The following is a 226061-nucleotide window of genomic DNA, read 5'->3' as shown; positions in this document are numbered from 1 at the left end:
GAACTGGGTCGTGAGCATCATGCCGGTCTCGGCGTACCAGTCACCCAGACCGTAGCGGGCCGCGGAGACATGGAACGCACCCCGCTCGTGCTTGTCGAACCCGACCGCCAGCCCCAGGGAGGCCTCGCCCGCGCGCAGCGCGTTGGCGACCGCAAGGACGGTGGAGGCACCGGTCGCGCAGCCGTTGTGCACATTGACGAAGGGCACGCCGGTCAGGCCCAGGCGGCCCACCAGCGTGTCGGGCTTGCCGGACACGTCGGAGCCGCCGGCCGCGTAGCCGATGTCCGCCCAGGCCACACCGGCGTCGGCCAGCGCCTCGCGTATCGCACGCTCGGCCATGTCCATGCCGGTGACGGTCTCGTCGCGGCCGAAGGGATGCATACCGCACCCGATCACGTACACCTCGTCGGTCCGCCTCATCGCTCCCCGTCCAGGTCAGGACGGAACGCGAAGGTCACGACCTCGGTTCCGTCCTCGTCCCGGTACGCGGGCACCGTGGTGAGCCGGACCGGCAGACCGATCCGTATCTCCGCGCGGGGAACCGCCAGCAGCGCCTCGACCAGCACCTCACCGAGGTCCACGTAGCCCACGTGGTACGGCCGGTGGCCGCCGGACGGCGGGCGGTACGGCGGCTTCGGCGCAAAGGCCTGGAGCGTCCACGACCACACGTGCCCGCTCACCGCCAGCACATGCGGGGACATGGCGCCGTCCGAACACTTGGGGCACGAGTCCTGCCGGGGGAAGACCACGGTGCCGCATCCGGAGCAGCGGGCGCCCGCGAGACGCGGTGGGTCCCCGTCGTCGAACAACACCTCGTCGATGACTCTGGTGGTCATGCCGTTCCGCCTTCCATGTCACCAGCCCAGCAGCCCGGCCAGCCGCTCCCGATGGTGTGCGGCGCCGCCCAGCAGGACGGCGTCGGACTGGGCGCGCCGGAAGTACAGGTGTGCGTCGTGCTCCCAGGTGAAGCCCATGCCGCCGTGCAGCTGCACGCACTCGGCGGCGACGGACACGAACGCCTCGCCGCACCACGCCTGTGCCACCGCCGCCGCCTCGGCCAGCGCCTCGGGCGAGCCGGCCCCCCGCACCGCGCGCACCACGGCCGACCGAGCGGCCTCGACCTGGAGCAGCATGTCGGCACAGGCGTGCTTGACCGCCTGGAAGCCGCCGATCGCCCGGCCGAACTGGGTACGGTCGCGCACGTGGGCCACCGTCATGTCCAACGCGGCCTGCGCTCCGCCCAGTTGCTCGGCGGCCAGAGCCACCAGGGCCACGTCCAGGGCGCGGGAGACGACGTCCGCCCCCTCGCCGCCGGCGGTCAGAGCCCGGGCCCGGGCACCGGAGAAGGCGACCACCGCCTGGCCCCGGCTGAGGTCCAGGGTCGGCACCCGGCGCACCGTGACCCCCGGCTCGCGCGGGTCGGCGAGGAAGAGGTCCACGCCGTCGGCGCCGGCCGCGGCCACCACCAGCGTTTCGGCGTCGGCGCCGTCGAGGACGAACGGCGCGGTGCCGTCGAGCAGCGGCACGCTGCCCTGCCAGGAGACGGCCACCGGCACGGCGTCGGACCGCCACGCTCCGTCGGGGGCCGCCACCGCCAGGGCGTGCACCGTGCCCTCGGCCAGTTCGGCCAGTGCCCTGTCGGCGGTGCCGCAGCCGGCCAGCACCTGCCCGGCCAGCACGGTGGAGGAGAGCAGCGGTACCGGCGCCAGCGTCCTGCCCAACTCCTCGCAGACCACGGCGATCTCGGCGAGCCCGCCGATGCCGCCGGCCGGCTCGGGCAGTCCGAGGGCCGCGAGGCCGACCTGCCGGCCGAGCGTGTCCCACAACCCGGCGTCGATGCCGGGGGCCTCCTCGGGCATCCGGCGTACCGCGGCGGTGCCGCCGGCGTCAGCGCACACCGACCGAACGGTCTCGCGCAGGTCGTCCAGTTCGGTGTCCGACAGGGCCGTGCCGTCTGTCACGGTGCTCGTCATCGTGCGCTCCCGCTCTCGCCGCGCCGCTCCCGCAGGGCGCTGTGCGCTGCCGCCATCCGGGCCACCGGCACGCGGTGCGCGGAACACGAGACGTAGTCGAGGCCCAGGTCGTCGCAGAACGCGATCGACTCCGCGTCACCGCCGTGCTCACCGCACACGCCCAGCTTGATGCCGGGTCGTACGCTCCGCGCCCGCTGTGCCGCCAGGGCGATGAGGGCACCCACGCCGTGCGGGTCGAGCCGGGCGAACGGGCTGGCGGCCAGGAACCCGCGCTCCTGGTAGGTGGCGAGCACCTGGCGCTCGACGTCGTCCCGGGAGAATCCGTAGGTGAGCTGCGTGAGGTCGTTGGTGCCGAAGGAGAAGAACTCGGCGTGCTCGGCGAGTTCACCGGCCAGCAGCGCGGCCCGCGGGGTCTCGATCATCGTGCCGAGCCGGTACGGGACATCCGCTCCGGTGCGGGCGGCGACCGCATCGGCGGCACCGCGCACGTACGCGGCCGCGGCGGCCAGCTCCTCCGGCAGGCTGACGAGCGGGATCATCACCTCCAGCTCCGGGCGGACTCCGGTGGCGGCGACATCGGCCCAGGCGGTGAAGAGCGCTTCGGCCTGCGCCGGGTAGAGCCGCTCGTGCAGCAGCGCCAGCCGCACTCCGCGCAGCCCGAGCATCGGGTTCGCCTCGCGCAGCGCGGCGGCCCGTTGCTCCTCGGCCGTGTCCAGGGCCTGTCCGGGGGCGGGCAGGAACTCGTGCAGCGGGGCGTCCAGCAGGCGCACGGTCACCGGGCGGTTGCCGACCGCCGCCAGCAGAGCCCTGAAGTCCTCGTGCTGGGCGTGCTCCAGCGCCGACAGCGCCTCCTCGCGGGCCGTCGGGTCGGCGGCCAGGATCACCCGGCGGATCAGCGGCAGCCGCTCGCCGAGGAACTGGTGTTCCGTACGGCACAGCCCGACGCCCTCCGCGCCCAGGGCGATGGCGGTGCTCACCTCCGCGGCCGTGTCGGCGTTGACCCGCACACCCAGCCGACGCATGCCGTCCGCCCACTCCAGCAGGGTGGACAGCTCGGGCGGTGGTCCGGCGACACTGACGCTCAGCGCCCCCGCGTAGACGGCGCCGGTGCGGCCGTCCAGAGAGACGGGGTCGCCCTCCCGCAGCACCCGGTCCCCGATCCGCACCGTCCCGGCGGCCCGGTCCACGCGCAGACCCTCGGCGCCGCACACCGCGGGCTTGCCGGCGCCCCGCGCCACCACGGCGGCGTGTGAGGCGATGCCGCCGCTGCCGGTCAGCACGGCGACGGAGGCCAGCATCCCGGGGACGTCCGCCGGGTTCGTCTCGGCAGCCACGAGCACGACCTGAGTACCGTCCGCGGCCAGTTCGAGGGCACGCTCACTGGACAGCACGACCGCTCCGGTCGCCGCCCCCGGAGATGCGGGCAGCCCCCTCACCAGGAGCTCCTCCCCACCGGTCAGCCGGAGCTGGGGGTGCAGCAGTTCCTGCACCTGCACGGGGGTGATGCGCCGTACGGCCTCCTCATGGCCGAGTGCCCCGTCCCGGGCCAGGTCCGCGGCCAGACACACCGACGCCCGAAGCGGTGGGCGCAGCTGCGCCGCAGCGGCGAGCAGGGAGATCTCGTCGTCGCGTACCTCGAAGTCGACGGACACCGGTGCCTGCAGATGGCGCTCCAGGGTGAGCAGGGAGTGCTCCAGCAGCGCGGTTCCCCCCGCGAGTCGCTCGAGCGGTTCACTGGTGTGGGGCGGCGGGGCGCTGCGGCGCACCCCGCGGAAGAAGGAGCCCTGGGGAGCGAGGCGCCCGGTCTCGGGGTGGCGGCTGACCGCCGTGCCGTAGCCCGAGTGGTCCGCCGGGCCGATGCGCAGCGCCTGCACGTGCAGGGCGACGGCGAGATCGGCGGGGAGCCGCTGGGCCCGGCGGGACCTTCTCGCACGCGGCGAGTCCCATCGGCCGAGGAGGGCGCGGGCGGCCAGCGCGAGCTGCTGCGCCGGGTCGTCGGGGAAGGGCCCGGAGCCGCGCTGCGCCACCAGCGCCAGCAGTGCTTCGACCCGTGCCCGCGGCTCGGGCGTGTCGAGGAGGGCGTCGTCGAGCACCGCACCGGGGACGTCGAGGGCGTACTCGGCGATCATCCGCACGGTGGCGGCCCACACCTCGTACAGCGCCTCTGTGCGTCCGATGACGGCGCACAGGTCGCCCGCATTGCCGGGAGTCACGCCGAGACAGGCCAGGTCGGGCGGCAGTCCGGCGATCTCGGTCGGCGCGCTCGCCGACAGGCGCAGCAACAGCGGCCGGGTCGCGTCGCCGATCCGCCGTCCCGAGAGCTGTTCGACCAGATCGACGGCGGATCCGGCGGTGTCGGGTTCGCACAGCGAGGCGGAGGCGCCGGTGGGCACGGTGAGGCCCGGCACGACCGGCAGCCCGAGGGCCACCAGCCGGTCCATCGCCGCACCGTGCGCGCCCAGTTCAGCCGCGTCGAGGCCCCGGATCCGTCCCTGCCCGTAGGGCACCAGGCTCCGGCCAGGGGTCTGGGACGGTGTGCGGGGAGCCTCGGACTGTGCGAGCGGGCCCGCTTCGCGGTCGGTGACGCTCAACCCCGGCTCCTTGTGACCAGCTCTTCTTCGCGGGCCTCGTCCTGGGCCCGGCTGATGCCCAGCACCAGCAGCAGTTCCTGGTGCAACCGCATCCACACGGTGTGGTACGAGTCGCACAGCGGCGACGCCAGCCACTCCAGTGCGCCGTCGTCGAAGCGGTCCAGGGCTTCCTCCAGGGCCGTGAGGTACCGTCCGCTGCCCGCGAGCACCCGTTCCAGCCTCCGCAGCACAGGCTGGATGGCCTCGTGCACGTCCTCCAGCGACTCGCGCACCTCGGCGTCGTAACCGCTGTCGGAGTGGTCGTTGGCGGTGCCGTCGGGGCGGCACTGCCAGGCCGTGCACACGTCGCGGATCTTCCGGTTGACCGGCAGGAAGGCCTCGTACGCCGCGGTGATCCGCTCCTCCTGCTCGGATCCCGAGGCAACCCGCAGGATCCGCGAGGCGGCGGTCTTGGCCCGCTCGGTCGGCAGCACCACCGGACCCTTCACCATCGCCAGCCCCGCGTCGACCAGAGGGCGGTGCTCGGACTCGGGCCGGCCGCGCCACATGCCACGCAGAACGAGGTCGACGACGGCTTCGGTGAGGCTCTCGTCGGGAGCGTCCGGAAGGTCCACGGCAGCAGATTGCATCGCCACACCTTTTCCCCGGTTCAGTGGTGACCGGTTCCTCGGTTCTGTGTTGCCCGGAGGTTACGCTCCGGGCGGGGCGTTAGTGAAGAGGGATTCAAGAAACGCTTTCGGGTTCCCTGGCCCCGGCCCCACTGTCGCCCGCCTTCGGGCGGCCGCGGGCGCCGAGGAACGACGCCATGCGGTCCTGTGCCTCCCCGCCGTCCGCCAGCAAGGCGATCAACCGCGCCTCTTCGGCGAGGTGACGGCGCAGCTCTTCCCCGGTGCCGGCGCGCAGCAGGCCCTTCGCGGCGTGCAGCGCACCGCCGGCGCCGGCGGCCAGACCGGCGGCGGTCCGGTGCGCCGCGTCGTCCAGTTCCTCCTCGTCCACGGACCGGGAGACCAGGCCCAACCGTTCGGCGTCGTCGCCGGTCAGGACCCGGTTGGTGAGGATCAGGTCCGCCGCCAGGCGGGGACCCGCCAGGCGCGGCAGGAACCACGAGGCCCCGCAGTCCGGCGTGAGCCCGATCGCCGTGTACGCCAGCCGGAAGCGCGCGGACCGCGCCGCCAGGACGATGTCACCCACCAGGGCGAGACCGATCCCGCCGCCCGCGGCCGCGCCGCGCACGGCGGTGACCACGGGCACCGGCAGGTCGTGCAGGGTCTGTATCGCGGCGTGTGCGGCGGTTGCCACGGCGTGCACATAGGCACCGGTCTCCGTGCCGCGACCGGCGAAGGCCCGCAGGTCACCGCCCACGCAGAAGCTGCCGCCCGCCGCCCGCAGCAGGACCGCGCCGCCCGGGTCCGCCGCCACCTCGGCGGTCGTGTCCCGCAGTGCCCGCGCGGTCGTGAGGTCCAGGGCGTTGCCCCGCCCGGGATCGTCCAGCCTCACCTCGACGACACCGTCGGGGTGGCGCACGATCCGGACCGGATCGGCGTTCGCGGGGAGGCTCATGGCTTTCTCCTGTCGTCTTCCCGTCACCGGGTGCCTCTCGGCAAGATACTGAAGAAGCTATACAGTTTCTAGGACGCGACGGGCGCCGATGCCCGTATGCCTGTCGGCGGGAGGTCCCGTGCCCATCCAGTTCGATGTCGATCCGCCCGTTGCCCAACTCGCGGCGTCCACCGCCGAGTTCGTACGCGAAGTGGTGATCCCGGCCGAGCGCGAGTGCGGCGGGTCCGTGCACGACGCTCCCGAGGCCCTGCGGGAAGCCCTGCAGAAGGGTGCGCGTGACGCGGGTGTCTTCGCTCCTCATGTGCCGAGGCAGTGGGGCGGGCACGGGCTCGACCTGCGCGGGCAGGCGGTGGTGTTCGAAGCCGCGGGCTACTCGTTGCTCGGACCACTGGCGCTGAACTGCGCGGCCCCGGACGAGGGCAACATGCATCTGCTGGAGAAGGTGGCCACCGAAGAGCAGAAGCAGAAGTATCTGCGTCCGCTCGCCGCGGGTGAGGCACGGTCCTGCTTCGCCATGACCGAACCGGCTCCCGGGGCGGGTGCCGATCCACGCTCCCTGCGGACCACCGCGACCCGGGTTCCCGGTGGCTGGCGCATCGACGGCCACAAGTGGTTCATCACCGGAGCCGACGGCGCCGGCTTCGCCATCGTCATGGCCCGTACCTCCGGCAGTCCCGGCGACCCGGGCGGTGCCACCATGTTCCTGGTCGACGCCGGCACTCCCGGCATGCGCATCGTCCGGACCATCGAGACCTTGGACGAGTCGCTCTTCGCGGGGCACAGCGAGATCGTCTTCGAGGAGTGCGTGGTGGGGGAGGAGCAGGTGCTCGGCGCGGTGGACCGCGGTTTCGACGGCGCCCAGGTCCGGCTCGGTCCCGCCCGGCTGACCCACTGCATGCGCTGGCTGGGAGCCGCTCGCCGTGCCCAGGACGTCGCATTGGAGAGGGCGGGCAGCCGGACCGCGTTCGGCTCGGTGCTGGGAGACCTCGGCATGGTCCAGCAGATGCTGGCCGACTCCGAGATCGACATTGAGGCGAGCCGCGCGCTGATCCTCCGTACCGCCTGGGAGTTGGACACCGGCTCCACCGCCGCCTCGCAACTCACCTCCGTGTCCAAGACCTTCGTGGCGGAGGCGGTGAACCGGGTGGTCGACCGGGCGGTGCAGATCTGCGGAGCGCTCGGCATCTCGTCAGCCGACGCCCCGCTGGCCCGTCTGCTCAGGGAGGTGCGGCCGTTCCGGATCTACGACGGCCCTTCCGAGACGCACCGTTTCGCCATTGCACGCCGCGCCGTGCGGCCCTACCGACAGCCGCGAACCGGGGCGGCCGACGGCTCATGACGGCGTCGCCGTGGGAGGCGTTCGGTGCCCGTCTCGCCCGAGATCCGTGGGGTCAGGCCATGTCCCGCCGCGCAGCCCGGACGTGCACCGCGCGGTTCTGTGCACCGGACGGGCGGTCGACTGCTCGCGACTACGTCGTCGACTGGAATCCGGAGATTGGGGAAGGGGGACAAATGATCCGAACGGGTCGTTCGGGTCGCCGTGCCAGGGCGTCGTCGACGACCCGGACGGTGGCGACCTGGGGTGTGGAGCGGCGGATGGCGTGGAAGGCGTCCCGGCCGCGGCCCACGTGGGGAAGCAGAAGATGCAGGCCGACTCCTCGGACGACTGCATCGGCGTACCGGCCGGTGGTGATCCCGCCGTCGGAGCGGCCACCCGGCTTGTCGAGGATCAGGCCCTGGTGTTCCCAGGTGGTGAGGCCGTCCGAGCGCAGGACTCCCTGGCCGCGCCACTCGTCGACGATCGTCCGACGGCGGCCGCCAAGTTCGAAGACGTTCGGGCCCTCGTGCGGGCGGTGGCTGACCGCGAGACCGATGGGCTGCCACTGGTAGAGGTCAGGGCTGTCGGCGGCCGTGGTGAGCGAGCCGTGCGACGGCCCTCTCGCGGTCTGTGCGGCGAGGGTGTGCCGAGTGGTGTGCCCTGCTGCTCAGCCGGACCTCGCCGTGGGGGTGGATGTGCATCCTGTACGGAAAAAAGTCGGGCACGTTCAGCTGTGTGCGCCGGGAATGACCGACTCTCACCTGGGACAGACGGAACACCACCAGCCCAGTGGGACCGGACACCGGTTCCCAAGATCGAGGCACGTCGGAACGGAACGGTGACTACGCTGGCTGCGGCGGTTCACAGGCTTGGGGGGCGTCGGATGGATCCCGCAGTCATCGGCACACGCCTTGCTTCGAGCGTGGTTGCTCCGCTGGTGAAGAAGCTGCTCGTGAAGGAGGAACCGGGCGCCGGGCTGGTCGACAGGCCCGTGCGGCTGTCGGCCCTCGTCTCCTTCCGTGGCGAGAAGCGGTCCTTGACGGAGAAGGACGTGCGTGTGCTCGCCGCCCGCCTGGTCCGGGAGGCAGTGGAGTCGCCGGGAGAGGCGCCCTTCCCTCCGGATGAGGAGGCGGCTGTCACAGATGCGCTGACGGCCAAGTTGCTTGTGCTGGGCGAGCTCGACATGGATGACGTGCAGGCGGTACGGCTCGGCTACCGGGAGCTGGCGCGCAAGCTTCACCACGGGGCTCCCACCCGGGACCTGTCCGTCGACGCCTCACTGTTCCTGGACTCCCTCACCGAGTGGGCCTGCGTCCACATCATCAACTTCTTCACGCAGCGCTCGACCTTTGTGGCCCGCACGCTTGTGGAGCAGAGCCGTGATCAGTCTGAGGTCATCGCGAAACTGGACGAGCTGATCACCCGGAATCCACGGCCGGACGCCCGTGACGCGGCCTTCGAGCGACGCTTGCTCTCCTACCTCACCAAGAAACACGGCCGGTTGCAGATCTACGGCATCGACCTGATCAACTCACCAGGCAAGTGGCCGCTGGACGTTGCGTACCTGCGTCTGGAGGCCACGTCGCCCGTGGAGGCGTACGAGGACTTCCTGCGTCGCCGCCCGCGGTTCCAGCAGGGTCATCAGCCCGCTGACGAGGCCCTCGCCGACCACGACCGCGTCCTTCTGCGCGGCGAGGCCGGATCAGGGAAAACCACGCTCATCCAGTGGCTGGCCGTCTCCGCCGCACGCCAGGACCGCGACGACCGGATGGCGTATCTTGCCGGCCTGATCCCCTTCGTTCTCCCACTGCGCACCCTGACCCGCCACGGTGGTCGCCTCCCCGCCCCCAAGGATTTCCTTGCCGCTGTGGGCGCGCCCCTGGCCGGTGAGGAGCCGCCCGGCTGGCAGTCCCGGGTCCTCGCGGCCGGACGCGGACTCCTTCTCATCGACGGCATCGACGAAGTCCCGGAGAGCGAGCGAGCACATGCACACGGCTGGCTCGGCGATCTGGCCGAGGCGTACCCGGGCAATCGCTGGCTGGTGACTTCCCGCCCGTCCGCCGTGGCCGAGGAGTGGCTGGCGGACGAGGAGTTCGTCGAACTGAGGCTGGCGCCGATGCGCCCTGCGGATGTCCAGTCGTTCGTCGGACGTTGGCATATGGCCGCGCGCACGGGAGCGTCCGAGGAAGACGAGGCTCTCGCCTCGTACGAGACTCAACTCCTGCACGCCATCCGGACCAAACCCGATCTGGGGCGACTCGCCACCAACCCGCTGATGTGCGGCCTGATCTGCGCCCTGCACCGGGACCGCCATGGCTTCCTGCCGATCGGCCGCAAGGAGCTGTACCAGGCCGCGCTCAGCATGCTCCTCACTCGCCGTGACCGCGAGCGCGGGGTGGCGGGGGCCGAGCTTCGGGAGGAACCGCAGCTCCAGATCCTCCAGCGGCTCGCGTACTGGTTGATCAAGGACGGCCGAACGGAGATGACCCGCGACCGTGCTCTCACCGAGATCGGCAAGGCACTGCCCGCCCTGCCCGAGATGGCTGCTCTGGGCGAGCCCGAGAACGTTCTTACCCGCCTGCTCAATCGCAGCGGCCTGCTGCGCGCCCCGACCCCTGAGACCATCGACTTCTGCCACCGCACTTTCCAGGATTTCCTGGGAGCGCGGGCCCTCCTGGACGAGGGCACGTTCGGGATGGTCCGCAAGCATGCTGCCGACGACCAGTGGGAGGACGTCATCCGCATGGCGGTGGCGCAGGGGCGTCCTCGCGATCGGGCGGACATCCTGCGGGAGCTGTTGCACGACGGGTCGGCCCGGGCCGTAGTGCTCGCCGCATCCTGCGTCGAACAGGCTACGGAACTGGACCCGGCTGTACGGGCCGAACTCGAACGCGGCATGTCCGCGCTGGTTCCGCCGCGTACACCCGAAGCGGTGAGTGAACTCACCTCGGTGGGACCGCTCGCCCTCGACTTCCTACCGGGGCCGGAGGAACTGGCCGGCACGTGGCCCGCATCGGACAGCGACGAGTATGCCCAGCTGTGCGTCAGAACGGCGTCCCTTATCGGAACCGACGAGGCGATTGCATACCTGGCTGGCTTCAGAAACCACCCATCCCAGAGGGTGCGAAGTCAACTAGCCCTGTTCTGGCACCGGTTCGCAATAGAGGCCTACGGCAGGGAGGTCATCGCCGACCTCCCGTACGACGACCTCTACCTGATAGCTCACTCCGTGGCGGAACTCCGTGCCCTACGGGAACTGGGCGGCCGCCCGTGGATCAGGCTGGTGGGCGATTTCAAGGCCATAAGCCTCCTCGTCTACCTGGATCCGGGCCAGCTCGCCCGCCTCGACCTGCGCGGCACCGTCGACGACATGTCGGTGCTGGGCAGATTCCCGCTCTTGGAAGTCTTCTCGATCTCCGAGTGCCCTGAGTACACCTCGCTGGCGAGTCTGCAGGAACTCCCCATGCTGCATCGGTTGGGGCTGTCGGCACGGCACGCCTCCTACGCCGCCAGATCGGGTCTGCGTCTTCCCCGGATCCGCCATCTCGACCTCCACGGCGCGGAAGCCGAAGCCGTGCTGGAGCCGCTCCCGCAGGCTTTCCCCTCGGTGGAAGCCCTGAGTCTGTCCGTCGGCCCGGGGCCGGGCCACCGCATGGCTCGTGCCAGCCTCCGCGCCCTTTTCCCTCACGCGTCGATAAGAGTGGCCGATTAGGTCACCACCGGGATCGTTGGCACCGGACCAGCCTTGACGCCGGTGCAGGCTGGGCTCAGCGCGCACATGTCGAAGGGCGCCTCGTGCCGCTGCCGGGTGTGACCGCAGCACAAGCCGGTGGTCACATTCGGGCGCACGGCCAGGAAGGCTGCGGCGTGTCGCCATACCATAGGAACGTGCAGGTGAGAGGCGTATGTGGCCGGACGCCATAGTTTTGGGCGGAGAGGCGCGCGTGCCCACCATGGAGGCGTCACCGAGGCCCGGCGACTGCTGCGTCGTGTGCTCCGCCGGTGAAACAGTGGACGTCGGCAGCCTGACGGCGGGCCAAGGGCCGAGTGCGCCGTACCGGCGGGCGAACCGGTGAGGGGAAAGGCCGTCCGTTTATGCTGCGCCTGGCATCTCGTCGGCGCCTCGTCAAACCGCATCCGCCGGACGCGCGTCCTGAAAGAACAGCTGTTTTCCGCGAAAGGAATGCGAGAGATGGGCAAGAGCGACAACATCGTGGTGATCCGGGACGCGCAGGTGGTGGCGGCGGCACTGCGCGAGGCGCTCGCCGGCGCCTCGGCCGAGACTCGCGCGGGCCTGGAACATGCGGTCACCATCGCCGAATCCGCCGCTGCGGTCCCCGAGAGCCGGCTGCGTGGCGACTGGGTCCGCGCCCGGCTGGCCGATGTCGGCTTCTCGGGAGACCTCACCTCCGCCGCGGCGGTGAAGGCGCTGCGGCAGGCCGAGCCCGGGCTGAGCCTGTTGGCGGCGGTGCAGTTGCGGAACGACGCGGTGGACCATCCCGCGTGACGCAGCGCGGCCCCCACGGACGTCTCCGGTCCCTCCCCGCCGACGTGTTGCCGTCGCGGGGCGCCGGTGACGGCCCGCGGCAGGAGCGTGCTCGGCTGGGCCGCGCCCTGCCGTGAATGCTGGTTCTGCCGGCCTGACGAGCCGTGGCTGCGCATCGCGGTCGAGGGCGTCGTCAGTCCGCCCGGCGGGCAGTTCCATGGAACCGCAATGGCCACCGAGCTCCGGGGGGTGCAGTCCACAAGGTCCGGAAGCGCTGCTGGGATTGGTCCTGTCCGTTGAGTGAAAGCGCAGTCCTTCACCTCCGGTTGGCGACCATGCGCAGCGTGGGTTCGTTGCGCAGCCTTGTGAAGGCGGTGAGCAGAGCGGCAGCTTGAACGAGGGCGCAGGCCACTATGACGTTGCCGAGGTGCGGTGGCGGGGTGAGCGCCACGAGGATGCCCGCCGCGGGAAAGGGCAGCAGCAGGAGGAGCATCGTCAGTGAGAGCGTGGCACCGAGTGCTGTGGTGGGGATGATCAGCGAGCGGACCGTGCGCAACACGACCGTGAGGCCACCGTCTCCCGCCATGAAGATCGATATCAGGACGGTGTAGGCAGCGAAGGACGGAGCCTGGGTAATGGCGAGACACGCGGCGGAGGCGAGCGTCGCGGACACCACGCCCACTCCCCAGAGGTCGAGGCGGCTCAGCGCGAGTCGGCAGCACGTGATGGCCAGAAGGGTCGCCACGGCGGCGGCGGACCACATGACGCCGACATCGGCGGAAGAGCGCCCGAGAGTCTTCACCACGATCACAGGGCTGGCGGACTGGAGCAGTCCGAGGGCGAGGTTCGAGCAGGCCAGCCCGGCCACCAGCCAGCCCAGAGCGGGCAGCTTCCGCAGCGTACGCAGGCCCAGGCGCAGCGCGCTGTCACTTCCCGTGGCATCGGCACGCGCGGCGCGGAGCGGAGTCGGCGGAGTCTGCAGACCGAGGACGGCGGCGATCAAGGACACTGCGCTCAGGCACCCGAGCATCCATCCCGGTCCGGCCAGGAGAAGGAAGCCGGCCAGCAGCGGACCGATGACCGTGGCGGTCTGGTCGATGCCGACGAGGACTGCCTGGACCCCATGAGGCCGCGCCTGGTCCCGCCGGGTGACGATCGCTCCGACCGCCTCGTTGGCAACGAAACCGAACTGGGAGAGCGTGCCGGTGACGGCAGCCAGGGCCAACACGACCGCGGTCTCGGCGGTGCCCCGTGGAAGCATGAGAAGGGCGACTGCCGAGGCTGCCACCACCGTGGCCCGGGCGAGAGAGGCGATGAAGCAGACGATCGCCGCACCCCGGCGGTCCACCGCGTTGCCGGCGGGGACGAACGCCGCGAGCCGCGGAGTCCACTCCAACGCGAACGCCAGGCCTGTCAAGGACGAAGAACCGGTAATCGTCAGAACCAGGAGCGGCATGGCGTACGTCGCCATGGAAAACGCTATCGCGTCACTCGCGCGCGGAGCATAGATTCGCCGGAAGAGACTGCCGGACGGAACGGCGGCATGCCGACCGACAGGCCGGTCCTCGTGCACGGTGATGGCCACGAAAGAGGGAGGCTTTCGATAGATGTATCGGGGGGGGGGGGGGAGGGCGAGGAGAGATCCCGGTCACCTGCGTGGAAATGCGTGTGCGGAAATAGACCAGGCTGCGGCAGGTTCTCGTGACGGTTGTTCAAGCCAGTCCGCAGTAGCCCGAGTTGCATCCGCGCCCATCATGGGACGCGCGAAGGGCACCTGGCCTCCGCTCTGAGAAGAGAAGGGGAACTGGCGTGCAGGCAGCTGCAGTTGACGGCTGAACTATACCGCTCCCAGGGCGATGTGGCGTATACGGCGCGGGAGTCCCCGGTGGAAAGCGTTATGCCCTTCTCCGCCCTGAAAGGTCCCGCCTTCAAGATATGGGGCGCGGAGATCTGCAGACATCGGAAATCCGCCAGGGCGAAACACCGTGACCGGTCGGATCGGCCCTCTCGGCTGACGGAACCGGAGCCATGCGTGATCCGCCGCTGCCCGGTGCCGCCGGCCCGGCCGACGTCGCGGACGAGGTCCATCTGTCTCGAAGCAGGTTCCCGAGGTGCAGGCCATGACCGACCGGCGTCTGCGGAACCGGGCATCCAGTCGGCCGGACACGTCACCCGGCTCGGCCACCGCCCGCACCGCGCGGACGGCGGTCTCGGCCTCGACGGCACAGACGGGTGGCGCCCGGCCTTCACCACGCTCGCCGGGGCAGACGCGGTTTCCCGTGGCCGGGTTCCGGTGACGGAGGCTGAACCGCTGAGGGCGGGACCGGCTTGGTCCAGTCAGGATCGGCCCACCGTTCCGGCTGCTGTGGATCCGGCAGGTCCGGGCGGTACCCGGGGTCCCGTTCGCGGCGCAGTCGCACGCTGCTGTGCAGTACGGCGTCTTCGGGCAGGGGGCGGGTGCGCCGGCCGACGAGCATCCACAACGGGCCGTTGTGGTGCACGGGAGCAGCGGCGAACTCCTCGGTGACCGCGCACGTCGTGTCGTACGCCTTGTCTCGGAACACCAGGTTCCCCGTGACCCCGTCGACGATCCACTTCAGCGGGATCGTGGAGAGCAGAGGCGCGCCCTCGGCGTGCTCGAAGGTACCGCCGACATCGCAGTGCACTCCGGCGAACCACACCTCCTCGGCGGTGTCCGGACGCTCCGGGCGGCGTGTCACCAGGAACTCGCGGTAGGGGCGGCGGGTCTCGTCGAGTGACACGGCGTGCCGGATGCGGGCCGCGTTCGGCAACTGGTGGGTGTACGGCCATTGCAGGGTGCCCAGGCGCAGGAGCCCGGCCGCCTTCACGGTGTCCCACACGCCGAGGTACGCCACGGGCAGGGCGTGGTGTGAGACCTGCCGTCGGTTGTTCTGCTTGACCTCCTCCCACAGCGGTTCGCCGTCGGTGCGTCGGCAGAACGTGTGCGAGAACCTGGCAACCTCCTGTTCGCTCCTGTCGATGTCCTGGTTGAAGGCGTACTTCGCCACTGCGTACGGCACGAGGTTCTCCGAGCCGGGACGCATGAGGCCGGGCTTGTTGAGCATGCCGACGAGCGCGCGGGCGGTGTAGGCGCCGCGGCTGAAGCCGAAGACGTACACCAGGTCGCCTGGATGCCACTGGCGCATGAGGTATGTGTAGGCCTCGGCGAGGTTGGTCCGCAGTCCGCTGCCGAAGGCGAGCCCCCAGAGGCGGGAGAGGCGACGGCCGACCGGGCCGCGGGCGGAGGGCGACGACATGGTCCCCACGCCGGGGTCGTAGTAGACGAGTTGCCGGGTCGGATCGTCCGCGTCCAGCATCTCCGTCAGCCGGACCACATTGGTGGGGTTGTTCGCGCCCACCTGACAGCCCGTGCCGTCGAGGCAGACGACGATCGCGCGGGGCATGTCAGTGCTCGGCTCTAGCCCTGGACACGGTTGCCGCGCCGTGTCGCGCCGGCCGCGAGCGGACCGGCGGCGGTGTGCCGGCCAGGAGGTATCTGCCGGGCGAAGGCCTGCATGGCCACGTCGCTGTCGGCCGGCAGTACCGCCATCAGGCTGTGTTCCTGGGCCTCCGCGATCGATGGCGCGGCCTCACTGCCCTCGGGGACGAAGGTCAGCCGGACCGACCCGTCGCCCGAGCCGCGACGGTCCACCGGAGCGACGGCTCCATGGGTGCCGTCGGGCAGTGTCACCCACAGCTGGAAGTCGTCGTACCGGACGAAGTCCGCGCCTTTCACCGGCCAGGGGTAGTGGTGCTCGCCGGGCACCGTGGGGAGGATGCCCTGGTGGTTTCCGTGGCTGAGAGGCACGCACGAGTTGAACAGCGAGTCGGTCCACGCCTCGACCCCGTCGGCGTCCTTGACCGGCGTGCGCAGCAGGTCCTCGGCCTGTTCGTAGCCCAGTTGTGCCAGGGCGGGCAGCGTGAGGGGGAAGGCGGCGATCAGTTCGGCGGCCTCCTGGCGGAGCCGGTCGACCTTCGCGGGGTCCGCGCAGAACTGCATGCTCCACTCGATGCCGACCCGGGCACGGAACATCAGCCAGCGGTCGGCTCCCTTGACCCAGAGGCTGCCGCCGTGGTGCATCTCCCAGCGCTCCGAGCTCTTCGGCCCCGGCCCCGGATCGACGGGTCGGGGACCGTAGGGAAGGTCGGCGTCGTTCATCTGGTGGAGGATCTTGTGCGCCGTGTTCTTTGCGGCACGGAAGTGCGCTGATTCGAACCGCTTCGGGTGTTCGACGAGGCGGATGTGCCACGGATGGTTCTCCGATTCGACGCCACCGGGCTGGAGTTCGGGTTGTGCCATGGCTGGCCTCCTCGGCCCGGCCCCACGGATTGCTCCCCGGCTCGCGAGGCGAACCCCCCTTGTCCCGTCTGCCGAGCCACGTGCGCGGCAGCCACTTGAGACCGCTTCGGGCGCCCTGGCAACGGCAACTCTGCCAGCCTACTGCGGCTTGCGCCCGGCGTCGAAGCGATCAACAGCCCGGGCAGCCTTGTTGACCAGCGCCGACGACAGCGGAGCGGGGCATGGGCAGAACTCGGGAATTTCGGCCTAACGCCGAGTTGAGGGAGATCGGTCCCGCGTATCGGTCCCGCGTAGCGATCGAGTCGAGCATGCGGAAGCAGGCCTCCCGGGGCACGTGGCTGTCGCCGAGGAGATGAAGTCCCAGCTGCCCCAAGGCAGTTGGGATGCCAGGTGGTCGCTGCGGCCGTCGGGGCGGCGTATCGCGTCCTCGCAGTCGACGGCTTCCCGCATTGCCCGGTGCGGGGGGAGTCCTCCGCGGAACGCAGTGCCCGTGTGGTCCGGCGCGCCGAGCGAGGTGACGAGACCGCGCTGAGCGCACTGGCCCGGCTCGCGGAGTGCGTCGGGGCCGGCCGCGCCGGAAACGCGGCGCTGTTCGACCCCGACGTGATAGTCCGCGGCGGGTGCTGCATCGCGGTGGCCCGCTGGATCATGGATCCCGTCCGTACCGCGCTCGCGGCCGGGCTCCTCGCGTCCCCGAGCCGGGAACGGGCGAGCCGGCTCTCTTCGGCCTGGGATGCGCCGCCGCGGCCCGGGACGGCGCCACGCACATCATCGGCTGCATGATCAGCGGCCCCCACGTTCTGCTCGTCCCGGAGGGGCTGACGCTGACACGTCGCACCCACCGGCTCACGTTGCGCTACACCGGTGTCGGCCCGCGTACACCGCCTCAGGAGCTCCGCGTCTTGCCCGTGCCGCAGGTCGGGGGCACGCTGGTGGCATGAGCGTTCATGAGCCCACGCTCATCATGTCGGTGCAGCGCGCCTTCCGTCTGCTGGAGGCGGTGAGCGCACACGAGAACGGTGCGCCCGCGAAGCAGCTTGCACGCGAGACGGGCCTGCCCCTGGCCACCGCGTACCACCTGCTGCGGACGATGGTCCATGACGGCTACCTGCGGAAGCTGGCCGACGGCGGCTTCGTCCTCGGTGACAAGGTGGGGAGCCTGCATACCACGGGCCACAGCCAGGCACTGCTCAGCCGGGTCCGGCCGACGCTCGCCGCGCTGCGGGACGAGCTGGGCACCGCCACCTACCTCACGTTCTACGAGGGCGGCGAGATCAGTGTCGCCGAGATCGTCGACGGCCCCCGCACGCCCCGGGTCGACCTCTGGGTGGGGTTCGAGGACGCCGGGCACGCCACCGCGCTGGGCAAGTCCGTCCTGCGCGAACTGGACGATGACGCCCGCCGTGACTACCTCTCCCGGCACGACCTCGCCGACCTGACCCCCCGGACCATCACCACCCTCCCGGAGCTGCTTCGCAACCTTGACGCCTCGCCCATGGCGCCGGCCGTCACGGACCTCGAGGAGTACGCACTGGGCACGGTGTGCGTCGCCGTGCCCATCTACCGCGGTGACGTCCTCGGCTCGCTCGGCGTCTCCCTCCCGGCGGAGCGGCTCTCCCGTCTCCCCGAGGTCAGGGCCCGGCTGATCCCGATCGCGGACCGCGTGACCCGGGGCCTCTCGCTCACTATCTGAAATCCCTCGCCTTGTGGCCCGCCGACCGTACCCCTTTTCCTGGATGAAACGGATAAGTCGGGCTTAAGACCCGCCTGGGTGAGGATTACGGACGGATACATGAGGCAGGCGCGAGACCATGGTGGCAACCACTGGCCGTTGCGGCCGCTCAGGAGACCAGTGGCCGGCCCTGGAGCACCGGCCCCCAGGCGGGCCGCCTCACAGCTGGCCGCCGGAATGCCCGTGGTGCCGGTTCTGATCGTCTCCGGCATCGCGCTCTTCGACCTCCTCGGCGGGTCAGGGATGTTCTGGCTGCCGCTGCTGGCGGCCGGCCCGGCGCTGGCCGCCAGCACCAACGGCCCCCGAGGCGTCCTGTGCGTGGGGTTCCTCGCCGCGGTGCTCGGCGCGACGCTGGGTGTCAGGGAGGCGGGTCCGGGGCACGAGCTGGCGGCCGTGCTCTCGGCACTGCTGGCCGTCACCCTCGCGAGCGCCCTGGCCAGCGCACTGCGCGGGCGCCGGGAACGGGTGCTCGCCGCCGTCCGCTCGGTCGCGGAGGCCGCCCAGCACGCCGTTCTCAAGCCCATCCCGGAGACCGTCGGCCCGTTCCGGGTGGCGGTCCGCTACAGCGCGGCGGCGGCGGAGGCCCGCATCGGCGGTGATCTCTACGCCCTGGTGCCCACCCCGCACGGGGTCAGGCTGATCGTCGGCGACGTACGCGGCAAGGGGCTGCCGGCCGTGGAGATCGCGGCACTCGTCCTGGGCGTCTTCCGCGAGGCCGCCTACGACGAGCCCGATCTCCTCGCCGTCGTCGGCAGGATCGAGCGGAGCCTGGCGCGCAACCTCGGCCCCGACGACTTCGTCACCGCGATCGTCGTGGGACACCCGCGTGCCGGACAGCTCGAGGTGGTCAACTGCGGACACGCGCCTCCGCTGCTGATACCCGCGTCAGGGGGCGTGACCGCGGTCGAGGCCACCCGCCCGGCTCCGCCGCTCGGTCTGCAGGTCCTCGTCGACGAGCCCCCCTGCCTGGAGATCCTGCCCTTCGCCGAGGGCGACCAGCTGCTGCTCTACACGGACGGGGTCATCGAGGCCCGCGACCGGGCCCGTGAGTTCTACCCGCTGGCCGAAAGGCTGGCCCATCACGTGTCCGGCGAGCCGGAGCACACCCTCTCCGCGGTCCACGACGAACTGCTGGCACATGTGGGCGGCCGGCTGCACGACGACGCCGCACTGCTCCTGCTGTGCATGCAGGGCATGGCGGAACCGGTCCCGTCCGCATCGCAGGCACGGGGAACGGCCGTCACGGAACCGGAGGGGCGTGACGGCCACGAGTTCCTCCCCGTGGTGTCGCGCACCCGGTCCGCCGGCGGACCGGACAGGGGAAGGCGGCCGGCCGCCGTGTTCTCGGCGGGACCCGGCCGCTGACGGGAGGGGCGCCCGGATCGGCACCCGCCCTCTCACACCGCGACGAGATCGGCCCACCGGGTCACCGCGCCCGGACGCGTCTCGATGCCGTACCGGGTCGCCAGCGCGTGGACGATCTCCTCGCCCCGGCCGTGCTCGTCCGGGTCTATGCCCGCGGGCGGCTGACCGGCGGGACCCGCGTCGGTGACCTCGATGCGCAGGGTGCCGAGTCCGGCGTCGCGCATCCAGGACAGCCGCAGCACCGCCGGGGGCAGTGCGTGGACGATCGCGTTGGTCAGCAGTTCCGATACCACCAGCAGTGCGTCCTCGATGACGTCCGGGGACACCTTCCAGGCGGCCAGGACTGCGCCGGTCCGCCGACGTACCTCCGAAACGGCACCGGCGACGGGCGGCATTGGGAAGACGTACTCGCTTGCTTCCCGCACCCGCGTGTTGAGCTGTACCGCCATCTCGTGTCTCCAGGGGTCAGTGCCACAGGCCCTGCATCACGCACCTCGGCACGTTGCCAGGCCTCAAAGCACGCTAAAGAGACACACCGGGTCGGGTCAATGAACGTAGGTCGGCATTACCGAACGCCACCCCTCACTCCGGTGCCCCGCCGGCCCTGCGCACGCACGGCAGACCTTCCGAGACGGTAATAAGCTCGCTTCATGACCGGTCCGGTCCAGTCGATCGAACGGGCGGCCGCGATTCTGCGCCTGCTCGCCGGTGGGCCTCGCCGACTCGGCCTCGGGGAGGTGGCGGCCTCCCTCGGGCTGGCCAAGGGAACCGCCCACGGCATTCTGCGCACCCTCCAGCACGTGGATTTCGTGGAGCAGGACGCGACGACCGGCAAGTACCAGCTCGGGGCCGCCCTGCTGCATCTCGGCACGAGTTACCTCGACGTCAACGAGTTGCGGTCCCGGTCCATCAACTGGGCCGACGCCCTGGCCGCCCGCAGCGGTGAGGCGGTGCGCCTGGGCACCCCCCTGGAGGGCATGGTCCTGGTCGTCCACCACGTGTTCCGGCCGGACGACACCCTCCAGACCCTGGACGTGGGCGCGCTGCTGCCCCTGCACGCCTCCTCGCTGGGCAAGGTACTGCTGGCCTACGGGACCGCGACCCTCGACTCCGCCGTGGAGTCGGGGCTGGACGCGTACACCCGGCACACCCTGGTCACCCAGGAGCAGCTCACCCGGGCGCTCGCCGAGGTCCGGGAAGCGGGCTGGGCCGTCGAGGTGCAGGAGATGAGCATGGGCGAGGCGGGGCTCGCCGTGCCGATCCGGGGGCACGGCGGTCTCGTCGTGGGCGCCATCGGGCTGTCCGGCCCCGTCGAGCGGATCTGTGACAGCCAGGGCCGCCCCCGACCCAACCTGATCACACTGATCCGGGAGGCCGCGCGAGCGATCTCCCGAGACCTGGGAGCCGCCCGCTGGTAAGCCCCCTCGCCCCCTCGACGCCCACTCCGCGACCCATCGGAAGGCGGACCCGATCATGGTGGAACGCTATGTGATGTCCATCGATCAGGGCACCAATTCCACGCGATGCATCCTGTTCGACCGGGGCGGGCGGCTGGTGTCGGTCGCGCAGCGGGAGCACCAGCAGCACTTCCCGCGGCCGGGCTGGGTCGAGCACGACGCCGTCGAGATCTGGCAGAACCTGCGGCGGGTGATGACCGAGGTCCTCGCGGGCGGCGGTACGGCCGTGGACCCGGGCCAGGTCGCCGCCATCGGCCTGGCCAACCAGCGGGAGACGACGGTGCTCTGGGACCGGCGCACGGGCACCCCGCTGGGCCGGGCGCTGGTCTGGCAGGACACCCGCACGGCGCCGCTGGTCGAGGAACTCAGAGTCCGCCCCGGAGAGGAGTTCTTCCTCGACCGGTGCGGCCTGCCGCCCTCCACCTACTTCTCCGCGCTGCGCATCCGCTGGCTGTTCGACCACGTCAAAGGCCTGGAACAGCGGGCCAAGGACGGCGAGGTGCTGTTCGGCACGATGGAGAGCTGGCTGATCTGGAACCTCACCGGCGGCGCCGACGGCGGTCTGCACATCACCGACGCCACCAACGCCAGCCGCACCATGCTGATGAACATCCGCACGCTCACCTGGGACGAGGAACTCCTGGAGTTCTTCGGCGTCCCCCGTCCGATGCTGCCCGAGATCCGGTCCTCCGCGGAGACCTACGGCGAGGCCCGCGCGCAGCTTCCCGGCGTTCCCATCACGGCCGCCCTCGGCGACCAGCAGGCGGCGCTCTTCGGCCAGACCTGCTTCGCCCCGGGCGAGGCCAAGTGCACGTACGGAACGGGCAGCTTTCTGCTGCTCAACACCGGTACCGATGTCGTACGGTCCCGGCACGGACTGCTCACGACGGTCGCCTACAAGATCGGGGACCGGCAGCCGGTCTACGCCCTGGAAGGGTCGATAGCCGTCACCGGCGCGCTGGTCCAGTGGTTCCGCGACCGGCTGGGACTGATCAACAGCGCGCCGGAGATCGAAACACTGGCGCGGACCGTCGAGGACAACGGCGGCTGCTACATCGTCCCCGCCTTCTCCGGCCTCTTCGCGCCCCGCTGGCGCAGCGACGCGCGCGGCGTCATCGTCGGCCTCACCTCCTACATCACCAGCGGGCACCTGGCCCGGGCCGTCCTGGAGGCCACCGGCTGGCAGACGCGTGAGGTCGTCGACGCCATGAACGCCGACTCCGCCGTGTCCCTCAAGGAGCTGAAGGTGGACGGGGGCATGACGGCGGACAACCTGCTCATGCAGTTCGTCGCCGACGTGCTCGACGTGCCCGTCGTACGGCCCATGGTCTCCGAGACGGTCTCCCTGGGGGCGGGCTACGCCGCCGGGCTCGCCGCGGGGTACTGGCCGGACCTCGAGGTCCTGCGCCGCAACTGGCACCCGGCCGCCCGGTGGCTGCCGGGAATGGACCCCGGCCACCGGGAGTCGGAGTACGACAACTGGCAGCGGGCCGTCGAACGGTCGCTGGGCTGGATCAGGCAGCCCGGGTCCCCCTGAGAGTCTCCCTTTCCGTTATCTGTTTTCCGTCACCCGGTTTCCGCGCCTTCTTTCCGTGTCCTTTCCGCTTCCCTTCGGTCTTATGTTGGCGCGGTGGTGGCCGGTCGGGGCGGCCTCTAACGTTCTTTCACGGGCGCTTTCTTGCCGGAGAAGCGAGCGAAGAGTGAAGGGGGAACATGTCCGTTTTTCCGTCCAGTGAATTGGCCGTGAAGGTCTTCAGCAGTCTGTTCACCGTATTGCTGGAGGACGACGATTTCGTGGCGCGGGCCCGGCAGGAGGGGCTGTCCGTCCGGCTCGTCCACACGAAGCCCGACTGCGAGATCCTCGTGTCCCCGCAGCACGGTGTCCGCGTCGGCGCGGAGCAGGCGGGACCCGCGGCGATCACCCTCCGGATGTCCTGCGACACGGCGCACGCGCTGTGGATGGGGCGGCTGCTGGTGCCCGTCGCCATCGCCACGGGCCGGCTCCGGATCCGCGGCCGGGTCGCCAAGGTACTGGAGCTGGTGCCCATGCTGCGGCCCGCGTTCGACCGGTACCCCGACATCGCGGCGGCCGCCGGCGTGGGCGCGTGAACCGTCGTGGGGCGACCTGTCCCGAACACCGAACCGACGCACAAGGAGTGACACCGCACGTGAACACCGCTCTCTCCGAATCCGTGTCCGAGGCCGCGCTGAATTTCGACGTGCTGCCGGACGACGTCGAGCAGTTCCGGGAGGCCGCGAGGGAATTCGCCAGGAACGTCGTCGAACCCCGCGTCCAGGAAATGGACCAGAAACCGGCCGCGTATTTCGACTGGGACCTCGTCGGCCACGGCCACCGGATCGGCCTCACCCGCGCGGCGGTCCCGAAGGAGTACGGCGGCCTGGGGGTGGGGATGCTGGGCGTCGCCACCGCCCTGGAGGAGGTGGCCGCGGTCTGCCCCGGCACGGCACTGATCTTCGGCGCCACCCTGCTCGGCCAGGCGCCGATCCTGCTGTCCGGCGATCCGCGGCTGCAGGCCCGCTTCCTGCCGCTGTTCTCGGGCGACGAACCGGTCCTCGCCTGCAACGCGGTCACCGAGGAGGACGCCGGCTGCGACCTCATCATCCCCTCCCAGGCCGAACACGCGCGCAACGTGACGACCGCCCGCCGGGACGGGGACGACTACGTGCTGACCGGCCGCAAGCGGTTCATCACCAACGCCGAGGTCGCCGCGTTCGCCTCCGTGTTCGCCACCATGGAGGGCAGCCGCGGGGCGACCGGCCTCACCTCCTTCATCGTCCCCCTCGACCTGCCCGGAGTGGTCCGCGGGCCCGTGGCGGACAAGATGGGATACCGCGCCTGCCTCGGCAGCGAGCTGGAGTTCCACGACGTCCGGGTGCCCGCCGAGTACATGATCGGCGCGGAGGGCGAGGGCATGGCCATCAACATGGCGCAGAGCAACATGGCGCGCGCCGCCGTGGCCGGGATCTCCACGGGCGTGGCCCGCAGCGCCCTGGAACAGGCGATCGCCTGGTGCGGCGAGCGGGTCCAGGGCGGGCGCCTGCTCAAGGACCAGCAGTTCACGGCGGCGAAGCTGGCCGGCATGGCGGCCAGGGTCGACGCCGCCCGCATGCTGTACCTGCGGGCGGCGGACAAGGTCGACAACGAACTCCCGCCGCCGGTCTACGAACCGGCCGCGGCCAAACTGTTCGCGGACCGGACCGCGATCGACGTGGCGGAGGCCGCCCTCTCCCTGCTCGGCGCACGCGGCTACCTGCGCTCCTACGGCCTGGAGAAGACGATGCGGGACGCGCTGGGCACCCGGATCTACGAGGGCACCCCCGAGGTCCTGGCACTCGCCGTCACCGAGAGCCTCTACGCCGGGACGGACGAGTGGTGAGCGCCGCCGGCCGCGCCGCCGGCCCCGTCTTACGCGGCGCCCCGGCCCCGGAGCCCGCCGCCACCCGCGACCCCCGCGCCCGGCGCTACGCCCGGGACATCATCAGGCTTCACGACCGGCTCGGCTACCGCCGGCTGCCCCTGGAGCTGAGGGGCGACCCGCTCTCCCTCGTCGAGGACCCCGACGGCGCACTGGTCACCGTCACGGGCCGCGACAGCCAGTTCCCCTCCCGCTACCTCAAGGGGATGCTGGGGTTCCGCCTCGCCCAGTACCTCCGGCTGAACTGGATCTCCGCCGACGCGGTCCACCGCGCCGCGGCCTTCCACGAACCACTGCCGCACTCGCCCGTGGAGAACATCCACACGGTCACGCTGTGCGCGCGCTCCGGCAAGATCCGCGGCTACGTCGGACTGGCCTGCTCGGCGGACGCCGAGAGCCTGCCCCTGGACTCCCCGTGCCGCACCCCGTTCCCGACGGAGGCGGCGCACGGCATCGACCTGCTCGGCAGGTACGCACGGCCGGGCCTCGGCACCCACCAGGCCTTCGAGTTCAAGCGGTTCCTGCGGGACCAGACGATGCCACGGGACGAGCAGCACAGCCGCGTCCCCTGGCACCTCATGCTCGGCATCGGCGAGGCGCTGCTCGCCCTGGGCGACGGCGTGCGCGTCGTCCTCGGCGACGCCAAGGAGCACGTCGCCCTGCGCCATCTGCGGCTGGTCGGCTTCGACCTCCACGTCGTCGAGGGCACCTCGCCGTACCTGTGCCCGTCGGATCCCATGGCGCCGATCTACCGGCAGACGGTCGTGGCCAAGCCGTTCGCCGCCCCGGTGCCCGCCGACATCGCCTGGTACCGCGACGTGGTCCGCTCCTACCTCGACGGGACGAGCGACCTGGCCTCGTGGCAGGCCGTGATCACCACCCTGGCCGCACGCAGGACGAGTACGGGACACCGTCCCGATCCCGCACGAGAAAGGGCCGGCAGGTGACGAACGGCGACGGGGAACGGATGCCCGAGACGGCCGCGGGGCCCACCGCGAAAGCCCGGTTCTACGCCGAGCTGACCGCCCGGAACGCCGGCGTGGTGACCGACGCCGATCAGTGGGCGCTGCGCACGGCCACCGTCCTGGTGGCGGGCTGCGGATCGATCGGCGGTGCCGCCGTCGAACCACTGGCCCGGCTCGGCCTGCAGAGATTCGTTCTCGCCGACCCGGGAACGTACGAACTCAACAATCTCAACCGGCAGTCGGCGACCGTCGCCGACCTCGACCGGAACAAGGCCTCGCTGGCCGGGGACCGGGTACGGGCGATCAACCCGCACGCCTCGGTCGAGGTCTGCACCGAAGGGGTCACCCGGCAGACCGTCGGGAAACTGACGGCCTCCTGCCAGGTGGTCATCGACGGGGTGGACGTCACGACCCCCGAGGGCTGGCGGGCCAAGCTCCTGCTCCACCGCCACGCCGTACAGCGGCGGCTGCCCCTGATCACCGGCTGGGACATGGCAGGCACCCAGTACGTCCGCTGCTACGACTACCGGCACGTCCGCGAACCGTTCGCGGGGGCCGTCGGCCCGCACGACGCGGACCGCTACGACATGTGGGACCTGCTGCGCCGGGCCGTTCCGCTGCGGCGCGTGCCGACGGACATGCTGGCCGAGATCCGGGCCAACCACGCCCGGACCGACTACAGCTTCCCGCAGGTCGCCTACACGGCCATGGCGTTCGGCGTGATCAGCTCCCACATGGTGGTGCGGCTGCTGGCCGGGCAGCGGGTGCGGCCCGAGGTCCGTCTCGACGTGCACCAGCAGGCCAGGCCGCTCGGGGAGCGGTGGCGCAGCCGGGCGCGGTGGCCGGTGGAACTGGGGTCGCTGCTGCCGGAGTTGCTGCGGCTGGCCCGGCGTTCCGGCGCGGGCCGGGCACCCCTGGCCGCGGTGGACCGCGACGTTTCCTGACCCCCGGCCCGAAGCACCGACCCCGGGCCGCGCGTTCACCGGCGACGAACCGGACGCGAACGCGCGGCCTCATGACGCAGGCCGGGCGAGGCCGTGCCGCCGGCGCCCGCGCAGCCATCGCGACCACGGAGGTGGACATGAGTGTTCGGCAACGCAACGTGCTGTGGACGTTCTTCTGCTGTGGCCTGGGCGTGGCCATGGTCTCGCTCGACAACCTCGTCGTCATCACGGCCCTGCCGTCGATCCGCGAGGACCTGGGCGGGAGCATCCAGCAACTCGAGTGGACCGTCAACGCCTACACCCTCACCTACTCGGTGCTCATGCTGACCGGCGCGGCCCTCGGGGACCGGTTCGGCAGGCGGCGGATGTTCGGCATCGGGCTGGGCGTCTTCGTCGTCGCGTCGGCCGGGGCCGCGCTGGCCCCCGGCATCGGCGCCCTGATCGCCGCCCGCGCCGTACAGGGGCTGGGCGCCGCGCTGCTGATGCCGCTGAACCTGACGATCCTCACGGAAGCGGCGCCCGAGCGGCGGCGCGGTGCCCTGCTGGGCGCGATGAGTGCCGTGGAGGGCCTCGCGATCGCCATGGGCCCGCTCCTCGGCGGTGCGGTGGTGGAGCACCTGAGCTGGCAGTGGATCTTCTGGATCAACGTGCCGATCGGCGCGCTGGTGCTGCCCGTCGCCCGGTGGAAGCTCACCGAGAGCCACGGCCCCAGCCCGCGCCTGGACCTGGTGGGCACGGTCCTGGCCAGTGCCGGGCTCTTCGGGATCGTCTTCGGCATCATCAACGGTCACGCGGACCACTGGACCAGCGTGCGGGTCCTGCTGTCGCTGGCCGGTGGGGCGGCCGTCCTGATCGCCTTCGTCCGCTGGGAACTGCGGGCGGAGCACCCCATGTTCCCGATGAAGCTGTTCCGCCACCGGACCGTCAGCGCCATGAACGCCGCCGGGCTGCTGATGTTCGCCGGCATGTTCGGCTCGGTCTTCCTGCTCACCCAGTTCCTCCAGGGGCCGCGCGGCTACACACCCCTGGAGGCGGGCCTGCGGATCCTGCCGTGGACGGCGGTGCCCATCTTCGTGGCGCCCCTGGTGGGTCTGGTCTCCGACCGGGTCGGCGGCCGGACCATCGTCGCGCTCGGCCTGGCCCTCCAGGCCCTCGGACTGGGATGGATCGCCGCCCGGGTCTCGCCCGAGGTCCCCTATCCGTCGCTGGTTCCCGCCCTGGTCCTGTGCGGCCTCGGCATGACCTGCTACTTCACGCCCACCGCGAACATGGTGATGAGCGCGGTCGGCGCCGGGGAGCGCGGCATGGCCTCCGGATCGATCAGCGCGCTGCGCGAACTCGGCGGTGTGCTCGGCATCGCGGTCCTCGCCTCGGTGTTCTCCGCGCACGGGGACCTCACCACCGCGGACCGGTTCACGGACGGCATGGTTCCGGCGGTGTGGACCGGCGTCGCCCTGATCGCGTGCGGCGCGCTGGCTGTCCTGCTGGTACCGCGGCGCCCCCGCGACGGCCGCCCCGCCGATCCCGAACCGGCGGTACCGGGGTGTGTGGGCGACCTGGTGTGACGGCATGCCCGGCGGCGGGCTGCCGGCCGGACGGGACGGGAGGGGACTGCGATGAGTTCACCGATCCGGGTCCTGCTGGCGGACGACCGGTCCATAGCCCGCACCGGCATCCGGTCCGTCCTCGACGGGGACGGCGGCATCGAGGTGGTCGGCGAGGTGTCCGACCTCGCGAGTGCGGTGGGGAAGGCCCGCGAACTGCGACCTCATCTGTTGCTGGCCGGCGTCCTCGCGGGGTCCGCCGGCGCCGTGGAACTGGTCGGCGAACTGTCCGCGTGCTGCGGCGACGAAGGGCCGGGCGTTCTGCTCATGGCCCACGAGGGCGGTCCGGACGCGCGGCTCGCCCTCCGGGCCGGAGCGCACGGAGTCGTGCTCCACCGGGTCACCCCGGAACAGCTGCTGTCCGCGATTCACGTCGTGGCGGCCGGCTACCGGATCTTCTTCGAGGAGCGGGACCCTTCGGGCGGCGGTGACGGCCGGAATCCCGGGGCCGCGGAATTCCCCGGCGTCCCGGCGGCGGGGGCGGCGGGATTCCAGTTGCTGACCCGGCGGGAGCGGGAGGTGTTCCGGCTGCTCGCCGAGGGACTGAGCAATACGGAGATCTCCGCGGTGCTGGTGCTGAGCGAGAACACCGTGAAATCCCATGTGCAACGGCTGCTGGAAAAGCTGAACCTGCGCAACCGGGTGCACGCGGTCATCCACGCCTACCGTACGGGCCTGATCGTGCCGCCCTGCCCGGAGCCCGTCCCCCCGTGGACCGGCTCCCGCGCTCCGCGGGCGCTCCAGTGAGCCCGCGGTGCTCCGCGCGAGCCCTGTTGAGCGCACGGCGCTCAACAGGGCTCGTTTGGTCGGCTGTTGTGAAGATCAGTCGCTTGACTCGAGGAGATATCCGCGGCCGTTGGCGGTCCGGACGCGCAGCCCGAGGGAGACCACCTTGCGCCGGATTCTCATGATGTGCAGGTCCAGGGCGTTCTGGCTGGCCGTGCCGCGCCGGTCGCGGAGCAGGGCGATCAGTTCGTGCCGGGCCACGAGGGTGCCGTACCGCTCGACCAGCGGTTGCAGCAGGTTCATCTGGGTCGGTGACACGGGCACCATCCGGGTGCCGTAGCGGAGCAGCCCGTCCTGGTCGAGGACGGGGATCCGGTGCGTGCCGGCTCTGGCCCGGAGCGCCGCGACCCGCGCGGCGAAGTCGGCCCTGCTGACCGGCGCCCGGATCCAGTCCTCCCGCGAGTCGCTGGGAACCGGCGGCGTCGCGCCGTTCTCCACCACGAGGAGCCGGAGGATTCCGCGGCGCCGCAACTGCTCCAGTTCCTGCACCTCGACCGGCCAGCGCAGGACACGTACGTCCTGGATGGCCGAGAATAACTGCCCCTCACTGTATTGAGGCACGAATTGACTTCTCCTTTCGAGTGGGTGGAATAATGCAAGGTCCCGCTGGTTTCGCTCCCCCTGCGGCATTACTACCTCACTATGCAGGGTGTTCAAGCGTCGCGGCAACAAGCGCATTAGAGGGGCACTGCCGGGTTATCTGCATAAAATAGGACAGGCGGCAGGCTGTTAATAGTTCTAATGGTCCTTTGTGTGGTCCCCCGGACCTGCCCCGATCTCGTGAAAAGGAGTGAAGCGTCGGATCGTTCCGGGCGAGTAGATTTCTCCGGGCAGGTGTACCGAAGGGAAAGGTCGATATTCGAGGAGCCTGGGAAAGGCATGGAAAGGGCCGAAGAAATTCTCACCTCCGGGGAATTACTGATCGCCATCATGGCGCTGGTGACGGCCGGGCTCCCCCCGGCGTCCTGGGAGACGCCGGAGAACCTCCCGCCGGCGACGCAAGGCAAGGGACAGGAACACCGCGCGGAAGGAACCCGTCATGCTGCCCGCGACCACTGAGCCGGACCGGCCCCACGCCGGCCGGCGTACACCCCCGAGTGCCGAGGTGCTGGTGACGGGCCTCGGAGCGACCACCCCGCTCGGCGGTGACGTGCCGTCCAGCTGGGCGGCGCTGCTGTCCGGCCGGTCCGGCGTGACCCGGCTGGACGCCCCCTGGGCCGAGCAGTTCCCCGTCCGCATCGCAGGGGGCATGTACGAGGACCCCGCCTTCCGGCTGGACCGGATCAGTCGGCGGCGCCTCGACCGCAGTCAGGCGGCCGCGGTCGTGGCGGCCGGGGAGGCGTGGACGGACGCCGGTGCGCCGGAGGTCGAGGCCGAGCGCCTCGCGGTGGTCGTGGGGACCGGCATCGGCGGCGGGCTCACCCTCCTCGAACAGCACGACCGGCTGGAGCAACGGGGCCCACGCGCCATCTCGCCCTACACGGTGCCCATGCTGATGCCCAACGGCAGCGCCGCGGCGGTCGGCCTGCTGCTGGGGGCCCGGGCGGGCACGCACGCCCCGACCAGCGCCTGTGCGTCCGGTGCGGAGGCGCTGGCGGTCGGCACACTGCTGATCCGGTCCGGCCGGGCGGACGTGGTCGTCGCGGGCGGCACGGACGCCTGCCTGCACCCGCTGGCGCTCGGCGCGTTCGCCCGGATGCGCGCCCTGTCCCTGCGCAACGACACCCCGGACCTGGCCTCCCGGCCCTTCGACCGGGAGCGCGACGGGTTCGTCATGTCCGAGGGCGCCGGCATGGTCGTCCTGGAGCGCGCCGACTTCGCGCGGGCGCGCGGCGCGCAGGCGCACGCGGTCCTGTCGGGCGCGGGGGTCACCTCGGACGCGTACGACGTGACGCTGCCCGCCGTGGAGGGTCAGGTACGGGCGATCGGGGCGGCGCTGCGGGACGCCGGTCTGTCCGGGGCCGACATCGACCACGTGAACGCGCACGCCACCGGCACGCCCCTGGGCGACGTCACCGAGGCCAGGGCCGTGCAGGAGGCCGTGGGCCCGCATCCGGCGGTCACCGCGTGCAAGTCGGCCACCGGCCACCTGCTGGGTGCCTCCGGTGCGGTCGAGGCCGTCTTCACCGTCCTCGCCCTCGTGCACGGCCTGGTCCCGCCGGTCCGCAACCTGGACAAGGCGTCGGACGGGATCGAGCTGGACCTGGTGTCCGGCGGGCCGCGACGGGCGCCCGTCCGGGCCGCCCTGTCCACGTCCTTCGGGTTCGGGGGACACAACGTGGTCCTCGCCTTCACGAGGTAGTGCCCGGGGTGGCGGCCCGGTCCCGGCAGGACGCCAGCAGGTCCGCGACGGCCGCCGGACGGGTGAGCTGGGGACAGTGCCCCGCGGCCTCGATCACCGTGACCGGCGTGTCCACCGGCTCGGTGAGCGGATCCGCCGACCCGACGACGATGTCCACGGGCATCCGCAGCTCCCGCAGCAGACGGCCGAGTTCAGCGCGCTGCCCGTGGGCGTCGCGCAGGGCGGCGACCACCCGGCGTGCCGCCCCGGTCCGCCGCAGGTCCAGCGCGAGCGCGTCGAGCCCCGGGTCCTCGGACAGACCGAGTGAACGGGCCAGGCGGGAGGCGGGAGCCGTGCGCAGCAGCGGTACGGCCAAGGGCGAGCGCAGCACCGCGGCGGTCGGGCGCTGGAGGAAGGCCGGCGCGACCAGCACGAGCCCCGCGACCCGGTCGGGCCGGGCCGCGGCATAGCGCAGGGCGGGGCCGCACGCGAGCGAGTGCGCCACCAGCACCGGCCGGGTCTCCACCGGGCGCAGCAGGTCGGCGAGCCAGTCGTCGAGAGTTCCCGCGCCCGCTCCCGACCTCCCGAAGCCGGGCAGGTCGGGAGCGAGCACGGGCGCGTCCAGGCGGTCCGCCGTCCCCGCCCAGGCATCGGCGCTCAGCAGGAGTCCGTGCAGCAGCACGTATCCGGGGCGCCGCCGCTCTCCGGTCACCCACGTGCGGGTGCCCGCCACAGTCCGGAAGCCGTAGGGGCGGCGGGACGGGCCGGAGCGGCCGAAGCGCGTGGCGACCAGGTCGTCGGCCCACTCGCGCAGCGCCTCCTGCACGGGCGCCATGGACAGTCCGTGCGCCGCGGACAGGGCGCGGGCGGAGGCCGTGTCGTAGCGGTCGGTCGACAGGAACGACAGGGTCTCGGGATCCGCCCGGGTGATCGCACGCGGCAGCCTGCGCAGCAGACCCAGCGGGATCGAGCGGCCGGGGGAGCGCACCCCCATGTGCTCCGCCAGCAGGCCGACCAGTGCGGGCAGTTCGGGGGTGGAGTCGTCCAGCACCCAGTAGGTGCGGCCCGCGGTCTCGGGGTCCTGCGGAAGAGCCGCCAGGAACCGGACGAAGTGGTCCAGGGGCACGACCGGGAGGAAGACGCCTGGGCCGCCGGGCAGGGCCCGCAGTCGGCCCTGCCACAGCGCGGAGACCACCTCGGCCAGGCCGAGGTACTGGCCCGGGCCGATCACCGTACTGGGATTGGCGATGCTCAGCGGAACCCCCAGCTCGCCGGCGCGGGCCCGCACCGCGGTGTCGCCCTCCTGCTTCGACGCCTCGTACGCGCCCAGCCGGCGGTAGTCCGGCGGCCCCCCGTCCGCGGCGGCCATGCGGTAGCCGCTGATGTGCACCACCCGGCGCAGCTTCGGCAGGCCCGCCGCCCAGGCGACCACATGTACGGCCCCCGTCACGTTGACCGCCCGCGCCTGCGCCGCCGTGATGCCGAACGCGAAGCGCGCGGCGGTGTTGTAGACGTCGCGGACCCCGGACAGGCCGTCCTCGGGCAGCCCCAGACCGGGCGCGGTGATGTCGGCCCGGACCACCGTCAGGGCCGTACGGTCCACGCCCTGCCCGTCCAGCCACGCCGTCAGCCCGTCACCGGAACCGCGCACGGCGGCCGCCACCCGGTGGCCCCGGCGCAGCAGTTCCGCCACCAGGGAGCGGCCGATGAAGCCCCCGGCGCCGAAGACGATCGAGTCCGAGAGCATGCTGTCTCCTTGCCCGGTCCGTGATGCCCTGTCAGCGTTCGGGGGACCGGACCGGGCCCCCGGTCCGCGAAAGCGGCTCCCACCGTACCGAAACACCGGGGGCGAAGCGGACGAAACGTGCGCGCACCGCGCGATCGGGACGATGCGCCCACGGGCGCCGGCCGTTGTCGCCGCACGTGTGTTCAGACAGCACCCCCTCGGCGAGCGGGCCCGACACGACGGCGCCGCAGCCGGCCGACGGCGCATCGCGGCACTTCCGGCGGAGCGCTCAACGGGCGTCCGCGCCCAGTTCGGCCGCCCGTCGTACGAACGTCTCGTACAGGTCCCGCGCGGCCTGCGGCACCGACTCGGCCCGCCTGCGCTGGAGCATCAGCACCACCTCGGTGGCGTCCCCGGCCAGCGGCCGGCACACGATCGTCCCGCCGCGCTCCAGCGGGTCCCCGACCACACTGAAGTCCGGGAGCACCGTCGCGCCCAGCCCCTCCGCGACCATCAGCTTGCCCATCTCGGCCCCGTCCGTCGAGTACGAGAAGACCGGGGTACGGTTCGCCAGCAGCCGGTGCACATAGCGGTGCATCACATATCCGGTGCGCATGGCGATCAGCGGCACGGTGAGCAGGTCGTCGGCCGACACCTCGGCCCGGCCGGCGAGCGGACTGTCCGGCCGTACGCACACCACCGGCCGCCCGCGCAGCAGTTCGGTGGCCTCGAAGCCGGCGGGCACGTCGTCGCCGTCGAGACGGTTCACCAGCCCGAGGTCGAAACCGCCCTCGGTGAGCCCCCGGTGGATCTCCGTCTGCTGTGCGCCCACCACCTCGACCTGGGTGACCGGATGCGTGGCCCGGAAGTCCCGCAGCACCGGGATGAGCAGCGGCACGGTCGCCGCGTTGACCGTGCCGACCCGCACCATCCGGCTGATCCGGTGCTGCTCGCCCGCCGCCACCCGCAGCCGGTCCACCGCCTCCAGTACCTCGACGATGTGTGGCAGCAGTTCCTGCCCCGCCGCGCTCATCGTCGCGCCGGTGCGCTTGCGCTCCAGCAGATCGATGCCCAGCTCCCGCTCCAGGTTCCGCACGGTCTCGCTCAACGCGGGTTGCGAAAGGCGCAGTTCGTCGGCCGCCCGGCGCAGCGAGCCGAGCCGGGTCACGGCCGCTATGTATTCCAGCTGTTCGGTCCGCACCCCGGCAGAATGCGCCGCCGTTCGAGGCGTGTTCAAGGGTTTCCCTGTCACACGTTCGTGAAATTCAATGGTCCGCGATGCGAGAACGGTCGGGTTTTCCTTGACGCCCGTCGACGCCGACTGCGACCATCGACGACATGAAGATGCGACTGGACCTCACGCGGCGACGCCACGTCGACCTCGCGCGCGTCTCCAGCGCCTCCTGTTGCGCCGCGGCCTGATCACCCCACCACGATCCGTCGCGCTCCCTCCCTCTCCATTTCCCGCCTGAATTCACCGTGCCGTGCCCGCACCGCGCGCGGGCCCGGTGAATTCTCGCGTGCCCGAAAACCGCAACAGGAGTTCCGCATGCCCGCCGCGCCCGTGAAATTCGCCTACTGGGTCCCCAACGTCAGCGGAGGTCTCGTCACCAGCAGGATCGAGCAACGCACCGACTGGGGATACGACTACAACCGCGAACTCGCCGTCCTCGCCGAGAACAACGGCTTCGAGTACGCGCTCAGCCAGGTCCGCTACATGGCCAGCTACGGCGCCGAGTACCAGCACGAGTCGACCAGCTTCAGCCTCGCCCTGCTGCTCGCCACCGAGCGCCTGAAGGTGATCGCCGCCGTCCACCCCGGGCTGTGGCACCCCGGTGTCCTCGCCAAGCTCGGCGCCACGGCCGACCACCTCTCGAACGGCCGGTTCGCCGTGAACGTCGTCTCCGGCTGGTTCAAGGGCGAGTTCACCGCGCTCGGCGAGCCCTGGCTGGAGCACGACGAACGCTATCGCCGGGCGGAGGAGTTCATCCGCGCGCTGCGCCAGATCTGGACCGAGGACCACACCGAACTGGCCGGTGACTTCTACCGGTTGCGGGACTTCTCCCTCAAGCCCAAGCCGCTCAACACCCCCGAACGCCCGCACCCCGAGATCTTCCAGGGTGGCAACTCCACCGCCGCCCGCGCCATGGCCGGCCGCGTCTCCGACTGGTACTTCTCCAACGGCAAGGACTTCGACGGGGTCGTCGAACAGCTCAACGACGTCCGCAAGTCCGCCGCCGAAGCGGGGCGCGCGGCACCGAAGTTCGGCCTCAACGGCTTCCTCATCGCCCGCGACACCGAGGCCGAGGCCCGCGACACCCTCCGCGAGATCATCGCCAAGGCCGACAGCGAGGCCGTCGCGGGCTTCGGCGCGGCCGTCAGGCAGGCCGGGCAGTCCGCCGCCGACGGCAAGGGCATGTGGCAGGACTCCACCTTCGAGGACCTCGTCCAGTACAACGACGGCTTCCGCACCGGCCTCGTCGGCACCCCGGAACAGATCGCCGAAAGGATCGTCGCCTACAAGAAGCTCGGCGTCGACCTCTTCCTGCTCGGCTTCCTGCACTACCACGAGGAGGTCGAGTACTTCGGCAGGCGCGTGCTGCCCCTGGTCCGCGAACTGGAGGCCCGGCTCCCCGACGGCGAGCCCGAGGCCGCCGGGGCGCACGCCTGACCCTCCCTCCCCTGCGAAGCCACCGAAAGAGGCAGCTCCATGGCCACCGTCCTGTCCGTCTCCGGCAGCCCCTCCGCCACCTCCCGCACCGGCCGCCTGCTGCGCCACCTGGACCAGCGGCTGACCGCCCAGGGCCACGAGGTCGTCCCGCTCGACGTCCGCACCGTCCCCGCCGAGGCCCTGCTCGGCGCCGACTTCCGGCACCCGGCGATCGTCGAGGCGACCGAACTGTTCGCCCGCGCCGACGGGGTGGTGGTCGGCACCCCGGTCTACAAGGCCTCGTACTCCGGGGTCCTCAAGGCCCTCCTCGACCTGCTCCCGCAGTACGCGCTCGCCGGCAAGACCGTGCTGCCGCTGGCCACCGGCGGCTCCGTCGCGCACGTCCTCGCCATCGACTACGCGCTGCGCCCGGTCCTCAACTCCATGGGGGCCGCCCACATAGTCCAGGGCTGGTTCACCCTCGACAAGGACATCACCGTGGGAGAGGACGGCACCCTTACCCTCGCACCGGCCGCCGCCGAGGCGCTCGTCCCGGTCGTCGACCGGTTCTCGGCCGCGCTGCCCGGCCGTACGCCCGTCCTCGCCGCGGCGAGCTGACCCGCGATGACCGCCCACGTCATCGCCGACGCCACCGAGGCCCTCGCCGTGGCGAGGGCCCTGGCCGACGCCTTCCGGGCCGGGGCCGGCGAACGGGACGCCGGACGCAGACTGCCTCGGGCCGAGCTGGAGCGTCTGTCGGCCTCCGGCCTGCTGGGTGTCACGGTGCCCGCCGAGTACGGCGGCGCCGACGTCGACGCCCTGACCCTCGCCGAGATCTTCCGGCTCCTCGGCTCGGCCGACGGCAGCCTCGCCCAGATCCCGCAGAGCCACTTCGTGTACGTCAACGTGATACGCCGTCAGGGAACCGAGGAGCAGCGGAAGTTCTTCTTCGCGGAGCTGCTCGCCGGCGGCCGCCTCGGCAACGCCCAGTCCGAGGCGGGGACGAAACACGTCCAGGACGTCCGGACCCGACTGGAACGCCAGGGCGACGGCAGTTATCGGCTGACGGGGGTGAAGCACTACTCCACCGGCGCTCTCTTCGCCGACTGGATCCCGGTCCTGGCCCGCGCCGAGGACGACAACCTGCACGTGGCGTACGTCCCCCGGGGCGCGCCCGGGCTCACCGTCGTCGACGACTGGGACGGCATGGGGCAGCGCACGACCGCCAGCGGAACCGTCCGGCTGGACGGCGTGGCCGTGCCCGCCGACCGCGTGCTGCCGCACCATCTGACCTTTCGGGGTCCCCAACTTCACGGCGCGGTCGCCCAGTTGCTGCACGCCGCCATCGACGTGGGGATCGCCGCAGGAGCGCTGGCCGAGGCCGCGGAGTTCGTACGGACCAGGAGCCGCCCCTGGTTCGAGAGCGGGGTGGAGACCGCCGCCGAGGACCCGCTGCTGATCCAGCGGTTCGGAGAACTCGCCGTCCTGGTCAGGGCGTCCGAGGCCCTGCTGCGGGAGGCCGCCCGCGCGGTCGACACGGCCGACGCCGGCCTCACCGACGCGTCGGCCGCCGAGGCCTCCGTCGCCGTGGCCGCCGCGAAGGTGCAGGCGGCCGAGGCGGCCGTGACCGTCGCCGGGGCGCTCTTCGAGGTGTCCGGCACCCGCTCGGCCCTCGACTCCCTCAACCTGCACCGGCATTGGCGGGACGCCCGGACCCACACCCTGCACGATCCCGCCCGCTGGAAGATCCAGCACATCGGCCGGTACGTCCTCAACGGCACCCGGCCGCCCCGCCACGGCCTGCTGTAACCCCCGCCCCCTTCGATCGGAGACCCCCGTGTCCCTCACCTTCCACTGGTTCCTGCCCACCAACGGGGACAGCCGGCATGTCGTCGGCGGCGGCCACGGCACCCCGGCGACGGCCTCCGGACGGGACCGGCCGCCGACGGTCGCCTATCTCAGCCAGATCGCCAGGGCAGCGGAGGACCTCGGTTTCGTGGGGGCGCTCACCCCGACCGGCGCCTGGTGCGAGGACGCGTGGCTGACCACGGCGATGGTCAGCCAGCACACCGAGCGGCTGAAGTTCCTGGTCGCGTTCCGGCCGGGATTCGTCTCGCCGACGCTCGCCGCGCAGATGGCGTCCACCTTCCAGCGGCAGACCGGCGGACGGCTGCTGCTCAACGTGGTGACCGGTGGCGAGAGCCACGAGCAGCGGGCCTACGGGGACTTTCTCGACAAGGACGCGCGGTACCGCCGTACCGGTGAGTTCCTGGACGTCGTACGGGGGCTGTGGGAGGGCAGGACGGTCGATCTGGACGGGGAGTACCTGCGGGTCGAGGACGCCAGGCTGGCAAGGGTGCCGGAGCCGGTCCCCGAGGTGTACTTCGGGGGGTCCTCGCCGGTCGCGGGCGAGGTCGCGGCCCGGTACGTCGACGTGTACCTGACCTGGGGAGAGCCGCCGGCCCAGGTCGCCGGGAAGATCGCCCGGATCCGGGGGCTCGCCGCGGCACACGGGCGCACCCTGCGGTTCGGGATCCGGCTGCATGTCATCACCCGGGACACGTCCGGTCAGGCGTGGGCCGAGGCAGGCCGGTTGCTGGACGGGTTCGACCCGGAGACCGTGCGGTCGGTGCAGTCGGGGCTCGCCCGCAGCGAGTCCGAGGGACAGCAGCGCATGCTGGCCCTGCACGGCGGTCGGCGGGACGCGCTGGAGATCCACCCCAACCTGTGGGCCGGCATCGGGCTGGTACGGGGCGGCGCCGGGACGGCCCTGGTCGGATCCCACGACGAGGTCGCCGAGCGGATCAGCGAGTACGCGGCGCTGGGCATCGAGGAGTTCGTGCTGTCCGGGTACCCGCACCTGGAGGAGGCCTACTGGTTCGGGGAAGGGGTACTGCCCCGGCTGGCCGCGCAGGGCGTGTGGCGGCATCCGGCCGGGAAGAGCGAAGCGCCGTCGGCGCAGGTGCCGTTCGCCTCCTGAGGGCCGCTTCGCCTCGGTCGCCCGAAGAGAGCAGCAGAACGTGCGTCACTCGTCCGGCGGGCCTGGCGTGCAGTCGATCGGAGTAGCCGGGAGTCTAGGATCCATCACCGGGCAAACGGGGCATCTGCTGCCTTGTCGGCATGGGCGGGTCCACCTCACGACCGAAGGAGACGACGGGATGTCGCACCGCGCCGGGAGAACCCGCTGGAGACGCTTCGCGGTGATTCTGGTGCCCGGCGTCGCCGTCTGCGCGACCGTCGGCCTCGCCATGGCGCAGGGAGTGCTCGCCGCCTCGTTCTTCATCTCCGGCCAGAAGTTCCAGCTCTACGCCGAGACGCTGACCGCCCGTGGGTTCAGCCTCTACGGCATGGTCGACGTGACCAGGAAACACGAACTCGTCCCCGTCGTGGTCTCCGGTTTCCGGCATGCCACGATCAACACGCTGTGCCAGTCCGTCGTCGTCGACGTCCCGGTGCTGGGCACGCAGACCCTGCGGCTCACCGGCGGTTCCGGCCGGCCGGTCGAGACCTCGAACTTCTACATCGACGCGACGGCCGAGTCGGTCGGTGAGGGGAACTTCACCGGCCTCGACATCGGCGTCGCCCAGGGAGCCCTCACCAAGGGCCCGGTCAGGTCCGGTGACCGGAACTCGCAGTTCTTCGATCCCGACGGCGTCGGCCAGCAGGCGACGTCGACCGTCCTGAACGACGTGCGGGTGACCGCGGTCGCGGTCTCCGCGGGCACGTTCAGCATTCCCGGCCTGCGCGTGCGGCTCCGGCAGGGCGACCACGCCTGCTTCTGACCCCGGCGGCCGCACGCCGGGGACCCGACTCCTCCGCCCGGCACCAGAACCCCATCCACCAGGACAGGACGCGTGATCACCAATCCCTTCGCCGGAGGACGTGAACTGCTCGCCAGGGCGCCGGAGTTCCGGCGCAGATTCCGCACCTGGCGCGGTGAACGTCCCTTCTGGGCCGGGCTGTTCACCTTCGCCGCCGGTCTGCCCATCCTCTACTGGCCCTACGCGAACCTGAACCTGGGCGGGATTCCGCTCGCCCTGTCGACCACCTCCGGCGCCGGGTCCCTGGTGATCGGAACCCTGCTTCCGGCCCTGGGCATCGCACTGTGCTGCCGCCCCCATCTCCGGGTGTTCGCCGGGATCGCCACCCTCCTGCTCGCCATCGTCTCCTTCCCCGTCGCGAACTTCGGCGGCCTCTTCCTCGGTGTGGCCTTCGGTCTGGTCGGCGGTTCCCTGGCCTGCGCCTGGCTGCCGCCCCCGGCCGACGAGCCGTCGACGGCGCCGGACGACCGGCCGGCCGCGACGGTCGCCACCGATGCGACGGATGCGACGGCCGTGACGGCTGCGACGGGGGAGGGGTGCAGTGACGCCTGACCCGCGCGCTCGTACGGCCGGTCCCGTGCCCGGTCGGGTGGCCCGGCCCCTCGCGGGTGCCCTGGCCGTGGTCGCCGTGGCATTGCTCCTGCGCCCCGACGTGCCGCACATGCCCGGCGGCGGTTCCGGTGCCCGGTTCGGTTCGGCGCCCCCGGTCCGCCCCGCCAAGGGCCCCTGCGTGCTCCGCGCCGACCGGCTCGTACTCCACGGCGCGAGGTTCCGCGGGGTGGTCTCGGTGCGTACCGGGACCGGAAGCGTCCGCGCCCTGAAGTTCACCGTACGGTCGCTGGACGCCGTCAACCTCGATCTGACCGCGGGCCGGGGCCGTGCGGCGATGCGCCTGCGGGCGAGGCCGGCGACCACCTCCACCCTCAAGGGGTCGGGTGCCGGCGGGGTGGCGACCCTCTACGTCCGCAAACTGACCGGCAGGGTCACGGGCCTCGGCGGCGGCCGGCTCCCGGCGGACCGCACCGTCTCCGTCACCCCCGACGCCGTACCCCGCTGGCTCTCGCACCCGGTCACCCGCACCCGGACCATCACGCTCGCCGAGGCGACCGCCTCCCAGATCACCCAGTTCGGCGGCCGGCTGTCCATCAAGGGCCCGGAGCTGCGGACGACGGCACGGGTCCCGCGCGGTGCGTGACACCGGGTGTGACCCGTGCAGGAGATGACCAACAGATGTGGCAGGAAAGGCCGTTGAGGGACGTGCCGTCGGCGGGGCCATCAGACGGGTGCCGGACACGGACGGGGTGTCAGACGCCGGGACACCTCGTGGCGGCTTCCTCGAAGCGCCGGCCGCCCGGGAGCGTGACCGTCACCGGCTCGGGTTCGGCACCGGGGTCGGCGACGCGCTGTGCCGCGTCGGCCGTGCAGGCGATCTGTGCGGCCGCGAGGCCGGGATCGCCCGCGTCGCCGGCCGCGGACGACAGCCGGACGGAGATCCGGTGGTCGCCCGCCGTCACCTTCACGAGGCCGGCCCAGGCGGACGCCTCCGGTACGACGGTGGCACCGCCGTCCGCCGGGACGGCCGGGACCGCCGTCGGCAGGCCCGTGGGCAGGGGCAGCCGCGTGGTCACTCCCTTGCGCAGCTCCTCCTCGGTCGGGCCCCGGAGCAGATCCAGCACCGCCGACCCGACGTCGCCCGGCGCGTCGGTCGGGCGCAGGACGGCGAACAGGGCGCCGTTCCGCACGAAGTACAGCCGTGCCTTCGGCACGACGCCGACGGCGGGACCGCCCGCCTGCACGACACCGGTCGGGGGGATGGAGCAGGAGGCCAGGACGTACATGGCCGCGGGGACCAGGAGGGCGAGCCGGGCCCGGCGCCGGAGGGTCACCACCGGTCCCCCCGGAGCGGCTCGTCGGCCGGCAGGGGAAGCCGTACGGTGAAGACGGCGCCGCCCTCGGGCCGGTTCGCGGCGCGCACCGTGCCGCCGTGCACCCGGACGTTCTCCGCGGTGATCGCGAGGCCCAGGCCGCTGCCCTCGGTGCGGGTGCGGGCGGCGTCCGACTTGTAGAAGCGTTCGAAGACCTGCGGCAGCACGTCGTCCGGGATGCCGGGCCCGCTGTCCAGGACCTCGATCACCGCGAGCCGTGCCCCGCCGGACTCACCGCCGGGTTCCCCGCCGTCGTACAGGCGCAGTACGACGGGCCGGGCGCCGTGCCGCAGCGCGTTGCCGACCAGGTTGGCCACGACGACGTCGAGGCGGCGTGGGTCGACGCGGCCGCGCAGAGTGCCGGGCGGCGGCAGGTCGCACTCCACCAGGCCGGTCCAGGCACGGGCGTCGAGGGTGCGCCGCAGGGACTCGGCGAGGTCGATCTCGTCCAGGTGCAGCACCGCGGCGCCCGCGTCGAAACGGGAGATCTCCATCAGGTCGTCCACCAGCCGGGCCAGCTTCACGGTCTCCTCGCTGATCAGCCGGACGGCGGTGGCGGTGTCCGGGTCCAGGCGGGCGGCGTCCTCGTCGAGGACGTCGGTGACGGCGGACATGGCGGCGAGGGGCGTGCGCAGTTCGTGGGACACGTCCGCGGCGAACCGGCGGGCCCGGGCTTCCATGCCGCGCAGCTCGGCCACCGACTTCTCCAGCGCGGCGGCCGTCTCGTTGAACGTGTGGGAGAGATCGGCGAGTTCGTCGGATCCTTCGACGGCGAGCCGGGTGTCCAGGTGCCCCTCGGCGATGCTGCGGGTGGCGCGGCGCAGTGCCCGCACCGGGCGCAGCACCCCGCGGGCGGCGAGCAGCGCCAGCAGCACGGCGAGCGTCAGCGCGGGCACGGCGGCGCGTTCGGCGGCGGTGACCAGGGCGTCGACGTAGGCGCGTTCCGTGGTCTGCGGCACGGTCAGGAAGACATGGACACCGGAGGTGTAGACGCCCTTCGCGGGTGCCTCGGCGAAGGTGACCGACATGCCGACGACGAGTGCGGTGCGGTCGCCGACGGCCACCCGCTGGAAGACCGTGGCCATGCTGGAGCCGACGGCCTCGCGGACGGCCGGGGTCAGCTCCGGGAAGCGGTCGCCGGGTGTCGAGGTGGCGCTCAGGCTGCCGTACGTGGCCAGCACCCGCCAGGTCCCGGAGGGCTCGGAGTCGGCCACGTCCGCCGCGAAGCCGGCCAGTGCGGCCCGGTCCGGCGGGAAGGCGAGGTCCCGGGCGAGGCGCCCGACCTGGGTGCGCAGCTGCTGGATCACGGCGTCCTGGCTCTGCTGGAGCACACCCGTGCGGGCCTCGCGGAAGGTCAGGGCGCCGGTGGTGGCCGCCGTGACGGCGGCCACCAGCGTGAAGGCGAGCACCAGGCGGATCCGCAGGCCGCGCAGCTGCGGCAGACGCGGGCGCCTCACCGGGCCGTGAACCGGTAGCCGAAGCCGCGCACGGTCTGGATGAAGCGCGGTTCGCGCGGCGGCTCGCCCATCTTGGCGCGCAGCCGCCGTACGCAGGCGTCCACCAGCCGCGCGTCCCCGTGGTAGCTGTGCTCCCACACCGCCTCCAGCAGCTGCTGCCGGCTGAACACCTGCCCCGGTGAGGCGGACAGGGTGAGCAGCAGCCGGAGTTCGGACGGGGCGAGCGGGATCGGCACCCCGCCGCGGGCGACCGCGAGCCCGGCCCGGTCGACGGACAGGTCCCCGTAGGTGTCGATCTTCGGTATGCCGCCCTCGGCGGGCGGGCCGCCCGCCCGGCGCAGCACCGCCCGGATGCGGGCCTCCAGCACCCGCGCCTGCACGGGCTTGACCACGTAGTCGTCGGCGCCCGCCTCCAGGCCCACGACGATGTCCTCGTCGTCGCCGCGCGCGGTCGCCATGACGATCGGCAGGGTCTGGTCGAGGCCGCGGATCCGGCGGCACACGTCGAGCCCGGGCAGCCCGGGGAGCATGAGGTCCAGCACCACGACGTCCGGCCGGAAGGAACGCACCCGTTCCAGCCCGTCCTCCCCGGTCGGGACGGCGGCGACCTCATGGCCCTGACGGCGCAGGGCGAGGGCGACCCCCTCCCGGACGGCACGGTCGTCTTCGATCAGCAGAACGCGTGGCATGCGCTCAAGTATCCGCATGGAGTCCGCACAGCTGTCCGTTTGTTACGGGATGATCATATGGGCAGGCAACCCCTCGCCCGTTATCTTTTCGTTATCACTTGCGCCAGGTCCGATCACATTCCGATCACAGCCTGACCGTCATGACCACGCGCACAGCACATCCCTCCCGTGGCCGCCGTCGGAGCGGTCCCTCCCACGCAGTCCACCGCGGGCGGCAGGGGAGAGGCCCGGTCCTGGTGGCCGTGGCCGCGCTGGCGGTTCTGGGAGCCGCCGGGTTCGCGGCCGTCGACGGGGGTTCGTCCGGTACGGGGGCGACCCACGCCGGCGACAAGGGCCAGGCCACCGAGCGGGCCAGGTCCGGGCGTGTCGGTGCCGCCGGCCCGGCGCACGGCTCCCGCTCCCCGTCGCCCGGTCCGGCCACCACCTCCGCCTCCCCGAGTCCCCGCACCTCGCCCACGCCGGAGATCCCGGCCACCGGACCGGGCACGTTCGTCACCGCGGCCGGCGGTAGCACCCGGGTCGGCTCCGGCACACTCCTGCGCTACCGGGTCGACGTCGAGAACGGCATCGACCTCTCCACGGCGGACGTCGCCCGGCAGGTCGAGCGCATCCTGGCCGACCCGCGCGGCTGGACCGCCGACGGGCGCTCGGCGTTCCAGCGGGTGTCGAGCGGTCCGACCGACTTCGTCGTCCGGGTCGCGACGCCCGGCACGGTGGACAGGATCTGCGGGGAGTACGGGCTGGACACCGGAGGCGAGGTCAACTGCGACGTGGCCCAGCAGGTCATGGTGAACCTCAAGCGCTGGCTGCTCGCGACCCCGGTCTACGCCCACCGCGTCAAGGACTACCGGGCACTGATCATCAACCACGAGGTCGGCCACTTCCTCGGCCACGGGCACGTCGGCTGCCCCGGCCCCGGGCAGCCGGCCCCGGTGATGATGCAGCAGATCAAGGGCATGCACGGCTGTCTGCCCAACGTCTGGCCGTACGACGAGAAGGGCCGGTACCTGACCGGACCGGCCGTGTCCTGACCCGGCCGCGGACGCCATGGGCACCCCGCCGGCGTGCAGAGGACCGGGGCGGCGAAGCCGATGACGTGGGCGGTGATGCCGACCCGTGCCGGGGCCGTCCGGCGCGCCGCCGACGGTGATGAGGGTGAAGCCGCCCCCGCCATACTGGCCGGTGTGACGCGTGCGGGGGCACGGCGGGACACCTGGCGCCGGCTGCGCCGCCGGATCGCCCAACGACCGTACGCTCCGCTCGCGCGACGCGTGAACCGGCCGCCCGCCGCGGGTGGGTCAGCCCTCGATCCAGCCGTGGTTCTTCGCGAACTGGGCCAGCGACCCCCGGACCCGCACGATCTCCTCTGCGGTCAGCGTGGGCGCCGACGCCAGCAGCGTCTCGGTGACCTCACGGGTGAACTCGTCCGCGCTGAGCAGATCGCACAGCGAGTCGTCGTCCGGGCCGAGCGTGCGGACGTCGGCGCCCCGCGCGAGCCGGACACCGGACGCCTTCGGGCCGCGCTCGCCGGCCTCGATCTCGAACTCCACCGCCACGCCCGGGCGGACGTACGACTCCGACATCTGCATGTCGTTCACGTGCAGGAAGACATCCTCGCCACCACCGTCCGGAGCGATGAACCCGTACCCGCGCGAGCTGTCGAACCGCACCACACGACCACTGACCATGAGAAACCCCCAACCAAACCGGGCCACTTGCCCGGACACCTGGGCCCGATGGTAGTCAAGTCCGGCCAGGACGGTCGACCGGGTCCCGCCCGCCGTGCCGCGGACGGGCGGCGGAGGGGGAACTCGGTGCACCGATAAAGAAGTTGATATGGAAAGCTGTCGCCAGCCGTCGGTGAGCCAAGGGGGGCCGGGACGGTCGTCGAGAGGAGCGCACGTGACGCAGGACGGCATCGGGGCCGTGGAGATCGACACCAGCAAGCCGCATCCCGCGCGGATCTACGACTACCTGCTGGGCGGCAAGGACAACTACGAGGTGGACCGCAAGGCCGGTGACCAGCTCGCCTCCGTCGCGCCCGAGGTGTGGATATCCGTCCGGGCCAACCGCGGCTTCCTGCAGCGCGCGGTCCGGCACGTCGTCGACAGCGGCGTCCGCCAGATCCTCGACATCGGCACCGGACTGCCCACCTCGCCGAACGTGCACGAGATAGCCCAGGAGCTGGCGCCGGACGTCCGCGTCGCCTACGTCGACAACGACCCGATCGTGAAGGCCCACGGCGACGCGCTGCTCAGCCGCGCCGGCACCACCAGCATCGTCCTCGCCGACCTGCGCGACCCGCAGGCCGTCGTCGAGCACCCCGAGGTCCGCCGGATCATCGACTTCGGCGAGCCCGTCGCCCTGTTCCTCGTCGCCATCCTCCACTTCATCCGCGACGAGGAGGAGCCCGAGCGGATCGTGGCCGCCCTGCGCGACGCGCTCCCGGCCGGCAGCTTCCTGGTGCTCTCGCACGCCACCGACGACTTCGCCGACGACCGCAGCGAGGCCCAGGCCGTCTACAACAACGCGACCGCGTCCATGAACCTGCGCCCGAAGGCCCGGATCGAGGGCTTCTTCGACGGGTTCGAGCTGGTCGAACCCGGCGTCGCCCAGGTCCCGTTCTGGCGCCCGGACGCCACCCCGCCGGCCGGCTCCGAGGAGATCGGCTTCTACGGCGGAGTGGCCCTCAAGAAGGCCTGAGCCGCCGTCCGGAAGGCCCGGTCCGCCGTCCGGGCGGACCGCGCTGCCGTCAGGGCACTCCGAGCTCGAACAGGGCGTAGCCCGCGTACGAGCCGGAGGCCAGCGCGGCGATGCCCAGCAGGACGCACAGGCAGGGCAGGCCGACGCGGCGCAGCGCGACCGCCAGGGGGACGAACAGGGGGAAGGCGGGCAGCAGGCAGCGCGGGACGTTCGCGAAAAAGGCCCTGGGGACAGCGGAACGCTGCACCCGGCCGGGGTGATCCGCGTCACGTGCGGGCCGGGTCCGTAATTGCCTCGCCGACCGGGGCGGGAGCGTCGTATGCTCCCGGCGATGACCACTCACTCTGCTGTCAGATTGGGGGTCCCGTCCACGTCAGGTGAGTGCTGATGGCCACTCACCTCACGGACGGGGACACCCGCCTCTCCCTGTGGCGGCGTGTGCGCGAGTTCGCCGTGCCGCCCGCCATGATCGAGACCGCGACCGCTCGCCGCGCCGCCGGCGACTGGGCGGGAGCCTGTGCCGCCGCCGGTTTCGACATCGACCTCGACCTGCGCGCACTGGCCCGTGCGTGGGGCCGGGACGTCCGGGAACGGATCCGCGCCGACCTGCGCCGGCTGGCGCCCGACCTGCTGCGCTGGCATCTGCCGAGGATCGCGCCCGACGGGTTGCTGCGGCCGGGGCTGACGATGCCGCTCGCCCGCTACGACGCCGGGGAAGGCTCCCTGTGCCTCGTGGTCCGGACACCGCCAGCCTGGGCGGACGCCGGGCAGCGCATCGGCCTCACGCTCTGGGACGGCACACTGAGCGACCCCGCCGCCCGGGGGCATCCGCATCCACGCCCCAGCCGACGGTTCCGCTTCGACCTGCACCGGCATCTGTGGGACGCGGGTGCCGCCGACGAGCTGCGGACCCGGTCGGGCGCCGACCGGCCGGCGGGCGGTGAACGGATCTTGTGCGGCACTCAACTCCCTTTTTTTGAAAAGGAGTTGTGCGCCACGGAGCGGTGGGCGGACGAGGCGCGGATCGTGCTGGGCGCCGAGGGTCGGGACAGCGGGACCGTCGTCGTACGCCTGGGCGGCCGACAGCGGCTCGCGTTGTACCTCGCGGCCGACGGAACCGTGACCACCGGCCGGGACATCGCCGCCCGGGACGCCGGTGCCGGCGCACGACCCGTCCTGCCCGACGCGGCGACCTGGATCCTCCCCGATCTGGAGCTGCTGCGCGCCGGGTTGGTCGACCCCGGCCGGCTGCATCCGCTGGTCGCCGCGGCACTCGCCCCCGGGCACCCCCCGGCCGAACGGGACCCGTACCCCGGCCCGTCCCGGCAGCCGGGCCTCGTGGAGTGCCGGGGCGCCCGGCACCGCATCGGCATGGTCGACGGGGTGCTGTCCCCGCTGGACCACTCCCCGGACGAACTGCGGCGCGAGGAACTCCTGGTGGCGCTCGGCGGTCCGCCCCTGCCCTGCCTGCGGGTCATCGACGAGGCGCACCGCCGCCCCGACTGCCTCACCGGCGTCCGTGAACGCCTCGACCACGGGGACATCGCCGGGGCGCTGGCCGTCGTCGAAGGACTGCTGGGGCCCGAAGCCGTGCTGCGCGACGGCCCGTTGAAGGACGAACTGGAGGCGGCCGCGCAGCGCCGGATCGCCTACGGCCTCTACCGGGCGGGCCTCGCCGGATCCCGCACCGGGCCGGTCCGGGCGCGGCGACTCCGGTCCGTCCGCGACCCGCGCCTGGGGCCACGCCTCGCCAACCGGCGCTGACACCCACCCACTTGCCCTCTCACATTCCCAGGTGATCACTCATGACCATTCATGCCCCTGACCAACTCGCCGTCGCGGACACCCTGTCGGCGTTGCTCGGCGACTCCACCACCGAACCCCGGCCCGACACGCAGCTGGAGGCGCTCACCCTCGCCGTCGCGGCCGACCTGCCCGTCCTCCTGTGGGGCGAGCCCGGCATCGGCAAGACCGCCGCCCTGAACCGGCTGGCCGAGGCGCTCGACCTGCCGCTGACCACGGTGATCGCCAGCGTCCACGAGCCGTCCGACTTCTCCGGTCTGCCCGTCGTGGGCGACGACCCCGCCGTCCAGGGCGTCCCGATGGCCCCGCCGGACTGGGCGGTACGACTGGTGCAGGCCGGCCGGGGCCTGCTGTTCCTCGACGAGCTGTCCACCGCGCCCCCCGCCGTACAGGCCGCCCTGCTCCGGCTGGTCCTGGAGCGTCGCGTGGGTGCACTCCGGCTCCCGCCCGGCGTACGGATCGTGGCCGCCGCCAACCCGCGGTCCTCGGCCGCCGACGGCTGGGAGTTGAGCCCGCCGCTGGCCAACCGGTTCGTGCACCTCCAGTGGGCCCACGACCACGAGGTCGTCGTCCGCGGTCTCGGCGGCACCTGGCCCCGGGCCACCCTGCCCCGGCTCGACCCGGACCGGCTGCCCGCCGCCGTGGACTTCGCGCGCCGCGCGGTGTGCGGCCTGCTCGCCACCCGCCCCACGCTCGTCCACCGGCTGCCGAACGGCGAGATGCGCCGGGGCGGCGCCTGGCCGTCGCCCCGGAGCTGGGACATGACCCTGCGCCTGGTCGCCTTCGCGCACGCCGCCGGCTCCTCCCGGGACGTGCTCTCCCTCCTGGTCAGGGGAACGGTCGGGGACGGCCCGGGGCTCGAACTGCTGGCGAGCGTCGACCGGATGGAGCTCCCGGACCCCGAGACGCTGCTCGCGGACCCGGCCGCGGCCGACCTGCCCGAGCGCGGTGACCTGCGCCAGGCCGTGCTCGACGGCGTTGTCGCCGCGGTCCGCGAACGGCCGGACCGGGCCCGCTGGGACGCGGCCTGGGCCCTGCTGGTGCGGGCCCTGGACACCGGAGCCCCCGACCTCGTCGTCGTCCCCGCCACCACCCTGGCCTCGCTGCGCCGGGACGACTGGGACGTCCCGGCGGCGATCGAACGGCTCGCGGGCGTGGTGTCCGTGTCCCGCCGGGCCGACCGGGCCGCCGACCGCGTCGCGGCGAAGGCGGGCCGATGAACACCGAACCGGGCGCCGTACCGGGTGCGGAATCGAGCGCCGTACCGGGCGCCGTACCGGGTGCGGAATCGAGCGCCGAACCGGGCGCCGTACCGGGTGCGGAATCGAGCGCCGTACCGGGCGCCGTACCGGGTGCCGAGTCGACCGCCGTACCGGACACGGCACCGGGCGCCGTCCCGGCCGGGGCACTGGACCTGGACAAGCTCTACGCCGCCCGGCTCCAGGCCGCCCGGGCCCGGCCCTACCTCGCCACGGCGCTGTTCGCCCTGCACGTAGTGGCGGACCGGCAGGTGCCGACCATGGCCGTCGACAAGCACTGGCGGTGCTACGTCTCGCCCGCTTTCGTCGACCGGATGCCGGAGGAGGACCTGGCCGGCGTGTGGGTGCACGAGGTGTCCCACCTGCTGCGCGACCACCACGCGCGCAGCGACCGGGTCGCGCGGGAACGCGGGCTGACCGGGGCCGGCGAGCGGCTGCGGATGAACATCGCGGCGGACCTGGAGATCAACGACGACGCGTACGGCGACGGGCTGGTGCAGCCCCGGGGCGCTGTCCGGCCGTACATGCTGAGGCTGCCCGAAGGCCAGTTGATGGAGGACTACCTGCGCCAGTTCCGGCTCGGGCCGCTGACGCAGGACCTCACCTGGCTGGACTGCGGCAGCGGGGCCGACGGCCGGGACCGGGAGTGGGACCTGGGGCCGGACGGCGCGGACGGCCTCAGCGAGCAGGAGCGGGACGGGGTCCGGTTCCGGGTGGCGCAGGCCATCACCGGCCGCCCGGGCAGCACCCCGGACGGCTGGCGGCGCTGGGCCGAGGACGCCTTCCATCCGCCGCAGCCCTGGCGGGAGTTGCTGGGTGCGGCGGTCCGCTCGGCGGCCTCGGCCGCGGGTGCCGGCGACGACTACAGCTACGGCCGCCCGTCGCGCCGCTCGGCCGGCCTGCCCGGTGTCGTCCTCCCGAGCCTGCGCCGCCGCCCGCCCCGGGTCTCGGTCGTCATCGACACCTCCGGCTCGGTCAGCGACGCCGAACTGGGCAGCGCCCTCCTGGAGGTGGCCGCGATCGCCCGCGCCGTCGGCGGCCGCCGGGACCTGGTCTCCGTGCTGTCCTGCGACGCGGCCGCCCGGACCGTGCAGCCGCTGTGCCGCGCGGAGGGCATCGCACTCGTCGGCGGTGGCGGCACGGACCTGCGCGCGGGCTTCGCCAGGGCGCTGCGGGCACGGCCGGCCCCCGACGTCGTGGTGGCGCTCACCGACGGTCAGACGCCCTGGCCCACGACACAGCCCGCCTGCCGGACGGTGGTGGGCCTCTTCCCCCGGCAGTACGGCGGCACGTCGTGGCAGGAGGACGAGCCCGACTACGTACCGGACGCGCCGCCCGCCTGGGCCCGGGTCGTCGAGATCGGCTAGCGTGGCCCGCCGACTTCGAGCAGCCCGCGCCGTACCGCCTCCGACACGGCCGCCGCCCGGTTCTCGACCCCCAGCTTCCGGTAGATGCGTACCAGATGCGTCTTGACGGTCGCCTCGCCGAGGAAGAGCGACCGCGCGATGGCGCGGTTGCCAAGGCCCCGCGCCAGCAGGGTCACCACCTCCACCTCACGGTCTGTCAGCGCGGGCTCCGGGCTGACCACTTGACCGACGAGGTTGCCGACCACCTCGGGCGCGAGGGCCACCGTGCCCTGAGCCGCGCCGCGCACCGCCCGGAACAGTTCCTCGGGCGGACCGGCCTTGAGGACGTAGCCGCGGGCCCCGGCGGCCAGCGCGCGCAGCACGTCGGCGCGGCCCGAGTAGCTGGTGAGCATCAGCACCGGTACCCCCGGTGCCGCGGTGCCCAGCCGACGGGCCGCCTCGATGCCGTCCAGCCCGCCCGCGGGAGCCGCCGCGAACCGCAGGTCCATCAGAACGACGTCCGGCCGCAGCTCCACGGCCAGCCTGATCCCCTCCTCCGCGCTGCCGGCCTCCGCGACCACCACCAGGTCCGGTTCGCCCTCCAGCAGGGCGCGCAACCCGGCCCGTACCACGGCGTGGTCGTCGGCGATGAGCAGACGCAACCCACTCACCGGACGCCGGTCGGGGACGCGGGGGTGAGGGAACGGAGGGGGACGACGGCGTGGATCCGGGTGCCACCGCCCGGTGCGCTGGTGACGTACAGTCCGCCGCCGTGCTCGCGCAGCCGCGCCCGGGCCGCCGGAAGTCCCAGCCCACGGGTCGGCCGGTCCGTCGCCCGGGGCGTGCCGACGACGAACCCCGAGCCGTCGTCGGCGACTTCGAGTTCGACCCGGTCGGCCAGCTGCCGCAGGACCACCCGCACGTGCACCGCGTGCGCATGCTCGCGCACGTTCGCCAGCGCGCTCTGTGCGACCCGGAGCAGCGCGGTGGCCGTGTGCTCGTCGACCGGCCCGCGACCGGTGTGCCGGAACCGCACCCGGGCCGCCGTACCCTCGGCCTCGGCCCGCTCGCACAGCCGCCGCAGCGATTCCGCCAGCCCGCTCTCCGCGACCGCGCTCGGCGTGAGCCCGTGGATGATGCGTCGTGTCTCCGTGAGATGGGCGGCCAGTCCGTCGGTCACCGCCTGGACCCGGGTACGGGCGGCCTCCGGCCGGCTCTCCCAGTCCCGTTCCGCCGCCTGGAGCAGCATCAGAGCGCCCGCCAGCTCCTGGGCCAGTGTGTCGTGCAGGTCCCCGGCGATCCGGGTGCGCTCCGCCAGCACCCCGGCCTGCCGCTGCTGCCGGGCCAGCACCGCCCGCGTACCGCGCAACTCCTCGATCAGCCGCCTGCGTTCGGCCGAGTCGCGCTGCTGGATCCGGTAGAGGGCCACCGTGCCCCACACGGCCGCCACCGGGATCAGCCCCATCTCCGGCTCGAACCGGTGGGTCGTCCCGATGAGCCGCGCGCCCAGTACGACGGTGATGACGGCCACCCCGGCAACCGCCGAGCGCTGCCCGAGGGCTCGCAGCGCGGCCAGCGCCAGTGGCACACCGCACCAGGCGTACGCCATGGTCAGGGGCTGCGGGGTGAGCAGCACCAGCACTGCCCACAGGCCGAGCAGCGCCACCACCCAGGCGTGCCGCCCGGCCCGGCCCAGCCGGTGCCACACCGCGAGGCCCGCCGAGTACACCAGTGCCAGCAGCGCGCTGACGAGGACCACGTCCACGCACAGCGCGCTGCGCAGCTCCGCCAGCCGGACGACGGCGGTGCCGAGGATCACGAAGAACATCAGGTGAGGGGCGTGTTCGAGCCGGAGCCGGAAACCGCGCGGCCTGGAGCGGAGGCTGTCGGGCACGGCGGATCTCCCACGGATCTCCTCGGACTGGGTGATCGAGTCTATCCGTGGCCTGTATGACCGGTGTGAAGAGCCGCCGGAGTCAGGCGCCCGGACGCAGCCCCAGGAACCCGGGCGTGGCGGCTCCCGTCACCTCGCCGAAGTACAGGGCGAAGGTCTGCTTCCAGCGCTCGACCGCGGCCCGGTCGGCCATGAAGCGGGGGAAGCCGTCGACGTGGGCGTTGGAGTACTCCCAGATCGGCTTGAGACCCGCCGGCGGCGTGACGTCGGTGCGCACCGACCAGCCGTTGAAGGACGCCTGCTGCTGGGCCGGGGAGAGCTGCCAGTTGAGGTACAGCTTGGCGGCGGCCGGACGGGCGGCCCGCCTGAGGATCGCGGCGCGCTGGCCCCAGGCCATGAACGGCGCCTTCTCGGGCAGCACCCAACGGACCGGACCGGTCCCGAGCGGGGCCCCGGCGCCGCCGACCCCGATCGGCTTCAGTCCCGAACCGACCGCGTCGCCGGGGGAGTTGCTGCCGCGGGCGAACCGTACGTCCTGGGCGGCGAGCCGCGCCACCCACTCCCAGCCGTACGTCTGCGCGTACAGCGCGTACAGGTAGAGGACGGCGTCGTCGTCATGCGGGTACGACGACGCGATCTGGCCCTTCCACCTGGCGTCGAGCAGGTCCAGCGGGGTGCGCGGCGCGTCCGGACCGACCGCGTCCGCGCGGTACATGAAGCCGAAGGCGATGGCCGCGACCGCGACCCAGGCGCCCTGCGGATCCTTGAACCCGCCGTGGACCTTGCCGAAACCGGCCGGCCTGTAGGGCAACAGCTCGCCCTGCTCCTTCCAGCGGACGAAGTCCTGCAGGGTCTGGAGCTGTACCACGTCCGGGACGAGGGTGCCGGTGGCGAGCTGGTTGTCGATGCGGACGTCGTGGTACTTGCTGTAGTCGACGACGATCGTGAGGTCGATCTCCGGGAAGCGCTTAAGGAAGGCGGCCTTGGTGGCGTCCTGCTGGGTCGGGGTGTCGCCGCCGGCGTAGACGACGAGCTTGCCGCCCTCGGCGAGCGCGGCCCGGTACAACTCGTCGAGCGTCCGCGTCTCTTCGACCCCTGCGCCCCGGCCGGCGGCCGTCGCCGCGGTGGCGTCGGTGGTGAACCCGCCGAGGGCGAGGGCGGCGCCTGCTCCGGCTCCGGTGGTGAGGACACGTCGTCTGCTGAGGCTGGACACGGTGCGGAGACCTCTCTGCCTGGGGTGAGTGACCCTGCCGACTCTCGTCGCCTCGGCCGGACCTCCGCGTCGGCCGGACGGATCGGGCCGTGCGCGGGCGGTGGAACCCGGATTCAACCGATCGGTCGAATGCCCGGCCGGTCAGCCGGTTCGTGCCGCGGACAGGTAGGTGTACGCGGAGGCCCGGGAGATGCCGAGGCGTCCGGCGACCTGCTGGACCGCGCCGCGCACCGCGAAGACGCCCTGCCGGTCGAGGTCCCGGAACAGTTCCAGCCGTTCCTCGCGGCTGAGCTGGGGCCACGGCTTGGGCCGGCGCAGCTGGCGGGCGTCGACGATCGAGTCCAGTACGGCGGCGATGTCGTCGCCGAACGTGGTGGTCGGCGGTGCCTCGGGGACGGCGGTGACGTCGGCGAGGCCGCCGATCAGCGCGTGCACCTGGTGCACGGCCGTGACGTCGAGGTTCACGCAGAGCGCCCCGAACGCCGTACCGGCCGAGTCGCGCAGCACCATCGTCGACGACTTGACCAGCTTCCCGTCCCCGGTGCGGGTCAGGTAGTTCAGCTCGTCGCGCGCGTCGTCGCCGGCCGCCAGCAGCTTCATGCCGATCTCGCTCATCGACCCGCCGACACCCCGGCCGGTGACCGACCCGGCGAGGGCCACGACGGAGCGTTCCGGGCGGCGGAAGTCGTGGACGACGACCTCGCAGAAGGAGCCGAAGGTCGCCACGATCCCGTCGACGACCGGGGACAGCGCCGCGATGATCGCGTCCTGCTCGGCCCGCGTCGCGTCCGCGCCGCTCGCTGCCGCCGCTCCGTCTGTCATCGCTGCCCCCAACCGGGATCGGGTCTGGACTTCCAGTCCAGATGATAGACAATAATTCCAGACCGTCGACACTCACCCGGTGCCCGCCGGCGCCCGGAACGGAGGACGAAGATGCCCGACACCCCGCCCGTGACCCTCCAGGACGTGCACGACGCGGCCGCACGGATCAAGGGGGTGGCCCACCGCACCCCCGTACTGCGCTCGCGCACCCTGGACGAGCTGGTCGGCGCCGAGGTCTTCCTGAAGTGCGAGAACCTCCAGCGCATCGGCGCGTTCAAGTTCCGGGGCGCCTACAACGCCGCGTCCCGGCTCTCCGCCGGACAGCTGGCCAAGGGCATCGCCGCCTACTCCTCCGGCAACCACGCCCAGGCCGTCGCCCTCGCCGCCCGTGAACTCGGCACCACCGCCGTCATCGTGATGCCCGAGGACACCCCGCGCGCCAAGCTGGAGGCGACCGCCGGATACGGCGCGGAGATCGTGACGTACGACCGCTACACCGGTGACCGGGTCGCGATCGGCGAGGCCCTCGCCGCCGAACGAGGGCTCGCACTCATCCCGCCGTACGAGCACCCGCACGTCATCGCCGGGCAGGGCACGGCCGCTCTCGAACTCATCGAGGAGGTCGGCGAACTGGATGCTCTGGTGGTGCCCGTCGGGGGCGGCGGGCTGATCGCGGGCAGCGCCACCGCGGCCAAGGGCCTGCTGCCCGGGATCCGGGTCGTCGGCGTCGAGCCGGAGGCCGGTGACGACACCAGGCGGTCCCTGGCGGCGGGGCACCGGGTACCGATCCCGGTGCCGAGGACCATCGCCGACGGCCAGGCGGCCGACATCCCCGGCGAGCTGACCTTCTCCGTCAACCAGCGTCTGGTGGACGACATCTCACTGGTCACCGACGACCAGATCAAGGACGCGATGCGGTTCGCCTTCGAGCGGCTGAAGTCCGTGCTGGAGCCGAGCGGTGCCAGCGGCCTGGCCGCGCTGCTCGCCCACCAGGTGGCGCCGCTGCCGCGCCGCATCGGGGTCGTCCTGTCCGGGGGCAACGTCGGCGCGGAGCGGTTCGCCGAGATCGTCGTCGGCTGAACCGGGTAAGGGCGGCGGCACCCCGACGGGATGCCTCCGCCCGGAGCGGGTCTCAGGAGGCGGCGCGTTCCTGCTCGGCGAGCCGGCGATCGAGTACTACCTCCGCGAGGGCCTGCTCCCGACGGGCCGTCGGACCGCCGCCACCCAGGCCGGGTACGTCGAGCAGCACCTGCGGCGGCTCCCGCCGATCCGCGCCCTGACCGCAGGCCCGGGCCGCGGCCGGTGCGGTTTCCCGGAGCCTGCATGGCCGACCGGCAACTCAGCAGTCGCGGAACTCCGGCGACTGGTTGAGGATCTGTGCGCGCGTCGAGGTGAAGCGGGTGTGCGTCTCGCCGCCCCGCGCCTCCGGCGGGAACACCGCGACCCGGTGGCAGTTCTGGAAGGCGAGGGCGACCCCGAAGTGCCGTTCCAGGCTGCCCCGGATCGCGTCGGAGGACAGCGCCCGCAGCAGCTGCCCGCGCTCCTTCTCCGAGGGGGGCGGGGTCTGGTTGTCGGCGAACTCGGCGGTGCCGCCGCGCAGTTCAGTGGTGAGCCGGGCGACGAGGTCGTACGCGTACGGCAGCGAGCTGCGGACGGTTTCCACGAATTCCTCCTCCCGCACCGCGCCGTTCTCGGCTTCGGCGAGCAGCTGCGGGGAGACGTCGAGCGACATGTGACGGTGTCCTGTTCTTCTCAAAGTGGTTGTCGGAAAGGGGTGTTCGAAGGCCGGCCCGGCCCGGAGGCCGATCGGGGGGCGCTCAGGCGAAGGCGGGCAGCGCCGCCGGTCCGTGCCGGAAGTCCGGATCGACCTGGGCGGCCAGGTCCTGGCCCGTCGCCGCGTCGGCCCAGGCGGCGGCGTTGCGCAGATGGAACTCGACGGCGTGCCGTTGGAAGGCCTCCCAGTCCTTGCCCCGCGCGTCCACCGCGGCCCGCAGCCGTTCCAGGGTCCGGGAGTTGTGCTCCTCCAGCGCACCGCTGCCGCGCCCCTGTTCCTGGGCGCGGACGTACGGCGACAGCTCGCAGTGGGCCAGCAGATCGTCGCCCACCCGCTCGCGCAGGAAGGCGATGTCGTCCGCACCGGTCACCTTGTTGCCGACCACGGCGACCGGGATGCCGAACTCGGCGGCGTGGTCCCGGTACTGGCGGTACACGGACAGGCTCTTGCGGGTCGGCTCGACCACCAGGAAGGTCATGTCGAAACGGGTGAACAGACCGGAGGCGAAGGCGTCGGCGCCCGCCGTCATGTCGACGACCACGTACTCGCCGGGGCCGTCCACCAGATGGTTGAGGTACAGCTCCACCGCGCCCAGCTTGGAGTGGTAGCAGGCCACCCCGAGGTCGCTCCCGGCGAACGCCCCGGTGACCATCAGCGGCACCCCGCCGACCTCCTGGACGTGCCGGGAGTGCACCTCGTCGTCGCCCAGCAGCCGCAGCAGCCGTGAACCGTGACCCGGCGGCGTCGTCTTGACCATGGCCTCCCGGGACGTGATCCGGGGGTTGGTGCCGCGCAGGTAGTCCTTGATCTCACCGGTCCGCGCGCTCAGCGGCGGCGCCGCGAAGAGTTCGTCCTCGTCGAGGCCGAGGGCGTGGGCCAGGTGCTGGTTGATGTCACCGTCGATCGCGACGACCGGTGCGCCGGACCGTGCCAGGTGACGGGTGAAGAGGGCGGACAGCGTCGTCTTGCCGCTGCCGCCCTTGCCGACGAAAGCCACGCGCATCGCTAGCCGGCCCTCCTGTTGAAAATGGATTTCATGAGCACAGACTGGAGCCGGTCGCCGGCGGTGTCAAATCGGGGTGGTCCAACCGGGTTGCGCATCCGTGCGGTTGACGGAGCCGCAGGTCCGGCGGGTGCGGAGTGGAGCCCTGCCGGGCGCCCCGGGCCCGTTCGGGTCCGATCCGGTCTGATCGTTCGTCCTTGACCCCTGTCGCCGGGCCGACCTAGCCTCCAGCCAACACACCTGGACAGATGGGCCGACGATGGCGGACGCACGGGAACCCGGCAGGCAGCTCCAGGTCGAGACGCACGGGCTCGACGTGATCGGCGACGCCGACCGCAAGGGCACCCCGCGCACCCTGTTCTGGCCCTGGTTCGGCGCGAACGTCTCCGTCCTCGGGATGGGCTACGGTGCCTTCGCGCTCGGCTTCGGCATCTCCTTCTGGCAGGCGCTGGCCGCGGGGGTCCTCGGCATCCTCGCCTCCTTCCTGCTCTGCGGCTTCGTCGCGGTCGCCGGGAAGCGGGGCTCGGCACCCACCATGGTGCTCAGCCGGGCCGCGTACGGCGTCCGGGGCAACCGGCTGCCGTCGGTCGTCTCCTGGGTGCTCACCGTCGGCTGGGAGACCGTCCTGATCGCGCTCGCCACCATGGCCACCGCGACCGTCTTCGCCCGTCTCGGCTGGGGCGGCGGCACCGGGACCGAGGTGGTCGCGCTGATCGTGGTGTGCGCGCTGACCGTGCTCGGCGGGGTGATGGGCTTCGACCTGATCATGCGGCTGCAGACCGTGATCACGGTGGTGACCGGCGTCCTCACCGTCGTCTACGTCGTCCTCGTCGCCGACCACATCCACTGGGCGACGGTGAACGCGATCCCGTCCGGTTCCGCCCAGGAGTTCGTCGGCGCACTGGTGTTCATGATGACCGGCTTCGGCCTCGGCTGGGTCAACGCGGCCGCCGACTACTCCCGTTACCTCCCGCGCGCCTCCTCCGGCCGGGGCGTGATCGGCTGGACCACCTTCGGCGGCTCCGCCGCCCCGCTCCTCCTGCTGGTCTTCGGCCTGCTCCTCGCGGGCTCCTCCACGACCCTGGACAAGGCGGTCGCCGCCGACCCCATCGGCGCGCTCACCACGATCCTCCCCACCTGGTTCCTGGTCCCCTTCGCCGTCGTCGCCGTCCTCGGTCTGGTCGGCGGCGCCGTCCTGGACATCTACTCCTCGGGACTGGCCCTCCTCTCCGCGGGGCTGCCCGTGCCCCGCTACCTCGCCGCCCTGGTCGACGGCGTCCTGATGATCGCCGGCTCGGTCTACATCGTCTTCTTCGCCGACGACTTCCTCGGCCAGTTCATGGGCTTCCTCACCACCCTCGGCGTGCCCATCGCCGCCTGGTGCGGGATCGTCCTCGCCGACCTGGTGCTGCGCCGCCGCGACTACGACGAGACCGACCTCTACCGCCCCGCCGGCCGCTACGGCGACGTCCCCCTTTTGCCCCTGCTCCTCACGCTCGCCGCCACGGCCCTCGGCTGGGGCCTGGTCACCAACACCGCCGCGAGCTGGCTGACCTGGCAGGGCTACCTGCTGGCCCCGCTCGGCCTCGGCGGCAGGTCAGGAGCCTGGGCGTACGCCAACCTGGGCGTCCTGGCCGCCCTGGCGCTCGGCTTCCTCGGCACCCTTGCCCTGGGGCGCGGCCGGGTCCGGGCCCAGGAGAACCTGCCCGCGAGCACCCCGGCGACGACCGCATGAGCACTCCTCCCGGCCTCCTGGCCGTCATCGACATGCAGCACGTCTTCGCCGACCCCGCCGGCCCCTGGGGCGCCCCGCGCTACGCCGAGGCGGCGGCGGGCGTACGACGCCTGCTCCCGGCGTTCGGCAACCGCACGGTCTTCACCCGCTTCGTCGCCCCCGCCCACCCCACCGGAGCCTGGCAGGCGTACTACGACCGGTGGCCGTTCGCCCTCCAGCCCCCGGACGCCGAACTGTGGCGCCTGACGGACGAGTTCGAGCGGCAGGCCGAAGTCGTCCTGGACGCACCGACGTTCGGCAAGTGGACCCCCGAACTCGCCGAACGCACCGCCCCGCACGGACGCCTGGTCCTGGCCGGCGTCAGCACCGACTGCTGCGTCCTGTCCACCGCCCTGCCGGCCGCCGACGCGGGCACCGAGGTCCTGGTCGTCGCGGACGCCTGCGCGGGCGCGGACGACGACTCCCACGCCAAGGCGCTGCACCTGCTGGACCTGTACCGCCCGCTGATCCGGGTGACGACCACTGCCGAACTGCTGGCCTAGTCCCGGCGGGACACCTCCACGTTCTCCAGGATGCCGAGGGCGTCCGGGACCAGGACGGCGGCCGAGTAGTAGGCGGTGACCAGGTAGGAGGCGACCGCCTGTTCGTTGATGCCCATGAAACGGACGGTCAGGCCCGGCTCCGTCTCGTCCGGCAGGCCCGTCTGGAGGAGGCCGATCACGCCCTGGTTCTGCTCGCCGGCGCGCAGCGCGATGACGGACGAGGTGCGGGCCCCGGTCACCGGGATCTTGCCGCAGGGGAGCAGCGGGACGCCCCGCCAGGCAGGGAGGTGGTGGCCGTCGACCTCGACGCCGCCGAAGTACAGGCCGCGCCTGTTGCACTCCCGGCCGAACGCGGCGATCGTCCGGGGGTGGGCGAACAGGTGGGTGGTGTCCCGCCGCATGGCGAGGAGTTCGTCGAGGTCGTCCGGGGTGGGCGGGCCCGAACGGGTGGAGATCCGCTGGCCGTGGTCGGCGTTGTGCAGCAGGCCGAAGTCCCGGTTGTTGACCAGCTCGTGCTCCTGGCGCTCCCGCAACACCTGCACGGTGAGCCTCAGCTGCTGTTCGGTCTGGTCCATCGGCCGGCTGTAGAGGTCGGCCACCCGGGTGTGGACGCGCAACACGGTCTGGGCGACGCTCAGTTCGTACTCGCGTGGCGCCGGCTCGTAGTCCACGAACGTGTGCGGGATGTCCGGCTCGCCGGCATGCCCCGCACTGAGCGCGACCTCCGCCTCGCCGAAGGTGTTCGTCTCCCGGTGCCCGTCCAGCCCGGCCAGTTCCACGTATGCCCGCAGGTCGGCGTGGCGGGCCGCGACCTCCTGGTACGCCGTGTGCGGCAGCGCCAGCACGGTGGTGGCCGTCGCCGCGCGGGCCGTGAACTCCCAGGCGCCGTCGAGTCCGGCGAGCACCCGGCCGCCGAAGGTGTCACCGTCCGCGAGGAGACCGACGACCGCCTCGCCGCCGTAGGGTCCCTCCCCGACCTGCTCCACCTTGCCGTGTGCGACCAGGTACACGTGGTCGGCCGGGCGGCCCGCCGCCGCGATCACCTGCCCCGGCGCGTACTCCCGCTGCTCGAACCGCGCCGCCAGCGCCTGCAGCGCCGTGCCGTCCTCGAAGCCGCGCAGCAACGGCAGTTCGCCCAGCTCGGCGGGGATCACCGCGACCTGCGCACCGGTCTGCACGAAGCTCACCCGGCCGTCGCCGACCCGGTACGACAGTCTGCGGTTGACGCGGTAGGTGCCGCCGGCCACGTCCACCCACGGCAGCGCCCGCGTCAGCCACCGTGAGCTGATCTCCTGCATCTGCGGTGCGGACTTGGTCGTCGTGGTGAGGTTCCGAGCCGCGGCGGTACCGAGGCTCTGCTGCTCCCGCTCCTCGGCGTCCGCCGCGGGCGTCGTACCGGTCTCGACCGACATCGCTGTCCCTCTCTCGTGTCGCAAGGATGACGGGCCGGATGCGGACCGTCACCGTCCGCGGCTACCCCTACCCCCGCACCCGCGCCGCGAGTGGTGCCGGGGGGACGGAGCGCGAGGCACGTGCCACCGGGAACTGCCCCCGCACCACCCCTCACTCCGCCCCGACCACCCCCGGCCGCCGGTTTCCGGGTCGCGAGCCGTCGCCGTTGCGGATTCGGGCGCGCTCTTCCCAGGGGTGGCGAAAGCCCTGGTGGTCCCCGGTGCATGCCCCGGCCCCGACCGGGTACGCGTGCCGTGGCCGCCCGGTGCCCGCCGGACCCGCGGCCTGTACCACCACCGCTACCTGGGGATCTGCCATGGAGACACCCGCACACGACGACTTCCCGACGCCGGCCCAGCGGGCGCTCGACACGCTGGCCGTGAACGCCGAGGACACCACCGCCCTGGACACGCTCGCACACAGCGACGTCCTGGTCCCGGTCCCGGACGACGCCGCCGAGGCGGCCGACCCCGCGATGATCGCCCTGCCCGTCCTGGAACGCCCCGACGGCGACCCCGTCGTCCCCGTGTTCACCTCGGAAGGGGAGCTGACCGGCCTGCTGCCGACGGTCTCGCGCTACCGCGTGGTGCCGCTCGGCGCGCTCGCCTCGCAGTGGCCCGAGGACAACCTCTCGCTCGCCATAGACGGCAGCTCCGCGCACGCCCTGACGCTCACCTCGGAGGGCGTACGCACCCTGCTGGCCCGGCCGGCGGGCTGAACTGGGCGCTCCGGTCACCGGGAGGCCGCCGTGCGGGCCAGAATGGCGCCATGGAATGGATCTCCGGGGTGGCCGGGGGACTGGTACTGATCCTGGTCCTGCGCAGCATCCTGCGCACGCTCGTGGTCCCCCGGGGCCTGTACTCCGTGCTGGTGTACCGGCTGTGGTGGGGCCTGCGCCGCGTGCTCTGCTTCACCGCGCACCGCGGCGGCTACCGGTCCATCGACCGCGCGCAGACCTGGCTCGCCCCGCTCATGCTGGTCGGCATGCTCGCCGCCTGGCTCGGCGGGGCGTTCCTCGGCTTCGGGATGCTGCTGTACGGGTTCTCCCCGCTCTCCTGGAGCACCGCGTTCCGGGAGGCGGGCTCCAGCCTGTTCACCCTCGGGTTCGCCAGCGGCGCCCGGCTGCGGCTGTCCGCGCTCGACTTCGTCGCCGCCGCCACCGGCCCCGTCGTCATCGCGCTGCAGATCGCCTACCTGCCTACGCTGTACGCCGCCTACAACCGCCGCGAACTGGAGGTCACCCTCCTGCAGTCCCGGGCCGGCGAGCCCGCCTGGGGACCGGAGATCCTCGCCCGGCAGTGGCTGGTCGACACCGAGACCGCGCTGCCCGAGCTGTACCGCTCCTGGGAGCGGCTGGCCGCGGACATGGGGGAGAGCCACGCCACCTACCCGGTTCTGCTGGCGTTCCGCTCGCCGCGCCCCTACCGCAGCTGGCTGGTCGGCCTGATCGCCGTCATGGACGCGGCGGCCATGCAGCTCGCGCTCGCCCCGCGCTCCGCCCCGCCGGAGGCCCGGCTGGTGCTGCGCGCCGGGTTCACCGCACTGCGTGACATCGCAGCCTCCGTGCGGGTCACCTTCGACACCGACCCGGCCCCGGACGCTCCCATCGAGCTGACCTACGGGGAGTTCGAGGAGGCCGTGACCATGCTGGAGAAGACCGGTTTCCGGGCCGAACGCGGCACCGCCGAGGCCTGGCCGCACTTCCACGGCTGGCGGGTCAACTACGAGGCGGTCGCCTACGAGCTGTGCCGGCGCTGCGACGCCGTACCCGCGCTGTGGACCGGTGACCGCGACTTCCCCTCGGAACCGATCCCGCCGCTCCGCCCGGTGGACCGGCAGCCGTCCGAAGGACGGCCGGAAGTTCCCCCCGTCGACGGGTAGCGCGGCGCATCCTGAGGGAAGATCCCAGCAGGGGCCGGGAGACCGAGAGGGGCGGATCGTCGTGAGGGTCGTCCTGCTGGGCACCGCCGCCGGGGGCGGGTTCCCGCAGTGGAACTGCGCCTGCGCGCTGTGCGCCGCCGCCCGGGACGGCAAGCTGCCCTCCCGGACCCAGGAGTGCGTCGCGCTGACCGGCAACGGCCGGGACTGGTGGCTGCTCAACGCCTCCCCGGACATCCGCGCCCAGCTCACCGCCACGGCCGCGCTGTGGCCGGGACCGGGCCCCCGGGACTCCCCGGTGCGCGGCGTGCTGCTCACCGACGCGGAGGCCGACCACGTCACCGGCCTGACCGTGCTGCGCGGCGCGCCGGACCTCAAGGTGTACGCGGCCCCGCCGGTGCGGACGGTGCTGGCCCCGGCCCGGGGCGCCCTGGACAGCTACGCCCCCTGGGAGTGGGCCGACAGCCTGGCCGACGGCGGCTTCGTGCTGGCCGGCGGCCTGGTCGTCACCGCCCATCCGGTCGGCGCCAAGGTCCCGGCGTACGTCCCGGCCGCGCTCGCCGAATCCGACGGCCGCTGGGTCACGGCGTACCGCATCGAGGACCTGGCCACCGGGGGAGTGCTGCTGTACGCCCCCTGCGTCGGCTCCTGGAGCGACGTCCTGGACGAGCTCTGCGCGGAGGCCGACTGCGTCCTGCTGGACGGCACTTTCTTCACCGCCCGCGAGATGGGCAGCACGGTCCGCTCCGGTCCCCGCCGGCAGGCGGCGATGGGCCATCTCCCGGTCTCCGGCGCCCACGGCAGCCTTGCCGCCCTGGCCCGCCATCCCCGCACCCGCCGGATCTACACCCACCTCAACAACACCAACCCCCTGGTCGACCCGGCCTCCAGGGCCCGCGCCCAGGTGGCCGCGGAGGGCGTCGAGGTCCTCCCCGACGGGATCGAGTTCGCGCTCTAGCCCTCCGCGCCTTCGAGCATCCGCCCCAGTACCGCCCGCTGCAGCGGCCGTACCTCGGCGTGCAGGGCGCGGCCCTTCGGGGTGAGCGCGACCCATACGCCCCGCCGGTCCTCGACGCAGACCGAACGCTCCACCAGGCCGTCCTTCTCCAGCCGTCCGATCAGCCGGGAGAGGGCGCTCTGGCTCAGGTGGACCCGGCCCACCAGGTTCTGCACCCGGCAGTGGTCACCCTCGGCCGGGGTCTCGGTGGCGAGCAGGTCGAGCACCTCGAAATCGCTCGCGCCCAGCCCGTGCGGATGCAGCACCCGGTCGATCTCGCACATGGTGCGCGCGTGCACCGACAGGATGTCCCGCCACTGTTGCTCGAGCCGGGCCTCGGCCGTCTTCACTGCCATACCCGCACCGTAACACCGATCAAGCCAATTGTTGAGTGCGCAACTAGTGCGGGTGCAAGCAGTCTCAGGCCACCGGGTCCTGGAGCAGCCCCACCATGTTTCCGTCGGCGTCCTTCACCGAGGCGACCAGCCGCCCGTTGCCCACGTCCCGTGCGTCCTGGACCAGCTCGGCGCCCGCGGCCAGCAGCGCCGCGAGCCGCTCCCGCAGATCGGTGACGTGCCAGAACGGCGTCGGCCCGGTCAGGCCCTGGGCGTGCCCGTTGGGGTCGAGGCCGACATCCTGCCCGGCGGCCTTGAACCCGATGTAGTACGGCTCGTCGGCATACGGCTCGACGCCCAGCAGCGCACCGAACAGGGCCTTGGCCCGCGCCGCGTCCTTGACGGGGTAGATGATCGTCTGCACGCCTTCGCTCATGGCGCTCTCACTCCTCGCGATAAGGGAACCGGCGCTTTCCGGCCGGTGATCCCACGCTAGGACGGCGCCGCCCACCGCGGCTTCTCCAATCCTGACCGCTTGAGGAAGCGCCCCGAGGAAGCGCCCCGAAGGGGCGCTGGGGGAGGAACTGCGCGACCAGCCCCCACGCGGCCGCAGCCGCCCGACAACGCCCCCGGCACCCCGGACCGCGCCCGGCTCACGCGGACTCGCGCCGCACCAGCTCCGTCGGCAGGATCACCGCCGCCGGGTCCTCGCCCCCTATCTGGGCGAGCAGCACCCGGACCATCTCGTTGCTGATCCGGTCCCACGGCTGGCGGATGGTGGTGAGCTGGGGGGTCACCGCGGTGGCCGCCGGGGAGTCGTCGAAACCGCCGACAGCGATGTCATCCGGCACCCGCCGGCCGGCCCGCTGGAGCACCGCCAGCACGCCCTGCGCCATCAGGTCGGAGGCCACGAACACGGCGTCCAGGTCCGGGGCCTGCGCGAGCAGCCGCTCCGCCCCCGCCTCGCCGCTCGCCTTGCTGTAGTCCCCGGGCACGACGAGCGCCTCGTCGACCGCGATGCCCGCCTCGGTGAGGACCTCCTTGTACCCGGCGAGCCGCTCCACACCGCCCGGGGTGTCCAGCGGCCCGGTGATCATGCCGATCCGGCGGCGCCCCACGTTCAGCAGGTGCCGGACCATGTCCCGGGCGCCGTCCCGGTCGTCGGCGGCCACGTAGCTCACCTTCGAGCCGAGCCCGATCGGCTTGCCGCAGGCCACCAGCGGCACGCCCGCCTCGCGCAGCTCCTCCGCGACCGGGTCGCCGGAGTGACTCGACACCAGCAGCACCCCGTCGACGTGCCCCGCGGTGATGTACCGGGTGATCCGCCGCCGTTCGTCCTTCGTGCCCGCCAGCATCAGCAGCACCGGGATGTCGTGGCTCGCCAGCGCCTGCGTGCAACCGCTCAGCAGTACGTTGAAGTTCGGGTCCTCGAAGAACCGCTCCTGCGGCTCCGTCAGCAGGAAGCCGACCGAGTCCGAACGTCCGGTGATCAGCGAGCGGGCGTGCCGGTTCACGACGTAACCCGTCCTGCGGATGGCGTCGTTGACCGCCTCCGCAGCAGCCGGGCTGACGTAGTGCCCGCCGTTGAGCACCCGCGAGACGGTGCCCCGTGAGACACCGGCCTCGCGCGCCACGTCATGGATCGTCGGCGGTTTGCGCCGGCCCCCCGCACTACTGCTCATGGTCATGACTTTACGGCCCCGGACAGCAGGTCAAGGCTCCAGAAGCGCTGAACGACCAGGAAGAGTGCGATCAGCGGCAGTACGGCCAGGAACGCGCCGGTGATCACCAGGGTGTACAGCGCCGGGGTGTTGGCGCCCTGCTCCAGGAGCGTGTACAGACCGAGGGTGAGCGGGAACCTCTCGTCGTCGCTCAGCATGATGTAGGGCAGCAGGAAGTTGTTCCAGACGGCCACGAACTGGAACAGGAACACCGTGACCATGCCCGGGACCATCATCGGCAGCGCGATCCGGGTGAAGATCCGCCACTCGCTCGCCCCGTCCATCCGCCCGGCCTCCACCACGTCGGAGGGCACGGCCGCGGCCGCGTAGATCCGCGAGAGGTAGACGCCGTACGGCGAGAGGATCTGCGGCAGCAGCACGGACAGGTAGGAGTCCGTGAGGTTCGCCTTGGCGAGCAGCAGATACTGCGGGATGGCGAGGATGACCGGGGGCATCAGCACGCCGGCGAGCAGCACGTTGAAGATCGTCTCGCGGCCGCGGAAGCGGTAGGTCGCGAGCGCGTAGCCGCTGAAGGCGGACACCGCCGTCGACAGCAGGGCACCCAGGCCGGCGTAGAGGGCGGAGTTGCCCATCCAGTGCCAGTAGATGCCCGCGCGGTAGGCGTTGAGGTCCTTGAGGTTGTCCAGGAAGCCGGTGCCGGGCAGGAAGGTGAACGTGGAGAACAGCTCGCTGCCGGACTTGGTGGAGGCGATCACCACCCAGGCCACCGGGAGGAGCGTGTAGATCGCGCCGAGGACGAGCGTGAGCGTCGGGACCAGGGCGATGCGGCGGCGCAGCGGCGGTCCCTGTGCGGTGCCGGGCGTCGTTCCGGCGGCCGGGGCGGCCTTGCGGACGGCAAGAGAACTCATGCCGGTGCCTCCTGCTTGTTGCGGCGGTTCGCGGCCCGCAGGAAGCCGAAGGACAGCATCAGCGTGGCGAGGGCGATGAGGGTCGCCTCCGCCGCCGCGGAGTAGATGTCCCCCTTGGCGAAGGCGTCGACATACACCTTCATCAGCGGGCTCCAGGTCGTGTTGACCGAGTTGGTCAGGGGCTTGAGGGTGGTCGGCTCGTTGAACACCTGCAGCGTCGCGATGATCGAGAAGAAGAAGGTGAGCACCAGCGAGGGCGCCACCATCGGGATCTTGATCCGCAGGGCGGTCTGCAGCGGGGTGGCGCCGTCCAGCTTCGCCGCCTCGTGGACCTCGGCCGGGATCGACCTGAGCGAGGTGTAGATGACGATCATGTTGAAGCCGGTGCCGCCCCACACCGCGATGTTGGACAGGGCCAGGTACAGCGGCCCGCCGTCCAGCAGGTCGGGCTGCGGCAGGTGCAGCTTCGCGAGCACGTAGTAGAAGGGGCTGACGTCCGGCAGGTACAGGAAGCCCCACAGCAGCGCGGCCACCACGCCGGGGATGGCGTACGGCAGGAAGATCGCGAGCCGGGTGAACGGGGCGAGGCGGACCCGCTCGGAGTCGAGCATCAGGGCGAACAGGAGGGCGAGGCCCAGCATCACCGGGACGACGATGCAGCCGTAGCCGAGGACGCGCAGCGCACCGTCGTAGAACTCGTTGTCGGTGAGGGCGTCCTTGTAGTTCTCCAGGCCGGCCCAGACCTCCGTGCGGGCGCCCGCACCCAGGCCGAGCCCGGAGACGTGCACCTTGCGGAAGCTGAGCCAGACCGCGTACCCGATGGGCAGCGCGAAGAACAGGACGAAGAGGATCGCGGCGGGGATGAGGAAGGCATACGGGGCCCCCTTGACCCCGTACGGCTTCCTGACGGTGGGGCTCGTCACCGAGAGACCTCGAAGCCCTGCTTCTTCATGTCGGCGACCGTGTCGTCCTGCATCTTCTGCAGGGCGGCGGCGAAGTCCGACTTGTTCTTCGCGGCGGTGCCGAAGGCGTCGTTGAAGGACGTGTACGCGACGTTCACGTTCGGGCCCCAGGCGGAGGGCGCCGTGGTCTTCGCGATCTCGGCGGCCTTGGTGTAGAAGTCCGACTGGTTCGAGAAGTAGGCGGGCGGGCTGGCGAAGGCACCGCTGGTCTGGGCGTTCGTGGCGGCCGGGTAGATGCCGCTCTCCTTGGCAAGCGCGTTGAGCGCCTCGCCGTCGGTGTTCAGCCAGGCCGCGAACTTGGCGGCGGCCGCCTGGTGCTTGGAGTCGGTGGTGACGGCGGTCGAGGAGCCGCCCCAGCTGCCGGTGACCTTCTCGGACGCGGACCACTGGGGGAGCGGGGCCATCGCCCACTTGCCCTTGGTGTCGGGCGCGGCCGTGGTCAGCGTGCCCGGCGCCCACACGGCGGAGACCCAGGCGATCTGCTTGCCGGTGTCCAGCGCCTTGTTCCAGGCCGGGGTGTACATCGGCTGGTTGTCGATGACGCCCTCCTTGACCAGACCGCCCCAGAACGTGGCGACCTTCTGGGTGGCCGCGTCGTCGATGGCGACCTTCCACTTGTCGCCGGAGGTGGTCCACCACTTGGCGCCGGCCTGCTGGGCGAGGCCCGCGAAGAGGCCCGAGTCGTTGGCGGAGAACGTGGTCAGGTCGAGGCCGGGTGCCTTCTTCTTCAGCTGACGGGCGTCCTGGGCGAACTCGTCCCAGGTGGTCGGCACCTTGAGGCCGTACTTCTTGAACAGGTCCGCGCGGTAGTAGAACATCATCGGGCCGATGTCCTGCGGCACCGCGTACACCGCGTCCGTGCCCAGCGTGACCTGCTGCCAGACGCCGTCGGCGAACTTCGCCTTCGCGTCGCCGACCGATTTGGATATGTCGGCGACCGCGTCGTTGCTGACCAGCGTCGGCAGCGCCTGGTACTCGGCCTGCACCAGGTCGGGGCCGTTCTTGGCCTTGTGCGCGGTGAGGATCTTGGTGACCAGCGTGTCGCCGGACGCCTGCTTCTTCACCGTGACGGTGATCTGGTCCTTCTTGCCCTCGCCCTTGTTCCACAGGTCCACGACCTTGTCCATACCGGGCGCCCAGGCCCAGTACGTCAGCGAGACCGGACCGGAGTCCGCCTTGCTGTCGTCGTCGGACGAGCCGCAGGCGGCGAGGGCGGTGGCACCGAGCGAGACGGCGACGGCGGTTGTCACGAGGCGGCGGCGCTTCGTGTGCGGCATGGATCTCTCCCCTGACCTGGGCCCCCGCCCGTGGCGGGGGCCTGCCATGCAGATGTGTGAGCGTTCTCAGACCCGGATCATCGCCCGTCGCGAGTCCGTGTCATGCTCTGTGAGCGTTCACAGTAGAGAAACATCCCGGACACTTGTCAATGGTTGTTGCTGTGCGGTTATGTTGGGCTCGCGCCACGATCGGTGTGTGTGAACGTTCCCAAATGATCGATTAAACGGGAGAGATCCAATGCCGGACACCACCCCCAGGGGCCTGACCAGGCTCGCCTTCGGCGGGGACTACAACCCCGAGCAGTGGCCGGAAAGCGTCTGGCACGAGGACGTCCGGCTGATGCGCGAGGCCGGGGTCACGATGGTGAGCGTCGGGATCTTCTCCTGGGGCCTGCTGGAGCCTGCGCCGGGGGAGTACGACTTCGGCTGGCTCGACCGGGTCCTCGACCTGCTGCACGAGAACGGCATCCGCGTCGACCTCGGCACCCCCACCGTGGCACCGCCCGCCTGGTTCTACCGCGCCCACCCCGAGGCCCTGCCGGTGACCGCGGAGGGCGTGCGCTACGAGTTCGGCTCGCGCGGCGCCATCTGCCACTCCAACGCCGACTACCGCGCCGCCGCCGCGAACATCACCACCCGTCTGGCCGAGCGCTACGGCCACCACCCGGCGCTCGCGCTGTGGCACGTCCACAACGAGTACGGCGTCCCGGTCTCGGCCTGCTACTGCGACTCCTGCGCCGCCCACTTCCGCCGCTGGCTCGCGGGCGCCCACGGGACAGTCGACGCCGTCAACGAGGCCTGGGGCACGGCCTTCTGGGGTCAGCACTACACCGACCTGGCACAGATCAACCCGCCGCGCGTCACCCCGACCGTGGTCAACCCCGGCCAGGCCCTCGACTACAAGCGGTTCGCCGACGCCACCATCCGCGAGAACTTCCGCATGGAGCGGGACATCCTGCACCGCCTCTCGCCCGGCGTCCCGGTGACCACCAACTTCATGACCGCCCTGAGCCAGTGCGACTCCATGGACTACTGGGCCTGGGGCCGCGAGGTCGACCTGGTCACCAACGACCACTACCTGATCACCGACGGGCGCCGCACCCACGTCAACCTCGCCATGGCCGCCGACCTCACCCGCTCGGTCGCCGGCGGCGCCCCCTGGCTGCTCCTCGAACACTCCACCTCGGGCGTCAACTGGCAGCCCCGCAACCCCGCGAAGGGCCCCGGCCAGATGGCCCGCAACTCCCTCGCGCACGTGGCCCGCGGCTCCGACGGCGCCATGTTCTTCCAGTGGCGTCAGTCCCGGCGCGGCGCCGAGAAGTTCCACTCCGCGATGCTCCCGCACGGCGGCACGGAGACCCGGGTGTGGCGCGAGGTCGTCGGACTCGGCGCCTCCATCGACTCGTTGACCCGGATCAGGGGCACCCGAACCCAGGCCGACGTCGCCGTCCTGTGGGACTGGCAGTCCTGGTGGGCGCAGAACCTCCAGTGGCGCCCCAGCGAGGACCACGACCCGCGCGAACGCGCCGACGCCTTCTACGAGGCCCTCTACGACCGCCACCTCACCGTCGACTTCGCCCACCCGGAAAGCGACTTGTCGGCCTATCCCCTTGTCGTCGTACCGGCCCTGTACCTGATGACGGAGGCGGCCGGGAACAACCTTCGCGAGTACGTCGCGAACGGCGGCACGCTGGTCGTCTCGTACTTCTCGGGGATCGTCGACGAGCACGACGCGGTGCACGAGGGCGCCTACCCCGGCACCCTCCGTGAGACCCTGGGCCTCACGGTCGAGGAGTTCTCCCCGCTCCTGACGGACCAGCGGGTGCGGCTGACCGGCACCGACGGCTCCGAGCTGACCGGTGACGTGTGGACCGAGTTCGTCGTCCCGGACGGTGCCGAGACCGTATGGAGCTACGCCGACGGCCTCACCGCCCGCCGGCCCGCGGTCACCCGGCACCGGCTGGGGGAGGGCACCGCCTGGTACGTGTCGACGCGCCTGGACGCGCACGGCCTCGACGCCCTGCTCGGCCGGGCCGCCGAGGACGCACGGATCGCGCCCCGCGCCGAACTGCCCCGCGACGTCGAGGTGGTCCGCCGCACCGGCGAGTCCGGGAGCTTTCTCTTCGCGATCAACCACACCGCCACCGACGCCAAGGTGCCGCTGGAGGCGCACGGCACCGAGCTGCTGACGGGCGAACGCGCCGCGGGCCGCCTCGCGGTCCCCGCGGGCACCGTCCGGGTCGTACGACTCGACGGCTGAGCCCGCCCGCCGGGCCGGGCAGCGCCGCCGGCCCGGACCCGCCGAGACTCCCCTCCGTCCGCGAGTGCCACGAGAGCCGCGGGCGGAGGGGCCTCTCCTCCGGCCCGGCCGGAGGACACCCCACCCCAGTCACGTCGAAGGGACGACGGACGATGATGTTCCATCCCAGACGCACCCTCAGAGCCCTGCTGCTGCCGCTCCTGGCCGGGCTCGCCCTCACCGCCCTCCCGGCGCAGACCGCCCAGGCGGCGAGCACCCTCACCAACGGCGGCTTCGAGTCGGACGGTGCGGGCGTGGCCACGCCCACCGGCTGGTCGGAGTACGGCGACACGGGCGCCTCGTACACCGAGTCCGGCGGCCACAGCGGCAGTTACCGCCTCAGCCACTACTCGGCCTCCGCCTACAAGGTGGAGACGTACCAGTACCTGTCGGGGCTGACCAACGGGAACTACACGCTCACCGCCTGGACCCGCTCCAGCGGCGGGCAGAACTCCGCGTACATATCCCTGAAGAACTGCGGGAGTTCGGAGCAGCGGACCGACCTGCCGGTCTCCACCAGCAGCTGGGTGCGGATCGTCACCTCGATCGCGGTCACCAACAACCAGTGCACGATCAGCATCTACTCGGACGCCAACGCGGGCAACTGGATCAACGTCGACGACCTGACCTTCGCCTCCGGGTCGACCGGTCTGTCCATCAAGGGCGCCGACATCTCGTCACTGGCCAAGAGTGAGGCCAAGGGCGGCGTCTACAAGACCAGTTCCGGCACCGCCGGGGACGCGGTCACCATCCTCAAGAACGCAGGGATGAACTACGCGCGCCTGAAGGTCTGGGTCAACCCGGCCGACGGCTACAACGACAAGGCGCACGTCCTGGCCATGGCCAAGCGGATCAAGGCGGCCGGCATGAAGCTGCTGGTCGACTTCCACTACTCGGACAGCTGGGCCGACCCGGGCAAGCAGACCAAGCCCGCCGCCTGGTCCGGCCACTCCTACAGCCAGCTCAAGACCGACGTCTACAACCACACCTACGACGTCCTCAACGCGCTGAAGTCCCAGGGCACCACCGCCGACATGGTCCAGATCGGCAACGAGATCAACGGCGGCATGCTCTGGTCCGAGGGCTCGACGAGCAACTGGTCCCAGCTCGCCGGCCTCATCAACTCCGGCTACAGCGCGGCCAAGGCGGTCTCCTCCGCCACCCAGGTCGCCCTGCACCTGGCCAACGCGGGCGACGACGCCACGGTCCGCTGGTGGTTCGACAACGCCAAGACCTACGGCATCGACTACGACGTGATCGGGCTGTCGTACTACGGCTACTGGCACGGCTCGCTGGCCGCCGCCCAGACCACCCTGGACGACGTGGCCTCCCGCTACTCCAAGCCGGTCTTCGTCGCCGAGACCGCCTACCCGTTCACCCTCGCCCAGGACGACTCCCTGGAGAACCAGATCGACACCAGCAGCGAACTGGTCACCGGCTACCCGGCCACCGCCGCGGGCCAGCTGGCCTGGATGAACGCCGTCGCGAACATCGTCGAGGCCGTCCCGAACGGCCGCGGCCTCGGCGTCTTCTACTGGGAGGCGACCTGGACCGCCGTCACCGGCAACGGCTGGGACCCGACCGACGCCACGTCCGGCAACGGCTGGGAGAACCAGGCCCTGTTCGGCTACGACGACAAGGCGCTGTCCTCCATGGCGTGGTTCAGCCACCGCTGAACCACCACTGACGGGGGCCCGGCCGTAAGGGGACGGCCGGGCCCCTCCGCCCCGTCCGGGAGCCGGGGTGCCGGCAAGCCCACGACCGGCCGACCCCGTACGGCCGTTCGATCTCGGACATCGCGCCCGGACTCCGTCCCGCGGGCGCTTCGGCTGCGGGACAGTGGGAACACACACTGCGAGGAGGCAGGGACGGAGGCCGGTCGGATGCTGAGGAACGCCACGAGCGCAAGCCGCCTGGAGATCCTGGACTGGCTCAAGGATCCGGTGGCCCACTTCCCGCCCCAGCGCCACGCCGACCTCGCCGAGGACGGCGTCACCGTCCGGGCCGTCGCCGCCAAGCTCGGGGTCTCCCGCAAGGTCGCCGGCACCCATCTGGGCCTGCTGGCCCGGCTCGGCCTGCTCCGCACCAAGCGCATCCGGCACCGGGTCTACTACCGGCGCGACGAGGTCCGGATCGCCGAAGTGGCCCGGATGTTCGAGAAGGGCTGGTGAGAGCGGTCACCCCTGCCACCATGGCTCCCATGGACCGACCCACGCGCCTCGTCCCCCTCCACTACGTCGCCGTCGGCGGCCGCGGCCCGGAGGACGTGGTGACGGATCCGGACGGCCGGATCCTCACCGGCGTCGAGGACGGCCGGATCCTGCGCCTGGACGGGCTCGGCGACCCGGACACCGCCCGGGTCCGCACCCTCGCCCGGACCGGCGGCCGCCCGCTCGGACTCGACCTCCTCCCCGACGGCGACCTGCTGGTCTGCGACGCGGAGCGGGGCCTGCTGCGCGTCGGACTCGCGGACGGCGCCGTCCACGTGCTCGCCGACACGGTCGAGGGCGAGCCGCTGCGGTTCGCGAGCAACGTGGTCGCCCTGCCCGACGGCACCGTGTACTTCACCGCCTCCAGCCGCCGGTACCCCCTCGCCCAGTGGATCGGCGACATCGTCGAGCACAGCGGCACCGGCCGCCTGCTGCGTCTCGCACCGGGTGCGCGCACGGCCGAAGTGGCCTGGGAGGGCTTCCAGTTCGCCAACGGGCTGACCGTGAGCGGCGACGGCACCTTCCTGATCGTCGCCGAGACCGGCGGGTACCGCCTCACCCGCTACTGGCTCACCGGCCCGCGGGCCGGCCGCGCCGAGTTCTTCGCCGAGCTCCCCGGCATGCCCGACAACATCTGGCGCGACGGAGACCTCCTCTGGGTCGCCCTCGCGGGCCCGCGCAACCCCCCGCTCGACGTCTTCCACCACGGCCCCCTCGCCGTCCGCCGGGCGGCCGCCCGGGCCGCCGTGCACGCCCCCTACCGCCCCGTCGGCACCGTGGCCGTCATCGCGCTCGACGACCACGGCCGGGTCGTCCACCACCTGGCCCGCCGCAACTCCGGCTTCCGCATGGTCACCAGCGTCTGCCGGACCGGCCGGCACCTGGTTCTCGGCAGCGTCCGGGAGCCCGGCGTCGCGATCTGCGCGGCCCCCACCGCGAAGTGACCGCCGGGTACGCCCGGCGGTACCCTGAGGCACCCGTAAGGGGCGGTGCCGAACAGGAGACGTACGACCATGACAGCCCCGGAAGCCGAGAGCCTCCGAGTCCAGCCGAGCCCCCGGCGGCGGCCCGGGTGGCGTGCCCAGGCACCGGTCGTCGCGGTGGTCGCCGTCGGCGGCGCGATCGGCGCGGTGGCCCGCTACGGCCTGGCCCTGGCCCTGCCCACGGCCGCCGGGGGATTCCCCTGGGCGACCTTCTGGACGAACGTCATCGGCTGCGCGGTGATCGGCGCGTTCCTGGTCCTGATCACCGAGGGACTCCCCGCGCACCGCCTGGTCCGCCCGTTCTTCGGCACCGGCGTGCTCGGCGGCTTCACCACCTTCTCCACCTACGCCGTCGACATCCAGAAACTCGTCGACCACGGCCGGCCCGCCACCGGGCTGGCGTATCTGGCCGCGACCCTGTGCGCGGCCCTCGCGGCGGTGTGGTGCGCGGCGACCGTGACCCGCCGTGTCCTCACCCGGAGGCAGCGATGACGAGACTGACCGGCCGCGCCCTGCGCCTGACCGTCTACATCGGCGAGGACGACATCTGGCACCACAAGCCCCTCTACACGGAGATCGTGCACCGCGCCCACGCGGCCGGACTCGCGGGCGCCAGCGTCTTCCGGGGCATCGAGGGCTTCGGCGCCTCCTCCCGCATCCACACCTCCAGGCTCCTGTCGCTGAGCGAGGACCTGCCGGTGGCGGTCGTCGTCGTGGACACGGAGGAGCGGGTCCGGGCGTTCCTGCCGCAGCTCGACGAACTGGTGACCGAGGGGCTCGTGACCTTGGACGACTGCGAGGTCATCCGGTATGTGGGCCGGGCGGAAGAAGGCGGCGAATCGGACGTGAAGGGTAAGAAGTCGTTGTGAACTGGCTGTTGGTGGTCCTCGGTGCCATGGTCGGTGCTCCGCTCCGCTACCTCACCGACCGCGCCGTCCAGGCCAGGCACGACTCCGTCTTCCCCTGGGGCACCTTCGTGGTCAATGTCACGGGTTGTCTGATTCTTGGCCTCCTGACCGGTGCGGCCTCGGCGGGCGCCGCGAGTCCGCACCTCCAGCTGCTCCTCGGCACCGGGCTGTGCGGGGCGCTGACGACGTACTCGACGTTCTCCTACGAGACCCTCCGGCTGACCGAGACCGGCGCCGGGCTCTACGCTGCCGCCAACGTCGTCGCGAGCCTCGCGGCGGGGCTCGGGGCGGCCTTCGCCGGGGTGGCGATCGCCCCATCGGTGTGGGCCTAGGACTTGCTTCACACCCGCCCGCTGTAGGACTGTCTACAGCACTGTCGACCAAACTCTGCAGAACTGGATCCCATGAGCGCCATCTCCGTCGGTCAGGCCGCCGTCCTCGGGGTAGTCGAGGGGGTGACCGAGTTCCTTCCCGTGTCCTCCACCGGTCACCTCAAGATCACCGAGGGGCTCATGAACATCCCCGTCGACGACCAGTCCGTCGTCGGGTTCTCCGCCGTCATCCAGGTGGGCGCCATCGCCGCCGTGCTGGTCTACTTCTTCAAGGACATCAAGCGGATCGTCTCCGCCTGGTTCCGGGGCCTGACGAACAAGGAGGAGCGGTTCCACCACGACTACAAGTTCGCGTGGTGGGTCATCTACTCGACCATCCCGATCGTCCTGGTGGGCCTCGCGGCGAAGCCGCTGATCGACGGACCGCTCGGCTCCCTCTGGGTGGTCGGCGGCTCGCTGATCGCCGGCTCCGTCGTGATGTGGTGCGCGGACCAGATGGGCCGCCACAAGCGCGGTGAGGACGACACCTCCTTCAAGGACGCGATGCTGGTCGGCTGCTCGCAGATCCTCGCCCTGCTCTTCCCCGGCTTCTCCCGCTCCGGCGCCACCATGTCCACCGCGCTCATCCTGGACCTCGACCGCGTCGCCGCCACCCGGCTCTCCTTCTTCCTCGGCATCCCGGCCCTGACCGGCGCCGGCATCTACGAGCTCAAGGACGCGCTCGGCGCGGGGGTGGGCGTCGCGCCGCTGGCCGTCGGCACGATCGTCTCCTTCGTCGTCGCCTACGCGTCCATCGCCTGGCTGCTGAAGTTCGTCGCCAAGCACTCCTTCAACGCGTTCGTGATCTACCGCATCGTCATCGGCCTGGCTCTCTTCGGCCTCCTCGCCGCCGGAACCATCAGCGCCTGACCGGCCCGGGCCGCTCCGCGCCCACCGGTCACCGCTCCGCCACGGGGTGTGACGCCTGCGCATTCAGGTGTCGCACCCCGTGAATGTTTCCTTTCGCGACACCTTGACAGCCTCGTCCCGCAACCCGGAACATCTCCCTCGTGAACCTGTCAGACAGCCCGACAGCCGGACAGCCTCCGCGGCGCGTGAGCGCCATGGAGGCGGTACTGGCGCACCTGCGCGGCGCCATCGAGCGCGGCGAGTACGCCGTGGGCGACAAGCTCCCCTCCGAGGCGGAGCTCTGCCGCAGCCTGGAGATCAGCAGGCCCGTCCTGCGCGAGGCCCTGCGGGCCCTGCAGACGATGGGCCTGACCGTCTCCAAGACCGGCAAGGGCACCTTCGTGGTCGCCAGCGCCGTCGAGGACCCCACCTTCGGCGACTACGCGGCCAGCGACCTGCTCGAAGTGCGCCGGCACATCGAGATCCCGGTCGCCGGGTACGCGGCGCTGCGCCGCACCCCGGAGAACCTGGACCACCTGGCCCACCTGCTCGACCGCATGGAGCGGGAGACGGACACCACCGCGTGGGTCGCGATGGACACCCTCTTCCACCTCGCCGTGGCCGAGGCCGCCCAGAACCCGGTCTTCCGCCGGGTCATCGAGGAGATCCGGGACGCACTGGCGCGTCAGTCGGCCTTCCTCAACGAGTTGGGCGGCCGCCGCGAGCAGTCCAACCGGGAGCACCGGGCCATCGTCGAAGCGCTGATGGACGGTTCCGAGACCGACGCCGTGGACGCCATGAGCCACCACCTCGACCGCGTCGAGACCACCCTCACCCACATCGTGCGCCCCGCGCGCACGGACCAGCACCAGGAAGGCGGAACCGAGGCGTGAGCGAACAGCACCTCAAAGACGAGACGCGCCCCTCGTCCCGTCACGTCGACGCCGGGGACCACGGCTACAGCAAGTCGCTGAAGCACCGGCACGTCAACATGATCGCCATCGGCGGTGCCATCGGCACCGGCCTCTTCCTCGGCGCCGGCGGCCGCCTCGCCGACGCCGGCCCCTCCCTCTTCGTCGCGTACGCGGTCTGCGGCATCTTCGCCTTCCTCGTCGTGCGCGCCCTCGGCGAACTCGTCCTCTACCGCCCCTCCTCCGGCGCCTTCGTCTCGTACGCCCGGGAGTTCCTGGGCGAGAAGGGCGCGTACACGGCCGGCTGGATGTACTTCCTGAACTGGGCCACCACCGGCATCGCCGACATCACCGCGGTCGCCACCTACACCCACTACTGGGGGATGTTCTCCGACATCCCGCAGTGGGTGATCGCCCTGATAGCCCTGGCCGTGGTCCTCACCGTGAACCTGATCTCGGTGAAGATCTTCGGCGAACTGGAGTTCTGGTTCGCGATCGTCAAGGTCAGCGCCCTGGTCATCTTCATGGTCATCGGCATCTTCCTGCTGGTCACCCAGCACCCGGTGGACGGCGCGACCCCGGGCCCGTCCCTGATCACCGACAACGGCGGCGTCTTCCCGAACGGCCTGCTGCCGATGCTGCTGATCATCCAGGGCGTGGTCTTCGCCTACGCGTCGGTCGAGCTGGTCGGCGTCGCGGCGGGTGAGACCGAGAACCCCGAGAAGATCATGCCCAAGGCGATCAACTCGATCATGTGGCGCGTGGGCCTCTTCTACGTCGGCTCCGTCGTCCTCCTCTCGATGCTGCTGCCCTGGAACAAGTACACGGCGGGCCAGAGCCCCTTCGTCACCGTGCTCTCCCACATCGGCGTCCCGGCGGCCGGCGGCGTGATGAACCTCGTCGTCCTCACCGCGGCCATGTCCTCGCTCAACTCCGGCCTCTACTCCACCGGCCGCATCCTGCGCTCGATGGCCGTCAACGGCTCCGCCCCGAAGTTCACCGCGAGGATGAGCCGCAGCCAGGTCCCGTACGGCGGCATCCTGCTCACCAGCGGTATGTGTGTCCTCGGCGTCGGCCTCAACTTCGTGGTCCCCGCCGACGCGTTCGAGATCGTCCTGAACTTCGCGGCCATCGGCATCCTCGCCACCTGGGGCATGATCATGCTCTGTCACCTGCTGTTCTGGCGGAAGACCCAGAACGGCGAACTCTCCCGCCCGGGCTACCGACTGCCGGGCTCTCCCTGGACCGAGATCGTGACGCTGGCGTTCCTCGCCTCCGTCCTGGTCCTCATGTACGCCGACGGCGGCGCCGGACGCACCACCGTGCTGTGCCTGCCGCTGATCGTCGCCGCGCTGGTCGCCGGCTGGTACGCCATCCGCGGCCGCCTCGCGCGCACGTCCACCGGATCCGACGCGTGAACCGCGTACCGGTCCGCCCCACCTCACCCGAGACCAGGCAGTGATGTACAGCAGTTCCCCCGCGGCCGCACCCATCGTCCGTGAACCCCTCCACGCCCCCGTCGCCCACCTCATCCGCGGCGGGGTCGTCGAGGGCATCCACTACGGCTCCGTCGTCGTCCTCGGCGCCGACGGGCAGGTCCAGTTCCAGCTCGGCGACATCGAGGCCGCGTTCTACCCGCGCTCGGCCCTCAAGCCCGTCCAGGCCGTCGCCATGCTGCGAGCGGGGCTGCCCCTCGACGGCGACCTGCTCTCGCTGGCCGCCGCGAGCCACTCCGGCGAGGAGCGGCACCTCGCCGGGACCCGGCGGATCCTCGACCTCGCCGGGCTCACGGAAGCCGACCTGCGCAACGTGCCGGACATGCCGTACGGCTCCGCCGTGCGCGACACCTGGATCCGCGAGGGACGGCAGCCGTCCCGCCTCGCCCAGAACTGCTCCGGCAAGCATGCGGCGATGCTGTGGACCGCGAAGCTGAACGGGTGGTCGCTGGACGACTACCTCGATCCGGCGCACCCGCTGCAGCAGGCCATCGCCGAGATCGTCGAGGACCTGACCGGGCAGCGGGTGGCGGCGACGACCGTGGACGGTTGCGGGGCGCCGCTGTTCTCCGTCTCCCTGCACGGGCTGGCGCGCGCGGTGTCGCGGATCGTGTCCGCCGCGCCGGGTACGCCGGAGGCGCGGGTCGCCGACGCGATGCGGGAACACGCCGAGATGGCGTCCGGTGCCGGGCGTGACGTGGCCGCGCTGATGGCGGCCGTGCCGGGGCTGCTGGCCAAGGACGGCTTCGAGGGCGTCGAGGTCGCGGCGCTGCCGGACGGGCGGGCCGTCGCTGTGAAGATCTCCGACGGGGCGAACCGGGCGCGGGTTCCTGTGACGGCGGCTGCGCTGGCCAGGGCCGGAGTCGATCCGGAGCTGCTGCGCGGGTTCGACGGGGAGGCGCTGCTCGGCGGCGGCAAGGAGGTCGGGCGTGTGCGGCCCGTTCGTTCCCTGGAGCCGGTTTCGGTTTGCGCCTAGGGGGCCGGGTGGCCATGTCGTGGGCGGCTGCAGGCCGCTTGTGGCTGGTCGCGCAGTTCCTCCCCCAGCCTTCGGCCGGGGGTACCCCCAGCGCCCCTTGCGGGGCGCTTCACCCTCACTCTCTTTGAAACAGGACTCATGACTGTTCGTAGCGAACACGACCTGCTCGGCGACCGTGATGTGCCCGCCGACGCCTACTGGGGCGTGCACACCCTCCGTGCGACCGAGAACTTCCCGATCACCGGCATGACGATCTCCGCCTACCCGCATCTGATCGAGGCCCTGGCCGCCGTCAAGGAGGCCGCCGCCCTCGCCAACGAGGAGCTGGGGCTGCTGGCGCCGGAGAAGGCCGCCGCGATCGTCGCCGCCTGCCGGGAGATACGGGACGGCAAGCTGCACGACCAGTTCGTCGTCGACGTGATCCAGGGCGGTGCCGGGACGTCGACGAACATGAACGCCAACGAGGTCGTCGCCAACCGGGCGCTGGAGCTGATGGGGCACCGGAAGGGAGAGTACCGGTACCTGCACCCCAACGAGGACGTCAACCTGGGGCAGTCGACCAACGACGTGTACCCGACCGCGGTCAAGACAGCGACCGTGTTCGCGGTGCGCGGGCTGCTCAGGGCGATGGCCGTGCTGCAGGACTCCTTCGGGCGCAAGGCCGTCGAGTTCCGGGACGTGCTGAAGATGGGCCGTACGCAGTTGCAGGACGCGGTTCCCATGACGCTCGGGCAGGAGTTCTCCACCTTCGCCGTGATGCTGGACGAGGACCGCAGCCGGCTCGCCGAGGCCGTCGAGCTGATCCACGAGATCAACCTGGGCGCCACCGCGATCGGGACCGGGCTCAACGCGCCCGCCGGGTACGCCGAGTCGGCCCGCCGGCACCTTGCCGAGATCACCGGGCTGCCCCTGGTCACCGCCGCCAACCTGGTGGAGGCGACCCAGGACTGCGGGGCGTTCGTCCAGATGTCCGGTGTGCTCAAGCGGATCGCGGTCAAGCTCTCCAAGAGCTGCAACGACCTGCGGCTGCTGTCGTCCGGGCCGCGTGCCGGGCTCGGCGAGATCAACCTGCCGCCCGTGCAGGCCGGTTCGTCGATCATGCCGGGCAAGGTCAACCCGGTGATCCCCGAGGTCGTCAACCAGGTCGCCTTCGAGGTCATCGGCAACGACGTCGCCATCACCATGGCCGCCGAGGCCGGGCAGCTCCAGCTCAACGCCTTCGAGCCGGTCATCCTGCACTCCCTGTCGGAGAGCATCACGCACCTGCGGAACGCGTGCCTCACGCTCGCCGAACGATGCGTCGACGGCATCACCGCCAACACCGAGGTGCTGCGGGCCACCGTCGAGAACTCCATCGGCCTGGTCACGGCCCTCAACCCGTACATCGGCTACACGGCGGCCACCGACATCGCCAAGGAGGCCCTCGTCACCGGCCGGGGCGTGGCCGAACTCGTCCTGGAAAAGGGCCTGTTGCCCGCCGAGCGGCTCGCCGGCCTGCTGCGTCCCGAGGTCGTCGCCGGCACCGGCTCCCCCCTCGCCTGACCTGCGACTGCGCGCCAGGACCGGTCCGGAGGCACAATGGTGATCATGACAATGACGTCGTCCCGAACCTTTCTGCCGGTCCTGGAGCGCATCGCCGAGGAGATAGGCCGCACGCCGGGCCGCGGCCGCCCCGCCGACTACATCCCGGCCCTCGCCGCCTGCGACCCCCGCAGCTTCGGCATGGCCGTGGCCGAGCTGGACGGCACGGTCTACGGCGTCGGCGACTGGCGGCAGCCGTTCTCCACGCAGTCCATCACCAAGGTCTTCACCCTCGCCCTCGACCTGGCCCGCGAGGGCGACGAACTGTGGGAACACGTCGGCCGCGAACCCTCCGGCAACCCCTTCAACTCCCTGGTCCAGCTGGAGTACGAGAACGGCATCCCGCGCAATCCCTTCATCAACGCGGGCGCCCTCGTCGTCACCGACCGCCTCCAGACCCGAACCGGCGACGCGGCCGGCGAACTCCTGGGCTTCCTGCGGGCCGAGAGCGGCAACCCCTCCCTGGACTTCGACAAGGAGGTCGCCGCCTCCGAGTCCCAGCACGGCGACCGCAACGCGGCGCTGGCCCACTTCATGGCCTCCTACGGCAACATCGACAACGACATCCCGGTCCTCCTCGACCAGTACTTCCGCCAGTGCTCCGTCGCCGCCTCCTGCGCCGACCTGGCCCTCGCGACCACCTTCCTGGCCCGCCACGGCATCCGCGCCGACGGCACCCGCCTGCTGACCAGAAGCCAGGCGAAGCAGGTCAACGCGGTGATGCTGACCTGCGGGACGTACGACGCGGCGGGCGACTTCGCCTACCGGGTCGGCCTGCCGGGGAAGAGCGGGGTCGGGGGCGGCATCATCGCCGTGGTGCCGGGCCGTTGCACGCTGTGCGTGTGGAGCCCCGGTCTGGACGAGCGGGGCAACTCGGTGGCGGGAGTTGCGGCGCTCGACCGCTTCACGACATTGACCGGCCTGTCAGTGTTCTAGGAACGGCACCGGTGCGCCCCTTTGGGGGCGCCGGGGGTACCCCCGGCCGAAGGCTGGGGGAGGAACTGCGCGACCAGCCCCCACCGGACCCGCACCCGCCCACGACCCACTGGTCAGTCACAGCCAGGTCTCTCGCAGGAAAACACCCCGTCGTTTCCCGGCCACCCACCATTGACACGCTGACCCAGTGTTGGCCATGGCTTTTCCCGTCGATCTCCGCCGCTGCCAGGTACTCGGCCTGGCCGGCACCGCCTTCCTTGCCCTGGGAGGTGAGACAGCCGGTGCCCTGCCCGTGGAGGATCTGCTCGCACCCAGCTCCGTGCAGGCGGCGTTCGGCCTGGTCGGCGTCTACTTCGGCGTCGTGCTGCTGATCGCGGCATGGCTGCTGCTGGGCCGCCTCGTACGCGGTTCCGAACCGCCCACCCCGCGACAGCTGTTGCTGGTCCTCGCCGTCTGGGCGGCCCCGCTGCTGCTGGCGCCCCCGCTGTTCAGCCGGGACGTGTACAGCTACCTCGCGCAGGGCGCCATGGTCGACGCGCACATGGACGTCTACACGTCGGGACCCGCCCAGCTCGGCGGCCCGCTGGCCGACGAGGTCGCCCCGGTGTGGCAGAACACCGCCGCCCCCTACGGCCCCGCGTTCATGGGCGTGGCCTCGCTGCTGTCCGGCCTGACCCGCGGCGAACTCCCGGCCGGGCTCTTCGGGATGCGGCTGGTCGCCCTGCTCGGCGTCGGCCTGATGGCGGCCGCGCTGCCCCGGCTGGCCCGGCACAGCGGCGCCGACCCGGCCGCCGCGCTCTGGCTCGGCGCCCTCAACCCGCTGGTGCTGCTGCACCTGGTCGCCGGCGCCCACAACGACGCGATCATGCTGGGTCTGCTGGGGCTCGGCCTGGTCGCGGCGCTCGGCCGCTGGCCGGTCCTCGGCGCCGTGCTCGTCACCCTTGCCGCGCTGGTCAAGGCGCCCGCGGCGCTCGGGTTGCTCGCGGTGATCGTCGTACAGGCGCGCAAGGGCCGCAGTCCCGTGCGGGCCACCCTGACGACGGCGCTCGCCTCCGGGGCGACGACGGTGGTGGCGACCGCCGTCGCCGGAACCGGGTACGGGTGGATAAGGGCGCTCGACACGCCCGTCTCCCCGCACAACTGGGCGCTCAGCAGCCTGCTGGGCCGGGCCACGGGCCGGGTCCTCGAACACTTCGGCAGCGATCTGGCGCCGCTCGCCGTCCCGGCCTGGCACCTGCTCGGGCTCGCGCTCACCGCGGCGACCGTGCTGCTGATATGGGTCCGGCTGCGGCCCCGCCCGGTCTACGCCCTCGGCCTGAGCCTCGCCGCGGTCGCCGCCTTCGGGCCGGCGATCCGCCCCTGGTACGCCATTTGGGGCTTGTTCCTGATAGCGGCCGCGGCGCCCAGCACCTCGGTGCGGCACCGGGTGGCGGCCGTCACCGGTGTGCTCGCCCTCGCCGTGCTGCCCAGCGGCGGCCCCGCCGACATCGGCCAGCTGGTCCTCGCCGTCTCCGGCGGGGTGCTCGGCGTGGTCGTGCTCTGGCAGGCCCACCAGGCCGCGCAGGCCCCGGCCGTGGGACGTACGGCATGACGGGCCCGCTGCGACCGCGGACCGACCGGGGGAGGGTGCTGCTCGTCCTGGTCCTCGTCGCCGCCGTGACGGTGTTCACGGCCACCGTGCCGTTGCTGCGCGACTGGTTCGACCTGCGCGTGTACTACGGCACCGTGCACACCTGGGTGCACCACGGCGGGCGGATCTACGACTACCGGGTGCCCGGGACCACCTACGGGTTCACGTATCCGCCGTTCGCCGCCGTCGGCATGCTGCCCATGGCGCTGGTGGGGCTGCACCTGGCCATCGCGGCCTCGCTGCTGCTGAACCTGGCCGCGCTGGCGTTCGTGCTGCGCATCCTGGCCGGGCCGGGCTGGCGGCGCTGGGGCTGGTACCGGTGGGCGCTGGCCCTGTGCGGGCTGGCGCTGTTCGAGCCGCTGCGGGACACCTTCAGCTTCGGCCAGGTGAACCTGATACTGCTGGCCCTGGTGCTCGCGGACTGCTGTCTGCTGCGCAGCGGGCGGGGCCGTTGGGCCGGGGCCGGCATCGGGCTCGCCGCCGCGATCAAGCTCACGCCGGCCCTGTTCATCTTCATGCTGCTGATCGGCCGCAGGTGGCGGGCGGCCGGTGTCGCCACGGCCGTGGCGCTCGCCGCGACCGGGCTCGCGGCCTGGGCCGACCCGAGGGCGTCCCGTTTCTACTGGACCCGGGCGCTCTGGGACACCAGCAGGGTCGGTCGGCTCGACTACGTCTCGAACCAGTCGCTGCAGGGCGTGCTGGCCCGGCTCGGCCACCCGGACAAACCGCTGTGGGCGATCGTGGCGCTGCTCACGCTGGCCGTATGGGCGTGGCGTACCCGGAAGGCGGTGGCGGCAGGCGACTGGACGGCCGCCTTCGCACTCACCGGCCTCGCCGCCTGCCTGGTCAGCCCGATCACCTGGGTGCACCACCTGGTGTGGGTGCTGCCGTCGTTCGTACTGCTGGCGCGTGCCGGGCACCCGCGGACCGCGGGCGCCCTCTACGCGGTGATGTGCACCAGCGTGGTGTGGCTGTGGTTCGACGACGCGTCCGGTGTCGACGGGTTCCTCGGCAGCAACGTCTACACCTGGATCACGCTGGGTCTGCTGCTGGGCCTGCCGGGCGGTCAGTCCCGCCCGGAGCGTTCGCTCCTGAGCCGCACCGCCAGGGTGACGGCGCCCGCGCCGAGCACCGCGAAACCCGCGACGACGGCGGTCTCCCACCAGTCGGAGCCGTCCTCGGGTGGCGTGGCCACCGCCATCGGTACGGTGCTCGGGCCCGGCCGGGGCCTGGCCCGCAGACCGTCCAGCGAGCCCACCGGGTCGACCCGTCCGGCCGCCTCGAAACCCCAGTCGAGCAGCTGACGGGCCTCGTCGTACACGCTGCCGTCCTGCGGGTTCATCACCGTCACGAGGAGGGTGCGGCCGCCGCGCCGGGCGGCGGCGACGAGGGTGTTGCCGGCGTTGCTGGTGTAGCCGTTCTTGATCCCGATCAGGCCGGGATACCGCCCCACACCGTCCTCGCCGGTCAGCAGCCGGTTGGTGTTCTCGATGCCGAACGACCAGCCGGCACCGTCCGGGAAGCGGGCCTCGGCGGTGGAGCAGTACCGCGCGAAGTCGGGGTTGCGCAGCCCCTCCCGGCCGAACACCGCCAGGTCGAACGCGGAGGAGACCTGCCCCGGCGCGTCGTAGCCGTCGGGGGACACGACGTGGGTGTCGAGGGCGCCCAGGGAGCGGGCGTTGGCCTGCATCCGGGTGGTGGTGCGCTGCCAGCCCCCGTCGAGCGCGGCGAGGACGTGTACGGCGTCGTTCCCGGAGCTGAGGAAGACCCCGCGCCACAGGTCGGACACCTGGTAGGTGTGGCCCGCCTCGACGCCGACCAGGCTGCTGTCCTCGGGGACGTCCGCCAGCTCCGCCGACGTCACCCGGTGCGGGAGGTCGGCGGGCAGGACGGGCAGCACGGTGAGGGCGAACAGGGTCTTCAGGGTGCTGGCCGGCGGGAGTCTGCGGTGTGCGTGGTCGGCCGCCAGCACTTGGCCGGTGTCCGCGTCGGCGACCAGCCAGGAGAGCGCGGAGAGGTCCGGGAGCGCCGGGGTGCCGGGGTGCGGCCGCACCTGAGTGCCGGAGTGGTAGAGCAGCGACGGCCCGGGCACCACCGCCCTCGGAGGCGGGGCCGGGGCCGGCCCCCGGGTGCCGGCGGCGGCCGTGCCGGGCGTCAGCGCCAGCAGGCCCGCCAGGCAGACGGAGCAGGTCGTCACCGCCGCTCGCCGAGGGAATCGGTCAGGGAATCCGATCGTCATATGATCAACGTAGGAACGGGGGCGGCGTCCAGCGCGCTGCCAGGGCCGGTCGGAGGCCGTGAGCAACCCGGATGCCGCACGCCCGGCCCGGGTGTGTGCCCGCCCGGAGGGCGCCGGGGTCTCAGCCTGTCGGCAGGGTCGGCTGCACGCGCCGCAGGAAGGTCGCGTTGTCCGGGGTCTCCCGCAGCCGCTCCAGGAGCGTCTCCAGGCCACCCGGGGTGCCCTCCCGGCTCTGCAGGACCCGGCGCAGTCCGCGTACGGCGGTCAACTCGGCCGGGGTGAGCAGGAGTTCCTCGCGGCGGGTGCCGGAGGGAGCGATGTCCAGGGCCGGGAAGACCCGCCGGGAGGCCAGCTCGCGGTCCAGGCGCAGCTCCATGTTGCCGGTGCTCTTCAGCTCCTCGAAGAAGTAGCCGTCGGCCCGGGAGCCGGTGTCCACCAGGACGGTGGCCAGGATGGTGAGCGAGCCGCCCTCCTCGGCCTTGCGGGCGGCGCCGAAGAACCGCTTCGGGCCGAGCAGCGCGCCGGCGTCGACACCGCCGCTGAGGGTACGGCCGTTGGAGGCGGCCGCGTTGTTGTGGGCCCGGCACAGCCGGGTCAGGGAGTCCAGGAGGATGACGACGTCCTGGCCGTCCTCGACGAGCCGCTTGGCGCGCTCGACGACGAGTTCGGCGAGGGCGATGTGCTCCTTGGCGGGCCGGTCGAAGGTGGAGGCGTACACCTCGCCGCGCACCGAGCGCCGCATGTCGGTGACTTCCTCCGGGCGCTCGTCGAGCAGCAGCACCATGAGGTGGCAGTCCGGGTGGTTGCCTGCGACGGCGGCCGCGAACTGCTGGAGCAGCACGGTCTTGCCGGTCTTCGGAGGGGCCACGATCAGCCCCCGCTGCCCCTTGCCGACGGGCGCGAACAGGTCGGTGACCCGTCCGGCGAGCCCGGCGGCGGGGTGTTCGAGGCGGAGCCGCTCGTGCGGGTGCAGCGGGGTGAGGTCGCGGAAGTGGCGGCGGCCGCGCAGTTCCTCGGGCGTACGGCCGTTGACGCGCGTGACCTCGGTCAGCGTGCGCCGGTCGCCGCGGACGCCCTCGACGAGGTCGCCCTTGCGCAGGCCGTGACGGCGGATCAGCGCCGCGGAGACCTGCGGGTCGGCGGGGGAGGGCAGGCAGCTCGGGGCCCGCAGCTGCCCCTTCCCGCCCGCGTCGATGTCGAGGACACCGGTGACGGGCCGGGTGGCCGACCGGTCCTGCTGCTGTACCGGGGGTTCGAGTGTGGTGGTCATGAGAGGTGGTCCTTTCGCGGACGGAAGACAACGGTGAAGGGGGAGTGGGCCGCGAGCGGGAGGGCATGTGCGCAGGCCTCCGTGCGGCGAGGAACGGCACCTCGGGAACGGCGGAAAGGCCCTGGTCACGAGGTGGTGCTGAGAAGCCGACGGCCGGTCGGGAAGCGACGGGCGATGCGGCTGGAGGAGTGGAACCGGCACTCGGCGCCCGATCGAAGGGCGCTCACACGTGCTGATCGCACTATACCCGGGGTTCCGCCATCGTCAACATGGCACCGGTCACCGGTATTCCCGCATGGCACCGGTCACGGTATTCCCGCCGCCGACCGCTCCGTCCCGGGCCGCACCGGCCGGGAAAAGCCCCTTCCCGCAGGCCCGCGGGCGCCTACGATCGGCTCTGTCCGCGTCGTACCGCTGTCAGGAGCCCCTGGTGGAGACCCCGCCCGTGCCGCACCGCCTGGACCCCGCCGGAGGCTGTCCCCACGCCGACAACGCCGGGCTGCTGGCGCGCGGTGCCGTGACCCCGGTCGTGCTGCCCGGCGGCGTCGAGGGCATGGCCGTGCTCGGGCACGAGGCGCTCAGGGAGTTCCTCCAGCATCCCGAAGTCGCCAAGGAAGCCCAGCACTTCACGCAGCTGCGGGAGGGCCGCATCCCCGCGGGCTGGCCGCTGCTGACCTTCGCCACCGTGCGGGGCATGACCACCGCCGACGGCGCCGACCACCGCAGGCTGCGCGGACTGGTCAGCAGGGCCTTCACACCGCGCCGGGTCGAGGAACTCCGGTCCTGGATCGAGGAATTGACCGGCACCCTGCTCGACGACCTGGAGCGGGCCGCGGCCGGCGGTGACGGCGTCGCCGATCTGCGCCGGCACTTCGCGCTGCCGCTGCCCATGGGCGTGATCGGTGAACTCCTGGGCGTGGACGCGGAGTTCCGCGACCGGCTGCACCACCTGACCAACCAGGTAGTGGCCACCGACATCGGCCCCGCCGAGGCCGTCGCCGCCAACCGGGAGCTGGTCGCCGTCCTGGCCGCCGTCGCCGCCGCCCGTGCCGAACGTCCGGGCGACGATCTCACCAGCGCCCTGATCGCCGCCCGCGACGAGGACGGCGACCGGCTCGGCCAGGAGGAGCTGATCGGCACCCTGGTGCTGATGATCATCGCCGGGCACGAGACCACCCTCAACCTGATCACCAACGCGGTGCGTGCCCTGTGCGGCCACCGCGACCAGCTCGAACTCGTCCGCAAGGGTGACGCGAGCTGGGCGGACGTGGTGGAGGAGACGCTGCGCTGGGACGCGCCGGTCAGCTACTTCCCGTTTCGCTACCCGGTGCGGGACCTCACCGTCGACGGGACGGTGATCCCCGCGGGCACCCCGGTGCTGGCCGGCTACTCGGCCGCCGGACGCGACCCCGCCGCGCACGGCCCGGACGCCGGCCGGTTCGACGTCACCCGGCCCGCCCGCCCCGACGCCGTCCGCCACCTCTCCCTCGGTCACGGCGCCCACTACTGCCTGGGCGCCCCGCTGGCCCGCCTGGAGGCCACGGTCGCCCTGGAACGGCTCTACGACCGCTTCCCTGCCCTGGACCTCGCCGTCCCCGAGGACGGCCTCGCCCGGCAGGCCAGCTTCGTCGGCAACAGCGTGCGCGCCCTCCCGGTACGGCTGCGCCCCCGGCCCGGCGGCTGAGGCGCATACCAGCCATACGAACCCCCGATGGCGTTTCGCTGACGCATTTCTTGTTCTGGCCATAGGCCCTACCTACGCTGCCACCACCGCACTTCGGCGGCATGGACAAGGGACTTGGCAATCATGGGTCGACTGGCCGGAAAAATCGCTTTCATCAGTGGAACGGGGGCTGGAATCGGCCGGGCCGCGGCACAGGTGTTCGCGGCGGAGGGCGCCACGGTATTCGGCTGCGACATCGACGAGAAGAACGCCGCGGAAACCGTGGAACTCGTCGAGAAGGCCGGCGGTGTCATGCGTTCCCTGGCGCCGGTCGACCTTTCCACCGAGGCCGGGGCGCGGGAGTGGATCGAGGCCGGGATCGCGGAATTCGGCGCGATCGACATCCTCTACAACAACGCCTCCGCCCTGCGCAACGGCCCCTTCGAGACGATGCCCGCCGAAGACTGGTACTTCACCATCAGGAACGAGCTGGACATCCCGTACTTCTGCACCCGGGCGGCCTGGCCGCACCTGATCGCACGCGGCGGCGGGGCCGTCCTGAACGTCGCCTCCGTGGCCGCCGTGCGCGGCGCGCCGTTCATGCCGATGGTGCCGCACGGCGCCGCCAAGGGCGGGGTCCTCGCGATGAGCAAGCACCTGTGCGCGGCCGGCGCCCCGCACCACATCCGCGTCAACACCATCGCCCCCGGCATGACCCGCACCTCGGCCACCGCACCCTTCCTCGACGACCCGAACGGCCCGAAGGACCGGCTGGAGGCACGGATCCCGGTCGGCCGGGTCGGACAGCCCGAGGACATCGCCCGCGCGGCGGCCTTCCTCTGCTCCGACGAGGCGGCCTTCGTCAACGGCGCCGACCTCATGGTCGACGGCGGCGACAGCGCGATGGCGGGCTGAGCGCGGATGCACGCACGACTCGACCACGTGGGCGTCAACGTACGCGACCTGCCCGCCCAACTCGGCTGGTACAAAACGGCCTTCGGTCTGAAGACCGTCTTCGAGTTCCGTCTCGACGGCCCCCGACTGACCGGTGTCGTCCTGGAACACCCGCACGGCTGGCGGCTCGAACTGCTCGCCAGGCCCGGATCCGCGCCCGGCCTCAGGGCACCGGACCCGATGATCGCCGTCCTCACCGAGGGGTACGGGCACTTCGCGGTCACCACCCCCGAACTCGACCCCGTGTACGCCGCGTTGACGGCCCTCGGGGCGGGCGAGGTCCTCGCCCCCGGCCCGTCCCCCGAACCCGGGGTGCGGATGGCCTGGGTCAAGGACCCCGAGGGAAATCTCATCGAACTCATAGAACGCGGCGAACTCGGCGAGGACGGCGAACTCGCCGAAGCCGAAGAGCGCGGCACCACCGTTAACCCGTGAGATGGAGTAGGGAATGACCAACGCTGTGAAAAGACTGGACGTGGGCACGCTCATAGCCTGTTGTCTGGCAGTTGCCGCCGCGCAGCTGTGCATTACCGTCCCCTCGCCCATCAACGGGGAAATCCAGAGCGCATTCGGAGCCTCGGGATCTCAGGTCGCCTGGGTCACCTCGGCATTCATTCTGCCCACCGCGATCCTGGAACTGAATTTCGGCGTGGTGGGCGACCTGTTCGGCCGTAAGCGGCTGCTGGTCCTCGGCGGATTCGTGCTGGCGGTCGGTGAACTCCTCAACGCCACCTCCCAGAACATCACCATGCTCTGGATCGGGCAGGCCCTCGCCGGCATCGGCGCCGCCGCGCTCTTCCCCAGCTCCCTCGCCGTCATCGCGGCCGCGACACCGGAGGAGAAGGACCGTGCCAAGGCGGTCTCGACCTGGGCGCTGAGCATCTCCCTCGCCTCCGCCGTGGGCCCGCTCTCCTCCGGCATCCTGGCCACGGTCGCCGACTTCCGCTGGGCGTTCGTGCCGCCGGTCGTCCTCGGCATCGCGGTCGGCATCTCCTGCTGGGCCCTGGTCACCGACTCCAAGGCGCCCGAGGGGCGCGCCCTGGACTGGCCCGGCCAGATCAGCATCGCCGTCGGCCTCACCGCCCTGCTGTGGGGCATCATCGAGGGCGGCGACCGAGGCTGGAGCAGCCCCGCCATCGTCTTCGCGCTGGTCCTCGCCGCCGTCGCCCTGGTCGGCTTCGTGATGGCGGAGCGGCGCGCCGCCTCCCCGATGTTCAACCTGGAGCTGCTGAGGATCCCGTCGTTCGCGGCGGCCGCGGTGGTCGCGCTGACCGGCATGTTCGGCTTCATCGGCACCGCCTACTGCGTCTCCATCCGGCTCGGCGCGGTGATGCACCTCAGCGCCCTGCGCGCGGGCATGCCGTTCGTCATCCTCCAGCTGATCCCGCTGCTCCTCGCGCCGGTGCTCAGCAGGATGCTCACCCGCGTCGAGCCGCGCTGGCTGCTGATGGGCGGTCTGCTGCCGATGGCCGCCGGCCAGTTCTGGATCGCCGCGCTGCCCATCACCACCACCTCCCTCGCGGCCTTCATCGGCCCATTGCTGCTGCTCGGCATCGGCTTCATCTGCGTGGTCTCCTCGCTGACCTCGGCCGCGGTCAACGCGGTGCCGATCGAGATGACGGGCATGGCGAGCGGCGCGACCAGCCTGGTCCGCGAGTTCGGCCAGGGCCTCGGGCCGGCCGTGATCAGCACCATCGCGATGAGCGCGGCCTCCTCCGCGCTGGTCGGCAAGCTGAGCGGCGCCGACGCCGGCATGGAGGCCGCGGCCGGTCCGCTTGCGGTGGTCAACGCGGGCAGCGACAGCGCCAAGGCCGCCGCGCAGGACGCCCTCGCGCACGGGATGGCCCTCGGTGTGGTGATCTGCGGCTGCGCCTCGCTGCTCGGCGCGCTGGTCACCCTGCTGCTGGTCCGCAGGAACACCGCGCGAGCGGCGGCGCAGGTGCCGGTGCAGCCGGCGTCCGCCTGACCGCCGACGTGACGAGAAGGCCGGGGCGCCCGCCCCGGCCTTCTCCGCGTGTCCACCCAACTGACGTGTAGCGAGCGGGGCTTGGCCGGTAACGGTTGTCCCCGGAGCATAACGATCCCGGTCCTGACGGGGACTTGACGTCCGGTTATGCCGTATCTTCACGACATGTCCACGCCACCGCAGCAGCCGCCGTCCTCTTCGCAGCAGCAGCCGTCGTCGTCGGCCCCGCAGCAGTCCTCGCCGCCCCCGCCGCAGCCGGACCAGCCCCCGGCGGCACCGCCGCAGCCCCAGCAACCCCAGCCGACCGCGTACCCGTACCCGGACCCGCAGTCGCCGCCTGGGCCGAACCCCTACGCCCAGCCCACCGTCGCCGGCCAGCCCGCCCCGCCGCAGCAGGGCAACCCCTATGCCGTGCAGCCCGGTTACGGCTACCCGCCCCCGGCCGCACCGCCCGCGACCGGCGGCAACGCGGCAGGGAGAGCCGTGCTGTGGGCCGTCGTGGGCGCGGTGGTCGCCTCCGCGGCCTGGGCGGGCGGCCTCTTCCTGACCGGAGGCCTCGGGGGCAGTGCGGACCTGCGCGGCTACCGCGCGCCCGCGAACCTCTGCTCCAGCGCGGACTACTCGTCGTTCAAGGACGAGTACCCCGTGGACGACTCGTCCCCGACGAAGAACGTGATGAAGGACCCCGCGCTGGAGCAGAGTTACTGCAGTCTCAGTCTCAAGAAGACCAGCTCCAGCTACGGGGACGCCTACCTCTCCCTGGAGATCGACCTGCACAAGAAGACCGACCCCGCACCGGAGTTCACGGCCACCTGGAAGAACTACGGCGACAGCCACAGCGACTACGACGTCACACCGGTCCAGGGCATCGGCGACGAGGCGTACCTGGTCACCCAGGACACCAGCAACGGCTCCACCACCAGCGGCTCGCGGTACGCCACGCTGGCGGTGCGGGACGGCTGGATGACGTTCACCATGTACTACAGCGCGTACTTCTCCTCGTACGACAGCGACACCGACCCGCCGACCCTCGACGACGTGACCGGCTGGCTGAAGACCGACACCAAGTCCACGCTGGAGCAGCTCAAGGACTGAGGCTCAGTCCTGGTCGAGGGCGTTGGTGATCGCCTTCACCGGGCCGTGCGCCGCGTAACCGCCGTCGACGGTGATCTCCGCGCCGTTGACGTACGAGGCCTCGTCGGAGAGGAGAAAGACGACCAGCGGCGCCACCTCGTCGACCGTGCCCGGACGGCCCTGGGGCGTCATGGCGAGGTGGGCGGCGACGAACACCGGGTTGGCGGTGGCCATCAGCGGGGTCTCGATGTAGCCGGGGTGGATGACGTTCGTCCGGATGCCGCGCGGGGCCAGCTCCAGGGCCGCCACCTTGGACAGGCCCCGCAGCGCCCACTTGCTGGTCGTGTACGCCACCGCGTGGTGCGCGGTGAGCCCGGCGACCGAACCGACGTTCACGATCGAGGAACCGGCCGGCATCAGCGGGGCGAGGGCCTGGATGCCGAGCAGGGCGCCGGTGGTGTTCACGGCGAACGCCCGGTGCCAGTCCGCGAGCTCGACGTTACCGAGCCGGGCCCGCATCGGGATGCCCGCGTTGTTCACCAGACCGTGCACGGCGTCAAGGGAGGCCGCCAGGGCCGCCCAGTCGTCCGGTGAGGTCACGTCCAGGTGGACGTAGCGGACGTCCAGGCCGTCGGCGCGCAGGGAGGCGGCGAGCTTCTCGCCGGCCTCGTCGAGCACGTCGGTCGCGACCACCGTCGCGCCCTCCCGGGCGGCCGCGGCCGCCTCCGCGGCCCCCTGGCCCTGTGCGGCTCCGGTGACGACGACGGTACGGCCCGCCAGGCGCGTGCGGCTCACGGCATCCTCCAAGAGGGGTACGGGAGAGGTCCTCCCGTCCACGCTAGGAAGCCGCGGACAGCTCCGGAAACGCGCTCTCGGGATGGCTGGCATCCGCCATCGCGATCTCCGGCGGCGTCTCCTCGCCCAGCGCCGCCCCGACCCTGCGGACCGTGTCCCGCAGCCAGCGGTGCGCCGGATCGGCGTGCCGGTTGTGGTGCCAGTACATGGCCTCCACCAGCAGCACGTCCGGGAACGGCGCCGGTACGACCGCACAGCGCGCGAAGCCCTCGTAACGGCGGGCCAGCCGCTCCGGGACCATGGCCACCAGATCCGTACCGCTCACCAGGAACGGCAGCACACTGAAGCCGGGCGTGCTGACCTGCACCTTCGGGGTGATCCCGAGGGTCTCCAGCTGCCGCTCGGCGGGCGTGTGGCTCTTGCCGATGGCGCAGGCGGCGTGCGGCATCTCGGCGAGGTCGCGGAGGGTGAGCCGCCCGTCCACCAGGCGCGGGTTGCCCGGGTCGACGATGCACACGAACCGGTCGTGCATCACGGCCTCGCTGACGCCGGGAAGCTGGTAGCCGAGCGGCACGATCATCAGGTCGTGGCAGCGCAGGTGCGTCTCGGTCTCCAGCTGCCCGTCCACGATCGGGTGGAAGTCGATCCGCACGCCCGGCGCCTCGGCCGCGATGACCCGCAGCAGCGGCTCCACGAACACCGTCATCACGTAGTCCGACATGACCACGGAGAACCGCTGGCGGCTGCGGGCCGGGTCGAAGTGGCGGGTCAGCGACAGCGCCTCCTCGGCCTTCTGCAGCGAGCCCTGGACCACCGGCAGCAGCCGCTCCGCGAGCGGCGTCAGCTCGTACTCGCGGCCCACCCGGATCAGCAGCTCGTCGTTGAAGTGCCGGCGCAGCCGGGCCAGTGAGCCGCTCATCGCGGACTGGCTGGTGGACAGCCGTACACCGGCGTGGGTGACGTTCTTCTCCTCCAGGAGCGCTTCCAGTGCCACCAGAAGATTGAGATCGATCGCTCCGAGACCCACGAGTGTCCCCTTCCGGCCGGCCACGTCCTTGAAGCTTCGGTGAAACGCGAGGTTAACCAGCGGACGCCCGTCGAGGAAGGGGGTCGGGGCGACTGACAGGAAGACGCGATGCCAGGCATCCCGTCGCCGGATACCCGCAGGTGGGGAGCCTGAGCGCACCACAGGCCCCCCACAGCTTCGGGTGCTAGGGGCGCGGGGTGCGGCCCCTCTTGCGGGCCCGCGGAAGGTACGCGTCCGCCCGTCCGGGCACGATCCGGTTGGACACCGTGCCCAGCCCCTCGACGGTCAGCGTCACCTCGTCGCCGGGCTTCAGCGGGGGCGGGGTGCGTTCCCCGAGCCGCCCCCAGAACTCGGCCAGCGCGCCCCAGCCGCAGGTGCCCGAGCCGAGGATGTCACCGGGGCGCACCCAGGCGTCCCGGCTGGCGTAGGCGATCATCTCCTCGAAGGTCCAGGAGACGTTGGCGAGGGTGTCCCGGCCGATCAGCTCCCCGTTCAGGGTGACCGTCATCTCCAGGTCCAGGAACCCGTCCGCGTCGCGCCGGTCCTCGACCTCGTCGGCGGTGACCAGGTAGGGGCCGAGCGTGTTGGCGAAGTCCTTGCCCTTGGAGAAGCCCAGGCCGAGGTTCTTCTCCGGCTTCTGCAGATCACGGGCCGACCAGTCGTTGAAGACCAGGTAGCCGATGACGTGGTCCCTCGCCTGCTCGGGGGTGAGGTCCCGGCCGCTGCGGCCGATCACCGCGCCGACCTCCAGCTCGAAGTCCAGCACCGAGCAGCCCGCCGGGACCGGCACGTCGTCGCGGGCGCCGTAGGCGGCGTGCGGGTTGGTGAAGTAGAAGTTCGGCGCCCGGTACCACTCCTCCGGGACGTGCTCCAGGCCGTCCAGCGACTTCGACACGCCCTCGATGTGCGCCTCGAACCCGACGAAGTCCCGGATGGACGGCGGCTTCAGCGGCGGCAGCAACCGCACCTGATCCACCGTCAGCTCACCCGGTGTGTTCAGGGCTTCGAGGCCGGCCGCGTACAGCACGCCCGCCTCGACCAGCGTCAGGACGCTCACCCCGTCGGGCAGCGGGTGGAGCACCCCGTCCCGCACCACACCGGCGTGCTCCTCGCCGTCGTGCTCGTATGTCGCGAAACGCATCGCTGCTCACTGCTCCCAGTGGTTGGTGTTGGTGACGGTCCCGGCGCTCAGGTGGCCGGCGAACACGCCCTTGGGGTCACGGGCGGCCCGGATCCGGTTCAGCCGCCGCCACTGCTCGTCACCCATGAACCTCAGCTGCCGTACCGTGAAGTCGGAGTCGCCGAGGTACTGGCCGGCGGTCACCGGCTGCATCGCCGCCATCGCCTCGTCCAGCCAGCCGCGCAGCTCGGCGTCCCGCCTGGAGTCGTCGTGGACGACGTAGCTGGCGCAGTAGATCTCCGACTGCAACGAGAAGGCCATGTCAGGCAGTTGCCGCAGCGGTGCCATGGAGAACCAGATGGTGAAGGTCTGCCGGGTCGGGTGCTCGGTGAACGCCTTGCGGATCGCCGGGACGACCTCCTGCGCGCTGCCGGTCAGCCAGGCGTTGTCCACGAAGTAGCGGTGGCCCTCGGGGTTGGCGGTCCGCTGGCCGGCCAACTGCTCGGCGATGGTGGTCGGTTGTGCCTCGATCCGGAACAGGGCCCGGTCCGCGTACGGATTGGCGTGCAGCGGCGCGAGCGCCTCGGCGGCCTCTTCCGGGCTGTCCGTCATCGAGACACCCGTGACCAGCAGCACCGGTCCGTCGAGGTCGGGCAGGGTCTGGGTGAGGGCCACGATCTCGACCAGGTCGGAGACCGTGTGATGGGTGTCGTGCAGCCAGGTCATGACCTCGTCGAAGAGGCCGAGCGGGTAGGCGTGCACGGTGTGCGCGAGATGCCTGGGCAGGGGGCGGGTGCGCAGGTGGAAGCGGGTGACGACGCCGAAGAAGCCGGGGCCCGCCCCGCGCGCCGCCCAGAACAGGTCGCTGTTCTCGCTCTCGTCGGCCCGGACCAGCTCGCCGTCCGCCGTGACGACGTCGATCGCCACGACGTTCTCGGCCGCCCAGCCCCAGCCGCGCGCGTTCCAGCCCTGGCCGCCCTGGAGCAGGAAGCCGCCGATGCCGACGGACGGACAGTGCCCGCCGTTGAAGAAGCGCCCGAACCCACCCAGATACGGATTGAGTTCATCGCCGCCCTTGACGCTGGGGGTGGCCGTCACGATCCCGGTCGTCTCGTCGTACGCCATCTCGCGGAAGCCGCCGAGGTCGATCAGCAGCGCGTCCCGGCGCACCGACCAGGCGGCCCAGCTGTGCCCGCCGGAGCGGACGGCGACCTGCCAGCCCCGCTCCAGGGCGAGCCGTACGCCTTCGACGACATCCTGTTCGGTGACCGCCCTGAGGACGGCGGCGGGAGTGCGGTCGGCGGGACGGCGGGCGTTGAAGACCCTGCCGTACACGGCGTCCTCGAAGTCCTCGTCACCGGGGAGGTGGAGGGTGCCGGAGAATCGGTTCGTGTTCACGGGGCGGCTCACTTGACTGCGACGGGGTTGACGGGGGCGCCGGCCGCGCCGGTCACCGGCAAGGCTGCCGCGACCAGCAGGAACTCGTAGACACCGTCGGCCGCGCAGTCCGCCGCGAGGGCCTCCAGGTCCCACATCTCGCCCAGCGGCAGGCCCATGTGGGGGATGGCGGTCCGGTGCAGTGGCGACGACACCGGCTCGGTGAACTCGTGCGGCCGTACTTCGAGGCCCCACGTGTCGGTGGCGATTGCCGCGATCTCCGTGCGGTGCAGCCAGCCGAGGGTGGTGAAGGACAGGCCGGGCGCGTCCCCGGCGCGGTACGCGTCCCAGGTGCCGAGCCGCCGTACCCGGCCCAGCTGCCCGGTGCGGACGAGAACGATGTCACCCCGGCGCACACTGGAGGTGGCACCCTGCGCCTCGACGGTGTCCCGCAGGTGCTCCTCCAGGATCGGGAAGCCGTCGGGGAGCTCACCCCGCGCGTCGCCGACCGCCCGGCCGACGTCGAGCAGCACCCCGCGGCCGGTGCAGGCGCCGCGCAGCCGGCCGATGCCGGTCACGGAGTCGCCGCCGGTGGTGGTGCGCGAACTGCCGTGCCACACCCGGTCGTCGTCGTGGCTGCTGCCCAACCCGTGCCATCGCGTCCCGGCTCGGCTGCCGGACTCGTCGCATTCCTGGGCCAGTGAGAACGCGCGGCCGCGCCGGACCAGACTCGCGGCGTGCGCGCGGATCGCGTCGTCGGCGAAGTTGAGCGTGCCCAGTGCGTCGTCCTCGCCCCAGCGGCCCCGGTTGCGGTAGGCGGCGCGGGCCTTGGCCAGCTCTTCCTCGACGGGCCCCAGGATCATCGGGTGTGTCCTTTCAGCAGCAGATCCAGCGCGTTGCCCCCGGCGATGGCGGCCCGGTCGGCGGGGTCGAGGCCGACCGCGTCCAGGCGGGCCACCGGGTCGGTCACGCCCATGTCGAAGGGGTGGTCGGTACCGAGCACCACCCGGTCCGCGCCCACCTCCTCGACCAGGTGGCGCAGCGCGCGAGGCGTGTAGACGAGGGCGTCGAACCACATCCGCCGCAGATAGGCGCTGGGCGGCTCGGCACAGCCGCGCGCGTCCGGCCGCACCCGCCAGGCGTGGTCGGAGCGGCCGATGTACGTCGGCAGGTAGCCGCCGCCGTGCGCGGCCACCAGCTTCAGGCGCGGGAACCGGTCCAGGACCCCCGTGAAGATCAGGTGGGAGAGCGCGACCGTGGTCTCGGTGGGCTGGCCGACCGTGTTGCCCAGGTAGTTCGAGGCGAGCCGTGCGCCGAGCGAGCAGCCCCAGGGGTGGACGAAGACGACCGCGCCCAGTTCCTCCGCCTTCAGCCAGACGTCGTCGTGCGCGGGGTCGGCCAGCTCGAGGCCCTCGACGGTGGTGGAGACGCTGATGCCGTACAGGCCCAGCTTGGTGACCGCCTTGTCCAGCAGAGCGACGGCGAGGTCCGGGTGCTGGAGCGGCACCGTGCCGAGGCCGTACAGCCGGCCGGGCGCGGCGGCGCAGTGCGCGGCCACCGACTCGTTGACGGTACGGGCCAGCTGCACCGCGAGGCCGGGGCCGGCCCAGTAGTGGTGCATGGGCATCGGGCCGACCACCTGAAGGTCGACGCCCATCGCGTCCAGGTCGGCGAGCCGGGCGTCCACGTCCGTCAGCCTCGCCGCCAGGCGCTGGAGTTGGGCCCGGTTCGCGGTGAGCGACTCGGGGGAGTGGGAGCGCTGCTCGGCGGCCAGTTCGGCCGCGAAGCCTTCGCTGCCGGCCACCAGGGCGTCGGCCTCGGGGACCGCGAGATGTCCGTGGAAGTCGACGACGGGCGTGCTCATGCGGCCACCGTCAGGGAAGCGAGGGTCTCCGACATGATCCGGGCCGGGTCGGCGCCCGGGGTGTCCGGGTGGATCTCCCACTCGGCGAGCCGGAGGGAGTTGTCCAGCACCATGCGGACGCGGGGCAGCCGCCGGGCCAGGAACCGGTCCAGGGCCTCGTCCAGCGGCCCGTCCGCGGTGACCAGCTCGGCCAGCAGCACCGCGTCCTCCATGCACATCGCGGCACCCTGCGCGATCAGCGGCGGGCAGGCGTGCGCCGCGTCGCCGATCACCATGGCCCGGCCCCGGTGCCAGTCCTCGTCGACCAGCACCGCCTCGATCCAGCGGTAGTCCACCGCCGTGTCGTCCGGCAGCGAGGCGAGTACCTTCCCCCAGGTGCCCCCGTACCCGGCGCCGCGCTCGCGCAGCAGGTCCAGCGAGGCGCGTGGGCCGATCAGGGAGGCGTCCAGGTTCTCGTCGAGGAGGTAGGCGTAGCACTGGTCGTCGGAGATCGGGCTGTAACCGGCCTTGTAGCGAGGACCGCCGTAGTACACCTCGGCACAGTCCATCTCGGCGGGGCGCCGGGCCACCACCCGGAAGATCGACATGCCCACGGGGCGCGGCTTCGCCGGGATACCGATGAGCGCGCGCATCGCGGAGTTGATGCCGTCCGCACCGACCACCAGGTCGTAGCGGCCGGTGGAGCCGTCGGTGAACGTCACGTCCACATGGCCGGCGGACTGGTCGAGGCACCGCACGCTCAGCCCCAGGCGGACCGTGACGCCGTGCGCGTACACCGCGTCGCACAGCGCGTTCTGCAGGTCGGAGCGGAGCGCGCCCGCCGTGGACGGCAGGTCCGCGCCGCCGGTGTGCGGGGTCTCCAGCTCGGTGATCAGACCGCCGTCCGCCCGGCGCAGCCGCATGAGGTCGAACGGCACCGCACGGGCCAGCACCCGGTCCAGCACGCCGACCGAACGCAGCGCCTTGAGCGCGTTGCCCTGGATGGTGATGCCATGGCCCACCCCGAACCACTGGGGCGAGACCTCGACGAGCTCCACCTCGACCCCGCGCTGGGCGAGGGCGAGACACAGCACGCTTCCGGTGATGCCGCCGCCGACGACGAGCACCTTGTTCACGGGCATGGGCGATCCTTGCGAAAGTAGAAAGACAGGTGGTGGGGGTCGGCAGCCTTCAGCCGGTGAAGCGGGGGCCCAGCTCGTGGTAGTGCTCGACGGCCGGCGGGGCGGCGAAGAACGGGCCGACCAGGGCCCGCCAGCGCGCGAACCGCTCCGACTCCCGGAAGCCGGCCGTGTGCGCCTCGACCGACTCCCAGCCGACGAGCAGCAGGAAGGTCCGCGGCCGTTCCTCGCCGCGCAGCAGCTCGGCCCAGCGGAACCCGTCCGCCTCGGCGAGCACCTCGCGTGCCGTGCCGAAGACCTCCTCGAATTCCGCTTCCCGGCCTTCCTCGACGGTCAGCTCGGCGTGCTCGACTACCACGGTGTGCTCCTCGGTTCGGGGTGGCATCGAGCCTGATCGGCGGTAGGTGCAGGGTCAACGGATCCAGGCATCGACAAGGGGGACGTCATCCATCCCCGACGGCGATGGCGGTCCCACGCAGCGCGCCGCACATCGATGCAGGCCGCGGCCGCACACCGGCGCAGGCGGGGGACGGGTGCGCAGGCGATGGCAGCCATCGTGAACGGCCATTTCCGCCGACCGTGCCCGATGCCTAGCGTCGAAGGCGAGCCCCCACCCGTACGAGGAGAGCCGCCCGTGCCCGAACCATCCCCCTCCCACACCGGACCCTTTGCGCTCGGCACCTTCAGCGACGGCGCAGCCGCCTTCCCCGGCCTGGTCGCCGGCACGCGGGTCCGCGACCTCTCCGGCCTGGTCGCGTCGGTACGCGCGCTGGTCGAGGACTGGGACACCTGGCTGCCCCGCCTGCACGAGCTGGCCGCGGCCACCGACGGCGCCTGGCACGACCTGGCCGACCTACGGGTCCTGACGCCGATCGAACCGGGCCAGATCCTGCAGAGCGGCGCCAACTACCGCAAGCACGTGGTCGACCTGGTCGCCGCCGAGAAGGAGAGCGTGCACGGTGCCAGGCCGGAGGAGGCCCGCGCCGACGCCGAGAAGATGATGGACGAGCGGATCCGCGACGGCGTCCCCTACCTCTTCCTCGGCTCACCGCGCGCACTGTGCGGCCCGTACGACGACGTCGTGCTGCCCGAGCTCGGCGAACAGCACGACTGGGAGCTCGAACTCGCCCTGGTCATCGGGAGGCCGGGAAAGAACATCCCGGCCGCCGAGGCGATGTCGTACGTGGCCGGATACACCATCAGCAACGACCTCACCACCCGTGACCGGCTGTACCGGCCCGACCTGAAGGCCATCGGCACGGACTGGTTCACCGCCAAGAACGCCGACACCTTCCTGCCGACCGGGCCGTTCCTGGTCCCGGCGGACTTCGTCGGGGATCCGGGCGACCTGCGGATCACACTGCGGCACAACGGGGTGGCCCGGCAGGACGAGTCCACCAAGGACATGATCTTCGACATTCCCCGGCTGATCGCCTACGCCTCCACGACCACCACGCTGCGCCCCGGCGACCTGCTGCTCACCGGTTCCCCGGCCGGCAACGGCGCGCACTGGGGGGTCTTCCTGAAGCCCGGAGACGTGATCGACGCGGAGATCACCGGCCTCGGCCATCAGCGCAACACTGTCAGGAGCCACGCATGAGCTTCCAGCCCATCACCCATCTGCGCCATGTCGACCTGGCCGTACCGGACTTCGCCGGCCAGCGCGCCTTCTACGGCACCACCTGGGGCCTGACCGAGGTCGCGAACGACAGCGGCATCGCGTTCTTCGCCGCCGAGGGCAGCCCCGAGCAGTACATCGTCCGCATCCGCGAGGACGAGCGCAAGCGGATGGACCTCGTCGCCTTCGGCGCGGTGTCACCGGCGGCCGTCGACGAGCTGGCGGTGCGGCTGGGGCGGGCCGGGGTGCGGATCATCCATGAGCCGCGGGCGCTGGACACCCCGGGCGGCGGCCACGGGCTGCGTTTCTTCGACCCCGACGGGCGGGTCGTGGAGGTCTCGGCCGACGTGGCCACCCGCACCCACCGCAAGATCGAGGAGCGCGAGGCCATCCCCGTGCGGCTCTCCCACTGTGTGGTCAACTCCCAGGACCCGGAGGGGCTGCGCGACTTCTACATCCGGCACCTGGGCTTCCGGCTCACCGACACCCTGTACTCCACGCACATGGGCGACCTCATGTACTTCCTGCGGTGCAGCCCGCTGCACCACTCCTTCGCCATCGCGCGCGGACCCCATGTGTCGCTGCACCACGCCTCGTTCGAGATGCGGGGGGTGGAGGAGTACATGCGCGGCACCGGGCGTGCGCTGCGCGCCGGGACCCGGCTCACCTGGGGCCCGGGACGGCACCTGGCGGGCGACAACACCTTCTCCTACTTCCACGACCCGCACGGCAACACCGTCGAGTACACCACCGAACTGGCCGTCCTCGAAGAGGACCTGTGGCACCCCGGCCGGCACGACGTGGACGACCCGATCACCCAGGACCAGTGGGGGACCGCCGATCCGATGAGCGAGTCGGTCGCCAAGGAGCAGTTCAACGACCCCGACGTGCTCTTCGAAGCGCCCCCGGTGTAACCCCGATCCTTCCGAGAAAGGCCGCAGTTGTGGCAGAGATCCTGAAGCACGCCGTGCCCCGGGCCGAGGTGGCCGCCTCCCTCGACCAGGTGCGTGAGACGGTGACCGGTGTCATCGCGGACATCCGCGAGCGCGGTGACGCGGCGGTCCGCGAGTACTCCGAGAAGTTCGACAGGTGGAGCCCCGCCTCCTTCCGGCTGAGCACGGAGGAGGTCGAGAAGATCGTCGCCTCGGTGCCCCGGCAGGTCATCGACGACATCACGTTCGTGCAGGAGCAGGTCCGTGGATTCGCCCGCCACCAGCTGGACTCCATGGGCGAGTTCGAGGTGGAGACGCTGCCGGGCGTGCGGCTGGGCCAGAAGCACATCCCCGTGCAGGCGGCCGGCGCCTACATCCCCGGCGGCCGCTACCCGCTCACCGCCTCGGCCCACATGACCGTCGTCACCGCCAAGGTGGCCGGCGTGCCCCGGGTGGTCGCCTGCACCCCGCCCATCCACGGCGAGATCCCCGCCGCGACCGTCGCCGCCATGCACCTCGCGGGCGCCGACGAGATCTGGCTGCTCGGCGGCGTCCAGGCGGTGGCCGCGATGGCCGTGGGCACCGACACCATGGAGCCGGTCAACCTGATCGCAGGTCCCGGCAACGCCTACGTCGCCGAGGCCAAGCGCCAGCTCTTCGGCGAGATCGGCATCGACCTGTTCGCCGGACCGACCGAGATCCTGGTCCTCGCCGACGACCAGGCCGACCCGTTCGTGTGCGCGGTCGACCTGCTCTCCCAGGCCGAGCACGGTCCGGACTCCCCGGCCGTCCTGATCACCACCTCCCGCGAGGTCGCCGAGCGGACCCTCGCCGAGGTCGAGCGCATCCTGCCCTCCATGCCCACCCGCGACTACGCGGAACCGGCCTGGCGCAACCACGGCCAGGTGCACGTCGTCGGCTCGGCCGACGAACTGTACGAACTCGCCGACGCGTTCGCCTTCGAACACGTCGAGGTGCTGACCGCCGAGCCGCGCCTCGCACTGGAGAAGATGACCCAGTACGGCGCCCTGTTCCTCGGCGAGGGCACCTGTGTGTCGTTCGGCGACAAGGTCATCGGCACGAACCATGTGCTGCCCACACGTGGTGCCGCCCGCTACACCGGCGGCCTGTGGGTGGGGAAGTACCTCAAGACGGTCACCTACCAGGAGGTCACCGACACCGCCTCGCAGGCCCTGCTCGGGCGGCTGTGCGGGCGCGCCTCCCGCATCGAGCTGTTCGAGGGCCACGCCCGCTCGGGTGACGTACGGGCCGCAAAGGCCGCCGGCGACGCGCTGCCGTGGAACGAAGCGTGAGCCTGGACGGCCGTACGGCCCTGGTCACGGGCGGCGGAGGCCCGCTCGGCCGGGCCTTCGCGCTGGCGCTCGCGGACGCCGGGGCCCGGGTGGTCCTCGTCGGACGGAACGAGCAGGCCCTCGCCCAGGCCGCGGCCAAGGTGGGCGAGGCGGCCCGCACGGCGGTGTGCGACGTCTCCGACCCCGCCGCCGTGAGCGCGCTGACCGCCGAACTCCGCGACGAGGACGTGTCGTTGCTCGTCAACAACGCCGGCGTCGCAGGGCCGGTCCGGCCCCTGGTCGACATCGAACCCGGCGAGTGGGACGACGTGTTCGCCGCCAACGTACGCGGCGTCTACCTCATGTGCCGGGCCTTCCTGCCGGCCATGCTCGCCGCCGGACGGGGCGACATCGTCAACGTCGCCTCGGTCAGCGGCAAACGGCCGCTGCTCAACCGGACGCCGTACACCGCCTCCAAGATGGCGGTGATCGGCCTCACCCGGACGCTGGCGGGCGAGGTGGGCCCGCGAGGCGTCGCGGTCAACTCCCTCTCCCCGGGCCCGGTCCGGGGACCCCGCATGGACCGCAACTTCCGGCTCACCGCCGAACTCACCGGCTGCACGGTCGAGGAGGCGGAACGGGACTTCGCCTCCCGGGCCGCGCTCGGCCGGCTGGTCGAGGAGGACGAGGTCGCGCGGGCACTGGTCGCCATGCTGGCGATGCCCGGACTGTGCGGGGCGGACATCGACCTGTCGGCGGGGATGAGCGCCCCGGCGTAGGCGGACAGAGGACCACGGCGAGGTGGACGGCGCGCGGGCCGTCCGCCTCGCCGTCGTGCGTGCCCGCTGCCGGCGACTGTGGCGACTCTGTGTGATCGCCATGAAGCAGGCCGCCCGATCGAAGGCATCGGGTTCCGGGATGCGTGTGTGCGATGTCTGTCCCGGGTTTCCCAGGGCTGATTCACTCCCACCTGCACACCTCAGGTGCTTTCGTCGCCTTGGTTTCGACGGGCGACTCGTAACTCTGCGCGATGACACACCCGCGCACTCCACCCGTGGAAAGGCCTGCAATGACGCTGACATCCCGACGTTCGTTCCTGATCGCCGGTTCCGCCACCGCAGCGGTCGTGCTCGTTCCGGTCGCCTCCGGTACCGCCACCGCCGCGCCCAAGGCGGCGGGCAGGGCGATCTCCGTCGCCGCGGGGGAGACCTACGAGCTTGCCGCGACCACCCGGGTGAGCCGGTTGACCATCGGCGACGGCGGCAAGATCGTCGCCCCGGACGGGTACGACATCAGCCTCACCGTCGACGGCGTGGAGACCGGGCAGCTGCTCACCGCGACCGGCGCCACCGGGACCCTCGTCCAGGCCGGCACCTACCGCGGTGACGTCGTCCTCACCGTCGCCGAGTCCAACGACGTCACCTACGAGACGCTGACCTTCCCGTTCCGGCAGGCGCTGTACGTCGGCTCCGACGGGGTCGACTCCGCGAAGTCCGTGCTGTCCGCCGTCCGCGGCGGCAAGGTCACCGACGCCGCCGCCCGCAACGTGTCGATCGCCTCCACCGGCGAGTGCTTCAACGGCGTCTACGTCGAGAGCGGCAGCTACACCCTCCAGAGCCCGACCATCACCCTCGACGGCAACGGACGCTCCGACTTCGCCGGGTACGGCGCGGCCGTGGTCGGCGACGGCTCCTCGACCAAGCTGGTCGTGGACGGCGCACGGATCAGCAACAAGGGCGTGGTCCGCACCACCGTCATCGCCAACGGCGGCGCCAACGTCCTCGTCAGGGACTCCTTCCTGCGCGCCCGCAACGGCGTCCTGCCCGCCGACTACCAGGCCACCGTCGAGACCCCGTACATGGAGTCGGTGCCCTGGATGCTGGGCCTGGACGGCAACGTCCGCGCCACCAACCTGATCGGCAGGAACAGCATCGCCACCTACCTCAACTCGACCGTGTTCTCCGAGACCTGGGGCGCGCTGTCGGTCGAGGGCGGCAGCGGCCTGAAGCTGACCGCGATCAACAGCCACGTCGGCAACACCGGCGACTACGGCTACGGCACCTACGCCATCGGCGACGCCACCGTCCGCGTCCTCGGCTCCCGCTTCGACGTCGGCTCCTACGCGACGATCATCGCCGGGCCGGCCGCCGTCGTGCACTACGGCGACAGCACCCGCGACGCCGTCGCCGCGCTCAACACTGAGCTGGAACTGGGCCTGTCCAACGCCGAGTTGCGGAACATCCCCGAGCGCAGCACGGTGGTCGACTCCGGGCACTTCGGCTACATGTTCTTCGACGCCGGCCAACTCACCCTGGACGGCGGCACCGTCATCAACTCCGAGCGGGCCACCTTCCTCAACAAGGGCCAGCAGACCACGATCTCGGTGGACGGCTCGCAGGGCGCCCGGCTCAACCCGCGGGACGGCGTCATCCTGCAGATGATCGAGCTGGACGACCCGGGCCCGGTCAACGTCAACGGCAAGATGATGAACGTCGGTGTCTACACCGAGCCCACCACCGACCCGGTGAAGAACTCCTCGTTCGACGTCACCGCCGTCCACTCCACCGACGGCGCCGCCACCTTCAGCTCCATCAAGGTGAAGGGCGACTTCTACAACGGCATGCGCAACGGCAAGAACATGGTCCTCACCTTCGAGGACTCCACCGTCACGGGCGTCATCTCGGCGACGAAGGCCACGCACCGGGTCTCCTCGATCGACTCGTCCAGCTTCTACGAGCTGGGCATCGTCACCAACACCGTGCAGGCAGCCGTCAACAACGGTGTGGTGGTGAAGCTGAACAGCGGCTCGACCTGGACGGTCACCGGGACCTCCTACCTGACCAGCCTCACCCTCGCGGCGGACGCCGCCGTGCAGGCACCGCGCGGCAAGTCCGTGAAGCTGACGGTCGACGGCACCGAGACGGCGATCACCGCCGGCTCCACCTACACGGGCGCCCTCACGCTCACGGTGGCGTGACACCGGACGGCACGGGCGTGGCCGCCGCCGGGCCGCGCCCGCGCCGTGTGCTCCCGTAGGCTGGACGGATGTTCAGCCCCGAAGGCCCGAGCTTCCGTGAACTCGCCGTCCAGGCCCTGTCCTCGGTCGAGCGTGGTTACGACCTGCTGGCCCCGAAGTTCGACCACACCCCCTTCCGGACCCCCGCCCCGGTCCTCGAGGCGGTCGCGAAGGCGCTCACCCCGCTCGGCCCCTTCGCGGACGGCCTCGACCTGTGCTGCGGGACGGGAGCCGGCACCGACGTGCTCGCCCAGGTGTGCCGGCACAGCGTGACCGGGGTCGACTTCAGCGCCGGCATGCTGGAGATCGCCCGCCGGCAGTCCCCGCCCGAGGGCCCGGGCGTCACCTACGTGCGCGGTGACGCCCGGGCCCTGCCGTTCGGGCCCGCCTTCGACCTGGTCGTCAGCTTCGGGGCGTTCGGGCACTTCCTGCCCCGGGAACTGCCCGGTCTCTTCGGCCAGGTCCACGCGGTGCTGCGGCCGGGCGGCACCTTCGCCTTCCCGGTGCTCGCGCCGCCGCGGCCCACCAGCCCCGGGTTCTGGATGCTGCTGGGCTTCGACGCCGTGATGCGCGTGCGCAACGCCCTGTGGCGGCCCCCGTTCGTCATGTACTACCGGGCCTTTCGGCTCGGCGCCGTGCTGGAGGAGCTGGCGCGCGCGGGGTTCTCCGTGGAACTGTCCGCGCTGCCCGAGTTCGGCGAGCGCGACGACGGCAGCCCGCGCGCCCGGCTGGTCGTGGCCCGGCGCGGTCAGCCCGCGGCAGGCACCGTGAACTCGTAGACCAGCGCGTCCTGCTGGGCGTCCACCACCAGGTCGGTGATCTCCAGCGGGCGCGCGAACTGGTCGTGCACCCGGCGGGTCACCCGGACCGAGGAGGCGTCCGCGACCTGGGTGATGGAGTCCCGGTGGTGCAGGGTGAGGCCCGCCTGCCGCATCCAGTCGTAGGCCCGGCGCAGCTGCGCGGCGGCACAGCCGTCGGCCCGGTCCCGGTAGCGCCCCAGTTCCTCGACCTCGGTCAGGGCCACGGCCGAGAACGAGGTCACGGCGGTGCGCAGGGCGTGGCCGTCGGGGGAGGCGGACTCGTAGCGGTGGACCAGGGTCGGCCGGTGCGGGACCAGCCCCAGCGCCGCCGCGTGCTCGGGCGGCGGCTCCTCCCAGGTCACCGTGGCCCGGTCGACCGCGCCGTGCTCGGTGGGCCCGGCGCCCACCGGGAAGGCGAGAGAGACCGGGCTCTCCACAGGCCGGCCCTGCAGCGTCGCGTGACTGCCCCGTCGGTCGGTGGCCACCAGTCCGCTGTGCCGCAGCACCTCCAGCGCCTGCCGGACGGTCTCCCGGCTGACCCCGAAGTGCCGGGCCAACTGCCGTTCCGCCGGCAGCCGTTCCCCGGGCGGCAGGGTGCCGTCGCGCAGTTCGCCGAGGAGTTGTGTCGCGATCCGCCAGTACAGGGGCTGCCCTTCGCTCTCGGAGTGGTCGTGCGGGGTGGTGCGGGCCATGCCGCGCCTCCTGTGGGTGACAGGGCCTGGTCACCGGGCACGCGGACAGACGAGCAGACGCCTGCCGGCGCACCCGATGACAAGCCGTAGCCGTGCGGGTTCGTTCCGCGACCACATCTAGCATTGGTCTAAACCATCAGGGAAGAGCGGTCGGCGGGTTCGGCCGAAACCGTGCGGGCCTCACAGACTCGCGTAAACGGCGTTGACCAGGGCCGTCTTCCGCGGATCGTCCGCGATCCGTGGCCCCATGCGGTTCATGACGTATCCGAGGGAGACCCCCGCTTCCGGGTCGGCCAACCCGCAGGAGCCGCCGAACCCGTCGTGCCCGAAGGCCCGTGGGTTGGGCCCGTACGAGCCGTTGGGCCCGCTCAGCCAGAGTCCGAGCCCGATCTCGGTCTCGTGCTCGAAACCGGCCCCCAGCACCAGGTCACGGCAGCTGCCCTGGCCCTCCCGCACCCGCTCGGCCGCCGCCGGCGACAGCACGCGCAGGCCGTCGTACTCGCCCCGGCCGGCGAACACCCCGTACAGCGCCGCGACCGCCCGGGCCGTACCGTGCCCGTTGGCGGCCGGGATCTCGGCCGCCCGCCACTCGGGGGTGTTCGCCGCGCTCGCGCCCACCCCGGGGTTGGCCAGGGCGGCGACCGCGGCGGGCGCCAACTGGCTGAAGATCGCGGCCTGTTCGCTGTCCGACACGACCCGGGGGTGCACCAGCTCCGCCGCCCGCCCGGCCTGCTTCTCCGGCAGTCCGACCGTGAAGTCGATGCCCAGCGGACCGGTCACCTCCCGCTCCAGGAACGCCCCGGGCCGTAGCCCCGACACCCGCCGCACCACCTCGCCGACCAGGAAGCCGTAGGTCAGCGCGTGATACCCGGAGGTGGTCCCGGGCTCCCACCAGGGCTCCGTCGCCGCCAGCCGCGCGGTCGTCAGCTCCCAGTCGTACAGGTCCTGGAGCGAGTGCGGCTCGCGCAGCCCGGACAGCCCGGCCCGGTGCGAGAGCAGATGGCGGACCAGGATCCGCTCCTTGCCGGCCGCCGCGAACTCGGGCCAGTAGGCGGCCACCGGCGCGTCGAGGTCGAGCAGTCCCCGGTCGGCCAGGATGTGCGCACACAGCGCCACCGGGCCCTTGGTCGTGGACCAGACGTTGACCACGGTGTCCCGCTCCCACGGCCGGGTGTGCGCCGGATCGGCCCACCCGCCCCACAGGTCCACCACCGTCTCGCCGCCGGCCGTCACCGCGACGGCGGCGCCCAGCTCCTCCCGGTCCCGGAAGTTCTCCTCGAACGCCTCCCGCACCGCCGCGAAACGCGGATCACAGTGGCCGTGGACCTGTGGCTGCGGCTGAGGCTCGTGCTCGGACATGCGCCCTCCGTCGTACGCCGGAAAACCCGGACCGCGACGCTGCGGCCCGGGCACCTCGAACGTACCGACTGGTCGGACTAGGGGGAAGATCAGAGGAGGAAGAGTCTCCCGGCCGGCTCCTGGTGCCCCTCCGCGGTGTGCCAGTAGTCGCGGGACTCCACCGCGAGGCCCCGCGCGTCGAAGCGCACGAACACGCACCCCGCCAGCGTGGCCGCAGTACCCCCTTCTTCGGACCGCACCCGGAACTCCGCCGCCGCGACCCCGTCCGGGCCCACCAGCGGCGCCGAGAACGCGACGTCCGTCACCCGCTCCGCCTCGAACGACCAGCGCAGGTAGGCGGCGAGTTCGTCCCGGCCCCGGTGCGGGGAGCGGAACGGCATCGAACGGTGCACACAGTCCTCGGCGTACAGGGCCAGCAGCGCGTCCACGTCGTGCGCGGCCCAGCCCCGCTCCCAGACCCGGACGAACCGTTCCGCGGCCTCCCGCGTGTCCAACTCCGCCGCCTCCTCAGACGTACGAGCGCAGCCAGCGCGCCTTCGCCGCCTCGTGGTACGGGCCGCCGCCCTCGTGGTCGTTGAAGTCGTACACCTCGATCGTCTTGTCCGCGTGCGCCCAGGAGTTGAAGGCCGCGTAGACCGTGGAGGGCGGGCAGGTCTGGTCCTCCAGGGCCGCCGAGAACAGCGCCGGGGCCCGGCCGCGCGCCGCGAAGTGCACACCGTCGAAGTAGGACAGGGTGCGCTGCACGTCCGCCGAGCGGCCGCGGTGGGTCTTCAGGAACAGGGCGATCTCCCGGTACGGGTGACGGTCCGTCAGTGTGGTGGCACGCGGGAAGTCGCACAGGAACGGCACGTCCGGCGCGACCGCCACCAGGTCCGGGACCAGACCGCCGACCGCGATGGCGATACCGCCGCCCTGGCTGGAGCCGAGCGCCACGGTCCGCGCCGCGTCGGTCAGCGGATGCGAGCGGGCCGCCTCCACCGCCCGGACCGCGTCCGTGAACACCCGGCGGTAGTAGTAGTTCTCGGGCGCGTCGATGCCCCGGGTCATGAACCCGGGGTACGCCGGTGCACCGCCCACCGGGTCCGCGGTGTCGCCTCCGCCGCCCCAGGCGCTGCCCTGGCCGCGGGTGTCCATCGTGAAGTGCGCCCGTCCCGTCGACGCCCAGAGCAGGTTCTCGTGCGCCAGCCCGCGGCCCCCGCCGTACCCGATGAACTCCACGACCAGCGGCAGCGGTTCGGTGGTGCCGGCCGGAATCCGCAGCCAGCCCTTGACCGGGTGGCCGCCGAACCCGGCGAACGTCACGTCGTAGACGTCGACCGTGGACAGCCCGGCGTCGACCGGCTCGAAACGGGCGTCGAGATCGTGCTCGCGGGCTTCCTGGAGCGTCTTGGACCAGAAGGCGTCGAAGTCGTCGGGCGCCACCGACGTACTGCGGTGCTCCCGAAGCTCGTCGAGGGGAAGGTCGAACAGGGCCATCAACAACCGCCTTGGTGAAGGGAAGGTGCGGATGATCACACCGTACGTGGATGGTCCGACGAATCGCCAGGCCCCTGCAGAGCCCGACCACTGCGGCGAGCCCCTGCCGCCGGCCGTGGATCCGCTGGTCAGGGGTGCCGGACTGGCGGCCGTGGACGACGGCGGGAGATCCCGGGCTGTGGGGCGACAACCCCGGGTGGTCGGGTCACCTCGGCCGCAGCGGCGGGCACCGAGCCCGGGGTCCGGGCGTAATGATTGGTGAATGCGGAGGGCAGGCCAGGGTTTCAGGCGCGGCCGCGGGTCCAGTCCGGTCCGGTGCGTGCCCACTCCTGCTCCCACTCGGCGAGCCGGTGGCGCAGTGCCACCCGGCGCACGATGCCGTGGCCGAGCAGCACCACGGCCGCCGCGCCACTCGCCCCGCACAGGCCCACGGTGACCGTGTGCTGCCAGACGGCGACCTCGTCGGGCGGCGGGGCGACCCCGTGCCCCTGCCGGTCGAACCACACGTCCACCGCGTCACCGGTCCTCGTGCCCGCCGGTACCCGGGCCAGGGCGGTCTTCGTCCCCTCGCCGGGCACGGTCCAGCGGACATTCGTCTGGTACGCGTGCGCCCGGTCGCCGCCCTGCACCGACGGCAGCTGCTCCGGGGTGCCGCCGACGACCACCGCCCGGACCATGTGCCGTTCGGACCGCTGCACCGCCGCCACCGACCGCGCCTGCTCATGGGCCCACAGCCCCGCGACCGCACCCGCCAGGGGCGCACCCACGCACAGCAGGACCGCGACGGCCAGCGCGATCCACGCTTCCACCATGTCGGACTTGCGCCGCAGCGGGTTCTGCCGCCAGCGCCAGCCACGCACCCGGGTACGCATGTCGACCTCCTCGCCGCCACAAGAGCCGGAGGGCCGGACAGCCGGTCCGCAGCTCCCAGCGTGCCCCCGCTCGCATGCGAGCGTCCACACGGGACTGGTACCCCGTACGGAGCACCTCGCCCACCGCCCGGAGACACGGATGCGGCACCGGCTGAAGCACAGGTTCCGGCGCGCGCCGCCCACCCGTCCCGGCGCTCCGGGGACCCACTGACCGCACGCCCCCGGACCGCCCGTTCCGGAGCCGAATGCGTCCGCTCCGCACGCAGCTCTGCACGTCCGCTCCGCGTGCCCGGGGTGGCCGTCCGGGGCGCCGCCGGTCAGCCGAACCGCTCGATGCGGATCCGGTCCACCGGCTGCCCGGCCGCCACGAGCAGCCGAGAGGCATGCTCCGCGAACCCGTTGGAGCCGCACACATAGGCCTCCCACCCACCTTCGGGCTGCTCGGCCAGGAGCGGGGCCACATGTGCGGCGGACATACGTCCCACCGGCACACCCTGGGGTGCGGCGCGGGTGAACACGGTCGTGGTCTCCGCACCCAGCTCCCGCGCGTAGATCAGCTCCTCGGGGGAGCGGGCCGACACCACCATGCGCAGCGGCACGTGCAGGGCCCGGTTCCGGTGGTGCCGGACCATCGACATCAGCGGTACGACCCCGGAACCGGCGCCGACCAGCAGCGCGGGCCGGTCGCCCGGCCAGGCGAAGAAGCCGCTCAGCGGACCGCGCACCTCGACGGTGTCACCGGGCCGGGCCACCGTGTGGAACCAGCCGGAGACCTCGCCGCCCGCGACATGGTCCAGCGTCAGCTCGATGTGCCCGGAGCCGTCCGGTGCGGAGGCGAGGGAGTAGTGGCGCTGGGCCGTGTAGCCGTCCGCGGCGGTCAGCCGGAGCAGCAGGTGCTGCCCCGGCAGGTGCCCCGCCCAGGCCGGCACCGCGAACCGGAAGGTCGCGGCGTGCGGGGTCTCGCGCCGTATCCCGGTGATCGTGGCCGTCTGCCACACCCCCGCGGTCTCGCCCCCGACCTCGATGCGCCCGGGCACCGCGAAGCGCGTCGGGGGAGCGAAGGCCGTCCCGGCGGTCGTCGTCTCAGTCACCGGAGTACCTCTGCTCCTCCCACGGGTTGCCCCGCGCGTGGTAGCCGTTGCGCTCCCAGAAGCCGGGCTCGTCGTGGTCGAGGAGGGTGATGCCGGCGATCCACTTGGCGCTCTTCCAGAAATACAGGTGGGGCACCAGCAGCCGCGCCGGGCCACCGTGCTCGGCGGGCAGCGGCTCGCCCTCGTACTCGAAGGCGATCCAGGCCCGCCCGCCGGTGAGGTCGGCGAGCGGCAGGTTGGCGGTGTAGCCGGTGTGCGCGTAGGCGACGGCATGTGTGGCGGAGCCATGAGGGCGCACCACATCGAAGAACGCGTCCAGCGAGACGCCGCCGAACCGCACCCCGAACTTCGACCAGCTGGTCACGCAGTGGATGTCACCCTCGTAGGCCGACGCGGGCAGGGCGCGCGCCGCGTCCCAGTCCCAGGTGCGCGGCTCGGCGACCAGACCGTCGATCCGGAACGACCAGTCGGCCGGCGCCAGGTCCGGTGTCACCTCGGCGGACAGCACCGGCCAGTCGCCGCCCGTGTCGTACTGCCCGGGCGGCAGTCCGGCGTTGTGGACTCGGGGGCGGCCGGCGAAGCCTCGGGTGACGTTCATGCCTCAACCGTACGACGCCCGATCGAGTGCTCCCGCCCAGGTCAGACCGCCGATCATTGCGGCCGTATGAACGATCCGCGGGTGCGGGAATAGCCGTCCCGTGCCCGTCCTTGCCGCTGAGTGCGGCTGCCGGGACACCGGTGACGGCACCAGAGAGCGAGGAAAAACGATGCCCAAGGCGTACGTCCACACCAGGCACGGCGGGCCCGAGACCGAGGCCTTCGCCGAGGTGGCCCGGCCCGTTCCCGGCCCCGGTGAACTCCTGATCGCGGTCCGCGCGGCGGGGGTCAACCCCGTCGACTGGAAGCTGCGGGGCGGCTTCCGCCGCCCCGGCGAGGGGGAGGCGCACTTCCCGGCGGTCCTCGGCAGCGAGGCCGCCGGTGTGGTCGAGGAGACCGGTGAGGGCGTCACCGGGTTCGCGGCCGGTGACGAGGTCTTCGGCAACACGCCCGGCGGCGCGTTCGCGGAGTACGCCCTGCTGACGGCGTCCCTGACCGCGCACAAGCCCGCCGCGCTGTCCTTCACCGACGCCGCCACCCTGCCGGTCGCCGGAGCCACCGCCTACGACGGCGTACGCCAGCTCGACCTGCCCGAGGGCGCGACCCTGCTGGTCACCGGCGCGGGCGGCGGAGTCGGCGCGGCGGTCCTGCAGATCGCCCACGCCTGGGGCCTGCGGGTGGTCGGTGTGGCGAGCGAGGCCAAGAAGGACCTCGTCGAGTCGCTGGGCGCCGTGCACGTGCCCTCCGGTCCGGGCCTGGCCGACCGGGTGCGGGCCGTCGCTCCCGGCGGCGTGGACGGCGTCTACGACCTGGTCGGCGGCGAGGTGCTCGCGGAGGCGGCCGGCCTGCTCGCCGACCGCACCAAGCTGATCACGGCGGGTGCGCCGCCGGAGACCGTCGCCGCGCTGGGCGGGGCGCGGGTGGCACGCGCCCGGACCGCCGCGGTCCTGGACGAGGTGGCCGAGCTCGTCGTGGCCGGTGAACTCGACCCGCACGTCTCGCAGACCTTCCCGCTGGACAGGGCCGACGAGGCGCTGCGCGCCGTCGAGGACGGGCACGCCCTCGGCAAGATCGTGATCGAGGTCGCCATATGAGCGTCCCGCATGCCCGCGAGGGCGCTCCGCACGTCCTGGACAACCCGGCCCGCGCCTCGCTCACCGGCCCGCACGCCCGCTTCGCCGAGCGGCGCGGCCGGATCCTGCGTTACCCCGTCGACGTCTCCCCGTGGCTGGCGCTGCCCGACGATCCCGACGCCGACGACTGGGCGGATCTCGCCGCCCTGGCCGGCCCCGGCGCCGAGGTCCCGCTGCCCGGCTACCGCGGTGAGCTCCCGGAGGGCTGGGAGCTCACGATGAGCATCGCCGGCGTGCAGCTGGTGGACGAGGGCATGGACGCCGTCCCGGAGCCGGCCGCGGTCCGGCTGGGCCCGGCGGACGTACCTGAGATGCTCGACCTGGTCTCGCGCACCCGCCCCGGCCCGTTCCTGTCCCGCACCGTCGAACTCGGCACCTACCTGGGCATCCGCCGGGACGGCAGGCTGATCGCGATGGCGGGGGAGCGGCTGCACCCGCCGGGCTGGACCGAGATCAGCGCGGTCTGCACCGACCCGGCACACCGCGGCGAGGGCCTCGCGACCCGGCTCATCCGCGCGGTCGCGCACGGCATCCGGGAACGCGGCGAGACCCCCTTCCTGCACACCGGCGCCGAGAACACCAACGCGATCCGCCTGTACGAGTCGCTCGGCTTCCGCCTGCGCCGCCGTACCGCCTTCGTCGCGGCCAGGGTGCCGGAGCGGCTCGGTCAGTCGTCGGCGGAACCCGCCGAGGCCCCGGCGTTGTAGCGCTCCAGGTATCCGGCGAACCTGACCAGGTCCGCCTCCGGCCAGTCCGCCAGCCGCTCCTGGAAGGCGGCCCGGCGGCTGCGCGTGACCTGGGCCAGGATCTCCTGCCCGGCCTCCGTCAGATGCAGCACCTGGACCCGGTGGTCCTCCGGGTCCAGGCGTCGCTCGATCAGCCCCGCCCGTTCCAGCGCCGCCACCTGCCGGCTGACCGTCGACTTGTCGAGCGCGTAGTGCGCGGCCAGGTCGGTGGCCCGGCAGCCGCCGCGCTCCTCCAGGTGCCCGAGCAGGGTGTACGACACCAGCGACAGCTCGGGGTGCATGCGCCCGGCCGAGGCCCGCGCCCGGCGCGCGAACGCCGTCATCTCGCGCTGGATGGTCTCCACCGCCGTCTCCGCCGTCGTCACGGGAACACCTTCGACGGCCGCGCCTTCCACAGCAACGCCCTCACGGGAATACCTCCTCCGACGATCTAGTTGTATAGTACAACTTGCTCGTGAGTTGTATAAGCCAACCAGTTTGGCCGGAAGGTTCTGGAGGTCGTACGCGATGAGGTCACCGGCACTGCGCCATGTGCTCACGCACCTGATCACCCCGCTACTGATGTGCCTGGGCATGGGGCTCGCCTATATGGGCGCGTTCGTCCACCCGGAGCCGAACCACATGCCGGTGGCCGTGGTCGGCGCCGGACCGGAAGCGAAGGTGTTGGCGCAGACCATCAAGGACACCGCCGGCGACAAGCTCGACGTCCGTACCGTCCCCACCCGCGCCGCGGCCGTCGACCTGCTCAGGTCCCGTACCGTGACGGGCGCCTACGTGCCGAACGCCAGGACTCCGGAGCTGATCGTCGCCAGCGCGGCCTCCGACATGGGCGCCACGGCCGTCGAGAAGGTCTTCACCCCGGTCGCCGAGAAGAACGGCGCGGCCCTGAAGGTCACCGATGTCGCCAAGCCGGTCGCCGACGACCCCACCGGACAGGGCCTGTTCTTCCTGCTCATCGCCGTGAGCATCGGCTCCTACGCCTCGGTCGCCGCCCTCGGCGCGGCCGGCGCGGCGCTGCCCATGCGGATACGCGCCCTGCTCGCGCTCGGCGTCTCGGCCGTCGTCAGCGGCATCGGCGCGTTCCTCGCCGGACCGGTGTTCCGTCTCGCCCACCACGACCTCGCCGGGGTCTGGGGCATGGCCTGGCTCTACTCCGCCGGCATCCTCCTCATCGGCGTCGGCCTGCACACCTTCCTCAAGCGGTGGACCACGCTGACCATGATGGTGCTGTTCGTGATGCTCAACTTCACCAGCTCCGGCGGGTTGTTCCGCCCCGAGCTGCAGAACGGCTTCTTCGGCACCCTGCACGCCTTCTGGAACGGCGCCGGCTTCGTCGAGGGCATCCGCAGCCTGCTGTACTTCGGCAGCGACGGCCTCGGCCGGAACGTGTGGACCCTCGCGGTCTGGCTGCTGGCCGGCCTCGCGATCACGGCGATCGCCGCGGCCTACGAGCGGGCCAAGGCGGCGCCGCCCGCCGCAGTGGTCGTACCGGAGTCCCCCGCCGGACCGGCCGGACCGGCCGAGGAGGTCGAAGCGGCCGAGGAAGAGACCGAAGAGACGGTCGGCGTCTGACCGCGCGTCCACCGGTCGGCTCGTCCGCTCGTCCGCTCGATCGACGGACCGCCTGCACGGCGGTCCGTCCGTGCGGTGACAAACCATCTGACCGGCGCGCCGGCGTGCGGATAGGCTCCCGGGTGATGACCTCACTCTCCGAAACCGGAACCTCCGCCGTCGTCTCCGCGCTGCGCGCCGCCGGCTGCGTCTTCGCCGAGGACGAGGCGGAGCTGATCCTCGCCACCGCCCGCACCCCGGACGAGGTGGCCGCCATGGTGGACCGGCGCGCCACCGGACAGCCCCTCGAACACGTCCTCGGCTGGGCGGAGTTCCACGGGCTGCGCATCCTCGTGGAACCCGGCGTGTTCGTGCCCCGCCGCCGTACCGAGTTCCTGGTCGACCAGGCCCTGGCCCAGGCGCCCGGCGCATCCGTCGTCGTCGACCTGTGCTGCGGCTCCGGCGCGGTCGGCGCGGCCCTCGCCGCTGCCCTCGGGGACGCCGAACTGCACGTCGCCGACATCGACCCGGCCGCCGTCGCCTGCGCCCGCCGCAACATCGCCCTGTACGGCGGCCACGCCCACGCCGGCGACCTGTTCGACGCCCTGCCCACCGCCCTGCGCGGCCGGACCGGCATCCTCGCCGCCAACGTGCCCTACGTCCCCAGCGACGAGGTCGGGCTGCTGCCCGCCGAGGCCCGCGACCACGAGCCGCTGGTCTCCCTCGACGGCGGTGGCGACGGACTCGACGTACTGCGCAGGGTCGCCGCGGGTGCGCGCGAGTGGCTCGCGCCCGGCGGCTGCGTCCTGGTCGAGACGAGCGAGCGCCAGACCGACGAAGCCGTGCGCACCTTCCGGCGCGCCGGACTGACCACCCGGCTCGCGGTCTCCGAGGAGCTGTACGCGAACGTCGTGATCGGCGCACGGGACTGAGACCGTGCCCGACAGGGCCCCGGTGCGTCACGCCGCCGTCGGCGTCACCCACGCGCCGGCCACTTGATGTGTGACCGGGCCTGAGCAGTTGTCACCGCGCGAGCCCCGTCCTTCGGCACCGGGAACAGATCACGGCGACGCGTGTGGAGGCGGCGCGGAAGACCGGTCTCACGTGATCGGCCGAACCGCGCCTCATGCAGCCGTGGCCGTCCGTGCCCTGGCCTCGCGGACCCCGCGCAGGGCGCCGGACCAGGCGATCACCTGGTCGAGCATGCCGTCCACGGCGGTGTCGAGGCCCTCCTGGGGGACGAAGGTCCCGGTGTGGAACGAGGGGCGTGTCGAGATGGTGGGCTGGGCCCGGACCGTGGCCACCTGGAGTTCGGCGAGGACGAGCCGCAGCGCCTCGGCGGCCCGGGCCCCGGCGACCCAGCCGCCGTAGCTGATGATCCCGGCGGCCTTGTCGTTCCACTCCCGGTAGACGTGGTCCAGGGCGTTCTTCAGAGCTCCGGGGTAGGAGTGGTTGTACTCGGGGACGAGGAACACGTAGCCGTCGAAGCTGTCGACGAGCGCGCCCCAGGTGCGGGTGTGGTCGTGCTGGTACTGCTGGAGGTTCGGGTTGCCGGGCTCGTCGAGGTTGCCGAGGTCGTGGTCGGCGAGGTCGACGAGTTCGTAGTCGGCTCCGCCGTGGGCGCGGGCCGCCTCCAGTGCCCAGGCGGCGATCTGGTCGCCGCGGCGTCCGGGGCGGGTGCTTCCGAGGACGAGTGCGATGCGGAGTGTCACGGTCTTCCTTTCCCTGGAGTTGTCACGTCAACTCTAGGTCGGGATGAGTTGAGGTGACAACTCTGCTGGTCGCGGTATCCTCGGGGACATGACGGAGACTCGGTCGCTGGAACCCCGGGAGTGGGAGTTCTGGGATGTCTGGATGCGCGCGCAGCGCCTGCTCACCAGGGAGCTGGAGCGTGGTCTGCAGCGTGCCTGCGACATCTCGAAGGCCGAGTTCAGCGTGCTGGTGACGCTGTGGCAGGCCGGCGGCCGCGAGATGCGTGTCGGTGAGCTCTCCGAGTCGCTCGACTGGGACAAGAGCCGCGTCTCACACCAGCTGACGCGCATGGAAAAACGCGGCTTCGTCCAGCGCACCAGGTACGGGGCCGACGGTCGCCGCGCGGGGATCGGGCTGACCGCCGAGGGGCGCGGCGCCGCCCAGCGTGCCGTCCTCGTGCACGGCGCCAACATCCGCCGCCACGTCCTCGACTCGCTCACCCCTGAGCAGGCATCGGTCATCCGGTCATGGAGCGAGCAGGCAGTTGACCGCCTTGAGCCGAGCCGCGGCGAGACTGCCGGCGACGGCGCGTCCTAGATCGAGCTCCGACGGTCGCTCCTGGGCGGGAAGGCCATCGCCTGAGAGAGTGTCGGCGGTGTTTTGACCATGGCGTCACGAACGGGGGAGCACGTGGACGTTGTCGAGCAGGAGCTGGACTCTCCCTGGGAAGGCGTCCTGGCCACCCCTGCCCAGGGAAGTGACACCGGCGTGCTGGTCCTGGCCGGTTCCAGTGGGCGCATCGAACGCGAGCGAGCACGCATCCTCGCTCGGCAGGGCATCACTGCTCTGTCCGTCCGCTGGTTCGGCGGGCCGGGGCAGTCCCCGGGAATCTGCGAGATCCCCTTGGAGACCTTCACCACCGCGGTCGACTTCCTCGTGGCGAGCGGGGCACGGCGTGTCGCAATCCTCGGTCTCTCCAAGGGAGCTGAAGCGGCCCTGCTCACAGCGGTGTACGACCCACGCGTGGACGTCGTCATCGCACTGTCACCCACGTCGCGGGTCTGGTGCAACGTGGGTCCGGGCCAGGACGGAGAACAGCACCCGTATCGCTCTTCCTGGACTTGGCGGGAGCAGCCCCTGCCCTTCGTCCCCATGGATGATTCCTGGACCCCGATCGAACCGGGCGACGATCCCGTCGCCATCCGCGGATGGTACGAACTCAGCGAGCGGAGATTCGCGGGTCTGCTTGCCCGGGCGGAGATCCCCGTGGAAAGGGCCCGGGCCGATCTGCTGCTCGTCGCCGGTGGCGACGACGCCATGTGGCCCTCGCTCCCCTTCGCCGAACAACTGGCGGAACGCAGACGCTCAGCCGGGGCCACCGTGCATGTGATCACCCGCCAGGATGCCGGTCACCGACCTCGCTTCCCCGGTGAGAGCCCCGCGCCCCACTCCCCGCACTTCCGGTACGGAGGCACGCCCGAGGCCGACAGGCTCCTGGGTGAGGCTGCATGGCCGCACATCCTCGACAGGCTCGGCAGCACAGCGTTTCCCGGGGTTGCGTCCTGACCTCCCGCCGGTGTGGCAGGAGGCGTTGGTGACGCAGGGGCACGAGGAAGTACGCGCCAGGGCCTGTTTCGAAAGTGGATCGTCTGTCAGTCCTGCCTGGGATGCTCCGAGCATGGAGATGACAGTGCAGCTGACGATCGACTGCTCCGATCCGCAAAGAATGGTGACTTTCTGGGCCGAGGCCCTCGGCTACGTGCCTGAGCCTCCGCCGGGCGAGCACGCCACGTGGCGTGCCTACTGGGCGGCGGTGGGGGTGCCCGAGGCAGAGTTGCCAGCCGGCGCCGGGGACATTCCGGAGTCGATCATCGATCCCGCGGGACGTGGACCGAGGGTGTGGTTCCAGCAGGTTCCTGAGCCGAAGGTCGCCAAGAACCGGTGGCACTTCGACCTGAAGGTCGGTGGGGGCCGTGACATCCCACTGGACGTCCGCACACAGCGGGTCACGGCTGCGGTGGAACGGCTGGTCAAAGCTGGTGCCACTGTGCTGCGGATCAAGGATGAGCCGGACATGGGGCTCTACGCCGCAGCCATGCAGGACCCCGAGGGCAACGAATTCGACGTCGTCTGAAGGGCGTTGCGACAGTGCGTTGCGACAGTGCTGGTCACAGCCACTCGGTCACGACTGCGACCAGCGCAGTCACCTCTTGGCGGACGGAGGGCTTGTCGTACCTTGCCCTATGCCTTTCAAGTCAGTTGGTCCTGCATTCGACCGCATGGCGCTCACGGCAGTCGGCCGGGGCGAAAAGCGGTGGCCGGCCGCCACGGGAGCCGCCCGAGAGCCGGTCCGCGCTCGTTCAGTCGGCGTCGGGTCTCTGCTCCGCCGCGGTGTCGTAGGCGGCGCGGGCCTCCGCGATGGCGGCCCGATGCCGCTCGGCCCAGCCCACCAGCTCGGTCAGCGAGGTGTAGAGCTCCCGGGCCATGGGCGTGAGGCTGTACTCGACCTTGGGCGGCACGGTCGGATGCACGGTGCGAACGAGCAGGCCGTCCCGCTCCAGCCTGCGTAGGTTGAGGGTGAGCATCCGTCGGCTGATGCCGTTGATGGCGCGTTCGAGTTCGGTGAAGCGGACCGGGCCGTGGGCGGCGGCAATCAGGATCCCGATGCTCCACTTGCCCGCCACGCGGTCGAGCACCTCGGTGACCGGACAGGCTTCGTCCCTCAGCGCTTCGGTAACACGGGTGTGACTGCGTGACATAAAAGTGCCTCCTTCCGATGAGCAGCAAGGTTATCGATGATGACTGCTGTTACAAGTCGTGAACCAAGGGGGAACGGCATGCCTGTTCGCGCTCTCGTCGTCGATCCGTCCACGTCCACCGCCGTCCGCCTCGCCGACGTGCCCGACCCCGTGCCCGGGCCGGGCCAGGTCCTGGTGGACGTCTCCCACGCCTCGTTGAACTACGGTGACCTCAACGACGCCCGCTCCGGTCGGGTCCCTGGAGGAGCGGTGCTCGGTTCGGACGCCGCCGGAGTGGTCATCCGTGCCGCAACCGACGGAACCGGCCCTGAGGTGGGCACCCGGGTGGTGGCTTTGACCTCGGGGGCGTTCGCCGAGCGCGTCGCGATCGACGTGGGTGCGCTCGCCGAGGTACCGAAGGGCTTGGGCCTGGCGCAAGCGGCAGCTCTGCCGGTCGCCGGAGTGGCGGCACTGCGCTCGCTGCGGGCCGCCGGACTCGGACCGGACAAGAGAGTGCTGATCACCGGCGCATCCGGCGGAGTCGGCCGGTTCGCCGTCCAGTTGGCAGCGCGGGCGGGTGCCCACGTCATCGCCTCCGTGGGCTCGGCCGGCCGCGGGGACGGGCTGGCCGAGGCGGGCGCCGACGAGGTGCTGATCGGTCTGGAAGGACTTCAGCGACCGGTCGACGTGGTCATCGACAGTGTCGGTGGCCCCCAACTGGTCGCGGCGTGGAACCTGCTCGCTCCCGGGGGAAGCGTGCAGAGCGTCGGCTGGACATCCGGAGAGCCGGCGGTCTTTCCGCCGTATGCGACCGTCGGCCCGGCCAAATCGCTGGCCTCCTTCGTCATCGACGGCGATGCCGGCGCGGACCTGGCCGTTCTTACTGGGCTGGCCGCTGAGGGGGCCGTCACCATCGAGATTGGCTGGCAAGGACCCTGGGACCGCTTCGCCGAGGCTGCTGAGGCCCTCCGCGGACGTCGTGTCTCCGGAAAAGCGGTCCTGGAGGTGGCAGGCGGTGAGCTGCGCGGCGCGGTGGCCTCTGCGCAGGACTAGGCCGTGTCTCTTCGATCAGGTTGGCGCGCTTTTCTGATCATGCTTGCGGGAAAGGGGTTCGAGCCCGTCCTGAACAAGGTCCGCGTCGCCCGCCGAGGTTCAGGGCGTCCGCGGACCCGGCCTGACCGGGTCCGCGCCGACAAAGCGCACGCGTCTCGCAAGAACCGCGCCTACCTGCGCCGACGCGGCATCCGCTGCACCATCCCGGACAAGTGGGGCATCAATCGCCCCCAAAGGCACCGTGTCGTCGCCAGGAGATACGACTGGCTCGCGGTCCGCTACGAGGCGACTGTCCTCGTCGCGGCCATCAACGAGTGGCTGTGACCAGGACATTCGATACACGTCCTAGGTGGTCGCCCCGCTCCCCGACGGGCTCGGAGACGGTGTGCGGTCGCCGGGGCGCTGCCAGGGGCCGCCGCGGTCGTGCATGCCGCCGCCCATGCCGCCGGCCCGGCCCATGCCCGTGAAGTCGCCCGAGAGCGCGCCGGACGCGGTGAGCTTGCCGTTGTCGCCGCGGGTGCCGATCAGGACGGCCTTCGCGTCCTTCTTCAGCGCGTCGGAGTCGCCGCGCACCTTGACGTCCGAGCCCACGGTCCACGTCCACGACGCGCCGTCGTCGCTCTTCACCGTGACCTGGTCGCCGTCCACCTTCTCGACCGTGCCCCGCTGCCAGACCCGCACCACGTACGTGCCGGTGTCCGGGTCCTTGACGGTCGTCTCGCCGTGCACGCCCAAGCCGCCCATCCCGAACCAGCCGCGCCCGGGTCCGTGCCCGTCCGGTGCGGAGGGCGACGGTGCGCCGGAGGCGGCCGGGGATACGGCGGAGCCGCCGCCCGAGCCGGCGGCGAAGGCCACCGTGCCGCCCAGGGCGAGCGCTCCGGCGACGAGCGCCACGGTCACCGCGCGCACGCGGAGCGACTGGCGGCGCCACAGGCCGCGCAGCGGCGTGCCCGGCTCACGGTCGGGTCCCGGCCCCGAGAGGACCTCCGACGGGGCTTCCCACTCCGGGGCGGCGGCCTGCGGGGGACGGTCGGGCATCGGCGGGATCGACGGTGCGGTTCCGTCGACGTCACGGCGGTTTTCCTGCTCCGGTTCGTGCGTCACGGCTCGCTCCCATCGGCGAACGGCACGCGGCATCGCGCGATGCATGCCTCTCTGTGAAGTGTGGTCGTCCGCCGATAAGAAGCCGGTAATCAGTCCCTGTGAATCCGATGAATCCGCACGGGTGGATCCGGCGCGCCGGCGCCCCTCCCGCTACGGCAGTTCCTGGGCCCGCGCGATGAGAAGTGCCACGTCGTCGTGGTTGTCGGGGTGGTGGAGTTCCCGCAGCAGCAGGTCGCAGACCTCCTCCAGCGGGCGGGCCGGGCCGTCGAGCAGGGCCAGCAGTTCGTCGAGGCGTTCGTCCAGGGAGTGCGAGCGGGTCTCCACCAGGCCGTCGGTGTAGAAGACCAGCTCGTCGCCGGGCTCGAAGTCGACGGTGGTGGTGGCGAAGGCGACCCCGCCGACGCCCAGCGGGACCCCGGTGGGCAGATCGAGGAGTTCCGGCGGACGGCCGGGGCGGACCCGGGCCGGGGGCAGATGGCCGGCGTTGGCGATCCGGCACCGGCGCAGATGCGGGTCGTACACGGCGTACACGCAGGTCGCGATGGAGTGGTCGAGGCCCGACGTGGTCTTGTCGAGGTGTTCGAGGAGGACCGCCGGGTCGAGGCCCAGTGCGGTCAGGGTGGTGGTCGCGGTGCGCAGCCGGCCCATCGTCGCGGCCGCGTTGATGCCGCTGCCCATCACGTCGCCCACCACGAGGGCCGTTCTGCCGTCGTCCAGCGGAATGACGTCGAACCAGTCGCCGCCCACCTCGACGGTGGCACCGGCCGGCTGGTAGCGGGAGGCGACCTCCAGACCGGGGGTGACCCGGGGATGCGTGGGCAGCAGGCTGCGCTGGAGGGTCAGGGCGGTGGTGCGGGCGTTCTCGTACCAGCGGGCGTTGTCGATCTGTACGGCCGCCCGCGCCGCCAGTTCCCGGGCCAGCAGCAGATCGTCGTCGTCGAAGGGCGCCGGATTGCGGGTGCGCTTGAGATCGAGGGCGCCCAGCACCTCACCGCGCGCGATCAGCGGCACGGCCAGGTACGAGTGCACCCCGGCCCGGCCCAGCAGCACCGCGGCCTCGGGGGAGGGCGCGATCCGGGCCAGGTCCTCGTCCTTGACCTGCGGGACGACGACGGCCTCCCCGGTCCGTACGCACCCGGTGATCAGCCGGTCCGGTGCGTACCGGGCGACGGTGCCGGGGGCGTCGGCGGCCTGGACCGCGTCCGCGTTCTGTTCCGCGCGCACGGCGAGGGCCCGGAGCGCGGCCGCCTCGGCCGGGCCGAGGGTGCTGCGCCGGCCCTCGACCACCGTGTCCAGCAGCTGGACGGCCGCCACGTCGGCGAGCTCCGGCACGGCGACGTCGGCCAGCTCCCTGGCGGTGCGCTCCAGGTCGAGGGTGGTGCCGATACGGGTGGATGCGTCGGCGATCACGGCCAGCCGGCGGCGCGCGTTCTCGGCCTCGACCCCGGCCCGGTACGGCTCGGTGATGTCCACCACCGAGGTGGCCACGCCCAGCACGTTGTCCAGCGCGTCGTCCAGCCGGTAGACCGACACCGACCAGATGTGCTCCTCGTCCGGGTCGGCGGGCGTACGGCCCACCGCGGAGTGGTCGATGACCGGGTCGCCGGTCCGCAGCACCCGCAGGTAGGCCGACTCCAGGGCGTCGGCGTCCAGCGAGGGCAGTACCTCGCGGATCGTCCGCCCCACGTGCTCCTCGGCCGGGACGCCGTTCATCCGCTCCATCGCCGGGTTGACCGACACGAACCGCAGGTCCGTGTCGAGGACCGCCAGCCCGATGGGCGACTGCTTGACGATCCGCTCGGACAGCGCCACGTCCTGCTCCAGCCGCCGCACGGTCGACTGGTCGGCGGCCAGGCCCAGCGCGAACACGTCGCCGTTGTCGTCCATCAGCCGCATGTTGCGGAACTCGACCACATGGGTGGAGCCGTCCTTGTGCCGGATCGGGAAACCGCCGGCCCAGCTCCGCCCGGTGGTCATCACGTCCGCGAACAGCTTGCCGACCAGTTCGATGTGGCGCTCGTGCACCATCAGCCGGGCCGCGTACCGGCCGAGCGCCTCCTGCGCCGAGTAGCCGAACAGTTCCTCCGCCTGCGGGCTCCACAGCACGATCCGCCCCTTGGCGTCCAGCACGACGGAGGCCACGCTCAGGACGTCCAGCAGCCCGCCCGGCCGCACGGGTCCGCGCACGGGCTCCCGGCCCCCCGGCACCGAGGCCTCGGCTGGACTCATCGCACGCACCGCCTTCGGACTTCCGTACGGCACGCCGTCCCCCGTGCCGACTCTCCCTGTTCTATCGCGCTCACACCCGACTCTCCGATGTCACCGCCGACTTTTCCACCATCTCTCAACACGGCGGCATCCGTACGGCGAAGCGACCACAGGGGCGGCAGGGGCGTGAGTTCACCTTCCCGTCCCGCCATTGGTCTGTACATGACCATCGGGCCCGCGCCAGACTGACCGGCGCACGCGCGTCCCACACCCCGATACCGAGGAGTAGGCTTCCATGCCCGCGTCCACCCGGCAACGTTGTCGCGCAGGCCTGACCGCCCTGGTCGCCCTCGCCACCACCATGGTCCTCGCGACCGCCGCCCCGGCCTCCGCCGCCGACACCTGGACCGAGACCGGCTCCGACCACGCCGATGCGCTGACCGAGAGCCAGGGTCTGACCTCGGTCGAGGTCCCGGCCAACAGTCCCAACCGGTACACCGGCATCGGCACCATCCCGCTCAGCGTCTCCAGCCGCGGCTGGAACCACGTCGGCGACCCCGACGAGTCCTACGACGGCTACTACGTCGAGCCCTACCAGGCGGACTCCGGCACCGCCAAGATGTACCGGGTGCAGGCCCCCGACGGCACCTGGTCGGAGTACGTCCACACGCTCGCCTCCGGCGAGGCCCTCAACAACTCCTGGTCCGCCATCACGCCCGACAGCCAGTACATGCTCTCCGGCGAGTACGGCACGATGACCCGCTTCCTGGTCTTCCCGACGCCGGGCGCCAACAGGAGCACCTCGCCGTCCGCGAACCTCCCGCTCGCGTCCGTCGTCAACCTGGACCACGCCGTGCGTGACGTGCAGGGCTGCGACTTCTCCGGCGCCACCACCCTGCTGTGCTCCTCGGACGACCCGGACGGCAGCCTCTTCGGCTACACCAAGCCGCTCCTGCAGATCGACCTGTCCGCCCAGCCCGGCTCCGCGAACGTCACCGGGCACGTCACGGCGTTGCGCCAGCTCCCGCTGCGTAGCTCCTGCTCGGGCACCTTCGAGGCCGAGGGCATCGACTACGACCGGCGCACCGGCACCCTGCGGGTCATCGTGATGTCGCCCGGCTTCTGCGTGCTCACGGACAGCAAGACCTACAAGTTCACCCGGAGCTGAGCCCGCGGCCGCCTGCCGCGGCGGGTGGTGCAGGGCCCGGAGATCGGTGCTTTTCTGTTGGCATGGCGTGGTTCGCGGGGGAACCCGTGCTACCGCGCCGTTGCCATGAGAGGAGCGATCACGATGGTCCGTGAGCGACAGCACGAGGAACCCGTCTCGCTGGAGATCAGCGGACGCAGCAAGGAGGACGCCCGGATCGTGTTCGACGCGCTGTGCCAGTGCTTCGAGTCCGACCGGGCCGCCGAGGACGTACCGCAACAGCTCCACGAGACCCGCCCGATGGTGTGGCTCGGCACGTTCGAGGTCACCGACACCCACGAGTGCACCCCGCCGCCCCGGCTCTCGGCCCCGGTCGAGGCCGACGCGCAGGGCGGTTACTGGGCGATCAGCCGGCTCCAAACGACCCTCGACTCCCTGTTCACCGTGCGGAACCTGTCGTCCGCGTCGGGGGACCAGGAGAGGGAGTTGCATGTGCTGCTGGAGAGCCGGGGGGCTTAGGGCACCGGCTGAAGATCCAGTGATATGTCACATGCCACCACCTCTGCCATTGTGCAACTAGTTGCATAAACCGTGCGCGGTCCTCTACAACTACGGTGACGACACCGCGCACGGAGGCCCCCATGAGCCGTTACCCGAACCTGCTGAAACCCCTCGACCTGGGCTTCACCACACTCCCCAACCGCGTGCTCATGGGCTCCATGCACGTGGGCCTGGAGGAGGCCGAGCGCGGCTTCGAGCGGATGGCGGAGTTCTACGCGGCCCGGGCCCGCGGGGGAGTGGGCCTCATCGTCACCGGCGGCATCGCGCCCAACGACGAGGGCCGGCCGTACGAGGGCGGCGCCAAGCTCACCACCGAGGAGGAGGCCGGCCAGCACCGGGCCGTCACCGAGGCGGTGCACCGCGAGGGCGGCCGGATCGCGATGCAGATCCTGCACTTCGGCAGGTACGCCTACCACCGCGACCTGGTCGCCCCGAGCCCCCTCCAGGCCCCGATCAGCCCCTTTCCGCCCCGCGAGCTGACCGACGCCGACGTCGAGCGCACCGTCGACGACTACGCCCGCGCCGCCCGCCTCGCCCGGCAGGCCGGCTACGACGGCGTCGAGATCATGGGCTCCGAGGGCTACCTCATCAACGAGTTCATCGCCGCGCAGACCAATCACCGCACCGACCGCTGGGGCGGCTCGTACGAGAACCGGATGCGGTTCCCCGTCGAGATCGTCCGCCGGGTCCGCGAGGCCGTCGGCGACGACTTCATCATCGTCTACCGGCTGTCCATGCTGGACCTGGTCCCCGGCGGCTCCTCGCTGGACGAGGTGATCACCCTCGCCCGGGCCGTCGAGGCCGCCGGGGCGACCATCATCAACACCGGTATCGGCTGGCACGAGGCCCGCATCCCCACCATCGCCACCTCGGTCCCGCGCGGCGCCTACACCTGGGTCACCAGGAAGCTGATGGGCGCCGTGTCCGTCCCGCTGGTCACCAGCAACCGCATCAACACCCCCGAACTCGCCGAGGAGCTGCTCGCCGAGGGCTTCGCAGACATGGTCTCCATGGCCCGCCCGATGCTCGCCGACCCCGACTTCGTCAACAAGGCCGCGGCCGGTACGCCCGAGGCCATCAACACCTGCATCGGCTGCAACCAGGCCTGCCTCGACCACACCTTCAGCGGGAAGATCACCTCCTGCCTCGTCAACCCCCGCGCCTGCCACGAGACCGAGCTGGTCCTCGCCCCGACCCGGCTGAAGAAGCGCGTCGCGGTGGTCGGCGCCGGACCGGCCGGCCTCGCCTGCGCGGTGTCCGCCGCCGAACGCGGCCACGAGGTCACCCTGTTCGACGCGGCGGCCGAGATCGGCGGCCAGCTGAACGTGGCCCGCAGGGTCCCCGGCAAGCAGGAGTTCGACGAGACCCTGCGCTACTTCCGCCACCAGCTCGACGCGCACGGCGTGGACGTACGCCTGAACACGACCGTCGAACCCGAGGACGTCACCGGCTACGACGAGGTCGTGGTCGCCACCGGCGTCACCCCGCGCACCCCCGACATCCCCGGCGTCGACCACCCGCGCGTCCTCGGCTACCTCGACGTGCTGCGCGACAACGCCCCCGTCGGCGACCGGGTCGCGATCCTCGGCGCGGGCGGCATCGGCTTCGACGTCGCCGAGTACCTCACCGACGGCGGCGACAAGGCGAGCGAGGACCCCGAGACGTACTTCAGGCAGTGGGGCGTCGACATGGAGTACCAGGTCCCCGGGGGTCTGGCCGCCCCCGAGCGCCCGGCGCCGCCGCGGACCGTGCACCTGCTCCAGCGCAAGGCGAGCAAGGTCGGCGCGGGCCTCGGCAAGACCACCGGCTGGATCCACCGCACCGAACTCAAGCACCGGGGCGTCACCATGGTCCCGGGCGTGCAGTACGACCTGATCGACGACGCCGGTCTGCACGTCACCATGGACGGCGAGAGCACGGTCCTGGAGGTCGACACCGTCGTGCTGTGCACCGGGCAGGAACCGCGCCGGGGCCTGTACGAGGAACTGGTCGCCGCCGGCTGCAGCGCGCACCTCATCGGCGGTGCCGACGTCGCCGCCGAACTGGACGCCAAGCGGGCCATCAAGCAGGGCACCGAGCTGGCGGCCGCCCTGTAGCGCCCGTCCCTAGGATGAGCCCATGTCACTCCCGCACGCGATCCTCACCGCCCTGCTCGAAAGGCCGTCGTCGGGGCTTGAGCTGACCCGCAGGTTCGACAGGTCGATCGGCTACTTCTGGTCGGCCACGCACCAGCACATCTATCGCGAGCTCGGAAGACTGGAGGCCGAGGGCTACATCCGCACCCTGCCCACCGAGCAGCCGGCCCGTGGGCAGAAGAAGAGCTACGAGGTCCTGCCCGCGGGCCGCGCCGAACTGGCCCGCTGGACCGCCGCCTCCCAGGACCCCAAGCCGCAGCGGGACGTGCTCCTGCTGCGGCTGCGCGCGGCCGCGGTCGTCGGCACCGACGGCCTCGAAGCCGACCTGCGCCGCCATCTGGAGCTGCACCGGCGGCAGCTGGCCGAGTACGAGGAGATCCAGCGCCGCGACTTCCCACCGGGCAAGGACGCCCCCGAGGACCGGCTGCGGCACCTGGTGCTGCGGGCCGGCATCGACCTGGAGACCTTCTGGACGCAGTGGCTCGGCCACGCCCTGGAGGAGTTCGGCGAACTCCCCGACCCGTCCTAGAGCCGGTAGGGCTTCGAGCGCTTGCGCAGGTACCAGCCGGTGGCGATGACGCCCGAGCCGACCAGCGCGGCGCCGATGCCCAGGGTGAGCGGGCCGTAGTCGCGGGCGGCACCGCCCAGACCGCCCATCACGCCGCGGGCCGGCGCGGCGGGCGCGGCCGACCTGGTGGCGGAGTTGGTGGTGGAGTTGGTGGTGGAGGAGGTCGTCGGCGCGGCGGGGGCGGACGAGACGATCACCGACTGGGTGCCCGCCGTACCGCCGTTGGAGCAGACGACGACCACCGTGTAAGTGCCCGGCGACACCCCCGACCAGGCGGCGGACTGGCTCACCGTGGTGCCCGCCAGGGCCACCTGCCGCCCCTGGGCGAATGCGGTCTGACCGCTGTTGAGCAGCGAGGCGTTGCCCCAGCTGCCGTTGGACTGGGTGCAGGCGCTGGTGACCACCGAGACCGTGGTACCGATGGTGCTCACCGAGATGCCCGAGAGCGCGGCGGACGGGCCGGCGAGCCAGGTCGGGAAAGCGGCGGCGGCCGCCAGGGTCAGGCCGGAGCGGAGGAGAGGTCGTGTAGTGCGCATGGTCTGCCCTCCGGCGGCACGGTCGGCGGAACGTCCCGTGCGCCGCCGGAGGTGGGGAATCTCCCGTGCTGCCTCAGGTTCAGCGAAAGGGGCCCGGGCGGGCCCCGCACCCGGAGGACGACCGGCCAGGTGACTTCTTCCTCCGTCCGGCCCAGGCAGGGATGCGCGTCCGGCTCCCGTCAGGCCCCTGTCGTCACGGTCCGCTCCGCCGACCAGCCGCCCCAGGTGCCGTCCGGCAGCCGTGCCCGCAGCCGCACCCGGTGGCGGACCCCATGGTCCCGGCCCACATAGAAGCTGTAGGTCGACCGTCCCTTCGGTGGGGTGCCGCCCCAGACCAAGGAAGTGGTCGTACCGCCGTCGAGGCGGATCTGGTATTCGGTGACCACACCGTCCACCTGCGGCGGGTCCCAGGCCAGATCCAGGTAGCAGGCCCCGCTCTCCTCGTGGGTCCGCGCCGTGACCGCGGTCGGCGCGGTGTCCCGGCCGTCGCCGCTGCCCGGCGTGGTGAGGCGCACCGCCGCACTCGCGGGCGAGAGGTTGTCGGCCGCGTCCCGGGCCCGGACGGTGAAGACATAGCGGGTGCCCGGCCGCAGCCCCATGACCACGGCCGCGGTCTGGTTCCCGCCCACACTGTGGATCTTGGCGCCGCCCTGCCAGATGTCGTACGACACCACGGCCCGGTCGTCCGTCGAGGCGCCCCAGGACAGCTGCACGGCACTACTGCCCACGGCCCGGCCCACCGGCCGCGCGGGCCGCGTCGGCGCCGAGCGGTCGGCGGCGGCCATCGCGGGGGTGGTCGCCCGCACCGCACGGCTGCGCGGCCCGAGGCTGCCGTCCCCGCCCCGGGCCCGCACGGTGAACACATACGCGGTGGACGGCCTGAGCCTGGTGACGTCCACCATGTGCTGGGAGCCGGGTACTTCCTCGACCTTCGTGGTGCCGCGATACACCTCGTAGGCACGGATCCCGGAACCCTCCGCCAGCTCGTTCCACATGACGTGCACGCTGGTGGCGCTCCCGGCGGCCGCGGTCACCCCCGTCGGGGCACCGGGCAGCCGGCCGCTGTCGCCGTCGGCGGCCCCGCCCCGGCCGCAGGACGTCACGAACAGCAGGGCGCAGACCGCGACGGCAACTCGGCGCACGGTTCCGCCTCCCCGGGGACGGCAGCACGGTAATGGTCCGGACCAATATGGACCGCCGGGATGCGGACATCAAGAGGGCCGTATTGCGGACGCCGGGGGAGAGTTACGTATGCTGAGGGTCCTGCGGTCGAACTTCCCGGGAGAACAGGGGAGTTCGCGCCTGTGGCGCGGAACGCTGTCGTCGCTGATCCCGCGCCGGCACGGGCGGCCGGGGCGGTCTGGGCCGACACCGGCTCAGCGCCCCGGCCCTCGGCGACCGCTCACGAAGTGTCAGTTTCGTTGCGCCGAACGGCCCTGTACGGCCCTCACGTGCTGGCCCGGCCGCCGGACCCGCACCATCTTGTTCCGGGTGATTCCATGTCCCCCACGAAAAGGGTCCCTCATCGTGCGTGTCCAGTCGCTGACGCTGGCCGCGGCCGGCGCCGCCCTGCTCGCCCCGGCCACACTGCCCGCCCCCGCCGCCTCGTACGCGGCCCCCGGTGACCGGCACCGGATCTCCGCCGCCGACCTGCTGGCCCGGGTGCGGGAGTGCACCCAGGTCTCCAGGGGCCGCTACCGCTCGGATGCCGACACCGCCGCCACCGTCCCCGTGTGCGGCACCCGGCAGGCCGTCTTCTGGAAGGCCGACCTCGACATCGACTGCGACGGCCAGCGCACCGCCCACTGCAACCGCGGAGCCGACCCGGCGTTCACCGCCACCACCGCCTACCAGCAGTCCAACGGCCGTCAGCTCAACGCCGAGAAGCTGCCCTACGTCGTCGTGCCCGGCCCCAGCGGCCGCTGGAACCACTGGGCGGCCGGCATCCGGGGCGGCGCGCTCGCCGCGGTGATCTACAAGGACCGGGTGCAGTACGCGGTCGTCGGCGACACCGGACCGCGCGACATCATCGGCGAGGCCTCCTACGCCACCGCGAAGGCGCTCGGCGTGAACCCCGACCCGCGGGTCGGCGGGGTGGCGTCCGGCGTCACGTACATCGTCTTCAAGGACTCCGGGATCCAGCCCATCGAGGACCGCGCGGCGGCGGAGGCGGAGGGGGAGCGGCTGGCGGAACAGTTCGCCGAGGGCGGCTGACCGGCGGGCCGGCCGCCCCCCGGCGGTGCGGGTCAGACGGCCGCCCAGCCGTTGTCCACCGGCAGGATCGCGCCGTTGATGTTGCTCGCCGCGTCCGAGGCCAGGAACACGATCGCAGCGGCCTGCTCCTCGGGCTCGGAGACCTGGCCCACGTTCCCGAAGTACGGGCCGAGCGCGGCCGGCCCGTGCGCGCCGTCCTCCAGGTCGAGCTGGATGCCGGTCCTGGTGCCGCCGGGTGCGATGGCGTTGGCCCGGATGCCCTGGTTGCGGTACATCACCGCCAGGTTCTTGGTCAGGCCGACGACACCGTGCTTCGAGGCCGTGTAGGCGGCGCCCGCGGCGCTGCCGCGCAGGCCGGCCTCGGAGGCGGTGTTGACGATCGCGCCCCGGCCCGCCGCCAGCATGTGCGGCAGCACCGCCCGGGTGAGCAGGAAGGGCGCGGTGAGGTTGACCCGTATCACCCGCTCCCACTCCGCGTCGCTGACATCCGCCAGCGCCGACATCCGGTCCATGATCCCGGCGTTGTTCACCAGGACGTCCACCCCGCCGAACCGCTCCACCGCCGTCGCGACCACCTCGTCCACCACGGACTGCTCGCCGAGGTCGCCGGTGACGGCCACGGCCGTACCGCCCGCCTTCTCGATCTCCGCCACCGCCGTGCTCGCGGCCTCGGCGTTCAGGTCGGCGACCAGGACCCGTGCCCCCTCCCCGGCGAAGGCCAGGGCGGTGGCGCGCCCGATCCCCGAGCCCGCGCCGGTGACGATGACGCTGCGCCCGTCGAGTCCGCTGGCCATGTGGTGCTCCCATCAGGTGGTTCGAGGGCGCTCGGCGCCCGGTGCGGTCACACCATACGACTTAATGTCGGCAAGTGACATAAAGTCGCGACCTGAATTTTCCGTCACACCGCCGACTCGGGGACAATCTCGGTGCAGCAGCCACCGGCACGGGAGGGACAGATGACCGCAGGGGGACGCACGGGACGGCCGCCCCTGACCGAGGAGCGCAAGGCCGAGATCAGACTGGAGATCGCCCGCGCCGCGGTGGACCTGTTCGTCGCCCAGGGGGTGGCCGCGACCACCGGCGAGCAGATCGCGCAGGCGGTCGGCGTCTCGGCACGCACGGTGTGGCGCTACTTCCCGAGCAAGGAGGCCTGCGTGCGCCCGCTGTTCGCGGCCGGCATCGAAGCCGTCGCCGACTGCCTGCTCGCCTGGCGCCCCGGCCAGCCGCTGGAGGAGGCCTTCGCGCACGCCGTACCGACCGACAGCCGGCTGGTGCGCAGCCCGGACCGCGCCACCATGGGGGCCCTGGTCCGGCTGACCCGTGTCGAACCGGGCCTGCGCGCGGAGTGGCTGCAGTCCTACGACGAGGCCGAACCGGCGTTCGCCCGCGCCCTCGCCGAACGGTGCGGGCTGCCCGCCGACGGTCTGCGGCCCACCATCCAGGCGGCCATGTTCAACGCGGCCCTGCGCGCGGCCGTGGAGCACTACGCCTGGCGCGTCGCCGACGAGGCCATGGACCCCGTCACGGCCGAGGCCGAGCTCACGGCGACCATGCGCTCGGCCCTCGCGGTGGCGGCGGAGGGGCTGGCCTAGGGACGGCTGTTGTACGCCTCCGCCCGCAGCGCCGGACGGCCCGTGGCGAGGGCCCGCGACGGCCAGGACGCGCTGACCGTCCGGGACTCGCCGGGCAGCAGCCACAGGTAGTTGTGGCTGTAGAGCGTCGGCAGCACGCGGTGACCGTTCGCCTCGTCCAGCAGGGACAGCCGGACCATGGCGGCGACGGCCGGGCCGCGGTTGCGGACGGTGGCCGTCAGGGAGTGGCGGTCCCCGGTACGGGACACCAGGCCGACCGAGACGGACACGTTCACCCGCGGCATCTTGCCGAGCGCCTGAAGGGCGGCGGGGGCGCGGTGGCGCCAGTACGTGTTGCGGGACAGCTCCCTGCCGGCCGCGTCCGCCAGGGTCAGCCGGAGCAGGTGCAGGTCGGGCAGGTCGTCGGTCCACTCTGCGGCGAACGCCCCGGCGGTGGCGGACCGTGCCACGTCCACCCTCGCCGACCGGCCGTTGCCGAGCTGCCGGCCGGACAGGTCGTACAGCCGGGCGGTGACGGTGGCGCCGTGGAGGTCCGCGCGGGTGTGGTTGACCGCGAGGACCTGCCACTTCACCGGATCGGCCTGGACGTGCAGCGGTTCGCAGGCCGAACGGGCGCCGTAGTACGTGCCGTTGACGTCGAAGTCGTAGTCGTAGGTCTGCCAGACGGTGCTGTGCCAGGCCGGGTGGGACATCCACAGCATGAGGCCGGTGGCGTTGTCCCAGAGGTTGGCGTTCCAGGCCTCGAACATGGCGCGGGTGTTCTCGAAGTTGACGAACTGTGCCTTGCGGGCGAAGTCGTCCAGGCCGGTGGCCGCGCCGAGGCGGGTCTCGACGGCCGCCTTGTAGTTCTGCGGCGCCTGGTTTCCGCGCTCGCTCCAGTCGTGGTAGTACCAGGCGCCGCCGATCGGCCACTCCGGCTCGTCGCCCGTCAGGTTGCGCAGGCTCGCCGCCGTCGAGACGACCGGCATGCCGATCTCGGTGTGGAAGCCGAAGTCCTTGCTGCCGTAGGTGGCGGGGTCGAAGTACTTCTCCGGCTCCACCCAGCCGTAGGGACCCCCGCCCGTGACGATGCCGCCCGCCGAGTTGTTCTGGTACAGCAGACCGGGCACCTGCTGCTCGACGGCCTCGCGCATGCCCTGGTCGATCGCGGCCGGCGGGTTGCCCTCGTTCGCCCCGCACCAGACGGCCACACAGGGATGGATGCGGTAACGCAGCACGGTGTCCCGGGCGATCGCGTTGAAGGCGTCGTGGTCCGGCGGGTCCATGCCCCAGGCGTTCGGGAAGTCGTTCCAGACGAGGATGCCGTGCCGGTCGCAGGCGGCGAAGAACTCCTCCCGGTCGCTGCTGCCGACCCAGTTGCGGATCATGGTGAAGTTCATGTCGCGGTGCATCCGCACCGCCGCGTCCATCCGCTCCAGCGGCATGCGGCGCAGCAGCTCGTCCCAGCCCCAGTTGCCGCCGCGGGCCAGCACCGGCACACCGTTGACCGTGATCTTCAGCGGATCGGGGGCGTTCGACACGGACTTGACGTCGGTCCACCGCTCGCCGTCGGAGGACACCCGGATGACGTACGTCTTCGGGTACGCCGTCTCCCAGATGATCGCCACCCGGTCGAAGTCCCGCGCGGAGCCCAGGTCCACCTGGATCCACTGGTGGTCCTCGTACTGCGAGGACCAGCGGGTGCCCGGGTCGCCGTCGGTGGCGTTCGAGGCGGGGTGGTCGGACTCCTCGGTGGAGGCCGTCGCCGTCCGGTGCAGGGCGAGGTCGGTGCTGGGCCCGGCGCTGTCGACGACGGCGAGGGACCACAGCGAGTTGCCCCAACTGGTGTTGCGCAGCCCGCAGTCGATACGGACGTAGTGGGCCGTCTGCCGGTCGAAGTCCTCGACCTGGAGGCTGGCGTTGCCGTCGTTGAACGGCAGCGGCACGGCCGAGTTGTCCACCGCCCGCACATCGGTCCACTCGGTGCCGTCGGCGGAGACCTGCACCACGAAAGTCCTCGCGTACGCCCGCTCCCAGGTGAGGTCGACCCGGTCGAAGGACTGCACCGAGCCCAGGTCGACGCTGATCCACTGGTCGTCCTCGTACGCCGAGGACCAGCGGGTGTCCGCATCGCCGTCCGTCACGTGGGCCGGCCCGTGGTCGTCGCCGTCCGTGCTGGAGGCGTCGGCGGGCGCGTGCAGGGCGAGGTCGGTGGCCTGCCGGGCGCTGTCCCGTACCGCCAGGGTCCACAGCGAACTGCCCCAGGAGGTGGCCCGGGTACGGCAGTCGATGCGGACGTGCCGGGCCTGCTGCCGGTCGAAGGTGACGGACTGGGTGTACGCGTCACCGGACGCGGTGAACGGCAGCGGCACCTGGTACTCGTAGCCGAACTGGCGGATGCCGAAGCGGGCGGTGCGCCGGTCGCTCTCGGTGCCGTCGACCGCCGCGGTGAGCGTGAGGTCGTGCAGGTCCGGCTCGCCCAGACCGTTCGGCCACCACAGCCGGGGGTCGCGCAGCCGCAACTGCCCGAAGGTGTCGGGGGCGAAGACGACGTCGACGCTGCCGCCGGCCGGCACGGTGACCGCCCTGGAGACCCGGACCTCGCCGAACGCCGCGGTCACCGTCGCCGTGTGGTCCGTGGAATCGGCGTTGCGGACGGGCACGACGACGGTCAGTTCGGCGACGGAGACGTCCGGCAGGTTCGGCAGGACCGTGTCCACGCGCGGGTCGCCGATGACGACCTGCCCGGTGGATCTGAGCCGGACGTGGTTCCAGATGCCCGCCGCACGGTCGCGGACGGCCGGCATCCAGTCCCAGCCGGAAGAGGCCAGGTACGTGGGGGAGTTGAGGTTCATCTGCCCGGCGCCCGCGTCCACCCACGACTCGCCCAGGGGGCCCTTGTCGCCGGGGCTGCCGGGCACGGGCATCGGGGTGATCCGGACGGCCAGCGCGTTCGCGCCGTCCGTGGCGAGCAGCCGGGTCACGTCGTGCGAGGAGCGGGCGAACGGATAGGTCAGGTCGCCGACATGCTCGCCGTTCAGCCAGATGCCGGCCGTGTGGTTGACGCCGTCGAACTCCAGCCAGATCCGGCGGCCGGGCCCGGTGCGCAGGCCCCGCGGCAGCCCGAAGTCCCGCCTGTACCACCAGGAGTGCCGGGAGAGTGCCTCGGGGATGCGCAGGTTGTTCAGGCCGGACACCGGGTCGGGCAGCCTGCCCTGGTCCACGAGGGATCCCAGGACCGTGCCGGGGACGGTGGCGGGCAGCCACCTGCTGGTGTCGACACCGGTCTTGGACAGAGCGGGGCCGTCCGCGCCCGCCCAGTCGTCGAGGGTGAGCCGCCAGCCGGACTCCACCGGCACGGTGCCGTCGTCGGCCACGGTCAGCCCGGGAGCCGCGCCGTGCCGGGTGCCCCAGTCGGTCCAGCCCGTCGCCGGGGGGCGGTGCCCCTGGGGAGTGCCGTACACCTCGAAGCCGTTGAGGCCCAGCGGGAGGGGGCTGGAACGCTTGCGGCACGTCATCCGCACCCAGCGCGCCGGGGCCGGGCGGGGCAGCTGGACGTCCACCACGCCGCCGGTGCCGGCCGTGGTGCGGTGGACGCTCGTCCAGGACTTCTCGTCGAGGGACGTCTCGACCAGGAAGTCGAGCGCATAGCTCGACAGGATCTCCTTGCCCGTGGTGCCGTCGGCCGGGTTCCCGGTGGCCGGCGGTGTGAACACCGGGTCGGCGGCGTCGGCTTCGAAGGTCAGACGGATCCGGGTGACCTCGCAGGCCGCCTGCAGGTCCACGGCGATCCACTGCGGGTCGCCGTCCCCGGCCCGCCAGCCGCTGCCCCGCACGCCGGGCACGGTGAGGCTGTCGACGGCGAAGGACCCCGGGGTGGCGGCGTAGGCGGTCGAGGAGACCGAGACGGGCCGGTAGAGCGCGAGTTCATCAGGCGTGGCGGGTTTGGCCGGGGTGCCGGTGGGGGCGGCGGCCGCGGCCGGCACCGGGAGCACCGAGCCGAGTCCGAACCCGGCCAGCAGGGTGGAGCCCGTGGCGACTATGGAACGCCGCGACGGATTGCGCGACGGAACCGGCTGATCGGTCATGATTCTGACGTCCCATCAGAGAGCGGCGGAGCGAGCCGAATCGGCTCCGGGCGCCCCGCGTCGAGCACAATGACAACGTTGCCAAAGGCTGTGTTGCCGTGAGCTTCCTGTCAAGACCTGGTGCGGGGATCGACGGCCGTGCGGCAGGTGAGCGGCCTCGGGGATGCGGTCCGCCTCCGCCGGCGCCTCGCGGATGACCCTCGGTCCGCCGGGAGGTGGCCAGTGGTGGGTGCGGTCCTGATGTTCGCGTACGCGAAGTGTGTGCCGGGTGGGGGGAGCGGGTGTCTCTCCGGCGAGCCCGGTGCGGTCGGGGCCCGGACGCGGAGTGGGAACGTCGCCGGGTCGTCCGATGGGTTGTTGGTCACCGGCCTGACGGCGCGGCAGAGCGTGAAACGGGTACAGCGAACCGAAGCGACGGACTTCGTGCAACCCGGCGGTGGTCGAGGCGATGACAGTTACAGACGCGACGCGGTGGGCAGCTGGCTGAACCCCACATCGGCGCTCGGCCGCGTGCCGGCCGTCCTGGTCTGTGCCTACCTCGCCGCCGTCCACCTGAACGTCGCCGCCCGGCGGCAGGGTGCGCCCGCTCTGGAGCGCTGGTTTAGGGACCGGGCCCTGCTCGCGTCGGTACTGACCGGAGCCGTCAGCGTCGTGGGCATCTTCGTCCTCCGGCAGGACGCCCCCCGCCTGTTCCACCGGCTCAGCCACCGTGCCCTGGCACTGGTCGTGGTCGCGGCGCTCTGCGGCGTCGCGACCGTGCTCCTGCTGCTCCGCGACCGCAGGACGGGACTGCGCGCGCTCGCCACCGCGGCGGTCGCGCTGGTCGTCCTCGGCTGGGGCGTCGCCCAGTACCCCTGCCTTCTCGGCACCCACCTGCAGATCCCCGCGGCGGCGGCGCCGGAGGCCACCCTGAAGGTGACGATCGGCGTGGCGATCGTCGCGGGGCTCTGCATCCTCCCCTCCACTGCGCTCCTTATCCTCCCCTCCACTGCGCTCCTTCTCGTGCTCTCCGGAAGAGGGCGGCTCCAGCCGGCACCGCAGGAGGGTGTCCCGGGCCCGCCACTCCGCGATTCCTGAACCCGGGTCGGCTTCACCCCGAGGTCCGCCGGATCCTGCCGCGACCGGGGAGGTCTCAGACCTTCCGGTAGGTGTAGGCCTCGGCTGCCGCCGCCTCCACGGCGTCGAGGTCGGCCCCGGTGGAGGCCGTGACGACCGCGGCGACCGCGCCCTCGACGAACGGGGCGTCCACCAGGCGGGTGCCGTCCGGGAGTTCGTCGCCATCGGCGAGCAGCGCCTTCACGGTGAGCACCGCGCTGCCCAGGTCGGTGAGGACGGCGACCCCCGCGCCCCGGTCCACGGACGCGGCAGCGGCGGCGATCAGCTCGGCGCTGGTGCCGAGCCCGCCGCCCTCGGTGCCGCCCGCCGGGGCGACCGGCACCGCCGTGGCACCGCCCGCCAGCCCCTTGGCCAGCTCCGCGACGGACGCCGCGACCTCCGCGCTGTGCGACACCAGTACGATCCCGACCAGCTTGCCGTCACTCACCGGCCGCCTCCGCGAGTCCCGCGACGAGCAGCGCCGACGACGTGGCCCCCGGGTCCTGGTGGCCGATGCTGCGCTCGCCGAGATAGCTCGCCCGGCCCTTGCGGGCCTGCAACGGGATCGTCGCCTCGGCGCCCTGCTCGGCGGCGGCCCGCGCCGCGCCGAAGCCGTCGCCGAGCGCGTCGACCGCCGGCACCAGGGCGTCGATCATCGTCTTGTCCCCGGGCGCGGCCCCGCCGAGCGCCATGACCTTGTCCACCCCGGCCCGCAGCGCCTCGGCGAGCTGGGCCTCATCGACCTCGGCCGCGTCGCCGAGCGCCTTGCCGGTGCTGCGCAGCAGCGTGCCGTACAGCGGCCCGGACGCGCCGCCGACCGTGGATATCAGCTGGCGTCCGGCCAGCGTCAGGACGGCACCCGGGGTGGCGGGCGCGTCCTTCTCCAGCGCGGCGATCACCGCTTTGAAGCCGCGCTGGAGGTTGCTGCCGTGGTCGGCGTCCCCGATGGCGGAGTCGAGGGCGGTGAGCCGCTCCGCCTCACGGTCGACCGAGGCGGCGGTCGCCGCCATCCAGCGGCGGAAGAAGTCGGCGTCGAGCACTGGATCTCCTTGCGTAGCGGTACGGACGCGGGTCGGTGCCGGTCGGTGTCGTCTCTCCCTCACATGCCCCAGCGCAGCGCCGGTGTCTTCACCGGGGCGTCCCACAGCCGCAGCAGTTCCTCGTCGACCTGGCAGAGCGTGACCGAGGCACCGGCCATGTCCAGGGAGGTGACGTAGTTGCCGACCAGTGTGCGGGCCACGTTCACCCCGCGTTCGGCGAGCACCCGCTGGACCTCGGCGTTGAACCCGTACAGTTCGAGGAGGGGGGTCGCGCCCATGCCGTTGACCAGGACGAGGACCGGACTGCGCGGTGGCATGTCCTCCAGGACGGCGTTGACGGCGAAGTCGGCGATCTCGCCGGACGTCATCATGGCGCGTCGCTCACGGCCCGGCTCGCCGTGGATGCCGATGCCCAACTCCAGCTCGCCGGGCGGCAGATCGAAGGTCGGGGTGCCCTTGGCCGGGGTGGTGACGGCGCTGAGCGCGACACCGAAGCTGCGGGAGTTCTCGTTCACCTGGTGCCCGACGGCCTCGACCCGCTCCAGCGGCTGCCCCTCGGCGGCGGCCGCCCCGGCGATCTTCTCGACGAACAGGGTGGCCCCGGTGCCGCGCCGGCCCGCGGTGTAGAGACTGTCGGTGACGGCCACGTCGTCGTTGACGAGCACCTTCGCCACCTGGATACCCTCGTCCTCGGCGAGCTCGGCGGCCATGTCGAAGTTGAGCACGTCACCGGTGTAGTTCTTCACGATGAACAGCACGCCCGCCCCGCTGTCCACGGCCGCGGCGGCCCGGGCCATCTGGTCGGGTACGGGGGACGTGAACACCTCGCCCGGACAGGCGGCCGACAGCATCCCGGGGCCCACGAAGCCACCGTGCAGCGGCTCGTGCCCGGAACCGCCGCCCGAAATCAGCGCGACCTGCCCGGCCACCGGGGCGTCCCGCCGGACGATCACCCGGTTCTCCACGTCCACGGTGAGCTCGGGATGGGCCGCCGCCATGCCGCGCAGCGCGTCCGCCACCACGGTCTCCGGGACGTTGATCAGCATCTTCATACGGTCCTCCATCTAACACTAGCAGACTAGTCCCTGACCTGCGTCTTTGCAGGTCAGGGTGGATCTCTCCCAGTCTCGGTCCCGGCGGGACACTGCGGCCTGGAGCGGGGTGTGGCGAGGCTGATACCGGTCCGGTGCCGACTTGCGTGATGGTCCGTCAGGTCTGAGGGGCGGCTGTGATGGCGAGTGGCGTAGTTCTCCTGACCGCAGTATCGACCTTGCGCGCACGAAGGTCACCTGGGCGAGGCCTGCGTGCGCGGAGGGCGATGAAGCAAGAGAGGGGGGTGCGGCGAGCGGAGTGCCGGGGGAGATGCCCTCGCCGGCGGCCGGCCGTCACTTCTCGGAGCGGCGGGAGCAGTCGCGGAGGATTCTGCGCGGTCCGTCCCGCTCGCCGTCACGGTCACGGAGACATTCTCCGAGAGGCCGGAAGAGGGCGTCCAGGGCGACACCGTTCTGCTTCTCGACTGTTCTGCTTCTCGTCACAGCCGCGGAGACACGCGTGGGCCCGGCAGGGGCGAACACCCTGCCGGGCCGACACCGCCTGGATCTGCGCAGCGGTGTGATGAACGGGCCATGCGGTCCACTGCTACTTGACGTCGACGTAGTCCCCGGTGGCCGTCGAGGCGGCGGTCGTGGTGTTGGTGGCGAAGGAGAAGCGGTAGTAGCCGTCGGCCGTGGCGGTGGTGGTGGTCTTGAGCGCGCCGCTGGTGCTGCTCGTGACCTTCTTGAGGGTCGTGTAGGTGGTGCTTCCCTTCTTGCGGTACTGGAGCAGCACCGCCTGCCTGCCGTAGCCGGTGTACGTGCCCTTGTTCCAGTCGGCACGCTTGAGGCTGCCGGTGACCGTGATGGTCCTGCCCTTCTTCACCGGCTCCGGGGTGGCGTCGGCGGTCAGCTTGGACGCCTTCTTGATGTGAGTGGTGGCGACGTCGTCGTTGTAGCTGGCGTCGGCGTAGAGGTCGAACCCGCCGAGAAACAGCTTCCAGGTCCCTGCGACACCGTTGTTCTTCAGGTCGGAGGCGGCGTTGATGTGGAAGACGGCCTTGCAGGCGTAGACGCCCGTCTGGGTGGTCGACTCGGTGCAGGCGGGGTCGTCGTCGGTGCCCAGGGATCCGCTGATCGTGTCGGGGCTCGAACTGTCCGTGCCCTGCCAGAGGAAGGCTTCGGTGAGGGCGACACCGCTCGAACTGGTCGCTGTGTACGTCACCGTGACGGACTGCTTGGTGGTGGTGCCGAGCACGATGTCCTTGCCGCCGTTGATGACCGCCTTGGAGAACTTCATGCTGCCCAGCGAGGTTTCCGGGTGGACGGAACGGGCGGCGAAGGAGTCGAGCCCTGCCGTCGCCCCCGGACGCTCAGCCGCCTGGGCGGCTGCCGGAAGGCAGAGCGCGGACAGGGCGACGGCGCCGGGAAGGGCCACCGATATTGCACGTATACGCATGTGACACCCCGTGAGGTCGAAAGTAACCCGCCGGAGGTCTCCGAGCAGGTGTGCCGGGCGCGTGCGGCGCACAGGCCTCATGCGCACCGTACGTCGCGCGGCCCGTGGCTCGGCATCCGTGAAACCACGCAGTTCACTACGGGTGCGGAGGCGGGCTTCGCCGTGGATGTTCCGGGCTTTCGCCTGTCCATGCCCACGGCGGGGCGCCGTCAGGGATTGGGTCCGCCCCGGGTGAGGAGGACATGGGTGAGGGTTGCCCGGTTCGCGACGTCCAGCTTCCGGTAGATCTGTCTCAGGTGGGTCTCCACGGTGCGCACGCTGAGGAACAGCGCCTCCGCCACCCGGTGGTTCGTCATGCCCTTGCTGACCAGGTGGGCGATCTCCCGCTCGCGGCCCGACAACAGGGCCCAGGGCCCCTGCGGCGCGGGCGACCGGGTCTGGTCCGCGAGCTCCCGGCGCCGCCGCGCGACCGTGTCGGCGAGCCGTGCCGAGCCGCACTGGTCGGCCAGTACCCCGGCCCGGTCCAGCCAGTCGGCCACGTCCTGCGTGCGTCCCGCGCCGAGGGCTACCCCGGCCGCGTCGAGCAGTGTGCGGCAGAGCTCGATGCGTTCCCCGCCGGAGGCGAATCCCTCGACGGCCTCCCGTGCGCAGCGCAGCGCTCCGTCGACGTCGCCCCGTACGGCGTGGTCCCACATCCGTGCCCGATGCGCGAAGGCCCGTCGGCCGGCCGACGGGAGCTGCCCGGCACAGGACTCGGCCAGCTCCGCCCAGTGCGCGGTTCCGGCCGGGTCGGACGCGGCGGCGGCCGCTCTGGCCAGCGCGTCGCACCAGCGCGGCTTGCGCCAGCCCGCCACCCGGGAGAGTTCCTCGCCCCCCGCGGCGTCCAGCAGCAGCCAGCGGGCGTGTGCCGGGTCCGACGTGCCCGCGTGCAGGGCGAGTTCGGCATGGAAGCAGCTCACGGACACGGCCCAGGCGGCCTGCGAGCCGTCCGCGATCTCCAGTGCCCGGGCGGCCGACGCCTGCCAGGTGTGCCGGCCGCCCGTTCCGCCCTGCCAGAACAGTGTCTCGGCACGGACCATCGCGATGATCGCCTCCGTCACCGGGGCACGGCCGCCCGTCAGGATCGCATCGGCCCGGTCGAGCGTGGCCAGTGCGGCGTGCAGCCGCCCGGAACGCAGCTGGGTGTTGGACAGGACCGTGAGGACGTCGGGCTCGACATAGACCTGACCGGTGCGCCGGCACAGCGCGGCGGCCCGCTTCAGATGGCGTTCGGCGTCATCGAGTCGTTCCAGCATCCCCTCGGTCATGCCCAGTTGGAGGAGCGCGTCCAGGTTCGTCGACAGCAGGGAATCGCCGGCCGCGTCCACGAGATCGGCCGCGTTCGTCGCCTGCCGGCGTGCTTCGTGCTGGTCGCCGAGGAACAGGGAGGCGAGGGCCGCCTGCGCCAGGGCGTGGGACTCGCCGACCCGGTCGCGGTGGTCACGGGCCAGCGCGGCGGCCGTCTCGGCATGGTGGCGGGACGACTCATGGTCCCGCACCGTGTAGGCGTGGTCGGCTAGTTCGACATGCAGGGCGGCGGCGATGGCGCCGTTGTGTTCGGTCAGGGCGGCCAGCCCGGCCCGGGCCATGGATCCCGCCTCCGGGTGCCGGCCGCGGTGGCGTTCCAGCCGGCTCGAATCGGCGAGCGCGGCCGCCTCGTCCGAGCCGGTGATGGTGGACCGCAACGTGTCCAGCAGGGCGCGGGCGTCGGCCGCCTTGCCACTCAGCATCCGGGCGCGGGCGAGCAGGACCTGCGCCTCGTACCAGTGCTCCCCTCCGTCGGGCAGCACCGCGACCGCGGCCTCCAGGTGGTCCACGGCCGCCGTCGGTGAGTCGTACAACTCGCTCCGGGCAGCGCTGATGAGCGTGATGGCGTGGTCCGGCCGGCTCGGGTCGGCGACCTGGGCGACATGCCGGGCGCGCAGGGTGACAGGCGCGGTGCGCCGTGCCAGTTCGGTCTCGGCCCGCCCGTGCATGGCATGGCGCCGGCTCGGCGGCACCCGCTGGTACACGACCTCGCTCAGAGCACGGTGCCGGACGGCGAGCTGCGGCGCGCGCTCGGCGGGGCGGACGATGTCGAGCCGGGTCAGCACGTCCAGCGCCGCGAGAGCCGTCGGCATGCCGAGGTCGGCCACCGCCGCCAGCAGGTCCGGCTGGAACGGCTCGCCGAGGACGGCCGCGGCGTGTACGGCGGTGAGCGCGTCCTCGTCGAGCCCGGCCAGCTCGGCGAGGATCGCTGTCACGGCCTGGTCGTGTGCCGGGCCGCTTCGAGCGCCCAGCGCTTTGAGGTACAGCGGATTGCCCAGGGCATCGTCGTAGACGGTGTCCGCGTGCAGATGACCGCCGAGCAGTTCCGCCGCCTCCTCCCGGGAGAGCGGACCGAGGGGCACGGTGGTGAGGAGACCGGCCGCCGCCGCGCGCGCCAGCAACTCGGCGCTCTCGGACGGCAGCTGGCGGGGACGGTAGCCGAGGAGACACAGCGACGGCGTGCTGGCGGCGGACCGCAGGGCTTGCTCCGCCAGGAGTGTCCCCTCCTCGTGCAGGGCATGCAGATCGTCGACCACGACCACCACGGGCGCGCCCGGACGAGGTGTCGCGTCGGTGACCGCCTCCACGGGCACGACCGGGATTCCGTCGGCCCGGGCCCGGGCCGCCACAGCCGCCAGGAGGGTGCTCTTGCCGATGCCGGGCTCACCGGTCACCGCGACGGCCCGCCCGAAACCGGACCGCAACTCGCCGACGGCCTTCAGGAGTTCGCCGGTCTCGGCGGTGCGGCCCACGAACGCGGACGTCTCCTCGTCCGCCCGGCCGGACGCGGACAGGCCGCCGTACTGCGGATCATCAGCCATGACCGCAGCGTAGTCACACCGGTCGGGCCCGGTCCGGCCCGGCCGTCACTCCGTCTTCGTGCCCGCGTCCCGCCCCCCCCGGGGGGATAAGGCACCGCCGCAGCCGCCCAAGTTACGTGGTTTCACGGATGCCCAGGGTGATCACCCCGCTGGAATGCTGACTTCGGCACATCGCTTCAGCCGCGTGCCGTCGCTTCCGCGGCATGGGACCCATGCCCGGAGGACGCTCCACGCTGATCGTCGTGTGAGGAGGAGTCCAGCGTGTCCACGATGAACGGCATCGGCACCAAGTTCCTGGGGTTCGGCAACCGCAACCGCGACGGCAGTCACTACGCCACCCAGTGGTTCGTCGTCCTCGACCTGCCCGTGCTGCCGCTGCGTCGCTACCGGCTCACCGTCGGCAACAGCACGTACATACCCAGGGGAGCCGGCAGCCGGACCCTGACGCGGTACGTCCTGCACGAGGAGACCCGCCTCGACGGCGGGGAGATCATGCGCACCTACCTGGTCTGGTGGCTCCTGGGGCCACTGGTGGTGGCAGGACCGGCCGCCCTCCTGCTCTGGGCGATCAGCGGCAACCAGGACGGCGGCTTCGGCTTCTGGGCCTTCTTCCTGGCCCTTTCCCTGGCCTGGGTCGTGGGAGCGGCGACAGCCATGAACACCTACGGCCGGCGACGGCACGGACTTCCGAAGTAGGCGCCGGCGATGTCGCGTGTCCGCCGGGCCGTCCCGCCGGACACGCGTGACACGAAGCTTCGGGAGGAACACGAATGAGGGCACGGCAGGCCGTGCGGTGGGGAGTTGGGTGCCGGTGAACATGTCCCGCAGGACCGCGGGCCGCTGGCCGGGGATCGCCGCGTGCGCGATGGTCGCGGTGCTCGCGACCGGTTGCACCGACCGAGGCACCGATGCCGGAGCGGATGCGCCGGCCAGCCCCTCCACCAGCGTGTCAACGGTCCGCTCCACACCGTCGGCCGGTCCGTCGCCCACGCCTCCCTATCCGGTCGACGCCGACGGCTGTCACCCCGACAGGGGCTGGAGCCGACGGCAGGCCGCTGCCTGGCTGCAACAGGAGGAAGACCCGACCGGCAAGGTGGGGTTCGTGAAAAGCACGGCCGGATTCAACGGGCCGCTGTGCGAACCGATCACCGTCCAGGTCCAGTTCTGGCGGCTCACCTACCGTTCCGCGGTCGGCGCCCGGGCCGACGGTTCGGCGAGTTCGGCCCCCGACTACTACTTCACCATGGCATCCATGAAACACGTCGAAGTGCGCGTCGACGGACGCCGGGACGTGGCCGTGTCCCCGCCGAAGGGCTACTACTCGAGTCACCGCAGCCCCTGCGTCGGCGGCCTCGTGGCGTTCTACACCGGTGGCCCCCTCACCGAGAAGGAACTGCCGAGCAAGATCGTGTCGGGCGACAGCATACTGACGTTCGACTCGGTGGACTTCCACACGAATCGTGTGATGGACAGCAAGCTGGACAGCCCCGCCGACCCTGCTGTGTGCGATGCCGACGGGAAACCGACCAGGCCCACTTCAGCGCCTTCATTCCCCGGCTCACTTGTCCAGACCCCGTCCTATCCCCCCATTCAGGTCAACCCGAACCACACCTGACGGCGGCGCCGGCCCCGCGTGCGGCGAGCGACTGTACCGGGTGGGAACCCTTACACCACTTCTCAGGACGCGGCCCGCGCCCGCTCGCCTCCGTCCGCGAGACGGATCGAAGCGCTCGACGCCGGCAGCCGCGCCGCCATGTCCAGTGGCACCCGAACTCACTGCCGAGCGGCGGCCGCTGACGACTCCGGCCCACTCGCAGGTCACTGTGCAGGCCACAAGTCGGTCGACGTCATGGCCTAGTATCCGAATCGATGACAAAGGGCGTGATCGCTCGTGTGCACATTCACGGGAAGGGAGGGGCGCGCTTGCCCCCCAGAGATCCGGCCCATGCGAACGGCGTCGTTCTCGTCGGCAGACACCCGCAGGCCGAGCGTCTTTCCGAGGTCGTACAGGATCTGACCGACGGCAGGGGAGCGGTGGTGGAGATCCCCGGTGAGCCGGGGATCGGCAAGACCGCTCTGCTCGGCCTGCTCGCCGAGCGGGCGTCCGGGGCCGGTGTGGCGGTGGCGCGAGCCCAAGCCGCGCACGGCACGACTCGACCCGGCCAGGTCGTCAGGGAGTTGCTGGATACGCTCGACGTGCGGGAATCCCCGGTACTCCTTGTGCAGGCTGCGGGCGAACGCCAGGAACAGGTGCAGGTTGGTGATGTCCTTGGCCAAGTGGCTGGACCAGCGGACGGGGGCACCCGAGGCGTCGGTGGTCATGATGCGGACCAGGCCGCCCGCGGCTTGGACCTCCCGGACCTTCGGCCAGGGCAGGCTGCCCTGCCCGCGGGCGCTCACGGCCGCGCGGGAGAGCGAGAGCGCCCCGAACGGGACCGTGCCGCCCTCGCGGAGCGTCTGCAGCACGGCCGGTCCCTGCGCACGCATCACCGCGTCCTGCATCCGGGGACCCCAGACGCCGGGATCCTCGTAGAACTCCGTGATCCGCAACGGCCCCTGGCCGGGGGCGCTCGCCGAGTACGTGTACTTGCTCGGTGCGGGGCGGCCGTTGATGACCAGCTGGGTGATCTCCTGCTGGAGGCGCAGGGAGTCCCAGCGCAGGGCGACCGGCCCGCCGCCGGACGGCGGGTGCACGACCAGCCCCTCTTCGAACAGGTGCAGCCGCTGGGCGGCCCGCTTCCGGCTGAAGTCGGGGAAGCGGCGCATGGAGAACCAGTAGTACAGCAGCCCGGGTATCAGGAAGAACACCGAGAGCATGAGGCAGTTGAAGACATGCGCGGCGAACACCGCCCGCCCGAGGCGCTTCGGCGCGAACGCGCCCTGGAGCGCCCCCAGCCGGTGGCGGGCGGCAAGGTCCGCGACCTCGGGCGACGCGGGGGTGAGAGGAGTCATGAGGACGAGACTCCGAGCCACGTCCCCACGTGACAAGCGTGGGTCTACGTACGTCCGTTACCGGGTTTCTTGCACAAAGCCCCGGCGTTCACGCCGGGGATGAATGCATCTCAAGGCTGCTCTGAAGTGCACGTTAGAGCGGACGTTTTTGCTGCTCGATGTACTGGCGGACGATCGCCAACGGTGCTCCTCCGCACGACGCGGAGAAGTACGAGGGCGACCACAGATGCCCGTGCATGATGGCGCGGTTGATCCGGCCGGTGAACTCCTGCCGTATCCGGCGGGCGGAGACGCCCTTGAGGCTGTTGACCAGCTTCGAGACGGCGACCTTGGGTGGGTAGTGCACCAGGAGGTGGACATGATCGCGTTCGCCGTTGAACTCCTTCAGCTCCGCTTCGAAGTCCTCGCATACCTTGCGCATGATCTCCTCGCAGCGTGTCAGCATCTCGTCGGTGAACACCCCACGCCGGTACTTCGTCACAAAGACCAAGTGCACATGCATCGCCGAAACCACGTGTCTTCCACGCCTGTAATCATTCGGTCCATCCATAAGACCAATCGTAGTAGGATCTTGAATGTGCAGCTCCGCTACAACTATCGGGCCTACCCGGATGCCACCCAGCGCCGTGCGCTGGCGAGCGCGTTCGGGTGCGCCCGTGTGGTGTGGAACGACTGCCTGCGCGACCGCAAGGAAGCGCACGCGGCAGGGCTGCCGTACGTGAAGTCGGCCGAGCTGTCCCGGCTTCGCATCACCCAGGCCAAGCGCACCCAGGACCGTGCCTGGCTCGCCGACGTGTCGGCGGTCGTCCTGCAGCAGTCCCTGCGGGATCTGGACACCGCCTACAAGAACTTCTTCGACTCGGTCAAGGGCAAGCGGCAGGGCCGCAAAGTCGGCCCTCCCCGCTACAAGTCGAAGAAGGACACCCGGCAGTCGATCCGTCTCAACACCAACGCCTTCTCCCTCCAGGACGATGGCACCGTGTACGTGGCCAAGGTCGGCGGCCTCAAGACCAAGTGGTCCCGCCGACTTCCGGCCGCACCCACGTCCCTGACCGTCACCAAGGACAGCTGCGGCCGGTACTTCCTCAGCTTCGTCGTGGACACCGAGCCGGACATCCTCCCGGAAGTGGAGACCGACGCCGGTATCGACCTCGGTCTGTCGGCCTTCGCGGTCCTGTCTGATGGGCGGAAGATCGACAGTCCCCGCTTCCTGCGCCGGGCCGAGAAGAAACTCAAACGCCTGCAGCGGGAACTGTCCCGCAAGGTGAAGGGATCGAAGAACCGGGCCAAGGCCCGCATCAAGGTCGCACGCCAGCACGCCAAGGTCGCCGACCGGCGCCGGGACTTTCACCACAAGGCCTCCACACAGATCATCCGCGACAACCAAGCGGTGTATGTGGAGGACCTCGCGGTGTCCGGCCTCGGCCGCACCCGGCTCGCCAAGTCCGTGCACGACGCGGGATGGTCCGCGTTCGTCGGCATGCTGGAGTACAAGGCCATCAAGCACGGCCGCACCTTCGCCAAGGTGGACCGGGCCTTCCCGTCCTCTCAGGTCTGCTCGGCCTGCGGATTCCGGGACGGCCCCAAGCCCCTGCACGTCCGCCAGTGGACGTGCGGCGAGTGCGGCACCGTGCACGACCGCGACCACAACGCGGCCCGCAACGTCCTGTTCGAGGGACGCCGAATCGTCGCCGCCGGACGGGCGGAGACGCTAAACGCCTGTGGAGCGCCGGTAAGACGGGCACACGTGCCCGCACAGCGCGTTGAAGCAGGAAGCCTCCGGAAGGGTCAGACGACCCAGGCTGGAATCCCTGGACTTTAGGCCAGGGAGCACGTCAAGTATCTTCGGGATGCCCGGCCGCGACGGCCTCGGGCCGTGGAGGTCATGCGCGCGGCGAGCCCGTTTGTGAGGGCGGCGCCAGGGCCTGGAGTGCGGACAGGACGCCGTCGGTGACCGGGGACGGCGGGGCCGACTCGGGCGGCAGCTTGCGGAAGGCGCTCGGGGACATGCCGTAGACCGCACGGAACCGGCGCGAGAAGTGGTAGGCGTCGGGGAAGCCGCAGCGTACGGCTATGGCGCGGAGCGAGAGGTTGCTCAGCCACAGCAGTGGCTCGGCCCTGGCCAGGCGGAGCCTTTCGAGACCGGCGACGGGGCTGACGCCCAGGTGCCGCCGGCAGATCCGGGACAGCGTGCTCTCCGAGACGCCGGCCGCCCGCGCCAGCCGCTCCAGGGGAAGCGGGCGGGCGACGCCGTCCGACCAGTGGCGGCGGACCGCGGCCATCATGGCGAGCAGTGGCTCCGGGAGCGCCGGTGGGCCGGGGTCGGCGCCGTCCACGAAGGTGAGGAGCAGCAGCCGCAGCGTCTCCTCGGCGTGCCGCTCCCAGCCCGGCGGGCGGGTCGCGCCGAGCGACAGCAGGTACCGGCAGAGCGCGGCCATCGGATCTCGCCGGCCCGACAGGTCCCGGACGACCGGCCAGCCGGTGTCGTCGGGGCGTTCCGTGCCCCCTACGACCGGGGGCAGCCGGAAGTGCGTGTAGGCGTGCCGGGTGGGCCGGTGGCCGTCCCAGTGGAACGTGTCGCGCATACCGGGGCGCACCAGCAGCAGCGTGCCGGGCGTCAGGGGTACGGTCAGGTCGCCGCAGACCCAGCGGGCGCTGCCGTGCAGCAGCCAGACGAATTCGTACGATCCGGCGTCCCTGGGGCCGAAGACCGCACCGGCCGGGTAGTCGGCGACAGCGGGACCGAGCCGGGACAGCAGCACGGGGGTGGGCGGCGGTACACGTGCCGTCACGGCCTCACCGGTCGCAGCCCCCGGACCGGTCGCGGCGCACCCGGGGCCTGCGCACGTCGGCGGTGCCCTTGTAGGCGTACGGGTCCCGGCCCGCGACCAGCACGATGTCCCGGAAGTCGGCCTGGGCCATGGGTACGTCGGCCCCGGGGGGCGCCCAGGGGAGGAGGGACGAGGCGCTCATGTAGTGGTTGACCAGAGCCCTGCGGAACCCCTGCCGGCCGGTGTTGGGCAGTGACTTGTGCAGCAGGTAGCCGTTGAAGAGCAGCACCGATCCGGCCGGGATCTCGACGGGGACGGCCTGCGTCTCGTCGTACGGGAAGGCGTAGGACTCGACCGTGCAGTCGTAACGGGGGTCCTCGTGCTGTCGGTTGGGGTAGATGACGCCGGCGCGGTGCGAGCCCGGCAGGACCCACAGGCAGCCGTTGTCCACGGTGGCGTCGTCGAGGGCCAGCCAGGCGGCGGTCAGCGACCGGTCCCGGGTGGGGATGAACATCTCGTCCTGGTGCCACGCCTGGCCCGGCCTCCCCTCGGACTTGACGAACAGCATCGACTGCATCGCCTTGACGTCGGGACCGATCACTTCGGTCAGCGGTCCGACGACGGAGGGGTGGCGCATGGTGTCGAGCATGAGCGGCGACAGCTTGTGCGGATAGTGCACGCACAGGAACCGCCGTACGGTCTCGTCGTCGCTCTCGCCCGCGACCGGCGGCGGCGCGCCCTCGACGGCACCCCGCCGGCCGCGGCAGATCCGCGCGGTCTCCGCCCGCAGCTCGGCCACCTCGGCCGGGGTCAGGGCGTCCGGCAGCACCGCGTAACCGTCCCGGCCGAAGCGGGACGCGAGGTCGTCGTCGACGGCGTTCTCGGCCATGGTCCCGATGTTCCTGGACTTCGCGTCCGCATGCCATGGCTCACCCGTGCACAGGGATGGCGAATCCGGTCACTCCGCAAGATCGGATCATCTGTCAGAAACAAGCATGACAAAGGGAGTTCACGTGTCTTGACGCCTTTCGTCGCGTCCGAGTAGCGTCATTCGGCACTTGCTGATACGTATTAAGTGGGAGCGCTCATGGCACCTCCCGAACGACGTAGACGCACCACCCAACGGGACATCGCCCGGCGTGCCGGAGTCTCCCAGGCGACGGTGTCGCTGGTGATCAGCGGAGGCGCGGCGAGTGCGCAGATCGCGGAACCGACCCGCCGGGCCGTGCTGGCGGCGGCCGAGGAACTCGGCTATACGGCCAACGTCGCCGCGCGCAGCCTGAAGGGCGGCCGGAACCGGCTGCTCGGGCTCTACACCTTCGAGTCGGTGTTCCCGACCGACCAACGCGACTTCTACTACCCGTTCCTGCTCGGCGTGGAGGAGGAGACGGCACGGCAGGGCTACGACCTGCTGCTGTTCTGCTCCGGCGGCGGTGCGTCCAGCACGGCGACGGCCGAGCGGTCCATCTACGCCGGTGGCACCAACCGGCTGAAGATCGCGGACGGTTGTGTCCTGCTCGGCCGGAACGTCCGCCGCGAGGAGCTGTCCGCGCTGGTCCGGGAGGACTTCCCGTTCGTCTTCGTCGGACGCCGCGAGGTGGACGACGGCGAACTCTCCTACGTGGCCGCCGACTACGTCTCGGCGACCGCGGAACTCGTCGCGGAGCTGGCGCGGCTCGGCCACCGGCGGATCCTGTATCTGCGGGCCCCGGAGGACAGCGAGCCCACCAGGGACCGCGAGGAGGGATACCGGCGCGGGCTGGCCGACGCCGGGATCGCCGTGGACGAGGCGCTGATCCGGAGCCTGGCCGATCCGGCGGACCTGACGGTCGACCGGCTGGCGGGGTGGGCCGACGGACTCGGGATCACCGCGCTGCTGGTCGAGCCGACGGAGGACGACCGGCTCACCGGGGCGCTGGCGACGATGGCCGGCACGGAACGGGTCCGGTTCCCGGAGGACTGCTCGCTGGCCCTGCTGGGCGATCCGCCGTCCTGGACACCCGACTCCCGGAACTGGACGCGGTTCTCGCTGCCCCGGGCCCGGATGGCGGGGGAAGCCGTACGGGTGCTGATCGAGCTGCTCGACCAGGAGACCCCCGAGCCGCGGCAGCTCACGGTGCCCTGCGCCTTCGTACCGGGCGACTCGATCGGCCCGGTACCCACGGGTCGTACCGCCGGCAGGAGGCCGAGGACATGATCCGGATGATCGTGCACCGGCTGCTCATCGGAGTCTTCGTGATGTGGGGCGCCGCCTCACTGATCTTCCTCATCGTCCGGGCCGCACCCGGCGACCCCGCGACGGTACTGCTCGGCCCGGACGCCACCCGGAGCCAGATCGACCAGCTGCGCTCTTCGCTCGGTCTCGACCGGCCGCTCGGCGCGCAGTACCTCAGCTACCTCGGCGACGTCTGCCGGCTCGACTTCGGCCAGTCGCACTGGCTCGGCAGGTCCGCGATGGGCGCGGTCCTCGACCGGCTGCCCGCCACCGTCGACCTCACCGTGACGGCCACCGTGATCGCGGTGATCGTGGGGCTGACGCTCGGCATGCTGGCCGGGGCGCGGCCGGGCAGCCTGGTGGACCGGATGGTCTCGGCCTGCACGATCGCCCTCCAGTCGTTCCCGACGTTCTGGATCGGCATCATGCTGGTCCTGGTCTTCGCCCTCACCCTGCGCCTGCTGCCCAGTTCCGGGGTCGGCACCCCCCAGCACCTGGTGCTGCCCGCCGTCACCCTCTCCTTCCCGTTCGTCGCGATCATCGCCCGGCTGACCCGGACCAGCGTCGCGGAGACGATGGGCGAGAGCTACATCCGGACCGCGCGCGCCAAGGGGCTGACCGAGCGTCAGGTGCTGTTCGGCCACGCCCTGCGCAACTCGCTGATCCCGGTGGTGACCGTGGTGGGCGTCCAGGTCGGGGCCCTGGTCGGCGGCGCCGTGATCGTCGAGAACGTGTTCGCCTGGCCCGGCCTCGGATCGCTGGTGGTGGAGGCGGTCGCCAACCGCGACTACACGGTCGTACAGGGCGCGACCCTGCTCATCGCCGGCATCGTCGTCGTGCTCAACCTGATGGCCGATCTGCTCATCGCCCAGCTGGATCCGCGGATCCGGACGGGAGCCGTCTGATGGCCGACCTCACCGTCGCCGTCGAGCAGCCGACGACGACTCCGCGGCAGGCCCGGCGCCCGCTCCTGTCCCGGGTCCCCGCCGTGGTCGTGGGCTGCTACCTGCTGGTGGCCGTCGTCGGGCCCCTGCTGATCCACTACGACCCGGTGCGCACCTCCCTGGACGACCGGCTGCTCGCCCCCGGCTCCAAGGTGTCCACCGGGGGCACGGCCTGGCTCGGCACCGACGGACTCGGCCGCGACATGTTCGCCCAGATCGTCTACGGGGCCCGGACGGCGGTGCTCATCGGCGTGTCCACGGTCGCGCTGTCCTGCCTCGTCGGGGGCCTCCTCGGTGCGGTCGCCGGCTACTTCCGCGGCGTCGCCGACGCCGTACTCGCCCGGATCTTCGACGTCCTGCTGGCGTTCCCCGCGATCCTGCTGGCGATCGTGATCGCGGGCGCCTTCGAACGCAGTGTCCTGCTGGTCGTCGTCGCGCTCTCGGCGACCGGCTGGATCGGCTTCGCCCGCGTCACCCGGGGCATCGCGCTCTCCCTCAGGGAACGGCCGTGGGTCGACGCCGCCCGGGTGCTCGGAGTGCCCGGCCGGACCGTCCTCGCCCGGCACGTGCTCCCGTTCACGGCCGGACCGATCGTCGCCCTCGCCACGCTCGAGTTCGCTCTGGTGGTGCTGGCGGAGGCGGGGCTCAGCTTCCTCGGCATCGGGCTGCCCCTCTCGACGGTGTCGTGGGGGCAGACCATCGCCAACGGCAAGGAGTACCTCGAAACGCAGTGGTGGATCTCCACCCTGCCGGGCATCGCCCTGTCCCTCCTGATCGTCAACGTGGGCATCCTCGGCGACCAGCTCACCGCCCGCTACGGGCGTGGCCGCTCCGACTGAAACACACCAGGTACAGCGCCTCACCCACCGGCTGACTCCGACCGACCCTCGATCGAGAGGAGCACCATCATGACCAGGACGCGTGAGCACGGGCGGAGCCGGCTGATCCGGCTCGCCACCACCGCCACGGCGGGCGCGGCGCTCCTCGCCGCCTGCTCGACGACCACCGGCGGCGACGACAACGGGGGCGGTTCCGCCTCGACGGACGTGACGGTCGCCGGCACCTATCCGATCGAGAGCCTGGACCCGCACGGGGCCCAGGGCGCCTCCACGGGCACCCAGCTGGCCGCTCAGGAGATCTTCAGCAGACTCGTGAAACCCGCCGCGGACGGCACCCTCGAAGGCGACCTCGCGGCGTCCTGGAAGCCCGACAAGTCCGTCACCGCCTGGACGTTCACGCTGCGCTCCGGCGTCAGCTTCTCCGACGGCTCCGCCCTCGACGCCGACGACGTGGTCGCCTCCTTCCGGCGGATGATCGGCCTGAACGGCCCCAACGCGGGCAACTTCCCGGGCGACACGATGACCAAGGTCTCCGCCACCGAGGTGGTCCTGCACAGCCCGGCGCCCGACGCGTCGGTCCCCGGCAAGCTCGGCACCTTCTACGTCCTCCCGTCGGGCGTCGGCGAGGACGACACCGCCTTCTTCAACCACCCGGTCGGGTCGGGGCCGTTCAGCGTCGACGCGTTCACCCCGAGCGGATCGCTGGTCCTGGTGCCCAACAAGAAGTACCGCGGCACGAAGCCCACGCTCGGCAAGGTCACCATCCGGAACATCCCCGAACTCGCGGCCCGCATGACCGCACTGCGCACCGGCGAGGTCGACGTCGTCTGGGGCATCCCCGACGACCAACTCGCCTCGCTGAAAGGCCAGAAGGGCCTCACCGTGCAGACCGTGCCGAGCAGCGCCGAGTTCACCATGTGGTTCAACTCCTCGATCCCCGCCCTCAAGGACGCGAAGGTCCGCCGGGCCATCTGGCAGGCCGTCGACTTCGGCACCATCATCGACAAGCTCTATCCCGACACCGGCAAGGCCGCCGACGCACCCGTCACGAGCGTCGTCCTCGGCCACGTGACGCAGCCCGCCGTCGCCCACGACCCGGCAGCCGCCAAGGCGGCCCTCACCGCCGCCGGGTTCGACTTCTCGAAGAAACTCCGGCTGCAGTTCGCCAACGACGAGTTCAAGCCCTTCATCCAGGCCGTCGTCTCGGACCTGCAGAAGGTCGGCGTGCAGGTGGAACCGCTGGAGAAGGAGCAGGCCGTCTTCACGGAGGACCTGCTCGCGCTCAGGTGGGACATCAACTTCCAGCAGCTGGCCACCCCCAGCTACGACGCGGCCAGCAACCTGGGCCGTCTCTACACCTGCGCGGCCAAGCGCATGGGCTACTGCAACAAGAGGCTGGACGGTCTGCTCGCGGCGGCCGGCGCCACGGCCGACAAGGCGCAGCGCACCGGCCTCTACGGTCAGGCCAGTCGGATCATCTGGCAGGACGCGGTCGGCATGTACCCGATGTCCGTGAGCATCGCCTACGCCTGGAACAGCGACCTGAAGGGCTTCGTCCCCGACGCCAGCGGGCTGCCGGACTTCGCCGGCGTACGGACCGGCGGCTCGTGACCCCCGCCGGAACCGCACGCGAACACGGGGCCGGGAAGGCGGTGGCCACGACGGACGGACCGGTCCTGCGCATCGAGGACCTGGTGGTGGAACTTCCCGGCCCGCGCGGCACCCGGACCCGCGTGCTGGACGGCGTCTCCTTCGACGTGCCGCGGGCCACCACCGTGGGGCTGATCGGCGAGTCCGGCAGCGGGAAGACCATGACCGCCCAGGCGATCCTGGGCCTGCCGCCCGAGGGCGCCACGCTGGCCGGCCGGCTGCTGTGGCACGGGGAGGACCTGCTCGCCGCCGACCCGGCACGGCGCCGCGCGGTACGCGGCCGGGAGATCGCCATGATCTTCCAGGACCCGCTCGCCGCCCTCAACCCGACCCAGCGGATCGGCCGTCAGGTCGGCGAGATACCGCGCCGCGACCGGCTGCCGCGTGCCGAGGTGCACCGCCGGGTCGTCGAACTCCTCGACCGGGTCGGCGTGCCGGAGCCGGAGCGCCGGATGCGCGCCTACCCGCACGAACTCTCCGGAGGTCTGCGCCAGCGCGCCATGATCGCCATGGCGCTGGCCGGGAACCCCGCGCTGCTGCTCGCCGACGAGCCCACGACGGCGCTCGACCTCACCGTGCAGGCCCGGATCCTGCGGCTGCTGGCCGCCGTCCAGGCGGCGGACGGCCTGGCGATGCTGCTGGTCAGCCACGACCTGCGGGTCGTGTCGCACGTCGGCGAAGAGGTGGTGGTGATGTACGCCGGACGGGTCTGCGAACGCGGGCCCGCCCGTGACGTCCTGCGTCGGCCCTTCCACCCGTACACCGCCGCCCTGGTGCGCAGCGTGCCCGCCGTCCGGACCCGCACCGCACTGGCCGACCCGCTGCCCGGGGCCCCGGCGACCCCCGCGAACCGGGCGGCCGGCTGCGCCTTCCACCCGCGCTGCCCACTGGCCCGCGCCCGCTGCCGCGCCGAACGGCCGGAGGTACGGGAAGTGGCGCCCGGCCGCTTGAGCGCCTGCCACTTCGCGGAGGAGGTGCCGCAGCCGTGAGCACGAGCGAGCGCGCCCTCCTGGACGTGCGTGACCTGCGCGTCCGTTACGGAGGGCGGCGGAGCGGTCAGGTCGCCGTGGACGGGGTGAGCCTGTCGGTGGCGCCCGAGGAGACGCTCGGGCTGGTCGGCGAGTCGGGCTCCGGCAAGACGACCGTCGCCCGGTGCGTGGCCGGACTCCTGCGGCCCGGCGCCGGGGCCGTCACCTTCGAGGGACGGCCGCTCGGCCGCGCGGGGCGCCGGCCGCCCGAACTGCAGCGTGCGGTGCAGATGGTGTTCCAGGACCCGCGGTCCTCGCTGAACCCGCGCATGACGGTCGCCTCGATCATCGCCGAGGTCTGGAGCACCCACCCCGTCACCGCACCCGAGGGCGACCGCACCGAGGCGCTGCACCGGCTCCTCGCCGACATGGGGCTCGATCCCGAGGTGGCGGCACGGCGCGCGGGGGACCTGTCGGGCGGCCAGTGCCAGCGGGTCAGCATCGCCAGAGCGCTGGCGGTACGGCCCCGGCTGCTGGTGTGCGACGAGGCGGTGTCGGCGCTCGACGTCTCGGTGCAGGCCCAGATCCTGCGGCTGCTGGCCGACCTGCGCGGCCGGCACCGGCTCGCGCTGCTGTTCATCTCGCACGACCTGGGAGTGGTGCACCAGATAGCCGACCGGGTGGCGGTGATGCGCCGGGGCGTGATCGTGGAGGAGGGCCGGACCGGCGAGGTCCTGACCGCACCGCGTCACGCGTACACGCAGGCGCTGCTGGACGCGGCCCTGGACCTGGACGACTCGGTGCCGGGGACGGCGCCGCCGACGGCGAGGCGGTCGTATGAGTGAGAGGCGGCGTGCCGTGACCCCGGTACCCACCGGCTGGAACACCTGGGACGTCCGCACGCACACCGGCATGAACCGGCTGCCGGACGGGCCGCGCGTGCGGTTCGGCGTCCTCGGCCCCGAAGGCCCGGTGCTCGACGGCTTCACCTGGCGCGACGGCCTCGACCGGCTCGGCCCGCACACCGTGGACGGCAGCTACGCCGAGGTGACGGTACGGGCGGCGGGCCACCGGCTGCGGCTGGAGCTCGCGGGCGGCCCCGGGGATGTACTGGATGCTCTGGCCGAGAGCACGGGGGTGATCGTGCTGTCCGTGGAGGGCTTGGACGGCATCGAGCAGCAGACGGACCTGGCCGCCACCGTCCGCGCGGGCGGCATCCGCTGGACGGTCACCACTTCGGCACCGACCCGCAGAATCGAGGGCCCGGAGGATGCGCTGGTACTGGCGTTCGACGGTGCCGTGGAAGTAAGGTTCGCGCCCCGAAGGGGCGCGGGGAACTGTGCGACCAGCCACAGCGAAGCCGCACCCGACAGACGACATGAAGCGGCACTCAGCGCGGAACGTACCTCGCTTCGTTCCACCGGCTGGCTGGGCGACGCCGCCGACGCCCTGACCCGGGCCGTCACCTGGAACACCGTCTACGCCCCGGACATCGGCCGCGTCCTGACCCCCACCTCACGGGACTTCGTCTGCGCCGAACGCAGGGGCTTCTACGGCACCTGGGCGCTGCACGCCTGGGACACGTTCTTCACCGGTCTCACCGCCTCGGCCGTCGACCGGGACTACGCGCGCGGCGTCTTCGAACAGATCCTCCCGTACGCGGACGAGGCCGGCATGATCCCGAACCGGGTCTCGGACGACAGGGGCCGCACCGACGACCGCTCACAGCCCCCGGTCGGCGCGCTGACGGTGTATCAGGCGTATCTGGCGGGCGGTCTCTCGCCCGGGACCCGCGACACGGCGCTGCTCGACACCACCTTCCCGGCACTGCTGGCCTGGCACGACTGGTGGCCCCGGGCCCGCCGCGGACCGCACGGGCTGCTCGCCTGGGGCTCCGACCCGGTCGCGGGCGACGCGGCGTCGGCGACCCTGGACCGGGCCAGACGCGAGTCGGGCCTGGACGATTCGCCGATGTACGACGAGGTCCGGTACGACCCGGCGACCCGCACCATGGACCTCGCCGACGTCGGCCTGAACGCCCTGCACATCGCCGACGCCGAGGCGCTGGCGGACATCGCCGGCCTCCTCGGGAAGCGCGCGCCGGCCGACCGGTTGCGCGCCGAGGCCGCCGCGGCCCGGACGGTAGCCGACCGACTGCTGTGGGACGACGAGCGCGGCGGCTACCGTAACCTCACCTCCACGGGTACGCATGATCCGCACGTCTCGCCGACGATGCTGTACGCGCTGCTGGGCGGGTTGCCGGACCCAGGCCGTGCGGCGAAGGCGGCGGCGGATCTGCTGAGGCCCGAAGTGCTGGGCGGAGTACGGCCCTTGCCCAGCGTGGCCCGCAACGACCCAGGGTTCGCCGCGACGTACTGGCGCGGCCGGATCTGGGCGCCGATGGCCTATCTCGCCGTACGCGGGCTGCGGAGGTACGGGCTGACCGGGCTGAGCCGGCCGGTGGTGGGGGACCTGCTGCGGCTGTTCCTCCACGAGTGGCACGAGCACGGCCACGTCCGGGAGAACTATCCGGCCGTCGACGGCGAGAACCTGACGAACCTTCGGAAGAGGTCGGACGGGTTGATGGCCTGGGGCGGGCTGCTGGCGTATCTCGCCTTCGGCGAACTGGCCGACGCACGGCCGGACGGCTGGCGGTTCGCCCACCCGGGCGAGCCTGCCGAACTGTGCAACCTGCCCCTGGGCGACGGCCGCCTCGACGTCCGGGCGGCCGACCGGCTCACCGTCCACCTCGAAGGACGTGCCCTGCTGGACCTGGCGCCCGGCGTCGTCGTACGGGACTACCAGTGGACCCGTGACCGTGTCACCGGGACCGCCGAGGGCGTCGGCGACCTGCTCGTCACCCCGCCGGGCGGCGGCCCGCCCGTGCCGGTGGCCGTACGGAGCGCGCCTCGGAGCTTCGCCTTCGGTCCGGACGGTGCGGGGGACGTACAGGAAGGGAGCGGTGTATGAGCGCGCCGACGTCGGCGGCCACGGACATCCTCGTCGTCGGCGGGGGACTCGGCGGGGTGGCCGCGGCGCTGGCCGCCCTCGACCGGGGGCGGTCGGTCCTGCTCACCGAGGAGACCGACTGGATCGGCGGTCAGCTCACCAGCCAGGGCGTACCGCCCGACGAGCACGCCTGGATCGAGCAGTTCGGCGCCACCCGCACCTACCGCGCGCTGCGCGAGGCGGTCCGCGAGCACTACCGGACCTGGTACCCGCTCACCGAGGAGGCCAGGCGGCGCCGGTATCTCAACCCGGGCGAGGGCCGGGTGAGCCCGCTGTGCCACGAACCGCGGGTCGGCGCCGCCGTCCTGGCGGCCATGGTCGCGCCGTACGTGGCCGCCGGGCGGCTGCGGATCCTGTACCGGCACCGGCCGGTTGCCGCTTCCGTGGACGGCGACCGGGTACGGTCCGTGGTCGTCGAAGGCCCGGACGGCACGCGGGTCGAGGTGCCGGCGCCCTACGTCCTGGACGCCACGGAACTCGGCGACCTGCTGCCGCTGACCGGCACCGAGCACGTGACGGGCTTCGAGTCGCGGCGGGACACCGGGGAGCCGAGCGCACCCGACGCGGCCCAGCCGGCCAACATGCAGGCGTTCTCATGGGTGTTCGCCGTCGACCACGTGGCCGGAGAGGACCACACCGTCGACAGGCCGGCCGGCTACGACCGCTGGGCCGCCTACCGCCCGCCGCAGTGGCCGAACCGGCTGCTGAGCCTGAGCGCGCCCGACCCGAGGACGCTGCAGACCGTGCCGCGCGGCTTCACCCCGAACGCCGACTCGGGGCCGGTCGTCGCCGACCAGAGCAAGGACGCGGGCGACAAGGAACTGTGGGAGTTCCGCCGGGTGTTCTCCCGGAAGCTGTACCCGCAGGGGTTCGCCGCGAGCGACGTGACCATCGTCAACTGGCCCATGATCGACTACCTGCCGGGCCCGCTGATCGGAGTGGACGACAAGGAACGGGACCGGCACCTGGCCGGGGCCCGCGAGCTGAGCCTCAGCATGCTCTACTGGCTGCAGACCGAGGCCTCCCGTCCGGACGGCGGCACCGGCTGGCCCGGCCTGCGGCTCCGCGGCGACGTGCTGGGCACGGCCGACGGGCTGGCCAAGGCGCCGTACATCCGGGAGTCACGCCGGATCGTCGCCCGGCGCCGGATCGTCGAACAGGACCTGTCCCTCGCCGTGCGCGGCGACCACGGCGCGGTGCGCTACCCGGACTCGGTCGGCATCGGGATGTACCGGATCGACCTGCATCCCTCCACCGGCGGCGACACCTACATCGACGTGGCCAGCAGCCCCTTCCAGATCCCGCTGGGCGCCCTGCTGCCCGTGCGGATGCGGAACCTGCTGCCGGTGTGCAAGAACATCGGCACCACCCACATCACCAACGGCTGCTACCGGCTGCACCCCGTCGAGTGGAACATCGGCGAGGCGGCAGGGGCGCTGGCCGCGTACTGCCTCGACAACCGACTGGACGTCGAGCAGGTGTACGAGGACGGCGAGGAGCTGCGCCGCTTCCAGGACGAACTCACGCGTGCCGGGGTGGAACTGGCCTGGCCCGAGGTCAAGGGGTACTGATGGGTGGTGGCGAAGCGCCCCGAAGGGGCGCGGGGCTGCATCAGTGTGCGGCTCCGCCGCGGGGCGCGACCAGCCACGACGCGGTCGCACTCGAACGACGACCCCTGACGGCACCCGCAGCCGAGCACTCGGTCGTCGACGAGAGGGGGCGGACCGACGGACGCGCCCTGCTGGCCGGCGTCATCGTCCCTCTGGTCACCCCGATGGACCACCCCGGACACCCCTCGGCCCCGGCCGCCGACGCCCTGCTCCGCGCGCTCGCGGCAGCCGGCGCCCGCGGCCTCATGCTCTTCGGCAGCAACGGCGAAGGGCCGCTGCTGCCCACGGCGGAACTGGGCGGGTTCGCCGTCGCGGTGGCCGAGCGCTGGCGCGAACTCACCGACGGCGGGCCGGTGTTGGTGAACGCCACGGCCGCCGGAACCGCCGAGGCGCTGGCGCGGGCGGCGGCCGTGCGCCCCGCCGCGCCGGACGCGCTGGTGCTCAGCCCGCCGATCTACTTCCACCACCGGCACGACGAGATCGTCACCCACTACACAGCCTTCGCCGGCCTCGGCGTTCCCGTCGTCGCCTACCACGCGCCCCGCTACGGGAACCCGCTGACCCCCACCCTGCTCGACGAACTGACCGCCCTCCCGCACCTGGTGGGCATCAAGGACAGCTCGGGCGACCCCGCACTGTTCGGCCACGCTCTCGCGGCGGCCCGTCGGCGCGACGACTTCGGGGTCAGCCAGGGCGCGGAGCGACAGGCACTCGACGCGCTGCGGCTCGGGGCCGACGGAGTCGTCCTCGGGGTGGCCAACGTGGCGCCCGCGGTGACCGTCGAGCTCGTCCGGGCCCACCGCGACGGCCGGCACGAAGACGCGCGGCGCGCGCAGCAACTGCTCGACGAGGTACTGGCGTTGCACACCGTACGCCCCGGGGTCCCGGCGGTGAAGGCCGTCCTGGCCGGACGCGGACTGTGCCCGCCGTATGCCGCCGCGCCCTTCACACCGTGCTCCGAGGGGGAGCGGAAGGCACTGCACGACCTGCTCGCCCCCCTCGACGCGCACCTCGTACGCGCCTGATCCCTAGTCCGCACCGGTGCCCTCTCCCGTCCGTACTCCCTCCGTTCCGCCCGAAAGGGGTGGCCCCATGTCCGACGACGGACCGAACCGCACCGCCATGAACCGCAGATCCTTCGCGCTGGGCGTCGTCGGCGCCACGGCCACCGCCGCACTGGGGCCCGTGGCCCTCGGATCCACGGCACAGGCAGCCGACCGCACGTCCGAACCCGACCGGCACGGTGCCTTCTTCGAGGAGCAGACCCTCTGGGACTCCGTCGCCGGCCCGTTGGTGAGCTACCACGTCCACGCGCTCGCCGTGCTGCCCGACGACACGGTCCTGGCCGTGACCGAGGGCCGCCACGAGGTGTGCGACGCCGGTCCGCGTGACCTGCTGCTGCGCCGCAGCACCGACGGCGGCCGGACCTGGGAGGCGAGCCGTACCCTGGTCGCCTCCGTCGACGGCGAGTCCTGGGGCAACCCGGCGCTGGTCGTGGACCGCCGGACCCGGGAGGTCTTCCTCTTCTACATGCTCTCGCTCCGACTCCCGCAGAACACCTCCTGCTCGGGCGACTCCGGCGAGCTCCATGTGATCTCCAGCCGGGACAGCGGCCGGACCTGGGGCGAACCACGCAGCCTGGCGGGCCTGTTCGACGGCTTCCCCTACAACTGGGCGCTGCACGGCCCCGGTCCGGGCCACGGGATCCAGCTGCGCTCCGGCCGTCTGCTGCTCAACTGCCTGCACCGCAGGGTGATCGTCGGCAACACGGTGGCCCAGCGGTACTACGGCGTCGCGCCGATCTACAGCGACGACCACGGCGCCACCTGGCAGGCGACCGGCGAGGTGCCCGTACAGGTCGCGTACCCCGTCAACGAGGCGCGGACGGTGCAGCGCTCCGACGGCTCCGTGCTCGTCAACGGCCGCTTCGCGTCGGGCGGTGAGAACCAGCGCATCGTCTCCGTCAGCACGGACGACGGCACGACCTGGTCGCAGCCGGCGCTCGACGGCAGCACCGGCTCGTTCAACGCGGTGGACGCAGGCCTGCTGCGCTACACCGGCGGCCCGGGCAGCCGGCAGCCCGGGCGGGTACTGTTCAGCCGTCCCGACTCGCCCGTCAGGTACAACATGACGGTGGCGGTCAGCTACGACGAGGGCTTCTCGTACCGGTACCAGCGGGTCGTCAACGAGAACCGCTCGTTCTACTCGGATCTCGCCCGGCTGTCCGACGGCACGATCGTGCTGCTCTACGGCTGCGACGGTGACATGGCGGGTGTCCCGCAGCGGGTCGACGTCTGCTGTTTCTCGCTCGAATGGCTGACCCGGGGCCGCGACAGCCTGCGCCGTGGCCCCCACCACCGGGAGTCAGTCGTCCCGTTGGCCGAAGCGGACCGCGAGGTCACCGGCGGCACCGTGCAGACCGTCACGGATCCCCTCGCGCGCGGTGGCGAGCGGCTGGTCCTCACCCCCGAACAGGTCGGCGACGCCGTGGAGTTCGCCTTCCGGGCGCCGCGCACCGGCGACTACGAGCTGCTCCTGCGCCACTACCGCTCGGCGGACGGCGCCCTGGCCACCGTCACGGCGGACGGCACCGGGCTCCCCGCCCACGCCATCGACACCACGGCGCAGACGGCCGACGGCTTCGACCTGGCCCACCTCGGGACCACCCGGCTGCGCGCCGGACGGCACACCCTGCGCTGCGCGGTGACGGCACCCGGCCGGGGCGGCGGCACCCGGCTCGGCCTGGACTCGCTCAGCCTGATCGAGGCGCCGGGCTCCGCCGACGTACGCGCCGAGGTGGTCGTGGACAACGACCGGCTGGGCTTCGCCGTCGTCAGCGGCAGCTGGCCGACCGCGACGGCGGACCCCGGCTTCTGGTCGGGGAACTACCGTACGGCGCCCGCCGGTTCGGGCGAGCGACAGGTGCGGTGGCAGCCGGCGGTGCCCCAGGACGGTGTGTACGAGATCCAGACGTCCTACCCCCCGGCCGCCGACCGGGCGAGCAACGCCCCGTACAGCGTCGTCCACGCGGACGGCACCACCACGACCGTACGCATCGACCAGCGGGTCGCGGGCACCACCGATCCGCGCGGCGGCACCTGGGTCCCGCTCGGCGAGTTCCGGCTCCAGGCGGGCCTCGGCACGTCGGTCGAACTGACCAACGACGCCGACGGCGTGGTGGCCGCGGACGCGATCCGCCTGCTGGGCCCGCAGGGCTGACCCCCCCCGGGGGGGAGTGGGCCCCGGGTGCTCCGCGGGACTGCGGCTCGCCTGATGATCGGCTCTGCTTCGTGGTGACGCCCGTGCCGGGCGCGTGGTGTAGCCCGCTGCACCACGGACCCGGGAGTGGGCTTCCTCGTGCCGGAGAGCGGACGCCGGAATCGTGGATGCGGGAGATCGGCCGAGGTCGCAACGGACCGCCGATCGGATCAGCCCCTCGCATCCGCCTACCGAAGGACAGTTCCATGCACCCGCTCGCCCGTGTGAAGGCGTTCGTCTCCGATCTGCTGCTGTGGTCGTGCTTCGTCGGCGGACTCGCCGCGAGTTCCGCTTCCGGTGCCGTCCTCGACGGCACCCGGAAGGACCTCGCCACCTACGTCGGCATCGGCGTCTCGCTCCTGACGGGGTCGCGCATCGCGAAGAAGCCGAAGATCAAGGCGTTCCTGGCACGGCGGGGCACGCTCTGGTTCCTCTTCCTCTTCAACGGGGCCACCGCCGTCGCCATGTACGTCGCCATGGACGGGGTGAAGGGGATCATGGGCGCCGCGTTCATGGGCCTGGTCTCCCTGGGCGCTGCAGGCGGCCTGGTCGCGAGCTACCGCGGCCCGAAGCGGTCCCGTCCCGAGGCAGCCGACCAGCCCTGGTCCTGACCGACAGCACGACCGGCGGCACGCCCCACGGCAGGGGCGGCCGTCCGTCCCGCTGTGACGCCGACCCGAAGGGACCGCCCGCATGCGGGCGGTCCCTTCGGGCTGTCCGTGGGCCCGGAGCGGCGGGGCAGCGGTGGCTCCGGTGCGCGGACGGGTTGGTGTAGCCGGCTACACCCCGGATGCGGGAGGGCGCTCCCTCGTGCGCCCCGGCGGCCCGCGAAAGGCTGGAGCACAGCGGCGGACGCCTCCCCGGGCCGGCCCTGAACAGGGCGGATCTCCCACGTGGGGCTCCTCGTCGTCGCGCCCTTCCCGAACCGCTGATGTGGAGGCCTGTCCCGCCATGGCAACTGTCCTTTATCACCTGGGCCGTGCGGCCTTCCGATGGCGATGGTTCGTGACCGTCCTGTGGGTCGCGGTCCTGGGCGCCGTGGGATTCGCCGCCTCCAAGGCGCCCGCGGCCGCCGACGAGGGCTTCACGATGCCCGGGATCGAGTCCCAGAAGGCGTTCGACCTGCTGGAGCAGCGCTTCCCGGGAACGGCGGCCGACGGGGCGAGCGCCCGGATCGTCTTCATCGCCCCGAACGGCGAGAAGGTCACCGCCACCGCCCACCGGAAGGCCGTCGAGAAGCTCGTCGACGAGGCCGCCGAGGGGACCCAGGTGGCCACCGCCGTCGATCCCTTCCGGGCGAAGGCGGTCAGCGAGGACGGCCGCACCGCGTACGCGACCGTCTCCTTCACGGCCAAGGCCGACGACCTCACCGACGCCAGCAAGCAGCACCTGGAGCGAGCCGTCGACCAGGCCAGGGACACCGGTCTGACCGTCGAGGTCGGCGGCGACGCGCTCGCGACACAGCCCGCGGCGGGCGGCAACGCCGAGGCGATCGGCATCGCGGTCGCCGCCCTCGTCCTGCTGGTCACGTTCGGCTCGCTGGCGGCCGCCGGCCTGCCCCTGATCGCCGCGGTCATCGGCGTCGCCGCCAGCATGACCGGCATCATGGCCCTGTCCCGGACCTTCGGCCTGTCGGAGAACACCGGCACCCTCGCCACCATGCTCGGCCTGGCCTGCGGTATCGACTACGCCCTGTTCGTCGTCTCCCGCTACCGCGAGGAACGCGCCAAGGGCCACGATCCGCGGCAGGCCGTGGGTCTGGCCGTCGGCACGGCGGGCTCCGCGGTCGTCTTCGCCGGCCTCACCGTCGTCATCGCCCTGGCCGGTCTCTCGGTCGTCGGCATCCCGATGCTCACCAAGATGGGCCTGGCCGCCGCCGGCGCGGTGCTCGTCTCGGTGCTGATCTGCCTGACCCTGGTCCCGGCGATCCTCGGCTTCTGGCCGAACGCGGTGCTCGCGCGCGGCGCCCGCCGCAACTCGCGGCGCCACCGCAGGAAGCAGCTGAAGACCGAGAACGGCGGTTCGCGGTGGGCCAGGATCGTCGTACGGCTGCCGCTGCCCGTGCTCCTGCTCGGCGTGGTCGGCCTGGGGGCGGTCGCCACCCCCGTCCTCGACCTCCGGCTGGGCATGCCCGGCGACGAGGCCAAGCCCACCTCCACCACCGAACGGCGCGCCTACGACGCGCTCGCCGAGGGCTTCGGCCCCGGCTTCAACGGGCCCCTGACCATCGTGGTCGACGCGAAGGGGGCCGACGACGCCAAGTCCGCCGTGGCGGCGGTCGCGAAGGACATCGGCGCCACCGAGGGCGTCGTCTCGGTGTCGCGGGCCCGCTTCAACAAGGCGGGGGACACCGCGGTGTTCGCGGCCACCCCGGCCACCAGCCCGACCGACGAGAAGACCAAGGACCTGGTCAAGGCCATCCGCGGCGAACGACCCGGCCTCGAACGGGACGCCGGGGTGTCCTACGAGGTCACCGGCAAGACCGCGCTGGACATCGACGTCGCGCAGAAGGTGCAGGACTCGCTGATCCCGTACCTCGCGGTGGTGGTCGGCCTGGCGGTCGTGCTCCTGCTGCTGGTGTTCCGCTCCCTGCTGGTGCCGCTCAAGGCCGCCTTCGGCTTCCTGCTCTCCGTCCTCGCGGCCCTCGGCGCCGTCGTCGCGGTGTTCCAGCAGGGACACGGCGCCTCGCTGCTGGGCGTGGAGTCCACCGGTCCGATCATGAGCATGATGCCGATCTTCCTGGTGGGCATCGTCTTCGGACTGGCGATGGACTACGAGGTCTTCCTGGTCTCGCGGATGCGGGAGGCGTACGTCCACGGCGAGGAGCCCCGGCAGGCCGTCGTCTCCGGCTTCCGGCACAGTGCCCGGGTGGTGGTGGCCGCCGCGCTGATCATGACGGCGGTGTTCTCCGGCTTCATCGGCGCCGGCGAGTCGATGATCAAGATGATCGGATTCGGGCTCGCCATCGCGGTCCTCTTCGACGCCTTCGTCGTCCGGATGGCCGTCGTGCCGGCCATCCTCGCCCTGCTCGGCCACAAGGCCTGGTACCTGCCGAAGTGGCTGGCCCGGCTGCTGCCGGACATCGACGTGGAGGGCGAGAAGCTGAGCCGCAAGGTGCCCGCCCCGAACGCCCCGAACGCCCCGGACACCTCGAACGCTTCGACGGCCTCGGCCGCTCCGGCCGGGCCTGCGGCGGAGGAGCCGCAGGCGTCGGAGCCCGCCGCGACGTACTGAGGCGAAAGGGGACGAAAGGAGGCGAAAGGAGGGGAGGGGCCGCCCGACCGGGGCGGCCCCTCCCGCTGCGTCTCGCTGCGTTCCGCTCACGCCTGCGGCGTGTGGGCCAGGTAGGCGAGGACCGCCAGCACCCGGCGGTGGCCGGTGTCACTCGGCGGCAGGTTGAGCTTGAGGAACACGTTGCCGATGTGCTTGTGCACCGCGCGCTCGGTGACCACGAGCGTCGCGGCGATGGTCGCGTTGTCGTGGCCCTCGGCCATCAGCCCCAGCACCTCGCGCTCGCGCGGCGTGAGCGAGTCGATCGGCGAGTCCTTGCGGCGGGTGAGGAGTTCGGTGACGACCTCGGGGTCCAGCGCGGTTCCGCCGGCGGCCACCCGCTCCAGCGCGTCGAGGAACTCGTCGACCCGGCCGACCCGGTCCTTGAGCAGATACCCGATCCCGCTGGTCCCGCCGCCCAGCAGCTCACTGGCGTACGACTCCTCGACGTACTGCGAGAGCACCAGGACCGGCAGCCCGGGCAGGCGTTCCCGGGCCTCCAGCGCGGCCCGCAGTCCCTCGTCGCGGAAGCCCGGGGGCATCCGCACGTCGAGGACGGCCACGTCCGGCCGGTGCTCCAGGAGAGCGGGCATGATCTCGGGCCCGCTCCCGGCGACGGCCACGACCTCGTGCCCGGCCGAGGTCAGCAGGAGGACCAGTCCCTCCCGCAGGAGGGCGTTGTCCTCGGCGATCACCACACGCACGGCAACTCCACTTCGATCACGGTCGGTCCCCCGACCGGGCTGGACACTTCCATCGTTCCGTCGAGCGCGGCGACCCGCCGCCGCATACCGAGCAGCCCGGAGCCGCCGGCCTCGTCGGCGCCGCCGCACCCCTCGTCCCGGACCCGCACCCTGAGGCCGCGGCGGACCCGGACCAGCCGGACCTCGGCACGGGAGACCCCGCTGTACTTGGCGACGTTGGTCAGCGACTCGGCCACCGCGAAGTAGGCGGCCGCCTCCACCGCCGCGGGCGCCCGGACCCCCTGGTCCAGGCCGCCGTCGTCCACGGTCACCTCGAGGCCGCTGCCCGCCGCCAGCGCCCGCACCGCGCCGGCGAGGCCGCGGTCGCTGAGGATCGGCGGATGGATGCCGCGGACGACCTGCCGCAGTTCCGTCAGTGCCTTCTCGGCCTGTTCCTGGGCCTCGTCGAGGAGCCGCCGGCCGGTCTCGGGATCACCGCCGTAGGCGCGCCGGGCCAGTCCGATGCGCATGGAGAGGGCCACCAGCTGCGCCTGCGCGCCGTCGTGCAGGTCCCGCTCGATGCGGCGCAGTTCCGCCTCGTGCGCGGCGATGGCGTCGGCGCGGGTCGCGGCCAGTTCCTCGACCCGGGCCGTGAGCTGCGCCTGCGGGGACGGCTTGAGCAGTGCGGTCGACCAGTCGGCCTCCAGGTCCGCGAGCCGCACGATCAGCGGCAGGACGACGGCCTCGCGGCGCAGCAGCCCGCACCACAGGCCGTCGACGACCAGCCCCAGCGGCCACAGCGGCAGGGCGAGGGCGAGCAGCGCGCCGTAGAACCAGTACGCGACCATCCAGCGCGCGTCGGTCCGGGTGCCGGGATCCCGTACGGCCGTGACGATCCGCTCGCGCATCGTCCCGGTCAGCGGCTGGTACACCTCGGGGATCTTCACCCCGGTCCAGGTGGCGGTCAGGCTCCGCTTGGCCCCCGCGATCCGCCGGATCAGCAGCACCGTCTCGGGCAGCAGCCAGGCACCGACGACCGCCAGCGTGCCGATCGCGGTGATCAGCAGGACGGTGACGAAGATCCACATTCCGAACGCCATCGCGGCGGCCAGGAAGAGATGGGCCGTGGCCCACCCGGCACGCCGCACCGATTTCCACATGGGGCGAAACTAGACGTTTTGCTTGACTCACGCAAGTTTCTGACCCTTCGATGCCGGTGTCCACGCGGCCGTCCGTGACCGCTGGCCCACCTCCGGGACCGGCTCCGGAGAGCTCTCGGGCCGGCGGCTCCGGAGCCGTGCCGGCGCACCCGGTCGCCGGCCGCCCGGCTGGATGCGCGGACCCGGCGGACCGTATCCCGCGAGCGGTGCGAGGATGACGGCTGACGGCGCGGGCCGATCGGTCGCGCGCCGTCGTCAGCGGCCGGGCCTAGGGAAGGGATCGCGGATGGAGCCGCCACGGGGCGACACGGCGGTCTGTGCGGGACCCGCGCGGCCGGCGGGCCGGCCGCGCGTGACCTCACGGGCCGCGCTCGAACGGCTGGGCTTCGAGCTGTTCGCCGAACGCGGCTTCGACGACACCACGGTCGACGACATCGCCGCCGCGGCGGGCATCGGCCGGCGCACCTTCTTCCGCTACTTCGCCTCCAAGAACGACCTCGTGTGGGGTGACTTCGAGGAACAGCTGACCAGGCTCGACGCGTTGCTGACGGCGGCCGACCCGGAGACGCCGATGATGGACGCGCTGCGTGCGGCGGTCGTCGCGTTCAACCGGTTCGACCCCGCGGAGGTGCCCTGGCACCGGCAGCGCATGGCCCTCATCCTGCGCGTGCCGACGCTCCAGGCGGACTCGGCCGTCCGCTACGCGTCGTGGCGGGCCCTCGTCACGGGGTTCGCCGCCCGGCGCCTGCGGCGCCCCGCCTCCGACCTGCTGCCGCGGGTGATCGGCAGCACCGTCCTGGCGGCGTGCGTCGCGGCGTACGAGCAGTGGCTGGCCGAGGAGGCCGCCGACCTGGGCGAACTGCTGGACCTGGCCGTGCGGCAACTCGCGGACGGGTACCGGGACCTGCCCGGGTAGCCGCATCCGCCGCAGGGCGTCGGTCAGGTCAGGCCCCGCCGCACCGCGTCGGCGACGACCTCGCCGATGAGGACGGCGGTGGCGGCCGGGCCCCTGAGCGGCGGCGTCGGCAGGATGGACGTGTCCGCGACGCGCAGACCGGCGACCCCGTACACCCCGCCGTAGGCGTCGACGGCGGCCCGGGGATCCTCGGCGGGACCCATCGGAACCGTGCCGCAGGTGTGGTGGGACGTGCCGAGGTGCCCGAGGATCCACTCGTCGAGCAGACGGTCGTCGCCCAGCACCTCCGCCACCGGCTCCACGAGCCCCGCGGAGACCTCCGCGAACTCGGTCGTAGCGACCAACTCGGCCGTGACACGGACCACTTCGCGCATCCGCCGCCGGTCCGCCGCCGTCGACAGGTACCCGTAGTCGAAGCCCGGGGGCGTCGCGGGATCGGCGGAGCGGGTGCGCATCCGGCCCGTCAGCCGCGGGGTCTGGACGGAGACGAGGAACGCGAGCGGGGCGCCGGGCACGGCCACCCTGCCGCCGGTCAGGCCGGCCGGCGGGACGAGGGACTGCAGGATTTCCAGGTCGCCCGGGTGCGCCCCGTCCGACGAGGAGAGGTGCAGCGCGCCGCCGAGCCAGGAACCGACGGGCTCCGGCAGCGGCCGCCGGGGTGTCCACTCCAGCACCAGCTGCGGATGGTCGCCGAACCGCGCTCCGACGGCCGGCGCGTCCCTGACCACGGGGATGCCGAGGGACTCCAGGAGGCGGCGCGGCCCGACGCCCGACAGGTGCAACAGGTGCGGGGAGCGCAACGCCCCTGCACAGAGCACCACTTCACCGCCGTACACCGTGCTGCGGCGTCCGTCCCGCTCGACCACCACACCGGTTGCGCGACCGCGCTCGACGACGACCCTGAGGACCGTACTGCCCCCCTCCATACGGAGGTTGGGGCGTCCGGACGCGGCCGCCAGACAGCCGATGCCCGTGTTGAGACGCACTCCGTCCACGACGTTGCACGGCACCGGGCCGAAACCCGGCGCGTCCTGGGCGTTCTTGTCCGGCTCCGCCGGGAAGCCCAGCCGTCGGGCCGCCGCCCGGAACGCCACGGCGGCGGGATGGCCGAGCCCGGTGCGCCGGACGCGTACCTGCCCTCGGTCGCCGTGCAGCTCACCGCCGCCCCGGTCGAGGTCGTTCTCCAGCGCACGGAGGAACGGCAGCGTCCGGTCGTAGGACCAGACCGGCCCGGCCGCGGCCGACCAGCGGTCGAAGTCCGCCCGCCGGGCCCGGACGAAGTACCCGCCGTTGACGGTCGTCGAGCCGCCGAGGACGCGTCCCCGTACGACCGTGTACGGGCGCCGAGGAGTGAGGTGGACCGCGTACGGCTGGACGGCGGGGTGTCCGGGCTGTGCGCCGGGCACGAGCCGGGCGTCCAGCAACTCCGGTGCGAACGCCGCCGGACGGGACGGTACCGGGCCGGCCTCCAGCAGCAGCACCGTACGGCCGGGATCCTCGCTGAGCCGCGCCGCGAGCACGGCACCGCTGCCGCCGGCCCCGACGACCACGACGTCGGGGCGTCTCATCCGCGCGCGTCCCCTACCGGGCGGGAACGGCACGGCGTCAAGTACCCCGATGGTGCGGTGAGGTTCATCAGCGTCCCCTTCGAAGCTCCGTGCCGTCCGGCGTCTTCACTTTCGGCACCCGGTGTCATTATTCTCCGACTGTCCGATGGGAGCGCTGCCCAGGGAGAGTCACATGAACGGACCGCACGCCACCCCGCCCGTCCCGGCCACCGAGATCCCGGACGAGGGCACCCCGGCCGAGGAAGCGCTGATCGAGGCCGACGAACTGATCGAGGAGGTCTCCATCGACGGCATGTGCGGCGTCTACTAGGCGCCGCTGTATGACCGCCATGGACCTCGACCGCGCCTGGGACCTGCATCCGCAGGTCTCGGTGCGGCCGGAACCCTTCGGTGCGCTGCTGTACCACTTCGGCACCCGCAAGCTGTCGTTCCTCAAGGACCGGCGGCTGCTGGCCGTGGTCCAGGCCCTCGCGGAGGCGCCCACGGCCCGTGCCGCCTGCCTGGCCGCGGGCCTCACGGAGACCGAACTGCCCCGCTACGGCCGGGCCCTCGCCGTACTCGCGCAGTCGTCGATGGTCGTCGGGAGGACCTCATGACCGCCACGCCCACGTCCGTGCCCACGCCCACGCCCACGTCCTCGTCCTCGTCCCCGTCCCGGCTGGTCGACCTGTTCGAGCTCGGGCTCGACGCACCGATCTGCCTCACCTGGGAACTCACCTACGCCTGCAACCTCGCCTGCGCCCACTGCCTGTCCAGCTCCGGCCGCCGCGACCCGCGTGAGCTGAGCACCGCCGAGGCCGAGGCCGTGATCGACGAACTGGAGGCCATGCAGGTCTTCTACGTCAACATCGGCGGCGGCGAGCCCACGGTCCGCCCCGACTTCTGGGAGCTCCTGGACTACGCCACCGCCCATCACGTGGGCGTGAAGTTCTCCACCAACGGCGTCCGGATCACCCCCGAAGCCGCCGAGCGCCTCGCCCGCAACGACTACGTGGACGTCCAGATCTCGCTCGACGGCGCGACCGCCGACGTCAACGACGCGGTGCGCGGCCCCGGTTCGTACAGCACGGCGGTCCGGGCGCTGGAGCGTCTCGCCGCGGCAGGCATGAAGAACTTCAAGATCTCCGTGGTCTGCACCCGGCACAACATCCCGCAACTGGACGCCTTCAAGGCACTCGCCGACCGTTACGGCGCCCAGCTGCGCCTGACCCGGCTGCGCCCCTCCGGACGCGGCGCCGACGTCTGGGACGACCTCCACCCGACCGCCGCACAGCAACGCGAGCTGTACGACTGGCTGCTGGCCCACGGCGAGAACGTGCTGACCGGCGACTCCTTCTTCCACCTCTCCGCCTACGGCCAGGCACTGCCGGGCCTCAACCTGTGCGGAGCAGGCCGCGTCGTCTGCCTGATCGACCCGGTCGGCGACGTCTACGCCTGCCCGTTCGCCATCCATGACGAGTTCCTGGCCGGCAACGTCCGCGAGCCCGGCGGATTTCGCGGCGTGTGGCGCGACTCGGAGCTGTTCCGGCGGCTGCGGACACCCCAGCACGGCGGCGCCTGCGCCTCCTGCGCGTTCTACGACACCTGCAAGGGAGGTTGCATGGCGGCGAAGTTCTTCACCGGGCTCCCGCTGGACGGACCGGACCCCGAGTGCGTGCAGGGGTACGGCGCGGAACGGCTCGCCCGGCGGGACACGGCCCGGCTGCCCAAGCCGTCCGGCGACCACTCGCGGCGCCCCGTGGACCTGGTCCTCACCCGCCGCCCTCCGGTGAGCGAGTGCGCCGAGAGCCCCCTGGCCGGGCTGGATCCGACACCCACCGGAAAGGGCGGGACACATGCCTAGGAACCCCTGGTTCGAGTCGGTCGCCGAGGCCCGCCGCCGGGCCAGACGGCGGCTGCCCGGCTCGGTCTACGGCGCGCTCGTCGCGGGCTCGGAGCGCGGCCGCACGATCGACGCCAACACGCAGGCCTTCGCCGAGCTGGGCTTCGCGCCGCGCGTCGTCGGCCACCACGCGGAGCGCGACCTGTCCACGACGGTCCTCGGCGTGCCCACCGCGCTGCCCGTGCTCATCTCACCGACCGGAGTGCAGGCCGTCGACCCGGACGGGGAGGTGGCCGTGGCCCGGGCCGCCGCGAACCGAGGTGTGATCATGGGGCTCAGCTCGTTCGCCAGCAAGCCCGTGGAGGAGGTGGGCGCGGCCCAGCCCGACTTCTTCTTCCAGCTGTACTGGAGCGGCACCCGCGACACCATGGTGCGGCGCATGGACCGGGCCAGGGCCGCCGGCGCCAAGGCGCTCATCGTCACCCTCGACTGGTCGTTCTCGCACGGCCGCGACTGGGGCAGCCCCGCCATCCCGGACAGGCTCGACCTCAGGACCATGCTGAGGTTCGCCCCCGACGTCCTGCCCCGGCCCGGATGGCTGTGGCGGTACGCCAGGTCGGGCCGCGTCCCCGACCTCACCGTCCCCAACCTGACCGCCCCCGGCGGCGAGGCACCCACCTTCTTCGGCGCCTACGGCGAATGGATGCAGACGCCGCCGCCCTCCTGGGAGGACCTCGCATGGCTGCGTCAGGAGTGGGGCGGCCCCTTCCTCCTCAAGGGCGTCTGTCGCGTGGACGACGCCAGGCGGGCGGTCGACGCCGGCGTGTCGGCCCTGTCCGTGTCCAACCACGGCGGCAACAACCTGGACACCACCCCGGCCACCATCCGGCTGCTCCCCGCCATCGCGGAAGCCGTCGGCGATCAGATCGAGGTCCTGCTGGACGGCGGGATCCGGCGCGGCGGCGACGTGGCGAAGGCACTCGCCCTCGGCGCCCGCGCCGTCCTGATCGGCCGCGCCTATCTGTGGGGCCTCGCCGCGAACGGGCAGGCCGGCGTCGAGAACGTGCTGGACATCATGCGCGGCGGACTGGACTCGGCCGTCCTCGGTCTCGGCCACGCCTCCGTGCACGAACTGGCCCCCGACGACCTGGCGGTACCGCCCGGCTTCCGGCTGACCCTGGGCGGCGGCGCGGCCGTGCCCCCGGCGCCCGCGGCGACCGACACCGCCCCTGTGCCCACGGCTGCCGCTCCTGAGCCGACGGCTGCCGACGCCGGGTCCACGGCCGCCTGACCATGTCCGAGGACTCCGTGCCGCCCGTCCTGGCCGACGCCGTCTGGCCGGCCGTGCCCTCCGGGGCGCTCGTCCTGGTCCCGGTCGGGTCCACCGAACAGCACGGTCCGCATCTGCCGCTCGACACCGACACCGTCGTCGCCCGTGCCGTCGCCCGGCGCACGGCCGACTACCTGGGCGACCGACCGCACGGGCCGCCGCTGGTGGCCCCCGCCCTGGACTACGGCGCGAGCGGCGAACACGCCGGCTTCCCCGGGACCGTCTCGATCGGGCACGAGGCGCTGCGCGCGGTCGTCGTGGAACTGACCCGCTCGCTGTCCCTGTGGGCGGGCCGGATCGTGTTCGTCAACGGCCACGGCGGCAACACGGCCACGCTCGGCGGTGCCCTCGCCCAGCTGCGCACCGAGGGCCACGACGCCGTCTGGACCGCCTGCGAGGTCCCCGGCGGCGACCCGCACGCCGGCCGTACGGAGACCTCCCTGCTGCTGCACCTGGCACCCGAGCGCGTCCGCCTGGACGCCGCCGTCGCCGGCGACATCCGCCCCCTGCCCGTTCTCCTGCCGGAACTGATGGCCCGAGGTGTCCGCGCGGTCTCCGCCTCCGGCGTCCTCGGCGACCCGGCCGGCGCCACGGCCGAGGAGGGCGGCCGGGCCATGGCCGCGCTGGTCTCCGCCACGGTCCGCCGCATCACCGCCTGGACCCCCGACGACCGGGGCCGTCTCACCGAACGCTGACGTCGTCCCCTGCTGCGAAAGGTGCCCGCCGATGACGCTTCCCCTCGGCTTCGTCGTCCGGTTCGACCGGCACACCCGGGTGGTCGACGGCGGCCGGGCGCTGCTCGGCGGGTATCCGACCCGGCTGCTCAAGCTGACCCCGCGGGCGCGGCGGCTGTTCACCGGTCGGGTGCTGGTCGTACGGGACGCGGCGGGCGCGCTGCTCGCGGACCGCTTGCTGGAGACGGGCATGGCACATCCCGTCGTCGGCTCGCTGCCGGCGCCGGCGGACCCCCGGTACACGGTCGTCGTGCCGGTCCGCGACCGCCCGCGCCAACTCGACCGCCTGCTGCGGAGCATCGGGCCCGGCCGCGCGGTGATCGTGGTCGACGACGCCTCCCGGCAGCCGGCCGCCGTGGCCGCCGTGGTGGCACAGCACGGTGCCCGGCTGGTCGCCCTCGCCGCCAACCTCGGGCCCGCCGGGGCGCGCAACGCCGGACTGCGCCTGGTCACCACGCCGTACGTGGTCTTCGCCGACTCCGACATCGTGCTGGACCCCGACACGGTCCCCACCCTGCTCCGGCACTTCGCCGACCCCCGGGTCGCGATGGCCGTACCCCGCATCACCGGGCTGTCCGCCCCGGCCACGACCTGGGTCGAACGGTACGAGAACTCGCGGTCCTCGCTCGACCTCGGCGCGCATCCGGCCCCGGTACGGCCCGGCACCCCCGTCTCCTGGGCCTCCTCCGCCTGCGTGGTGGCCCGGACCGACGCGCTGGGGGAGGGTTTCGACGCGGGCATGCGGGTCGGGGAGGACGTCGACCTGTGCTGGCGGCTGGTGGCGGCGGGGCGCCGGGTGCGGTACGAACCCGCCGTCCGGGCGGCCCACGAGCACCGGGTGCGGCTCGCGGACTGGCTGCTGCGCAAGGCCGTCTACGGCACCGGGGCGCAGCCCCTCGCCGAACGGCACCCCGAGTCCGTCGCACCCGTGGTGTTCGCCCCGTGGAGCACGGCGCTGGCCGCCGCGCTGCTCGCCGGACGGCGCTGGTCGGCACCGGCCGCCGCGGCCGTCCTCGGGATCGTCACCGTGCGCATCGCCCGCAAACTCGACGGCACCGAGCACCCCTACCGGCTGGCCGTGCGGCTCACCGGCAACGGAACCCTCGCCACCCTCTCGCAGACCGCCGCGCTGCTGACCCGCCACTGGTGGCCGCTGACGGCCGTCGGCTGCGTGCTCTCCGGCCGGGTGCGCCGCGCCACCGCGGTCGCCGCGCTGGCCGACATCGCCCTTGAATACCGTCGGGATCAAGCCACCCTCGACCCGGTGCGCTACGGCCTCGCCCGCCGCCTGGACGACCTCGCCTACGGGTCCGGCGTCTGGTTCGCCGCCCTCCGGGCCCGTTCCGGCGCCGCGCTGCGGCCTCGCATCACCCGCTGAGACGGGCCCAGTCCCGGTCAGCGGAAAGCGCCCGGCCGCCGCCCGTCCCCTGCCCCGACACTGGGTCGTCCCGCCGCCGGCGCCACGCCGCGCGGGCGATGGACCAGTCACCAGGAGGTGGGCGGAGTGACGCATGAAGTGGTCGGCCGTGTCGAGGAGTCGGGTCCGGAACTGGCCGCGCTCGCCGACGAGAACGAGTCACTGGGCAAGTTGAGCGACCGTACCGTCGAACTGCTGCGTTCCGCCGGTGTCATACGGCTGCTGCAGCCCAAGGAGTACGGCGGTTTCGGCGCGCATCCCCGGGACTTCGCCGAAGCGGTGATGGCGGTCGCCCGGCACGACGGGGCCGCCGGCTGGGTGTGCGGTGTCGTCGGGGTCCACCCGTGGGAGCTGGCCCAGATGGACCCGCGCCTCGCCCACGAGGTGTGGGACGCCGACCCGGACACCTGGATCGCCTCCCCCTACATGCCCAACGGCATCGCCGAACCGGTCGAGGGCGGCTATGTCCTCAGCGGCCGCTGGCCGTTCTCCTCCGGCAGCGACCACTGCCGCTGGGACTTCCTCGGGGCGCTCCTCGGGGACGGCAAGGGCAGGCCCGCGGGACCGATCACCGTCATGCACGTGGTGCTGCCCCGCGCGGACTACGAGATCATCGACGGCACCTGGGACGTCGTCGGCCTCTCCGGCACCGGCAGCAAGGACGTCGTCGTCGACAAGGCGTTCATCCCCGAGTACCGCACCGTACGGCAGGAGGCCGTCCAGGACGGGGCGGCCGCCGAGGCGATCGGGCTCACCGACACGCTCTACCGGCTGCCGTTCGCCTCGATGTTCCCGCTCGGGATCACCGCGGCCGTCATCGGCATCTGCGAGGGCGCGCTCGCCGTCCACCTCGGCCAGCAGAAGGAGCGGGTCGCCGTGACCGGCGTCCAGGTCCGCGACGACCCGTACGTGCTCTACGCGGCCGGGGAGGCCGCCGCCGAGATCGCCGCCTCACGGGTCCAGCTCATCGACGGCATCAGCCGGTTGTACGACAAGGCCGAAGCCGGCCTGCCGATCACCATCGAGGACCGGGCGAACGTACGGCGCAACCAGGTGCGTTGCGCCTGGCGGGCCGTCTCCGCCCTGGACGAGATCTTCGCGCGGTCCGGCGGCAACGCCATCCGGCGCGGCAACCCGATCCAGCGGTACTGGCGGGACGCGCACGTCGGACTGCAGCACATGATCCACGTGCCCGGCACGGCGTACCACGCCAACGCCCTGGCCCGGATGGGGCTCGAACTGCCCGAGGCGATGCGGGTCCTGATATGAGGGACGGCGCGGTCCGTGCCCGGGAGGTGGATGTGATCGAGGGCCGCCGGTTCCGTGACGTCCTGGGCAACTTCCCGACCAGCGTGGTCGCGATCACCACCACGGACGCCGGGGAACGGCCGCACGGGATGATCGTCGGCACCTTCACCTCCGTGTCCCTGGACCCGCCCCTGGTGTCCTTCCTGGCCGACCGCTCCTCCACGACCCTGCGGACCATCAGGGCGGCGGGCCGCTTCTGCGCCAACGCGCTCGCGGGCGACCAGGAGCGGCTCTCCCGGCGGATGGCGGCGGGCCCGGCGGGCGAGCGGTTCACGGACATGACCTGGCAGCCGTCGCCGCTGGGCAGTCCCGTCCTGGACGGGGTCGTGGCCTGGGTGGACTGCGCGGTGGAGCAGGTCGTCGAGATCGGTGACCACCTGCTGGTCGTGGGCCGGGTCCACGACCTGTGCGTCGAGTCGTTGAAGACCCCGCTGCTGTTCTTCCGCGGCGGATACGGCGACTACCTCTCCAGCGCGACGCTGCTGCTGGACAGGCTCGTCGGCTGGGACCAGATCGGCCGGTAGGCACCGGTCGGCAGCAGCCGGCCGGCGGACACCGGCCGGCCCACAAGGGAGCCGCAGTTGAGAAGAGACCTGTATCTGAGACTGGAACGCGTGTCGGCGTGGTGCGGAGTCGTCCTGATGGCGGGCTTCATCGTCGCCTTCAGCGCGGGCCACCTGCTCACCCCGGTGGACCCGAGGATGAGCCCCGCGGACCTCGTCACGTTCCTGCACGACCACCGCACGGGGATCCTGTGGTGCACCGTGATCATGGTGCTGGCCGTGCCCTTCGAGTACCCCTACGTCGTCGTGACGAGCCTTCAGATGAAGCGAGTCGAGGGCGGCTGGGGTCTGCTGTCCGTGATCCAGCTGACCACCGGTGTCGTCGCCCCGCTGGGCTTCTTCTTCCCTCTCGCCATCCTCTCCGCCGCCGCGTACCGGCCGGAGATCCACTCGCCCGACGTCCTGGCCGCGCTGACCGACACCTTCAACCTCATGCTGGTGGGCAACGCGTGCATCTTCGTCCTCCAGGTCTGGTCGATCGGCTACACCGCGTTCATCGACCACCGGGACAAGCAGGTCTTCCCCAGGTGGTACGGCTGGCTGAGCATCGTGCTGGGCGTGCTCCTCATCCCGGGGGCCTTCGTCTTCGTCACGGACAGCGGGCCGTTCGCCTGGAACGGGGTGCTCGCGAACACGATCCCCTCGCTGACGTACTTCGTCTGGAAGATCGCCACTCCCTATGTGCTGCTCAAGGCGATCAGGTCGGAGGAGCAGGAGCTGGCCGGCCAGGCGGAGGCCGAACCGGTGACCGTCTGAGCGCATGCCTGTGGCCGTACCCCGGTAGGGGGCACGGCCACAGACATGTCGTCAGACCGAGAGCGCGAACCCGCCCGTCACCCGCAGGGTCTCACCGGTGATGAAGGACGCCTTCGGGGAGACCAGGTACAGCAGTGCCTCGACGATGTCCTGCTCCCGTCCTTCCTGCGGCAGGATCTGCTCCCCGAGGACGCGTTCCGCCTCGGCGGGGGAGAGCTGGGCCCGCACCGCGTCGGTGAAGATCAGGCCCGGCGCGATGGCGTTGACCCGGATGCCGTCGGCGGCGAACTCCCGCGCGAAGGACACCGTCAGACCGCGCACGGCGAGCTTGGACACGCCGTAGATGCTGCGGTTCGCGTAGGCCGCCGAGGAGGAGATGTTGACGATGCAGGCGCCGGCACGGCCCTTCATGGCCTCCCGCGCAGCCATGGTGCAGATGACGGTGCCCATGATGTTGACGTCGACCACGCGCCGGACCTTCGCCAGGCCCAGTTCGGTGAAGGGCTTGTTGTAGGCGGCGTGCAGACCGGCGTTGTTGACCAGGATGTCGAGTCCGCCGTGGCGTGCGGCGATCTCGTCCACCACGGCGCCGACGCCGTCCTCGTCGGCGACGTCGCAGGCGACCCCGGTCGCGCCCCGGCCCCGCGCGGTCAGCTCCCGGGCCGCCTCGGCCGCGGCGTCGCCGTCGATGTCGGCGAGCACGACCTGCGCGCCGAGCGCCGACAGCGCCTCGCCGAAGGCCTTGCCGAAGCCCCGGCCGCCGCCGGTGATCAGGGCGACCTTGCCCTGGTGCGGTGTGGTGTCCGGCATCAGAACCTCACTTCGGTCCGAACCGCTGGCCGGCGTCGAGGCGCAGGCACTGGCCGTTCAGCATCGGGTTGTCCACGACCGCCAGAGCGAGCTTCGCGTACTCCTCGGGCCGTCCGAGGCGCCGGGGGAACGCCGCGTCCTTCACCAGGGCGGCCCGGGTCCCGGCGGGGATCTTCTCGGTGGCGCCCGTCTCGAACAGGCTCGGCGCGATGGCGACGACCCGGATGCCGAGGGAGCCGAGATCCCGGGCCATGGTCAGGCTCATGCCGGCGATGGCTGCCTTGGCGGCGGAGTAGGCGACCTGCCCGATCTGTCCCTCGAAGGCGGCGATCGAGGAGGTGTTGACGATGACACCGCGTTCACCGTCCGGCTCCCCGGGCTCGTTGCGGCTCATGTGCGCGGCGGCCAGCCGGCTGATGTTGAAGGTGGCGACGGCGTTCAGGTCGAGGATCCGGCGGAAGGTGTCCAGGTCGTGCGGGCCGTCCTTGCCCAGGGTGCGCCGCACACTGCCGCCGCCCGCCGTCGTGACCGACACGTGCAGCCCGCCCAGCGCCTGTACGGCCGCGTCCAGCGCGCTCTCGGTCGCCGCGAAGTCGGTCACGTCGACGGGGTGGAAGCTGCCGCCGAACGCGGCGGCGACCTCGCCGCCCGCCGACACCGGGCGGTCGAGCACGGCGACGTCGGCGCCGCGGGCCGCGAGGAGTTCTGCGGTGGCCCGGCCCATCCCGGAGGCGCCGCCGAACACCACCGCCTTCTTTCCCTTGATCTCCATGGGGAACCTTTCGGATCGTCCGCTCACGCGGATGCGGGAGACGCCCGCAGGAAGGTGCAGAGCCGGTCGCGGTGGACGGCGGCGTCGCCGTACAGCACGCTGTCGGCCCTGGCCCGGCGCAGGTGGAGGTGGAGCTCGTGCTCCCAGGTGAAGCCGATGCCGCCGTGCAGCTGGAGGGCCCGGCCCGCGACCTCGCCCGCCGCGGCCGCGACGTACGAGGCGGCGGCGCAGGCGGCCCGGCCGGCGTCCTCGGCGCCCGCGTCGGCGGCCATCGCCGCGTAGTAGCTGGCCGCACGGGCGCCGTGCACCCGCAGCGCGATGTCCGCGCAGGCGTGCTTGACGGCCTGGAAGGTGCCGATGGGGCGGCCGAACTGCACGCGGGACGTGGTGTGTTCGACGGTCAGTTCCAGCATGCGCTCCATCACCCCGAGCGCGTCGGCGCAGCGCAGCACCGACGCCTCGTCGAGGAGCCGCTGGATCTCGCCGGGGCCGGCGGCGAGACGGCGGTCCGGCGGCACCCGCACACCATCGAACCGGACCTCGTGGAACGAGCGGGTCAGGTCCAGGACCCGCTGCCGCCCGACCGTCACACCGGGGGCCGCACGGTCGACGAGGAAGGACGCCGGGACCCCGTCCTGGCGTGCGGTGACGAGCAGCCAGCGGGCGCCCCCCGCGTCCTGCACCGCCGTCTTCGCCCCGTCCAGGACCACCGCGTCCCCGTCGGAGCGGGCCGTGGCCCGCACGCCGTCCAGGGACCACGGGGCGTGCGGTTCGGCGAAGGCCCAGGTGGCCCAGTGCGAGCCCGCGGCGAGCGCGGGCAGCACCTCGGCGCGCAGCGCGGCCGACCCCGTGGCGGCGAGCGCCCGCCCGGCGACCGCGGTGGACGTGACGGGGCCCCGCCCGAGCGCGCGCCCCATCTCCTCGGCGACGAGGACGAGTTCCACCAGGCCCTGGCCGGCGCCGCCGTACTCCTCGGGCAGGCCGAGACCGGGCCAGCCGAGGTCGGCCGTCAGCCGCCACACCTCGGGGTCGACGTCCTCCGTACGGTCCGCCCAGGCCCGTACGTGCTCGATCGGGGCCCGCTCCGACAGCAGGTCGCGGGAGGCCTCACGGAGGAGTTCCTGCTCCTCGCTGAGCTCGAAGTTCACCACTTCAAGGTATCCTCTTTTAGATGGTCGGTCGAGATCGCTTGCTGAGATTGCAGGCAATCTGTCGATCAACCCTGTATTTGAGTATTCTGAATCCCATGGTTGATGCCGTTCTTCTCTCCGCGTGCCGCACCGCCATCGGAACCGCCCGCCGGGGGAGCCTGCGGGACACCGACGCCTTCGAGCTCGCCGTCGTCGTCGTCCGCGAGGCCGCCAGGCGGAGCGGACTGCCACCCGAGGCGATCGACGACGTCGTCCTCGGCGAATCCCTGGCCGGCGGCGGCGACATCGCCCGCCACGCGGCCCTCCAGGTGGGCCTGACCCAGGTCCCCGGCCTGGCCCACAACCGGCACTGCGCCTCCGGACTGGCCAGCGTGGCGACCGCCGCCGCCGGCGTACGCGCCGGGATGGACCGGGCCGTGATCGCGGGTGGGACGCACTCCTCGTCGATGGCGCCGGTGGCCCGGAGGCGGATTCCGGGGAGCGACGACTGGCAGGACCCCTGGATGGCGCCGACCCATGTGCCGACGCCCGACGCACCCAACGACGACATGGGGGTCCTTGTCGGCTGGAACACCGCCCGGCTGGCCGGGCTCACCCGGGCGGAGATGGACGCCTGGGCGCTGCGCTCCCACGAGCGGGCCGTACGCGCCATCGACGAGGGCCGGTTCGCCGACGAGATCGTGCCGGTGCCGGTCACCGGCCGGGACGGGACCACCTCGGTCTTCGACACCGACGAGCATCCGCGCCGCGACACCAGCGCCGAGAAACTCGCCGCGCTGAAGGTGCTGCACCCCGAGATCGAGGGGTTCTCCATCACGGCCGGCAACTCCAGCGGCGTCAACGACGGCGCCGCGGCGGTCGTCGTCGCCGGTTCGGACCTGGCCGCCGCGCACGGACTCACCCCGATCGCGACCGTACGGTCCTGGGCGAGTGTGGGAGTCGACCCCGTCGAGACGGGGCTGGCGCCGGTCGCGGCCATCCGCAAGGCCCTCGACCGGGCCGGGCTCGGCATCGGCGACGTCGACCTGGTCGAGGTCAACGAGGCCTTCGCGGCCGTGGCCGTGGCCACCACCCGTGAGCTGGGTCTCGACCCCGAGCGGGTCAACCCGTTCGGCAGCGGCTGCAGCCTCGGCCACCCGATCGCCACCACCGGCACGCGCATGGTCGTGACCCTCGCGCACGAACTGCGCCGCCGGGGCGGCGGGACCGCGGTCGCCGCCATGTGCGCGGGCGGAGGCATGGGCTCGGCGATGGTCCTGACGGTCTGACCGACGGTGATCCAGGTCGGAGCCGAGGGGCTGGACTGCCGCTGGGCGGACGGTGTGCTGTGGCTGACGCTCGACCGGCCGCAGGCACGCAACGCCATGACCATCGCCATGCGGCGCGGGCTGATCGAGGCGGTCCGGGCGGCCGACGCCGACGCGGAGACCCGGCTGGTCGTCCCCACCGGCACCGATCCCGCGTTCTCGGCCGGCATCGACCTCAAGGAGGCGCTGGGCAACGGCACCGGCTCCCCGCGCGGCACGCGCACGGACCCGGCCGAGGTGGTGCGGGCGTCCCGCACGCCGGTGCTCGGGGTGGTCAACGGCCTTTGCTACACGGGGGCGTTGGAGCTGGCGCTGTCGTGCTCGTTCCTCATCGCCTCCGACCGGGCACGGTTCGCCGACACCCATGCCGCGATCGGACTGGCGGCGGGCTGGGGGATGAGCGCGCTGCTACCGCGCGCGGTCGGCACCCGGCTCGCGCGCCGGATGATGCTGACGGGCGAGGCCATCGACGCCCGACGGGCCCTGGCGGCGGGCCTGGTCACCGAAGTCGTGCCGCACGACTGCCTGCTCGACCTGGCGCGCGAGATCGCGGACCTGATCCGTGCCGCCCACCCCGGGGCCGTCGCGGAGACACTCGCGCTGCTCGCGGACGGGGAGGACACCAGCCTCGCCCACGCCCTCGCGCTGGGAGCCGCGGTCTCGGCCGAACACGCCGGACTGGCCCGGGGCTATGTCAACGAGCACATCCCGTTCGGCAGCAGCGACGTCGGGCCGATCGTCCTCGGCATCAAGAAGTCCGGCGCCGACGTGCTCTACGCCCCGGTGATCCCCGAGACCGGCTTCGCGCTCGCCACCGGCCTGCGCCGGGCCGGGGTGCGGATGAAGTCGATCCTGCTGGCCACCGGTTACGGAGCGGACCTGCTGAAGTCGCCGCCCACGCTGAAGGTGGCGCAGGGGGTCGGTTTCATGACCTCCTACGCGCCGGTGGAGACGGGCACGAAGGCGACCACCGCCTGGTCGGCGGCGCTCAAGCAGTACGCCAAGTCCGCCTCCGGCATCCCCTCCTTCTCCCAGGCGGTCGGCTGGATCAGCGCGGACCTGCTGCTGCACGGGCTGGAGAAGGCCGGCTGCACCGCGAGCCGGAAACAGCTGATGGCAGCACTGCGCACCGACAGGAGCTGGACCGCCGGAGGACTGTTCCCGGAGCCCGCCGACTTCGCGGACAAGGGCACCTACTCGGTCGGCGGCCCCGGCGACTGCACCTTCGTCTCCGTCCTCAAGGGCACGAGGTTCGTGCCGGATCCGGCGGCGTCACCGGCCTGCGGCGAGCAGATACCCGGCGTGAAGGTCAGCGCCGGGTAGCGGCCGGGCGGCACGTGCCTCAGCGTGCCGCCCAGCTGACCGTCTTCGTCTGCAGGTACTCGTCCAGGCCGAACTCGCCCCACTCCCGGCCGAGTCCGCTCTGCTTGTAGCCGCCGAAAGCGGCCCGGGGTATCACTCCGGCGCTGCTCGCGTTGATGGCGACCGCGCCGGTCCGGATACGGGACGCCATCTCGTACGCGGCCACGGTGTCGGCGCTCCACACAGCGCCGGCGAGACCGTAGGGACTGTCGTTGGCGATCCGCACCGCCTCCTCGTCGTCCGCGAACGGAATGACGACGCCGACCGGGCCGAAGAACTCCGTGCGTGCGACGGTCATGGAGTTGCCGACGTCGGCGAAGAGCGTGGGTTCGACGAAGTAGCCGCGCCGGAGACCGGGGGGCCGGCCGCCGCCGCAGACGAGTCGGGCCCCCTCTTCCTCGCCGGCGCGGATCAGCTTCTCGACCTTGCCCCGCTGGGCCTCGCTGATCAGCGGGCCCATGGTGGTGGCCGGGTCGGCCGGATCGCCGACCTTCACCCGCGCGAGGGCCGCGGTCAGCCGGGCCACCAGTTCGTCGTGGACGGACTCGTGGACCAGCGTGCGGGTCAGCAGGGAGCAGCCCTGTCCGGCATGGGCGGTGATGCCCGTGAACGCGGCGCGGACCGCCCCGTCGAGATCGCCGTCCGCGCGGACGATGTTCGCCGACTTGCCCCCCAGTTCGAGGACGACCTTCTTCAGCGAGGCGGCGGCCTGGGCGTAGACCGTGCGGCCGACCGTGTCGGAGCCGGTGAAGCTCACCAGGTCCACCATGGGATGGGTGGTCAGCGCCCGGCCCGCCGCCACGTCGCCGGTCACGATGTTCAGCACACCCGGCGGCAGCCCCGCGGCGTCCGCGAAGTCACCGATCAGCAGGGACTCCAGGGGCGTGGCGGGCGCCGGCTTCAGCACGGCGGTGCAGCCGGCCGCGAGTGCCGGGATCACCTTCATCATGCTGAGGAAGAACGGGAAGTTGTAGGCGGAGACCAGCGCACACACCCCGAACGCCTCGCGGCGCAGCACCCCTTGGGAGACGCCGATGCCGGGCGCGATCGTGGGGTCCATCGGGCGCTCCCAGTCGAACCTGGGGATCACCCGCTCGGCCATGTCCCGCAGATGTGCCACCGGCACGCGGGTCTGAAGGGTCTCCGCCAGGCCCCGGACCGAGCCCGCCTCCGCCATGTTGACGGCGACGAGTTCGGGCAGCCGACGCTCCATCTCCTCCGCCATCCGTAGCAGGACGCCGGCCCGTTCCCGCGGCCGCATCCGTGGCCACGGTCCCTCGTCGAAGGCGCGCCGGGCCGCCTGCACGGCCTCGTCGACGTCGGCCGGCGAGGAGCCGGGGACCTCGGCGATCGTCTCCTCCGTCGCCGGGTTGCGGACGGAGACCGGCGTGTCCGACCGGCCGCCGGTACGCCGCCCGTCGATGTAGAGCTGCGCGGAGAACGCGTACGCCGTCGTCATGTCCGTCTCCTGCTCGCCTGCGGTGATACCCGAACCTGTTCAAGTTGAGTGTACTTAATTGGCGCATCATGAGAAGGGTGTGTGCCATGTTCCCCGTGTCAGCAAGGCGTCAGGTTTCGCGGCGGGAACTGCCTGCTCATTCCGTATGCTGAATCATTGACTAGACCGATCGGTACAGCTAACTTCGGCAACACCAGCGGGTTGGATTTCTGCGACGAACGACGAGGTTCGAAAGAGGTACCGCCTGTGTTCAAGGAATTTGTCGTCTCCGGCGACTCGCACATCATCGAGCCGGTCGATCTCTTCAAGACCCGGCTCCCCAGGCACCTGCGTGACCGCGCCCTGTGGGAAGAGGAGTTCACCCTCGACGAGCCGATCGTCGAGGGCGGGCACACCGAGTTCAAGAAGCTGCACACCATCGGCTTCGACGGCTGGACCATCTCCAAGTACCGGCAGACCGGCGGGGAGACCCCGGACGGCGACCCGGAACACATCCTCCGGGACATGGACTTCGACGGCGTCGACGCCTCGGTGATGTTCCCGAACCTCTCGCTGTTCGTCCTGTTCACGGACGACCACGAACTCTCCATGGCCCACGCGCGGGTGTGGAACGACTACCTGGCCGAGCGGTATCTGCCGTACAAGGACCGGCTGCGGCCGACGGCGGCGATCCCGCTCACGGACGTCCCCGCGGCGGTCGCGGAGATCGAGCGGGTCGCGCGCCTCGGGATCGGCGCGATCCTCCTGCCGGAGATCCCGCCGTTGCCGTACTACGCACGCGAGTTCGACCCGGTGTGGGCGGCCGCCCAGGCGCACGGGCTGCCGGTGTTCATCCACGTGGCGACCGGCGGAGTGCGGGTCAAGGAGCAGGTGTCCGAGACCGCGCTCACCGTCCGCGGCCTGATGACGGCCATGAACATGGGCAAGGGCAACCTGACCGACGACATGGTGGCCGGCCGGACCATGGGCAGCGCGGTCGGCTCGGCCGTGGCCGGCCCGCAGGGCATCATCGCCAGCCTCGTCGGCGGCGGGGTGTGCGAGCGTTTCCCGGACCTGCACTTCAACCTGATCGAGTACACGGCCGGCTGGCTGGTCTCCTTCATGGGGTACATGGACAAGGCGTGGAAGACGGGCACGGGTCAGGACCCTGACTGGTGGCTCGGTTTCTGGGACGACAGCCGCGGTCCGAAGGAGCAGCCCTCCATGGGGCGCCTGTTCGCGGTGAACGACAAGTGGCCCTACCCGCTCAAGCCGACCGAGTACGTCCGCCGGCAGATCCACGTCCAGTTCGCCGACGACCCCACGGCCGTCAAGGCCCGCCACATCACGGGCCTGTCGACGGTGATGTGGGGCAACGACTACCCGCACGCCGAGGGCACCTTCCGCAGCAGTGAGGAGTGCATCGCGGAGAACTTCGAGGGGGTGGGCGACGAGGACCGCGCCGCCATCCTCGGGGGCACCCTCGCGAAGGTCGTCGGCTTCGACACCAGCCGTAAGCTCGCCCCGGTCCCCGAGCAGGCCTGAGCGCCCGGCTCGCGTCCGCCCGGAGGAGCGCCCCGTCTCGGGGCGGACGCGCTGCCGCGGTGCGTGGCCGGAAGCGGCGGATCGGTGGTGCGGCGGGTCGGTGGTGCGGCGCCCCTCGAGCCACGCCCAGGGGGGCCGAATCAGGAGTGCGGGGAACTGCGCGACCAGCCCTCACCGACCCGCAGACGCACTTCTCGGACCCGCGCTACCGCTCGCCGCTCAGACCGCATCCGGCAGTGCGCCGATCAGGGCCAGCCCGGCTCGGGCGTACGCGGCACGGCGGCCGCGGCTCACCATGAAGCTCGGTGGGGCGAAGTAGCCGATGTCGCGGGGGAGCGAGCCGACGCGGCGGCTCAGCGTCTCCTTCGCGTCGGCGGTCGTGCCGCAGACGGCGATCTCGGTGAGCATCTCGTCGGTGACCGCCCGGGCCATGGTTTCGGTGTCACCGGTCCGGAAGGCGTCGCGCAGCCGGGCCACGGGCTCCTCCCAGCCGTGGTGGGCGACGAAGGGGTCGTACGTCCGGACCGTGAGGTAGAAGGCGATCATGCGCCGGGCGTCGGCGATCGCGCGTTCGGGCGCGTGGTCGTCGACCGCCGTGATGATCCAGCCGTGTTCGAGCGGACGCGTGCCGGCCGGGTCGTGTTCGTCCGCACCCCCGGCCACCGCGGGCCGTATGACCTCGTTCCACCAGGAGCCGGTGAACAGCCCGTGCCCGACGACGCCGTCGGCGACCCGGCCGGCGGTGACGGCCATCCGGGAGTTGAACGCCGCGAGCAGGACGGGGATGTCCAGCCGGCCGAGCACGGGGGCCCGGACGTCGGCGTCGAGGTCGTAGAACTCACCGGCGTACCGGACCCGCTCGCCGTTCTCCGCGTGCAGCCAGGCCCGTACGGCACCTACGGTCTCGGCGATCCGGGTCACCGGTCGTTCCGCGGGCACGCCCAGCCAGTCCCTGTTGATCCGGAACGCCGCGCTGCCCAGCCCGAGGAACAGCCGGCCCGGCGCCTGGGCGTGCAGGTGGCGCAGGGCGGTGGCGTGGGCGTAGGGGGTGCGGGCGAAGGCGTAGGCGACGGCGGGCCCCGCCATCGCGCGCTCGGTGTTCGCCACGATGTCGGCCACGGTGAGGTAGGAGTCGTGGTCGGCGAACTCGCCTGCGCAGAAGGCCTCGGCGCCGGCCTGCTCGGCCTCCCGTCCGACGTCCCGGCCGGGCCAGGGCATACCGAACCGCATGACAGCCTCCCGTTGGTCACCTCGTAACGGCGTCCTCTTGAAAAAAGTACACTTATTTGGGTGTGGGCGGGAAGTCGTCAGCGCAGTGTCCACCTCCCCCGGGGCACCGCCGAGCGGTCGATCTCGGCCTTCCCGATCGGGTTCCCGAGCTGCGTGTAGGACAGGCCGGTGCGCAGCGCCTGGGTGCGGGTGGAGTCGAGGGACTCCCAGATCGCACGGACCGTGCCCTGGACGGCGGCCGGCGGCTTCGCGGCGATGATGCGGGCGATGTCGTCGGCCCGGTCCCACAGGTCCTCGCGCGGCAGCACCTCGCTGACCAGGCCGATCTGCAGCGCGCGGGCCGCCGACACGCGCTCGTCCAGACCGAGCAGGGCGATGCGCAGCGCCTCGCCGAGGGGGACGCGCCGGGCCAGCCCGATGGGTTCGAGGGCTGCCGTGAGCCCGTAGCTGACATGCGGGTCGAAGAACGTGGCGTCCTCCGAGCAGATCAGGATGTCGGCCTCGTTCAGCCAGTAGAAGGCACCCCCCGCGGCCATCCCGTGCACCGCGCAGACCAGGGGTTTCCACACCTGGTTCAGCTTCGGCGAGAGGTACTCGCCGGGATCGGTCTGTGACCAGACGTTGGGGTGGCGGTCGATGCCCTCCTTCACGTCCATCCCCGTGCAGAACGCCCGGTCACCCGCCCCGCGCAGCACGACGACGCGCACGTCGTCGTCGTTCCTGACGGTGTCCCAGAGGAAGGTGAACTCCTCCAGCATCCGCTGGTTGAAGCCGTTCATCGCCTCGGGCCTGTTGAGGGTGACGGTGGCGACGTGGTCGGTCACCTCGAACAGGACGGTCTCTAGTTCCATCCGGCAGCTCCGTTCTCGACGCGATCGAGAAAAGTAGTATACTTTTCTCTGGTTACTCGGTGCCGCATGTTCGGCGCCACGAGAGCCGCGGAGGACACTGCGATGAGGCCACGCGTGGGGCAGATGCTCGCCAGTACGGTCGACACGACGGCGGTGATCGTCGTGCGGTGCCCGGACGAGGAACTGGAGATCGGCTGCGGCGGAGCCGCCATGGTCGAGGGCAACGGGAACGGGGCGGGATCCGCCGCCACCGGTACGGCCGACCCGGGCCTGACGGGCGGTTCACTGCTCGGGAAGCGGTACGCCGACGACGAGCTGGGCGTGGAAGTGCTGTGCACCAAGCCGGGACCCGGCACGCTGACGGTCAACGGCGTCCCGCTGCCGATGAAGACCGCCAAGCCGCTCCCGGCCTCGGACTGAGGGGCGGGCGGTCCGTGAACATGTCGATGCTCCTGGACATGGCCGCCGAGGGTTTCGGTGACCGGGTCGTCATAGGGCGCACGGACGACGGCCTGACCGCCGCGCGGCTGCGTGAACTCGCCGCCGGCGGGGCGAGGTCGATCCGCGACGCCGAGGCCGACGCGCTCGTGTACCTCGCGGTGAACGGTCCGGCCCTCCCCGCCGCGCTGTTCGCGGCGGCCCGCGCCGGAGTACCCCTGGTACCGGTCAACTACCGCCTGGGCGACGCCCAGCTGGACGCCCTGCTGGCCAACCACCCCCGTGCACTGGGCATCGCCGACCCGGCCCACGGCGCGGCGCTGCGCCGCGCGGGACTGCCGGTCCGCAGCCCCGCCGAGTGGCTCGCCCAGGCCGCGGAGCACGCCGACGCGCTGGGCGGAGCCGACGACGGCCAGGCGGTTCCCGAGGCCCCCGCCGTCCTCATCTACACGAGCGGCACGACCGCCGCGCCGAAGGGCGTGGTACTGCGCCACCGCAATCTGGTCTCCTACGTCCTGGGCACGGTGGAGTTCGCCGCGGCCGACCCCGACGAGGCCGCGCTGGTGAGCGTTCCGCCGTACCACATCGCCGCCGTGTCGAACGTGCTGACCAACCTGTACGCCGGGCGTCGTGCCCTCACCCTGGAGCAGTTCACCCCGGACGGCTGGCTCGACGTCGTACGGGAGCAGCGGATCACCAACGCGATGGTCGTACCGACGATGCTCGCCCGCATCATGGACACGGACGGGCTCGACCGCTCGGTGCCCTCGCTGCGCACGCTCGCCTACGGCGGGGCCCGGATGCCGGTCCGGGTCGTCGAGACCGCGCTGCGCGCCTGGCCGCACGTGGACTTCGTGAACGCCTACGGGCTCACCGAGACCTCCTCCACCATCACCGTGCTGGGCCCGCAGGAGCACCGTACGGCCGTCGCGAGCGAGGATCCCGCGGTTCGGGCCCGGCTCGGCTCGGCGGGGCTGCCGGTGCCGGGTGTCGAACTGGAGGTCCGCGACGTGTCCGGCGCGGTGGTGGCCCCCGGCGAGACCGGGCAGATCTGGGTACGCGGCGAGCAGGTGTCGGGGGAGTACGCGGGAGGGGGCTCCGCCGTCGACGGGCGGGGCTTCTTCCACACTCGCGACCGGGGCCGCCTCGACCACGACGGCTACCTCCACCTGGAGGGCCGGGCCGACGACACGATCATCCGCGGCGCCGAGAACATCGCGCCCGCCGAGATCGAGGACGTCCTGCTCGGCCACCCGGACGTGCTCGACGCGGTGGTCGTCGGCGTCCCCGACGAGGAGTGGGGCCAGCGCATCGAGGCGGTGGTCGTCCTGCGCGACGGCGGGAGCGTCGACCCGGAGGTCCTGCGGGCCGAGGTGCGCGGCACGCTGCGCGGCTCGAAGACGCCGGAGCGCATCACCCGCTGGCCGGAACTGCCCCGCACTCCGACGGGCAAACTGATCCGCCGCGACATCGTCCGGGCGCTCACCGCCGGGGACCGGACGGGGGCCGGCGCATGAGCGTCGTCGCCGACAGCGCGGACCTGACCGCGGAGCTGACGCGGCGGACGGCCGTCGCCCTGCGCGACTGGGCACCCGGGGCCACGGTGGAGTCGGTCGAACCGCTCGCCGGCGGCACGTCGAGCCTCACGTACGTGGCCGTACTGGCGGGTGCCCCCGCCGGCCACGAGCGCGTCGTCCTCAAGGTGGCCCCGCCCGGCCTGGAACCGGTCCGCAACCGGGACGTCCTGCGCCAGGCGCGGCTCATGCAGGTGCTGGCCGGGGTGCCCGGTGTCCGGGTGCCGAAGGTGCTGTTCTCCGACAAGGGCGCCCCCACGGCCCAGCAGCCGTTCGTGGCCATGGAGCTGGTGCCCGGACAGTGCGTGGAGCCGGTGCTCGTGCCCCGCGGAACCGTGCCCGCCGGGCAGGTGCGGGCCCGTGCGCTCGACGCCGCCCGGATGCTCGCCCACCTGCACCGCGTGGACCCCAAGCGCACCGCGCTGGCCGTGGAGCCCGTCGTCACGCCCGCCGCCGAGATCGACCGCTGGGCACGGGCGTTCACCACCGTCCCCGAGGACCTGCGCGCCGGTTGCGAGGCGGTCGAGGCACGCCTGCGGGCCACCGTGCCCGCCGCGATGATGCCGGTGTTCACCCACGGCGACTACCGGCTCGGCAACACACTGTGCGACGCCGACTCGGTCAACGCGGTCATCGACTGGGAGATCTGGTCGCTCGGCGACCCCCGGGTCGACATCACCTGGCTGACCTTCTTCACGGACGAGGCACATCACCCGGCGTCCGTCTCCGAGGAGCCGACCGGGATGCCCGGCAGGGCCGAGCTGATCGACGCGTACCAGGAGGCGCGTGGCGAACCGCTGCGTGACATGGCGTGGTTCGAGGCCCTGACGAAGTACAAGGAGGCGGCGGCGACGGCGCTGCTGATCAAACGGGGGCGGAAGGCGGGGCGGTTGACCGACATGCATCGGCGGATGGCACCGGCGTTGCCGGTGTTGTTGGACGAAGCAATGGGGTTGCTCGGCTGAGTGCTTCGGCTGCGGGCGCGTCGTGGTTGCTCGCGCAGTTCCCCGCGCCCCCGAAAACGGGGCGCGACCGCAGCCCCTGCTTTCAGGGGCGCGGGGCACTGCGCGACCAGCCCCCACGCACCCGCACTGTTCAGTACAACCCGCCATCCACCCGGATGACCGACCCCGTCGTGTAACTCGACGCCTCGCTCGCCAGATACAGCGCCGTGCTGATGATCTCCTCCGGCCGTCCCGGCCGGCCCACCGCGCTGCGCGTGCTCTGCCTCTTCTCCTCCGTCCACGCCTTGGAGATGTCCGTCAGGAACGGGCCCGCGGAGATCGTGTTGACACGTACCGTCGGACCGTACTCCAGGGCGAAGACCGTGGTCAGCGCGTTGAGCGCGGCCTTGGCACCGGCATACGGGCCGAACCGCGGCTGGGGGAACAGCGCGCCCGACGAGGAGATGTTGACGATCGAACCGCCGTCGCCCTCGGCCATCCGCCGCCCGATCAGCGAGGCGAGCCGGAACGGGCCCTTGAAGTTGACGCCGATCACCTTGTCGAAGAGCTCCTCGCTGGTCTCCGCGGAGGAGGGGGCCAGCGGGGACATCCCGGCGTTGTTGACGAGGACGTCGACGTGACCGAACTCCTCGTACGCGAGGTCCGCGAGCCGGCCGAGGTCCTCCCAGCGGCCCACGTGCGCGGCGGCCGGCAGCGCGCGCCGGCCCAGCTCGCGGACCTCCGCCGCGACCGTCTCGCACGCGTCGAGCTTGCGGCTCGCGACCACCACGTCCGCGCCCGCGGTGGCGAAGGCCCGCACCATCTCCCGGCCCAGCCCCCGGCTTCCGCCGGTGACGAGCGCGACCTTGCCGGACAGGTCGAACAGGTCGGCCGGGGCGATGGACTTGGCGTCCCGACCGCCCGCGTCGCGCTCGCCGCTCATCCGTCCACCCGGCCGCTGAGAGCGTCGTCCTCGATGATGTGGGCGTACCGCTTGCGGGCCGCCTCCAGCTTCGGCGGGATGTGCTCGCTCGGGAACAGGCCCTCGGCCGCCGTGTAGTTCCTGAGGAGCTGCTTGGCGATGGTGGTGCGGTGCACCTCGGTCGGGCCGTCGGCGAGAGCGAGGTTGGGCGCGGCCATCCACCACTTGGCGAGCGGGAGTTCACCGGTGGTGCCGAGCGAGCCGTGCAGATGGACCGCCCGCTGGACGATGTCGTGCAGCACCTTCGCCGTCTGCACCTTGCACATCGCGATCTGGGTGCGGGCGGCGCCGTGGGGCTGGGTGTCGATGATCCAGGCGGTGTGCAGCACGAGGAGCCGGAACTGCTGCAACTCCACCCAGGAGTCCGCGATGAACTGCTGCACCGCCTGCTTGTCGGCGAGCAGGGTTCCCTGCGTACGGCGGGACAGCGCGCGCTCGCACATCATGTCGAAGGCGCGCGCGCACTTGCCCACCGTACGCATCGCGTGGTGCACCCGGCCGCCGCCGAGCCGGGCCTGTGCGACCTCGAAGCCCTCGCCGGGGGCGCCGAGCATGGCGTCCAGCGGGACGCGTACCTGGTGGTAGCGGATGTAGGCGTGGATGCCCTCGTCGAGGTTCTCCCGCTCGTCCATGGTGCCGACGTTGCGCTTGATCTCGATGCCGGGCGTCTGCGCCGGCACGATGAACATCGACATGCGTCTGTGCGGGGGCGCGTCCGGGTCCGTGACGGCCATGACGATGAGGAAGGCCGCGTACCGGGCGTTGGAGGAGAACCACTTCTCCCCGTCGATCACCCACTGGTCGCCGTCTCGCCAGGCGCGGCAGGTGAACTCCTTGGGGTCGGCGCCCGCCTGCGGCTCGGTCATCGAGAAGGTCGAGACGATCTCGCCGTCCAGCAGCGGCCGCAGACAGGCGGCCTTCTGCTCCTCGGTGCCGAACATCGCCAGGATCTCGGCGTTCCCGGTGTCCGGGGCGGCGGTGCCGAAGACCGTCGGTGCCCAGTAGGAGCGGCCGAGGACCTCGTTGAGCAGGGCGAGCTTCACCTGGCCGTAGCCGGGCCCGCCCAGTTCGGGACCCAGGTGGCAGGCCCACAGACCCTGCTTGCGGACCTGCTCCTGCAACGGCCTGAGGATCGCGCGGGCCTTCTCGTTGCCGGTGTCGTACGGGTCGCCGCCGTGCGGGAACAGGAGGTCGAGCGGCTCGACCTCCTCGCGCACGAAGGCGGCCGCCCAGTCGAGCTTGGCCTGGAAGTCAGGTTCGATCGTGAAATCCAGCATGGCGAAAACAGTATACTTTTTGGCGGCCTCGGTCCATACTCGGAGCCGCAAGGGGCCGATTAGGTATGCGCAATAGCAGGTATGCGCGTAAGTGAGGTCGGGAGGTCGAGTCGGATGCAGAGGCCGATGGAGGGCGTGCGGGTGCTCGAAGTCGCGCAGTTCACCTTCGTCCCGGCGGCGGGTGCCGTGCTGGCCGACTGGGGTGCCGACGTGATCAAGATCGAGCACGCCGAACGCGGCGACGCCCAGCGCGGGCTGGTGCGGGTGCTCGGGTACGAGGCGGCCAGCGAGGGTTCCTCGTTCTTCCCGATCATGGAGGGGCCCAACCGCGGGAAACGCAGCGTCGGCCTCGCCCTGGAGAAACCCTCCGCGCGGCCCGCGCTGGAGGAACTGATCCGGTCCAGCGACGTGTTCCTCACCAACTTCCTGCCGGAGGCCCGCAAGAGGCTGCGGATCGAAGTGGAGGACGTCCGGGCGATCAACCCCGACATCATCTACGTCCGGGGCAGCGGCTTCGGCGCCCGCGGGGAAGAGGCCGGCAAGGGCGGCTACGACAGCACCGCCTTCTGGGCGCGCGGCGGCAGCGCCGCCGGTGTCACCCCGCCCGGCGCCGACCGCATGACCCGGATGCCGGCCGGCGCGTACGGCGACTCGATGGGCGGCATGACCATCGCCGGCGGCATCGCCGCCGCGCTGTACTCCCGGGCCACCACCGGCGTACCGTCCGTCGTGGACGTGTCCCTGATCGGCGTCGGCGCCTGGGCGACCCAGTTCACCGTCAACCTCGCGCTGCTGACCGGCGGCCCGCTCCCGGTGCGGACCCAGCCCCGGTACGGCTCGGCCACCAACCCGCTCATCGGCGCCTACCGCACCGCCGACGGCCGCTGGATCGAACTGTCGATGCTGCAACCGGGCCGCTACTGGGCCGAGTTCTGCAAGCTGGCCGGCCGCGAGGAGCTGGGCGGCGACGAGCGGTTCGACAGCACCGAGAAGCTGATGGCGAACGCGGCCGAGGCCGCCGAGATCGTCGCCGGTCTCATCGCCTCCCGCCCCTACCCGGAGTGGGTGGAGATCCTCTCCCGGGGCGAGGGGCAGTGGTCGGCCGTGCAGAACGCCTGGGAGGTGGGCCAGGATCCGGCCCTGCGGGCCAACGGCCTCATCGCCCCCGTCGTGGACGCCGACGGCGTCGACCGCGAACTGGTCGCCAGCCCCGTGCAGTTCGACGAGACCCCGGCCACCCTCACCCGGGCACCGCAGTTCGCGGAACACACGGACGAGGTACTGCGCTCGCTCGGCTTCAGTGACGACGAGCTGATCGCGCTCAAGATCGACGGCGCGGCGACCTGACGGACGTACGGCGAGACGGCGAGACGGCGAGGCGACGAGACGTGACCGGACGACGAGACGTGACCGGACGTACGACGAAAGGAGCCGTGATGCGGACGAAACTCGACGAGTCCGAGGGAACGTACGAGGGCACGCCCGCCTACCACTTCGACAACCGGCTCGGCGGGCCGGTCCTCAGCCACCAGGAGCGCTGGGACGAGATGGCCGGCACCCACGACGGGTTCCGCAGCACCGTCGCGCGCGGCTTCTGGGTCGTCACCGACGGGCCGGCCGTGCAGCAGGCGCTCCAGGACTGGCGGACCTTCTCCAGCAAGTCGGTGACGGCGCTGGAACCGGACCCGAAGTTCCTGTGGATACCCGAGATGCTGGATCCGCCCACGCACAGCGTGTGGCGGCGCCTGCTCGGCCGCTACTTCTCCCCGGGCGCCGTGGCCGCCCGAGAACCGGAGGTCCGCCGGACCGCGGCGGAGCTGATCGACGCGCTCAGGGACCGCGACGGCGCCGACGTGCTCGACGAGTTCGCGCGCCGCTTCCCGACCCTGATCTTCATGCGCATGATGGGCCTGCCGGAGGACGACCTGCCCACCTTCCTCGCCTGGACCCGCGAACTGCTGCACCTCTCGCACGCCGAGGACCCGGGCGGCGCCCGGCAGCTGACCGCCATGCGGGAGGTGTCGGCGTACTTCGAGGAGCAGATCGCGCTGCGCCGCAGAACGCCCCTTGACGACCTGCTCTCGCACGCCATGACCTGGACCATCGACGGCGAACCGATCGACGACCGGGACATGCACGCCTTCTGCGTCCTGATGTTCCAGGCCGGCTTCGACACCGTGCCCATCTCGATCGGCTGGGCGCTGTACCACTTCGCCACGCACCCGGAGCAGCGCGCCGCGATCCTCGCCGATCCCTCGCTGATCCCGACCGGAGTCGAGGAGATCCTGCGCGTCTACTCCTTCGTCGTCCCGGCGCGCAAGGCGACCCAGGACGTCGAGATCGGCGGCTGCCCGGTCAGGGCGGGCGAGATGGTGATGCTCCCGCTCGCGGTCACCAACCGCGACCCCGAGCGGTACGAGAACCCGCTGGAGGTGGACCTGCACCGCAGGGCCACCAACCACATCGCGTTCGGCTCCGGCCCGCACCGCTGCCTGGGCTCGCACCTCGCCCGCCTCGAACTCAACGTGGCGGTCGAGGAGTGGCACCGGCGCATCCGCGACTACCGGGTCGCCCCCGGCCAGGAGCTGTGGCAGCACGGCAACATGTACGGCATCAAGTCGCTGCGGCTGGAGTGGTGAGGCGCCGGCCATGACACATCCCCTGCACGCGGCGGACCTGTACCACACCGGGATCGTCGTCGACGACGTGGACGCCTGGAAGGCCCGGATGACGGAGGCCGCCGGGTACCGGTGGACCGAGACCATGTCGGCGGAGCTGCCGGTGCGGCTGTCGGACGGCGACCGGTTGCTGAACCTCCGCTACACCTACTCCCTGGACGCTCCGCACATCGAGCTCGTCCAGGCGATCCCCGGCACCCCGTGGACGGCCGCCGCACACATCGCCACCCACCATCTCGGCTACTTCTGCGACGACCTGGCGACGACGTCGAAACGGCTGGCGGCGGCGGGCTTCGCCCTGGAGGCCTGCGCGGTCGTCGACGGCGAACCGTCCGTCTTCGCCTACCACCTGGCCCCCTCCGGCATCCGCATCGAGATCGTGGACCGCACCCGGATTCCCGACTTCGCCGCCTATCTGCGGTCGAAGACGCCCCGGTGACGGCCGACGTGACCGCCGACACGACGGCCGACGTGACCGCTGTGGCTCCGGCCGCAGCGGCGGCCGAGGACGGGAAGGACGTGTCAGCCACCTTCACCGAGGAGCACGAGCAACTCCGCGCGACGCTGCGCCGCTTCCTGGCGGACAAGGCGCCGAGCGAGGCCGTGCGCCGCTCGATGGAGTCCGCGGACGGACACGACCCGGTGCTCTGGCGGCGGATGGCCGGCGAACTCGGCCTGCTCGGGCTGGCGTTGCCCGAGGAGTACGGCGGCTTCGGTGGCGGCCCCGTCGAGTTGGGCCTCGTCCTGGAGGAACTGGGCCGGGCCCTGCTGCCCTCCCCGTACTTCGCGACCGTGGCCCTGGCAGGCCAGGCCCTCGCGGTCTCCGGCGACGAGACGGCCAAGGCACGCTGGCTGCCGGGTATCGTCGACGGCTCGCTGACCGGCACGCTGGCACTGGCCGATGAGAACGGCTCGTGGCACGTCGAGGACGTGAGGGCCGAGGCCGTACCCGACGGGCGCGGTCCTGGCGACCGGGTGTCGGGCACGAAGATGTTCGTCGTCGACGGCCACAGCGCCGACCTCGTCCTGACCGTCGCCCGCTCGGCCGCCGGCCCCCGGCTGTTCGCCGTGGAGGGTACGGCCCCCGGAGTGACCCGCACCCGGCTGGAGACGCTCGACCCGACCCGGCGCCTGGCGCGGATCGACCTCGACGGCGCCCCGGCGCTGCCGGTGGGCCCGGCGGCCGCGGACGCCGCAGCGTACCTGCGCCGGGTGACCGACCTCGCGGTGGTGGCACTGGCCGCCGAGCAGGCCGGCGGCGCGCAGGCGTGTCTCGACGCGGCCGTGGCGTACGCCAAGGTCCGGGTGCAGTTCGGCCGGCCCATCGGCTCCTTCCAGGCGGTCAAGCACAAGTGCGCCGACATGCTCCTGAAGGTGGAGGCGGCACGCTCGGCGGCCTACCACGCGCTGTCCGCGGCGGCGGCCCTGCCGCGGCCGGGGGAGTCGAGCGAGTCGCCGCTGTCCACGGCCGCCGCGGTCGCCGCCGTCTGCTGCGCGGACGCCTACACCCACGCGGCCAAGGAGAACATCCAGATCCACGGAGGCATCGGCTACACCTGGGAGCACGACGCGCACCTCCATCTGAAACGCGCGAAGTCCTCCGAGCAGCTCCTCGGCAGCCCGGCGACGCACCGCCGACGGCTGGCCGGGCTGGTGGGGATCTCCGCGCCCGAGGCGACGAAAGGCCGAGCACGTGGGAATCCGTGACCGTCTGTCCCGGCTGCTCGGCGAAGCCGCCGCCGAGGCCGAGGCGATCGAGTACGACGGCGAGTGGTGGACCTGGCGACAGGTCCGCAGGACCGCGAGCGCTGTCGTGGCGCTGCTGGACGAGGCGGGCCTGCCGCCCGGCGGCCGGGTCGGCGTCGTACTGGAGAACCGGCCCGAGCACGTCGCCGTGGTCGCCGCGGTGATCGCCTCCGGGCGCTGCCTGGTCATGCTGAGCCCGTTGCAGCCGGCCGAGCGGCTCGCGGCCGACGTCGACCGCTGCGTGCTGCCCGTCGTCGTCGCCGGCGCCGAACCACTGGCCCGCGCAGGCGTGTTGGAAGCGGTGACCGCCCACGGCGCCGCGCTGGAACTGGGTCCGGACGGCACGGTGAAGCCGGCCGGCGGCACCGCCCCCGCCGACGCCCCGGCCAACCCCGGCGTCGCCGTGGAGATGCTCACCTCCGGCACCACCGGCCCCCCGAAACGCGTCCACCTGCGCATCGGCCAGTTCGACCAGGCCCTCGTCTCCGGCGGGCAGACGCCGAAAGCGGAGCGTCTGCTGTCGACGTCGGCCTCGCTCGTGTCCAGCCCGCTCGTGCACATCGGAGGGCTGTGGCGGGCGCTCGCCTGCCTCGCGACCGGACGTCGCATGCTGCTGATGCCCAAGTTCGCCGTCGAACCGTGGACGAGCGCCGTGGAACGGCACGGGCTACGCGCGGCGAGCCTGGTGCCGGCCGCGATCCGCGCGGTGCTCGACGCCGAGGTGCCGAAGGAACGGCTGGCGAGCCTTCAGGTCGTCACCTCCGGCACCGCGCCCTGCCCGGCCGAACTCGCCGACGCGTTCTTCCGCGCGTACGACGTGCCCGTCCTGATGACCTACGGGGCGACCGAGTTCGCCGGAGCCGTCGCGGGCTGGACGCTGCCGCTGCACGAGCGGTGGTGGCGGCAGAAGGCGGGCAGCGCCGGGCGCGCCTTCGACGGCGTCGAGCTGCGGGTGACCGGCGAGGACGGCGCGGAACTGCCCGTCGGCCGGACGGGCCGGCTGGAGGTCAGGACCGAACAGAGCACCCACGGCGGCCGGGTGTGGGCGCGTACCAGCGACCTCGCCCGGATCGACGCCGACCGGTTCGTCTGGATCGAGGGACGCGCCGACGACGCGATCGTCCGCGGCGGCTTCAAGGTGCAGCCGGACACGGTCCGCCGCGTCCTGGAGTCGCACCCGGCCGTACGGGAGGCGGCCGTGGCCGGACTGCCGGACGTGCGGCTCGGCGAGGTACCGGTCGCGGCGGTCGAGGCCGAACCGGACCGGCCCGCACCGGACCCCGCCGAACTCGCCGCCCTCTGCCGCGGCCGGCTCACCCCCTACGAGGTGCCCGCACACATCCTCGTCCTCGCCGAACTGCCCCGGACCCCCTCGGGCAAGGTCAGCCGGGTGGAGCTGCTGGGCCTGGTCCGGGACCGGCTGGGACCGAAGGAGGAACAGCGATGACGGACACCGAGGAGCGGTTCGGCGTGCTGACCGACGAGGCCGTCGAACGCTCCAGGCGCCGCCTCGGCGTCCCCCGGCCCCAGCGCAACCCCCCGCACAACTACGAGGTGACCTGGGACGCCGTCCGCCACTTCGCCTACGGCTACGGCGACGACAACCCCCTGTACTGCGACCCCGCGTACGCGGCCGGCACCCGCTGGGGCACCCTGCTCGCACCGCCCACCTTCCTCTACACGATGGGCGAGGACGCCGCCCCGCCGCCCGACCCCGGGACCAAGGCGCTCCTCAAGGGCGACCCCTTCGCCGGACTCGGCTCCTACCAGGCGGTGATGGAGTTCGAGTGGTGGCGCCCGCTGCGACGGGGCGACCGCTGCCGGGTGCTGCAGACCCAGGTGGGCGTCGACCTCAAGCCCAGCCGCTTCGGCGGCCGCACGGCCCACGTCGTCAACGACTACCTCTACGCCAACGGGCGCGGTGAGATGCACGCCCTGCGCCGGGGCACCTGGATCAACGCGGAGCGCCACACCTCGAAGCAGCGGGCCAAGGAACGACTCGTCCAACAGCCTTACACCGACGAGGAACTGGCCGCGATCGACACCGCCTACGCGGCCGAGACCCGGCGCGGCGCCGAGCCCCGGTACTGGGAGGACGTCGAGATCGGAGAGGAGCTCCAGCCCCGCGTGAAGGGGCCGCTGACCACCACCGACGTGGTCGTCTGGCACCTGGGCTGGGGCATGCAGCTCACCCCGCCCGGCGCGTTCGGGATCGCCGCGAAGGTCCGGCGCAAGGCGCCCGGCCTCTACCCGCCCAACTCGCTGAACATCCCCGACACCGTGCAGCGGCTGCACTGGGAGCCCGAGCGGGCCCGGGAACTGGGCCTGCCGGCCCCCTACGACTACGGCGGCATGCGCGAGACCTGGCTGTGCCACCTGCTCACCGACTGGATCGGCGACGACGGCTGGCTGTGGAGACTCCGCTGCGAGCACCGCAGGTTCAACTACCGCGGCGACACCACCTGGGTGCGCGGCACGGTCGTCGGCAAACGCCTGGCGGACGGGCGCGCCGAGGTCGACGTCGAGGTGCGCTGCGAGAACCAGCGGGGCGAGGTCACGACCCCCGGTACGGCCGTCGTCCTGCTGCCCACCCGCGACCGGCCCGTCGAACTCCCCGCGCCGCCCGCGGCGGACCTGGACGGCATGGTCGCCCATGAACTGGCCCGATTCGCCGTGACCGGCGAGCATTCGAGGAGGTAGGCGTGTCCGACGAGGTACTGGTGGAGCGCCGCGGCGCGGTGCAGCTCGTCACGATCAACCGCCCGGCGGTGAAGAACGCCCTGGACGCCGCGGTGGCCGAAGGAGTGGCGGCCGCGGTCGACGAGCTGGACGAGTCGGACGAGCTGCGGGTCGGCGTGCTCACCGGAGCGGGCGGCACGTTCTCGGCGGGCATGGACCTCAAGGCGTGGCTGCGCGGGGAGACCCCGGCGATCGAGGGCCGCGGCCTGTGCGGGATCAGCATGACCCCGCCGCGCAAGCCGCTGGTCGCCGCCGTGGAGGGCTGGGCCCTGGCGGGCGGCTTCGAACTCCTGCTGGCCTGCGATCTCGTCGTCGCCGCCCGCACGGCCCGGCTCGGCGTGCCCGAGGTGACCCGCTCGCTGGTCGCCCGCGCGGGCGCCGCACTCCACCTGCCGCGCCGCATCCCGTACGCCATCGCCCTCGAGCTGCTCCTGACCGGCCGGCCGATCGACGCCGCGCGGGCGGCAACGTACGGTCTGGTCAACCGGCTCACGGAGGAGGGCGGCGCGCTGGAGGGTGCCCTCGAACTCGCGGCGACCATTGCGGCGAACGGCCCGCTCGCGGTCGCCGCGACGAAGCAGATCGCCCGCTCCACAGCTGACTGGACCCTGGACGAGGCGTGGGGCAGGCAGTTCGACATCGCCGAGCCGGTGTTCCGGTCCGAGGACGCCCGGGAAGGGGCGGCGGCGTTCGCGGAGAAGCGGGCACCGGCCTGGAAGGGCCGCTGACGATGACGTCCGGAGCCGGGACCACCGGCCGCGACGGGACGCCGGCCGGTGTGGCCGGGCCGCTCGCCGGCTGCCGGGTTCTCGAACTCGGCGGTATCGGACCGGGACCCTTCGCCGGCATGCTCCTCGCCGATCTGGGCGCGGAGGTCGTCCGGGTCGACCGGCCTGGGCGGGAGTCCGAGCCGGACGCGGGCGGGCCGGCGGCCGTGCTCGACCGGGGCAAGCGGTCGGTCGTACTGGACCTGAAGCGACCCGCCGCGGCCGAGGCACTGCTGCAACTCGTGTCGCGCGCCGACGTGCTGATCGAGGGGTTCCGGCCCGGCGTCACCGAACGGCTGGGCATCGGACCGCACGACTGCCTGGCCCGCAACCCCCGCCTGGTCTACGGCCGGATGACCGGCTGGGGCCAGGACGGACCCCTGGCCGCCGCGGCCGGACACGACATCACCTACATCGCGCTCACCGGCGCGCTCGGCGCCATCGGCGAGGCGGGCGGCCCGCCGCGGATCCCGCTGAACCTCGTCGGCGACTTCGGGGGCGGCGGCTGCTACCTCGTGATCGGGGTACTGGCCGCGCTGCACGCCGTAGGGCGCACCGGCGCGGGCCAGGTCGTCGACGCGGCGATCGTCGACGGCACCGCCCACCTGCTCGCCAGCACCTTCGCCAAGCTGGCACGCGACGAGTGGCGCGACGAGCGGGGCGTCAACCGGTTCGACGGCGGCTGGCCCTTCTACGCCGTGTACGAGACGAAGGACGGCCGCCATGTGGCCGTCGGCGCGCTGGAACGCAAGTTCTACCGCAGTCTGGTCGAACTGCTCGACCTCGGCGTGGACCCGGACCGGCAGCACGACCGCTCGGCCTGGCCCGACCTGCGGGAGCTGCTGGCGAACCGCTTCGCGGAGCGCACCCGGGACGAGTGGGCGGCCCTGTTCGAAGGCACCGACGCCTGCGTGGCGCCCGTCCTGAGCCTGACCGAGGCGGCGGCACACCCTCATCTGGCGGCCCGCGCAAGCCTGTTCACCCGCGACGGAGTCCTCCAGCCCGCCGCGGCCCCCCGCTTCTCGGCGACCCCGGCACGACCCGGCCGCACGGCACCGGCCGCCGGCGCCGACAGCCGCGCCGTGTTCCGCGACTGGGGCGTGCCGTACCCCGAATGACCTGACCTAGGAGTTGTCATGCGAGACGCCGTCATCGTCGACGCCGTACGCACCCCGATCGGCAAGCGCAACGGCTCGCTGGCGTCGGTGCACGCGGCGGACCTGTCGGCCGAGGTGCTCAAGGCGCTGGTGCAGCGCACCGGCATCGACCCGGGCACCGTGGACGACGTGGTCTGGGGCTGTGTCACCCAGATCGGCGACCAGTCCAGCAACGTCGGCCGGTTCGCGGTGCTCGCCGCGGGGTGGCCCGAACACGTCCCGGCCGTCACCGTCAACCGGGCCTGCGGCTCCAGCCAGCAGGCCGTCGACCAGGCCGCGCACGCCGTCATGGCCGGCCAGTACGACCTGGTGGTCGCGGGCGGCGTCGAGACCATGAGCAGGGTGCCGCTGGGCTCGCACCGGACGACCGGGCAGCCGTACGGTCCCGCCGCCATCGCCCGCTACGGCGGTGTCGAGTTCAGTCAGGGCGTCGGCGCCGAACTGATCGCCGAACGGTACGGGTTCACCCGTACCCGCCTCGACGAGTTCGCCTCCGAGTCGCACGCGAAGGCCGCCGCGGCGATCGACGCGGGCGTCTTCGACGACCACCTCGTGCCGATCGACGTCGACGGAACCAAGTTCGCCGCGGACGAGGGTCTGCGGCGGGGCACGTCACCCGAGACGCTGGCCCGGCTCAAGCCTTCGTTCAAGGAGGACGGCGTGATCCACGCCGGGAACGCCTCCCAGATCTCCGACGGCGCGGCGGCCCTGCTCATCACCACCCCCGAGCGGGCCCGTGACCTCGGCCTCACCCCGGTCGCCCGCTACCACACCGGAGCGGTCAGCGGCGCCGACCCGATCACCATGCTCCTCGGCCCGATCCCCGCGACCGAGAAGGTGCTGCGCCGCTCCGGGCTGTCCCTCGACGAGATCGGCGCCTACGAGGTCAACGAGGCCTTCGCACCGGTGCCGTTGGCGTGGCTCGCCGAGACCGGCGCCGACCCGGAGCGGCTCAACCCGCTCGGCGGGGCGATCGCCGTCGGCCACCCGCTCGGCGGCTCCGGTGCCATCCTGATGACCCGGCTGCTGGCCCGGATGCGCCGCGAGAACCTCCGCTACGGCCTCCAGACCATGTGCGAGGGCGGCGGCACGGCCAACGCGACGATCGTCGAGCTCCTGTGACGACCACCGGGCGACGCGGCTGAGGAAGGCGGAGCAGGGCTCCGCCTTCCTCAGCCGCTCACGCCTCGTCGTCGTAGGTGACGACGACCTTCTCGGCGGCGCCGGGAGTCAGCGCCAGCTCGAAGGCCCGGTTCACCTCGGCGAACGGCACCCGGTGGCTGATCAGTCTGGCGAACCGCTCCTGGTGCTCCGCGAGTTCCGCCGTCACCTCGAAGATCTCGGTCGGATATCCCTGCGAGGCGATGAGGGTGAGCTCGCTGCGCAGCATCCCGCCGAGGTCGATCTCGGAAGGCTTCTGCACGGCGACCATCACCAGTTTGGCGCCCCATTGGGCGGCGTCGACCGTGGTGTTGAAGACGGCGGCGACACCGGCGGCGTCGATGTAGATGTCGGTGCCCGCGCGCGGCTGGCCGAGGGCGTTGGCCGCCTCGCCGTGCAGTTCGGTCAGCCGCGCGGTGACGTCCTCGGTCGCGGAGTCGATCACGGCGTCGGCACCGACGGCCAGTGCGGTCTGCAGCCGCTCGGGGATGACGTCGGCGACGACGACGTGCCCGACCCCGCGCAGCTTCAGCCAGATGGTGACGCCCAGCCCGATGGGCCCGGCACCGAAGACCATGACCTTGTCGGTGGGCGCCGCTCCGGACCGGTTGACGCAGTGCCGGGCGACCGCCATCGGTTCGTTGAGCGCGGCGACGTCGAAGGGCATGGTGTCGGGGAAGACCGCGAGGGTCCTGCCGATCTCCGCGTCCTCCAGCAGCAGGTACTCGCTCATCCCGCCGTGCGTGCCACCGCATCCGATGATCCCCGAGGGCACGCCCTGCGGGTTCACCACCACCCGGTCGCCGATTTTGAGGTCCGTGACCTCGGAGCCCACCTCCGCGATCTCGCCGGCCGGCTCGTGTCCGAGCAGCAGCGGCACCACCGAGCCGTCGGCGTTGTACGGCGTGCCGCCCGCCTGGACGAAGAAGGTGTCGGTGCCGCAGATGCCGCAGGCGCGGATCCTGACCACCACGTCCTTCGGGCCAGGCACCGGACGCTCGGCCGATACGACCTCGACCTTGTTCTTCGCGCCGGTCCGGACGGATTTCATCGTGGCCATGGGGCTGTCTCCTTCCGGGGGGCGCCGGTCACCAGGTGACGGGCAGGTCGTAGATGCCGTACGCCTGGGAGTCCTCCTTGAACCTCAGCTCCGAGACGTCGACCGCGAGCCGCAGGGTCGGGATGCGGCGGAACAGCGTGCTGAACACGACGTGCAGCTCGATGCGGGCCAGCTGCTGGCCGACGCACTGGTGCGGACCCCAGCCGAACGCGTGGTGGTGCGCCGCGGCACGGGTCAGGTCGAGATTGCCGGGCTCCGGGAACGCCTCGGGGTCCCAGTTGGCCGCCGGCAGCGAGGCGATGACACCCTCGCCGGCGCGGATGGTCTCCCCGGCGATCTCGATGTCGTCCAGCACCGCCCGCCGCGCCAGCAGGTGCGGGATGGTCAGATAGCGCAGGAGTTCCTCGACGGCCTTGGTCACGTACTTCGGGTCGTCCTGGTTCTCCCGCAGCGCCGCGAGCTGGTCGGGGTGCTGCAGCAGCAGCGCCGTGCCCAGGGTGATCATGTTGGCACTGGTGTCATGGCCGGCGACGAGCAGGATGTGCCCGAGCGGGGCGGCCTCCGCCATGGAGAGCACGCCCTCCTTGACCCGCGTGCCGAGGTCGGAGAGGACATCCTCACCGGGGTTGTCCATCTTCGCCTCGATGAGCCCGGCGATGTAGCGGCGCACCTCCACGATGGACTGGGCCGCCTCCTCGGGGGTCTTGAAGCGGGCGTTGGTGACCCCGGCGTGCTCCTGGAAGAAGTCGTGGTCCTCGTACGGAACGCCGAGGAGCGCGCAGATCATGAGCGACGGCAGGGGCAGGGACAGGGCCTCGTTGAGATCGACCGGGTTGGGCCCGGCCAGCATCCTGTCGATGAGGTCGTCGGTGATCTGCTGGATCTCCGGGCGGAGTTTCTCCATCCGGTGCCGGGTGAACGAATTGGTCAGCATCCGGCGCCAGCGGGTGTGCTCGGCACCGTCGGTGTTGTTGATCGACGGCTGGATCTCGGCCGCGTGGGCCTTCATGGCCTCGGTCGTGTGCGGGTAGCCGGGGGCACCGATGTTCGCGCTGAGCCGCGGGTCGGTCATCAGCTCGCGCTGCGCGGCGTGCGAGGTGACGAGCCACGGGGTGGTGCCGTCCCAGGTCCGGACGCGTACGACGTCCTTGTCGGTCTCGTGCAGCGCGAGCAGGCCCGGAGGGGGCGCGAACGGGCACTGGCTCGATCGAGGCGTCGGAAACTCCGGCAGCTCCGTGGCGGCATCGGTCCCGGCGATGCTCTCGCTCATGGTTCCCTCGTTCTCTCGGCGTCGCAATTGAGGGCACCTTACGTGGACCGAGCGGTACAATCAATATTGCGGCATGCATTGAGGCGCAATATCGACCGTGCGGTCCAATTGGTGGGGTCTCGGTCGGGTCGCCGTGTGCAGGGCCAGGTCAGCGGGGTTCCCGGGGCATCCCGAGACCCCGCTCGGCGATCTGCGTCCGCAGCACCTCGTTCGCGCCGCCCGCGATCGTGTACGCGCGTGAGTACAGGTGGGCGTCCTGCCACCAGCCCGCCGCGACCGCCGCCGGATCGTCCCCGGTGAGCAGGCCGTCGGTGCCCTGGAGGCGCAGGCCGAAGTCGGCCAGGTCGTGGTTGAGCTCGCTGAAGAAGATCTTGCCGAGCAGGGCGTCCGTGGGCCGCTCCGTGCCGTGCAGCATCCGCGACTGCGCGAGGGCGATCAGTGCGGCGTTCACCTGTACCCGTGCCGCCAGTTCGCCGATCTCCTGGCGGGTGGCGGCGTCGTCGAGCGCGGGCCGGCCGCCGGCCGGCACCTCCTTCGCGAGCCGCACCAGGTCGTCCAGCACGGCGAACAGCTCGACCCCGCGCGCGGCCACCCCCGAGCGCTCCCGCCCGAGGCTGCTCATCGCCACCCGCCAGCCGTCGTTCACCCCGCCGATCACGTTCGCCGCCGGGATCCGTACCCCGTCCAGGAAGACCTCGTTGAAGTCGGCGGTTCCGGTGATCTCGCGCAGCGGCCGCACCTCGACCCCCGGGCTGCGCATGTCCAGCGCGAAGGCCGTGATGCCCCGGTGCTTCGGAGCGTCGGCATCGGTGCGCGCCAGCAGGTAACCCATGTCCGCGTACTGTCCGTTGGTCGTCCACACCTTCTGGCCGTCGACGACGAAGACCGCGTCGGCGCCCTCGCCCTCGTGGCGGGCCCGGGTGCGCAGGGACGCCAGGTCGCTGCCCGCCTCGGGCTCGCTGAACAGCTGGCACCAGACGTCGTCGCAGGAGCGGATGCGGGGCAGGAACCGCGCCCGCTGTACGTCGGTGCCGAACTCGATGAGGGCCGCCGAGGCCAGCGAGGCCGCGCCGACCGGCGCCCAGGTGCGGGCGCGGGCGATCTCCTCCGCGACGACGGACGGTTCCAGGGGGTGCGCGTCGGGCCGGCCGCCGTACTCGGCGGGCCAGTCGATGCCGAGCAGGCCCGCCTCGTACAGCTTGGCGGTCCAGGCCCGGATCGCCGGCATCAGTTCCGGCTCGGGTGCGCGTACCCCGGTGTGTGCCTTGACGCCCGGCGCGTGCTCGGCCACGAAGGCGCGCACCTTGCCGCGGAGGGCCTCCAGCTCGGGTGTGGGTTCCAGTCGCATCGCCGCCGACTCCTCGGTCCTCATGCAAGCGATCTCGAAATGAGGGTACTCTAACCATGGCTCTGGCCTGGTTGCCAAGGGTCGATGCCGAAATCAGTGCCCCGATCTCGGCGTCGGATGTCCGGTCCGGGGGTTCCTGTCCCGGTGCTGAATAGACTGGGGATCCGCAATGTTTCCGCAGAGGAGTTGGCCCATGGCGACTGCCGTCGACCGCGAGCCCGCCGACGGCGAGACCGACGCCCCGGTCGGCAAGCTGGCCGCGCAGACCGCGCAGCGCATCGAGGCGACCGTGATCCGCCGGGGCTGGCCCGTCGGCGAGTCGCTGGGCTCCGAGGTGGACCTGCGGGAGCAGCTCGGGGTGAGCCGGGCGGTGCTGCGCGAGGCGGTGCGCCTGGTCGAGCACCACCAGGTCGCCCGGATGCGGCGCGGCCCCGGCGGCGGCCTGATCGTCTGCGCTCCTGACGCGGGCCCGGCGACCCGGGCCATGGTGATCTACCTGGAGTACGTCGGCACCAGCGTCACCGACCTCCTCCAGGCCCGCCAGTTGCTCGAACCGATCGCCGCCGGCCTCGCCGCCGACCGCATCACCGAAGAGGGCATCACCACCCTCCGCGCCACCCTCGACTCCGAACGCGACCACTGGGACGACCCGTCGGTCCACTCGCAGGACCCCCTGCACCCGGTACTGGGCCAGTTGTCCGGCAACCCGGTGCTGCACCTGTTCATCGACGTCCTCACCCGCCTCACCGCCCGCTACGCCCACACCTCGCGCCGGATCTCCAAGGCGGAGCTGCACGCGGCGAAGGAGACCTCGCACCGCGAGCACCGTGCCGTGGTCGACGCCGTCGTCGCCGACGACGGGGCCCGCGCGCAGACCGAGCTGACGGCGCATCTGGAGTCGGTGGCCGCCTGGATCGAGAAGCACCGGGTGCGCCGCGGCGCGCGGATCTCGGGGAGCGTGGTCGAGCCCGAGCTGGTCGAGGGCCCGCGCGCCAAGCTCGCCGAGGTGGTGGCCTCCCGGATCCACGACGACATCGCCGCGCGCGGCTGGCAGATCGGCATGGTCCTCGGTTCGGAGTCGGATCTGCTGGCCCGCTACGAGATCAGCCGGGCCGTCCTGCGCGAGGCCGTAAGGCTCCTGGAGTACCACTCGGTCGCCCGGATGCGGCGCGGTCCCGGCGGCGGCCTGGTCGTCACCGAGCCCGAGCCGCAGGCCAGCATCGACACGATGGCACTCTTCCTCGAATACCAGGGCGTCACCGCCGACGACCTGCGGATCGTCCGCAACGCCGTCGAACTCGGCATCGTCGCCAGGGTCACCGCCCGGCACGCCGGGGGCGACCCGGAGGTCGCCGAGCGCCTGGGCAGGGCCGTTCGCTGGACCGTCGAGGGCCCGGCCGACGACTCCCGCAAGGCCGACCTGTTCCACGCCGAACTGGCGGCCCTGGCCGACAATCCGGTGCTGTCGCTGTTCCTCGCCATCATCACCGAGCTGTTCCGCAGGCACGCCTCGGGGCACGACCGGCCGCTGCCCGGCGACACGGCGGCCGGCGAGGTCCAGCACGTCCACCAGCGCATCCTCGACGCGATCGTGCAGGGCGACGCCGGGGTGGCCCGCCACCGGATGCGCCGCCACCTGGACGCCCTCATCCCCTGGTGGCACTGATTTACTGACACTTATTACCCATGCCCCGTGCGGCTTTCTGTCGTACAGGGCTTTCTCCTGTCCCGGTGGTTGCTAATTGCGTATACTGAATAGGGTCGAGAGTCGAAGGAGACCCGATGCGCCGGACCCTGTTCGAACAGGACCACCAGGACTTCCGCCTGCTGGTCCGGGACTTCATCGCCCGCGAGGTGCTGCCGGTGTACGAGGACTGGCGGCGCGCCGGTCTCGTCCCCCGTGACCTGTTCACCTCGATGGGCAAGCTGGGCATCCTCGGCACCGCGATCCCCGAGGAGTACGGCGGCGGGGGCCAGGACGACTACCGCTTCAACGTCGTCATCCAGGAGGAGTGCGCCCGCGCGGGCGTCACCCTCGGCGGCCTGCGGACCCATCTCGACGTCGTCGTCCCGTACTTCACCGGACTCGCCGACGCCGGACAGCGGGCCCGCTGGCTGCCGGGCCTCGCCTCGGGCGACCTGTACAGCGCGATCGCGATGAGCGAACCGGGCGCGGGGTCCGACCTGGCCGGCATCGCGACGAGGGCGGTCCGCGACGGTGACCACTGGGTGCTCGACGGCGCCAAGACCTTCATCACCGGCGGCCACCACGCCGACCTGGTGATCGTCGTGGCCCGCACCGCCGCCGATCCGGACGACCGGCGCGCCGGACTCTCCCTGCTCGTCGTGGAGAAGGGCATGCCCGGGTTCACCGTGGGACGCAGGCTGGAGAAGATCGGCCTCACCGTCCAGGACACCGTGGAGCTGGCCTTCGACGCCGTCCGGGTCCCCACGGCCAACCTGCTGGGCGAGGAAGGCGCCGCCTTCACCCACCTCGGCCGCAACCTCGCCCAGGAACGGCTGGCCATCGCCGTCGGCGCCGTCGCCCAGATGCGCGCCGCGATCGACCTGACCGTCGCCTACGTCCGTGACCGCCGGATGTTCGGCAAGACACTGTCCTCGTTCCAGAACACCAAGTTCGAGCTCGCCGCCCTGGACACCGAGGCGGAGGCCGCCCGGACCCTGCTGGACGCGGCGATCAGCGCGCTCGTCGCCGGCGAGCTGAGCCCGGCCGACGCGGCCAGGACCAAGCTGTTCTGCACCGAGACACAGGGCCGGGTGGTCGACCGCTGCCTGCAACTGCACGGCGGCTACGGCTACATCCTCGAATCACCGATCGCCCGGCTGTACGCCGACGCCCGCGTGACGCGCATCTACGGCGGCACCAGCGAGGTCCTGAAGACCATCATCAGCAAGTCCCTGGGCCTGTAGAGGAGACCCAAGTGAACATCGACGGATCCACGGCACTGGTCACCGGTGGCGCCTCCGGCCTCGGACTCGCCACCGCGCGCCGGATCATCGACCGCGGCGGCAAGGCCGTCCTCGCCGACATCTCCGCGGAACAGGGCGCCAAGGCGGTCGCCGACCTCGGCGACGCCGCCCGCTTCGTCCTGGCCGACGTCACCGACGAGGCCTCCGTGAACACCGCCCTCGACACCGCGGAGGAACTCGGCCCGCTGCGCTTCGTCGTACACTGCGCCGGGCGCGGCGGCGACCGTACCCGGATCATCGACCGTGAGCGCACCCCCGGCGAACTCGCCACCTTCGCCGAGGTCGTACGGGTCAACCTGATCGGCACCTACAACGTGCTGCGCCTGGCCGCCGCCCGCCTCTCCGGCAACGAGGCCGTGGACGGCGACCGCGGGGCCGTCGTCCTGACCGCCTCGGTCGCCGCGTTCGACGGCCAGATCGGCCAGACCTCCTACACCGCCGCCAAGGCCGGCGTGCACGGCATGACCCTCGTCGCCGCCCGTGACCTGGCCGGCTGGCAGATCCGGGTGAACACCATCGCCCCCGGCATCATGGACACCCCCATGCTCGGCCGCCTCCGCGAGGACATCCGCGACGGCCTCGCCGCCTCCGTGCCCCACCCCAAACGCCTCGGCGCCCCCGACGACTTCGCCCGCCTGGCCGTCGAGATGCTGGAGAACCCCTACCTCAACGGCCAGACCGTTCGCCTCGACGGCGCGATCCGCATGGCCCCGCGATGACCGCGGCCGAGACCGGGACCGGGACCGACGAGCAGTTCCGCACCCGCCTGCGCGCCTTCCTGACGGAGCATCACCCCGGGCGCCGCCCCAAGAACCCGGCCGAACGCCTGGCGTGGCAGAAGCAGTGGCTGGCCACCCTGTACGACGCCGGATACGCGGGCCCGGGCTGGCCGCGCGCGTACGGCGGCATGGACCTGCCCTTCGCCCGGCAGGTCGTCTACCAGGAGGAGTACGCGCGCGCCCGGGTCCCCGGCCCCCTGGGCACCGGACTCGGCATCGCCGCGCCCACCCTCATCAGGTACGGCACGCCCGTGCAGAAGGACCGGTTCCTGCGCCCCATGCTGCGCGGCGACACGGTCTGGGCGCAGGGGTACTCCGAACCGGAGGCGGGCTCGGACCTCCCCGCGCTGCGCACCACGGCCCGTCGCGAGGGCGGCGGCCCCGACGACCCGGCGGCCGAGTACGTCGTCAACGGCCAGAAGGTGTGGAACAGTTCGGCCGACATCGCCGACATCCTCTTCACCCTCGTCCGCACCGGCCCCCCCGACTCCCGCCAGGACGGCATCAGTTACCTCCTCATCGACGCCCACGCCCCCGGCGTGACCGTGCGCCCGCTGCGCGACCTCACCGGCGACGCGCACTTCTGCGAGATCTTCTTCGACGACGTCCGGGTCCCGGCCGCCGACCGGATCGGCGCGGAGAACGGCGGCTGGCCCCTGGTGCGCACCAGCCTCGGCCACGAACGCGCCGCCGGGGCGATGAACCAGGCGGCCCTGTACCGGCGCGTCCTCGACGAGCTGATCGAGCTGGCCCACGAACGCGGGGCCACCGCCGACCCCCTGGTGCGCGACCGGCTCGCCGACTTCGAGATCCGGGTGACGGTCATGCGGCTCACCGGGATGCGGACCATCGCCGACATCATGGCGAAGGGCGAGCCAGGCCCCGCCTCCTCGACCGCACGGCTGTACATCGTGACCTTCGAGCAGGAACTGCACGAGTTCGCCCTGGAGCTGCTGGGGCCGTACGGGATCCTCGGGCGCCACGACCCGCACGCCGTCCAGCGCGGCCGCTGGGTGTGGGGTTTCCTGCGCACCCGGGCCTCGACGATCGGCGCGGGCACCGCCGAGATCCAGCGCAACACCATCGCCGAACAGGTCCTGGGACTGCCCCGGGACCCGGCGATGCCGGCCGCCGGGAGCACTCGATGAGAGCCGCGCGCTGCACGGACTACGGGCCTCCGGACGGCCTCGCCGTCGTCGAACTGGACGACCCCGCACCCGGCCCCGGGGAGGTCCTGGTCCGGGTGCACGCGGCCGCGGTCAACTACCCGGACGTGCTGCTGGTGGCGAACCGCTATCAGGTGCCCGCGCCGCTGCCGTTCACCCCGGGCAGCGAGTTCGCCGGAGTGGTCGCCGCGCTGGGTCCAGGCGTGTCCGGTCCCGCGGTGGGCTCGCCGGTGGCCGGAGCGGTGCTCACCGGCGCCTTCGCCGAGCAGGTCGTGGTGCCGGTGGCAGGCCTGCGCCCCGTCCCCGAGGGCCTCGACATGGTCCACGCCGCCGCGTTCCACGTCACCTACGCGACCGCCTACCACGCCCTGACCACCGTCGGGCAGGGCACGGCGGGGGAGTGGGCGACCGTGCTCGGGGCCGCGGGCGGCGTCGGCTCCGCGACCGTCGACGTCGCCACCCGGCTCGGCATGCGCGTCGTGGCGGCGGCGTCCGGCCCGGAGCGGCTCGCGGTCGCCCGGAAGCTGGGCGCCGAGGGCGGCGTCGACTACGTCCGGGAGGACCTGAAGACCCGCGTCCGTGAACTGACCGGAGGCGAGGGCGCCCACCTGGTCGTCGACCCCGTGGGCGGCGACCACGCGGAGGCCGCCCTGCGGGCGCTGCGCCGGGGCGGCCGGTTCGTCACGGTGGGCTACGCCGACGGGAGAATCCCGCGGATCCCGCTCAACCTGGTGCTGCTCAAAGACGCGGTCGTACGGGGCTTCGAGATCCGCATGCTGCGCCGGTACGCCCCGGAGGCGGTGGCCGCGGGCGACCGGGCTCTGGCCCGGCTGGTCCGGGACGGGATGCGCCCGCTCGTCACCCGCGTCCACCCCCTCGCCGAGGTGGCGTCCGCACTGACCGACGTGGCCGGGCGGCGCACCACCGGCAAGGTGGTCATCGACATGACGGAATGACCGTCAGAACGCCGGCAGCTGCGGGCGCCGCTTGACGTAGCCGCCGGCGTCGACGCGCATCTGCATGCCGGTGACGTACTGCGACTCGTCCGACACCAGGAACAGCACCATGTCGGCGATGTTCTCCGGCTCGACGAAGGGGATGCCGAACCCGGTCGTCGCGGGGAAACTGGGCAGCGCGTCCTCGCGGGTCGGGTGCTCCAGGTCGGGCCGGAACGACCGGTACATGAGGTCGCTGTTGAGCATGTCGGTGTTCACGTTCGTGGGGTGCACCGCGTTGACTCGGATCCGGCGGGAGAGCAGGACCGTCGCCAGGTCGTGCACGAACGCGGCCACCTGGCGCTTGGCGAAGGAGTAGCCCAGCCCGCCGGGCCCGTTGGCAGGGTTGTCGACGGTCGCCGGTATCAGCCCCGCGATGGATCCGGTCGCGATGATCGAGGCGCCGTCGGGCAGGTGGGGCAGGGCCGCGTCGACCGCGTGCACCACCCCGTTGAAGTCGACGGTGACGGCGTCCAGGAAGGCCTGCGCGGTCTGCTCGGGCCCCAGCGGGCAGATCCCGGCCTGGGCCACCACCGCGTCGAGCCGCCCCAGCTCGGACACCCCCTCGGCGACCGCCGCCTTCAGCGCGGCCGGGTCCCGTACGTCGGCCCGGCGGGCGACGATGCGGCGGCCCAGCTTCTCCACCTGCCGGACCGTCTCCTCCAGGTCCGCCTCGGTGGCCAGCGGGTAGCCGTTGGTGGCGATGTCCTCGCACAGGTCCACGGCGATGATGTCGGCGCCCTCCGCGGCGAGCCGGACCGCCTGAGCCCGGCCCTGGCCGCGTGCGGCCCCGGTGATGAAGACGGCCTTGTCCTGCACTCTCCCCATGGGGTCTCCTTCCGTAGAATAAAAGAGTAGCCTGAATACTGGCTACGGAAGCTGATCGATACCGGATGATCTGCGATCTCCACGAGGGTTTGGTTGGTCTTTCCCGCCCAGTGGGACAGGTTCAGTACACACAATGTGCCCGGTGCTAGAGAGTCCCCGAGACCGAGGGAGCACACGATGCCGTTGCAGCCATGGATGAAGTTGCTGTCGACCGACGACCACCTGATCGAGCCCCCACGCCTGTGGTCCGACCGGCTGCCGGCGAGGTACCGGGAGGCCGGGCCGCGCATCGTGGAGCAGCCGCGCGGCGAAGGGCGGGCCCCTGCCGAGGTCTGGGTCTACGAGGACCGGATCTACCCCTACATCGGCCTCAACGCCGTCGCCGGGAAGCGGCCCGAGGAGTTCGGCCTCGAACCCACCCGCTACGACGAGATGATCCCGGGCTGCTACGACCCGAAGGCCAGGATCCGCGACATGGACCTGGACGGCGTGTGGGGCGCCCTGTGCTTCCCGTCCTTCCCGGGCTTCTCCGGCCATGTCTTCCTGGACGGCCGGGACCGCGAGCTGGCCCTGCTGTGCGTGCGGGCGTGGAACGACTTCGTCCTCGACGAGTGGTGCGCCACCGCACCCGGCCGGCTCATCCCGCTGGTCATCATGCCGATGTGGGACGTCGACGCCTGCGTCGCCGAGATCCACCGCACCGCGGCCAAGGGCGCCAAGGCGATCTCCTTCCCCGAGAACCCCGCCCCCCGCGGCCTGCCCTCCTTCCACACCGACCACTGGGACCCCATGTTCTCGGCGGCCGAGGAGACCGATCTGCCCGTGTGCCTGCACTTCGGCACCTCGGGCAAGCCCCCGAAGACCGCCGAGGAGGCCCCCTTCGCGGTCACCATCGCCCTGTTCGGCTGCAACGCCATGTTCGCCACCGCCGACCTGCTCTTCTCCCCGGTGCTGCACAAGCACCCCAGGCTCAAGATCGGCCTCTCCGAGGGCGGCATCGGCTGGATCCCCTACCTCCTGGAGCGCGCCGACGGCACCTGGGAGCGGCACCGCTTCTACCAGAACGTCGACCAGAGCGTGCGGCCCTCGGAGCTGTTCCGCCGGCACTTCCACGGCTGCTTCATCGACGACCGGTTCGGTGTGGAGGTACGGCACCACGTCGGCATCGACAGGATCACCTGGGAGTGCGACTACCCGCACTCCGACTCCTACTGGCCCAAGTCCCGCGCCTACGCGGCCGAGGTCCTGGCCGACGTACCCGACGACGAGGTGCACAAGATCGTGGAGCTGAACACCCGCCGCCTCTACAACCTCCCCGCATGAGCCGGCGACCCGAGTCCGAGCGGTCCGACTGGACCGACCTGGACCTGCTCACCCGCGAGGAGGCGCACGGCCGGCTCCTCGCAGAGATCGCGGAGACGGACGTACGCCTCGCCGAACTGGGTGCCCCCGACGGGGCCGAACGCGAACTCCTCCAGACCCGGCTGCGCGCCCTGCGCGAGGCGGCGGAGGATCTGAGCGACCACGCGAAGGAGAAGTGAGGTGGCCGCGGGGCGGATGGAGGGCAAGGTCGCGCTCATCACAGGAGGTGCGCGCGGGCAGGGCCGTTCGCATGCCGTGCGGCTGGCCGAGGAGGGCGCGGACATCGTCGTCTCCGATGTCTGCCACGACATCAGCGCGGAACTGCCCTACTCGCTGGCCTCGAAGGACGAGCTGGAGGAGACCGTCAAGCTGGTCAGGGAGACCGGCCGGCGGTGCATCTCGGTACAGGCCGACGTCCGCTCGATCGCCGAGATGCGGGCCGCGGTCGACGCGACGCGCGAGGAGTTCGGGCGGCTCGACACCGTCGTCGCCAACGCCGGAGTGATGAGCATAGGGGCCGCGTGGGAGCTGTCCGACGAGGCATGGGACGTCACCGTCGACGTCAACCTCAAGGGCCCCTGGAACACGGTGCGCGCCGCGGCCCCCTGGATGATCGAGCAGGGGGAGGGCGGCTCGATCGTCATCACCAGCTCCGCCGCCGGCATCCGCGGCCATGTGCCGTACGCCCACTACGTGGCGAGCAAGCACGGCGTGGTGGGCCTGATGAAGGCCCTGTCCAACGAACTCGCCCCGCACCGCATCCGGGTGAACACCGTCCACCCCACCGGGGTCAGCGGCACGGGCATCACCGTCGGCGTGCCGATCGAGGAACTCGCGGCGCGGGAGCCGCTGTTCGCACTCGTCGCGATGAACCCGCTGGCCCCGTACGTCGAACCGCGGGACATATCGAACGCTGTGCTGTTCCTCGCCTCGGACGAGGCGCGTTACGTCACGGGCCTGCAGTTCACCGTCGACGCGGGGTCGACCAACAAGCCGTAGAACGGAGTGGGTTGAATGAAGGTCACCATCGACTCGTCGTCGTGCTCGGGCCATGCGCGGTGCGCGGCCGCGGCACCGGGACTCTTCCGGCTGGACGACGACGGCTATGCGCTGCCCCTGGACGGAGACGTCCCTCAGAGCCTGGAACAGGCCGCCCGGGACGGGGCGACGGCCTGCCCGGAACGGGCGATCTCCGTCCACTGAACGCCACCGAGCCCCACGGTCCGAGGACCGTGGGGCTCCCCCCGTACCCGCAGGTTCAGCCGGCCGGCTGCGGCGGCGGTGTGAAGTGGTGGCCCCAGAACGCGCCGTCCGTGATCTCGTACACGGGAACCGGCTCGGGCACCTTCAGGCCGTTCCAGCCGAACTCGACGGCGTAGTTCTCCGGCGACCAGACGTAGAACGACACCATGTGGTCGTTGGTGTGCTTGCCGAGCGAGTGCATCATCGGCACCTCGTACGTGCCGGCCCGGTCCAGGGCCCGCCCCACGTCGTCCAGGGTCGCCGCCTCGACCATGAAGTGCAGCAGCCGCCCCGGGCCCGGCATCGGCGTGACGCCCAGCGTGTGGTGGCGCGGGTTGCAGCCCATGAACCAGGTCGTGCCGCCCGGCGAGCGCATCGTGTTCCGCTCGATGAACCCGAGCACGCCGACGTAGAAGTCGAACGTGCCGCGCGCGTCCTCGGCGGAGACGATGGCGTGCCCGAAGCCCATGTCCCCGGTGACGAACTCCGACACCAGCGGGGTCTGCACGGGCAGGTGGTCGAGGGTCCGGCCGTAGAACAGCTCGACCGGGTTGCCGCCCGGGTCGCTGAACCTGACGAAGCCGGTCACCTTCCGCTCCGCCGCCTCGGCCTCGGTGCCGGCGGTGACCTTGATCCCGGCCTTCTCGACGTCCGCGGCCAGCCGCGCCAGCTCCCGCTCGTCGAGGACCTCGAAGCCCAGCGCCGTCATCGCGGGCTGGGCACCCGGCGAGACAACGATCCGGGACGGATGGTCGTCCATCCGGAAGGCGAGCGACCCGGAATCGCTCTCGACGGGCATCAGGCCGAGGAAGTCGGCGCCGAACGCCTTCCACCGGTCGAGGTCGTTGGACTCCAGACGCAGGTACCCGAGTGAGCGCACACCCATCAGGCCCTCCCCTCACGTTGGTCAGGTCCCAGGCGGCCCGTCGGACCCCCGGTATCGGTACGTCCGCGACGGTAGAAGGCCAGGCCGCACCGCCGCCGGGACCGTCCCACTGATCGGGAGACGGACGGCGACGGCCGCCGCGCGGGTGCCACGGTGACCGTCATGACACCGAGCACACCCAGCACCCTCGACTACGAGGACACCCTGCGCGAACTTCCCACCGACGACGGCGTCCTGCGCTACCACGAGGCCGGCGAAGGGCCGCCCCTGCTGATGCTGCACGGGTCGGGCCCCGGGGTCACCGGCTGGCGCAACTACCGGGGCAACCTGCCGGTGTTCGCCCGGCACTTCCGCTGCCTGGCGCTGGAGTTCCCCGGCTTCGGAGTGAGCGACCCGACCGCCGAGAACCCGATGGCGGCCGCCCCCAAGGCCGTCCTGCGCTTCCTCGAAGGCCTCGGCCTCGACCGCGTCGACGTCGTCGGCAACTCGATGGGCGGGTTCGTCGCCGTGGGGCTCGCGGTCGCGCACAAGGACCTGTTCCGCAGGATCGTGACCATCGGCGGGGTGGGGCGCAACCTCCTCTCCCCGGGCCCCAGCGAAGGGCTCAACCTGCTGGTGGAGTTCGCCGAGAACCCCACCCGCGACAACCTCGTCCAGTGGCTGCGCTCGATGGTCCACGACCCCGCCCTGCTCACCGACGAACTGATCGAGGAGCGCTGGGCGACCGCCACCGAACCGGCGACCCTGGAGGCGTCCCGCCGGATCTACGGCCGGCAGGCCATGGCCGCGATGCAGGCCGCCCAGTCCCGGTCGGACCAGCCGATCTGGGCCATGCTCCACAAGGTCGCCGCGCCCACGCTGCTGACCTGGGGCCGCGACGACCGGGTCACCCCTCTGGAGAGCGCGCTGCTGCCGATGCGGACCATCCCCAAGGCCGAACTGCACGTGCTGCCCGACTGCGGGCACTGGGCGATGATCGAGCAGAAGGCGGCCTGGGAGAGCGCCGTGCTGGCCTTCCTGACCCGCCCGGAGGCAGGCTGAGTGCCCGGCATGGGGGCAGCCGGCGACCTGGGGGAGGACGACGTGGTGAGACCGGCCGGGCCCCGCCGGCCCGCCGCGCCGATGTCGAGCCGGCAGACCGACCGCCGTATCCGCATCCTGCGCGCCGCCGCCGACCTCGGCACACGCGAGGGCCTGGCCACCGTGCAGATGCACGACGTGGCCAAGGAGGCCGGGGTCGCGATCGCCACGCTGTACCGGTACTTCCCGTCCAAGCCGTATCTGTTCCTGTCGGTCCTCGAGTGGCACATCGAGCAGTTCCTGGGCGGCCGCGACGGCGGTCCGGCCCGCGACCGGGCGACGGATCCCGTGACCGAGGTCGCCGAGACGCTCGTCGCGCTGAGCGGGAAGCTGCTGGACAGCCGGCTGCTCGCCTCGGCGGTGGCGCTGTCGTCGTTCACGGAGTACGCGAGCGCCGCCCGCAGCCGGATCGACATCGTGGAGAGCGCGCTGGGACAACGGCTGCTGCGGCTGGTCGGGGAGCGGGCGGACCCGCGGACCGGGCACAGCCGGGTGCGGCTGCTCATCTACGACTGGTGGGGGGTGTTCGTGGCCATGCTGACCCAGGAGATCTCCACCGCGCAGGGCGAGGCGGACCTGCGGCTGGCCGCGCGGCTGATCGCCGGGCCCTGACCACGCGAAGGTGCCCGGGACACCCCCGTGTCCCGGGCACCTGTCCGCCGCTCGGCGTCAGTCCGTCGCCCCGGCCATGTCCAGGACCGCCAGGTACCCGAACGCGAGACTCGATCCGATCGGGGTGCCGGCACCGGGGTAGACCCGGCCCGACATCGCGGCCGCGGTGTTGCCCGTCGCGTACAGGCCGTCGATCGGGGAACCGTCCGGTCGCAGCACGCGCGCGTGCGTGTCGATCCGCAGCCCGCCCTTGGTGCCGATGTCGGACGGCACGATGGTCGCCACGTAGAACGGCGCCTGGTCGACGGGCAGCAGGAGGGGGTTCGGCCACTCCGGGGACGGCTCGGCGGGGAAGTTCTGCCGGGGATCGGCCGGGAACCCGACGACGTGCCGGAACATCTGGTCCCAGGGCGTCTCGCCCCGGTGGAACCGCTCGTCGACGCCGGTGGCCGCGTAGCCATTGAACTCCTTGACCGTGCGGTCCAGGGCGTCGAAGGGCACGTCGATCAGCCGCGCCAGTTCCTCCAGAGTGTCGGCCTTCTGCAGCGCGCCCGAGGCCAGCCACTCCTCGACGGGCGGCGTGGCCGGCGGCCAGCCGATGCCGTCCCGGTCCAGCTGCCGCTGGTCGAACACCCAGTGGCAGGGGATGTGCCGCACGCCGGTGGCCACGTGACGGCGGAAGATCTCGTGCCCGGCCTGGTCGTAGGGGGACGTCTCGTTGACGAAGCGCTCGCCCGCGCCGTTGACCCAGATGCCGCCCCGGGTCCCGGTGTGGAAGACCGGCAGGCCGTCCGGGTGGACCAGCCCCGGCACGAACCAGGCCTCGTCGAGCAGCTCGGTGTCCGCGCCGACGGCGATGCCCGCCCGCAGGGCGTCACCGGTGTTCGCCGGGGCGCCGTCGGACCACTCCCCGGTGAGCGGCCACTGGTGCGCCTCGCGCAGCTCGCGGTCGCGCTCGAAGCCGCCGGCGGCCAGCAGCACACCCCGGGCGGCCCGGATCCGGACCCGCTCGCCCTCGCTCACGGCCTCGACGCCGACGACCCTGCCGTCCTCGACGAGCAGGCTCTCCAACGCGGTGTTCAGCCGCAGTTCGCCGCGGCCCGTCTCCAGGAATGCCGACAGGGCGCGGCCGATCAGCGCCCGCCCGCCGCTGAGCAACGGGCCCTCGTCGAAGCCGAACCGCTCCGTGGGCAGCGAGTCACGCACCAGCGCCCGGCGCTCCCCGAGCTCCGCGACGTCCACCGGCGGCGGGAAGACGGTGTGCCCCGTGGGCGACGACCCCGGGCTCGCCGCGTAGTAGTCCGGCACCGGCCCGTGCACGAAGGACTGGAACCAGGTGTTCTGCTCCAGCTCGTCGATCAGCCGGCGCCCGGCCGTCAGGTACGCGTCCTGGAGCCCCTCCCGGGACGGGTCGTCGACGACCGCGCGCAGATACGACCGCGCCGCCTCGACGTCGTCCCCGAGACCGGCCCGGCTCAGCGGCGCCGAGCCCGGGAACCACAGACCCGCGCCGGAGTACGCGACCGTGCCGCCGACCCGGTCGGTCTTCTCGACGACGAGCGTCCGCAGACCGCGCGCCGCCGCCACGTACGCCCCGACCAGACCGCCGCCCGACCCCACGACGATCACGTCGTAGGCATCTTCGTTGATGCTCATCCGAACCTCCTGATGGGTGCCGAACTCGTGGGTGGGGAGCCGCACTTGCGGGTGAGGACCGTGCTCGTGTGGCTGGGGATCGCGGGGCGAGGCCGGGAACGGGAGCGCCCTCGTACGGCCGTGGAGGCGCGGCTGCCGGCGACGGTCCCGCGGCGGCTACCGGCCGACCGGACGCCCCGCGGTCCCGCGGCGGTCTTGCGGCGGCCACCGGCCGACCGGACGCCCCGCGGTCCCGCCGACCGGGGCATGCCGTCACCGCCGCCCGGCAGCCCCGCGGACGACGGTAATGAGACAGCGCGAGGTCACTCTCGCGCCATCTCGCTCACCGAGACCCCGCCCGCCCTGCACCCGCCGCCTCCCGCGCGGCGATCGCGGGCGCTCGCCTTCCGCCGCCGACCTCGTGTTCCCGGCCCCGGCCCTGATCCCGGTCCCCGCCCCGCAGTCCCGGTGAGCGGAAAGTCCCCGACGCCCCGTGGCGCGGCGGCACAGGCTGGAGGTCCGAACGAGTCGAGGACGGCGAT

210 protein-coding genes and 2 pseudogenes (2 of these 212 cut by a window edge) are annotated in these 226061 nt (G+C 72.1%); 129 read left to right on the top strand and 83 right to left on the bottom strand.

The genetic code is table 11. The features are described 5' to 3' along the window. The 6 genes from ACZ4UV_RS23385 to ACZ4UV_RS23360 form a co-directional block, all read right to left on the bottom strand. Positions 1-420, bottom strand: the beginning of a protein-coding gene (locus ACZ4UV_RS23385; protein ID WP_451020436.1) for a thiolase family protein. The gene continues 735 nt to the left of window position 1, outside the view; the window shows 420 of its 1155 coding nt (coding positions 1-420); it begins with the start codon at positions 418-420; its stop codon lies off the left edge, out of view. Beyond that, positions 417-836: a Zn-ribbon domain-containing OB-fold protein gene (locus ACZ4UV_RS23380; RefSeq protein ID WP_351487984.1), complete on the bottom strand. Its 420-nt coding sequence runs from the start codon at positions 834-836 to the stop codon at positions 417-419. Before ACZ4UV_RS23380 ends, ACZ4UV_RS23385 begins: the two co-directional genes overlap by 4 nt. 18 nt (positions 837-854) lie before the next feature. Continuing rightward, entirely contained in the window at positions 855-1973 is a 1119-nt protein-coding gene (locus tag ACZ4UV_RS23375) for an acyl-CoA dehydrogenase family protein (RefSeq protein WP_351487982.1), read from the bottom strand. Beyond that, positions 1970-4564, bottom strand: a complete 2595-nt coding sequence (locus ACZ4UV_RS23370) for a putative PEP-binding protein (RefSeq protein WP_451020435.1) — start codon at positions 4562-4564, stop codon at positions 1970-1972. Before ACZ4UV_RS23370 ends, ACZ4UV_RS23375 begins: the two co-directional genes overlap by 4 nt. Then, a complete protein-coding gene (locus tag ACZ4UV_RS23365) occupies positions 4561-5193 on the bottom strand; it encodes a hypothetical protein (RefSeq protein ID WP_351487976.1) in 633 nt (210 codons plus the stop codon). Before ACZ4UV_RS23365 ends, ACZ4UV_RS23370 begins: the two co-directional genes overlap by 4 nt. Before the next feature lie 94 nt (positions 5194-5287). Then, entirely contained in the window at positions 5288-6124 is an 837-nt protein-coding gene (locus ACZ4UV_RS23360) for an enoyl-CoA hydratase/isomerase family protein (RefSeq protein WP_451020433.1), read from the bottom strand. 118 nt (positions 6125-6242) lie between these two features. On the opposite strand from ACZ4UV_RS23360, the gene ACZ4UV_RS23355 reads away from it, so the two are divergent. From ACZ4UV_RS23355 to ACZ4UV_RS23345, 3 genes are all read left to right on the top strand, one after another. Next, on the top strand, positions 6243-7463 hold the full coding sequence (locus ACZ4UV_RS23355) for an acyl-CoA dehydrogenase family protein (RefSeq protein ID WP_467840341.1): 1221 nt from the start codon (positions 6243-6245) through the stop codon (positions 7461-7463). Between the two features lie 862 nt (positions 7464-8325). Continuing rightward, positions 8326-11154, top strand: coding sequence for an NACHT domain-containing protein (locus tag ACZ4UV_RS23350; RefSeq protein WP_467840339.1), 2829 nt, complete (start codon positions 8326-8328; stop codon positions 11152-11154). Positions 11155-11634: 480 nt separating this feature from the next. Beyond that, the gene (locus tag ACZ4UV_RS23345; RefSeq protein ID WP_467840336.1) at positions 11635-11949 is read left to right on the top strand and encodes a hypothetical protein; all 315 of its coding nucleotides are present in this window, start codon (positions 11635-11637) and stop codon (positions 11947-11949) included. A 295-nt stretch (positions 11950-12244) separates the two neighbouring features. On the opposite strand, the gene ACZ4UV_RS23340 is transcribed toward ACZ4UV_RS23345, so the two are convergent. The 3 genes from ACZ4UV_RS23340 to ACZ4UV_RS23330 all read right to left on the bottom strand — a co-directional run bounded on the left by ACZ4UV_RS23340 (position 12245) and on the right by ACZ4UV_RS23330 (position 16279). Continuing rightward, complete coding sequence (locus ACZ4UV_RS23340; protein WP_467840333.1) at positions 12245-13513, bottom strand: MFS transporter; 1269 nt, start codon at positions 13511-13513, stop codon at positions 12245-12247. A gap of 661 nt (positions 13514-14174) precedes the next feature. Further along, positions 14175-15353, bottom strand: a complete 1179-nt coding sequence (locus ACZ4UV_RS23335) for a DUF2235 domain-containing protein (RefSeq protein ID WP_451021032.1) — start codon at positions 15351-15353, stop codon at positions 14175-14177. 14 nt (positions 15354-15367) lie between these two features. After that, positions 15368-16279, bottom strand: a complete 912-nt coding sequence (locus ACZ4UV_RS23330; RefSeq protein ID WP_451021035.1) for a DUF6424 family protein — start codon at positions 16277-16279, stop codon at positions 15368-15370. A gap of 360 nt (positions 16280-16639) precedes the next feature. On the opposite strand from ACZ4UV_RS23330, the gene ACZ4UV_RS23325 reads away from it, so the two are divergent. From ACZ4UV_RS23325 to ACZ4UV_RS23315, 3 genes are all read left to right on the top strand, one after another. Continuing rightward, positions 16640-17032 carry an ROK family protein gene (locus tag ACZ4UV_RS23325; RefSeq protein WP_467840329.1) on the top strand — a complete coding sequence of 131 codons (393 nt, stop codon included), beginning with the start codon at positions 16640-16642 and terminating at the stop codon, positions 17030-17032. Between the two features lie 154 nt (positions 17033-17186). Next, positions 17187-17942, top strand: coding sequence for an IclR family transcriptional regulator (locus ACZ4UV_RS23320; protein WP_451021030.1), 756 nt, complete (start codon positions 17187-17189; stop codon positions 17940-17942). 99 nt (positions 17943-18041) lie between these two features. Further along, on the top strand, positions 18042-19346 hold the full coding sequence (locus ACZ4UV_RS23315) for a PP2C family protein-serine/threonine phosphatase (protein WP_451021029.1): 1305 nt from the start codon (positions 18042-18044) through the stop codon (positions 19344-19346). Positions 19347-19378: 32 nt separating this feature from the next. Here the strand turns inward: ACZ4UV_RS23315 and ACZ4UV_RS23310 are convergent, their stop codons facing one another. Then, complete coding sequence (locus ACZ4UV_RS23310) at positions 19379-19795, bottom strand: ATP-binding protein (protein ID WP_390039534.1); 417 nt, start codon at positions 19793-19795, stop codon at positions 19379-19381. Between the two features lie 201 nt (positions 19796-19996). Between ACZ4UV_RS23310 and ACZ4UV_RS23305 the strand changes: the two genes are divergently transcribed. From ACZ4UV_RS23305 to ACZ4UV_RS23270, 8 genes are all read left to right on the top strand, one after another. Further along, on the top strand, positions 19997-20764 hold the full coding sequence (locus ACZ4UV_RS23305) for an IclR family transcriptional regulator (protein WP_351487952.1): 768 nt from the start codon (positions 19997-19999) through the stop codon (positions 20762-20764). A gap of 55 nt (positions 20765-20819) precedes the next feature. After that, positions 20820-22340 (top strand): glycerol kinase GlpK, encoded by a 1521-nt coding sequence (gene glpK / locus ACZ4UV_RS23300; RefSeq protein WP_451021028.1) that lies wholly within the window; start codon positions 20820-20822, stop codon positions 22338-22340. Positions 22341-22516: 176 nt separating this feature from the next. After that, positions 22517-22912, top strand: a complete 396-nt coding sequence (locus ACZ4UV_RS23295) for a hypothetical protein (protein WP_390039530.1) — start codon at positions 22517-22519, stop codon at positions 22910-22912. 59 nt (positions 22913-22971) lie between these two features. After that, entirely contained in the window at positions 22972-24201 is a 1230-nt protein-coding gene (locus ACZ4UV_RS23290) for an acyl-CoA dehydrogenase family protein (RefSeq protein ID WP_390039529.1), read from the top strand. Beyond that, a complete protein-coding gene (locus ACZ4UV_RS23285) occupies positions 24198-25187 on the top strand; it encodes a hypothetical protein (RefSeq protein WP_467840321.1) in 990 nt (329 codons plus the stop codon). The genes ACZ4UV_RS23290 and ACZ4UV_RS23285 overlap by 4 nt, the downstream gene beginning before the upstream one ends. After that, the gene (locus tag ACZ4UV_RS23280; protein WP_467840318.1) at positions 25184-26149 is read left to right on the top strand and encodes a HesA/MoeB/ThiF family protein; all 966 of its coding nucleotides are present in this window, start codon (positions 25184-25186) and stop codon (positions 26147-26149) included. Before ACZ4UV_RS23285 ends, ACZ4UV_RS23280 begins: the two co-directional genes overlap by 4 nt. Before the next feature lie 137 nt (positions 26150-26286). Then, on the top strand, positions 26287-27714 hold the full coding sequence (locus tag ACZ4UV_RS23275) for an MFS transporter (RefSeq protein WP_451017137.1): 1428 nt from the start codon (positions 26287-26289) through the stop codon (positions 27712-27714). A gap of 51 nt (positions 27715-27765) precedes the next feature. Beyond that, positions 27766-28500, top strand: coding sequence for a response regulator transcription factor (locus ACZ4UV_RS23270; protein ID WP_451017136.1), 735 nt, complete (start codon positions 27766-27768; stop codon positions 28498-28500). 75 nt (positions 28501-28575) lie between these two features. On the opposite strand, the gene ACZ4UV_RS23265 is transcribed toward ACZ4UV_RS23270, so the two are convergent. Continuing rightward, positions 28576-29100, bottom strand: a complete 525-nt coding sequence (locus ACZ4UV_RS23265) for a helix-turn-helix domain-containing protein (protein ID WP_451017135.1) — start codon at positions 29098-29100, stop codon at positions 28576-28578. Between the two features lie 318 nt (positions 29101-29418). Here ACZ4UV_RS23265 and ACZ4UV_RS23260 point away from each other — a divergent pair, with 318 nt between their 5' ends. Both ACZ4UV_RS23260 and ACZ4UV_RS23255 read left to right on the top strand, forming a co-directional pair. Then, positions 29419-29598 (top strand): hypothetical protein, encoded by a 180-nt coding sequence (locus ACZ4UV_RS23260; protein ID WP_351487929.1) that lies wholly within the window; start codon positions 29419-29421, stop codon positions 29596-29598. Then, entirely contained in the window at positions 29579-30841 is a 1263-nt protein-coding gene (locus tag ACZ4UV_RS23255; RefSeq protein WP_451017134.1) for a beta-ketoacyl-[acyl-carrier-protein] synthase family protein, read from the top strand. The genes ACZ4UV_RS23260 and ACZ4UV_RS23255 overlap by 20 nt, the downstream gene beginning before the upstream one ends. Here the strand turns inward: ACZ4UV_RS23255 and ACZ4UV_RS23250 are convergent. Together ACZ4UV_RS23250 and ACZ4UV_RS23245 are read right to left on the bottom strand one after the other, a co-directional pair. Continuing rightward, a complete protein-coding gene (locus ACZ4UV_RS23250; RefSeq protein ID WP_467840313.1) occupies positions 30831-32567 on the bottom strand; it encodes an alpha/beta fold hydrolase in 1737 nt (578 codons plus the stop codon). The genes ACZ4UV_RS23255 and ACZ4UV_RS23250 overlap by 11 nt on opposite strands. Positions 32568-32835: 268 nt before the next feature. Further along, positions 32836-33747 (bottom strand): LysR family transcriptional regulator, encoded by a 912-nt coding sequence (locus ACZ4UV_RS23245; RefSeq protein ID WP_351487920.1) that lies wholly within the window; start codon positions 33745-33747, stop codon positions 32836-32838. 137 nt (positions 33748-33884) lie between these two features. Between ACZ4UV_RS23245 and ACZ4UV_RS23240 the strand changes: the two genes are divergently transcribed. The 8 genes from ACZ4UV_RS23240 (at position 33885) to ACZ4UV_RS23205 (ending at position 40212) form a co-directional block, all read left to right on the top strand. Then, positions 33885-33968, top strand: a complete 84-nt coding sequence (locus ACZ4UV_RS23240; RefSeq protein WP_350760414.1) for a putative leader peptide — start codon at positions 33885-33887, stop codon at positions 33966-33968. 127 nt (positions 33969-34095) lie between these two features. Continuing rightward, positions 34096-35217 carry a dimethylsulfone monooxygenase SfnG gene (gene sfnG / locus ACZ4UV_RS23235; protein ID WP_467840309.1) on the top strand — a complete coding sequence of 374 codons (1122 nt, stop codon included), beginning with the start codon at positions 34096-34098 and terminating at the stop codon, positions 35215-35217. 39 nt (positions 35218-35256) lie between these two features. Further along, positions 35257-35814: an NADPH-dependent FMN reductase gene (gene ssuE / locus ACZ4UV_RS23230; protein WP_451017130.1), complete on the top strand. Its 558-nt coding sequence runs from the start codon at positions 35257-35259 to the stop codon at positions 35812-35814. Between the two features lie 6 nt (positions 35815-35820). Next, a complete protein-coding gene (locus ACZ4UV_RS23225; RefSeq protein WP_467840305.1) occupies positions 35821-37005 on the top strand; it encodes an SfnB family sulfur acquisition oxidoreductase in 1185 nt (394 codons plus the stop codon). Between the two features lie 28 nt (positions 37006-37033). Beyond that, on the top strand, positions 37034-38176 hold the full coding sequence (locus ACZ4UV_RS23220) for an LLM class flavin-dependent oxidoreductase (protein WP_451017128.1): 1143 nt from the start codon (positions 37034-37036) through the stop codon (positions 38174-38176). Positions 38177-38354: 178 nt separating this feature from the next. Beyond that, the gene (locus tag ACZ4UV_RS23215) at positions 38355-38978 is read left to right on the top strand and encodes a DUF6230 family protein (protein ID WP_451017127.1); all 624 of its coding nucleotides are present in this window, start codon (positions 38355-38357) and stop codon (positions 38976-38978) included. A gap of 72 nt (positions 38979-39050) precedes the next feature. Beyond that, positions 39051-39569 (top strand): DUF6114 domain-containing protein, encoded by a 519-nt coding sequence (locus tag ACZ4UV_RS23210; protein ID WP_467840301.1) that lies wholly within the window; start codon positions 39051-39053, stop codon positions 39567-39569. A 25-nt stretch (positions 39570-39594) separates the two neighbouring features. Beyond that, positions 39595-40212 carry a hypothetical protein gene (locus tag ACZ4UV_RS23205; RefSeq protein WP_467840298.1) on the top strand — a complete coding sequence of 206 codons (618 nt, stop codon included), beginning with the start codon at positions 39595-39597 and terminating at the stop codon, positions 40210-40212. Between the two features lie 109 nt (positions 40213-40321). Here ACZ4UV_RS23205 and ACZ4UV_RS23200 read toward each other — a convergent pair whose 3' ends face one another. From ACZ4UV_RS23200 to ACZ4UV_RS23190, 3 genes are read right to left on the bottom strand one after another with little or no spacing between them, the layout of a single operon-like run. Further along, complete coding sequence (locus ACZ4UV_RS23200) at positions 40322-40903, bottom strand: hypothetical protein (protein ID WP_451017124.1); 582 nt, start codon at positions 40901-40903, stop codon at positions 40322-40324. Further along, positions 40900-42399 (bottom strand): sensor histidine kinase, encoded by a 1500-nt coding sequence (locus ACZ4UV_RS23195; RefSeq protein WP_390039496.1) that lies wholly within the window; start codon positions 42397-42399, stop codon positions 40900-40902. The genes ACZ4UV_RS23200 and ACZ4UV_RS23195 overlap by 4 nt, the downstream gene beginning before the upstream one ends. Beyond that, positions 42396-43088 (bottom strand): response regulator transcription factor, encoded by a 693-nt coding sequence (locus ACZ4UV_RS23190; protein WP_351487893.1) that lies wholly within the window; start codon positions 43086-43088, stop codon positions 42396-42398. The genes ACZ4UV_RS23195 and ACZ4UV_RS23190 overlap by 4 nt, the downstream gene beginning before the upstream one ends. Before the next feature lie 140 nt (positions 43089-43228). Between ACZ4UV_RS23190 and ACZ4UV_RS23185 the strand changes: the two genes are divergently transcribed. Further along, complete coding sequence (locus ACZ4UV_RS23185) at positions 43229-44119, top strand: DUF3152 domain-containing protein (RefSeq protein WP_451017123.1); 891 nt, start codon at positions 43229-43231, stop codon at positions 44117-44119. A gap of 267 nt (positions 44120-44386) precedes the next feature. Here the strand turns inward: ACZ4UV_RS23185 and ACZ4UV_RS23180 are convergent, their stop codons facing one another. Then, on the bottom strand, positions 44387-44776 hold the full coding sequence (locus tag ACZ4UV_RS23180; RefSeq protein WP_351487877.1) for a cold-shock protein: 390 nt from the start codon (positions 44774-44776) through the stop codon (positions 44387-44389). Positions 44777-44990: 214 nt separating this feature from the next. On the opposite strand from ACZ4UV_RS23180, the gene ACZ4UV_RS23175 reads away from it, so the two are divergent. Then, positions 44991-45791, top strand: coding sequence for an SAM-dependent methyltransferase (locus tag ACZ4UV_RS23175; RefSeq protein WP_467840292.1), 801 nt, complete (start codon positions 44991-44993; stop codon positions 45789-45791). 49 nt (positions 45792-45840) lie between these two features. Here the strand turns inward: ACZ4UV_RS23175 and ACZ4UV_RS23170 are convergent, their stop codons facing one another. Then, positions 45841-46038 carry a hypothetical protein gene (locus tag ACZ4UV_RS23170; protein WP_451017141.1) on the bottom strand — a complete coding sequence of 66 codons (198 nt, stop codon included), beginning with the start codon at positions 46036-46038 and terminating at the stop codon, positions 45841-45843. Between the two features lie 140 nt (positions 46039-46178). Between ACZ4UV_RS23170 and ACZ4UV_RS23165 the strand changes: the two genes are divergently transcribed. From ACZ4UV_RS23165 to ACZ4UV_RS23155, 3 genes are read left to right on the top strand one after another with little or no spacing between them, the layout of a single operon-like run. Continuing rightward, complete coding sequence (locus ACZ4UV_RS23165; RefSeq protein WP_467840289.1) at positions 46179-47555, top strand: hypothetical protein; 1377 nt, start codon at positions 46179-46181, stop codon at positions 47553-47555. A gap of 41 nt (positions 47556-47596) precedes the next feature. Further along, positions 47597-48814 (top strand): AAA family ATPase, encoded by a 1218-nt coding sequence (locus ACZ4UV_RS23160; RefSeq protein ID WP_390039489.1) that lies wholly within the window; start codon positions 47597-47599, stop codon positions 48812-48814. Beyond that, positions 48811-50220, top strand: coding sequence for a vWA domain-containing protein (locus tag ACZ4UV_RS23155; protein WP_467840285.1), 1410 nt, complete (start codon positions 48811-48813; stop codon positions 50218-50220). Before ACZ4UV_RS23160 ends, ACZ4UV_RS23155 begins: the two co-directional genes overlap by 4 nt. Here ACZ4UV_RS23155 and ACZ4UV_RS23150 read toward each other — a convergent pair. The 4 genes from ACZ4UV_RS23150 to ACZ4UV_RS23135 all read right to left on the bottom strand — a co-directional run bounded on the left by ACZ4UV_RS23150 (position 50217) and on the right by ACZ4UV_RS23135 (position 54128). Then, positions 50217-50870, bottom strand: a complete 654-nt coding sequence (locus ACZ4UV_RS23150; protein ID WP_467840282.1) for a response regulator — start codon at positions 50868-50870, stop codon at positions 50217-50219. The two genes, ACZ4UV_RS23155 and ACZ4UV_RS23150, sit on opposite strands and share 4 nt — an antisense overlap. After that, on the bottom strand, positions 50867-52093 hold the full coding sequence (locus ACZ4UV_RS23145; RefSeq protein ID WP_451017117.1) for a sensor histidine kinase: 1227 nt from the start codon (positions 52091-52093) through the stop codon (positions 50867-50869). Before ACZ4UV_RS23145 ends, ACZ4UV_RS23150 begins: the two co-directional genes overlap by 4 nt. Before the next feature lie 82 nt (positions 52094-52175). Further along, positions 52176-53306, bottom strand: a complete 1131-nt coding sequence (locus ACZ4UV_RS23140; RefSeq protein WP_467840278.1) for an ABC transporter substrate-binding protein — start codon at positions 53304-53306, stop codon at positions 52176-52178. 141 nt (positions 53307-53447) lie between these two features. Next, positions 53448-54128, bottom strand: coding sequence for a helix-turn-helix transcriptional regulator (locus tag ACZ4UV_RS23135; protein WP_451017115.1), 681 nt, complete (start codon positions 54126-54128; stop codon positions 53448-53450). A 111-nt stretch (positions 54129-54239) separates the two neighbouring features. Between ACZ4UV_RS23135 and ACZ4UV_RS23130 the strand changes: the two genes are divergently transcribed. Beyond that, complete coding sequence (locus ACZ4UV_RS23130) at positions 54240-55208, top strand: pyridoxal-phosphate dependent enzyme (RefSeq protein WP_451017114.1); 969 nt, start codon at positions 54240-54242, stop codon at positions 55206-55208. A 259-nt stretch (positions 55209-55467) separates the two neighbouring features. Here the strand turns inward: ACZ4UV_RS23130 and ACZ4UV_RS23125 are convergent, their stop codons facing one another. Continuing rightward, a complete protein-coding gene (locus ACZ4UV_RS23125) occupies positions 55468-55860 on the bottom strand; it encodes an SCO5389 family protein (RefSeq protein WP_390039481.1) in 393 nt (130 codons plus the stop codon). An 85-nt stretch (positions 55861-55945) separates the two neighbouring features. After that, positions 55946-56905, bottom strand: coding sequence for an ATP-binding protein (locus tag ACZ4UV_RS23120; protein ID WP_390039479.1), 960 nt, complete (start codon positions 56903-56905; stop codon positions 55946-55948). 259 nt (positions 56906-57164) lie between these two features. Between ACZ4UV_RS23120 and ACZ4UV_RS23115 the strand changes: the two genes are divergently transcribed. Together ACZ4UV_RS23115 and ACZ4UV_RS23110 are read left to right on the top strand one after the other, a co-directional pair. Further along, on the top strand, positions 57165-58640 hold the full coding sequence (locus tag ACZ4UV_RS23115; RefSeq protein ID WP_467840273.1) for a purine-cytosine permease family protein: 1476 nt from the start codon (positions 57165-57167) through the stop codon (positions 58638-58640). Beyond that, positions 58637-59182, top strand: coding sequence for a cysteine hydrolase family protein (locus tag ACZ4UV_RS23110; protein ID WP_451017112.1), 546 nt, complete (start codon positions 58637-58639; stop codon positions 59180-59182). Before ACZ4UV_RS23115 ends, ACZ4UV_RS23110 begins: the two co-directional genes overlap by 4 nt. Here the strand turns inward: ACZ4UV_RS23110 and ACZ4UV_RS23105 are convergent. After that, complete coding sequence (locus ACZ4UV_RS23105; protein ID WP_467840269.1) at positions 59179-60594, bottom strand: family 2B encapsulin nanocompartment shell protein; 1416 nt, start codon at positions 60592-60594, stop codon at positions 59179-59181. The genes ACZ4UV_RS23110 and ACZ4UV_RS23105 overlap by 4 nt on opposite strands. A 356-nt stretch (positions 60595-60950) precedes the next feature. On the opposite strand from ACZ4UV_RS23105, the gene ACZ4UV_RS23100 reads away from it, so the two are divergent. The 3 genes from ACZ4UV_RS23100 to pqqB all read left to right on the top strand — a co-directional run bounded on the left by ACZ4UV_RS23100 (position 60951) and on the right by pqqB (position 63470). After that, complete coding sequence (locus ACZ4UV_RS23100; protein WP_351492943.1) at positions 60951-61352, top strand: SseB family protein; 402 nt, start codon at positions 60951-60953, stop codon at positions 61350-61352. Between the two features lie 50 nt (positions 61353-61402). Further along, complete coding sequence (locus ACZ4UV_RS23095) at positions 61403-62515, top strand: hypothetical protein (RefSeq protein WP_467840265.1); 1113 nt, start codon at positions 61403-61405, stop codon at positions 62513-62515. Positions 62516-62576: 61 nt separating this feature from the next. After that, the gene (gene pqqB, locus ACZ4UV_RS23090) at positions 62577-63470 is read left to right on the top strand and encodes a pyrroloquinoline quinone biosynthesis protein PqqB (RefSeq protein WP_451023293.1); all 894 of its coding nucleotides are present in this window, start codon (positions 62577-62579) and stop codon (positions 63468-63470) included. Here the strand turns inward: pqqB and ACZ4UV_RS23085 are convergent. The 6 genes from ACZ4UV_RS23085 to ACZ4UV_RS23060 form a co-directional block, all read right to left on the bottom strand. Next, entirely contained in the window at positions 63467-63865 is a 399-nt protein-coding gene (locus tag ACZ4UV_RS23085; protein WP_467840260.1) for a MarR family winged helix-turn-helix transcriptional regulator, read from the bottom strand. The genes pqqB and ACZ4UV_RS23085 overlap by 4 nt on opposite strands. 64 nt (positions 63866-63929) lie before the next feature. Continuing rightward, positions 63930-64280, bottom strand: coding sequence for a VOC family protein (locus tag ACZ4UV_RS23080; protein WP_351492934.1), 351 nt, complete (start codon positions 64278-64280; stop codon positions 63930-63932). A gap of 217 nt (positions 64281-64497) precedes the next feature. Further along, complete coding sequence (locus ACZ4UV_RS23075) at positions 64498-65532, bottom strand: LacI family DNA-binding transcriptional regulator (protein ID WP_467840257.1); 1035 nt, start codon at positions 65530-65532, stop codon at positions 64498-64500. Beyond that, positions 65529-66434 (bottom strand): carbohydrate ABC transporter permease, encoded by a 906-nt coding sequence (locus ACZ4UV_RS23070; protein WP_451020739.1) that lies wholly within the window; start codon positions 66432-66434, stop codon positions 65529-65531. Before ACZ4UV_RS23070 ends, ACZ4UV_RS23075 begins: the two co-directional genes overlap by 4 nt. Continuing rightward, positions 66431-67357, bottom strand: coding sequence for a carbohydrate ABC transporter permease (locus tag ACZ4UV_RS23065; protein ID WP_451020740.1), 927 nt, complete (start codon positions 67355-67357; stop codon positions 66431-66433). The genes ACZ4UV_RS23070 and ACZ4UV_RS23065 overlap by 4 nt, the downstream gene beginning before the upstream one ends. After that, positions 67354-68673: an ABC transporter substrate-binding protein gene (locus ACZ4UV_RS23060; RefSeq protein WP_467840252.1), complete on the bottom strand. Its 1320-nt coding sequence runs from the start codon at positions 68671-68673 to the stop codon at positions 67354-67356. Before ACZ4UV_RS23060 ends, ACZ4UV_RS23065 begins: the two co-directional genes overlap by 4 nt. Before the next feature lie 238 nt (positions 68674-68911). Between ACZ4UV_RS23060 and ACZ4UV_RS23055 the strand changes: the two genes are divergently transcribed. From ACZ4UV_RS23055 to ACZ4UV_RS22985, 15 genes are all read left to right on the top strand, one after another. Next, positions 68912-70933 (top strand): beta-galactosidase, encoded by a 2022-nt coding sequence (locus tag ACZ4UV_RS23055; RefSeq protein WP_467840249.1) that lies wholly within the window; start codon positions 68912-68914, stop codon positions 70931-70933. Positions 70934-71088: 155 nt separating this feature from the next. Continuing rightward, a complete protein-coding gene (locus tag ACZ4UV_RS23050; protein ID WP_451020748.1) occupies positions 71089-72648 on the top strand; it encodes a glycoside hydrolase family 53 protein in 1560 nt (519 codons plus the stop codon). 207 nt (positions 72649-72855) lie between these two features. Next, on the top strand, positions 72856-73143 hold the full coding sequence (locus tag ACZ4UV_RS23045; protein ID WP_351492922.1) for an ArsR family transcriptional regulator: 288 nt from the start codon (positions 72856-72858) through the stop codon (positions 73141-73143). A 29-nt stretch (positions 73144-73172) separates the two neighbouring features. Next, positions 73173-74126 (top strand): SMP-30/gluconolactonase/LRE family protein, encoded by a 954-nt coding sequence (locus ACZ4UV_RS23040; RefSeq protein WP_467840246.1) that lies wholly within the window; start codon positions 73173-73175, stop codon positions 74124-74126. Between the two features lie 69 nt (positions 74127-74195). Beyond that, positions 74196-74657 carry a fluoride efflux transporter CrcB gene (gene crcB, locus ACZ4UV_RS23035; RefSeq protein ID WP_451020744.1) on the top strand — a complete coding sequence of 154 codons (462 nt, stop codon included), beginning with the start codon at positions 74196-74198 and terminating at the stop codon, positions 74655-74657. Beyond that, a complete protein-coding gene (locus ACZ4UV_RS23030) occupies positions 74654-75034 on the top strand; it encodes a DUF190 domain-containing protein (protein WP_467840242.1) in 381 nt (126 codons plus the stop codon). Before crcB (ACZ4UV_RS23035) ends, ACZ4UV_RS23030 begins: the two co-directional genes overlap by 4 nt. Beyond that, entirely contained in the window at positions 75031-75405 is a 375-nt protein-coding gene (gene crcB, locus ACZ4UV_RS23025; protein ID WP_390039450.1) for a fluoride efflux transporter CrcB, read from the top strand. The genes ACZ4UV_RS23030 and crcB (ACZ4UV_RS23025) overlap by 4 nt, the downstream gene beginning before the upstream one ends. A gap of 72 nt (positions 75406-75477) precedes the next feature. After that, positions 75478-76314, top strand: a complete 837-nt coding sequence (locus tag ACZ4UV_RS23020; protein ID WP_467840238.1) for an undecaprenyl-diphosphate phosphatase — start codon at positions 75478-75480, stop codon at positions 76312-76314. A gap of 194 nt (positions 76315-76508) precedes the next feature. After that, the gene (locus ACZ4UV_RS23015; RefSeq protein ID WP_390039722.1) at positions 76509-77186 is read left to right on the top strand and encodes a FadR/GntR family transcriptional regulator; all 678 of its coding nucleotides are present in this window, start codon (positions 76509-76511) and stop codon (positions 77184-77186) included. Continuing rightward, a complete protein-coding gene (locus ACZ4UV_RS23010; protein ID WP_451020746.1) occupies positions 77183-78622 on the top strand; it encodes an amino acid permease in 1440 nt (479 codons plus the stop codon). Before ACZ4UV_RS23015 ends, ACZ4UV_RS23010 begins: the two co-directional genes overlap by 4 nt. A 43-nt stretch (positions 78623-78665) precedes the next feature. Continuing rightward, positions 78666-79676 (top strand): asparaginase, encoded by a 1011-nt coding sequence (locus tag ACZ4UV_RS23005; RefSeq protein WP_467840235.1) that lies wholly within the window; start codon positions 78666-78668, stop codon positions 79674-79676. A gap of 138 nt (positions 79677-79814) precedes the next feature. Beyond that, complete coding sequence (gene aspA / locus ACZ4UV_RS23000) at positions 79815-81218, top strand: aspartate ammonia-lyase (RefSeq protein WP_451023261.1); 1404 nt, start codon at positions 79815-79817, stop codon at positions 81216-81218. 36 nt (positions 81219-81254) lie between these two features. Then, positions 81255-82193 carry a glutaminase gene (locus ACZ4UV_RS22995; protein ID WP_467840232.1) on the top strand — a complete coding sequence of 313 codons (939 nt, stop codon included), beginning with the start codon at positions 81255-81257 and terminating at the stop codon, positions 82191-82193. 196 nt (positions 82194-82389) lie between these two features. Then, positions 82390-83784: a polyprenol phosphomannose-dependent alpha 1,6 mannosyltransferase MptB gene (gene mptB / locus ACZ4UV_RS22990; RefSeq protein ID WP_467840230.1), complete on the top strand. Its 1395-nt coding sequence runs from the start codon at positions 82390-82392 to the stop codon at positions 83782-83784. Next, entirely contained in the window at positions 83781-85127 is a 1347-nt protein-coding gene (locus ACZ4UV_RS22985) for a glycosyltransferase 87 family protein (RefSeq protein WP_451018617.1), read from the top strand. Before mptB ends, ACZ4UV_RS22985 begins: the two co-directional genes overlap by 4 nt. A gap of 89 nt (positions 85128-85216) precedes the next feature. Here ACZ4UV_RS22985 and ACZ4UV_RS22980 read toward each other — a convergent pair. Both ACZ4UV_RS22980 and rho read right to left on the bottom strand, forming a co-directional pair. Next, positions 85217-86062, bottom strand: a pseudogene (locus tag ACZ4UV_RS22980) (D-alanyl-D-alanine carboxypeptidase family protein); the annotation flags it as partial. A gap of 121 nt (positions 86063-86183) precedes the next feature. After that, positions 86184-87332, bottom strand: a complete 1149-nt coding sequence (gene rho / locus ACZ4UV_RS22975) for a transcription termination factor Rho (RefSeq protein ID WP_451018616.1) — start codon at positions 87330-87332, stop codon at positions 86184-86186. A 430-nt stretch (positions 87333-87762) separates the two neighbouring features. Between rho and ACZ4UV_RS22970 the strand changes: the two genes are divergently transcribed. The 5 genes from ACZ4UV_RS22970 (at position 87763) to ACZ4UV_RS22950 (ending at position 93010) form a co-directional block, all read left to right on the top strand. Continuing rightward, complete coding sequence (locus ACZ4UV_RS22970; protein WP_467840225.1) at positions 87763-89016, top strand: cytochrome P450 family protein; 1254 nt, start codon at positions 87763-87765, stop codon at positions 89014-89016. A 123-nt stretch (positions 89017-89139) separates the two neighbouring features. Beyond that, positions 89140-89910 (top strand): SDR family NAD(P)-dependent oxidoreductase, encoded by a 771-nt coding sequence (locus ACZ4UV_RS22965; RefSeq protein ID WP_451018614.1) that lies wholly within the window; start codon positions 89140-89142, stop codon positions 89908-89910. Between the two features lie 6 nt (positions 89911-89916). Further along, entirely contained in the window at positions 89917-90384 is a 468-nt protein-coding gene (locus ACZ4UV_RS22960) for a VOC family protein (protein ID WP_451018613.1), read from the top strand. Positions 90385-90397: 13 nt separating this feature from the next. Continuing rightward, positions 90398-91915 (top strand): MFS transporter, encoded by a 1518-nt coding sequence (locus ACZ4UV_RS22955; protein WP_467840221.1) that lies wholly within the window; start codon positions 90398-90400, stop codon positions 91913-91915. 165 nt (positions 91916-92080) lie between these two features. Then, the gene (locus ACZ4UV_RS22950; protein WP_467840218.1) at positions 92081-93010 is read left to right on the top strand and encodes a hypothetical protein; all 930 of its coding nucleotides are present in this window, start codon (positions 92081-92083) and stop codon (positions 93008-93010) included. 3 nt (positions 93011-93013) lie between these two features. Here the strand turns inward: ACZ4UV_RS22950 and ACZ4UV_RS22945 are convergent, their stop codons facing one another. From ACZ4UV_RS22945 to ACZ4UV_RS22910, 8 genes are all read right to left on the bottom strand, one after another. Beyond that, positions 93014-93784 carry an SDR family NAD(P)-dependent oxidoreductase gene (locus tag ACZ4UV_RS22945; protein WP_451018610.1) on the bottom strand — a complete coding sequence of 257 codons (771 nt, stop codon included), beginning with the start codon at positions 93782-93784 and terminating at the stop codon, positions 93014-93016. 43 nt (positions 93785-93827) lie between these two features. Further along, positions 93828-94811, bottom strand: coding sequence for a LysR family transcriptional regulator (locus ACZ4UV_RS22940; RefSeq protein ID WP_451018609.1), 984 nt, complete (start codon positions 94809-94811; stop codon positions 93828-93830). 184 nt (positions 94812-94995) lie between these two features. Then, positions 94996-95952, bottom strand: a complete 957-nt coding sequence (locus ACZ4UV_RS22935; RefSeq protein WP_451018608.1) for a fumarylacetoacetate hydrolase family protein — start codon at positions 95950-95952, stop codon at positions 94996-94998. 6 nt (positions 95953-95958) lie between these two features. Further along, positions 95959-97329 carry an FAD-binding oxidoreductase gene (locus ACZ4UV_RS22930; RefSeq protein ID WP_467840213.1) on the bottom strand — a complete coding sequence of 457 codons (1371 nt, stop codon included), beginning with the start codon at positions 97327-97329 and terminating at the stop codon, positions 95959-95961. An 8-nt stretch (positions 97330-97337) separates the two neighbouring features. Continuing rightward, on the bottom strand, positions 97338-98171 hold the full coding sequence (locus ACZ4UV_RS22925; RefSeq protein ID WP_467840210.1) for a cyclase family protein: 834 nt from the start codon (positions 98169-98171) through the stop codon (positions 97338-97340). Further along, the gene (locus ACZ4UV_RS22920; protein ID WP_467840207.1) at positions 98168-99172 is read right to left on the bottom strand and encodes an amidohydrolase family protein; all 1005 of its coding nucleotides are present in this window, start codon (positions 99170-99172) and stop codon (positions 98168-98170) included. The genes ACZ4UV_RS22925 and ACZ4UV_RS22920 overlap by 4 nt, the downstream gene beginning before the upstream one ends. Continuing rightward, positions 99169-100293: an FAD-dependent monooxygenase gene (locus ACZ4UV_RS22915; RefSeq protein ID WP_451018604.1), complete on the bottom strand. Its 1125-nt coding sequence runs from the start codon at positions 100291-100293 to the stop codon at positions 99169-99171. The genes ACZ4UV_RS22920 and ACZ4UV_RS22915 overlap by 4 nt, the downstream gene beginning before the upstream one ends. A gap of 49 nt (positions 100294-100342) precedes the next feature. Next, positions 100343-100648, bottom strand: a complete 306-nt coding sequence (locus tag ACZ4UV_RS22910) for an antibiotic biosynthesis monooxygenase family protein (RefSeq protein WP_388916485.1) — start codon at positions 100646-100648, stop codon at positions 100343-100345. Positions 100649-100924: 276 nt separating this feature from the next. Between ACZ4UV_RS22910 and ACZ4UV_RS22905 the strand changes: the two genes are divergently transcribed. The 6 genes from ACZ4UV_RS22905 (at position 100925) to ACZ4UV_RS22880 (ending at position 107927) form a co-directional block, all read left to right on the top strand. Then, the gene (locus ACZ4UV_RS22905; RefSeq protein WP_467840203.1) at positions 100925-101890 is read left to right on the top strand and encodes a fumarylacetoacetate hydrolase family protein; all 966 of its coding nucleotides are present in this window, start codon (positions 100925-100927) and stop codon (positions 101888-101890) included. Continuing rightward, positions 101887-102822, top strand: a complete 936-nt coding sequence (locus ACZ4UV_RS22900) for a VOC family protein (RefSeq protein ID WP_388916491.1) — start codon at positions 101887-101889, stop codon at positions 102820-102822. Before ACZ4UV_RS22905 ends, ACZ4UV_RS22900 begins: the two co-directional genes overlap by 4 nt. Positions 102823-102851: 29 nt before the next feature. Further along, the gene (gene hisD, locus ACZ4UV_RS22895) at positions 102852-104153 is read left to right on the top strand and encodes a histidinol dehydrogenase (RefSeq protein ID WP_451018602.1); all 1302 of its coding nucleotides are present in this window, start codon (positions 102852-102854) and stop codon (positions 104151-104153) included. Further along, positions 104150-104911: an SDR family NAD(P)-dependent oxidoreductase gene (locus tag ACZ4UV_RS22890; RefSeq protein ID WP_451018601.1), complete on the top strand. Its 762-nt coding sequence runs from the start codon at positions 104150-104152 to the stop codon at positions 104909-104911. Before hisD ends, ACZ4UV_RS22890 begins: the two co-directional genes overlap by 4 nt. Before the next feature lie 290 nt (positions 104912-105201). Next, on the top strand, positions 105202-107109 hold the full coding sequence (locus ACZ4UV_RS22885; protein ID WP_467840199.1) for a hypothetical protein: 1908 nt from the start codon (positions 105202-105204) through the stop codon (positions 107107-107109). A gap of 68 nt (positions 107110-107177) precedes the next feature. Then, positions 107178-107927, top strand: a complete 750-nt coding sequence (locus tag ACZ4UV_RS22880; protein WP_390039396.1) for a class I SAM-dependent methyltransferase — start codon at positions 107178-107180, stop codon at positions 107925-107927. Here ACZ4UV_RS22880 and ACZ4UV_RS22875 read toward each other — a convergent pair. The 7 genes from ACZ4UV_RS22875 to ACZ4UV_RS22845 form a co-directional block, all read right to left on the bottom strand. Beyond that, positions 107897-108640 (bottom strand): GntR family transcriptional regulator, encoded by a 744-nt coding sequence (locus ACZ4UV_RS22875; RefSeq protein ID WP_467840196.1) that lies wholly within the window; start codon positions 108638-108640, stop codon positions 107897-107899. The genes ACZ4UV_RS22880 and ACZ4UV_RS22875 overlap by 31 nt on opposite strands. A gap of 180 nt (positions 108641-108820) precedes the next feature. Beyond that, positions 108821-109999: a serine hydrolase domain-containing protein gene (locus tag ACZ4UV_RS22870; protein WP_467840193.1), complete on the bottom strand. Its 1179-nt coding sequence runs from the start codon at positions 109997-109999 to the stop codon at positions 108821-108823. 89 nt (positions 110000-110088) lie between these two features. Then, on the bottom strand, positions 110089-110493 hold the full coding sequence (locus ACZ4UV_RS22865) for a nuclear transport factor 2 family protein (protein WP_451021046.1): 405 nt from the start codon (positions 110491-110493) through the stop codon (positions 110089-110091). A 13-nt stretch (positions 110494-110506) separates the two neighbouring features. After that, positions 110507-111475, bottom strand: a complete 969-nt coding sequence (locus ACZ4UV_RS22860; RefSeq protein WP_390039388.1) for an acetylxylan esterase — start codon at positions 111473-111475, stop codon at positions 110507-110509. 284 nt (positions 111476-111759) lie between these two features. Further along, complete coding sequence (locus tag ACZ4UV_RS22855) at positions 111760-112347, bottom strand: Rv1733c family protein (protein WP_390039386.1); 588 nt, start codon at positions 112345-112347, stop codon at positions 111760-111762. Between the two features lie 317 nt (positions 112348-112664). Then, the gene (locus ACZ4UV_RS22850) at positions 112665-113438 is read right to left on the bottom strand and encodes a ferredoxin reductase (protein ID WP_467840188.1); all 774 of its coding nucleotides are present in this window, start codon (positions 113436-113438) and stop codon (positions 112665-112667) included. Next, positions 113431-114036, bottom strand: coding sequence for a sulfite oxidase-like oxidoreductase (locus tag ACZ4UV_RS22845; protein WP_390039382.1), 606 nt, complete (start codon positions 114034-114036; stop codon positions 113431-113433). Before ACZ4UV_RS22845 ends, ACZ4UV_RS22850 begins: the two co-directional genes overlap by 8 nt. A gap of 169 nt (positions 114037-114205) precedes the next feature. On the opposite strand from ACZ4UV_RS22845, the gene ACZ4UV_RS22840 reads away from it, so the two are divergent. Together ACZ4UV_RS22840 and ACZ4UV_RS22835 are read left to right on the top strand one after the other, a co-directional pair. Beyond that, positions 114206-115129 (top strand): NADP-dependent oxidoreductase, encoded by a 924-nt coding sequence (locus tag ACZ4UV_RS22840; protein ID WP_451021044.1) that lies wholly within the window; start codon positions 114206-114208, stop codon positions 115127-115129. After that, positions 115126-115875 (top strand): GNAT family N-acetyltransferase, encoded by a 750-nt coding sequence (locus tag ACZ4UV_RS22835; RefSeq protein WP_451021043.1) that lies wholly within the window; start codon positions 115126-115128, stop codon positions 115873-115875. The genes ACZ4UV_RS22840 and ACZ4UV_RS22835 overlap by 4 nt, the downstream gene beginning before the upstream one ends. On the opposite strand, the gene ACZ4UV_RS22830 is transcribed toward ACZ4UV_RS22835, so the two are convergent. Next, positions 115836-116237 (bottom strand): MarR family winged helix-turn-helix transcriptional regulator, encoded by a 402-nt coding sequence (locus ACZ4UV_RS22830; protein WP_390039720.1) that lies wholly within the window; start codon positions 116235-116237, stop codon positions 115836-115838. The genes ACZ4UV_RS22835 and ACZ4UV_RS22830 overlap by 40 nt on opposite strands. 184 nt (positions 116238-116421) lie before the next feature. Between ACZ4UV_RS22830 and ACZ4UV_RS22825 the strand changes: the two genes are divergently transcribed. Next, the gene (locus ACZ4UV_RS22825; protein WP_451021042.1) at positions 116422-117486 is read left to right on the top strand and encodes an ABC-2 transporter permease; all 1065 of its coding nucleotides are present in this window, start codon (positions 116422-116424) and stop codon (positions 117484-117486) included. A gap of 125 nt (positions 117487-117611) precedes the next feature. Next, positions 117612-118397, top strand: a complete 786-nt coding sequence (locus ACZ4UV_RS22820) for a putative protein N(5)-glutamine methyltransferase (RefSeq protein WP_451021041.1) — start codon at positions 117612-117614, stop codon at positions 118395-118397. Between the two features lie 192 nt (positions 118398-118589). Here ACZ4UV_RS22820 and ACZ4UV_RS22815 read toward each other — a convergent pair whose 3' ends face one another. Then, the gene (locus tag ACZ4UV_RS22815) at positions 118590-119177 is read right to left on the bottom strand and encodes an NADPH-dependent FMN reductase (RefSeq protein ID WP_451021040.1); all 588 of its coding nucleotides are present in this window, start codon (positions 119175-119177) and stop codon (positions 118590-118592) included. Positions 119178-119265: 88 nt separating this feature from the next. On the opposite strand from ACZ4UV_RS22815, the gene ACZ4UV_RS22810 reads away from it, so the two are divergent. From ACZ4UV_RS22810 to ACZ4UV_RS22800, 3 genes are all read left to right on the top strand, one after another. Continuing rightward, positions 119266-119754: a MarR family winged helix-turn-helix transcriptional regulator gene (locus ACZ4UV_RS22810; protein WP_467840182.1), complete on the top strand. Its 489-nt coding sequence runs from the start codon at positions 119266-119268 to the stop codon at positions 119752-119754. A 69-nt stretch (positions 119755-119823) separates the two neighbouring features. Beyond that, positions 119824-120723 (top strand): acyl-CoA thioester hydrolase/BAAT C-terminal domain-containing protein, encoded by a 900-nt coding sequence (locus ACZ4UV_RS22805; protein WP_467840180.1) that lies wholly within the window; start codon positions 119824-119826, stop codon positions 120721-120723. A 112-nt stretch (positions 120724-120835) separates the two neighbouring features. Beyond that, on the top strand, positions 120836-121291 hold the full coding sequence (locus tag ACZ4UV_RS22800) for a VOC family protein (RefSeq protein WP_467840177.1): 456 nt from the start codon (positions 120836-120838) through the stop codon (positions 121289-121291). A gap of 226 nt (positions 121292-121517) precedes the next feature. Here ACZ4UV_RS22800 and ACZ4UV_RS22795 read toward each other — a convergent pair whose 3' ends face one another. Further along, positions 121518-121916: a winged helix-turn-helix transcriptional regulator gene (locus tag ACZ4UV_RS22795; RefSeq protein WP_390039365.1), complete on the bottom strand. Its 399-nt coding sequence runs from the start codon at positions 121914-121916 to the stop codon at positions 121518-121520. 78 nt (positions 121917-121994) lie between these two features. Here ACZ4UV_RS22795 and ACZ4UV_RS22790 point away from each other — a divergent pair, with 78 nt between their 5' ends. Together ACZ4UV_RS22790 and ACZ4UV_RS22785 are read left to right on the top strand one after the other, a co-directional pair. After that, positions 121995-122948: a zinc-binding dehydrogenase gene (locus tag ACZ4UV_RS22790; RefSeq protein WP_467840174.1), complete on the top strand. Its 954-nt coding sequence runs from the start codon at positions 121995-121997 to the stop codon at positions 122946-122948. A gap of 57 nt (positions 122949-123005) precedes the next feature. Next, a pseudogene (locus tag ACZ4UV_RS22785) lies at positions 123006-123272 on the top strand (IS5 family transposase); the annotation flags it as partial. 21 nt (positions 123273-123293) lie between these two features. On the opposite strand, the gene ACZ4UV_RS22780 reads toward ACZ4UV_RS22785, so the two are convergent. Both ACZ4UV_RS22780 and ACZ4UV_RS22775 read right to left on the bottom strand, forming a co-directional pair. After that, positions 123294-124052 (bottom strand): hypothetical protein, encoded by a 759-nt coding sequence (locus tag ACZ4UV_RS22780; RefSeq protein ID WP_467840171.1) that lies wholly within the window; start codon positions 124050-124052, stop codon positions 123294-123296. A 150-nt stretch (positions 124053-124202) separates the two neighbouring features. Continuing rightward, positions 124203-126281: a SpoIIE family protein phosphatase gene (locus ACZ4UV_RS22775; RefSeq protein ID WP_451016547.1), complete on the bottom strand. Its 2079-nt coding sequence runs from the start codon at positions 126279-126281 to the stop codon at positions 124203-124205. 274 nt (positions 126282-126555) lie between these two features. Between ACZ4UV_RS22775 and ACZ4UV_RS22770 the strand changes: the two genes are divergently transcribed. From ACZ4UV_RS22770 to ACZ4UV_RS22755, 4 genes are all read left to right on the top strand, one after another. Beyond that, positions 126556-127428, top strand: a complete 873-nt coding sequence (locus tag ACZ4UV_RS22770) for a hypothetical protein (RefSeq protein ID WP_451016546.1) — start codon at positions 126556-126558, stop codon at positions 127426-127428. A gap of 123 nt (positions 127429-127551) precedes the next feature. Next, positions 127552-127926 (top strand): hypothetical protein, encoded by a 375-nt coding sequence (locus ACZ4UV_RS22765; RefSeq protein ID WP_390039353.1) that lies wholly within the window; start codon positions 127552-127554, stop codon positions 127924-127926. A 122-nt stretch (positions 127927-128048) separates the two neighbouring features. After that, positions 128049-130064: an NADPH-dependent 2,4-dienoyl-CoA reductase gene (locus ACZ4UV_RS22760; protein WP_467840166.1), complete on the top strand. Its 2016-nt coding sequence runs from the start codon at positions 128049-128051 to the stop codon at positions 130062-130064. Positions 130065-130086: 22 nt separating this feature from the next. Continuing rightward, on the top strand, positions 130087-130632 hold the full coding sequence (locus ACZ4UV_RS22755; protein ID WP_451016545.1) for a PadR family transcriptional regulator: 546 nt from the start codon (positions 130087-130089) through the stop codon (positions 130630-130632). Here ACZ4UV_RS22755 and ACZ4UV_RS22750 read toward each other — a convergent pair. Beyond that, a complete protein-coding gene (locus ACZ4UV_RS22750; protein ID WP_451016544.1) occupies positions 130629-131207 on the bottom strand; it encodes a hypothetical protein in 579 nt (192 codons plus the stop codon). The two genes, ACZ4UV_RS22755 and ACZ4UV_RS22750, sit on opposite strands and share 4 nt — an antisense overlap. 179 nt (positions 131208-131386) lie before the next feature. After that, positions 131387-132349 carry a fibronectin type III domain-containing protein gene (locus tag ACZ4UV_RS22745; RefSeq protein ID WP_451016543.1) on the bottom strand — a complete coding sequence of 321 codons (963 nt, stop codon included), beginning with the start codon at positions 132347-132349 and terminating at the stop codon, positions 131387-131389. A gap of 385 nt (positions 132350-132734) precedes the next feature. Between ACZ4UV_RS22745 and ACZ4UV_RS22740 the strand changes: the two genes are divergently transcribed. Beyond that, on the top strand, positions 132735-133421 hold the full coding sequence (locus tag ACZ4UV_RS22740) for a glycoside hydrolase family 75 protein (RefSeq protein ID WP_451016542.1): 687 nt from the start codon (positions 132735-132737) through the stop codon (positions 133419-133421). Positions 133422-133453: 32 nt separating this feature from the next. Here ACZ4UV_RS22740 and ACZ4UV_RS22735 read toward each other — a convergent pair whose 3' ends face one another. Further along, entirely contained in the window at positions 133454-134215 is a 762-nt protein-coding gene (locus tag ACZ4UV_RS22735; RefSeq protein ID WP_451016541.1) for an SDR family NAD(P)-dependent oxidoreductase, read from the bottom strand. A gap of 162 nt (positions 134216-134377) precedes the next feature. On the opposite strand from ACZ4UV_RS22735, the gene ACZ4UV_RS22730 reads away from it, so the two are divergent. Then, entirely contained in the window at positions 134378-135013 is a 636-nt protein-coding gene (locus ACZ4UV_RS22730; protein ID WP_451016540.1) for a TetR/AcrR family transcriptional regulator, read from the top strand. Here ACZ4UV_RS22730 and ACZ4UV_RS22725 read toward each other — a convergent pair. Then, the gene (locus ACZ4UV_RS22725) at positions 135010-139080 is read right to left on the bottom strand and encodes a discoidin domain-containing protein (RefSeq protein WP_467840162.1); all 4071 of its coding nucleotides are present in this window, start codon (positions 139078-139080) and stop codon (positions 135010-135012) included. The genes ACZ4UV_RS22730 and ACZ4UV_RS22725 overlap by 4 nt on opposite strands. Positions 139081-139320: 240 nt before the next feature. Between ACZ4UV_RS22725 and ACZ4UV_RS22720 the strand changes: the two genes are divergently transcribed. Next, positions 139321-140157 carry a cytochrome d ubiquinol oxidase subunit II gene (locus tag ACZ4UV_RS22720; RefSeq protein WP_467840720.1) on the top strand — a complete coding sequence of 279 codons (837 nt, stop codon included), beginning with the start codon at positions 139321-139323 and terminating at the stop codon, positions 140155-140157. Between the two features lie 55 nt (positions 140158-140212). Here ACZ4UV_RS22720 and ACZ4UV_RS22715 read toward each other — a convergent pair whose 3' ends face one another. The 5 genes from ACZ4UV_RS22715 to ACZ4UV_RS22695 all read right to left on the bottom strand — a co-directional run bounded on the left by ACZ4UV_RS22715 (position 140213) and on the right by ACZ4UV_RS22695 (position 146593). Continuing rightward, positions 140213-140623, bottom strand: a complete 411-nt coding sequence (locus ACZ4UV_RS22715) for a PTS-dependent dihydroxyacetone kinase phosphotransferase subunit DhaM (protein WP_451016537.1) — start codon at positions 140621-140623, stop codon at positions 140213-140215. Continuing rightward, entirely contained in the window at positions 140616-141215 is a 600-nt protein-coding gene (dhaL, locus tag ACZ4UV_RS22710; protein ID WP_390039335.1) for a dihydroxyacetone kinase subunit DhaL, read from the bottom strand. The genes ACZ4UV_RS22715 and dhaL overlap by 8 nt, the downstream gene beginning before the upstream one ends. A gap of 59 nt (positions 141216-141274) precedes the next feature. Next, positions 141275-142267 (bottom strand): dihydroxyacetone kinase subunit DhaK, encoded by a 993-nt coding sequence (gene dhaK, locus ACZ4UV_RS22705; protein WP_451016536.1) that lies wholly within the window; start codon positions 142265-142267, stop codon positions 141275-141277. Between the two features lie 586 nt (positions 142268-142853). Beyond that, positions 142854-143705, bottom strand: coding sequence for a hypothetical protein (locus tag ACZ4UV_RS22700; RefSeq protein WP_451016535.1), 852 nt, complete (start codon positions 143703-143705; stop codon positions 142854-142856). 209 nt (positions 143706-143914) lie between these two features. Beyond that, on the bottom strand, positions 143915-146593 hold the full coding sequence (locus ACZ4UV_RS22695) for a helix-turn-helix transcriptional regulator (protein WP_467840157.1): 2679 nt from the start codon (positions 146591-146593) through the stop codon (positions 143915-143917). 261 nt (positions 146594-146854) lie between these two features. Here ACZ4UV_RS22695 and ACZ4UV_RS22690 point away from each other — a divergent pair, with 261 nt between their 5' ends. Beyond that, entirely contained in the window at positions 146855-147289 is a 435-nt protein-coding gene (locus tag ACZ4UV_RS22690) for a hypothetical protein (RefSeq protein WP_467840154.1), read from the top strand. Positions 147290-147458: 169 nt separating this feature from the next. Next, entirely contained in the window at positions 147459-148208 is a 750-nt protein-coding gene (locus tag ACZ4UV_RS22685) for a hypothetical protein (RefSeq protein ID WP_467840152.1), read from the top strand. 239 nt (positions 148209-148447) lie between these two features. Here ACZ4UV_RS22685 and ACZ4UV_RS22680 read toward each other — a convergent pair whose 3' ends face one another. Together ACZ4UV_RS22680 and tnpA are read right to left on the bottom strand one after the other, a co-directional pair. After that, positions 148448-149545: a DUF6585 family protein gene (locus ACZ4UV_RS22680; RefSeq protein WP_467840150.1), complete on the bottom strand. Its 1098-nt coding sequence runs from the start codon at positions 149543-149545 to the stop codon at positions 148448-148450. Between the two features lie 133 nt (positions 149546-149678). After that, positions 149679-150095: an IS200/IS605 family transposase gene (tnpA, locus tag ACZ4UV_RS22675; RefSeq protein ID WP_351499878.1), complete on the bottom strand. Its 417-nt coding sequence runs from the start codon at positions 150093-150095 to the stop codon at positions 149679-149681. Positions 150096-150122: 27 nt separating this feature from the next. On the opposite strand from tnpA, the gene ACZ4UV_RS22670 reads away from it, so the two are divergent. After that, positions 150123-151367 carry an RNA-guided endonuclease InsQ/TnpB family protein gene (locus ACZ4UV_RS22670; protein ID WP_467840147.1) on the top strand — a complete coding sequence of 415 codons (1245 nt, stop codon included), beginning with the start codon at positions 150123-150125 and terminating at the stop codon, positions 151365-151367. Positions 151368-151428: 61 nt separating this feature from the next. On the opposite strand, the gene ACZ4UV_RS22665 is transcribed toward ACZ4UV_RS22670, so the two are convergent. Together ACZ4UV_RS22665 and ACZ4UV_RS22660 are read right to left on the bottom strand one after the other, a co-directional pair. After that, positions 151429-152337, bottom strand: a complete 909-nt coding sequence (locus tag ACZ4UV_RS22665) for a helix-turn-helix transcriptional regulator (protein ID WP_467840144.1) — start codon at positions 152335-152337, stop codon at positions 151429-151431. A gap of 4 nt (positions 152338-152341) precedes the next feature. Then, entirely contained in the window at positions 152342-153205 is an 864-nt protein-coding gene (locus ACZ4UV_RS22660; RefSeq protein WP_467840141.1) for a phytanoyl-CoA dioxygenase family protein, read from the bottom strand. 198 nt (positions 153206-153403) lie between these two features. Here ACZ4UV_RS22660 and ACZ4UV_RS22655 point away from each other — a divergent pair, with 198 nt between their 5' ends. From ACZ4UV_RS22655 to ACZ4UV_RS22600, 12 genes are all read left to right on the top strand, one after another. Further along, the gene (locus ACZ4UV_RS22655) at positions 153404-154513 is read left to right on the top strand and encodes a LacI family DNA-binding transcriptional regulator (protein ID WP_467840139.1); all 1110 of its coding nucleotides are present in this window, start codon (positions 153404-153406) and stop codon (positions 154511-154513) included. Continuing rightward, complete coding sequence (locus ACZ4UV_RS22650; protein ID WP_451016529.1) at positions 154510-155436, top strand: ABC transporter permease; 927 nt, start codon at positions 154510-154512, stop codon at positions 155434-155436. Before ACZ4UV_RS22655 ends, ACZ4UV_RS22650 begins: the two co-directional genes overlap by 4 nt. Next, complete coding sequence (locus ACZ4UV_RS22645) at positions 155436-156314, top strand: ABC transporter permease (protein WP_467840136.1); 879 nt, start codon at positions 155436-155438, stop codon at positions 156312-156314. Before ACZ4UV_RS22650 ends, ACZ4UV_RS22645 begins: the two co-directional genes overlap by 1 nt. A 69-nt stretch (positions 156315-156383) precedes the next feature. Continuing rightward, entirely contained in the window at positions 156384-157925 is a 1542-nt protein-coding gene (locus ACZ4UV_RS22640; RefSeq protein ID WP_451016527.1) for an ABC transporter substrate-binding protein, read from the top strand. Next, positions 157922-158953, top strand: coding sequence for an ABC transporter ATP-binding protein (locus ACZ4UV_RS22635; RefSeq protein WP_451016526.1), 1032 nt, complete (start codon positions 157922-157924; stop codon positions 158951-158953). The genes ACZ4UV_RS22640 and ACZ4UV_RS22635 overlap by 4 nt, the downstream gene beginning before the upstream one ends. Further along, positions 158950-159777 carry an ATP-binding cassette domain-containing protein gene (locus ACZ4UV_RS22630; protein WP_467840132.1) on the top strand — a complete coding sequence of 276 codons (828 nt, stop codon included), beginning with the start codon at positions 158950-158952 and terminating at the stop codon, positions 159775-159777. The genes ACZ4UV_RS22635 and ACZ4UV_RS22630 overlap by 4 nt, the downstream gene beginning before the upstream one ends. Beyond that, positions 159770-161902, top strand: a complete 2133-nt coding sequence (locus ACZ4UV_RS22625) for an MGH1-like glycoside hydrolase domain-containing protein (protein WP_467840129.1) — start codon at positions 159770-159772, stop codon at positions 161900-161902. The genes ACZ4UV_RS22630 and ACZ4UV_RS22625 overlap by 8 nt, the downstream gene beginning before the upstream one ends. After that, a complete protein-coding gene (locus tag ACZ4UV_RS22620) occupies positions 161899-163512 on the top strand; it encodes an FAD-dependent oxidoreductase (protein ID WP_467840126.1) in 1614 nt (537 codons plus the stop codon). Before ACZ4UV_RS22625 ends, ACZ4UV_RS22620 begins: the two co-directional genes overlap by 4 nt. Continuing rightward, entirely contained in the window at positions 163512-164576 is a 1065-nt protein-coding gene (locus tag ACZ4UV_RS22615; protein WP_451016522.1) for a dihydrodipicolinate synthase family protein, read from the top strand. Before ACZ4UV_RS22620 ends, ACZ4UV_RS22615 begins: the two co-directional genes overlap by 1 nt. 67 nt (positions 164577-164643) lie before the next feature. Continuing rightward, positions 164644-166770 (top strand): golvesin C-terminal-like domain-containing protein, encoded by a 2127-nt coding sequence (locus ACZ4UV_RS22610; protein WP_467840122.1) that lies wholly within the window; start codon positions 164644-164646, stop codon positions 166768-166770. Positions 166771-167015: 245 nt separating this feature from the next. Next, positions 167016-167420, top strand: a complete 405-nt coding sequence (locus ACZ4UV_RS22605) for a hypothetical protein (protein ID WP_467840119.1) — start codon at positions 167016-167018, stop codon at positions 167418-167420. Positions 167421-167760: 340 nt separating this feature from the next. Beyond that, positions 167761-170043 (top strand): MMPL family transporter, encoded by a 2283-nt coding sequence (locus ACZ4UV_RS22600; protein WP_451021189.1) that lies wholly within the window; start codon positions 167761-167763, stop codon positions 170041-170043. Positions 170044-170129: 86 nt separating this feature from the next. Here the strand turns inward: ACZ4UV_RS22600 and ACZ4UV_RS22595 are convergent, their stop codons facing one another. After that, entirely contained in the window at positions 170130-170783 is a 654-nt protein-coding gene (locus tag ACZ4UV_RS22595; protein WP_451015743.1) for a response regulator, read from the bottom strand. After that, positions 170771-171922, bottom strand: coding sequence for a sensor histidine kinase (locus ACZ4UV_RS22590; RefSeq protein ID WP_451015744.1), 1152 nt, complete (start codon positions 171920-171922; stop codon positions 170771-170773). Before ACZ4UV_RS22590 ends, ACZ4UV_RS22595 begins: the two co-directional genes overlap by 13 nt. A gap of 286 nt (positions 171923-172208) precedes the next feature. Here ACZ4UV_RS22590 and mftR point away from each other — a divergent pair, with 286 nt between their 5' ends. After that, positions 172209-172838, top strand: coding sequence for a mycofactocin system transcriptional regulator (mftR, locus tag ACZ4UV_RS22585; RefSeq protein WP_451015745.1), 630 nt, complete (start codon positions 172209-172211; stop codon positions 172836-172838). Positions 172839-172861: 23 nt separating this feature from the next. Here the strand turns inward: mftR and mftG are convergent, their stop codons facing one another. Continuing rightward, positions 172862-174406 (bottom strand): mycofactocin dehydrogenase MftG, encoded by a 1545-nt coding sequence (gene mftG / locus ACZ4UV_RS22580; protein WP_467840114.1) that lies wholly within the window; start codon positions 174404-174406, stop codon positions 172862-172864. A gap of 172 nt (positions 174407-174578) precedes the next feature. Between mftG and mftA the strand changes: the two genes are divergently transcribed. The 9 genes from mftA (at position 174579) to ACZ4UV_RS22535 (ending at position 182336) form a co-directional block, all read left to right on the top strand. Beyond that, positions 174579-174716 (top strand): mycofactocin precursor MftA, encoded by a 138-nt coding sequence (mftA, locus tag ACZ4UV_RS22575; protein WP_351501234.1) that lies wholly within the window; start codon positions 174579-174581, stop codon positions 174714-174716. Between the two features lie 10 nt (positions 174717-174726). Next, a complete protein-coding gene (mftB, locus tag ACZ4UV_RS22570; protein WP_451015747.1) occupies positions 174727-175002 on the top strand; it encodes a mycofactocin biosynthesis chaperone MftB in 276 nt (91 codons plus the stop codon). Beyond that, positions 174999-176249: a mycofactocin radical SAM maturase gene (mftC, locus tag ACZ4UV_RS22565; RefSeq protein WP_467840110.1), complete on the top strand. Its 1251-nt coding sequence runs from the start codon at positions 174999-175001 to the stop codon at positions 176247-176249. The genes mftB and mftC overlap by 4 nt, the downstream gene beginning before the upstream one ends. Further along, complete coding sequence (gene mftD / locus ACZ4UV_RS22560) at positions 176242-177519, top strand: pre-mycofactocin synthase MftD (protein ID WP_467840107.1); 1278 nt, start codon at positions 176242-176244, stop codon at positions 177517-177519. The genes mftC and mftD overlap by 8 nt, the downstream gene beginning before the upstream one ends. 2 nt (positions 177520-177521) lie before the next feature. Beyond that, positions 177522-178253, top strand: a complete 732-nt coding sequence (gene mftE / locus ACZ4UV_RS22555) for a mycofactocin biosynthesis peptidyl-dipeptidase MftE (protein ID WP_451015750.1) — start codon at positions 177522-177524, stop codon at positions 178251-178253. 31 nt (positions 178254-178284) lie between these two features. Beyond that, positions 178285-179670 carry a mycofactocin biosynthesis glycosyltransferase MftF gene (mftF, locus tag ACZ4UV_RS22550; protein ID WP_451015751.1) on the top strand — a complete coding sequence of 462 codons (1386 nt, stop codon included), beginning with the start codon at positions 178285-178287 and terminating at the stop codon, positions 179668-179670. 126 nt (positions 179671-179796) lie between these two features. Then, positions 179797-180978 (top strand): acyl-CoA dehydrogenase family protein, encoded by a 1182-nt coding sequence (locus ACZ4UV_RS22545; protein ID WP_451015752.1) that lies wholly within the window; start codon positions 179797-179799, stop codon positions 180976-180978. Continuing rightward, positions 180975-181541, top strand: a complete 567-nt coding sequence (locus ACZ4UV_RS22540) for a flavin reductase family protein (RefSeq protein ID WP_451015753.1) — start codon at positions 180975-180977, stop codon at positions 181539-181541. The genes ACZ4UV_RS22545 and ACZ4UV_RS22540 overlap by 4 nt, the downstream gene beginning before the upstream one ends. A gap of 57 nt (positions 181542-181598) precedes the next feature. Then, positions 181599-182336: a hypothetical protein gene (locus tag ACZ4UV_RS22535; RefSeq protein ID WP_451015754.1), complete on the top strand. Its 738-nt coding sequence runs from the start codon at positions 181599-181601 to the stop codon at positions 182334-182336. 51 nt (positions 182337-182387) lie between these two features. Here the strand turns inward: ACZ4UV_RS22535 and ACZ4UV_RS22530 are convergent, their stop codons facing one another. The 3 genes from ACZ4UV_RS22530 to ACZ4UV_RS22520 are packed head-to-tail and all read right to left on the bottom strand — an operon-like array spanning position 182388 to position 185066. Next, positions 182388-183146: an SDR family NAD(P)-dependent oxidoreductase gene (locus ACZ4UV_RS22530; RefSeq protein WP_390039271.1), complete on the bottom strand. Its 759-nt coding sequence runs from the start codon at positions 183144-183146 to the stop codon at positions 182388-182390. Between the two features lie 7 nt (positions 183147-183153). Further along, positions 183154-183918: an SDR family NAD(P)-dependent oxidoreductase gene (locus tag ACZ4UV_RS22525; protein ID WP_451015755.1), complete on the bottom strand. Its 765-nt coding sequence runs from the start codon at positions 183916-183918 to the stop codon at positions 183154-183156. 23 nt (positions 183919-183941) lie between these two features. Further along, positions 183942-185066 (bottom strand): acyl-CoA dehydrogenase family protein, encoded by a 1125-nt coding sequence (locus ACZ4UV_RS22520; protein WP_467840101.1) that lies wholly within the window; start codon positions 185064-185066, stop codon positions 183942-183944. Positions 185067-185164: 98 nt separating this feature from the next. On the opposite strand from ACZ4UV_RS22520, the gene ACZ4UV_RS22515 reads away from it, so the two are divergent. Together ACZ4UV_RS22515 and ACZ4UV_RS22510 are read left to right on the top strand one after the other, a co-directional pair. Further along, positions 185165-186337, top strand: coding sequence for a thiolase family protein (locus ACZ4UV_RS22515; protein WP_451015757.1), 1173 nt, complete (start codon positions 185165-185167; stop codon positions 186335-186337). A gap of 6 nt (positions 186338-186343) precedes the next feature. Further along, complete coding sequence (locus ACZ4UV_RS22510) at positions 186344-187699, top strand: enoyl-CoA hydratase-related protein (protein ID WP_467840098.1); 1356 nt, start codon at positions 186344-186346, stop codon at positions 187697-187699. A gap of 19 nt (positions 187700-187718) precedes the next feature. Here the strand turns inward: ACZ4UV_RS22510 and ACZ4UV_RS22505 are convergent, their stop codons facing one another. Next, complete coding sequence (locus ACZ4UV_RS22505) at positions 187719-189197, bottom strand: aldehyde dehydrogenase family protein (protein ID WP_451015759.1); 1479 nt, start codon at positions 189195-189197, stop codon at positions 187719-187721. A gap of 246 nt (positions 189198-189443) precedes the next feature. Here ACZ4UV_RS22505 and ACZ4UV_RS22500 point away from each other — a divergent pair, with 246 nt between their 5' ends. Further along, complete coding sequence (locus tag ACZ4UV_RS22500; RefSeq protein WP_451015760.1) at positions 189444-190721, top strand: amidohydrolase family protein; 1278 nt, start codon at positions 189444-189446, stop codon at positions 190719-190721. Positions 190722-190940: 219 nt separating this feature from the next. Here ACZ4UV_RS22500 and ACZ4UV_RS22495 read toward each other — a convergent pair whose 3' ends face one another. Then, positions 190941-191951 carry an LLM class flavin-dependent oxidoreductase gene (locus ACZ4UV_RS22495; protein ID WP_467840093.1) on the bottom strand — a complete coding sequence of 337 codons (1011 nt, stop codon included), beginning with the start codon at positions 191949-191951 and terminating at the stop codon, positions 190941-190943. 77 nt (positions 191952-192028) lie between these two features. Then, a complete protein-coding gene (locus ACZ4UV_RS22490) occupies positions 192029-192802 on the bottom strand; it encodes an enoyl-CoA hydratase/isomerase family protein (protein ID WP_451015762.1) in 774 nt (257 codons plus the stop codon). 102 nt (positions 192803-192904) lie between these two features. Between ACZ4UV_RS22490 and ACZ4UV_RS22485 the strand changes: the two genes are divergently transcribed. Genes ACZ4UV_RS22485 through ACZ4UV_RS22475 form a run of 3 tightly spaced genes read left to right on the top strand, consistent with a single transcriptional unit; the run spans position 192905 to position 195779 of the window. Continuing rightward, positions 192905-193222 carry a hypothetical protein gene (locus ACZ4UV_RS22485; protein WP_451015763.1) on the top strand — a complete coding sequence of 106 codons (318 nt, stop codon included), beginning with the start codon at positions 192905-192907 and terminating at the stop codon, positions 193220-193222. Between the two features lie 14 nt (positions 193223-193236). Beyond that, positions 193237-194757: a class I adenylate-forming enzyme family protein gene (locus ACZ4UV_RS22480; protein WP_451015764.1), complete on the top strand. Its 1521-nt coding sequence runs from the start codon at positions 193237-193239 to the stop codon at positions 194755-194757. Continuing rightward, positions 194754-195779 carry a phosphotransferase family protein gene (locus ACZ4UV_RS22475; RefSeq protein WP_467840088.1) on the top strand — a complete coding sequence of 342 codons (1026 nt, stop codon included), beginning with the start codon at positions 194754-194756 and terminating at the stop codon, positions 195777-195779. The genes ACZ4UV_RS22480 and ACZ4UV_RS22475 overlap by 4 nt, the downstream gene beginning before the upstream one ends. 130 nt (positions 195780-195909) lie before the next feature. On the opposite strand, the gene ACZ4UV_RS22470 is transcribed toward ACZ4UV_RS22475, so the two are convergent. Further along, positions 195910-196701 (bottom strand): SDR family NAD(P)-dependent oxidoreductase, encoded by a 792-nt coding sequence (locus tag ACZ4UV_RS22470; RefSeq protein WP_451015766.1) that lies wholly within the window; start codon positions 196699-196701, stop codon positions 195910-195912. Then, positions 196698-198017 (bottom strand): acyl-CoA dehydrogenase family protein, encoded by a 1320-nt coding sequence (locus tag ACZ4UV_RS22465; RefSeq protein WP_451015767.1) that lies wholly within the window; start codon positions 198015-198017, stop codon positions 196698-196700. The genes ACZ4UV_RS22470 and ACZ4UV_RS22465 overlap by 4 nt, the downstream gene beginning before the upstream one ends. A 114-nt stretch (positions 198018-198131) precedes the next feature. On the opposite strand from ACZ4UV_RS22465, the gene ACZ4UV_RS22460 reads away from it, so the two are divergent. The 9 genes from ACZ4UV_RS22460 (at position 198132) to ACZ4UV_RS22420 (ending at position 208226) form a co-directional block, all read left to right on the top strand. Beyond that, positions 198132-199364, top strand: a complete 1233-nt coding sequence (locus ACZ4UV_RS22460) for a CaiB/BaiF CoA transferase family protein (RefSeq protein ID WP_467840084.1) — start codon at positions 198132-198134, stop codon at positions 199362-199364. A gap of 89 nt (positions 199365-199453) precedes the next feature. Next, positions 199454-200656 (top strand): cytochrome P450, encoded by a 1203-nt coding sequence (locus tag ACZ4UV_RS22455; protein ID WP_467840081.1) that lies wholly within the window; start codon positions 199454-199456, stop codon positions 200654-200656. Between the two features lie 10 nt (positions 200657-200666). Further along, positions 200667-201134 carry a VOC family protein gene (locus tag ACZ4UV_RS22450; RefSeq protein WP_390039231.1) on the top strand — a complete coding sequence of 156 codons (468 nt, stop codon included), beginning with the start codon at positions 200667-200669 and terminating at the stop codon, positions 201132-201134. A gap of 80 nt (positions 201135-201214) precedes the next feature. Further along, positions 201215-202402, top strand: coding sequence for an acyl-CoA dehydrogenase family protein (locus tag ACZ4UV_RS22445; protein ID WP_467840717.1), 1188 nt, complete (start codon positions 201215-201217; stop codon positions 202400-202402). After that, positions 202389-203888, top strand: a complete 1500-nt coding sequence (locus ACZ4UV_RS22440; RefSeq protein WP_451015770.1) for a class I adenylate-forming enzyme family protein — start codon at positions 202389-202391, stop codon at positions 203886-203888. The genes ACZ4UV_RS22445 and ACZ4UV_RS22440 overlap by 14 nt, the downstream gene beginning before the upstream one ends. Further along, positions 203885-205141: an FAS1-like dehydratase domain-containing protein gene (locus ACZ4UV_RS22435; protein WP_467840078.1), complete on the top strand. Its 1257-nt coding sequence runs from the start codon at positions 203885-203887 to the stop codon at positions 205139-205141. The genes ACZ4UV_RS22440 and ACZ4UV_RS22435 overlap by 4 nt, the downstream gene beginning before the upstream one ends. 2 nt (positions 205142-205143) lie before the next feature. Beyond that, the gene (locus tag ACZ4UV_RS22430) at positions 205144-205908 is read left to right on the top strand and encodes a crotonase/enoyl-CoA hydratase family protein (protein WP_467840075.1); all 765 of its coding nucleotides are present in this window, start codon (positions 205144-205146) and stop codon (positions 205906-205908) included. A 2-nt stretch (positions 205909-205910) separates the two neighbouring features. Continuing rightward, positions 205911-207065 (top strand): CaiB/BaiF CoA transferase family protein, encoded by a 1155-nt coding sequence (locus tag ACZ4UV_RS22425; protein WP_451015772.1) that lies wholly within the window; start codon positions 205911-205913, stop codon positions 207063-207065. An 18-nt stretch (positions 207066-207083) separates the two neighbouring features. After that, positions 207084-208226 (top strand): thiolase family protein, encoded by a 1143-nt coding sequence (locus tag ACZ4UV_RS22420; protein ID WP_451015773.1) that lies wholly within the window; start codon positions 207084-207086, stop codon positions 208224-208226. A gap of 58 nt (positions 208227-208284) precedes the next feature. Here ACZ4UV_RS22420 and ACZ4UV_RS22415 read toward each other — a convergent pair whose 3' ends face one another. The 3 genes from ACZ4UV_RS22415 to ACZ4UV_RS22405 all read right to left on the bottom strand — a co-directional run bounded on the left by ACZ4UV_RS22415 (position 208285) and on the right by ACZ4UV_RS22405 (position 211943). Next, complete coding sequence (locus ACZ4UV_RS22415; RefSeq protein ID WP_451015774.1) at positions 208285-209325, bottom strand: zinc-dependent alcohol dehydrogenase; 1041 nt, start codon at positions 209323-209325, stop codon at positions 208285-208287. A 28-nt stretch (positions 209326-209353) separates the two neighbouring features. Further along, positions 209354-210595 (bottom strand): cytochrome P450, encoded by a 1242-nt coding sequence (locus tag ACZ4UV_RS22410; protein ID WP_467840070.1) that lies wholly within the window; start codon positions 210593-210595, stop codon positions 209354-209356. A gap of 148 nt (positions 210596-210743) precedes the next feature. Next, positions 210744-211943: an acyl-CoA dehydrogenase family protein gene (locus ACZ4UV_RS22405; protein ID WP_467840067.1), complete on the bottom strand. Its 1200-nt coding sequence runs from the start codon at positions 211941-211943 to the stop codon at positions 210744-210746. Positions 211944-212136: 193 nt separating this feature from the next. Between ACZ4UV_RS22405 and ACZ4UV_RS22400 the strand changes: the two genes are divergently transcribed. From ACZ4UV_RS22400 to ACZ4UV_RS22380, 5 genes are all read left to right on the top strand, one after another. After that, positions 212137-213609, top strand: coding sequence for a FadR/GntR family transcriptional regulator (locus ACZ4UV_RS22400; protein WP_451015777.1), 1473 nt, complete (start codon positions 212137-212139; stop codon positions 213607-213609). Positions 213610-213725: 116 nt separating this feature from the next. Beyond that, on the top strand, positions 213726-214874 hold the full coding sequence (locus ACZ4UV_RS22395; RefSeq protein WP_451015778.1) for an acyl-CoA dehydrogenase family protein: 1149 nt from the start codon (positions 213726-213728) through the stop codon (positions 214872-214874). A gap of 11 nt (positions 214875-214885) precedes the next feature. After that, positions 214886-215653 carry an SDR family NAD(P)-dependent oxidoreductase gene (locus ACZ4UV_RS22390; protein ID WP_351494204.1) on the top strand — a complete coding sequence of 256 codons (768 nt, stop codon included), beginning with the start codon at positions 214886-214888 and terminating at the stop codon, positions 215651-215653. Then, a complete protein-coding gene (locus ACZ4UV_RS22385; RefSeq protein ID WP_451015779.1) occupies positions 215650-216861 on the top strand; it encodes an acyl-CoA dehydrogenase family protein in 1212 nt (403 codons plus the stop codon). The genes ACZ4UV_RS22390 and ACZ4UV_RS22385 overlap by 4 nt, the downstream gene beginning before the upstream one ends. After that, positions 216858-217835 (top strand): NADPH:quinone oxidoreductase family protein, encoded by a 978-nt coding sequence (locus ACZ4UV_RS22380; RefSeq protein WP_467840062.1) that lies wholly within the window; start codon positions 216858-216860, stop codon positions 217833-217835. The genes ACZ4UV_RS22385 and ACZ4UV_RS22380 overlap by 4 nt, the downstream gene beginning before the upstream one ends. A 3-nt stretch (positions 217836-217838) precedes the next feature. Here ACZ4UV_RS22380 and ACZ4UV_RS22375 read toward each other — a convergent pair whose 3' ends face one another. Beyond that, positions 217839-218702: a mycofactocin-coupled SDR family oxidoreductase gene (locus tag ACZ4UV_RS22375; protein ID WP_451015781.1), complete on the bottom strand. Its 864-nt coding sequence runs from the start codon at positions 218700-218702 to the stop codon at positions 217839-217841. A 177-nt stretch (positions 218703-218879) separates the two neighbouring features. Here ACZ4UV_RS22375 and ACZ4UV_RS22370 point away from each other — a divergent pair, with 177 nt between their 5' ends. The 4 genes from ACZ4UV_RS22370 to ACZ4UV_RS22355 are packed head-to-tail and all read left to right on the top strand — an operon-like array spanning position 218880 to position 221267. Continuing rightward, a complete protein-coding gene (locus ACZ4UV_RS22370) occupies positions 218880-220025 on the top strand; it encodes an amidohydrolase family protein (protein WP_451015782.1) in 1146 nt (381 codons plus the stop codon). Beyond that, positions 220022-220243: a hypothetical protein gene (locus ACZ4UV_RS22365; RefSeq protein WP_451015783.1), complete on the top strand. Its 222-nt coding sequence runs from the start codon at positions 220022-220024 to the stop codon at positions 220241-220243. The genes ACZ4UV_RS22370 and ACZ4UV_RS22365 overlap by 4 nt, the downstream gene beginning before the upstream one ends. Positions 220244-220259: 16 nt before the next feature. Continuing rightward, positions 220260-221063: a mycofactocin-coupled SDR family oxidoreductase gene (locus ACZ4UV_RS22360; RefSeq protein ID WP_467840714.1), complete on the top strand. Its 804-nt coding sequence runs from the start codon at positions 220260-220262 to the stop codon at positions 221061-221063. A gap of 15 nt (positions 221064-221078) precedes the next feature. Beyond that, entirely contained in the window at positions 221079-221267 is a 189-nt protein-coding gene (locus tag ACZ4UV_RS22355; protein WP_351494216.1) for a ferredoxin, read from the top strand. 55 nt (positions 221268-221322) lie between these two features. Here the strand turns inward: ACZ4UV_RS22355 and ACZ4UV_RS22350 are convergent, their stop codons facing one another. Then, positions 221323-222192 (bottom strand): VOC family protein, encoded by an 870-nt coding sequence (locus tag ACZ4UV_RS22350; RefSeq protein WP_451015784.1) that lies wholly within the window; start codon positions 222190-222192, stop codon positions 221323-221325. A 162-nt stretch (positions 222193-222354) separates the two neighbouring features. On the opposite strand from ACZ4UV_RS22350, the gene ACZ4UV_RS22345 reads away from it, so the two are divergent. Together ACZ4UV_RS22345 and ACZ4UV_RS22340 are read left to right on the top strand one after the other, a co-directional pair. Further along, entirely contained in the window at positions 222355-223233 is an 879-nt protein-coding gene (locus ACZ4UV_RS22345; RefSeq protein ID WP_390039194.1) for an alpha/beta fold hydrolase, read from the top strand. A gap of 9 nt (positions 223234-223242) precedes the next feature. Then, positions 223243-223884 (top strand): TetR/AcrR family transcriptional regulator, encoded by a 642-nt coding sequence (locus ACZ4UV_RS22340; protein WP_451015785.1) that lies wholly within the window; start codon positions 223243-223245, stop codon positions 223882-223884. 57 nt (positions 223885-223941) lie between these two features. On the opposite strand, the gene ACZ4UV_RS22335 is transcribed toward ACZ4UV_RS22340, so the two are convergent. Continuing rightward, a complete protein-coding gene (locus tag ACZ4UV_RS22335; protein ID WP_451015786.1) occupies positions 223942-225540 on the bottom strand; it encodes an FAD-binding protein in 1599 nt (532 codons plus the stop codon). A gap of 519 nt (positions 225541-226059) precedes the next feature. Here ACZ4UV_RS22335 and ACZ4UV_RS22330 point away from each other — a divergent pair. Then, on the top strand, positions 226060-226061 hold a 2-nt sliver of the coding sequence (locus tag ACZ4UV_RS22330) for a 2-keto-4-pentenoate hydratase (RefSeq protein WP_451015787.1). It continues 883 nt past the right edge of the window; just 2 of its 885 coding nucleotides fall inside the window; its start codon straddles the right edge of the window (only 2 of its three bases are visible, at positions 226060-226061); its stop codon lies off the right edge, out of view.

Source organism: Streptomyces sp. NPDC028289 (genome assembly GCF_055565975.1).
Note: the sequence above shows the minus strand (reverse complement) of the source record. Positions and strands in the feature narration are given on the sequence as shown.

Coding starts and splice junctions, on each gene's coding strand:
- ACZ4UV_RS23060 (WP_467840252.1), bottom strand. CDS start 68,673: ATGCCGCACACGAAGCGCCGCCGCCTCGTGACAACCGCCGTCGCCGTC.
- mftD (WP_467840107.1), top strand. CDS start 176,242: ATGCCTAGGAACCCCTGGTTCGAGTCGGTCGCCGAGGCCCGCCGCCGG.
- mftG (WP_467840114.1), bottom strand. CDS start 174,406: ATGAGACGCCCCGACGTCGTGGTCGTCGGGGCCGGCGGCAGCGGTGCC.
- ACZ4UV_RS22335 (WP_451015786.1), bottom strand. CDS start 225,540: ATGAGCATCAACGAAGATGCCTACGACGTGATCGTCGTGGGGTCGGGC.
- ACZ4UV_RS22965 (WP_451018614.1), top strand. CDS start 89,140: ATGGGTCGACTGGCCGGAAAAATCGCTTTCATCAGTGGAACGGGGGCT.
- ACZ4UV_RS22610 (WP_467840122.1), top strand. CDS start 164,644: ATGTCCGACGACGGACCGAACCGCACCGCCATGAACCGCAGATCCTTC.
- ACZ4UV_RS22765 (WP_390039353.1), top strand. CDS start 127,552: ATGGTCCGTGAGCGACAGCACGAGGAACCCGTCTCGCTGGAGATCAGC.
- ACZ4UV_RS23250 (WP_467840313.1), bottom strand. CDS start 32,567: ATGCTCTCGGACTCGATCGTCTTCGGCGCCGGGGGCTTCATCGGCCGC.
- ACZ4UV_RS22770 (WP_451016546.1), top strand. CDS start 126,556: ATGCCCGCGTCCACCCGGCAACGTTGTCGCGCAGGCCTGACCGCCCTG.
- ACZ4UV_RS22880 (WP_390039396.1), top strand. CDS start 107,178: ATGTTCAGCCCCGAAGGCCCGAGCTTCCGTGAACTCGCCGTCCAGGCC.
- ACZ4UV_RS23360 (WP_451020433.1), bottom strand. CDS start 6,124: ATGAGCCTCCCCGCGAACGCCGATCCGGTCCGGATCGTGCGCCACCCC.
- ACZ4UV_RS23295 (WP_390039530.1), top strand. CDS start 22,517: ATGTCCGTTTTTCCGTCCAGTGAATTGGCCGTGAAGGTCTTCAGCAGT.
- ACZ4UV_RS22915 (WP_451018604.1), bottom strand. CDS start 100,293: ATGCCCGTGAACAAGGTGCTCGTCGTCGGCGGCGGCATCACCGGAAGC.
- mftB (WP_451015747.1), top strand. CDS start 174,727: ATGACCGCCATGGACCTCGACCGCGCCTGGGACCTGCATCCGCAGGTC.
- ACZ4UV_RS22400 (WP_451015777.1), top strand. CDS start 212,137: ATGGCGACTGCCGTCGACCGCGAGCCCGCCGACGGCGAGACCGACGCC.
- ACZ4UV_RS22885 (WP_467840199.1), top strand. CDS start 105,202: ATGACGCTGACATCCCGACGTTCGTTCCTGATCGCCGGTTCCGCCACC.
- ACZ4UV_RS22590 (WP_451015744.1), bottom strand. CDS start 171,922: ATGTGGAAATCGGTGCGGCGTGCCGGGTGGGCCACGGCCCATCTCTTC.
- ACZ4UV_RS22795 (WP_390039365.1), bottom strand. CDS start 121,916: ATGTCACGCAGTCACACCCGTGTTACCGAAGCGCTGAGGGACGAAGCC.
- ACZ4UV_RS22790 (WP_467840174.1), top strand. CDS start 121,995: ATGCCTGTTCGCGCTCTCGTCGTCGATCCGTCCACGTCCACCGCCGTC.
- ACZ4UV_RS23115 (WP_467840273.1), top strand. CDS start 57,165: ATGGCGGACGCACGGGAACCCGGCAGGCAGCTCCAGGTCGAGACGCAC.
- ACZ4UV_RS23005 (WP_467840235.1), top strand. CDS start 78,666: ATGTACAGCAGTTCCCCCGCGGCCGCACCCATCGTCCGTGAACCCCTC.
- aspA (WP_451023261.1), top strand. CDS start 79,815: ATGACTGTTCGTAGCGAACACGACCTGCTCGGCGACCGTGATGTGCCC.
- ACZ4UV_RS22485 (WP_451015763.1), top strand. CDS start 192,905: ATGAGGCCACGCGTGGGGCAGATGCTCGCCAGTACGGTCGACACGACG.
- ACZ4UV_RS22365 (WP_451015783.1), top strand. CDS start 220,022: ATGAGCCGGCGACCCGAGTCCGAGCGGTCCGACTGGACCGACCTGGAC.
- ACZ4UV_RS23190 (WP_351487893.1), bottom strand. CDS start 43,088: ATGCCACGCGTTCTGCTGATCGAAGACGACCGTGCCGTCCGGGAGGGG.
- ACZ4UV_RS22360 (WP_467840714.1), top strand. CDS start 220,260: ATGGAGGGCAAGGTCGCGCTCATCACAGGAGGTGCGCGCGGGCAGGGC.
- ACZ4UV_RS22425 (WP_451015772.1), top strand. CDS start 205,911: ATGACGTCCGGAGCCGGGACCACCGGCCGCGACGGGACGCCGGCCGGT.
- ACZ4UV_RS23350 (WP_467840339.1), top strand. CDS start 8,326: ATGGATCCCGCAGTCATCGGCACACGCCTTGCTTCGAGCGTGGTTGCT.
- glpK (WP_451021028.1), top strand. CDS start 20,820: ATGGTGGAACGCTATGTGATGTCCATCGATCAGGGCACCAATTCCACG.
- ACZ4UV_RS23040 (WP_467840246.1), top strand. CDS start 73,173: ATGGACCGACCCACGCGCCTCGTCCCCCTCCACTACGTCGCCGTCGGC.
- ACZ4UV_RS23155 (WP_467840285.1), top strand. CDS start 48,811: ATGAACACCGAACCGGGCGCCGTACCGGGTGCGGAATCGAGCGCCGTA.
- ACZ4UV_RS23095 (WP_467840265.1), top strand. CDS start 61,403: ATGGAATGGATCTCCGGGGTGGCCGGGGGACTGGTACTGATCCTGGTC.
- ACZ4UV_RS23320 (WP_451021030.1), top strand. CDS start 17,187: ATGAGCGTTCATGAGCCCACGCTCATCATGTCGGTGCAGCGCGCCTTC.
- ACZ4UV_RS22860 (WP_390039388.1), bottom strand. CDS start 111,475: ATGGCCCTGTTCGACCTTCCCCTCGACGAGCTTCGGGAGCACCGCAGT.
- ssuE (WP_451017130.1), top strand. CDS start 35,257: ATGGCCACCGTCCTGTCCGTCTCCGGCAGCCCCTCCGCCACCTCCCGC.
- ACZ4UV_RS22465 (WP_451015767.1), bottom strand. CDS start 198,017: ATGCTGGATTTCACGATCGAACCTGACTTCCAGGCCAAGCTCGACTGG.
- ACZ4UV_RS22650 (WP_451016529.1), top strand. CDS start 154,510: ATGATCCGGATGATCGTGCACCGGCTGCTCATCGGAGTCTTCGTGATG.
- ACZ4UV_RS22840 (WP_451021044.1), top strand. CDS start 114,206: ATGCCCAAGGCGTACGTCCACACCAGGCACGGCGGGCCCGAGACCGAG.
- ACZ4UV_RS22515 (WP_451015757.1), top strand. CDS start 185,165: ATGGTTGATGCCGTTCTTCTCTCCGCGTGCCGCACCGCCATCGGAACC.
- ACZ4UV_RS23255 (WP_451017134.1), top strand. CDS start 29,579: ATGCTGCCCGCGACCACTGAGCCGGACCGGCCCCACGCCGGCCGGCGT.
- ACZ4UV_RS22920 (WP_467840207.1), bottom strand. CDS start 99,172: ATGAGCACGCCCGTCGTCGACTTCCACGGACATCTCGCGGTCCCCGAG.
- ACZ4UV_RS23085 (WP_467840260.1), bottom strand. CDS start 63,865: ATGGCAGTGAAGACGGCCGAGGCCCGGCTCGAGCAACAGTGGCGGGAC.
- sfnG (WP_467840309.1), top strand. CDS start 34,096: ATGCCCGCCGCGCCCGTGAAATTCGCCTACTGGGTCCCCAACGTCAGC.
- ACZ4UV_RS22625 (WP_467840129.1), top strand. CDS start 159,770: ATGAGTGAGAGGCGGCGTGCCGTGACCCCGGTACCCACCGGCTGGAAC.
- ACZ4UV_RS22725 (WP_467840162.1), bottom strand. CDS start 139,080: ATGACCGATCAGCCGGTTCCGTCGCGCAATCCGTCGCGGCGTTCCATA.
- ACZ4UV_RS22615 (WP_451016522.1), top strand. CDS start 163,512: ATGGGTGGTGGCGAAGCGCCCCGAAGGGGCGCGGGGCTGCATCAGTGT.
- ACZ4UV_RS22775 (WP_451016547.1), bottom strand. CDS start 126,281: ATGAGTCCAGCCGAGGCCTCGGTGCCGGGGGGCCGGGAGCCCGTGCGC.
- mftA (WP_351501234.1), top strand. CDS start 174,579: ATGAACGGACCGCACGCCACCCCGCCCGTCCCGGCCACCGAGATCCCG.
- ACZ4UV_RS22450 (WP_390039231.1), top strand. CDS start 200,667: ATGACACATCCCCTGCACGCGGCGGACCTGTACCACACCGGGATCGTC.
- tnpA (WP_351499878.1), bottom strand. CDS start 150,095: ATGGATGGACCGAATGATTACAGGCGTGGAAGACACGTGGTTTCGGCG.
- ACZ4UV_RS22805 (WP_467840180.1), top strand. CDS start 119,824: ATGGCGTCACGAACGGGGGAGCACGTGGACGTTGTCGAGCAGGAGCTG.
- ACZ4UV_RS22475 (WP_467840088.1), top strand. CDS start 194,754: ATGAGCGTCGTCGCCGACAGCGCGGACCTGACCGCGGAGCTGACGCGG.
- ACZ4UV_RS22855 (WP_390039386.1), bottom strand. CDS start 112,347: ATGCGTACCCGGGTGCGTGGCTGGCGCTGGCGGCAGAACCCGCTGCGG.
- crcB (WP_451020744.1), top strand. CDS start 74,196: ATGACAGCCCCGGAAGCCGAGAGCCTCCGAGTCCAGCCGAGCCCCCGG.
- ACZ4UV_RS22800 (WP_467840177.1), top strand. CDS start 120,836: ATGGAGATGACAGTGCAGCTGACGATCGACTGCTCCGATCCGCAAAGA.
- ACZ4UV_RS22735 (WP_451016541.1), bottom strand. CDS start 134,215: ATGGCCAGCGGACTCGACGGGCGCAGCGTCATCGTCACCGGCGCGGGC.
- ACZ4UV_RS23365 (WP_351487976.1), bottom strand. CDS start 5,193: ATGCAATCTGCTGCCGTGGACCTTCCGGACGCTCCCGACGAGAGCCTC.
- ACZ4UV_RS22830 (WP_390039720.1), bottom strand. CDS start 116,237: ATGACGGCGTTCGCGCGCCGGGCGCGGGCCTCGGCCGGGCGCATGCAC.
- ACZ4UV_RS23125 (WP_390039481.1), bottom strand. CDS start 55,860: ATGTCGCTCGACGTCTCCCCGCAGCTGCTCGCCGAAGCCGAGAACGGC.
- ACZ4UV_RS22470 (WP_451015766.1), bottom strand. CDS start 196,701: ATGAGCGGCGAGCGCGACGCGGGCGGTCGGGACGCCAAGTCCATCGCC.
- ACZ4UV_RS22960 (WP_451018613.1), top strand. CDS start 89,917: ATGCACGCACGACTCGACCACGTGGGCGTCAACGTACGCGACCTGCCC.
- ACZ4UV_RS23015 (WP_390039722.1), top strand. CDS start 76,509: ATGGAGGCGGTACTGGCGCACCTGCGCGGCGCCATCGAGCGCGGCGAG.
- ACZ4UV_RS23310 (WP_390039534.1), bottom strand. CDS start 19,795: ATGGCGGTACAGCTCAACACGCGGGTGCGGGAAGCAAGCGAGTACGTC.
- ACZ4UV_RS23270 (WP_451017136.1), top strand. CDS start 27,766: ATGAGTTCACCGATCCGGGTCCTGCTGGCGGACGACCGGTCCATAGCC.
- ACZ4UV_RS23120 (WP_390039479.1), bottom strand. CDS start 56,905: ATGCGCGTGGCTTTCGTCGGCAAGGGCGGCAGCGGCAAGACGACGCTG.
- ACZ4UV_RS22495 (WP_467840093.1), bottom strand. CDS start 191,951: ATGCGGTTCGGTATGCCCTGGCCCGGCCGGGACGTCGGACGGGAGGCC.
- ACZ4UV_RS22530 (WP_390039271.1), bottom strand. CDS start 183,146: ATGCCGGACACCACACCGCACCAGGGCAAGGTCGCCCTGATCACCGGC.
- ACZ4UV_RS22680 (WP_467840150.1), bottom strand. CDS start 149,545: ATGACTCCTCTCACCCCCGCGTCGCCCGAGGTCGCGGACCTTGCCGCC.
- ACZ4UV_RS23275 (WP_451017137.1), top strand. CDS start 26,287: ATGAGTGTTCGGCAACGCAACGTGCTGTGGACGTTCTTCTGCTGTGGC.
- ACZ4UV_RS22700 (WP_451016535.1), bottom strand. CDS start 143,705: ATGCGTATACGTGCAATATCGGTGGCCCTTCCCGGCGCCGTCGCCCTG.
- ACZ4UV_RS22875 (WP_467840196.1), bottom strand. CDS start 108,640: ATGGCCCGCACCACCCCGCACGACCACTCCGAGAGCGAAGGGCAGCCC.
- ACZ4UV_RS22370 (WP_451015782.1), top strand. CDS start 218,880: ATGCCGTTGCAGCCATGGATGAAGTTGCTGTCGACCGACGACCACCTG.
- ACZ4UV_RS22755 (WP_451016545.1), top strand. CDS start 130,087: ATGTCACTCCCGCACGCGATCCTCACCGCCCTGCTCGAAAGGCCGTCG.
- ACZ4UV_RS22410 (WP_467840070.1), bottom strand. CDS start 210,595: ATGAGCGAGAGCATCGCCGGGACCGATGCCGCCACGGAGCTGCCGGAG.
- dhaK (WP_451016536.1), bottom strand. CDS start 142,267: ATGAAGATGCTGATCAACGTCCCGGAGACCGTGGTGGCGGACGCGCTG.
- mptB (WP_467840230.1), top strand. CDS start 82,390: ATGGCTTTTCCCGTCGATCTCCGCCGCTGCCAGGTACTCGGCCTGGCC.
- mftC (WP_467840110.1), top strand. CDS start 174,999: ATGACCGCCACGCCCACGTCCGTGCCCACGCCCACGCCCACGTCCTCG.
- ACZ4UV_RS23260 (WP_351487929.1), top strand. CDS start 29,419: ATGGAAAGGGCCGAAGAAATTCTCACCTCCGGGGAATTACTGATCGCC.
- ACZ4UV_RS22660 (WP_467840141.1), bottom strand. CDS start 153,205: ATGGCCGAGAACGCCGTCGACGACGACCTCGCGTCCCGCTTCGGCCGG.
- ACZ4UV_RS23160 (WP_390039489.1), top strand. CDS start 47,597: ATGACCATTCATGCCCCTGACCAACTCGCCGTCGCGGACACCCTGTCG.
- ACZ4UV_RS23375 (WP_351487982.1), bottom strand. CDS start 1,973: ATGACGAGCACCGTGACAGACGGCACGGCCCTGTCGGACACCGAACTG.
- ACZ4UV_RS22645 (WP_467840136.1), top strand. CDS start 155,436: ATGGCCGACCTCACCGTCGCCGTCGAGCAGCCGACGACGACTCCGCGG.
- ACZ4UV_RS22505 (WP_451015759.1), bottom strand. CDS start 189,197: ATGACGACGGCGTACGCGTTCTCCGCGCAGCTCTACATCGACGGGCGG.
- ACZ4UV_RS22380 (WP_467840062.1), top strand. CDS start 216,858: ATGAGAGCCGCGCGCTGCACGGACTACGGGCCTCCGGACGGCCTCGCC.
- ACZ4UV_RS22835 (WP_451021043.1), top strand. CDS start 115,126: ATGAGCGTCCCGCATGCCCGCGAGGGCGCTCCGCACGTCCTGGACAAC.
- ACZ4UV_RS22695 (WP_467840157.1), bottom strand. CDS start 146,593: ATGGCTGATGATCCGCAGTACGGCGGCCTGTCCGCGTCCGGCCGGGCG.
- ACZ4UV_RS22490 (WP_451015762.1), bottom strand. CDS start 192,802: ATGGAACTAGAGACCGTCCTGTTCGAGGTGACCGACCACGTCGCCACC.
- ACZ4UV_RS23030 (WP_467840242.1), top strand. CDS start 74,654: ATGACGAGACTGACCGGCCGCGCCCTGCGCCTGACCGTCTACATCGGC.
- ACZ4UV_RS22415 (WP_451015774.1), bottom strand. CDS start 209,325: ATGGCCACGATGAAATCCGTCCGGACCGGCGCGAAGAACAAGGTCGAG.
- mftR (WP_451015745.1), top strand. CDS start 172,209: ATGGAGCCGCCACGGGGCGACACGGCGGTCTGTGCGGGACCCGCGCGG.
- mftE (WP_451015750.1), top strand. CDS start 177,522: ATGTCCGAGGACTCCGTGCCGCCCGTCCTGGCCGACGCCGTCTGGCCG.
- ACZ4UV_RS23110 (WP_451017112.1), top strand. CDS start 58,637: ATGAGCACTCCTCCCGGCCTCCTGGCCGTCATCGACATGCAGCACGTC.
- ACZ4UV_RS23180 (WP_351487877.1), bottom strand. CDS start 44,776: ATGGTCAGTGGTCGTGTGGTGCGGTTCGACAGCTCGCGCGGGTACGGG.
- ACZ4UV_RS22730 (WP_451016540.1), top strand. CDS start 134,378: ATGACCGCAGGGGGACGCACGGGACGGCCGCCCCTGACCGAGGAGCGC.
- ACZ4UV_RS22405 (WP_467840067.1), bottom strand. CDS start 211,943: ATGCGACTGGAACCCACACCCGAGCTGGAGGCCCTCCGCGGCAAGGTG.
- ACZ4UV_RS22820 (WP_451021041.1), top strand. CDS start 117,612: ATGACCTCACTCTCCGAAACCGGAACCTCCGCCGTCGTCTCCGCGCTG.
- ACZ4UV_RS22420 (WP_451015773.1), top strand. CDS start 207,084: ATGCGAGACGCCGTCATCGTCGACGCCGTACGCACCCCGATCGGCAAG.
- ACZ4UV_RS23130 (WP_451017114.1), top strand. CDS start 54,240: ATGCCCGACACCCCGCCCGTGACCCTCCAGGACGTGCACGACGCGGCC.
- ACZ4UV_RS23075 (WP_467840257.1), bottom strand. CDS start 65,532: ATGACCATGAGCAGTAGTGCGGGGGGCCGGCGCAAACCGCCGACGATC.
- ACZ4UV_RS22655 (WP_467840139.1), top strand. CDS start 153,404: ATGGCACCTCCCGAACGACGTAGACGCACCACCCAACGGGACATCGCC.
- ACZ4UV_RS22925 (WP_467840210.1), bottom strand. CDS start 98,171: ATGATCCTGGGGCCCGTCGAGGAAGAGCTGGCCAAGGCCCGCGCCGCC.
- ACZ4UV_RS23165 (WP_467840289.1), top strand. CDS start 46,179: ATGGCCACTCACCTCACGGACGGGGACACCCGCCTCTCCCTGTGGCGG.
- ACZ4UV_RS23020 (WP_467840238.1), top strand. CDS start 75,478: ATGAGCGCCATCTCCGTCGGTCAGGCCGCCGTCCTCGGGGTAGTCGAG.
- ACZ4UV_RS23225 (WP_467840305.1), top strand. CDS start 35,821: ATGACCGCCCACGTCATCGCCGACGCCACCGAGGCCCTCGCCGTGGCG.
- ACZ4UV_RS23055 (WP_467840249.1), top strand. CDS start 68,912: ATGCCGGACACCACCCCCAGGGGCCTGACCAGGCTCGCCTTCGGCGGG.
- ACZ4UV_RS22540 (WP_451015753.1), top strand. CDS start 180,975: ATGAGGGACGGCGCGGTCCGTGCCCGGGAGGTGGATGTGATCGAGGGC.
- ACZ4UV_RS23100 (WP_351492943.1), top strand. CDS start 60,951: ATGGAGACACCCGCACACGACGACTTCCCGACGCCGGCCCAGCGGGCG.
- ACZ4UV_RS23335 (WP_451021032.1), bottom strand. CDS start 15,353: ATGCCCCGCGCGATCGTCGTCTGCCTCGACGGCACGGGCTGTCAGGTG.
- ACZ4UV_RS22350 (WP_451015784.1), bottom strand. CDS start 222,192: ATGGGTGTGCGCTCACTCGGGTACCTGCGTCTGGAGTCCAACGACCTC.
- ACZ4UV_RS23380 (WP_351487984.1), bottom strand. CDS start 836: ATGACCACCAGAGTCATCGACGAGGTGTTGTTCGACGACGGGGACCCA.
- ACZ4UV_RS22385 (WP_451015779.1), top strand. CDS start 215,650: ATGACCGCGGCCGAGACCGGGACCGGGACCGACGAGCAGTTCCGCACC.
- ACZ4UV_RS22345 (WP_390039194.1), top strand. CDS start 222,355: ATGACACCGAGCACACCCAGCACCCTCGACTACGAGGACACCCTGCGC.
- ACZ4UV_RS22605 (WP_467840119.1), top strand. CDS start 167,016: ATGCACCCGCTCGCCCGTGTGAAGGCGTTCGTCTCCGATCTGCTGCTG.
- ACZ4UV_RS22395 (WP_451015778.1), top strand. CDS start 213,726: ATGCGCCGGACCCTGTTCGAACAGGACCACCAGGACTTCCGCCTGCTG.
- ACZ4UV_RS22750 (WP_451016544.1), bottom strand. CDS start 131,207: ATGCGCACTACACGACCTCTCCTCCGCTCCGGCCTGACCCTGGCGGCC.
- mftF (WP_451015751.1), top strand. CDS start 178,285: ATGACGCTTCCCCTCGGCTTCGTCGTCCGGTTCGACCGGCACACCCGG.
- ACZ4UV_RS22825 (WP_451021042.1), top strand. CDS start 116,422: ATGAGGTCACCGGCACTGCGCCATGTGCTCACGCACCTGATCACCCCG.
- ACZ4UV_RS22460 (WP_467840084.1), top strand. CDS start 198,132: ATGCAGAGGCCGATGGAGGGCGTGCGGGTGCTCGAAGTCGCGCAGTTC.
- ACZ4UV_RS22935 (WP_451018608.1), bottom strand. CDS start 95,952: ATGCGTTTCGCGACATACGAGCACGACGGCGAGGAGCACGCCGGTGTG.
- ACZ4UV_RS23070 (WP_451020739.1), bottom strand. CDS start 66,434: ATGAGTTCTCTTGCCGTCCGCAAGGCCGCCCCGGCCGCCGGAACGACG.
- ACZ4UV_RS23345 (WP_467840336.1), top strand. CDS start 11,635: ATGGGCAAGAGCGACAACATCGTGGTGATCCGGGACGCGCAGGTGGTG.
- ACZ4UV_RS23315 (WP_451021029.1), top strand. CDS start 18,042: ATGAGGCAGGCGCGAGACCATGGTGGCAACCACTGGCCGTTGCGGCCG.
- ACZ4UV_RS23135 (WP_451017115.1), bottom strand. CDS start 54,128: ATGACAGACGGAGCGGCGGCAGCGAGCGGCGCGGACGCGACGCGGGCC.
- ACZ4UV_RS22900 (WP_388916491.1), top strand. CDS start 101,887: ATGAGCTTCCAGCCCATCACCCATCTGCGCCATGTCGACCTGGCCGTA.
- ACZ4UV_RS23080 (WP_351492934.1), bottom strand. CDS start 64,280: ATGAGCGAAGGCGTGCAGACGATCATCTACCCCGTCAAGGACGCGGCG.
- ACZ4UV_RS23305 (WP_351487952.1), top strand. CDS start 19,997: ATGACCGGTCCGGTCCAGTCGATCGAACGGGCGGCCGCGATTCTGCGC.
- ACZ4UV_RS23240 (WP_350760414.1), top strand. CDS start 33,885: ATGAAGATGCGACTGGACCTCACGCGGCGACGCCACGTCGACCTCGCG.
- ACZ4UV_RS23215 (WP_451017127.1), top strand. CDS start 38,355: ATGTCGCACCGCGCCGGGAGAACCCGCTGGAGACGCTTCGCGGTGATT.
- rho (WP_451018616.1), bottom strand. CDS start 87,332: ATGACCACCACACTCGAACCCCCGGTACAGCAGCAGGACCGGTCGGCC.
- ACZ4UV_RS22525 (WP_451015755.1), bottom strand. CDS start 183,918: ATGGAGATCAAGGGAAAGAAGGCGGTGGTGTTCGGCGGCGCCTCCGGG.
- ACZ4UV_RS22600 (WP_451021189.1), top strand. CDS start 167,761: ATGGCAACTGTCCTTTATCACCTGGGCCGTGCGGCCTTCCGATGGCGA.
- ACZ4UV_RS22435 (WP_467840078.1), top strand. CDS start 203,885: ATGACGGACACCGAGGAGCGGTTCGGCGTGCTGACCGACGAGGCCGTC.
- ACZ4UV_RS22950 (WP_467840218.1), top strand. CDS start 92,081: ATGTCCACGCCACCGCAGCAGCCGCCGTCCTCTTCGCAGCAGCAGCCG.
- ACZ4UV_RS22685 (WP_467840152.1), top strand. CDS start 147,459: ATGGTCGCGGTGCTCGCGACCGGTTGCACCGACCGAGGCACCGATGCC.
- ACZ4UV_RS22455 (WP_467840081.1), top strand. CDS start 199,454: ATGCGGACGAAACTCGACGAGTCCGAGGGAACGTACGAGGGCACGCCC.
- ACZ4UV_RS23185 (WP_451017123.1), top strand. CDS start 43,229: ATGACCACGCGCACAGCACATCCCTCCCGTGGCCGCCGTCGGAGCGGT.
- ACZ4UV_RS22355 (WP_351494216.1), top strand. CDS start 221,079: ATGAAGGTCACCATCGACTCGTCGTCGTGCTCGGGCCATGCGCGGTGC.
- ACZ4UV_RS23045 (WP_351492922.1), top strand. CDS start 72,856: ATGCTGAGGAACGCCACGAGCGCAAGCCGCCTGGAGATCCTGGACTGG.
- ACZ4UV_RS23050 (WP_451020748.1), top strand. CDS start 71,089: ATGTTCCATCCCAGACGCACCCTCAGAGCCCTGCTGCTGCCGCTCCTG.
- ACZ4UV_RS22995 (WP_467840232.1), top strand. CDS start 81,255: ATGGTGATCATGACAATGACGTCGTCCCGAACCTTTCTGCCGGTCCTG.
- ACZ4UV_RS22640 (WP_451016527.1), top strand. CDS start 156,384: ATGACCAGGACGCGTGAGCACGGGCGGAGCCGGCTGATCCGGCTCGCC.
- ACZ4UV_RS23105 (WP_467840269.1), bottom strand. CDS start 60,594: ATGTCGGTCGAGACCGGTACGACGCCCGCGGCGGACGCCGAGGAGCGG.
- ACZ4UV_RS22760 (WP_467840166.1), top strand. CDS start 128,049: ATGAGCCGTTACCCGAACCTGCTGAAACCCCTCGACCTGGGCTTCACC.
- ACZ4UV_RS22985 (WP_451018617.1), top strand. CDS start 83,781: ATGACGGGCCCGCTGCGACCGCGGACCGACCGGGGGAGGGTGCTGCTC.
- ACZ4UV_RS22340 (WP_451015785.1), top strand. CDS start 223,243: ATGGGGGCAGCCGGCGACCTGGGGGAGGACGACGTGGTGAGACCGGCC.
- ACZ4UV_RS22810 (WP_467840182.1), top strand. CDS start 119,266: ATGACGGAGACTCGGTCGCTGGAACCCCGGGAGTGGGAGTTCTGGGAT.
- ACZ4UV_RS22870 (WP_467840193.1), bottom strand. CDS start 109,999: ATGTCCGAGCACGAGCCTCAGCCGCAGCCACAGGTCCACGGCCACTGT.
- ACZ4UV_RS22845 (WP_390039382.1), bottom strand. CDS start 114,036: ATGAACGTCACCCGAGGCTTCGCCGGCCGCCCCCGAGTCCACAACGCC.
- ACZ4UV_RS22375 (WP_451015781.1), bottom strand. CDS start 218,702: ATGGGGAGAGTGCAGGACAAGGCCGTCTTCATCACCGGGGCCGCACGC.
- ACZ4UV_RS22620 (WP_467840126.1), top strand. CDS start 161,899: ATGAGCGCGCCGACGTCGGCGGCCACGGACATCCTCGTCGTCGGCGGG.
- ACZ4UV_RS22720 (WP_467840720.1), top strand. CDS start 139,321: ATGTTCGCGTACGCGAAGTGTGTGCCGGGTGGGGGGAGCGGGTGTCTC.
- ACZ4UV_RS22955 (WP_467840221.1), top strand. CDS start 90,398: ATGACCAACGCTGTGAAAAGACTGGACGTGGGCACGCTCATAGCCTGT.